208 protein-coding genes, 1 tRNA gene, 1 pseudogene and 1 riboswitch (2 of these 211 running past the window's edge) are annotated in these 230,686 nt (G+C 67.5%); of the genes and pseudogenes, 93 read left to right on the top strand and 117 right to left on the bottom strand.

Going from position 1 to position 230,686, the window contains the following annotated elements; translation table 11 throughout:
- Nucleotides 1-124: the final stretch of a hypothetical protein gene (locus ACO0LU_RS07320; protein ID WP_424790740.1), read on the top strand. Its footprint begins 3,044 nt before the window's first position; only the last 124 of its 3,168 coding nucleotides appear in the window; the start codon falls outside the window, past its left edge; its stop codon occupies nt 122-124.
- Between the two features lie 58 nt (nt 125-182).
- On the opposite strand, the gene ACO0LU_RS07315 is transcribed toward ACO0LU_RS07320, so the two are convergent.
- From ACO0LU_RS07315 to ACO0LU_RS07300, 4 genes are all read right to left on the bottom strand, one after another.
- Complete coding sequence (locus ACO0LU_RS07315; RefSeq protein WP_424790739.1) at nt 183-3,041, bottom strand: FIMAH domain-containing protein; 2,859 nt, start codon at nt 3,039-3,041, stop codon at nt 183-185.
- A gap of 87 nt (nt 3,042-3,128) precedes the next feature.
- Nucleotides 3,129-6,002 (bottom strand): FIMAH domain-containing protein, encoded by a 2,874-nt coding sequence (locus ACO0LU_RS07310; protein ID WP_424790738.1) that lies wholly within the window; start codon nt 6,000-6,002, stop codon nt 3,129-3,131.
- Between the two features lie 44 nt (nt 6,003-6,046).
- Complete coding sequence (locus ACO0LU_RS07305) at nt 6,047-7,549, bottom strand: hypothetical protein (protein ID WP_424790737.1); 1,503 nt, start codon at nt 7,547-7,549, stop codon at nt 6,047-6,049.
- 132 nt (nt 7,550-7,681) lie between these two features.
- Nucleotides 7,682-8,929: a DegT/DnrJ/EryC1/StrS family aminotransferase gene (locus ACO0LU_RS07300; protein WP_424790736.1), complete on the bottom strand. Its 1,248-nt coding sequence runs from the start codon at nt 8,927-8,929 to the stop codon at nt 7,682-7,684.
- Between the two features lie 108 nt (nt 8,930-9,037).
- On the opposite strand from ACO0LU_RS07300, the gene ACO0LU_RS07295 reads away from it, so the two are divergent.
- Both ACO0LU_RS07295 and ACO0LU_RS07290 read left to right on the top strand, forming a co-directional pair.
- Nucleotides 9,038-10,255 (top strand): DegT/DnrJ/EryC1/StrS family aminotransferase, encoded by a 1,218-nt coding sequence (locus tag ACO0LU_RS07295; RefSeq protein ID WP_424790735.1) that lies wholly within the window; start codon nt 9,038-9,040, stop codon nt 10,253-10,255.
- A 26-nt stretch (nt 10,256-10,281) separates the two neighbouring features.
- Nucleotides 10,282-11,499, top strand: coding sequence for an AGE family epimerase/isomerase (locus ACO0LU_RS07290; protein ID WP_424790734.1), 1,218 nt, complete (start codon nt 10,282-10,284; stop codon nt 11,497-11,499).
- Nucleotides 11,500-11,681: 182 nt separating this feature from the next.
- Here the strand turns inward: ACO0LU_RS07290 and ACO0LU_RS07285 are convergent, their stop codons facing one another.
- Entirely contained in the window at nt 11,682-12,668 is a 987-nt protein-coding gene (locus ACO0LU_RS07285) for a Gfo/Idh/MocA family protein (protein WP_424790733.1), read from the bottom strand.
- Nucleotides 12,665-13,696: a Gfo/Idh/MocA family protein gene (locus tag ACO0LU_RS07280; RefSeq protein WP_424790732.1), complete on the bottom strand. Its 1,032-nt coding sequence runs from the start codon at nt 13,694-13,696 to the stop codon at nt 12,665-12,667. The genes ACO0LU_RS07285 and ACO0LU_RS07280 overlap by 4 nt, the downstream gene beginning before the upstream one ends.
- A 146-nt stretch (nt 13,697-13,842) precedes the next feature.
- Here ACO0LU_RS07280 and ACO0LU_RS07275 point away from each other — a divergent pair, with 146 nt between their 5' ends.
- From ACO0LU_RS07275 to ACO0LU_RS07255, 5 genes are all read left to right on the top strand, one after another.
- The gene (locus ACO0LU_RS07275; RefSeq protein ID WP_424790731.1) at nt 13,843-14,694 is read left to right on the top strand and encodes a Gfo/Idh/MocA family protein; all 852 of its coding nucleotides are present in this window, start codon (nt 13,843-13,845) and stop codon (nt 14,692-14,694) included.
- Between the two features lie 151 nt (nt 14,695-14,845).
- A complete protein-coding gene (locus ACO0LU_RS07270) occupies nt 14,846-15,034 on the top strand; it encodes a Gfo/Idh/MocA family oxidoreductase (protein ID WP_424790730.1) in 189 nt (62 codons plus the stop codon).
- A gap of 77 nt (nt 15,035-15,111) precedes the next feature.
- A complete protein-coding gene (locus ACO0LU_RS07265; RefSeq protein ID WP_424790729.1) occupies nt 15,112-16,623 on the top strand; it encodes a hypothetical protein in 1,512 nt (503 codons plus the stop codon).
- A gap of 134 nt (nt 16,624-16,757) precedes the next feature.
- A complete protein-coding gene (locus tag ACO0LU_RS07260; RefSeq protein WP_424790728.1) occupies nt 16,758-17,804 on the top strand; it encodes an NAD-dependent epimerase/dehydratase family protein in 1,047 nt (348 codons plus the stop codon).
- Nucleotides 17,804-18,841 (top strand): dihydrodipicolinate synthase family protein, encoded by a 1,038-nt coding sequence (locus ACO0LU_RS07255; protein WP_424790727.1) that lies wholly within the window; start codon nt 17,804-17,806, stop codon nt 18,839-18,841. Before ACO0LU_RS07260 ends, ACO0LU_RS07255 begins: the two co-directional genes overlap by 1 nt.
- Before the next feature lie 9 nt (nt 18,842-18,850).
- Here the strand turns inward: ACO0LU_RS07255 and ACO0LU_RS07250 are convergent, their stop codons facing one another.
- From ACO0LU_RS07250 to ACO0LU_RS07225, 6 genes are all read right to left on the bottom strand, one after another.
- Nucleotides 18,851-20,140 carry an MFS transporter gene (locus ACO0LU_RS07250; RefSeq protein ID WP_424790726.1) on the bottom strand — a complete coding sequence of 430 codons (1,290 nt, stop codon included), beginning with the start codon at nt 20,138-20,140 and terminating at the stop codon, nt 18,851-18,853.
- 306 nt (nt 20,141-20,446) lie between these two features.
- Nucleotides 20,447-21,928 (bottom strand): multidrug effflux MFS transporter, encoded by a 1,482-nt coding sequence (locus ACO0LU_RS07245; RefSeq protein WP_424790725.1) that lies wholly within the window; start codon nt 21,926-21,928, stop codon nt 20,447-20,449.
- Nucleotides 21,929-22,135: 207 nt separating this feature from the next.
- On the bottom strand, nt 22,136-24,127 hold the full coding sequence (recQ, locus tag ACO0LU_RS07240) for a DNA helicase RecQ (protein ID WP_424790724.1): 1,992 nt from the start codon (nt 24,125-24,127) through the stop codon (nt 22,136-22,138).
- A gap of 187 nt (nt 24,128-24,314) precedes the next feature.
- Nucleotides 24,315-26,270: a DUF5107 domain-containing protein gene (locus ACO0LU_RS07235; RefSeq protein WP_424790723.1), complete on the bottom strand. Its 1,956-nt coding sequence runs from the start codon at nt 26,268-26,270 to the stop codon at nt 24,315-24,317.
- Nucleotides 26,271-26,386: 116 nt separating this feature from the next.
- Nucleotides 26,387-27,067 (bottom strand): hypothetical protein, encoded by a 681-nt coding sequence (locus ACO0LU_RS07230; protein ID WP_424790722.1) that lies wholly within the window; start codon nt 27,065-27,067, stop codon nt 26,387-26,389.
- A 155-nt stretch (nt 27,068-27,222) separates the two neighbouring features.
- Nucleotides 27,223-27,603, bottom strand: a complete 381-nt coding sequence (locus ACO0LU_RS07225; protein ID WP_424790721.1) for a winged helix-turn-helix transcriptional regulator — start codon at nt 27,601-27,603, stop codon at nt 27,223-27,225.
- Nucleotides 27,604-27,702: 99 nt separating this feature from the next.
- Here ACO0LU_RS07225 and ACO0LU_RS07220 point away from each other — a divergent pair, with 99 nt between their 5' ends.
- Nucleotides 27,703-28,560 carry an NAD(P)-dependent oxidoreductase gene (locus ACO0LU_RS07220; protein ID WP_424790720.1) on the top strand — a complete coding sequence of 286 codons (858 nt, stop codon included), beginning with the start codon at nt 27,703-27,705 and terminating at the stop codon, nt 28,558-28,560.
- Between the two features lie 135 nt (nt 28,561-28,695).
- Complete coding sequence (locus tag ACO0LU_RS07215; RefSeq protein ID WP_424790719.1) at nt 28,696-30,219, top strand: SDR family oxidoreductase; 1,524 nt, start codon at nt 28,696-28,698, stop codon at nt 30,217-30,219.
- Between the two features lie 11 nt (nt 30,220-30,230).
- On the opposite strand, the gene ACO0LU_RS07210 is transcribed toward ACO0LU_RS07215, so the two are convergent.
- The 9 genes from ACO0LU_RS07210 to rfbB form a co-directional block, all read right to left on the bottom strand.
- Nucleotides 30,231-31,703 (bottom strand): hypothetical protein, encoded by a 1,473-nt coding sequence (locus ACO0LU_RS07210; protein ID WP_424790718.1) that lies wholly within the window; start codon nt 31,701-31,703, stop codon nt 30,231-30,233.
- Between the two features lie 10 nt (nt 31,704-31,713).
- Nucleotides 31,714-32,283: an HhH-GPD-type base excision DNA repair protein gene (locus tag ACO0LU_RS07205; protein WP_424790717.1), complete on the bottom strand. Its 570-nt coding sequence runs from the start codon at nt 32,281-32,283 to the stop codon at nt 31,714-31,716.
- 81 nt (nt 32,284-32,364) lie between these two features.
- On the bottom strand, nt 32,365-32,559 hold the full coding sequence (locus ACO0LU_RS07200; RefSeq protein WP_424790716.1) for a DUF1918 domain-containing protein: 195 nt from the start codon (nt 32,557-32,559) through the stop codon (nt 32,365-32,367).
- A 92-nt stretch (nt 32,560-32,651) separates the two neighbouring features.
- On the bottom strand, nt 32,652-32,774 hold the full coding sequence (locus tag ACO0LU_RS07195; RefSeq protein WP_424790715.1) for a methionine/alanine import family NSS transporter small subunit: 123 nt from the start codon (nt 32,772-32,774) through the stop codon (nt 32,652-32,654).
- Nucleotide 32,775: 1 nt separating this feature from the next.
- Entirely contained in the window at nt 32,776-34,347 is a 1,572-nt protein-coding gene (locus ACO0LU_RS07190; RefSeq protein WP_424790714.1) for a sodium-dependent transporter, read from the bottom strand.
- 33 nt (nt 34,348-34,380) lie between these two features.
- Complete coding sequence (locus ACO0LU_RS07185; RefSeq protein ID WP_424790713.1) at nt 34,381-35,925, bottom strand: hypothetical protein; 1,545 nt, start codon at nt 35,923-35,925, stop codon at nt 34,381-34,383.
- Between the two features lie 56 nt (nt 35,926-35,981).
- Nucleotides 35,982-37,172: a mannose-6-phosphate isomerase, class I gene (gene manA, locus ACO0LU_RS07180; protein ID WP_424790712.1), complete on the bottom strand. Its 1,191-nt coding sequence runs from the start codon at nt 37,170-37,172 to the stop codon at nt 35,982-35,984.
- Nucleotides 37,173-37,221: 49 nt separating this feature from the next.
- Nucleotides 37,222-38,631, bottom strand: a complete 1,410-nt coding sequence (gene rfbD / locus ACO0LU_RS07175) for a dTDP-4-dehydrorhamnose reductase (protein ID WP_424790711.1) — start codon at nt 38,629-38,631, stop codon at nt 37,222-37,224.
- 1 nt (nt 38,632) lies between these two features.
- Nucleotides 38,633-39,643 (bottom strand): dTDP-glucose 4,6-dehydratase, encoded by a 1,011-nt coding sequence (gene rfbB, locus ACO0LU_RS07170; protein ID WP_424790710.1) that lies wholly within the window; start codon nt 39,641-39,643, stop codon nt 38,633-38,635.
- Nucleotides 39,644-39,786: 143 nt separating this feature from the next.
- On the opposite strand from rfbB, the gene ACO0LU_RS07165 reads away from it, so the two are divergent.
- Entirely contained in the window at nt 39,787-40,560 is a 774-nt protein-coding gene (locus tag ACO0LU_RS07165) for a glycosyltransferase family 2 protein (protein ID WP_424790709.1), read from the top strand.
- Nucleotides 40,561-40,580: 20 nt separating this feature from the next.
- Here ACO0LU_RS07165 and ACO0LU_RS07160 read toward each other — a convergent pair whose 3' ends face one another.
- The 9 genes from ACO0LU_RS07160 to ACO0LU_RS07120 all read right to left on the bottom strand — a co-directional run bounded on the left by ACO0LU_RS07160 (nt 40,581) and on the right by ACO0LU_RS07120 (nt 54,510).
- Nucleotides 40,581-42,740, bottom strand: coding sequence for a CDP-glycerol glycerophosphotransferase family protein (locus ACO0LU_RS07160; RefSeq protein ID WP_424790708.1), 2,160 nt, complete (start codon nt 42,738-42,740; stop codon nt 40,581-40,583).
- Between the two features lie 93 nt (nt 42,741-42,833).
- Nucleotides 42,834-44,384: a stealth conserved region 3 domain-containing protein gene (locus ACO0LU_RS07155; RefSeq protein ID WP_424790707.1), complete on the bottom strand. Its 1,551-nt coding sequence runs from the start codon at nt 44,382-44,384 to the stop codon at nt 42,834-42,836.
- Nucleotides 44,385-44,711: 327 nt separating this feature from the next.
- Nucleotides 44,712-46,718 carry an acyltransferase family protein gene (locus tag ACO0LU_RS07150; protein ID WP_424790706.1) on the bottom strand — a complete coding sequence of 669 codons (2,007 nt, stop codon included), beginning with the start codon at nt 46,716-46,718 and terminating at the stop codon, nt 44,712-44,714.
- A 174-nt stretch (nt 46,719-46,892) separates the two neighbouring features.
- A complete protein-coding gene (locus ACO0LU_RS07145) occupies nt 46,893-47,807 on the bottom strand; it encodes a glycosyltransferase family 2 protein (protein WP_424790705.1) in 915 nt (304 codons plus the stop codon).
- Between the two features lie 66 nt (nt 47,808-47,873).
- Nucleotides 47,874-48,737 (bottom strand): ABC transporter ATP-binding protein, encoded by an 864-nt coding sequence (locus tag ACO0LU_RS07140; protein WP_424790704.1) that lies wholly within the window; start codon nt 48,735-48,737, stop codon nt 47,874-47,876.
- Nucleotides 48,724-49,533, bottom strand: a complete 810-nt coding sequence (locus ACO0LU_RS07135) for an ABC transporter permease (protein ID WP_424790703.1) — start codon at nt 49,531-49,533, stop codon at nt 48,724-48,726. Before ACO0LU_RS07135 ends, ACO0LU_RS07140 begins: the two co-directional genes overlap by 14 nt.
- A gap of 65 nt (nt 49,534-49,598) precedes the next feature.
- Entirely contained in the window at nt 49,599-50,861 is a 1,263-nt protein-coding gene (locus ACO0LU_RS07130) for a nucleotide sugar dehydrogenase (RefSeq protein ID WP_424790702.1), read from the bottom strand.
- A 117-nt stretch (nt 50,862-50,978) separates the two neighbouring features.
- Nucleotides 50,979-52,010 carry a class I SAM-dependent methyltransferase gene (locus ACO0LU_RS07125; RefSeq protein WP_424790701.1) on the bottom strand — a complete coding sequence of 344 codons (1,032 nt, stop codon included), beginning with the start codon at nt 52,008-52,010 and terminating at the stop codon, nt 50,979-50,981.
- Between the two features lie 217 nt (nt 52,011-52,227).
- The gene (locus ACO0LU_RS07120) at nt 52,228-54,510 is read right to left on the bottom strand and encodes a glycosyltransferase (RefSeq protein ID WP_424790700.1); all 2,283 of its coding nucleotides are present in this window, start codon (nt 54,508-54,510) and stop codon (nt 52,228-52,230) included.
- Between the two features lie 960 nt (nt 54,511-55,470).
- On the opposite strand from ACO0LU_RS07120, the gene ACO0LU_RS07115 reads away from it, so the two are divergent.
- The 3 genes from ACO0LU_RS07115 (at nt 55,471) to ACO0LU_RS07105 (ending at nt 62,135) form a co-directional block, all read left to right on the top strand.
- Nucleotides 55,471-57,360 (top strand): N-acetylmuramoyl-L-alanine amidase, encoded by a 1,890-nt coding sequence (locus tag ACO0LU_RS07115; protein ID WP_424790699.1) that lies wholly within the window; start codon nt 55,471-55,473, stop codon nt 57,358-57,360.
- A 147-nt stretch (nt 57,361-57,507) separates the two neighbouring features.
- On the top strand, nt 57,508-60,654 hold the full coding sequence (locus tag ACO0LU_RS07110; protein WP_424790698.1) for a glycosyltransferase: 3,147 nt from the start codon (nt 57,508-57,510) through the stop codon (nt 60,652-60,654).
- Nucleotides 60,651-62,135, top strand: coding sequence for a glycosyltransferase family 2 protein (locus ACO0LU_RS07105; RefSeq protein WP_424790697.1), 1,485 nt, complete (start codon nt 60,651-60,653; stop codon nt 62,133-62,135). The genes ACO0LU_RS07110 and ACO0LU_RS07105 overlap by 4 nt, the downstream gene beginning before the upstream one ends.
- Here ACO0LU_RS07105 and ACO0LU_RS07100 read toward each other — a convergent pair.
- Nucleotides 62,132-63,784, bottom strand: coding sequence for a glycosyltransferase family 2 protein (locus ACO0LU_RS07100; protein WP_424790696.1), 1,653 nt, complete (start codon nt 63,782-63,784; stop codon nt 62,132-62,134). The genes ACO0LU_RS07105 and ACO0LU_RS07100 overlap by 4 nt on opposite strands.
- A gap of 1,712 nt (nt 63,785-65,496) precedes the next feature.
- On the opposite strand from ACO0LU_RS07100, the gene ACO0LU_RS07095 reads away from it, so the two are divergent.
- A complete protein-coding gene (locus ACO0LU_RS07095; RefSeq protein WP_424790695.1) occupies nt 65,497-66,045 on the top strand; it encodes a hypothetical protein in 549 nt (182 codons plus the stop codon).
- A gap of 38 nt (nt 66,046-66,083) precedes the next feature.
- Nucleotides 66,084-67,130 carry an ATP-grasp fold amidoligase family protein gene (locus ACO0LU_RS07090; protein WP_424790694.1) on the top strand — a complete coding sequence of 349 codons (1,047 nt, stop codon included), beginning with the start codon at nt 66,084-66,086 and terminating at the stop codon, nt 67,128-67,130.
- 41 nt (nt 67,131-67,171) lie between these two features.
- Here ACO0LU_RS07090 and ACO0LU_RS07085 read toward each other — a convergent pair whose 3' ends face one another.
- On the bottom strand, nt 67,172-69,850 hold the full coding sequence (locus ACO0LU_RS07085; RefSeq protein WP_424790693.1) for a glycosyltransferase: 2,679 nt from the start codon (nt 69,848-69,850) through the stop codon (nt 67,172-67,174).
- A gap of 867 nt (nt 69,851-70,717) precedes the next feature.
- On the opposite strand from ACO0LU_RS07085, the gene ACO0LU_RS07080 reads away from it, so the two are divergent.
- Together ACO0LU_RS07080 and ACO0LU_RS07075 are read left to right on the top strand one after the other, a co-directional pair.
- A complete protein-coding gene (locus tag ACO0LU_RS07080; protein WP_424790692.1) occupies nt 70,718-72,919 on the top strand; it encodes a glycosyltransferase in 2,202 nt (733 codons plus the stop codon).
- Nucleotides 72,920-73,020: 101 nt separating this feature from the next.
- Nucleotides 73,021-73,473, top strand: coding sequence for a hypothetical protein (locus tag ACO0LU_RS07075; protein WP_424790691.1), 453 nt, complete (start codon nt 73,021-73,023; stop codon nt 73,471-73,473).
- Nucleotides 73,474-73,489: 16 nt separating this feature from the next.
- Here the strand turns inward: ACO0LU_RS07075 and ACO0LU_RS07070 are convergent, their stop codons facing one another.
- Nucleotides 73,490-73,744, bottom strand: a complete 255-nt coding sequence (locus tag ACO0LU_RS07070) for a hypothetical protein (RefSeq protein ID WP_424790690.1) — start codon at nt 73,742-73,744, stop codon at nt 73,490-73,492.
- Nucleotides 73,745-73,907: 163 nt separating this feature from the next.
- Between ACO0LU_RS07070 and ACO0LU_RS07065 the strand changes: the two genes are divergently transcribed.
- The 4 genes from ACO0LU_RS07065 (at nt 73,908) to ACO0LU_RS07050 (ending at nt 77,695) form a co-directional block, all read left to right on the top strand.
- Nucleotides 73,908-74,657 (top strand): TetR/AcrR family transcriptional regulator, encoded by a 750-nt coding sequence (locus ACO0LU_RS07065; RefSeq protein ID WP_424790689.1) that lies wholly within the window; start codon nt 73,908-73,910, stop codon nt 74,655-74,657.
- Nucleotides 74,572-75,015: a type II toxin-antitoxin system PemK/MazF family toxin gene (locus tag ACO0LU_RS07060; RefSeq protein ID WP_424790759.1), complete on the top strand. Its 444-nt coding sequence runs from the start codon at nt 74,572-74,574 to the stop codon at nt 75,013-75,015. Before ACO0LU_RS07065 ends, ACO0LU_RS07060 begins: the two co-directional genes overlap by 86 nt.
- Nucleotides 75,016-75,242: 227 nt before the next feature.
- Nucleotides 75,243-76,187 carry a bile acid:sodium symporter family protein gene (locus ACO0LU_RS07055; RefSeq protein WP_424790688.1) on the top strand — a complete coding sequence of 315 codons (945 nt, stop codon included), beginning with the start codon at nt 75,243-75,245 and terminating at the stop codon, nt 76,185-76,187.
- A 62-nt stretch (nt 76,188-76,249) separates the two neighbouring features.
- A complete protein-coding gene (locus ACO0LU_RS07050) occupies nt 76,250-77,695 on the top strand; it encodes a CoA transferase (protein ID WP_424790687.1) in 1,446 nt (481 codons plus the stop codon).
- 174 nt (nt 77,696-77,869) lie between these two features.
- On the opposite strand, the gene ACO0LU_RS07045 is transcribed toward ACO0LU_RS07050, so the two are convergent.
- Nucleotides 77,870-78,742, bottom strand: coding sequence for a phosphotransferase (locus tag ACO0LU_RS07045; RefSeq protein ID WP_424790686.1), 873 nt, complete (start codon nt 78,740-78,742; stop codon nt 77,870-77,872).
- A gap of 499 nt (nt 78,743-79,241) precedes the next feature.
- Between ACO0LU_RS07045 and ACO0LU_RS07040 the strand changes: the two genes are divergently transcribed.
- The 3 genes from ACO0LU_RS07040 to ACO0LU_RS07030 all read left to right on the top strand — a co-directional run bounded on the left by ACO0LU_RS07040 (nt 79,242) and on the right by ACO0LU_RS07030 (nt 83,294).
- Nucleotides 79,242-80,513 (top strand): LCP family protein, encoded by a 1,272-nt coding sequence (locus ACO0LU_RS07040; protein ID WP_424790685.1) that lies wholly within the window; start codon nt 79,242-79,244, stop codon nt 80,511-80,513.
- The gene (locus ACO0LU_RS07035) at nt 80,510-81,886 is read left to right on the top strand and encodes an LCP family protein (RefSeq protein ID WP_424790684.1); all 1,377 of its coding nucleotides are present in this window, start codon (nt 80,510-80,512) and stop codon (nt 81,884-81,886) included. Before ACO0LU_RS07040 ends, ACO0LU_RS07035 begins: the two co-directional genes overlap by 4 nt.
- Nucleotides 81,887-82,328: 442 nt before the next feature.
- On the top strand, nt 82,329-83,294 hold the full coding sequence (locus ACO0LU_RS07030) for an LCP family protein (protein ID WP_424790683.1): 966 nt from the start codon (nt 82,329-82,331) through the stop codon (nt 83,292-83,294).
- 9 nt (nt 83,295-83,303) lie between these two features.
- Here ACO0LU_RS07030 and ACO0LU_RS07025 read toward each other — a convergent pair whose 3' ends face one another.
- Nucleotides 83,304-84,782: a hypothetical protein gene (locus ACO0LU_RS07025; RefSeq protein ID WP_424790682.1), complete on the bottom strand. Its 1,479-nt coding sequence runs from the start codon at nt 84,780-84,782 to the stop codon at nt 83,304-83,306.
- Between the two features lie 244 nt (nt 84,783-85,026).
- Here ACO0LU_RS07025 and ACO0LU_RS07020 point away from each other — a divergent pair, with 244 nt between their 5' ends.
- The 7 genes from ACO0LU_RS07020 (at nt 85,027) to ACO0LU_RS06990 (ending at nt 92,415) form a co-directional block, all read left to right on the top strand.
- Nucleotides 85,027-85,446 (top strand): CoA-binding protein, encoded by a 420-nt coding sequence (locus ACO0LU_RS07020; protein ID WP_424790681.1) that lies wholly within the window; start codon nt 85,027-85,029, stop codon nt 85,444-85,446.
- A gap of 117 nt (nt 85,447-85,563) precedes the next feature.
- Nucleotides 85,564-86,607 carry a serine hydrolase domain-containing protein gene (locus ACO0LU_RS07015; RefSeq protein ID WP_424790680.1) on the top strand — a complete coding sequence of 348 codons (1,044 nt, stop codon included), beginning with the start codon at nt 85,564-85,566 and terminating at the stop codon, nt 86,605-86,607.
- A gap of 264 nt (nt 86,608-86,871) precedes the next feature.
- The gene (locus ACO0LU_RS07010) at nt 86,872-87,336 is read left to right on the top strand and encodes a TY-Chap domain-containing protein (RefSeq protein ID WP_424790679.1); all 465 of its coding nucleotides are present in this window, start codon (nt 86,872-86,874) and stop codon (nt 87,334-87,336) included.
- A 379-nt stretch (nt 87,337-87,715) separates the two neighbouring features.
- Nucleotides 87,716-88,681, top strand: coding sequence for a carbohydrate ABC transporter permease (locus tag ACO0LU_RS07005; protein WP_424790678.1), 966 nt, complete (start codon nt 87,716-87,718; stop codon nt 88,679-88,681).
- Complete coding sequence (locus tag ACO0LU_RS07000; RefSeq protein WP_424790677.1) at nt 88,678-89,604, top strand: carbohydrate ABC transporter permease; 927 nt, start codon at nt 88,678-88,680, stop codon at nt 89,602-89,604. Before ACO0LU_RS07005 ends, ACO0LU_RS07000 begins: the two co-directional genes overlap by 4 nt.
- A gap of 118 nt (nt 89,605-89,722) precedes the next feature.
- Nucleotides 89,723-91,108 (top strand): extracellular solute-binding protein, encoded by a 1,386-nt coding sequence (locus ACO0LU_RS06995; RefSeq protein WP_424790676.1) that lies wholly within the window; start codon nt 89,723-89,725, stop codon nt 91,106-91,108.
- Nucleotides 91,105-92,415: an alkaline phosphatase family protein gene (locus ACO0LU_RS06990; protein WP_424790675.1), complete on the top strand. Its 1,311-nt coding sequence runs from the start codon at nt 91,105-91,107 to the stop codon at nt 92,413-92,415. The genes ACO0LU_RS06995 and ACO0LU_RS06990 overlap by 4 nt, the downstream gene beginning before the upstream one ends.
- A 314-nt stretch (nt 92,416-92,729) precedes the next feature.
- Here ACO0LU_RS06990 and ACO0LU_RS06985 read toward each other — a convergent pair whose 3' ends face one another.
- The 3 genes from ACO0LU_RS06985 to ACO0LU_RS06975 form a co-directional block, all read right to left on the bottom strand.
- Nucleotides 92,730-93,941, bottom strand: coding sequence for an acyltransferase family protein (locus tag ACO0LU_RS06985; RefSeq protein ID WP_424790674.1), 1,212 nt, complete (start codon nt 93,939-93,941; stop codon nt 92,730-92,732).
- A gap of 96 nt (nt 93,942-94,037) precedes the next feature.
- A complete protein-coding gene (gene purE, locus ACO0LU_RS06980; RefSeq protein ID WP_424790758.1) occupies nt 94,038-94,619 on the bottom strand; it encodes a 5-(carboxyamino)imidazole ribonucleotide mutase in 582 nt (193 codons plus the stop codon).
- 80 nt (nt 94,620-94,699) lie between these two features.
- Nucleotides 94,700-95,818: a 5-(carboxyamino)imidazole ribonucleotide synthase gene (locus tag ACO0LU_RS06975; RefSeq protein ID WP_424790673.1), complete on the bottom strand. Its 1,119-nt coding sequence runs from the start codon at nt 95,816-95,818 to the stop codon at nt 94,700-94,702.
- 33 nt (nt 95,819-95,851) lie between these two features.
- On the opposite strand from ACO0LU_RS06975, the gene ACO0LU_RS06970 reads away from it, so the two are divergent.
- On the top strand, nt 95,852-96,379 hold the full coding sequence (locus tag ACO0LU_RS06970) for a GtrA family protein (protein WP_424790672.1): 528 nt from the start codon (nt 95,852-95,854) through the stop codon (nt 96,377-96,379).
- A gap of 52 nt (nt 96,380-96,431) precedes the next feature.
- Here ACO0LU_RS06970 and ACO0LU_RS06965 read toward each other — a convergent pair whose 3' ends face one another.
- From ACO0LU_RS06965 to ACO0LU_RS06950, 4 genes are all read right to left on the bottom strand, one after another.
- Nucleotides 96,432-97,709, bottom strand: a complete 1,278-nt coding sequence (locus ACO0LU_RS06965) for an ATP-binding protein (RefSeq protein WP_424790671.1) — start codon at nt 97,707-97,709, stop codon at nt 96,432-96,434.
- 51 nt (nt 97,710-97,760) lie between these two features.
- Complete coding sequence (locus tag ACO0LU_RS06960) at nt 97,761-98,444, bottom strand: response regulator transcription factor (RefSeq protein ID WP_424788175.1); 684 nt, start codon at nt 98,442-98,444, stop codon at nt 97,761-97,763.
- A gap of 164 nt (nt 98,445-98,608) precedes the next feature.
- Entirely contained in the window at nt 98,609-99,673 is a 1,065-nt protein-coding gene (locus tag ACO0LU_RS06955; RefSeq protein WP_424790670.1) for an adenylate/guanylate cyclase domain-containing protein, read from the bottom strand.
- Between the two features lie 44 nt (nt 99,674-99,717).
- Complete coding sequence (locus tag ACO0LU_RS06950) at nt 99,718-100,641, bottom strand: biotin--[acetyl-CoA-carboxylase] ligase (RefSeq protein ID WP_424790669.1); 924 nt, start codon at nt 100,639-100,641, stop codon at nt 99,718-99,720.
- Between the two features lie 222 nt (nt 100,642-100,863).
- Between ACO0LU_RS06950 and ACO0LU_RS06945 the strand changes: the two genes are divergently transcribed.
- From ACO0LU_RS06945 to dapD, 17 genes are all read left to right on the top strand, one after another.
- A complete protein-coding gene (locus ACO0LU_RS06945; protein WP_424790757.1) occupies nt 100,864-102,414 on the top strand; it encodes an acyl-CoA carboxylase subunit beta in 1,551 nt (516 codons plus the stop codon).
- Nucleotides 102,411-102,683 (top strand): acyl-CoA carboxylase subunit epsilon, encoded by a 273-nt coding sequence (locus tag ACO0LU_RS06940; RefSeq protein ID WP_424790668.1) that lies wholly within the window; start codon nt 102,411-102,413, stop codon nt 102,681-102,683. Before ACO0LU_RS06945 ends, ACO0LU_RS06940 begins: the two co-directional genes overlap by 4 nt.
- 156 nt (nt 102,684-102,839) lie before the next feature.
- Nucleotides 102,840-103,889: a LacI family DNA-binding transcriptional regulator gene (locus tag ACO0LU_RS06935; RefSeq protein WP_424790667.1), complete on the top strand. Its 1,050-nt coding sequence runs from the start codon at nt 102,840-102,842 to the stop codon at nt 103,887-103,889.
- Nucleotides 103,890-104,058: 169 nt separating this feature from the next.
- Nucleotides 104,059-106,014 (top strand): DUF2264 domain-containing protein, encoded by a 1,956-nt coding sequence (locus tag ACO0LU_RS06930; protein ID WP_424790666.1) that lies wholly within the window; start codon nt 104,059-104,061, stop codon nt 106,012-106,014.
- The gene (locus ACO0LU_RS06925) at nt 106,011-107,060 is read left to right on the top strand and encodes a hydroxyacid dehydrogenase (protein WP_424790665.1); all 1,050 of its coding nucleotides are present in this window, start codon (nt 106,011-106,013) and stop codon (nt 107,058-107,060) included. Before ACO0LU_RS06930 ends, ACO0LU_RS06925 begins: the two co-directional genes overlap by 4 nt.
- A complete protein-coding gene (locus ACO0LU_RS06920; RefSeq protein WP_424790664.1) occupies nt 107,057-107,983 on the top strand; it encodes a sugar phosphate isomerase/epimerase family protein in 927 nt (308 codons plus the stop codon). The genes ACO0LU_RS06925 and ACO0LU_RS06920 overlap by 4 nt, the downstream gene beginning before the upstream one ends.
- On the top strand, nt 107,980-109,272 hold the full coding sequence (locus tag ACO0LU_RS06915; protein ID WP_424790663.1) for an extracellular solute-binding protein: 1,293 nt from the start codon (nt 107,980-107,982) through the stop codon (nt 109,270-109,272). Before ACO0LU_RS06920 ends, ACO0LU_RS06915 begins: the two co-directional genes overlap by 4 nt.
- A gap of 4 nt (nt 109,273-109,276) precedes the next feature.
- Nucleotides 109,277-110,218, top strand: coding sequence for a carbohydrate ABC transporter permease (locus tag ACO0LU_RS06910; RefSeq protein WP_424790662.1), 942 nt, complete (start codon nt 109,277-109,279; stop codon nt 110,216-110,218).
- Nucleotides 110,211-111,152, top strand: coding sequence for a carbohydrate ABC transporter permease (locus ACO0LU_RS06905; RefSeq protein ID WP_424790661.1), 942 nt, complete (start codon nt 110,211-110,213; stop codon nt 111,150-111,152). Before ACO0LU_RS06910 ends, ACO0LU_RS06905 begins: the two co-directional genes overlap by 8 nt.
- Before the next feature lie 7 nt (nt 111,153-111,159).
- Nucleotides 111,160-111,774 (top strand): hypothetical protein, encoded by a 615-nt coding sequence (locus tag ACO0LU_RS06900; protein WP_424790660.1) that lies wholly within the window; start codon nt 111,160-111,162, stop codon nt 111,772-111,774.
- Between the two features lie 4 nt (nt 111,775-111,778).
- The gene (locus ACO0LU_RS06895; protein ID WP_424790659.1) at nt 111,779-112,669 is read left to right on the top strand and encodes a patatin-like phospholipase family protein; all 891 of its coding nucleotides are present in this window, start codon (nt 111,779-111,781) and stop codon (nt 112,667-112,669) included.
- Complete coding sequence (locus ACO0LU_RS06890; RefSeq protein WP_424790658.1) at nt 112,669-113,826, top strand: 1-acyl-sn-glycerol-3-phosphate acyltransferase; 1,158 nt, start codon at nt 112,669-112,671, stop codon at nt 113,824-113,826. The genes ACO0LU_RS06895 and ACO0LU_RS06890 overlap by 1 nt, the downstream gene beginning before the upstream one ends.
- A gap of 53 nt (nt 113,827-113,879) precedes the next feature.
- On the top strand, nt 113,880-114,545 hold the full coding sequence (locus ACO0LU_RS06885; protein WP_424790657.1) for a Maf family protein: 666 nt from the start codon (nt 113,880-113,882) through the stop codon (nt 114,543-114,545).
- Nucleotides 114,546-114,835: 290 nt separating this feature from the next.
- Nucleotides 114,836-116,635, top strand: coding sequence for an acetyl/propionyl/methylcrotonyl-CoA carboxylase subunit alpha (locus ACO0LU_RS06880; protein ID WP_424790756.1), 1,800 nt, complete (start codon nt 114,836-114,838; stop codon nt 116,633-116,635).
- 16 nt (nt 116,636-116,651) lie between these two features.
- Nucleotides 116,652-117,608, top strand: a complete 957-nt coding sequence (locus ACO0LU_RS06875; RefSeq protein WP_424790656.1) for an NUDIX domain-containing protein — start codon at nt 116,652-116,654, stop codon at nt 117,606-117,608.
- A 184-nt stretch (nt 117,609-117,792) separates the two neighbouring features.
- Entirely contained in the window at nt 117,793-118,071 is a 279-nt protein-coding gene (locus tag ACO0LU_RS06870) for a HesB/IscA family protein (protein WP_424790655.1), read from the top strand.
- A gap of 75 nt (nt 118,072-118,146) precedes the next feature.
- Complete coding sequence (gene dapD, locus ACO0LU_RS06865; protein ID WP_424790654.1) at nt 118,147-119,091, top strand: 2,3,4,5-tetrahydropyridine-2,6-dicarboxylate N-succinyltransferase; 945 nt, start codon at nt 118,147-118,149, stop codon at nt 119,089-119,091.
- Between the two features lie 21 nt (nt 119,092-119,112).
- Here the strand turns inward: dapD and ACO0LU_RS06860 are convergent, their stop codons facing one another.
- From ACO0LU_RS06860 to fdxA, 4 genes are all read right to left on the bottom strand, one after another.
- Nucleotides 119,113-120,135, bottom strand: coding sequence for a TerC family protein (locus ACO0LU_RS06860; protein WP_424790653.1), 1,023 nt, complete (start codon nt 120,133-120,135; stop codon nt 119,113-119,115).
- Nucleotides 120,136-120,235: 100 nt separating this feature from the next.
- Nucleotides 120,236-121,534, bottom strand: coding sequence for a citrate synthase (locus ACO0LU_RS06855; RefSeq protein ID WP_424790652.1), 1,299 nt, complete (start codon nt 121,532-121,534; stop codon nt 120,236-120,238).
- A gap of 229 nt (nt 121,535-121,763) precedes the next feature.
- A complete protein-coding gene (dapC, locus tag ACO0LU_RS06850; protein WP_424790651.1) occupies nt 121,764-122,900 on the bottom strand; it encodes a succinyldiaminopimelate transaminase in 1,137 nt (378 codons plus the stop codon).
- Nucleotides 122,901-122,913: 13 nt separating this feature from the next.
- Entirely contained in the window at nt 122,914-123,237 is a 324-nt protein-coding gene (gene fdxA / locus ACO0LU_RS06845; protein ID WP_424790650.1) for a ferredoxin, read from the bottom strand.
- Nucleotides 123,238-123,376: 139 nt separating this feature from the next.
- Here fdxA and ACO0LU_RS06840 point away from each other — a divergent pair, with 139 nt between their 5' ends.
- Nucleotides 123,377-123,628: a hypothetical protein gene (locus ACO0LU_RS06840; RefSeq protein ID WP_424790649.1), complete on the top strand. Its 252-nt coding sequence runs from the start codon at nt 123,377-123,379 to the stop codon at nt 123,626-123,628.
- On the opposite strand, the gene ACO0LU_RS06835 is transcribed toward ACO0LU_RS06840, so the two are convergent.
- The 5 genes from ACO0LU_RS06835 to ACO0LU_RS06815 form a co-directional block, all read right to left on the bottom strand.
- Nucleotides 123,625-125,730 carry a VanW family protein gene (locus ACO0LU_RS06835; protein WP_424790648.1) on the bottom strand — a complete coding sequence of 702 codons (2,106 nt, stop codon included), beginning with the start codon at nt 125,728-125,730 and terminating at the stop codon, nt 123,625-123,627. The two genes, ACO0LU_RS06840 and ACO0LU_RS06835, sit on opposite strands and share 4 nt — an antisense overlap.
- Before the next feature lie 115 nt (nt 125,731-125,845).
- Entirely contained in the window at nt 125,846-126,334 is a 489-nt protein-coding gene (locus ACO0LU_RS06830; RefSeq protein ID WP_424790647.1) for a flavin reductase family protein, read from the bottom strand.
- Nucleotides 126,327-127,754 carry a PIG-L family deacetylase gene (locus ACO0LU_RS06825; RefSeq protein ID WP_424790646.1) on the bottom strand — a complete coding sequence of 476 codons (1,428 nt, stop codon included), beginning with the start codon at nt 127,752-127,754 and terminating at the stop codon, nt 126,327-126,329. Before ACO0LU_RS06825 ends, ACO0LU_RS06830 begins: the two co-directional genes overlap by 8 nt.
- An 85-nt stretch (nt 127,755-127,839) precedes the next feature.
- On the bottom strand, nt 127,840-129,753 hold the full coding sequence (gene typA, locus ACO0LU_RS06820; RefSeq protein ID WP_424790645.1) for a translational GTPase TypA: 1,914 nt from the start codon (nt 129,751-129,753) through the stop codon (nt 127,840-127,842).
- A gap of 167 nt (nt 129,754-129,920) precedes the next feature.
- Nucleotides 129,921-131,756: an ABC transporter ATP-binding protein gene (locus tag ACO0LU_RS06815; RefSeq protein WP_424790644.1), complete on the bottom strand. Its 1,836-nt coding sequence runs from the start codon at nt 131,754-131,756 to the stop codon at nt 129,921-129,923.
- A gap of 83 nt (nt 131,757-131,839) precedes the next feature.
- Between ACO0LU_RS06815 and ACO0LU_RS06810 the strand changes: the two genes are divergently transcribed.
- The gene (locus ACO0LU_RS06810; protein ID WP_424790643.1) at nt 131,840-132,439 is read left to right on the top strand and encodes a PH domain-containing protein; all 600 of its coding nucleotides are present in this window, start codon (nt 131,840-131,842) and stop codon (nt 132,437-132,439) included.
- A gap of 113 nt (nt 132,440-132,552) precedes the next feature.
- Here ACO0LU_RS06810 and ACO0LU_RS06805 read toward each other — a convergent pair whose 3' ends face one another.
- The 5 genes from ACO0LU_RS06805 to ACO0LU_RS06785 form a co-directional block, all read right to left on the bottom strand.
- Entirely contained in the window at nt 132,553-133,647 is a 1,095-nt protein-coding gene (locus ACO0LU_RS06805) for an ABC transporter permease (RefSeq protein WP_424790642.1), read from the bottom strand.
- On the bottom strand, nt 133,647-135,155 hold the full coding sequence (locus ACO0LU_RS06800) for an ABC transporter permease (RefSeq protein ID WP_424790641.1): 1,509 nt from the start codon (nt 135,153-135,155) through the stop codon (nt 133,647-133,649). The genes ACO0LU_RS06805 and ACO0LU_RS06800 overlap by 1 nt, the downstream gene beginning before the upstream one ends.
- A 225-nt stretch (nt 135,156-135,380) precedes the next feature.
- Nucleotides 135,381-137,333 (bottom strand): ABC transporter substrate-binding protein, encoded by a 1,953-nt coding sequence (locus ACO0LU_RS06795; RefSeq protein WP_424790640.1) that lies wholly within the window; start codon nt 137,331-137,333, stop codon nt 135,381-135,383.
- Nucleotides 137,334-137,765: 432 nt separating this feature from the next.
- Entirely contained in the window at nt 137,766-138,233 is a 468-nt protein-coding gene (locus ACO0LU_RS06790) for a PPOX class F420-dependent oxidoreductase (RefSeq protein WP_424790639.1), read from the bottom strand.
- Between the two features lie 80 nt (nt 138,234-138,313).
- Nucleotides 138,314-139,060 (bottom strand): class I SAM-dependent methyltransferase, encoded by a 747-nt coding sequence (locus ACO0LU_RS06785; RefSeq protein ID WP_424790638.1) that lies wholly within the window; start codon nt 139,058-139,060, stop codon nt 138,314-138,316.
- Nucleotides 139,061-139,211: 151 nt separating this feature from the next.
- Between ACO0LU_RS06785 and ACO0LU_RS06780 the strand changes: the two genes are divergently transcribed.
- From ACO0LU_RS06780 to ACO0LU_RS06770, 3 genes are all read left to right on the top strand, one after another.
- Nucleotides 139,212-139,649, top strand: a complete 438-nt coding sequence (locus ACO0LU_RS06780) for an Hsp20/alpha crystallin family protein (RefSeq protein WP_424790637.1) — start codon at nt 139,212-139,214, stop codon at nt 139,647-139,649.
- Between the two features lie 74 nt (nt 139,650-139,723).
- The gene (locus ACO0LU_RS06775; protein ID WP_424790636.1) at nt 139,724-140,191 is read left to right on the top strand and encodes a hypothetical protein; all 468 of its coding nucleotides are present in this window, start codon (nt 139,724-139,726) and stop codon (nt 140,189-140,191) included.
- A gap of 61 nt (nt 140,192-140,252) precedes the next feature.
- A complete protein-coding gene (locus ACO0LU_RS06770; protein WP_424790635.1) occupies nt 140,253-140,564 on the top strand; it encodes a DUF1905 domain-containing protein in 312 nt (103 codons plus the stop codon).
- A 57-nt stretch (nt 140,565-140,621) separates the two neighbouring features.
- On the opposite strand, the gene ACO0LU_RS06765 is transcribed toward ACO0LU_RS06770, so the two are convergent.
- The 10 genes from ACO0LU_RS06765 to ACO0LU_RS06720 all read right to left on the bottom strand — a co-directional run bounded on the left by ACO0LU_RS06765 (nt 140,622) and on the right by ACO0LU_RS06720 (nt 149,791).
- Nucleotides 140,622-141,983: a C39 family peptidase gene (locus ACO0LU_RS06765; RefSeq protein WP_424790634.1), complete on the bottom strand. Its 1,362-nt coding sequence runs from the start codon at nt 141,981-141,983 to the stop codon at nt 140,622-140,624.
- Between the two features lie 43 nt (nt 141,984-142,026).
- Nucleotides 142,027-143,385, bottom strand: coding sequence for a serine hydrolase domain-containing protein (locus ACO0LU_RS06760; RefSeq protein ID WP_424790755.1), 1,359 nt, complete (start codon nt 143,383-143,385; stop codon nt 142,027-142,029).
- A gap of 114 nt (nt 143,386-143,499) precedes the next feature.
- Nucleotides 143,500-144,582 (bottom strand): hypothetical protein, encoded by a 1,083-nt coding sequence (locus ACO0LU_RS06755; RefSeq protein ID WP_424790633.1) that lies wholly within the window; start codon nt 144,580-144,582, stop codon nt 143,500-143,502.
- Between the two features lie 478 nt (nt 144,583-145,060).
- Nucleotides 145,061-145,747, bottom strand: a complete 687-nt coding sequence (locus ACO0LU_RS06750; protein WP_424790632.1) for an SDR family oxidoreductase — start codon at nt 145,745-145,747, stop codon at nt 145,061-145,063.
- 85 nt (nt 145,748-145,832) lie between these two features.
- The gene (locus ACO0LU_RS06745; RefSeq protein ID WP_424790631.1) at nt 145,833-146,342 is read right to left on the bottom strand and encodes a hypothetical protein; all 510 of its coding nucleotides are present in this window, start codon (nt 146,340-146,342) and stop codon (nt 145,833-145,835) included.
- Between the two features lie 44 nt (nt 146,343-146,386).
- Complete coding sequence (locus ACO0LU_RS06740) at nt 146,387-146,779, bottom strand: hypothetical protein (RefSeq protein WP_424790630.1); 393 nt, start codon at nt 146,777-146,779, stop codon at nt 146,387-146,389.
- 102 nt (nt 146,780-146,881) lie between these two features.
- Entirely contained in the window at nt 146,882-147,415 is a 534-nt protein-coding gene (locus ACO0LU_RS06735) for an AAA family ATPase (RefSeq protein WP_424790629.1), read from the bottom strand.
- A 92-nt stretch (nt 147,416-147,507) separates the two neighbouring features.
- A complete protein-coding gene (locus tag ACO0LU_RS06730; protein ID WP_424790628.1) occupies nt 147,508-148,350 on the bottom strand; it encodes an SDR family oxidoreductase in 843 nt (280 codons plus the stop codon).
- A gap of 141 nt (nt 148,351-148,491) precedes the next feature.
- Nucleotides 148,492-148,902, bottom strand: a complete 411-nt coding sequence (locus ACO0LU_RS06725) for a VOC family protein (protein ID WP_424790627.1) — start codon at nt 148,900-148,902, stop codon at nt 148,492-148,494.
- Between the two features lie 118 nt (nt 148,903-149,020).
- Complete coding sequence (locus ACO0LU_RS06720) at nt 149,021-149,791, bottom strand: thioesterase family protein (RefSeq protein ID WP_424790626.1); 771 nt, start codon at nt 149,789-149,791, stop codon at nt 149,021-149,023.
- Nucleotides 149,792-149,928: 137 nt separating this feature from the next.
- On the opposite strand from ACO0LU_RS06720, the gene ACO0LU_RS06715 reads away from it, so the two are divergent.
- Nucleotides 149,929-150,402, top strand: coding sequence for an FABP family protein (locus ACO0LU_RS06715; protein ID WP_424790625.1), 474 nt, complete (start codon nt 149,929-149,931; stop codon nt 150,400-150,402).
- A 42-nt stretch (nt 150,403-150,444) separates the two neighbouring features.
- Here ACO0LU_RS06715 and ACO0LU_RS06710 read toward each other — a convergent pair whose 3' ends face one another.
- Together ACO0LU_RS06710 and ACO0LU_RS06705 are read right to left on the bottom strand one after the other, a co-directional pair.
- Nucleotides 150,445-151,569 (bottom strand): NAD(P)-binding domain-containing protein, encoded by a 1,125-nt coding sequence (locus tag ACO0LU_RS06710; RefSeq protein ID WP_424790624.1) that lies wholly within the window; start codon nt 151,567-151,569, stop codon nt 150,445-150,447.
- Between the two features lie 48 nt (nt 151,570-151,617).
- Nucleotides 151,618-152,514, bottom strand: a complete 897-nt coding sequence (locus ACO0LU_RS06705; RefSeq protein WP_424790623.1) for a M23 family metallopeptidase — start codon at nt 152,512-152,514, stop codon at nt 151,618-151,620.
- A 68-nt stretch (nt 152,515-152,582) separates the two neighbouring features.
- Between ACO0LU_RS06705 and ACO0LU_RS06700 the strand changes: the two genes are divergently transcribed.
- Nucleotides 152,583-154,103 carry an MFS transporter gene (locus ACO0LU_RS06700; RefSeq protein ID WP_424790622.1) on the top strand — a complete coding sequence of 507 codons (1,521 nt, stop codon included), beginning with the start codon at nt 152,583-152,585 and terminating at the stop codon, nt 154,101-154,103.
- A 33-nt stretch (nt 154,104-154,136) separates the two neighbouring features.
- Here ACO0LU_RS06700 and ACO0LU_RS06695 read toward each other — a convergent pair whose 3' ends face one another.
- Nucleotides 154,137-154,715, bottom strand: coding sequence for a thymidine kinase (locus tag ACO0LU_RS06695; RefSeq protein ID WP_424790621.1), 579 nt, complete (start codon nt 154,713-154,715; stop codon nt 154,137-154,139).
- A 55-nt stretch (nt 154,716-154,770) separates the two neighbouring features.
- On the opposite strand from ACO0LU_RS06695, the gene arfB reads away from it, so the two are divergent.
- From arfB to ACO0LU_RS06680, 3 genes are all read left to right on the top strand, one after another.
- Nucleotides 154,771-155,211, top strand: coding sequence for an alternative ribosome rescue aminoacyl-tRNA hydrolase ArfB (gene arfB / locus ACO0LU_RS06690; RefSeq protein ID WP_424790620.1), 441 nt, complete (start codon nt 154,771-154,773; stop codon nt 155,209-155,211).
- A gap of 282 nt (nt 155,212-155,493) precedes the next feature.
- The gene (locus ACO0LU_RS06685) at nt 155,494-155,937 is read left to right on the top strand and encodes a hypothetical protein (protein ID WP_424790619.1); all 444 of its coding nucleotides are present in this window, start codon (nt 155,494-155,496) and stop codon (nt 155,935-155,937) included.
- Nucleotides 155,938-156,317: 380 nt separating this feature from the next.
- A complete protein-coding gene (locus ACO0LU_RS06680) occupies nt 156,318-156,893 on the top strand; it encodes a 1-acyl-sn-glycerol-3-phosphate acyltransferase (protein ID WP_424790618.1) in 576 nt (191 codons plus the stop codon).
- Between the two features lie 112 nt (nt 156,894-157,005).
- Here ACO0LU_RS06680 and ACO0LU_RS06675 read toward each other — a convergent pair whose 3' ends face one another.
- From ACO0LU_RS06675 to heR, 3 genes are read right to left on the bottom strand one after another with little or no spacing between them, the layout of a single operon-like run.
- The gene (locus tag ACO0LU_RS06675) at nt 157,006-157,464 is read right to left on the bottom strand and encodes a hypothetical protein (protein ID WP_424790617.1); all 459 of its coding nucleotides are present in this window, start codon (nt 157,462-157,464) and stop codon (nt 157,006-157,008) included.
- Entirely contained in the window at nt 157,461-157,748 is a 288-nt protein-coding gene (locus tag ACO0LU_RS06670; RefSeq protein WP_424790616.1) for a PD-(D/E)XK nuclease family protein, read from the bottom strand. The genes ACO0LU_RS06675 and ACO0LU_RS06670 overlap by 4 nt, the downstream gene beginning before the upstream one ends.
- Before the next feature lie 24 nt (nt 157,749-157,772).
- Nucleotides 157,773-158,543 (bottom strand): heliorhodopsin HeR, encoded by a 771-nt coding sequence (gene heR, locus ACO0LU_RS06665; RefSeq protein ID WP_424790615.1) that lies wholly within the window; start codon nt 158,541-158,543, stop codon nt 157,773-157,775.
- A gap of 182 nt (nt 158,544-158,725) precedes the next feature.
- Here heR and ACO0LU_RS06660 point away from each other — a divergent pair, with 182 nt between their 5' ends.
- The 3 genes from ACO0LU_RS06660 (at nt 158,726) to ACO0LU_RS06650 (ending at nt 160,681) form a co-directional block, all read left to right on the top strand.
- Complete coding sequence (locus ACO0LU_RS06660; protein WP_424790614.1) at nt 158,726-159,388, top strand: winged helix-turn-helix transcriptional regulator; 663 nt, start codon at nt 158,726-158,728, stop codon at nt 159,386-159,388.
- A 61-nt stretch (nt 159,389-159,449) separates the two neighbouring features.
- Nucleotides 159,450-160,097, top strand: coding sequence for a dihydrofolate reductase family protein (locus ACO0LU_RS06655; RefSeq protein WP_424790613.1), 648 nt, complete (start codon nt 159,450-159,452; stop codon nt 160,095-160,097).
- Nucleotides 160,094-160,681, top strand: coding sequence for a dihydrofolate reductase family protein (locus ACO0LU_RS06650; protein WP_424790612.1), 588 nt, complete (start codon nt 160,094-160,096; stop codon nt 160,679-160,681). The genes ACO0LU_RS06655 and ACO0LU_RS06650 overlap by 4 nt, the downstream gene beginning before the upstream one ends.
- Nucleotides 160,682-160,714: 33 nt before the next feature.
- On the opposite strand, the gene ACO0LU_RS06645 is transcribed toward ACO0LU_RS06650, so the two are convergent.
- The 9 genes from ACO0LU_RS06645 to ychF all read right to left on the bottom strand — a co-directional run bounded on the left by ACO0LU_RS06645 (nt 160,715) and on the right by ychF (nt 166,564).
- Nucleotides 160,715-161,950, bottom strand: coding sequence for a glycosyltransferase (locus ACO0LU_RS06645; protein ID WP_424790611.1), 1,236 nt, complete (start codon nt 161,948-161,950; stop codon nt 160,715-160,717).
- A 424-nt stretch (nt 161,951-162,374) separates the two neighbouring features.
- Nucleotides 162,375-163,082, bottom strand: a complete 708-nt coding sequence (locus tag ACO0LU_RS06640; protein ID WP_424790610.1) for a nucleotidyl transferase AbiEii/AbiGii toxin family protein — start codon at nt 163,080-163,082, stop codon at nt 162,375-162,377.
- Nucleotides 163,083-163,101: 19 nt separating this feature from the next.
- Nucleotides 163,102-163,785: a helix-turn-helix domain-containing protein gene (locus ACO0LU_RS06635; protein WP_424790609.1), complete on the bottom strand. Its 684-nt coding sequence runs from the start codon at nt 163,783-163,785 to the stop codon at nt 163,102-163,104.
- The gene (locus ACO0LU_RS06630; protein WP_424790608.1) at nt 163,776-164,360 is read right to left on the bottom strand and encodes an ArsR family transcriptional regulator; all 585 of its coding nucleotides are present in this window, start codon (nt 164,358-164,360) and stop codon (nt 163,776-163,778) included. The genes ACO0LU_RS06635 and ACO0LU_RS06630 overlap by 10 nt, the downstream gene beginning before the upstream one ends.
- A gap of 52 nt (nt 164,361-164,412) precedes the next feature.
- Nucleotides 164,413-164,565, bottom strand: coding sequence for a DUF3024 domain-containing protein (locus ACO0LU_RS06625; RefSeq protein ID WP_424790754.1), 153 nt, complete (start codon nt 164,563-164,565; stop codon nt 164,413-164,415).
- Nucleotides 164,566-164,593: 28 nt separating this feature from the next.
- Entirely contained in the window at nt 164,594-164,872 is a 279-nt protein-coding gene (locus tag ACO0LU_RS06620) for a hypothetical protein (RefSeq protein WP_424790607.1), read from the bottom strand.
- Entirely contained in the window at nt 164,869-165,189 is a 321-nt protein-coding gene (locus ACO0LU_RS06615; protein WP_424790753.1) for a HigA family addiction module antitoxin, read from the bottom strand. Before ACO0LU_RS06615 ends, ACO0LU_RS06620 begins: the two co-directional genes overlap by 4 nt.
- The gene (locus ACO0LU_RS06610) at nt 165,164-165,445 is read right to left on the bottom strand and encodes a type II toxin-antitoxin system RelE/ParE family toxin (protein WP_424790606.1); all 282 of its coding nucleotides are present in this window, start codon (nt 165,443-165,445) and stop codon (nt 165,164-165,166) included. Before ACO0LU_RS06610 ends, ACO0LU_RS06615 begins: the two co-directional genes overlap by 26 nt.
- 33 nt (nt 165,446-165,478) lie before the next feature.
- Nucleotides 165,479-166,564: a redox-regulated ATPase YchF gene (gene ychF / locus ACO0LU_RS06605; RefSeq protein WP_424790605.1), complete on the bottom strand. Its 1,086-nt coding sequence runs from the start codon at nt 166,562-166,564 to the stop codon at nt 165,479-165,481.
- A 163-nt stretch (nt 166,565-166,727) separates the two neighbouring features.
- Between ychF and rmuC the strand changes: the two genes are divergently transcribed.
- Complete coding sequence (rmuC, locus tag ACO0LU_RS06600) at nt 166,728-168,341, top strand: DNA recombination protein RmuC (RefSeq protein ID WP_424790604.1); 1,614 nt, start codon at nt 166,728-166,730, stop codon at nt 168,339-168,341.
- Between the two features lie 25 nt (nt 168,342-168,366).
- Here the strand turns inward: rmuC and ACO0LU_RS06595 are convergent, their stop codons facing one another.
- Entirely contained in the window at nt 168,367-169,368 is a 1,002-nt protein-coding gene (locus ACO0LU_RS06595) for a 4-hydroxy-3-methylbut-2-enyl diphosphate reductase (RefSeq protein WP_424790603.1), read from the bottom strand.
- Between the two features lie 119 nt (nt 169,369-169,487).
- Between ACO0LU_RS06595 and xseA the strand changes: the two genes are divergently transcribed.
- The 8 genes from xseA (at nt 169,488) to ACO0LU_RS06555 (ending at nt 177,832) form a co-directional block, all read left to right on the top strand.
- Complete coding sequence (xseA, locus tag ACO0LU_RS06590; RefSeq protein ID WP_424790602.1) at nt 169,488-170,810, top strand: exodeoxyribonuclease VII large subunit; 1,323 nt, start codon at nt 169,488-169,490, stop codon at nt 170,808-170,810.
- Between the two features lie 27 nt (nt 170,811-170,837).
- Nucleotides 170,838-171,125, top strand: coding sequence for an exodeoxyribonuclease VII small subunit (locus ACO0LU_RS06585; protein ID WP_424790601.1), 288 nt, complete (start codon nt 170,838-170,840; stop codon nt 171,123-171,125).
- A complete protein-coding gene (locus ACO0LU_RS06580) occupies nt 171,122-172,093 on the top strand; it encodes a carbohydrate kinase family protein (RefSeq protein ID WP_424790600.1) in 972 nt (323 codons plus the stop codon). The genes ACO0LU_RS06585 and ACO0LU_RS06580 overlap by 4 nt, the downstream gene beginning before the upstream one ends.
- Nucleotides 172,090-172,833, top strand: coding sequence for a carbonic anhydrase (locus ACO0LU_RS06575; RefSeq protein ID WP_424790599.1), 744 nt, complete (start codon nt 172,090-172,092; stop codon nt 172,831-172,833). Before ACO0LU_RS06580 ends, ACO0LU_RS06575 begins: the two co-directional genes overlap by 4 nt.
- 168 nt (nt 172,834-173,001) lie before the next feature.
- Nucleotides 173,002-174,354, top strand: coding sequence for an ABC transporter substrate-binding protein (locus ACO0LU_RS06570; protein WP_424790598.1), 1,353 nt, complete (start codon nt 173,002-173,004; stop codon nt 174,352-174,354).
- Between the two features lie 70 nt (nt 174,355-174,424).
- A complete protein-coding gene (locus tag ACO0LU_RS06565) occupies nt 174,425-175,405 on the top strand; it encodes a carbohydrate ABC transporter permease (RefSeq protein WP_424790597.1) in 981 nt (326 codons plus the stop codon).
- The gene (locus ACO0LU_RS06560; RefSeq protein ID WP_424790596.1) at nt 175,402-176,316 is read left to right on the top strand and encodes a carbohydrate ABC transporter permease; all 915 of its coding nucleotides are present in this window, start codon (nt 175,402-175,404) and stop codon (nt 176,314-176,316) included. Before ACO0LU_RS06565 ends, ACO0LU_RS06560 begins: the two co-directional genes overlap by 4 nt.
- 163 nt (nt 176,317-176,479) lie before the next feature.
- Entirely contained in the window at nt 176,480-177,832 is a 1,353-nt protein-coding gene (locus ACO0LU_RS06555) for an NAD(P)/FAD-dependent oxidoreductase (RefSeq protein WP_424790595.1), read from the top strand.
- Nucleotides 177,833-177,859: 27 nt separating this feature from the next.
- On the opposite strand, the gene ACO0LU_RS06550 is transcribed toward ACO0LU_RS06555, so the two are convergent.
- From ACO0LU_RS06550 to ACO0LU_RS06540, 3 genes are all read right to left on the bottom strand, one after another.
- A complete protein-coding gene (locus ACO0LU_RS06550) occupies nt 177,860-179,401 on the bottom strand; it encodes a UDP-N-acetylglucosamine 1-carboxyvinyltransferase (protein ID WP_424788097.1) in 1,542 nt (513 codons plus the stop codon).
- Nucleotides 179,402-179,494: 93 nt separating this feature from the next.
- Entirely contained in the window at nt 179,495-181,063 is a 1,569-nt protein-coding gene (locus ACO0LU_RS06545; protein ID WP_424790594.1) for a PhoH family protein, read from the bottom strand.
- 92 nt (nt 181,064-181,155) lie between these two features.
- Nucleotides 181,156-181,917: an isoprenyl transferase gene (locus ACO0LU_RS06540; protein ID WP_424790593.1), complete on the bottom strand. Its 762-nt coding sequence runs from the start codon at nt 181,915-181,917 to the stop codon at nt 181,156-181,158.
- Between the two features lie 222 nt (nt 181,918-182,139).
- Here ACO0LU_RS06540 and trhA point away from each other — a divergent pair, with 222 nt between their 5' ends.
- Nucleotides 182,140-182,814, top strand: a complete 675-nt coding sequence (trhA, locus tag ACO0LU_RS06535; protein ID WP_424790592.1) for a PAQR family membrane homeostasis protein TrhA — start codon at nt 182,140-182,142, stop codon at nt 182,812-182,814.
- Between the two features lie 49 nt (nt 182,815-182,863).
- Here the strand turns inward: trhA and ACO0LU_RS06530 are convergent, their stop codons facing one another.
- Genes ACO0LU_RS06530 through mca form a run of 3 tightly spaced genes read right to left on the bottom strand, consistent with a single transcriptional unit; the run spans nt 182,864 to nt 184,934 of the window.
- Entirely contained in the window at nt 182,864-183,691 is an 828-nt protein-coding gene (locus tag ACO0LU_RS06530; RefSeq protein ID WP_424790591.1) for a nitrilase-related carbon-nitrogen hydrolase, read from the bottom strand.
- Entirely contained in the window at nt 183,688-184,095 is a 408-nt protein-coding gene (locus ACO0LU_RS06525; RefSeq protein ID WP_424790590.1) for a hypothetical protein, read from the bottom strand. Before ACO0LU_RS06525 ends, ACO0LU_RS06530 begins: the two co-directional genes overlap by 4 nt.
- The gene (gene mca / locus ACO0LU_RS06520) at nt 184,092-184,934 is read right to left on the bottom strand and encodes a mycothiol conjugate amidase Mca (protein WP_424790752.1); all 843 of its coding nucleotides are present in this window, start codon (nt 184,932-184,934) and stop codon (nt 184,092-184,094) included. The genes ACO0LU_RS06525 and mca overlap by 4 nt, the downstream gene beginning before the upstream one ends.
- Before the next feature lie 113 nt (nt 184,935-185,047).
- Between mca and ACO0LU_RS06515 the strand changes: the two genes are divergently transcribed.
- Both ACO0LU_RS06515 and greA read left to right on the top strand, forming a co-directional pair.
- Complete coding sequence (locus tag ACO0LU_RS06515; protein ID WP_424790589.1) at nt 185,048-185,485, top strand: DUF4307 domain-containing protein; 438 nt, start codon at nt 185,048-185,050, stop codon at nt 185,483-185,485.
- A 185-nt stretch (nt 185,486-185,670) separates the two neighbouring features.
- Nucleotides 185,671-186,150: a transcription elongation factor GreA gene (greA, locus tag ACO0LU_RS06510; RefSeq protein WP_424790588.1), complete on the top strand. Its 480-nt coding sequence runs from the start codon at nt 185,671-185,673 to the stop codon at nt 186,148-186,150.
- Between the two features lie 86 nt (nt 186,151-186,236).
- Here the strand turns inward: greA and ilvA are convergent, their stop codons facing one another.
- Entirely contained in the window at nt 186,237-187,466 is a 1,230-nt protein-coding gene (gene ilvA / locus ACO0LU_RS06505) for a threonine ammonia-lyase (protein WP_424790587.1), read from the bottom strand.
- Nucleotides 187,463-188,836, bottom strand: a complete 1,374-nt coding sequence (locus ACO0LU_RS06500) for an AI-2E family transporter (protein WP_424790586.1) — start codon at nt 188,834-188,836, stop codon at nt 187,463-187,465. The genes ilvA and ACO0LU_RS06500 overlap by 4 nt, the downstream gene beginning before the upstream one ends.
- A gap of 178 nt (nt 188,837-189,014) precedes the next feature.
- On the opposite strand from ACO0LU_RS06500, the gene msrA reads away from it, so the two are divergent.
- The 4 genes from msrA to ACO0LU_RS06480 all read left to right on the top strand — a co-directional run bounded on the left by msrA (nt 189,015) and on the right by ACO0LU_RS06480 (nt 191,509).
- On the top strand, nt 189,015-189,692 hold the full coding sequence (gene msrA / locus ACO0LU_RS06495) for a peptide-methionine (S)-S-oxide reductase MsrA (RefSeq protein WP_424790751.1): 678 nt from the start codon (nt 189,015-189,017) through the stop codon (nt 189,690-189,692).
- Between the two features lie 30 nt (nt 189,693-189,722).
- Nucleotides 189,723-190,151, top strand: a complete 429-nt coding sequence (locus ACO0LU_RS06490; protein WP_424790585.1) for a DoxX family membrane protein — start codon at nt 189,723-189,725, stop codon at nt 190,149-190,151.
- A gap of 478 nt (nt 190,152-190,629) precedes the next feature.
- Nucleotides 190,630-190,875 (top strand): hypothetical protein, encoded by a 246-nt coding sequence (locus tag ACO0LU_RS06485; protein WP_424790584.1) that lies wholly within the window; start codon nt 190,630-190,632, stop codon nt 190,873-190,875.
- 37 nt (nt 190,876-190,912) lie between these two features.
- Entirely contained in the window at nt 190,913-191,509 is a 597-nt protein-coding gene (locus ACO0LU_RS06480) for a Dps family protein (RefSeq protein ID WP_424790583.1), read from the top strand.
- Between the two features lie 64 nt (nt 191,510-191,573).
- On the opposite strand, the gene ACO0LU_RS06475 is transcribed toward ACO0LU_RS06480, so the two are convergent.
- From ACO0LU_RS06475 to ACO0LU_RS06465, 3 genes are all read right to left on the bottom strand, one after another.
- A complete protein-coding gene (locus tag ACO0LU_RS06475; RefSeq protein ID WP_424790582.1) occupies nt 191,574-191,978 on the bottom strand; it encodes an FKBP-type peptidyl-prolyl cis-trans isomerase in 405 nt (134 codons plus the stop codon).
- A gap of 83 nt (nt 191,979-192,061) precedes the next feature.
- Entirely contained in the window at nt 192,062-193,060 is a 999-nt protein-coding gene (locus tag ACO0LU_RS06470) for an acetylxylan esterase (protein ID WP_424790581.1), read from the bottom strand.
- A 133-nt stretch (nt 193,061-193,193) separates the two neighbouring features.
- On the bottom strand, nt 193,194-194,030 hold the full coding sequence (locus ACO0LU_RS06465; RefSeq protein WP_424790580.1) for a Bax inhibitor-1/YccA family protein: 837 nt from the start codon (nt 194,028-194,030) through the stop codon (nt 193,194-193,196).
- A gap of 330 nt (nt 194,031-194,360) precedes the next feature.
- Here ACO0LU_RS06465 and ACO0LU_RS06460 point away from each other — a divergent pair, with 330 nt between their 5' ends.
- Both ACO0LU_RS06460 and ACO0LU_RS06455 read left to right on the top strand, forming a co-directional pair.
- Nucleotides 194,361-195,296 (top strand): ABC transporter ATP-binding protein, encoded by a 936-nt coding sequence (locus tag ACO0LU_RS06460; RefSeq protein ID WP_424790579.1) that lies wholly within the window; start codon nt 194,361-194,363, stop codon nt 195,294-195,296.
- Nucleotides 195,293-196,204, top strand: a complete 912-nt coding sequence (locus ACO0LU_RS06455; protein WP_424790578.1) for an ABC transporter permease — start codon at nt 195,293-195,295, stop codon at nt 196,202-196,204. Before ACO0LU_RS06460 ends, ACO0LU_RS06455 begins: the two co-directional genes overlap by 4 nt.
- 15 nt (nt 196,205-196,219) lie before the next feature.
- Here ACO0LU_RS06455 and ACO0LU_RS06450 read toward each other — a convergent pair whose 3' ends face one another.
- Nucleotides 196,220-196,687: a GNAT family N-acetyltransferase gene (locus ACO0LU_RS06450; protein WP_424790577.1), complete on the bottom strand. Its 468-nt coding sequence runs from the start codon at nt 196,685-196,687 to the stop codon at nt 196,220-196,222.
- A gap of 265 nt (nt 196,688-196,952) precedes the next feature.
- On the opposite strand from ACO0LU_RS06450, the gene ACO0LU_RS06445 reads away from it, so the two are divergent.
- On the top strand, nt 196,953-197,489 hold the full coding sequence (locus ACO0LU_RS06445) for an N-acetyltransferase family protein (protein ID WP_424790576.1): 537 nt from the start codon (nt 196,953-196,955) through the stop codon (nt 197,487-197,489).
- A 29-nt stretch (nt 197,490-197,518) separates the two neighbouring features.
- Here ACO0LU_RS06445 and ACO0LU_RS06440 read toward each other — a convergent pair whose 3' ends face one another.
- The gene (locus ACO0LU_RS06440; RefSeq protein ID WP_424790575.1) at nt 197,519-198,364 is read right to left on the bottom strand and encodes a hypothetical protein; all 846 of its coding nucleotides are present in this window, start codon (nt 198,362-198,364) and stop codon (nt 197,519-197,521) included.
- A gap of 101 nt (nt 198,365-198,465) precedes the next feature.
- Here ACO0LU_RS06440 and ACO0LU_RS06435 point away from each other — a divergent pair, with 101 nt between their 5' ends.
- A complete protein-coding gene (locus ACO0LU_RS06435; RefSeq protein WP_424790574.1) occupies nt 198,466-200,154 on the top strand; it encodes a serine/threonine-protein kinase in 1,689 nt (562 codons plus the stop codon).
- Between the two features lie 3 nt (nt 200,155-200,157).
- On the opposite strand, the gene nagA is transcribed toward ACO0LU_RS06435, so the two are convergent.
- The 3 genes from nagA to ACO0LU_RS06420 all read right to left on the bottom strand — a co-directional run bounded on the left by nagA (nt 200,158) and on the right by ACO0LU_RS06420 (nt 203,356).
- The gene (gene nagA / locus ACO0LU_RS06430) at nt 200,158-201,318 is read right to left on the bottom strand and encodes an N-acetylglucosamine-6-phosphate deacetylase (RefSeq protein WP_424790573.1); all 1,161 of its coding nucleotides are present in this window, start codon (nt 201,316-201,318) and stop codon (nt 200,158-200,160) included.
- Nucleotides 201,319-201,385: 67 nt separating this feature from the next.
- Nucleotides 201,386-202,387, bottom strand: a complete 1,002-nt coding sequence (locus ACO0LU_RS06425) for an N-acetylglucosamine kinase (protein WP_424790572.1) — start codon at nt 202,385-202,387, stop codon at nt 201,386-201,388.
- A gap of 63 nt (nt 202,388-202,450) precedes the next feature.
- Nucleotides 202,451-203,356 (bottom strand): sugar phosphate isomerase/epimerase family protein, encoded by a 906-nt coding sequence (locus ACO0LU_RS06420; RefSeq protein WP_424790571.1) that lies wholly within the window; start codon nt 203,354-203,356, stop codon nt 202,451-202,453.
- 37 nt (nt 203,357-203,393) lie between these two features.
- Nucleotides 203,394-203,460: riboswitch (guanidine-III (ykkC-III) riboswitch) on the top strand.
- Nucleotides 203,461-203,472: 12 nt separating this feature from the next.
- Between ACO0LU_RS06420 and ACO0LU_RS06415 the strand changes: the two genes are divergently transcribed.
- Nucleotides 203,473-203,787 carry a DMT family transporter gene (locus tag ACO0LU_RS06415; RefSeq protein ID WP_424790570.1) on the top strand — a complete coding sequence of 105 codons (315 nt, stop codon included), beginning with the start codon at nt 203,473-203,475 and terminating at the stop codon, nt 203,785-203,787.
- Nucleotide 203,788: 1 nt separating this feature from the next.
- A pseudogene (locus ACO0LU_RS06410) lies at nt 203,789-204,049 on the top strand (DMT family transporter); the annotation flags it as partial.
- Nucleotides 204,050-204,213: 164 nt separating this feature from the next.
- Here ACO0LU_RS06410 and ACO0LU_RS06405 read toward each other — a convergent pair.
- The 4 genes from ACO0LU_RS06405 to ACO0LU_RS06390 form a co-directional block, all read right to left on the bottom strand.
- A tRNA-Leu gene (locus ACO0LU_RS06405) sits at nt 204,214-204,287 on the bottom strand.
- A 76-nt stretch (nt 204,288-204,363) separates the two neighbouring features.
- The gene (locus ACO0LU_RS06400; RefSeq protein ID WP_424790569.1) at nt 204,364-205,728 is read right to left on the bottom strand and encodes an NAD(P)/FAD-dependent oxidoreductase; all 1,365 of its coding nucleotides are present in this window, start codon (nt 205,726-205,728) and stop codon (nt 204,364-204,366) included.
- A gap of 60 nt (nt 205,729-205,788) precedes the next feature.
- Nucleotides 205,789-206,646 carry a uracil-DNA glycosylase gene (locus tag ACO0LU_RS06395; protein WP_424790568.1) on the bottom strand — a complete coding sequence of 286 codons (858 nt, stop codon included), beginning with the start codon at nt 206,644-206,646 and terminating at the stop codon, nt 205,789-205,791.
- A gap of 52 nt (nt 206,647-206,698) precedes the next feature.
- Nucleotides 206,699-207,139: an aminoacyl-tRNA deacylase gene (locus ACO0LU_RS06390; RefSeq protein WP_424790750.1), complete on the bottom strand. Its 441-nt coding sequence runs from the start codon at nt 207,137-207,139 to the stop codon at nt 206,699-206,701.
- A gap of 179 nt (nt 207,140-207,318) precedes the next feature.
- Here ACO0LU_RS06390 and ACO0LU_RS06385 point away from each other — a divergent pair, with 179 nt between their 5' ends.
- Complete coding sequence (locus ACO0LU_RS06385; RefSeq protein ID WP_424790567.1) at nt 207,319-207,792, top strand: DUF5946 family protein; 474 nt, start codon at nt 207,319-207,321, stop codon at nt 207,790-207,792.
- 86 nt (nt 207,793-207,878) lie between these two features.
- On the opposite strand, the gene ACO0LU_RS06380 is transcribed toward ACO0LU_RS06385, so the two are convergent.
- Nucleotides 207,879-208,130: a Smr/MutS family protein gene (locus ACO0LU_RS06380; protein ID WP_424790566.1), complete on the bottom strand. Its 252-nt coding sequence runs from the start codon at nt 208,128-208,130 to the stop codon at nt 207,879-207,881.
- Between the two features lie 123 nt (nt 208,131-208,253).
- Between ACO0LU_RS06380 and ACO0LU_RS06375 the strand changes: the two genes are divergently transcribed.
- Both ACO0LU_RS06375 and ACO0LU_RS06370 read left to right on the top strand, forming a co-directional pair.
- On the top strand, nt 208,254-208,892 hold the full coding sequence (locus ACO0LU_RS06375) for an ArsR/SmtB family transcription factor (protein WP_424790565.1): 639 nt from the start codon (nt 208,254-208,256) through the stop codon (nt 208,890-208,892).
- Entirely contained in the window at nt 208,855-210,270 is a 1,416-nt protein-coding gene (locus ACO0LU_RS06370; RefSeq protein WP_424790564.1) for an MFS transporter, read from the top strand. Before ACO0LU_RS06375 ends, ACO0LU_RS06370 begins: the two co-directional genes overlap by 38 nt.
- 8 nt (nt 210,271-210,278) lie before the next feature.
- Here the strand turns inward: ACO0LU_RS06370 and ACO0LU_RS06365 are convergent, their stop codons facing one another.
- The 9 genes from ACO0LU_RS06365 to ACO0LU_RS06325 form a co-directional block, all read right to left on the bottom strand.
- Nucleotides 210,279-211,244 carry an exopolyphosphatase gene (locus ACO0LU_RS06365; RefSeq protein ID WP_424790563.1) on the bottom strand — a complete coding sequence of 322 codons (966 nt, stop codon included), beginning with the start codon at nt 211,242-211,244 and terminating at the stop codon, nt 210,279-210,281.
- Nucleotides 211,245-211,335: 91 nt separating this feature from the next.
- A complete protein-coding gene (locus ACO0LU_RS06360) occupies nt 211,336-211,827 on the bottom strand; it encodes a DUF501 domain-containing protein (RefSeq protein ID WP_424790562.1) in 492 nt (163 codons plus the stop codon).
- The gene (locus ACO0LU_RS06355) at nt 211,824-212,426 is read right to left on the bottom strand and encodes an FtsB family cell division protein (protein WP_424790561.1); all 603 of its coding nucleotides are present in this window, start codon (nt 212,424-212,426) and stop codon (nt 211,824-211,826) included. The genes ACO0LU_RS06360 and ACO0LU_RS06355 overlap by 4 nt, the downstream gene beginning before the upstream one ends.
- A gap of 138 nt (nt 212,427-212,564) precedes the next feature.
- Nucleotides 212,565-212,795 carry a helix-turn-helix transcriptional regulator gene (locus ACO0LU_RS06350; protein WP_424790560.1) on the bottom strand — a complete coding sequence of 77 codons (231 nt, stop codon included), beginning with the start codon at nt 212,793-212,795 and terminating at the stop codon, nt 212,565-212,567.
- A gap of 4 nt (nt 212,796-212,799) precedes the next feature.
- A complete protein-coding gene (locus tag ACO0LU_RS06345; RefSeq protein ID WP_424790559.1) occupies nt 212,800-213,180 on the bottom strand; it encodes a hypothetical protein in 381 nt (126 codons plus the stop codon).
- Nucleotides 213,181-213,245: 65 nt separating this feature from the next.
- On the bottom strand, nt 213,246-213,947 hold the full coding sequence (locus tag ACO0LU_RS06340) for a DUF4386 domain-containing protein (protein ID WP_424790558.1): 702 nt from the start codon (nt 213,945-213,947) through the stop codon (nt 213,246-213,248).
- Nucleotides 213,948-214,269: 322 nt separating this feature from the next.
- Entirely contained in the window at nt 214,270-215,550 is a 1,281-nt protein-coding gene (gene eno / locus ACO0LU_RS06335) for a phosphopyruvate hydratase (protein ID WP_424790557.1), read from the bottom strand.
- Between the two features lie 198 nt (nt 215,551-215,748).
- Nucleotides 215,749-216,465 carry a MazG family protein gene (locus ACO0LU_RS06330; RefSeq protein WP_424790556.1) on the bottom strand — a complete coding sequence of 239 codons (717 nt, stop codon included), beginning with the start codon at nt 216,463-216,465 and terminating at the stop codon, nt 215,749-215,751.
- Nucleotides 216,466-216,505: 40 nt separating this feature from the next.
- Nucleotides 216,506-217,051: a hypothetical protein gene (locus ACO0LU_RS06325; RefSeq protein WP_424790555.1), complete on the bottom strand. Its 546-nt coding sequence runs from the start codon at nt 217,049-217,051 to the stop codon at nt 216,506-216,508.
- Between the two features lie 265 nt (nt 217,052-217,316).
- Here ACO0LU_RS06325 and ACO0LU_RS06320 point away from each other — a divergent pair, with 265 nt between their 5' ends.
- The 5 genes from ACO0LU_RS06320 to ACO0LU_RS06300 are packed head-to-tail and all read left to right on the top strand — an operon-like array spanning nt 217,317 to nt 223,062.
- Nucleotides 217,317-218,036, top strand: coding sequence for an NUDIX hydrolase (locus ACO0LU_RS06320; protein ID WP_424790554.1), 720 nt, complete (start codon nt 217,317-217,319; stop codon nt 218,034-218,036).
- Complete coding sequence (gene nadA, locus ACO0LU_RS06315) at nt 218,033-219,331, top strand: quinolinate synthase NadA (protein ID WP_424790553.1); 1,299 nt, start codon at nt 218,033-218,035, stop codon at nt 219,329-219,331. The genes ACO0LU_RS06320 and nadA overlap by 4 nt, the downstream gene beginning before the upstream one ends.
- Nucleotides 219,328-221,007: an L-aspartate oxidase gene (locus ACO0LU_RS06310; protein WP_424790552.1), complete on the top strand. Its 1,680-nt coding sequence runs from the start codon at nt 219,328-219,330 to the stop codon at nt 221,005-221,007. The genes nadA and ACO0LU_RS06310 overlap by 4 nt, the downstream gene beginning before the upstream one ends.
- Nucleotides 221,007-221,861, top strand: a complete 855-nt coding sequence (gene nadC / locus ACO0LU_RS06305; RefSeq protein WP_424790551.1) for a carboxylating nicotinate-nucleotide diphosphorylase — start codon at nt 221,007-221,009, stop codon at nt 221,859-221,861. Before ACO0LU_RS06310 ends, nadC begins: the two co-directional genes overlap by 1 nt.
- 16 nt (nt 221,862-221,877) lie before the next feature.
- Complete coding sequence (locus tag ACO0LU_RS06300) at nt 221,878-223,062, top strand: cysteine desulfurase family protein (protein ID WP_424790749.1); 1,185 nt, start codon at nt 221,878-221,880, stop codon at nt 223,060-223,062.
- Here ACO0LU_RS06300 and ACO0LU_RS06295 read toward each other — a convergent pair.
- The 5 genes from ACO0LU_RS06295 to ACO0LU_RS06275 form a co-directional block, all read right to left on the bottom strand.
- Entirely contained in the window at nt 223,025-223,642 is a 618-nt protein-coding gene (locus ACO0LU_RS06295; RefSeq protein WP_424790550.1) for a hypothetical protein, read from the bottom strand. The two genes, ACO0LU_RS06300 and ACO0LU_RS06295, sit on opposite strands and share 38 nt — an antisense overlap.
- Nucleotides 223,643-223,682: 40 nt before the next feature.
- Complete coding sequence (gene mfd / locus ACO0LU_RS06290) at nt 223,683-227,381, bottom strand: transcription-repair coupling factor (RefSeq protein ID WP_424790549.1); 3,699 nt, start codon at nt 227,379-227,381, stop codon at nt 223,683-223,685.
- A gap of 188 nt (nt 227,382-227,569) precedes the next feature.
- The gene (locus ACO0LU_RS06285) at nt 227,570-229,348 is read right to left on the bottom strand and encodes a hypothetical protein (protein WP_424790548.1); all 1,779 of its coding nucleotides are present in this window, start codon (nt 229,346-229,348) and stop codon (nt 227,570-227,572) included.
- Nucleotides 229,349-229,442: 94 nt separating this feature from the next.
- On the bottom strand, nt 229,443-230,042 hold the full coding sequence (gene pth, locus ACO0LU_RS06280) for an aminoacyl-tRNA hydrolase (RefSeq protein ID WP_424790547.1): 600 nt from the start codon (nt 230,040-230,042) through the stop codon (nt 229,443-229,445).
- A 42-nt stretch (nt 230,043-230,084) separates the two neighbouring features.
- On the bottom strand, nt 230,085-230,686 hold the 3' portion of the coding sequence (locus ACO0LU_RS06275) for a 50S ribosomal protein L25/general stress protein Ctc (RefSeq protein WP_424790546.1). 49 nt of this gene lie beyond the right edge of the window; 602 of the gene's 651 nt are visible here — the last part of the coding sequence; its start codon lies beyond the right edge, outside the window; its stop codon occupies nt 230,085-230,087.

Here is a 230,686-nt window from a genome sequence, read left to right as displayed (position 1 = left end):
GGACGTGGACACCACGTTCGTGCGCGAGTACATCGATGCCGCAGATCCGGACGCCGGGTACGTCTACGACGTCGAGCCCGGTAGGCGGGTGCGCATCCCGGCGTCCGCGCACTGGGAGTCGTGACTCAGCACGACTGAGGCGGACGCGCGGGCGCGTCCGCCTCAGTCGTGTTCCCGGCTCCTCAGGTAAGGTCGGCCAGCAAGGTGCGTGCCTGCTCGCGCAGGTCCTGCTGTGCGACCTCACTGAGGGTGTCCGGCCGCTTGGGGTTGTCCAGGTGGCCGATGAACCGCTCCAAGGCGCGTGCGGCCGGGGTGGTGTCCCCGGCCTCCAGGTGCTGTTGCGCCTCCGTAGCCGCACTGGTCAGGCGATTCGTGATCGGCCCGGCCACGTCCCCGGACTCGATGTAACCCTCCAGGCTCGAGGTCAAGGCCTCGATCCCACCGGGCTGCTCACTGGCCTGCGGCACGATACGCAGCAGGGTGGTGGCGGCGTCGCGCGTGTACAGGTTGCCGTAATCGTCGATGGTCAGGAACGGCCCGGCCCCGTCAATCAGCACCTGCAGGTCCTCGGCCGCGCCGGCGCGCAGGGTTCCTGCCGGGTCGAAGCCGAAGACTCGCCCGCCCGCATTGCCGTAGATGGTGCCGTCGGATGCGGTGGTCATCTGGGCATAGTTGCCCGCGATCCGCGAGCCCGGCTTGTGATCATCGAAGACCTCCTCGGTGTGCACCCACTCCAGCGTCTGCGGGTCCATCCCCAGCAGCCAGCCCTCGGCGTAGAACCACACCGTGCCCTCCGCGTCGGTCGCCGAGGCGCTGACCGCCCGAAGGCCGGGCACCGGCAACTCGATCTCCTCGATCTCCTCGGTGCTCCCGTCGAAGACCAGCACGCTGGCCTCCTCCTGCAGCGGCAGGCTGGTGTAGGCGAAGAAGATGTTTCCGCCGCCGAAGATCCGGTCTCCGCTTCCGGTCAGGGTGTCCACGGACTGGTGACCGATCGGACCTTCGATGGTGTGGCACTCACCGGTGTCCAGGTCGAGCCAGCCGAAGGCACCGGCATCGGCAGCCTCCCCGGCCTGGGACCCGAAGTAGATCCGGTCATCGACGCCGAGCAGGCCGTAGGGACGGTTCTGACCGGCGCCGATGGTGCACTCCGCTCTGGGGGCCTGTCCGTCCTCGAGTTCGGCGGCCGTGAAGGAGGTGATCGTCCCGCCCGGGTAGTTGCCCTGGTAGATGCGCCCGTCATGAAGGATCATCTCCTCGGCTTGGCCACCGAGCTGCCAGGACTGTTGCCGGTCCCCACGCATCGGCGATTCCGCGGCGATTCCGCCGCCGAGGTAGCCGGCTGAGTAGATCCGCCCGTCCGCCCCGGTGGCCAGGCTGTTGATCCGGCGGGAGACATCGGGAACGTCCGGGACCTGTTCGACGTCGATCGTCTCGGTATCGATGTTGTAGCGGGTGAGGAACCCGTTCGCGTTGATCCCGACGAGGGTGGCGCCTGGCCACTGCGGGTCATCGAGTTCGACGATGTCCCACTGCCGGGCGAGGATGACCACGTCCTCGGGGAGTTGGGTCTCCTCCCCGGTAAGGATGTTGTAGCGGAACAGCGGCCAGCCCTCGTAGCCGGCCTTGGTGTAGTAGATGTGGTCGTCGTGGATGGGGCTGGAACCGGGGTGGGCCACACCGCGGATCTCATCGACCACCTCGACTTGCAGTTCGCCGTCGTCGGTACGCTCCACGTCGAGCACCACCAGCCAGTCGTTGCCGGCGCTGGTGGCGTCGCCGACCCAGGCCAGCACATGACCCTGGCTCATGACGATGTCCCGGACCTGGACGGAGTCCTGGATCTCCTGATCGAGTAACGGCGCGAGGTTCTCGCACTCGTTCGTGTCGATGCTGCAGGCGAACAGGTTGACCTGATTTCCGGTGCCCACGAACACCGTGCGGCTGGCCTCGTCGTAGCCCATGGAGCGGGTGTAGTTGGCCTCATCGGTGAGCGGCATCTCCCCGAGGATGCCGGTGAACCCCTCGCCCTCGGTGAACGTGTAGACCGAAGCCCCGGGATAGCCGTCGGTTGGCTCTCCCCAGCCGCCACCGTAGGCGTTGCCCTCCTCATCGAAAGCGACGTTGAAAGCGAAACTCCAGGCCGGGATGTCCGGCTGGCCGGCGTTGACCGCCTCCTCCTCCCCGGGTGTGTACAGCCACAACGCGCCGGCACCATAAGTTCCGACGTACACGGTGCCGGTGACCGGGTTCTGGTTCACCGCCCAGCCTCCGGTGGCACCCGGTAGCCGTACCGATCGGGTGACCTCCCGGGTGAGGATGTCCGTGGCAATGAGGATCCCCGGATCGTCCTCGCTGCCGGTGGCCATCCCCCAGATCACGTCCCGGCCGTTCTCATCCACGCCCGCCTCGCTGGAGAAGAACTGCGGGCGCTGATTGATCTGCGCACCGAGGCTGGTGTGCGCGGCGCTGATCAGGACGTTGTCCAGGCTCACCGCGCCGGTGGCGGCGAGTTCAACCTGAACACCGGCGGCGTCCTCCGGCGCGTCCGCGTCCACGCGCAACCGCTCGGGATCGGCATTGCCGCGGGCGGAGTCCAGCACATCCCCGTCACCATCGAGCCAGTGCAGGTTGAGCAGCGCCTCACCCTCCCCGGTCACGTCCGCCCAGGCGGTGTAGCGCACCCCGCCCTCGATCGGTACTGCCTCACCGAGGGCACCGACCTGGTCGCACGCACCGCTCGCATCGATGGCGAGCGCCTGGGCCCCGTCGGTGGACCAGTCCGTCGTGACGGACAACGCCGCAGCGCACTCCTCGCCTGCGACGCCACCGTTGCCGTCCGAGACGCTCCACCCGGCCAGATCCTCCTCGAAACTGTGATTGGTCACGAGCGTGTCCCCGTCAACGACCGGGGGATCGTTCTGCGCGTGCGCCGCTACCGGTGGCACCAGCAGCGCCGCGGACAACAATGCGGCAGCCGCGAGCGCGCCCGCTCGGGGAACGGGAATCTGGTCACGCGTCTTCGCGTCCGATTCAGACATGTCTCTCCTGACTTCGGTGATGTTGATCGAGGTGGTCGGTGTCCGCGCTTGCGCGCCGTGATTCAGCAGCTGATCCGGGCAGGCGGGCTAGGCCAGGCCGTCCAGGATCGTGGCGGCCTGGTCTCGCAGGTCATCGCGGGCCTGGTCGCTGAGGTTGTCTTCCTCCTTCGGGTGATCGAGGTGATCGATGAACCGCTCCAAGGCCCGGACGGCCGGGAGGGTGCGCTCGGCCTCCAGGTGCCGCTGGGCCTGATTGGCCGCACCGGTGAGTTGGTCGGCGATCGGGCCGGCCACGTCCCCGGACTCGAGGTAGGCCTCCAGGCTGGAGACCAGGGCCTGGATCCCACCGGCCGGCTCGGCAACCTCGGGCACGATCCGCAGCAGGTCCGTGACGCCGTGGCTGACGTAGAGGTTGTCGTAGGCGTCCAGTGTCAGGTGCGCACCGGCTCCGTCGAAGAGCACATGCAGGGTGTCCTCCGCCGAACCCGCTCGCGCTGCCCGTTCGGGGTCGAAGGCGAAGACGCGGCCCGCGGCGTTGCCGTAGATGGTGCCGTCCGTGCCCGCCACCATCCGGGCATAGTTGCCCGCGATGCGGTCACCGGGCTTGTGGTCGGGGAAGACCTCCTCGGTATGCGTCCATTCCAGTGTGTCGGGGTCCATTGCCAGCAGCCAACCCTCGGCGTAGAGCCAGACCGTGCCATCTGCGGCAGTGACGACGGCATTGATGGCCCGCAGGTCATCGACGGGCGGTTCGATCTCCTGGATCTCCTCGGAGGCCTCATCGAAAACCATGAGCGTGGCCTCGTCCTGCAGCGGCAGCCCGTCCCAGCTGTAGAAGATGTTCCCGGCACCGAAGACCTTCCCGGCGCCGGATGTCACCGAGTTGATCGACTGGTGACCGATGGGCCCGGCGATAGTGGCGCATTCGCCGGTGGCGGAATCGAACCATCCGAAGGCGCCTCGATCCTGCCCTTCGCCTGCCTGGCTGCCGAAGTAGATCCGGTCGCCCGAACTGTGCAGGGCATAGGGTCGGTTCTGGCCGGCGCCGATCGTGCAGTCGACCCGGGGCTGGGATCCGGCCGCCAGTTCCTCGGCGGTGAAGGAGTTGATCGTGCCACCGGGGTAGATCCCCTGGTATATCCGCCCGTTGTGCTGCAGCATGTGCTCGGCCTGACCGCCCTGCGGGAATGTCTCATGCTGGTCATCGCGCATCGGCACGGCCTTGCCGATGCCCCCGGTGAGGTAGCCGGCGGAGTAGACCCGCCCGTCCTCACCTGTGGCCAGGCTGTTCACCTGTAGCGCCACGTCGGGAATGTTCTCGGCCGTGTTGCTCTCGAGGTTGCCCGTCTCGATGTTGTATTTGACCTGAATCCCGCCGGAGTTCCAGCCGACGACGGTCGGTCCCGGCCACTCGGGATCCTCGAGGTCGATGACGTCCCAACTGCGGGAGAAGATGCCCGTCGGGGCGTCGAGTTGGATCTCCTCTCCGGTGACCACGTTGTAGGAGAACAGCGGATTGCCTGCCTCGTTCATGTTGGCCTTGGCGTAGTAGATGTGATCGTCCACCACCGGTGTGGAGCCGTTGAAGACGACCCCGGCGATCTCATCGACCACGTCAACCTGCAACTCACCGCTGTCATCGCGGTCCACCTGCAGCACGAGCAAGGCGTCGTTGCCGGTGCTCGCACCGTCACCGGCCCAGGCCATCACATAGCCACCGCCGGCCCTCAGGCCGTAGACCCACGGCCGTTCCTGCAACTCCTCACTGAAGAGTGACGTCAGGTCCACGCACTCGCCGTCGTCAATGCCGCAACCGAAGAGGTGCATCTGAGTGCCCGTACCCGCAAAGACGGTGCGGCTGACCTCGTCATAGCCCACGGCACGGGTGTAGTAGGCGTCATCGACGAGCGGCAGGTCACCGAGCACTCCGGTGAAACCCTCTCCCTCGGTGAAGGTGTAGATCGAGGCTCCCGGGTACCCATCGGTCGGCTCACCCCAACCACCGCCGTAGGCGTTGCCCTCCTCGTCGAAGTCCATCTGGTAGGCAAAACTCCAGGCCGGGATATCCGGTCGCCCGACGTTGACCGCCTCCTCCTCCCCCGGGGTGTACAGCCACAGCGCGCCGGCACCGTAGGTCCCGACGTAGACGGTTCCGGTCACAGGATTCTGGTTGATCCCCCACGCGCCTGTCGCACCGGTGAGGCGGACCACCCGCGTGACCTCATCGGTGAGGATGTCGGTCACGGTCATCACCGCCCCCACCGCTGGTTGAGCAGTCGCCACGGCATAGGTGACGGCGCGGCCGTTCTCGTCCACGCCCGCAGTTGACCCGAGATAACTCGCACGATTGGTGATCTGGTCCGCGAGCACGGTGTACTCGGCGCTGATCAGCACGTTGTCGGCGTTAACGACACCCGTGGCGCCGACCTCCACCCGCACCGCGGCCGCGCCCTCGGGGGCGAGCGCAGCCACACGCAACCGACCACCCTGGACCTGACCGCGCTCCCCGGCCCCGTCGATCAGGTCGCCATCGCCGTCAAGCCAGTGCAGTCCCAGCCACGACTGACCCTCGCCGGTCACATCGGCCCACACCGTGTACTGCTGGCCGGGCTCAACCGCGGACGCTCCACTGAGTGCTCCGGCCTGCTCACAGCCATCGATGGCATCGATCGCCAGCGCCTGAGCCCCATCGGTGGACCAGTCCGTGCTGATGGACAACGCATCTTCACACGCCGCACCGCCGCTGTCCCCATTGCCGTCGGAGAGGCTCCACTCAGCCAGACCCTCCTCGAAGCTGTGATTGCTGATCAACACATCGCCCTCGGCGATCACCGGGGTGGGGTCGGCGTGCGCCGGAGCCCCACCCGGAGGCACGAGCAGCGCAGCCGACAGCAGCCCGGCAGCGGCAAGCACACCACCTACCCGGACCTGGTCACGCTTCTTCTCGACCGAACCGGACATGTCTCTCCTTCGGTGATGCTGGGCGAGGCGTACGGCGTCAGCGCCTACGCGGTGTGGTTCAGGTAGGCGATACCGAGGGCGTGCGAGCCCTGGGAGGGTTCCAGCGGCTCGGCCTCATAGACGCGCCGCACATGATCGTGGATGGCGGGATCCACGTCATCCAGCATGAGCCACCGGGCTGACTGCACCGCGTTGGCCGGCGCGGCGTCCTGGGTCCCGTCCACGCGGAACCAGACCGAGTCCTCATCGCGGATCACGTTCTGGGTAAACGTCGTCGCGAGTTGTTGCCGCATACCGCCGAGGTCCTCGATTCCGGCATCGTGCACGCTCTGGAGGAACTCCAACGTGATGGCGGCGTGGCTGATGTCCTCGGCGACCCGGATGCCGGAGAACCACGGGGTATAGGTGGACAGGTCCTCCTCCACCGTGTACCCGCGGTACTTGGCACCGTAGGGCTGCCAGTACGGCCAGATGATCGCGTCGCCGTCGGACTCCACGCCCGCACGGAAGGATCGCATCATGGCTTCCAGGCGCCTGCGCAGCGAGGCCGTGGGGGTGAGGTGGTAGAGCTCGGCATACACCGCACCCATCGCGTGCCCCTGGTTGTAGGGCTGCATCAGTCCGTCCCACGGAATGGGCGCGTTCCTGGCCCACCAGAAGTCGCCCCGGCCATGCTCATCGACGGCGAACTCCTCCCAGTGGAAGTCCACCGCCTCCTGAACCGCTCGGCGCACACGTGCGGCGAACGCCTGACGCCGGGCGTACCGGGGCGATCCGAGGACGGTGCGCACGTAACGGGCCAACGGTCGCACCACCATGCCGGTGTGCACACTGAAGACGTAGAACTGCGGCTCGAAGTCGATCGAAGAGGCCGCCACCCGGTCGCTTTCGTCGTGACTCTCGCGATGATCGAGGGCGGTCCAGCGCCTGGTCCCGTTGAACAGGGCATGAACCGCGTCGACCACGTAGTCCGGCGAGGCAGGGTCAAGGCTCACGCCCGTGAGCGTCTCGGATGAACTGGGGTGGGAGAGTTCAAGATCGAAGCGCTCACCGGAGACGTTGGTGACAGTCGCGCGGGCCTCCGCGGACCGCACCCCGGCCCAACGGATCTGGATGCCGGGTGACCCGTCGGACAACGCGAACTCGGCGTGTCCGGCCGTGTAGTTGCCGGCGGCGCGCCACCCCGGGCCGGAGACGCCGCGGTAGTCGGTGACACCGCGCGCGGCGTCGGTGCTGGCCAGCACATGGCGCGCCCGCTCCTCGAAGGTGTCCAGGTAGGCCTCGTCCTCGTACCGCTCGTACATCAGCAGCAGGCCGAGGAGATAGTAGGACTCCCCCCAGGCGTACAACCCTGCCTCGTTGTGCTGGGCACCCAGGTCCAGGTAGGCCTGCTCCGCGACGGCGAAGGCTTCCGGCGAGGTGTAGTCCAGCATAGCGGCCGGGGCGGGTGCGCCGAGGGCGTCCGGTGCCCTGCCCAGGAGTGCCAGGGCCAGTGTGGAGGATCCACCGACCATCAGGCTGCGGCGGCTCAGAGTTGGGAGGGACATCATCGACCTTTCCGTCACGCTTCATTTACGGTGATCCCAGGACAGTATTAGAGCCTGACCGTAATGGTCAATAGATCCCGTGGAATCACATGGGCCGGGAGTGCGGCGAACCACCCTCCCGGCCCACCCTGCTCATGGCCGCTTGGCTGCGTGGACCTTCGACAGTGCCGCACCGATGTCCGCGACGTCGTCATCGCTGTAGTTCTCGTTCCAACCGATCACCAGCAGGCGCCGGTCGATCAGATCCTCGGTGTTGGGGCAGAGCCCAGGAGCGTAGTCCGGCACCGCAGTGGCGGGTGGTACCAACAGCGGATACCCGGACTCGCCGTATGTGCGGCGCTCGGTGAACACCGGTGTCAGGTACAGCGGGCGGACGATGTAACCACCATTGGCCGGGATTCCCTCGGCAGCCAGCGCCCTGGCGTAGTCGGGTGCGTCACCTCCTGCGTTCTCAGGATCGATAAAGATCGGGAACTGCCAGTAGACGGTTCCGCGCGGGTCTGCGGCACTGAGGCCGTCCAGGCCGGCGACCGTCCGGGTCAGGAGGGCGGCCGCACGCTGCCGGTCCTCCACCACACCGGCGAGTCGGGGCAGTTGTGCCCGGGCGACGGCCGCCTGCATTTCGGTCATCCGGTAGTTCAGTCCGAGGAACAGGTGGCTGCGCTCATCGGTGTCCCGCGGCCAGGCCTTGTCGGCGAACAATCGGGCCCGTCGGGCCAGATCCACATCATCGGTGATCGTCAGCCCGCCGTCACCGGCGGTGATGTGCTTGGACTGTTGGAGACTGAAGCAACCGATATGGCCCACCGTGCCGGCCAGCGCGGCATCGGGCCCCACCGTCGTCAGGTACGCCTGGGCGCAGTCCTCGATGACGACGATTCCCAACGGGTCCGCCAGCGCGCGCAACTGGGCCACCGGGGCCGGTTGACCGAAGAGGTGGACGACGATGATCGCCTTCGTGCGGTCGGTGATGCGGGCCGCGACGGCGTCGACGTCCAGGTTCCCGCTTGCCGGATCGACATCAGCGAAGACTGGCACCGCGTTCTGCGCCAGGATCGGCAGCACGGTGCCGGCGTCCGACAGACCCGTGGTGATGATCTCGTCACCAGGCTCAGGATCCACCGCGGCTACGGCAAGATGGATGGCCGAAGTCCCCGATCCCGAGGCGACGACATGATCCACGCCGTAGTACTCGGCGAACTCACGCTCGAATTCGCGGGTGACCGGCCCGACGGTGGAGTTGAGTTGGCCGCTCCGCAACACATCGAGTACGGCCTCCTCCTCAGGGGTTCCAATCCGACGGCCGGACGCGTTGGATACGGTCGGAAACGGACGGTCACGGACAGGTTCGCCACCATCGACGGCAAGGCGATTAGGCATCTATGCCTCCTAGATCGGTTGATCGGGCATGACTACCCTATCGACGTTCGCAATTATTGTCGCTAGCCTAATGCCATATCCGGACAGCCGAAATGGAGAACACCCCTGATGACCTCGACGCTCGCTCTGCACGGCGGTTCCGCCGCACTGGCCGATGTGCCTGCCCTGCCTCGCTGGCCCCAAGGCGGACAGGAGGAGGAACAGGCACTCATCGATGTGCTCCGGTCGGGCGCATGGGGCAGCACCCACGGCGATGTGGTGCGCTCCTTCGAAGGCGAGTTCGCGCAGTTCCAACAGACCAAGCACGCGGTCGCCCTCGCCAACGGCACCCTTGCCCTGGCTGCGTCCCTTCGCGCCACCGGGGTGGGCGTGGGTGATGAGGTGATCGTGCCCCCGTACACGTTTATCGCAACCGCATCCGCCGCCCTGTTCGTCGGTGCTATCCCGGTCTTCGCCGATGTCGACGAGCACACCCACCTGCTGGATCCGGGCGCGGCCGAAGCCGCGATCACCGAACGCACCAAGGCAATCATTCCCGTGCACCTGGCCGGAAACGTCGCGGACATGGACGCGTTCGCGGCGATCGGTGCGCGTCACCAGGTGGCCATCATCGAGGACGCGGCCCAGGCAGTCGGGGCCCAGTGGCAGGGACGCGGGGTCGGTGCCGTGGGCGACGTGGGCACCTTCAGTTTCCAGACGTCGAAGAACCTCAGTTCCGGTGAGGGCGGGATCGTCACCACCGACGACGACGCGCTGGCCGCCTCCCTCTACTCGCTGGTCAACGTCGGGCGGGTGCCCGGTGGAGGCTGGTACCAACACGACTCCGTCGGGTACAACCTCCGCCTGACCGAGTTCCAGGCAGCCATCCTGCGGGTCCAGTTGCGCCAGCTCCCCGAGATGCAGAGCAAGCGGGCCGCGAACGACGCCCTGCTCCGCGAACTGCTCTCCGACGTGGACGACGTGCAGATCGCCACCCCGGATCCGCGGGTCACCAGCCACGGGCACCACCTGTTCATCTTCCGAGTGCCCGAACTCGGGGCCCGGGGCAAGCGTGATGCCGCAGTCAAGGCACTCGCAGCCGAAGGTGTGCCCGGGGTCTCGCCCGGCTACGTCCCGTTGCACCGGAACGAGGCGGTGGCCAACGAGAGCCGCGCCCTGACCGAGCGTCTCGGTCAGCCGTTACCGCAAGCGGCCTGCCCGAATGCCGACCGCGTCTCGTCCGACACCATCTGGCTGCCGCAATTCTCGCTGCTCGGCTCCAATGAACAGACCGAGGCGATCGCCACCGCGATCACGAAGGTCGCCGCGGCCAGCAACGATCTCTGACCCCACGCGACCTGGTCGAGGCGATGATGACCCATCAAGCGCGCTCGCAGTTAGAAACTGTCATCCTGCCATTCTGGCTGGAGCGAGGCCTCGATGACCGGCACGGCGGATTCTTCACGTGTTTCGACAACCGTGGGCGGACCTTGGTCTCCACCGACAAGTTCGCGTGGTCACAGGGCCGGTTCGTGTGGCTCCTGGCACGCGCGGTGGATCTGGGCCGGCGCGGATTGCTCGACGTCGACGCCGAAGAGTTGCTGCGCCTGGCGGAACGCGGCGCTCGATTCCTGAGCGACCACGTGATCACGGACGATCACACCACCCGGTACGTCGTCGGCCGCGACGGAGGCACCCCCCAGACCCCCGGGCAGCCCGATCGCAGCGTCTACGCCGACTGGTTCGTATCGCTGGGCTTGGCGGAGGTGGCCCGGCAGTCCGGTGAACCACGCTGGCTCGACCACGCCCTACCCATCCTGGACCGGGCGCGCGCGGACCATCTGGCCGGCGCCGCCCCCACCCCGCCGTACCAGGTACCACCTGGTCACAGCGCCTTCGGTCCGAAGATGCTGCTGGTCAACGCCCTGCTGGTGGCCAGCCAGGCCGCGAGGACGTTCGGCCAGCACAGTCACCTGGAAGCCCAACTCGGCCAGGCCGTCGATGATGCCCTCACCCATCGCCTCCCGGACGGCACCTTCACCGAGATGGTCGGCCCCGACCCCCGGACGCTGGTGAACCGGCATCGCATCCCGGGCCATGCCATCGAAGGCCTCTGGATGATCCTGGAATCGCTGGACCTGCTCGATGACGCCCGCGACCGCTCGCCCCTGCTCGCTTCGATCTCGGCACTATGTGAGTCGGCCTGGGACGCCGAACACGGTGGGCTGTTCCGGTTCACCGATGCCGGCGGCCCGTATCAACCCACGGGCACCCTCACCGGCACTGACTACGAGAACCTGGTGCGCGACACGTGGGCGGTGAAGTTGTGGTGGGTGCACACCGAAGCAGCGGCTACCACGGCGATCGCGGCGCACAGGTACGCAGACGCCGGGGCCGGAGCATGGTTCGAGCGCATCTGGGATTACACGCTTCGCACCTTCCCCGGGGGCGCGGACGGCGCGGAGTGGATTCAGATCCGGGACGTTACCGGACGCCCTCTGGATCAAGTCGTGGCCCTACCGGTCAAGGATCCGTTCCACATCACGCGGAACCTCATGCAGATCCTGGAGTTGTCCGGTCGCGGTCACTGACGCCGAACAGCGCCCACCGTTCCCCTGATTTCCAGGGCGCCGTGCAGTGTCACGGTGCTGGGTTTGGCACCGTCGTCACACGCCGAATTCCGCGCCTCCTCCGTGCCCGCCGATCACCTAGGGTGATCGAGATTCACCGTAACGCCATCGGCGCACCGTCCGGGCCAGGCACCACCGGGGCCTCACCAGTGCTGTTGGCGACCACCCTCGTCCGCACTGCGCTGCGCGAGAAGCGCCACCTTCGTGGCCAGCAGGCTGCTGGCCGTGCTCACCTCGGGTTCGGCTCCGGCATCGATCGCGTCGAAGAAGTACTGCGCCGGACGCTGCGGCTGGCCCAACGGAACATCCCAGGTTCGGCGCTCATGTGTGGTGACACGTAACGAGTGGTAGGCCCAATCCAGTTCCGCGGTCCCTTCCGAACCCGCGATGCGCATCCGATAATGTCCGTGCACATCGGCGGCCTCGGGCCCCAGCCAGTTTGCCTCGATGGTGGCGACCACCCCGCCGGCGTGCAGCAGCACCGCCACGTGGTCGTCGAAACCGGGATGATCCGCGGCCCGGGCGTTGCCGGTCACCGCGCTCACCGAACCACCCGTTGCGCCGGTCAGGGAGAGCACGAGGTCGATGTCGTGCACCGGCAGATCTGCGGCTATCCCGCCGTAGCGCGCGGGATCGAGGAACCAGTCCGGGCGACTGTGCTGACGCAGTTTGTGCGGACCCGTGCTGGCGACGAGGGCAAGTTGTCCGAGGGTGCCCTCCTCGATCAGTTCCCGCAACGCAAGGGTCGCCGGATAGAAGCGCTTCTCGAACACCACCGAGACGTGCTTCCCGCTGCCTCGCACCGCCTCCTCGATCCGCTCCAGGTCCTCCAGGGAGGTGCACAAAGGTTTGTCGGCGAGCACGTGGGCGTCGGCTGCCAGGGCAGCCAGCACGGCGTCGGCACGTTCGGAGTAGATGCCCGCGACCAGCGCTACGTCGAAGTCGAGCTCTGCCACCAGATCCGGCACCGACTCGAACACCGGAACATCGCCAAGATCAGCAAGGAATGCCTCGCGCATCTGCGGGTCTGCTTCAGCCGCGCCCACCAGGTGCAGGTCCGGACGGTGCTGCACTTCCTGCAGGGCGTAATCGACATGCGGGTGGGCCGCGCCCAGGATCGCCACCCTCATGTCAGGTCCTGCGGGCGCACCGCGCGCCCGCTCCGGGCGGATTCGTAGATCGCGCTGATCAGCCGAACCGTATCGGCACCGTCCCTGCCGCTGATCGCGGGCGTGCGCCCGTCTCGGATCGATTCCAGCACATCACGCCACTGGCTCACGTGACCGGCCACCCCGATCGCCGATGGGTCGGACATCCCACTGGCCGCACCGGCCTCATCCTGGGCGAATTCGGGTAACGGCACGTCGATCTCCCAGCGGTGCACCTGCCCCTGTCCGAGTTCGATCGTGCCGCGGTCCAGGTGGAGGGTCACCGTTGCCGGCGCTCCGGGTGGTGTCGCCGTCGAGGTGCTGATCATTCCGAGCGCTCCACCGGCGAACCGCACCGTTGCCACCGTGGTGTCCTCAGCATCCATCTGGTGTCCCAGTGTCCCGAACTGCGCCGTGACCTGCTCCACCGGGCCGCAAAGCCAGTTCAGCAGGTCCACGTTGTGGACACCCTGGTTCATCATCGAACCCCCGCCGGCGTCCATCAGGGATCGCCACGGGGCAGCGGCGTAGTACTCCTCATCGCGCCACCAATGCACATGCGTCGTGGCCAGCCGGAGGGCGCCGAGTTCACCGGCGGCGAGCATCTTCTTCACCGTGGCGTACTCCGGTTCGAGGCGGCGCTGGGACATCACCGCTAACACCAGGCCCCGCGCGGCGGCCAGCGCAACGACTTGCTCCGCCTCTGCCACCGTCAGGGCGAGGGGCTTCTCCACCAGAACGTGCTTTCCCGCGCGCAGCGCCGCGAGCGCTTGCTCCGCGTGCCGATCACTCGGCGAGCAGATCGCGATGACGTCGATGCTCTCGCTCTGCCAGAGATCATCCGGCGCCACCTGCGTGGCCTGCGGCCATCCCGCGTCGGCAGCACGTTGCTGATCCCCGCCGCTGAAAGCGACCAGATGTGCCTGGGTGGATAACTCGCTAAGGGCGCGTGCGTGACTGGTGCCGATATTGCCCAGACCAAGCACCCCTACGCCGACCGGTTCCTGCATCGATGCTCCCGCGGGTTCGGTGTGTGTGGGCCCCAAACGTACGACGGCTCCGGAATTCGCGCAACCGGTTGCAGGGGGAGCCTTGACGTGCAATCGATTGCAGAACAGACTGGCATCTGACCATTCCCTGCAGGAAGGCAACACCCATGCGCGTCGGCTTCGTCGGTACCGAGAACTCTCACGTCAAGCACTTCATCCGCTTCCTCAATCTGGACGGGCGCCACCCGGACTACCGGGCGGTGGCGCTGTCCGGGGGGCGGAGCGAGCACAACGCCGAACTCGCCGAGTACGGTGGCCTCGACGTGATCGTGGACGAGCCGTCCGACCTCGTCGGTCACATCGATGCTGCGATCGTGTGCAACCGGGACGGGGGGCTGCACCGCCGGGCTACGGAGCCGCTGCTGCGCGCCGGAATCCCCGTTCTGGTCGACAAACCGTTGGCGACCACCGTCACCGACGCCAGCGCCATGCTGGACCAGGCCGAGGAGTCGGGATCGACTCTGGTCTCAGCCTCGGCGCTGCGCTTCGTGCCGGAAATCGCCGAGTTCACCTCCGGCGCCGCTGATCGGGGCGCACTGCGACATCTGCATGTCGCCGGCCCTGCAGATCCGGACAGCGAGTACGCGGGCCTCTTCTTCTACGGCATCCATCACGTGGAGACGGCACTGGAGATTCTCGGCAACCCCGTCGTGCGGCCCGGTGACGTCACCGTCCAGGCCGAGCGGCACGGCGACCTCGTCCGGGCCAACACCACCATCGACGATCGGATGGTCACGTTCACCTTCGTCACCCCCTCCGACGGCGGTCAGGCTCCGTTCCACGCCACGGCCGTGCACACCCGTGGGGTCCTTGCGCACAATCTGACCCTCGGCCCGGACTACAACGCGGCTACGCTGGACCACTTCGTCACCGCGATCGGGCAAGGACGCGCTCCGCTGAGCCCCGAGCAGCTCCTCACCCCGGTCGCCATCCTCTCCGCCATCGCCGAGCAACTGTAGATTGACACCCGCGGCCCGGGCGTCGAACCCGGGATCGGCGTCATCGGGCCGGGGATCATCGCAAGCCAGCACGTCGAACCCCTCGCCGACCCCGCCATCCCGGCACGACTGGTGGACGTCCATGACGCCGACAGCGCCATGACGGCGGACTTTGCGCGCCCACGGCCTACCCCGGCCCACCGAGCAGTTGCCCGACTTCCTGGCCGCCCTCCGTGGCGAGAAGCCATCGCTGGTGACCGCGGAGCAGGCGCGCAATGCCGTCGCCTTCATCGAGGCCGTGTACGAATCTGGTCGAACCGGGCGGCCGGTGCAGCCCGCCCCCGTCGACCTGTCGGCCTGATCTGGGACTGCCCCTAGCCCGGCCTTTATTAGTGCGCTACTCTATCGGGACATTCGGACTGTCGTAATGAAGGGCCAATGATGACCACCCTCCCCACACTCAACCGCCGGACCCTGCTCGTCGGGAGCGCCTCGACGTTAGCCCTGGCGCTACTCGGTCGTACCGACACCGCATTCGGGGCACCTTCCCCGCTGGCCACGCTCGACTACACCTCGCCGGAGGCGTTCGCGGTCGCCGAGCAGGCCTACCTGGATCTTGGTGCCGAGCACAACGAGGCCGGCCTGTACGCCTGGGGCGAGTCCTACTACCTGCTCGGACTGCTCCTGATGTTCGAAGCGACGGGTGAGGACCGTTACCTGGACAGGTTCGAGGAGCGCGCCCGGCACGTCATGGACTCGACCGATGAGGCACGCGGCGTCACCGACTACTCCGGGCGCTCCGGGCCGGTGTGGCGTGCCGGCGGCAACTACACCGCCGGCCACGGTGAACTGCTCCTGGAGGATGGCTCACCCGGCATCCAGGTGCGCTGGGCCGGTGGCACCTCCGTGAACGCCACCGCGACGGTGCGCCGGGTGGATGCGGACAGGTTTGATCTCACGCTGTCCCACCCGTCCTCGACCGTCGAACTGACCGGTCTCACCCTTGATCCCAACGCCTCCGACTACGTCGTCGACGCCGTCGGTGATGCCTACGCCCCCGGCGCCCGGTGGACCGCGGTCGACCACAGCGCCGACCGCGGAACCGACCGCAGCCTGACTGAGGGCACGGTGGCATTCGAGCCCCAGTTCTACGCCTTCCCGGTGCACACCGGCATGGTGATCTACCCACTGGCCCGGTACGTGCGCATGGTGCGCACCGACCCGGGGATCCCCGGGACCCGCAACGGCGTGGCCGGCCACCTGTTGACCTTCGTGATGAGGGCGTTGCGGCACCACGAGGACGACTTCCACATCGACGAACGCGGCTACGGCGACTTCCGCTGGCCGCGCGAGGCGCCGGTCCCCTTCGACGGCACGATCCAGCCGCTGAACCAGTCCCACGCCCTGGGCGCCACGTTCGCCGAGTTGAGCCGGGTCGTGGACAACACGCAGTACCGTCGCAACGTCGAAGCGATGCTGCGCAGCCTCCGAGCGTCGCTGCAGGTGCAGGACGGGGCCTACGTCTGGCCGTACTGGCCGGTGCACTCCCACATATACAACGGCTACTCCCGCGAGGACGACGTGTCCACGTACACCCCGTTCTACGGGGCGGTGCGCAGCTGGGAGGACATCAGTCACGGCGCGATCACGCTGGAGTTCATCCAGGCCACCCACGACGCCGGCCTCGCGGACCTGAGCCAGGATCGCGAACTCTTCGCCACCACGTTCATGCAGAACGTGGTCAACGAACCCGACTCGGTGTGGTTCCGTGTGAACGGGGAGGTCGAAGCACTCCCGGCCCAGGCCGTCCAGTCCGCTCGGTGGCTGATGCTGGCTGACCTGGAGCCGGAGATCCACGATCAGGTCCTGCGGGTGTATGAGGCCGAGCCCTTGGAGCCATCACAGGGGTCCCATGCGCTGGGTATCGCCTACCTGAATCACAGCCGGTGAGATCCCGTGGCACGCGGCGGCCTGGCCACCGCGTGCGATAACGCCCGCCCCGCCTCATCCGGCGAGCCGGCCACGGCAGCCGATTGCACCGACTGCGCCTCCCCCACACCACGACCCACTGAGGAGTACACATCATGATCGCATCGCCCCCGGCGGCGCCGCACCCGGCCACTGAGGCCGAGTTGGAGGACTATCTGTCCACCCCGTTGCCCGGGGTGGGGCGGGCCCTTGAGGCTGTTGGGGGTGACGTGGTGTTGTTGGGTGCCGGTGGCAAGATCGGGCCGACGATGGCGATGATGGCCCGGCGTGCCCTGGATGAGGTGGGCTCGGATGCCCGGGTGGTCGCGGTTTCCCGGTTTTCCGATCCCGAGGTGCGCCAGCGGTTGAGCGAGGCCGGCATCGTGGTGCAGTCCGCGGACCTGTCCGAGCCGGGGAACTACGCGGCCCTGCCCGATGCCGCGGCGATGATCTATCTGGCGGCGATGAAGTTCGGCACCACTGGTGCCGAGCACCAGACGTGGTGGTCCAACGCGGCGATGCCCGCCTTGGTGGCCGACCGCTACCGGGGGGTGCCCTCGGTGGTCTACTCCACCGGCAACGTCTACCCGCTGCGTCCGTTGTCGGCCGGTGGGTCCACCGAGGACGACGCCCCCGAACCGGTGGGTGAGTACGCCCAGTCCTGCCTGGCTCGTGAGCGCATCTTCTCCCACGCCGCGCACACCTGGAACACCCCGGTGACCATCTTCCGGCTCAACTATGCCTGCGAGTTGCGCTACGGCGTCATCGCCGACCTCGCCACCCAGATCGCCGATGGTGAGCCCGTCGACGTCACCATGCCCGCGGTGAACGTGGTCTGGCAGCAAGATGCCACCGCCTGGGCGCTACGGTCGGTGGAACTGGCCGGCACTCCCCCGCACATCCTCAACGCCACCGGCCCCGAGACCGTCTCGGTGCGCCGCCTGGCTACCTGGCTGGCCGCCGCAATGGGCACCGACGTCGAGTTCGTCGGCACCGAGTCCACCGATGCCCTGCTCTCCGACGCCAGTCACTGCCACGATCTGTACGGCTACCCCACGGTCCCGATGCGCAGCGTGGTGGAGATGGTGGCCCGGTGGGTGACCGAGGGCGGGCGGCAACTGGGCAAAGCCACCAAGTTCCAGCAGCGAGAGGGCAAATTCTGATGAGCACCGACCTGGCCGCACGACTGGGCTCCGGGGTGGTCATCCCGGCCCACCCCTTGGCCCTGGACGAATCCGGCAGCCTCGACCTGCGAGCACAACGCGCCCTGACCCGCTACTACCTCGACGCCGGCGCCCACGGCCTGGCCGTGGCGGTACACACCACCCAGTTCGAACTACACCACGACCCCGCCATGCTCACCGACGTGTGGCACCTGGCCGCCGAGACCGCCGCGAACCACGGCAGCGAACCGATCATGGTCGCCGGACTGACCGGAGACACCCACCAGGCGGTCACCGAAGCCGAACTGGCCACCAAAGCCGGCTACCACGCCGCTCTGCTCAGCCCGTGGGGCATGAGCAACACCAGTGAACAGACCCTGCTGGAACGAGCCGCCGCCGTCGCCGAGGTGATGCCGGTGATCGGCTTCTACCTCCAACCCGCAGTGGGCGGGGCCCTGCTGAGCCGGGATTACTGGCGCGCCCTGTTCGACATCGAAGCGGTCGTGGGAGTCAAGACCGCCCCGTTCAACCGGTACTACACCGGCGATGTTGCCCAAACCCTCCTGGAGCACGACCGCTGGGACCAGATAGCGCTCCTGACCGGCAACGACGACGCGATCGTGCATGACCTGATCACCCCCTACCAACGCACCATCAATGGACAACAACGCCAAATCCGCGCCACCGGCGGCCTACTCGGCCAATGGGCCGTGGGAACCCGCGCCGCAACCCACCAGGTCACCAAGGCCAACCAAGCCGTCACCGCCGGCCAGGTGCCCCTGGAACTGCTCGCTGAAGCATCAGACATGGTCGAGATCAACCACGCCGTCTTCGACGTCGACCACAACTTCGCCGGATGCGTCCCCGGCGTCAACGAAGTACTACACCAACAAGGCCTGATCCCCACCACCACCACCCTGGGCACCGACACACTCTCCCCCGGGCAGACCGAGAAGATCACCCACGTCCGACAACGCTACCCCGACCTGCTCGACGAGAACTTCATCGCCACCAACCGCGAGAACTGGTTGAACTAAGCCCCCCGCTCACCGACCCACGCGCACCCGCCCCACCGGCGCCGCCACTGCGATCACCACGGCGGCGAGTCCGTAGGCCCACGGGTAGTCGATCCCGGCCAGCAGAGCGCCGAATATCACGGCGCCGGAGCCCATCCCGGCGTCGTAGGCGAAATTCCACACCGTGCTGGCCAGCCCGCGTCGCCGGGGCCCGGCGCGTCCCATGATCACCACCAGCGAGTCGTTCTGGTTCACGCCCAGGCCCAGGCCGAACACCCCGGCACCGGCCACCACCAGCCAGGAGCTCATGCCGGGCGCGGCACCCAGGGCGAGTGCGGCCATCCCGACCGCCCCAACGACCGCGCCGGGAAGCACCAACCTCCCGGGCTGTAGGTGACCGGCGAGCACTCCTGACCCGAACCGGCCCGTGATCATCGCCAGTGGGGCGACCACCAGGGCCAGCGACACCACCGAGGCATCCGGCACGGCCAGCGGCAGGAACGTGTTCACCGCACCCAGGGCCATGGTGAGGCTGAAGAAGGCCAGCGCCGGCCGCAGCAGTGGTCCGATGGCGCCGAGCACACCGGGTTGCCCGATCCGCCGCTTGCGGGTGGCTGCACCAGCCCGCACCTGTGCCTCGGCCGGCGGGCTTTCGAGCAAGTCGGTGGCCCCAGCCGTGTGATCGGCCTCCACGCTGGGGTCGAGCAGCACGGATCCGGCGGCGGGCCCGGGCCGCTCATCTGCGGGCCGTCCCCCCGCGTGGAGCAATGACGCCAGCACCGCCCCCACCACGGCGAGTACCGTCGAGGCCACGAACACCGGTGTGAAAGACCACTGCCGGGCCACCCACACCCCAGCCGGCAGGGCGATCACCATCGGCAGACCGGTCCCCAGACCGTGGATGCCCAGGCCCCGGGCGAGCAGGCGCGAGGGCACGATCTCGGCCACCAGCGCGCTCGCGGCCACCACCAACAGGCCGAACCCCACGCCGCGGGCCGCCGAGATCACCAGCACCGGTGCCAACTGGTCGGAGAGCAGATAGAACGGAGTGGGCGCGGCCATGACAGCCGCACCGGCCACGAAGATCTGCTTCAGCGTAAATCGCGCCAGCACCGGACCCATCGCCAACTGGGTGATGGCGGTGGCCCCCAGCATCACCCCGTTCGTGGCGCCCACCCCCGCTCCCGAACCCCCTCCGCCGGCTGCCCACAGCGGCACCACGGTCATCAGCGGGGCGAAGTTGCACAACGCCGTCACCGTGGCCAGCATCAACAGGGTGAAGTCCCGGCGAGGGATTGCCGGGGCCGAGTGCTCACTCATGGCACCCCCGCGGCACGCCCACGCGCCACCACCCCACCGCTAGCCTCCTCCAGCCCGGATCACCCGGTGCCTCCATCGTGGAGCATCGCCCGGAAAAGGCCAAGAACACCCCGCCCCCCGCCGCGCCTGCATTGCCCATGCCGCTGTGGTGACGCGGCCGCGGCGGCACCGTCCCCCCCATCCCCGCCATCCCCGCCACAACAGCTCAATTGGACAGTTGCGGCGAGGTGGAGACCGGATCTCTCGCCACAACAGCTCAATTGGATGGTTGTAGCGCGTGCCCTGGGGCAGGCGGAACGGGCCGGGCTACTCCTGGAAGGCGGCGTCGGTGCGCCAGCCCCCGCGCCGGTAGGCCGGCGTCCCCAGCGCCAGGACCAGCAGCGCGGCGGCCATCGAGGCGGCGATCACCACCGCCATCGACGTCGCCGAGGTGCCGAACAGCCCGGTCAGCGGCGCCACGAGCCCGGCCACCCCGAACTGGGACACCCCGATCAGTGCGGCGGCGGCTCCGGCGCGGTCCCCGTGCCGCGCCAGCGCCGAGGCCGAGGCATTCGGAGCGATGAAGGCGTTCACGCCCATCATCAGCCACAGCGGCGCCAGCAGCCCGGGCAGGCCGCCCAGGCCCAACGCGGCCACCACCACCAGCACCATCGCCAGGCTCACCGAGACCGGCAGTGCCAGGCGCAGCAGCCGCACCGGCGCGAAGCGGCGCACCAACGCCGCGTTGACCTGCGCCCCGATCACCATCGAGATACCGTTCAGCGCGAACAGCAAGGCGAACTCGTTCTCGCTCAGCCCGTAGTCTTCCCGGATCACGAACGGGGAGGCCGACACGTAGGCGAACACCGCGGCCATCCCCAGGCCCGGCAGCAGCGCCAGGGCCACGAACTGCCGGTCCCGCAGTAGCGCACCGTAGGAGCCCAGTACCTTCAGCGGCGAGCCGCCCGTGCGTCGCGCCGGGGGCAACGTCTCGGGCAGGAACCGCCACACCACCACCAGCAGCCCCACCCCGTACAGGGCCAGCGCCACGAACACCGCGCGCCAGTTCCAGATGTTGGCCAGGAACCCCCCGATCGAGGGCGCCAGCAGCGGTGCCAGGCCGATCACCAGCATCAGCCGGGACAACACGGCCGAAGCCTGCGGGCCGGTCAGCTTGTCCCGGATCACCGCGATCGCCACCACCGCCGCGGCAGCGTTGCCCACACCCTGCAGGATCCGCAGCCCGATCAGGGGCATCACGTCGTAGGTGAGCAGGCAGGCCACCGAGGCGACGATGTGCACGGTGATCCCGATCATCGCCGGCACCCGGCGCCCGTACCGGTCCGACAACGGCCCGATCACGAACTGCCCCAGCGCACCACCGATCAAGGTGGCGGTGATGGTGAACTGGACTGCGGCGTCTCCCGCGCCCAGGTCCCGGCCCACCTCGGGCAGGGAGGGCAGGTACATGTCGGTGGTGAAGGCCCCGATCGCCACCATCAGGCCCAGCAGCAGCACGAACTTGACCGTCCACATCTTGCTGCGCGGGGTGGGCAGCGGCGCCGGGCGCCGCACCGGTGGGGTGCTCGGCGGGTTCACCCCCGACGACGACGCAGCCCCCTCGGCGGTGTCGGTCGCCGTGGTCGCGGCACCGGTGGGTGCGGCACCGGTGGGTGCGGCGCCATCGTGGCCGGCGTCGTGCGGCCGGTCACCGGTCGGAAGGTGACCCGAGGGGACACCGACGGCAGGGACCGGGTCGGGGTGGTGGGAACGGACAGGGGCGGACGCAGCAGAGATGCCGGTAGACACAAGGATCCTTGGAGGCTGGAGCAGAGCGCACAGATAGCGCTGAGAATGCCTACTTAGTCTGTCCTAATCCGCGGTGCCGGTCGAGTCGATAGCCCGAGTGTTCGCGGTGTGTTCGCGCACACTTCCCTCCCGCCATGGGCTCACTTGGAGATCCCTTGGCCACCCCTTCACCAGATTGACCAACGCGGCGGGGTTTCCCGTGTGCTCTCACTGCCCGGCAAGCACCTGCAGCACCGCATCCCCGTACCGCTCGAGTTTGGCATCACCCACCCCGGAGATACTGCGAAGTCCGGTCAAGGTGCCCGGCCGGGCCTGGGCGATCCCGGCCAGGGTGGCGTCGTTGAACACCACGTAGGCGGGTACGCCCTGCTCCTTCGCTACTCCGGCACGCCAGGTGCGCAGCGCGGCGAACAACTCCTGAGCGGGTTCGTCCAGGTCCACCGGGGCGGTCCTCGCGGGCGTCCTGGCCGCCGCGCGCACCCGTTCGGGCTCACTGCGCAGCCACACCTGGGTCTGTCCCCGCAGCACCGCGGCCGCTGCGTCGGTGATCGCCAACACCCCATAGGCGCCTTGCACCTGCAGCAGGCCCTGGGCGAGCAGTTGGCGCACCACCCCGCGCCACTGGGCACCGCTGAGTTCGGTACCGATCCCGAAGGTGCTCAGGTCGGTGTGCCGCTCGCGCAGCACCCGCTCGTTCTCGTTGCCCACCAGGATGTCCACCAGGTGACCGGCGCCGAACTGTTGGCCCCGTTCCCGCTGCAACCGCACAATGGTGGACATCAGCTTCTGTGCCGCCACGGTGCCGTCGAAGGATTCCGGTGGTTGCACGCAGGTGTCGCAGTTGCCGCACGGGGCCGAGTCCTCCCCGAAGTAGCGCAGCAACTGCTGGCGCCGGCACTGCACCGTCTCACACAGCGCGAGCATCGCATCCAGGTGCAGGGATTGGGCTCGTTTGCGCTGGACGTCGCCCTCGCCGTCGTCGATCATCTGTCGTTGCTGGACCACATCCTGCAAGCCGTAGGCGAGCCATGCCGTGGCGGGCAGCCCGTCCCGGCCGGCGCGGCCGGTCTCCTGGTAGTACCCCTCCACGGACTTGGGCAGGTCCAGGTGGGCCACGAACCGCACGTCGGGTTTGTCGATGCCCATCCCGAAGGCGATGGTGGCCACGATCACCACGCCCTCCTCCCGCAGGAAGCGCGCCTGGGTGGCCGAGCGTTCCGCAGCGGGCAGGCCCGCGTGGTAGGGCAGGGCGGTGATGCCCCGCTCGGCCAGCCACGTCGCGGTGCGTTCGGTCGAGGACCTGCTCAGGCAGTACACGATGCCGGCGGCGCCGGGATGTTCTTCCCTGATCAGGCGGAGCAGCTGGTCCCTAGCGTTCTGCTTCGGACCGATCCGGTACTCGATGTTGGGCCGGTCGAAACTGGACACGAACACCGGGGCCTCGCCCAGATGCAGGTTCTGGACGATCTCGGCTCGGGTCTCAGCCGTGGCGGTGGCGGTCAGGGCAATACGCGGAACGTCCGGCCACCGCTCGTGCAGGAGGGTCAGGCCCAGGTAGTCGGGCCGGAAGTCGTGGCCCCACTGCGCCACGCAGTGGGCCTCATCGATGGCGAACAGCGCGATGTGTGCCTTGTCCAGCAGCGCGGTAGCCACCGGAAGTCGCTCCGGTGCCAGATAGAGCAGGTCCAGATCGCCAGCCAGCAGCCGGTGTTCCACGTCGCGGCGCTCCGGCATCGACTGGGTGGAGTTGAGGAACGCCGCGCGCACCCCGAGCTGCTCCAGCGCCTGGACCTGGTCGTGCATGAGCGCGATCAGCGGGCTGATCACCACCCCGATGCCCTCGCGCACCAGCGCCGGGATCTGGTAGCACAGGCTCTTCCCTCCGCCGGTGGGCATCAGCACCAGGGCGTCGTTGCCGGCGGTGACGGTGTCGATGATCTCTTCCTGCTGGCCGCGGAAGGTGTCATAGCCCCACACCTGTTGAAGGGCATCGAGCGGGGAGTCGGCGACGGCGGCGGCTCGCACCACGGCGCGGGCGGAGGCCGGCTGGGGTCCGGTCGCAGGATCCGGTGCGTGGGCGGGGTCCGGCGGTGGGGGAACCTCGGAGGTGCCAGGGTCGCCGGGATCCTGTGGGGGCGGGTAGTCCCACTCCGGTGGTTCCTCCCACTGCGACTGTGGGCCGGGCCATGACGTGCTCACGCCGACAGCCTATGCGGCAGGCCGGACGAGGCGATGCACTGGCCTCCTGCTGTGGAGGGTGGTGAGTCAGCCGCGCCCGGCGGCACGCTGCAGGAGGGGCCCATGTCCCTCACCACCTGGGCCAGCGAGTCCGGGTGCGATGTCGCACTCCGGGTCGACCGGTTGGGGCGCGGACGGGCGCCGTTGGTCAGGGGTGGCGCATTCGGAAGTCGTAGCGCTCCGGCACCGCCCGCCCGGGGTGGACGGCGGCCCACAGGTCCGACAGGGCCAACTCACCCTCGCGCACGTCGGGGATGACGATGTCCTCGGCCAGCACCTGCTCGGCACGGTCCCGGTCTCCCGCGGCGTGGGCGGCGAAACCCTCGAGCAACCGCACCCGGCCCATGCTTCGCACCTCACGCGGAGCACCGCCGGCGAGGTCCAAGGCTCGCTGCGGCGCTCCGGCCTGGATCGCCGCGGACATCGCCTCCAGCAACATCGTGGGCTGGTCATCAGCCAGTGCCAGGGCATCGGACAGCAGGTCGGTGGCCCCGGCGTGATCGCCGCGGCCGGCAGCAACCTGCGCCAGTCCGCGTAGCGCCCACGCACTGCGCCGATCGGCCAGCGAGGCTCGGTAGCACTCCTCGGCGCGCTGATCATCCCCGCGGGCATGGGCCAGGACACCCAGGTGATAGTCACGCAACCATCCCGGCGCGGTCGAGGAGAGCAGATCCTCCCAGAACTTCCCGACGACGTAGGAGGCCGGCGGCGTGGCCGGATCAGCGGCGGCCAGGAGTTCTTGACCGCGGCGCGGCTCGCCCACCAGGGCCTCCCACAGCAGTTGCTCCTCGCCGCGCGACTCCGGCGCGAACGGGGTTCCGCCGTCGTCGGCTATCCACTGCTGCCCGCTACGGGAGCGCACCAGGGATTCCAGGGCGCCCCATCCGCTGCCGCGGTGCAGCACTTCCTCGGGTGCGCGATCGGCGCCGCGGCGAGCCTCGGTGAGCACCGCGTCCAGACCCGCGTCCGGCAACAGAGCATCGACACGCCCGGCCACGTGGGTGGTGGCGGCGTCCCAGTCCTCATCGTGGGCCCGGGTGGCATCGGCAGCAATGTCGCCGTAGGTCTCCACCCAGTCCCAGTTGGTGCGGCCGGGCATCATGACGTGTTCGAACTGGGTGGCCGTGATCCCGGCCTGGATCTCCAGGTAGGGGCCGGGGCCGTCCGGGGAGAGCCACCGTTGCCAGTGCTGCCCGCCGGGCCCGGTGCCCCACAGGAACAGTTTGCGCCCGGGCAGGCGCGCCGTGGACACCTGGGCCAGACCGTGGCCGGAGGAGTCGACGGCGGCGATCCAGGGGTGGGTGGTGCCGGTGGTGTCGTAGAAGTAGTCCGCGGCGTCGGTGCTATGGGTGGAGAAGGTGCGGTCGGCACCGTTGTGCACCGGCACCGGAACCTCGGAGATGGTGCCGTCGTACCCGGTGGCGTAGGCGGTGGTGGCCGGGGCCAGCACGCGCACGTCCGGCGCCTCGGGTACGGCGGCGTTGGACCACCAGTACATCGGCACCTCGTGCTCGCCCGGGTTCTGGATGCGCACGTATACGTGCAGTGCACGCGAGTCGGCCGGCAGCCACGCATCGATCTGGAAGACCACCTCGCGCAGCCGGTCCATCTCCCACATCCGCAGCATCGGCACCCCGCCGGGGCCGGTCAGGCGGGCGGCATGCATGGGGGCCATGGTGTGCGCGGCGTGGCCCTTGGTGCCGATGTTCCACTCCACTCCCCCGGCGAACCAGGCATTGCGCAACGCCAGGTTCGCCGGTTGCAGCACCGCGTTGGCGTGCAGCAGTTCCCGTCCGGAAGCGATATCGGCCAGTGCCCACAGCCGCCCGCCGAGGGTCGGGGTGAAGGTGGCCCGCAGATGGCCGTTGTCCATGACAACCGTGGGCAGGGTGATCGGCTCGCGAGTGCGGGTGTAGTTGTTCTGCAGCAGGTACGGGTGCATCGACCGGGGCCGGCCGAAGGAGGCGCCGTGGCGGATCTGCTCGGGCAGGTTGGCACCGAGTTCGAAGGGATTCTCCAGCAGCCGGTGCGGGACCGGGAGCGGATCGTCGGGGCCGAGCGGGGCGACGGGCAGTGTAATCTGTCCGCGATACAGCGATGTCATGGGGTTCCCCTGAGGGTGTCGGTGGATCTCTGGTCCACCGTAGCGCCCGACATCGACCCGCGGGGCGGGACGTGACGGCACCCGCCGCACCACATCCGGATTGCGAACCGGGATGGTCAGTGCACCGGTGCCGCCCGACACACCTCACGCCAGTCCGACCACTCCAGCGCCTCCCGGTCCCGCTCCCGGCCGGCGAGGTGCTCACACATCGTGATGGCATCGGCGAGCAACTCGCGCAGCATGCCGTCCGGGTCGGTGACGCAGGCCTGCGCGAGCCCGACGGTGGCGATCTCCACCATGGTCTCTCCCGGGTGCCTCCGGCCCGGGCCGCCCGCCTCGGCGATGAAGTTCCGCGCCCACCTCGCCGCCAGGGGCGCCTGCTCCAGCGCTCGCTGGACCGCCGGATGAGGCGTGGCCTGCTGCGGACCGGAGCGCGCGGAGCGGCACCTCTCGCAGGTGAGCAGCCCGACGGCGAGTGCCCGCTGGCGCTGTTCGCTCACCACGGGCAGGGCGCGGGCAGCGGCGAGCACGGCCAACTCATCACGCCAGCGCGGATCATCGCTGGTCAGCCCGATCACCGCCGGCACCAGGGTGGCCAAGCGGGGCCGGTGTGCGGAGTGGGTCAGGTCATTGACCAACCGAGCCAGGTGAGCCAATAGCGGGTGGGTACAGTCGGGGGCGTCGCTCCAGCGCTCCCCGGCCAGGTAGGAGGCCAACTCCATGAAACATGCGCCCCGGCGCGGGCTGCGGTGCTTGCCCCGGGACAGCAGTGGTAAGGGTTCGATGTCGACGTCCATCACGTCACCTCGCAGTCGACTTACCCCAGTGTGCTCCGGGCGCGGGCGAACGGCAATCGCTGTGGCGCAAAGGGGCAACAGTCGAGTCGGGTCCGGCGAGGCGGGTTAGCGCTGGGGCGCGGGCGAGGCTGCCCTGCGAAAGGTACCGCGGGGGCTCAGCCGGCGGGATGCACCTCCTGGCGGACAGTGACCAGATTCTCCCGCTCGATCCGGCCGATGCCCCACTGCCCCAGGGCTCCCAACGCCTCGTTGAGGCTGGCCCCGTGTTCGGTCAGGCGGTATTCCACCCGGGGCGGGATCTCGGCGAAGACCTCCCGTGCCACCAGACCGTCATGTTCCATCTCGCGAAGGTGCTGGGTGAGCATCTTCTCGCTGACCCCCACCAGCCCGCGGCGGAGTTCGGCGAAGCGACGCACCCCGTGGGCCTGGAGCTCCCAGAGGATCAGGGCTTTCCACTTCCCGCTGACCACGTCCATCGCGGCGTCGATCCCGCAGATGTAGGGGCCCCGTCGTTGCTGCCGGTCGATGTGCGCCATGTCGCCTCCCACTGGGACTGCGGCCCCGCACCGTGAGGTAAGTACCGCAGTAAATAGTGCGTACTTCCGCAAGCCTAGAAGTAGCCCCACGATGAGGGAATGACATTCTCATTCACCCTCCTTGGCCTCGGTGCCATGGGCGGGGCCCTTGCCGCGACCGCACTCGACGCCGGTCACGTCCTGACCGTGTGGAACCGCACGCCCGCAAAGGACACCGATCTGGTCGACCGGGGTGCCCAGGCGGCCACCTCGGCCGGTGCGGCCATCAGCGCCGCCGATCTCGTCGTCGTCTGTCTCTTCGACTACGCCTCGGTACGTGCGACACTCCACCCGCATACCGAAACCCTTACCGGCCGGACGGTGATCAACCTGACCACGACCACGCCCGAGGAGGCCCGGGAGCTGGCCCGCTGGGCCCGCGAGCACCGGATCGACTACCTGGACGGGGCGATCATGAGCCCCCCGGAGATGATTGGCACACCGGAGTCGGTGATCCTCTACAGCGGCTCCGCACCGGCCTTCCACGCACACCAGCCACTACTGCAGGTGTGGGGAAGCAGCACCTTCGACGGCGACGATCCCGGCATGGCCTCCATGTGGGACCTGGCCATGCTCTCCGGGATGTACAGCATGTTCGCCGGGTTCCTGCATGGTGTGGCAATGCTGGAGACGGCCGGCGTCGGGGCGGCTGAGTACGCCGGGCGGGCCGCGCCGTTCCTCGCCGCGATGACCAGCCTGCTCGGTCATTCCACCGAACGCCTGGACGCCCGTGATTACAGCGAGACCCTCCAGAGCCTGCACTGGACCATGACGCAATTGGGCACCATCGCCCGCGCCAGTCGCGAGCAAGGCATCACCCCGGCCCCGATGCAGATGGTCCAAGAACTCATCCAGCAGCAGATCGACGCGGGCCACGGTGCGGAGGACTTCGACCGGATCATCGAGTCGATGCGCTGACGACGACGATCCTCACCATCCCGTGGGAGAGGTAGCCGGCGTCGGTGCCGTTCGTCCGGCTCGAACTTATCGGGGCGGTGACCGGCAGCGCCCTCCCAACGGGTGCGGTGCACCCGTTGGCGTTAGCGTCAGGCCATGGACACACCCGCCTCGCCGCTGCGACTCTCACTGGCCCCTGGGAACGGGCGGCGGGTGCTGGTCACCGGTGCCAGCGGGTATATCGGTGGCCGGTTGATCCCCGAGCTGCTGGCGGCTGGGTTCACGGTGCGGGCCAGCGCCCGCAACATCGAGCGGTTGCACTCCCGTGCCTGGAGCGGGCAGGTGGAACTGGCCGAGGCGGACCTGCAATCACCCGAGCAGGTGCGCGCGGCGATGGATGGCGTGCACACGATGCTCTACCTTGTGCACTCCATGGGTCAGGGCGATGACTTCATCTCCCGGGAGCAACAGATCGCCCGCACCGTCGCCGCCGCTGCCGCCGAGGCCGGCGTGGCCCAGATCGTTTACCTGGGCGGGTTGCACCCCGGGGGTGAGTTGGACTCACTGTCGGATCACATGCGCTCCCGGGAGCAGGTGGGGCGCATCCTGCTCGCCGCGGCGGTCCCGGCGCTGGTGCTGCGAGCCGGGGTGGTGATCGGATCGGGGTCGGTGTCTTTCGAGATGATCCGCCACCTTGCCGACCTGCTGCCGGTGATGCCCGGGCCCAGGTGGCTGAACAACCGGATCGAACCCATCGCGATCCGGGACGTGCTGTACTACCTGGCCCACGCCAGCGCCCTACCGGAACCGGTGAATGACGACGTCGGTATCGGCTCCGGGCAGGTGCTGCGGTTCCGGGACATGCTCACCGCCTACGGCCAGGTGGCGGGCCTGCCCCGGCGCCGCGTGCTGGCACTGCCGGTGCCCGCGCCGCGACTGAGCGGATTCTGGATCACCATGACCACCCCGATCCCCCGCGGGATCGCAATGCCGCTGGCGGCCTCGATGGCGCAGGACGCCGTCACCACCGATCACCGGATCGCCGAGATCATCCCTGACCCTCCCGATGGCCTGACGTCCTACCGTCAGGCCTGCCGTCGGGCGATCCAGCGGCAACTGGCCGGGCAGGTCACGGTGACCTGGGACCACGACGTGCAGGCCGAGGCCGATCCGGCCGACCCGCTGCCCTCGGACCCGCAGTGGGCCGGGCACACCGTGTTCACCGATGTGCGCCAGCGTCACGGCGCCGCCGCACCTGAGGCGGTGTGGCAGGTGGTCGAAGGTATCGGAGGGGAGAACGGCTGGTACTCCCCTGCGATCCTGTGGCGGGTGCGCGGGCTGTTGGACCGGGCTTCCGGTGGTCATGGGCTGGGCCGCGGGCGGCGCGATCCGCATCATCTGCAGGTCGATGACCACGTGGACTTCTGGCGGGTGGAGTCGATCACCCCCGGACGATCCTTGACGCTGCGCTCGGAGATGCGAGCCGCCGGGCGGGCGTGGCTGCAGTTGACGGTGCGCCCGGGGGCGGACGGCGGGACCGATTACCGCCAGCGCGCGATCTACTTCCCTCGTGGCCTGCTGGGCCGGTTGTACTGGGGGGTGTTGGTGCCCTTTCACGCGCTGATCTTCCCCACCATGGCCCGCAATATCCTGCGCGCGGCGCAGCGGGACGGGGCCTGACCAGCAGGCCCTCAGCCGAGGGCGTAGCGCTCCGCCACGTACGCGACAGACTGCATGACCATGCCCGGCGACGCTTCCACCGTTGGGTTCGCGGCCGCCTTCCCGGTGGCGAAACTTCCCCGCTGCACCCCCGCCTCCTCGGCGATGCGCCGAGGTATCGGCCTGTCGTACGGGCCGTGGAGTGTCCACGCGTGCATCTCCGGATCCCTGGTGATCCGCTGGATGCTGCGGGGGAACCGCGCACCCAGTGCGGGAACGGGAACGAAGATCCACCCGGTTCGCAGCCGGAACTCCGTCACGCTCTTGCCATACGGCACCGAGACCGGCAGCCCAGGGGCCTGGACCGAGCGCCGCCTCCACAACGCATCCCCCATGGCCCCGTTCAGAACCATTCGGCCCTGCAGCGCCGACTCCATCGTGGCCAGCATGACGTCATCACCCAGGCCCGGCGTCGCAAGGAATTCCCCGTAGAGGTCAAGCTCCCCTCCGTCGGCCACCCGCACACCCATCCGCTGCAGGGGCTCGGTACCGAGCAGATGGTGGCGCACCTCGACGTTCATCCCGAGGGTGGCACCGGTGCGCTGACCCGAATCGAAGGTGCCCCTGATCGTAAGGTCTTGGGTGACGGCATCACGATAGCCGAGTTCGCTGGCCAGCACGGCTGTCGCGGTGGAGTCGTATCCGCTCGAGAGCGGGGTGATCGGCGTGAAGGTGGTTCGTCGTCGCGCATCCGACGCATTCTTAGCAAGGCGCTGGATACAACCGGAGAGGAACTCCCGGTAGTGCGAGTAGTCCGAGAACTGAACCGAGGGCGCGGTGGGCGCGAGTTGCACCTTGCCGTCGTGCACCACGAAGTTGTGGAACATCATCCGGCTGAAGGTGTACTCCTCATCAGACGCCACCACCGGGTCATAGCGATCGAAACCCGCCGCCGTCGCGGTGTTCGTGCTTGGTCTGAGTACCTCGAAAACCTGCCGGACGAAGGGAGAGTCAGGGCGCACTCCGGCGTGGGTGAGCGCGAACGTCGCACTGTTGGACACGATCACCCGGTTGTCGCGCTTGTCGGTCAGAACGTAGAGGTACTCCCAACAGTGCTTCGGCGGCACGAAGACGACGTAGCGGCCCAGCCGGGCACCGGACCCGAAGGCGTAGTCCGTCCTGTGGATCTGGCCCTGGCCGTAGTCGCCGTCCCAGGCGCCTTCGAAGACGAACCCTTCCGCGGCCTCGACCTGCGGGCCGATCACGAAGGAGTGGTGAGTTCCTCGGATGCAACAGACCCACGCCAAGTTGGGAACGGAGTCCACCCGTCGGATCTCGCTGGTGTGCGCGGACCTGCTATCCGGTATCCCCAGGCGGATCTGTTGGGCGTGCTGCAGGACTCTCGAAGCCGGGATGTGTCGTTTGAGTGACGAGGAGTGGTACAGGTCCAGAGCCGCGGCTCTGATGTGGTCTTCCAAGAAGTCCGTGCTGTCCGGCACCGCCATGTGCGCTACTTCAGCCCTTCTTCGCCGCGGCCTTGGCGGCTTTCTTGGTCTGGCGAACGCGTTGCAATGAGTCCTCGTCCACCACGTCGGCGATGGACCGGTAGGCACCCTCGTGGCCGTAGTCCCCGGTGGCCTCGCGCCACCCGGCGCCGGTGTAGCCGTACTGCTTGCCCAGCAGCGCCAGGAAGATCGCGGCCTTCTGCTTGCCGAAACCGGGTAGGGCATTGAGCCGGCGCAGCACTTCCGGCCCGTCAGGCTCACCGCGCGTCCAGATCGCAGCGGCGTCGCCGTCGTATTCCTCCACGATGATCTGCGCCAGGGCCTGGATGCGCCCGGCCATGGATCCCGGGAAGCGATGTACCGCCGGTGGGGTGGCGCAGATCTGCTTGAACTCCTCCGGGTCCATGGCCGAAACCTGCCCAGCGTCCAGTCCGCCGAGACGCTCGTGGATCTTGTGCGGCCCGGCGAAGGCGGTTTCCATCGGCACCTGCTGATCCAGCAGCATCCCGATGATCAGCGCCAATGGATCGCGGCTGAGCAACTCATCGGCCTGGACGTCTCCGGTCAGGTGCAGTTCCATACCCCGATCTTGCCTGATTCGGTTCGCTCGCGCAGCCATCCCTGGCGGTTCATCCGCCCAGGGGTTGGCTCGGGCTGTCGCTCAGTCCTTCCCAGGTGGGCTCACGCGGGTGTCGGGCCCGGGGAAGTAGAGGTTGCCCGCGTCCTCACCGCTCCAGCGCACCACCCACGGCGGGGCGCCGTCGGGACCGCGCACCTCCAGCACTTCACCGTCGCGAGGTGGCTGACCCACCTGTGCAGATTCGATCACGACACGATCACCGATGTTCGCTCGCATTGCGACCTCCCACATGTGCAGTGGTGGTGGCCGTCACCACCAGCACCATCCAGTCTGGCACCAGGTGCGCGCAGATGCACCTATCGAGCCGGTCAGGGCGGCGAGCCAGTGTCGTCGTCCTCGGGGTGGCGGGACAGGTGGATGATCGCGGCGGCCATACCGCCCCAGACCGTGACCAGGGCCACGATCATCATGATGATTGCCGGGGTGTCCATCTCAGACCCTCTCCTTTCCGGCCTCGTCCCGATCGGGGTCCTCCAGGTGCATGGCGGACACTCCCCGCCACGGCAGGAGACTCAGCACGATCGCCATCACCAGCACCAGGCCCAGGGCCCCCCAGCCGAAGGTCGTCACAACCCAGTCGTCGAAGCCGCCGTAGCCCTCCGTGATCTTGTCGCGAATGTCCACCACCAGCAGCACCGCCAGCACTACCGGTAGCACAACACCAACCATGACCTTCCAGGTCCGGCCGATCCTGACCGAGCCGTAGACGTTCAACGCCGCGGTGAGCGTGCCCAGCCGCCGGTAGACCCAACCCACCAGCACCAGGGAGAGGAACGCGGCTCCGACGATGCCGATGTTGTTGGAGAAGGCGTCGACCACATCGAGGAGGGTGACACCGGAGGCGCCTCCGATCAGCACGATGGAGATCACCGCGGTGGCTCCGCCGACGATCGCCACAGTGGTCACCCTCGCCCAGCCGGTCTTGTCCTTCACCGCCGAGATCACCACCTCCAAGATGGAGATCTGCGAGGTCAGACCGGCCATCGTCAGGCCGCCGAAGAACAGCACCCCGACCAGCGTCGAAGCCGGTGCCTCGGAAACGATGGTGGGGAAAGCCACGAACGCCAGGCCCAGCCCGGATGAGGCCACCTCGTCCACAGCGGTACCGGATGCGACGGCCAGGAAGCCCAGCGCGGAGAACACCCCGATGGCCCCCAGCAGTTCGAAGGAGGAATTGGTGAACCCGACCACCAGCCCCGATCCCGTGGCGTTCGACTTGCGCTTCAGGTAGGAGGCGTAGGTGATCATGATGCCGAAGCCCACCGAGAGGGTGAAGAAGATCTGCCCATAGGCCTGGATCCACACCGTGCCGCTGGTCAACGCCGCCCAGTCGGGGGTGAACAGGGCGTTGAGACCTTCGGTGGCGCCGTCCAAGGTCAGCGAGTAGGCCACCAGGATCAGGAACATCAGGAACAGCAGTGGGATTCCGATGGTGGACATCTTCGTGATGCCGCGGCGGACCCCGCTGCCCAGGGCGAGCAGGAGCACCACCCAGACCACGATGAGCGGCCAGCCGACCTGGGCCACGAAGTCCACCGAGATGCCGCTGCCCTCGGCGCCACCGCCGTCGTACTGCAGGAACGTCTCGAAGAAGAAGCCCTCGGCATCATCACCCCAGGCCTGGGTCAGGGAGAACCAGGTGTACATTGCCGCCCAGGCGATGATGGCCGCGTAGTAGATGGCGATCAGGAAGCAGATGCCGACCTGCAACCAGCCGATGGCCTCGGCACTGGGGTGCAGCCGTTTGAACGCCATCGGCGGGGACCCGCGGAACTTGTAGCCGATGGCGTAATCGAACAGCAGGATCGGGATACCGGCCGTCAGCAGCGCGACCAAGTATGGGATGAGGAAGGCGCCCCCACCGTTCTCGTAGGTGACGTAGGGGAACCGCCAGATGTTCCCCAGGCCCACGGCAGAGCCGATGGCCACCAGGATGAAGGCGTTGCGTCCGGTGAAACTCTCCCGGATCCGGGAGGCGCGGGCCGTGTCGGCAGGTTCGTTCATCGGTCCCTCCTGAACAGTTCTGCTGCGCAGAGGCTACTCCTGCTCCTGCCTACCGGCAGAAGATACGAGTGCTGGGTCGATGGAGAATCCCGTGGTCAGTACACGTCTCCACTCCTGCCCCTGATCCAGAGCGCCGAGATGCTTGCTGATGGCCACCCGCATGCGGCGCGTGGACTGCTCGTCCGCGCCGGCCAGCACAACTTCGACGGCGGAGCCGACCTCGGGGATGGAACGCTCTAACAGCCGGCGACGTAGGGTCCTCAAGAACGTGCGCTTCCGCTTACTGCTGGCCTCTTTGACCGGACGCATGTAGCCCGCCACGCCGTCACGGCGCGCGATCGCTAGCAGATTGCGCCGCTGGCCACGGCTGATCCTTCGAGTGTTGGCGCCTTCCTGCAGTCGGAAGCGCCGGCGATAGGGGAAGTCGTGATCCGGAAGGTTCGCGACCGTCACCCCGTCGGCCACGCCGGTCCGCAACGGCTCACGGATCGTCTGCAGATTGAACTTGAGAAGTCGGTCGCCCGGCAGTTCCCGTCGCGAACTCGTCGGAAACAGGTAGTCGATGTACGCCCGCGGTACGTCAGGACCGGTGCCGACCGACGGATACATGTTCACCCCGATGTGCGGACGAGGATTCAACTCGATGATGGTGTACTCGGTGTTCGACAACGTATCGGACCCATACAAGACGTCTACACCGGCGATCACCGTTCTTGGTATCGCCTGTACTGCCCTGACTGCCGCATCCTTGACTTCGTCCGGCATGTCGTCGGTGACATCGATAACGTCACCGCCCGCGGACGCGTTCGCAATCTTGCGCAAGTAGATGTACCGCCCTGCCGACGGCACGGTATCGGGCTCCAGGCCCTGTTCTCGCAAGCATCCCAGGACCTCGTAATCGACTTTGATCGGTCCGGTCGAGAGGAACGGGTTCCCGGCACGAGACTTGTTCTTCAATCGAATGAGTTCCGAGATGGTGTGCTCGCCATCGCCCGTCACGTTGGCGGGAACTCGTCGAGCTGCGGCGACCATGCGGTCGCCGATGACCAGCAGCCGGTGATCATCACCCTCGTGGTGCGTCTCCATCAGGACCTCCTTCTTCCCCAAGGGACCCACGAGGTGATCGAATCCAGCCTTGAGTTCCTCCCACGTGCGCAGATTCACCAATACGCCTCGGCCCATCGACCCTCTATTCGGCTTGAGTACGAGGGGGTAGCCGAGAGTGTCAGCCTGTTCGCGCAACTCCTGCTCCGTAACCGATCCCGCCGCCAGGAGAACCCCTTTCGGCACCGGCACGCCGCTTGCTTCCAAGGCCCGGTTGGTATCCCATTTCCGGGCCATCACTTGGGTGTCGGCTTGGCTGGTGATCGAATCGGGCCGGGCGAAGTTGAAGCGGACATTCTGCTCGTCGCTGCTGATCGAATACCACTCCAAGTCGTGGCTGTGGAAGGTGACGGTCAAGCCGCGCCGCCACGCCTCCAGCGCAACACTGAGACTGGAGAGTGCAGAACTACCGTGCGCACCGCGTACCACCGTGGGCGAGAAGTGATCGGGCCACGAGTTCACTGGCATGCTCATGTCCGGGACACTATCGATACCCAAAGGATCGCACCCTCTGCCGATTTCATAGGAACTCACGGCACTGCGGCCTGCACCAGGTGCGCATCGCCGTCGGCGATCACGTGGCCGGCCGTGGCCGGGACGAACACCGCCTCCCCCGGGCCCAGTTGAACCGGCCCGGCGTCGGTGGTGCATACCTGCGCCTGCCCGGAGATGGACAGCACGATCCGCGGTCCTCGCCCTGGCATCTCCACCGCACCGTTGCTTCCCAGGGTGGTGATGGACATCTCGAAGTCCTCCACCGGGGCATAGAAGGTCCGCGTGGGTCCGGTGATCTCCGGGGCGATGCGCACCGGCGGCGCGGTGACATAGTCGATGGTGCTCAGCACCGCTTCGGGATCGATGTGCTTCCTGGTCAGGCCCGCGCGCAGGACGTTGTCGGAGTTGGCCATCAACTCCACACCCAGGCCCTGCAGGTAGGCATGCAGGGTTCCGGCAGGGATGAACAGCGCCTCCCCCGGTGCCAGCGTGACCGGGTTCAGCAACAGCGCGGCGACCGCACCGGGGTCCCCGGGGTGAGTTGCCCCGAGTTCAGCCACGATCGCATCGATTCGCACCGATGCGCCGCGAGCCCCCCTGCGCTCGGCACAAGCCCGCACGACGGCGCGAGTCTCCGCCGCGGGCACCGCACCGGGGGTGAGCAGTTCGGTGACTGCCGTGCGTACCCCAACTGCAGTGGGGTCGGTTGCCAGGATCCCGGCCAGTTTCCGGGCCAGCGGGGCATCCAGCCCGCTGACCAGTTCCAGGGCCCGGCGTGGGGTGCGGAACCCGCAGAGGGCGCGGAACTCAGTTATCGCGTAGAGCAGTTCGGGTTTGTGGTTGGGGTCCGGATACAGGCGGGTGGCGCCGTCGCGCGGGAGCCCGTCGGACTCCTCGGCGGTGAACCCGGCCTGGGCCTGCGCCAGGTTCGGGTGTACCTGCAACGACAGCGGGCGGGCGGGGGCAATGAGTTTGAGGAGGTAGGGCAAGTGCTGGCCGAACCTGGCCAGTGCGTGCCGCCCCAGCGCGGTCTCGAACTCGGTCAGCAGGTACTCGCGCAGGTTCACTCCGGCACGGTCGGGCAGGGTCGAGGGTGCGGCCGGGTGGGCGCCGAACCACAGTTCAGCCACCGGCTCAGTCCCGGGTTCGCGACCGATCAACTGCGGGATGGTGGTGGTCGAACCCCAGGCGTAGTTTCGTTCGCTGCCTCGTATCCGGACGAGCACGGCTCCTCCTTTCGCTCAATGCGAGAGCGTAGTCGTGCGCTGAGGTTGTCTAGCCAGCTAAATACTGCTCCAACGCGTCCCACTGGTCGGGCATCGTCAGTCCCGTGTTTTCCAGTTTCGCCAGGTCCAGGGTGCTGATCGCCGGTCGTGGCGCGACCGTTTGGTCCGTGCCCGCCAGATACTCCGACGTGGACACCGCGTGGACGTCACCGTCGTCACGGCCGGCGAGCGTGTACACGCGGCGGGCGATCTCTGCCCAACTGGCCGGTTCTCCGCTGTTCGTGGCGTGATAGGTGCCGTGGGGAGCACGCGAGTTGAGCAGGTGGACGGTGGCGGCGGCGAGATCTGAGGTGAAGGTCAGCCGACCCACCTGGTCGTCCACCACGTTCGGTTGTACGCCCCGCTCGGCGAGGGACCTCATGGTGTGGACGAAGTTCCTGCCCTCCCCTACCACCCAGGAGGTCCGGATCAGGTAGTGCTGCGGCACCTGCTGCACCGCAGCCTCCCCGGCTGCCTTGCTCTGCCCGTAGGTGCTGACCGGGCTGATCGGGTCGGTCTCGAGGTAGGCGCCCCCCGGTCCTGACCCGCCGTGCCCATCGAAGACGTAATCGGTGGAGTAGTGCACCAGCGCGAAGCGGTGCTCCTGGGCCGCCCGGGCCAGCGCAGCGACCGCCGTGGCGTTCACGGCCCACGCCGCCGCTCGACCCTGCCGGGTCTCGGCCTGGTCCACCGCCGTGAACGCGGCGGCGTTGATCACCACCCCGACGTCGCTGAAGTCGAGGTCAGCGATAGCCGAGGGGTCGGAAAGGTCCACCTCCTGCCTGGACAGTGCGTGCGCGTGCGGCAGCGCCGCCTGCAGTGCAGTGCCCAGTTGCCCGGTGGCGCCGAGGATCACCGTGCGCGCAGGTGTCACCGGGCTGGCCTGGGCAAGGCGGGGGTGGTTGCGGTCCTTCTCCGAGATCTCCGCACTACCCAGCGGGATGGGCCATGGGATCGCCACCGACTCATCGGCGAGGTTGAGGTGGGAGTAGGACGCTTCCGGGGACCAGTGCGCGTTCACCAGGTAGGAGTAGACGGTGCCATCGACCAGGGTCTGGTAGGAGTTGCCGACCCCGCGGGGCACGAACACCGCTTTACCCTCATCGAGTTCCTCGGTGTGCACAGCGCCGTACCCCGGCCCTTCGCGCAGGTCCACCCATGCGCAGAAAGCCCTGCCGTGGGCGATCGACACCAGCTTGTCCCAGGGTTCGGCGTGGATGCCCCGGGTCACCCCGGCGGCGGCGTTGTACGCCACCGAATGTTGCACGGGTGCGAAGTCCGGTAGCCCGAGGGCGACCATCTTGGCCCGCTGCCAGTTCTCCTTGAACCAGCCGCGGGCATCCCCGTGAACCGTCAGGTCCAGGACCAACAGGCCGGGGACGGCGGTGCCGTGCACGGCCAGTTCGTTCGGGCCCGCCACGTCACTGTCCCCGGGCCGCGTACTCCGACTCCACCGCGTCCTTGTGCGGGCGCCACCATTCGCTATTCGCCCGGTACCACTCGATCGTGTCCGCCAGCCCGGCGCGGAAGTCCGCGAACTGCGGCTCCCAGCCCAGTTCTGTGCGCAACTTGGTCGAGTCGATCGCGTACCGCAGGTCGTGCCCGGCGCGGTCGGTGACGTGGTCGAAGTCGTCCTCCGGGCGGCCCAGGATGCTCAGGATCATCCGGACCACCTCGAGGTTGTTCTGTTCCCCGTCGGCACCGATCAGGTAGGTGTGCCCGATCTGCCCCCGGTTCAGGATGGTCCACACCGCCGAGGAGTGATCGGCCGCGTGGATCCAGTCCCGCACGTTCTCACCAGCCCCGTAGAGTTTGGGCCGGCCCCCGGCGAGCACGTTCGTGATCTGGCGGGGAATGAACTTCTCGATGTGCTGCCAGGGACCGTAGTTGTTCGAGCAGTTGCTGATCGTGGCCGCCACCTCGAAAGAACGCACCCACGCCCGCACCAGGTGGTCGGCACCGGCCTTGGACGCCGAGTACGGACTCGAGGGCAAGTAGGGGGTGGTTTCGGTGAACCGTGCCGGATCATCCAACTCGAGGTCCCCGTACACCTCATCGGTGGACACGTGATGCAACCGCACCCCGTGCTTGCGGACCGCCTCCAGAATCTCGAAGGTGCCCACGATGTTGGTGCGGATGAATGGACTGGGATCGCGCAGGCTGTTGTCGTTGTGTGACTCCGCCGCAAAGTGGACCACGGCGTCCTCGGCGCCGGTGAGACTGCCCACCAACGAATCCACCAGGCCCGTGTCGGTGACATCCCCTTCCACCAACTCCACGCGATCGGCCGGCAACGGCTCCAGCGCCTCCGGCGAGGCCGCGTAGGTGAGCTTGTCTAGCACCACCACGTATGCGTCGGTGTGCTCCACCAGGTAGTGCACGAAGTTGGAACCGATGAAGCCGGCACCGCCGGTGACGAGAATCCTGCGCATTACTGAACTGTAGCGACTGAGTTGCGGCCGCGGCTGGCATAAGTAAGGCCACCGATGTGCCGGTACCGTGGTTGAGCGTGCGGCTCCGTGGGAGGTCCTACGATGCCACCGGGTCGGGTCGGCCACCGAGGAAAGGGTGAGGTATGCCGTTGGTCTCGGTCATCATGCCGGTGCACAACTCATCGACCACGCTGGGCGCCTCGGTGCGGTCCGTGCTCGCCCAAACACATACCGACTGGGAACTGCTCATCACCGACGATGGCTCCACGGACGACTCCTGGGAGCAGGTGCAGGCCTTCGCCGATGACGACGAACGGGTCCGCCCGGAGCGCATGCCCACCTCGGGCGGTGCTGCTCGGGCGCGAAATGCCGCGATCCGCCGCGCCCGCGGCAACTATGTGGCGTTCCTGGACTCCGACGATCTGTGGTTGGAGGTGAAACTGGAGCGCCAGGTGGCTTTCGCTGCCACCGCTGCCACCCCGCTGACGTTCACCTCCTACTACAAAGTCGGCGGGGACTGGAGCGGTGAGGCCGCTGACTTCGTCCCGAACGACCGGGTGGTGTGGGCACCGGCGCAGGTGGACTACCGCGCGATGCTCCTGCAGGACCGCATCGGGGCGCTCACGGCGATGTACGCCCGCGATGTGCTGGGTACACGACTGATGCCGGACCTGCGCAAACGCCAGGACTATGCGCTCTGGTTGGACATCATGCGCGGAGGCGTGATCGCCAAGAGTGTCCGGGAACCCCTGGCGATCTACCGGGCCGGGCGGGCGGGCTCGTTGTCGTCGAACAAGGTGGCCCTGATCCCGCACAATTGGGCGCTGTACCGGCGTCACGAAGGGCTCTCCGTACCGCGGGCCGCCGTGGCGCTGGCCGGGGCGGCGTGGCACTCAGTGCGGACCGGGCGGATCTGAAACTGCGGCTGGGCGACCCGCTAGCGAAGCGCGCTCCTGCTCGTGGCAATCAGATCATCGATCGTCTGGACCACCCTCTCGGTGTTGTGGTGATCGATGGTGCCGAAGAACCGCTTCGCGCGCTTGTCGTACTCGTCTTCCCGAACACAATCCCGGGCCAGCACCTTCTCGACTTGGGCGGTGAGGTCTTCCAGGCTGCGCACTACCGGACCGAACCCATCACGGTCGAAGTTGAACCATGACCGACGGGCGTGCCTGGCCTCGTACTCGGCCTCGTCGAATCGAGCGTAGATCACCGGCTTGCCCATGTACGCGGCATCGAAATGCACCGAGGAGTAATCGGTGATCAGCGCATCACAGTCGAGGAGCAGTTCCTGCACCGACCTCCGCGGGGCCGTGTCGAGGGTGATCCGTTCGTGGCCCGACTCGTATCCGGTCATGGCTCGTGCGATATTGACGTGCGGGACCACCAGCAGGCGGTAGTCGTATGCCGTCAGCACCTCGTTGAGTGAGGGGTTGTGGAGCAGTCCTAAGATGAACCGTTCGTAGGCGGAGCCTTCGAACGGGTCGGTATCCGAAGACCCTGGGGAGGGCAAGTAGCGCCGCCAGGTGGGCATCACCAGGATCGTGTGGGTAGAGGTGTGCGGAATGAGAGCGTCGAATCTCGGCAGAACCGTCTCGACCAGCTGGTTCGTGTAGCCGGTCGCCTCCTCCAGGGCCACGGTCTCATCGTGGACACTCGTGACGATCATGTCGTATCCGGTGCTACGGCGGTTCACCGCTTCGGGACTGAGGTGGATGCCGTGCTGCAGAAATACCCGGATGGCTCCGATCCGCCAGGCGAGGTGCCGCTCATAGTTCCGTCTCGGCCAGCCCTTCGGCACCAGGTACTTCAGCGAGTGGGAATCGGCCAGTACCTCGGCGTGGAGCATCAGCAGCCGGTGACGCCAGGAAGAATGCGGCAGGACGTGGCCGAGCCTGCGCAGCTCCCGGTACTGGGCTACGTGCCGGTCCAGGATGAAGTACACCGGCCGGCGCGGGGCCACCCTGCGTAGGTGCCGGAAGAGGTGTAGCCCATTGTCGTCTGCGAACCCGGGGCGCTCCCCGATCACGTAGGGCCGACGCCGGAGGAACAGCGGCGAACTGAGCAGACGCAACAGGCCCAGGAGCCGCATCCGCCGGCCGCCGGGGCCGTGCAGCACGTGAGCCACGTCGTCACGCAATCGCCGTGCCCGCCACCGCCATGCCGCTGTCCTGCCCACGCCGTGCTGCACGGTGACTCCCAACCGCTCGCCCCGTCGCCCGATGGGGCGGATGAGGTAGCGCAACTGCCGTCGCTGCCCGGCATCGAGCCAGGCGGTGCTGACAGTACGCGCGCAGGCGGTGGCGCCGGCACTCGGTCGGAGCGGGCGGCTCCTGGCTGGCACCGCAGCTGCATCGAGTAGGCGGACGCCGAGGGGGTAGGTGCCGTCGGGAACGTGACGAAGCGGCACCTCCGCTTCGATGCGATGGCGCTGGAGCGTCCCTTTCCGGACATCGAACCGTCGCAGCACGGTTGGTGCGGACTCAGCTACGAGGCACTGTGACGTTCCTGCTGTGATCGAGACCCGCCACGGCGCCGGCTGGGTGAGAGGCAGATCAAGCAGCACTTGGACTTGCATCGCTCCAGCCCGTCGATCGACCCCTTCGGCGATCACCCGGCTCGCGCTGAGCGCAACGTGCCCGGCATAGTTGACGATCTGTTCGTCTGACGGGGTTTCGAGCACGTGATCGACGTAGGCGGCGGTGAGTGCCCGGTCGGACCACGGGAGGGCCAAGAAGATCGGCTCGTTAGTGTGACGCGCCACGTCCCGCGCAGCCTCGCGCGCAGTGGTGACGTCACGGAGGACTCGCCCGGGGCTCACGTCATCGTCAAGGTCAGAGATCGAGATCGTCGCCAGGAACGAGCACCGCGACGCCCGCGCGAGATGATCCCACCAGCCGCCAGCGGGCAGGGAGAGGATCTCGATTCCGTCAGATAGGGGAAGCAACCTCCTCAGGTGCCGGGCGACGTGCTCCCTCGCCGCGAAGGAGAGCTGCCCGAATCCGACCTTGCGAAGTTGTACTGCACGCGCCGAGAGGTGCTGGAAGTCTGCGAGGTCGTCATCCTGCACCCGCACCACGAGCGCTACATCATCCACTTCGCACGGCTCCGATCTGTTGGCTCGACAGGCTACCCAGCCCGGGAGGGGACCACACCTTGAGGGGTAGATCAAGACGGGGGCGCGGTACCGCTAACGGCCGGAAGGCAACTCGAACGGTGCCGGAATCGGGAAGGCCTGCATCAACCAGTCGGCGAGCCATTCCGGGTCGGCGTCGTCCTCACCACCTGGCGGGGGCACGTCATTGAGGCAGACGATTTGGAACCGCCTCGTATACCCCTCCCGCTCCATTTTCTCCCGGACTTCGGGCCGTCCCACATTGAAGTAGCCGTATCGGATCCTCGAACTCACTCCGCGTCCGGTGAACAGCGCGGTGTACATGTGGAGCCAGGAGTTGACCACCACGTCGGTTTCCGCCCGAAACGGGCTGGCTACGGTTCGTGCAATCTCCTCGGCATAGCGCTGCTCCAACTCTTCGGCGATGTCTTTGCGCTGCGGCACGGCTACATGTCCGAAGAGAAGTGAGGCGTGCCGGCCGAAGTCGCGCTGGAGAAGGTCTGCCGAGTTCGAGCGGGCGCGTTCCAGGGACGTCTGCCGGCTACGTGAGATGTCCGGTCTGCGGCTTCGGGAGAAGAAGATCCGCAAGGCACCGGTCGGGGTGAAGAAGTGATAGGGCGTCACCGGACGGTTGAACATCACATCGTCGTTCATCAGGAGGTATCGCTCGGACAACCCAGGAATCCGGTGTATCTGTGAACTGATCGCGTGCGAGTTGTAGGAGGGCAGCACACCGGGGTCGGTGAAGATCTCGCGGTGGTCCACGATCGTGATGCGTCCGTGGTCGGCGTCGAGCCACTCGGGTCGCTGCTGGTCCGTCACCAGGTAGATGTTCCGAATCCACGGCGCGTACATCTGCAGTGACCGCAACGACGCGCGCAACTCGCCCCGGTCGCGGAACCGGTGCGCTGCGATGGTCTCATCGCTTGCCGCCCCGGACGAGTCCTCCATTCCCAAGGAACGTCGCACCTCGGATCTCCTCGCCCGCCACCGGGGATCGGAGTCATCGACCCAGAGATAGACCGCGTCGATTGGGAACTCGATCGAGGACGCATCCCTCTGCACGCCGGCGAGAACCGGCTCGGGCCGGCCGTCCCATCGGAGCCGGGTAGCCAACGGGAGGGACTCAGTGCGGTCGATCTCCTGGGTGATGCTGCCCCGGTCGAGGGTGAAGAAGGTGTCGCGCTCGTCGTCCTCATCCCAGACGGCAATGCTGCAGCCCTCGGCTGCGCCGTAGATCCGCCCGGTGATCCCGCACCGGACGTACCGGAAGATCCGGAACTCCTCGGTGGTGGCCAATTCCTCGGCGGTGAGGCCCTTCGCGACCAACCGCCCTGGTGCCCGTGGAGCGAGTTGATAGTAGAAGGCGCGGTTACCCAGGTCCTGCCCCATCGCCATGACTGCACGTGCCAATTGGTGCCGCGGCACGCCCCACCGCGAGAGCCGTGTATTTGGACGGTGCATGGCGAAGAACTGCACGCCGGCTGACCGGAGCGCGTCTGCCACGTCATCTGCGGTCTGGGCGGCCAGGTGCCACACCGTCACCTGCGGCTCCCGATGGGCCACGACGAACCGCGCCTGGTGCGTTGCCACTTCCAGGTTGTCGGCCAGTTGTGAGGCGCGCATGGCCTCATTCGGAAGAAGGCGCTGCAGCAACGTGAGGCGCTCAGCGGCGTGGTGAACCGTCCTGACGACGCGGCGACGCACGCGGTAGGTGAACATCAATCGCCGCCTGGCTACACCGGCCAGATCACGCATACTCGCGAGTGAAATGGTTCCTCCTCGCACTGGGGGGTCCGTGGACGATAGCAGCCTACGAACCGCCCAGCATGGCATGGAATCTGTAGGCCCCAGTTCCTGAACCGATCGCTCTAGCCCCATGGCCGTGGGCACGACTTGCCCCTGGTTCACCGCCGTGCGGGACGGCTTGACGGGATTTCTGAACCATTTTGTTCACGCTGCACGTCGATCGAGCACCCCGACCAGTTCAACCTCAAACATCGGTGCCACGCTACGCGCGTAGGTAGCCGTAATGTGGTGTGCGTCGTAATAGACCACAACGTTGCCAATGACCGCGTCACATGTCGAGTCGCAGAAGTACTGGTTGAGGTCGATAACAGAGACGTTGGAGAGATTGGCTACGACTTCACTAGTCGGATTCTCGTCGGCTAGGTGCAACTCACGCGGTTCATCACATGCGGCAGTCTCGATTCCGTGCTGGGCGAGGCAGTCAATGCGATTAGAGTCGAAGCGAGGAGTGTCGCGAAGTGCCGCGATGTGAATGTCGTGGTCCTCCAACGCCCGCCACATCTGGACGTATCCCTCAGGTACATGTTCCTCGCGGCCTTGACCCCGCGTGGCCGTCATAAGAACAAGATCTGGAGCTTCCTCAACAATTTCGGCAAACAGTGCATCGTTCCATTCACTGCACGATTGCAGTTGCTGGCCCGAGCCTGGTGGATCCGTACTGAAGAGACAGGAACTCTTCGTTGCAGTGACCAGTCGCCACTCACGGGCATCCGCAATCACTTCGAGGGCTGGAAACCAGTGCGCTGAATGACTACCTCCTACCAGCATCACGACGACGTCAGCATCCGCTCGGCCGTACTCACATGTGATGAGTTCCGGCTCATACAGCCCTTGGTGACAGCCGTTCGTCGACACGTCAGCCCGATCATCAGCAGCCTCGGCGAGCCTCGGTAAGGGCTCAACTGAGTAGTTTCGGAAGGGACTATGACCGTCAAGGATCACCGCTGCGCCCGGGTGATCCCCGGAACCCGTTTCGACCTGCGCCGATACCCCTCGATCCGCGTAGGCGCTCATCCCCACGGTCGCGGCCGCCATCGCCAAGACACTCACGATGCCCACGGCTGGAAGGGCCAACTCCCGCCTCGGGAAGACTCGGTTCACCAACCCTTTGATCCCGGTGCCCGAACGGATAGGACGCTCCACGAACCGGGTGGTCAGGATCGCGAGCAGGAACGCCGACGCGATGATCACAACACCTGCCAGAGGGCCCGCGGTGGCCTCGCCGCTACGCAACAGGTAGAAGGTCAGCACCGGCCAGTGCCACAGGTAAAGCCCATAGGAGACGCCTCCGATGTAGACCAGTGGTCGGGATGATAGGAGAAGGTCGGCACCAAACGGGTTTCGAGATCCTGCTCCAATCAGAACAAGCGCCGCACCACTTAGGGGCCAGAGCGCCACGAAACCCGGGAAAGCATCAGCAACTGGGAGCGCGAATCCGGTGACAACGATCATCGCCAAGCCGACCCAGCTGACTAGGGCACCCCATGCACCCGGCAGGATGCGGATTCGAGTAATGGCGAGGGCTAGTAGCCCACCCGCAGCGAACTCCCACACTCGTGTTCCCGTGTGGAAGTAGGCGAATGGCTGGTTCGCCTCAGTTAGGTAGATCGAGTACACAAACGAGACGACAAATAGTGTCATTACGACGTAGGTCAGCGACCGCCGGAAATTTCGGCGTCCAATCCAGAGGGCAACTGCAAACACAGCCAGCCAGATCAAGTAGAACTGGCCTTGGATGGACATTGCCCAAAAGTGTTGAACTGGACTACTGGGAGTTTCGCGGGCCAGATAGTCAACCGCTTGAGAAGCCAATGCCCAGTTCTCCAGATAGAAGATCGAGGCCAGGACTTCAGAGTACGTGGCGCTTTCGCGTGTGATCGGCATCCATATGCGCGTCGCAATCAGGACGGCGAAGAGGACCGTCACCGAAGCTGGTAGCAGGCGTTTGGCCAATCGCGACAGATACCGGCGAACATCCACACGGCCAAAGCGCTCGACTTGGCCGAGCAGCGATGTAGTGATGAGGAATCCCGCGATGAGGAAGAAGACATCCACACCTCCGGAGACCCTCCCGAACCATACGTGATAGATCGCAACCAGGATCGCTGCTATGGCTCGAAGGCCCTCGATCTCCGGACGGAACCTTCGCACGTCCGGGCCTCGCAGCGCAGCATGGCGAGGAGTATTCAAAGATGCCCTTCCGCTACGTACTCCAAATCAACCCCCGGTATTCGCCGCATGCCAGCATCTAATGTAGATTAGCCTACCTTGGTGGGTGCAAATGCTGCCCAGATCTAGAAGCGTGATCACCTTCTCTCCAGCCGCCTAACTCGACCGCCGATACTCGTTGTAATTGATGCCTATGAGCCCCGCGTAACTGCCCGCAGCAGAGAAGAAACGGCGCACGCCCTTGATCCGATGATGCCCTTGACCAGGAAGCAGCCCGACGAGCATCAACGCGACTCCACTTCCCAATCGAGCCGTCGCGAACGCCAACCCTTCTACGATTGATGTAACTCCGGGCCGGATGAGGCGTCTGCTGATGGTGTCCCCGGCGCCGGAACGAAAGGCCCGGCGGACGAGCCACCGCAGAGTTGTCCGTTCAGGGGGCACGTGCTCACGGACCTCCGCTTCCTCACACCACACAATCGCGAAGCCGGCCCGATGGACGCGCTGGAAGAAGTGCAGGTCGGAGGAACCGGAGAAGCGGAACCTCGGGTCGAAGGTGGGAGTCACCGCGTCGAGGACGACTCGAGTCACGAGAGTGTTATTGGTGTAGGCCTTGGTGAGCAACTCCCCAGTTCGGTGCTTACCTCGAGAGGAGTGCACATCGGAGTAACGGTTCCACGAAGGCACGTCCGGCGGCAGAATGCCATGCACAGGCCCCGTGACGACGTCAGCACCGCTGGTCTGCCACTGCGTGATCAGTGCCTGCAACCACCCTTGCGGGCAGATCTCGTCGTCGTCGACGAAGATCACCACGTCATCCTCCGGGCACAGGTCCACCGAACGCTGCCGCGCACTCGGAATTCCCGGATCAGCCTCCGCCACATACGTGATCGCCCAGGGCACCGCAGGTTGCACGTCTTGCACGGTTCCTTCGGCCGAGGCCTTCGGATCATTATCGACGACGACGATCCGAACCTGGAGAGATTCCGTCTCCAGCCGTTGATCGGCCAGGCTCTGCAGTAGCTGCGCTAGCAGGTTGGGTCGCTGGTACGTGATGACCGCGATCGCCACTCGGACCGGGTAGTTCGTCTTGCGGTCTTCCACGTGCATGGTGATTCCGTCGTGATGCGACGGCCGTTAGGACCGACGCTTCAGGGCCTGGCGGTACTGCTTGATAACCTCATCGACGGGCCCGTCCGCCTTCATTTGGCCCTTGTCTATCCAGATCACTCGCTCACACATCGCCTTGATGGAGTTCATCGAGTGGCTGACCAGAAAGACCGTCCCGGCGTTTTTCCTGATCTCCTTCACGCGCTCCTGGCTACGCTTCTTGAACTCCGCATCTCCGGTCGCTAGGGCCTCATCGATCATCAGTACGTCCGGTGTGGCCACGGTAGAGATAGCGAACCGAAGCCGGGCGGCCATGCCGGAACTGTAAGCGCTCATCGGCATATGGATGAAGTCTCCGATCCCGGCGAAATCCACGATCTCATCGAAGCGATCGCGCACTTCCTGCGGGCTCAGTCCCAGAGCGAGCCCACCGATCATGACGTTGCGTTCGCCAGTCAGCGACTTCATCAACGCTGCGTTGACCCCCAGAAGTGAGGAGGTTCCGGCGGTGTAAACCGAGCCAGAACTGGGCGGAATCAAGCCCGCCATCGCACGCAAGAGGGTGCTCTTGCCGGCACCGTTCATCCCGATCAGACCGACGGATTCCCCATGGTGGGCAACGAAGGAGACTCCCCGCACGGCGTGGACGTGGTTGACCGCTCCAACATGCCCCCGGCTCCGATTGAAGAACCTTTTGATCCGGCCCATCTCCGGGCCAACGGACTTCTTCTTGCCACCGAAGACGCGGTACTTCACATGGACGTCATCGATAATGATGGACGGCGTTCGTTCGGCTGGGCCGGGCTCTCCAGGTTCCGGATCGCCGTAGTCGTTGTCATCGTCGAAGTCATGGTCGACTTCGTCGAAATCGCGCGGATCAGTCTCGGCCATACTGCTCCTCCCCTTGCCAGAAGACGAGGAACCCGACCACGAAGAAGCCCACGGCCCAGCCCAAGGCGACAAGCCACAACTCCAGGTCCAGTGGGAACTGATCCAGCATGATCGTGCGGACCAGCGTGAGGTAGACGGCAACGGGCTGGTACATCAGGATCAGACCGAAGACGCCTGAGGTAAAGGTCGGGATCAAGAAGAACACCCCGGAGATGTAGCGGAACATCCGCACACTCACTGGGATCAGGTTTCGGAGGTCACGCGCGGCGACCACGATCCGCGCGGCGAGCATTGATAGCCCAGCAGTGAAGATCAGGATGATCGCCAGCGCCACGGGCAACAATAGCCAGGACCAGGAAACGGGCTCCCCAGTGACTAGCACGATTATCACCATCACGGCCATGGCGGGAAGCAGCATGAGCATCTCGGAAAGAGCCACCGACATGGGCAGAATCGCCCGCGGAAACTGCAGCGCCCGAACGACGTTCAGGTTGGACAGAATCGCGTTCGCCCCGGCCTGCACCGTCGCCGCGAACGACAGGAAGATGAAGATCCCAATGGTGAGAAAGCCGACGAAGTTGTCCACACCCCTGCTGGTGTCGAGGATCAACTGGAAGACCACGAAGTACACCGCTGCAAGCGTCAACGGGCTCAGGACTGTCCACAACTGACCGAGGACGTTGTTCTGGTTACGGCTGTAACTGCGCGACGACGCCATCACCCAGAGGAATGATCGTCGGTCCCAGAGTTCTCGTAGGTACCCGGTCAGGCTCGGCCGCTCACCGACTTTGGTCAAGCCGTGCTGTGCTGCGAGCCGAGAAAGTTCCGATGGACCTTCAGGGGAGTTCACCCGCACGTTGCTCACAGCCGGTGCGCTCCGGGGGTGGTGACTTTGCCCTTGGTGTCGAAGAACCGTTTGGAGGCCTTGGCCAGGGCGTCGACGTCATACTCGGCGTGGTCCTGCACCAGGATCACCAAATCACTCTCGGCAACGGCGGCATCCAGGTCCCCCACACGGTCCATGGTGTGACCGTTGAGATGCCATTGGGCCACGTTCGGGTCATGGAACGCCACGGTAGCACCGTGACGGCGGAGGGCTTTCGCCAGCGGTACGGCCGGGGATTCGCGCTGGTCGGCGATGTTGGGTTTGTACGTCACCCCGAGCAGCAGCACGCTGGCCCCGCGCATGGCCAGGGCGTCCTCGTTCAAGATGTCCTGGGCCCGCCGGGCCACGTACCCCGGCATCGTGGCATTGATCTCCTGGGCCAACTCCACGAACCGGAACGGATACCCCAGCCGGGTCCGCACGTTATAGGACAAATAGTTCGGATCGATCGGGATGCAATGCCCACCCACCCCGGTGCCGGGATAGAACGCCTGGAACCCGAACGGCTTGGTCTTGGCCATATCGATCACATTCCACAGATCGATATCCAGTTCGTGGGCGAACCGGGCCATCTCATTGACCAACGCGATATTGATGTGGCGGTAGGTGTTCTCCAACAACTTGGCCATCTCCGCCTCCCGCGGGCCCTTGGCCGGCACCACCGTGTCCACGAACCGCTCATAAAAACCCACCGCCGCCGCCGTACTCTCCGGGGTCAAGCCCCCCACCACCTTGGGAGTGTTCCGCATCCCGAAACGCGCATTACCCGGGTCGATGCGCTCGGGAGAGAACGCCACATGGAAATCCACCCCGGCCCTCAAACCCGAACCCTCCTCCAACAACGGCACCAACACCTCATCGGTGGTGCCCGGGTAAGTGGTGGACTGCAAAATCACCGTCATCCCCGCCCGGAGCTGGCGCCCCACCGCCGCACCCGCCGCAACCACCGGCCCCAGATCCGGGCCACCATCAACCGACAACGGCGTCGGCACACAAATCACCGCGGTCTGAGCCCGCCCGATCACCGACTCATCGGTATCAGCCCGAAAACCCGCCTCCACCATCTGCGCCACATCAGCATCGGAGAGATCATCCACATGCGAACGACCCGCGTTCAGACCCTGGACCACCCCCGCGCTGACATCGAAACCCAGCACGCCCAACCCCGAACGCACCGCCTCCTGCGCCAACGGCAAACCCACATAACCCAGGCCCAACACCACCGCGTCCCGTAACATCGCACAGACTCCTTCTCCCAGCCACGAACGTTGCACAGCATAGGCGCACATTCCCTAGGCGCCGCTCTGGATACGCCAGACGTGTCGGAGGCCACCACACACTCGCCGGCGTCAACCTCAGGTGCTAGACCATTGCAGCACCGCGAGTCCGCTGACACCGATATCGATCTGTTCCATCCCGTAATCCTTGATCCACGACGCCACAGCTGCCGCCTCTGCGGGTCGATCAGCATCGTCAAGAACAACGAGAGCACCTTCCGCGAGTTCGCCCTTGAGGAACTCGATAGCTGGCAGTCGAGCAAATCGGGACGACCTTCCCGGAGGTCCATCCACGATAAGCAAATCGATCGGACCGCACCCGGTGAACAACTCTGCTGAATACCATTTTCCTGCGCGACCAGCGATTTCAGATTCTTTAAGCGGCGCAATCTGAACATCCACGACGGCCTCGAGGCCGTGACGCAAAATGTTTCCACGAGTAATCGACGCAAATTTCTCATCGTGGTCCACGGACAACATTCGCGCATCAATTTCTCGCAGAATATAGCCAAGCCAAACTGTTGACGCCCCTCCCCCCAGTTCAAGCACGCGACGTGGGACCCGCTGGCGGATAAGATCCGTCAGGTGCGCAACATTGCGCACATCCATAGACCAACGCCCTAGGGGCGGCATTAGTGCAGCAGGATGAACCTGGGGATATAAGTAGGCAAAAGCCTCCATGTCCCGCAACTGCTCGCGGGTCTCGTAAGAGACTTTACGAAGCAGGTCTGGCTGTGAACGTTTGATGCGCTCGGCAATCTCCGTGCCCACTCGAACGGGCAAACCGTCGCGATCCGATTGGATGTCGACCCTGAGCCGCGCCAGTTCATCGTGCAATAAGAGGAGACCGGCACGCCTATCTGCCTCCGCTTGAAGCCCGCTTTCTGCAAGCGCTACCTGCTTCCGCATCCTGCGTAGAACTTCGCGCGAAAGCCTCTCCGAATCTATGGCCCGTTTACCGAGTTCGACCAAGAGTGCAGCAGTGAAGACTACTAATGCGAGCACAGCGGCCAGCAGCCACATCACGCGCCCCGCCCACACTGCGACCACCCCGGCGGACGCCAAGACGGCTACAAATAGCCAACCCAACAACCGTGCACGACGTCGCATCTGATCCTCCTAGTCCCGCGGCCATCGCCGACACCCTCCATCTTCCGAAGGGTACGGCAGTGCCGGGAGCCTGGCACCATCACGAACCCTCATCAACGAAGCCTGGTGCAAGGAGACGGCTGGCTCGCCTTAAATGCGGTTTACGAGAGGCGTCAGAAGTGGTACATGTCAGGCCGATCAGGCGCTAATCCAACACGATTTGCGAACGATCCAAAATCTATTCCAATGCCAGCAAACGCTCAACCAGGTGCACATAGGACGAATGGCTGAACTTCTGTTGGATATACTCCACCGCTTGAACAGAGTGAGCCACATATGCGTCTAGGTCTGAGTAGAATCGACGGACTACATCAGGGACCTCGAACGGGTCACAATACACGCCCGCGGGACCAAAGGTTGGTTCAAGGTGGTGGGGCAGGATTGCCACGCACCCCGAAGCTAGCGCTTCCAACGTCGAACGTCCGAACGCGTCGTATGCGTTTTCGTTCTGGAAGTACACAAAGAAGTCAATAGAATTCAGGAAGGTGCGCACACTCATATAATCTCTAGGGAAAATTAGCCAGTTCGCAGGAGACTTCCAATCAGCAAAGCCCTTGCTCAGCGAGCGCGCACCGCCCATTACACGGACATCAAACTCGGAATCCGCAGGATAGACTGAGTCTAGAACAGCCCTACTCTGCGGCCACTTCATTGGGTCATCCCGCGAGTGTCGCCCGATAACAGGACGGGTGGAACGGAAGGAAACCCTCTCCGTCCACCATTCATCCTGCGCGAGAATCCCAGGCATGTCGAATGAAGCTAAGTGGCCTTCTGGCACATCAGCAGAGATAGCACTGCGAACTGTGGGCCCCTGTGGAACCCATAGAGGCTCACGCCCAAAGAACGACTTCGCGTTGCTATGACAATTTTCGACGCTGTACCGCGTGTCGGAACCGTCCCGTTCCGACGGAGCTTGATTGGCAAGAACAATCAAACGCTGAACATTCCATTGGGTTGGCGCATCTGGAAGGAATTGCAGCACCGGCGGATACCTCACAACCAGCAACTTTGCGGTCAACTCATCGTCAAGGTAGACCTCGCCAACTTCACCGGAATTAAGCATCTCCTGAATCGGTTGGCAATGCACACCATCGGATACGGAAATAAAGCGCGCCGCATACATTTGGCAAATCGCCACTCTATAGCCCGCAGAAGTCAGCGCTTTGATCTCTTCGATCATCGATTTTTGAGGACCACCGTATCGTCGCCACTCCGACGCGAAGATCACATCATATGTACCGGTTGGCTGCCTCTTCACATAATAGGAGGCCGGAAGAGGGAACGGGCGCGCCTCCTTCGGCATAAACCCTTGCGTTGCCATATCATAGTTCCGGTGCCACCAACGATATGCTGAAACATACGACCGTCTCGACTCATGCCGCCAGAACGGGCCAAAATCATTGCGTGATAGCGAACCGTCTTTAATCCGAATAAGGGCGAGCGGTTCTTCTACTAGATGCGTGGGAACACTTGCACGACCTACACGTTCCATATACTCCGAATCCGCTGCCTTACGCGAGCGGTCATACTCTCCCACCACATCCAGCACGGACCGTCGAATCATCAGCGATGAAACATTCACTTTCGACGGTCTGTGGCCGACTCGAAAATTCTGCAGCTTCTCGGATACCGGGAAGGCTCTACTAGCCGTACTTGTGATATCAGGATGCTTAAGCATCGGTGCCAGTTGCAATTCTATGCGTTGGGGATGCGACCAGTCGTCCGAATCGCTGCCAGTTATAAAGGTGCCGCCGGCTTCTCGCAGGCCGACATTACGCGCTGCGTACGTCCCAACGTTCTCGGGAAGATTAATGACCTGAATTCTCTCATCTATCGACTCGAGTTCACGTAGCAGTGGTTGGAACTCGGGCGGAGAGGAATCGTCAATAATTAGTAACTCAATATTGTGCCAAGTCTGATTGAGGATCGATGCGACAGCCGTTCGTAAGGCACGGTCAGGTCGGAAACTCGTCATAACCACAGAGACGAGCGGGCCAGAGGTAATTGGCGTCAGGGCAGGCGAATCGAGTTGGTCAAAGGGCACCACGTCACTGTCACTGTCACCGTTACCGTCACTGCTAAGAATCGGGCCGGCAAGATTTCGCTTCGTGAAGCGCCCCTGGAAGAGCCGCCACCAATCGTCTCGACTTCCAATGGCTCCCTCGACGTACGGATTGAGGACGTCTATCCAAAGGTAGTCGTCCTCAAGTTCGCGCAATGCAGGGTTTTCACCTAAGTAGTCGTGCGCCTTTTGGTAATATCCCAACTCCATCAAGAGCTCAGCGTAAACCTTTGAATGAACCATGTAGTTACTAACAGCCGCAGGGCTCAGTTCGTCATAGAGTGAGAGCGCATCGGTTAGGGCTCGCTTACCCTGCCCGCTCAGCGCGACTGCGTACGCTAGGTAAGCCGCCCATTTCTCATCGAAGTCTATGCGGCGCATATCAAGGACGCGCAGCATACCCTCCCAACTTGCGTGTGCTCCGCGGGTTGCCACATAGACCATCACGTCACGAAGGGCGCTCGACCGCTGACGCAAGAGCGTTCGAGCGGCGGCTTTTGGCCCCCGACTTCGCATGATCGTCGCATAATCGTCCAATAGGCGAATGGGCAGCGCCGTCCGCGATCGGGACTTGGAGTTGATCGACTCAGATGGACTCTCAGTTTGATGCATCATCGCTCATACCCGGCTAGCCTACCTTCTTACACATTCACACCTACGAATCATCTACGATCCCGGACTCTCTGGCGCGTGAGCAAGACTCTGTCGAAGATCTTCCAGTCGTTCTGCAGTCCTCGATAACTCTGTGCGTAGTTCGCGGGCTCTTTCAGCGCTCCGCATTCGTTCGGCCTCCAGTATGCCGTAAAGGCGGAGTTGGTCAGCATTGCTATCTTCCATGATCCCGTCGAGCGCAGTTCGGACGCCTTCGAGATCCTCGCCGATCTTCCGCATTTCAGATCGTAGTCTGTAGATTCGTGTCGCGAATCGCCCCCACCTATAACGCAAATCAAGGAGCGTAACACCAATGAATGCCCCAATCAGGGCTATTCCGTTGGCAGCGGCTGTCCAGAGTTGCATATTGACGAGCAGCAGTGTGGTGAGTGTCAGGGCGGCCAAGAGAACCCAGGGAGCGTGGCGCCGCCAGCCCGTGCCAGTCATGAGTACAGTCCCACTCTCCCGTAGTTGCGTCGGCCCATGCAGCGCTTCATCGTACTAGGTGGAGTTTAGGCCTCCCTGTGTGATGCCGTGCGGTGTGGACCCGCCGAACCCTGCGTGCACAGCGAGTCGCTAGAGTTCGCAAAAGCGCGGCCTCGTTCGCCAGCCCCAAGCACATGCACGATGGCTCGTCGCCAAAGTGGTGCGAGCATCCATGGCGTGTAAATGCCCGGGCTCGGACCAAGCGCGGGTTATCTTCGGGCTATGGCTACACGGGGAAGACGGTTAGCGGCTTACGGCACGATCATCAGTGTCCTCACCTTGGGGCTTACCGCGCCCGCCGCGCTGGCGGACGCGGATGAACCGGACCAGGAGGCATCCGGAGAGACCAACGACGTCGTTGTTCTCGCGATCACTACCGAAGACGGTGCAGAGACCGATTTGGTCACGGACGCGGCCACGGCCACGGCCACGGATGCGGCCACTTCGGATCTCATCACAGCCGCCCTTGAGGTCCCCGAATTCTACGTGGCGGCGGCCACATGGGATGGCCCTGAAGATCCAGGCGCACAGATCGCGATCCGCGTTGAAACCGAAGGTGAATGGACTGCCTGGTCAGAGCTTGAACCCGAGGCCGGGGAGGATGTGGAAGACGGGGGAACCGAGCCCTATATCGTCGGCGGGGCCACCGGGGTCCAACTGCGAGTCGGTCCCGTGGGAACCCTTCCGTCTAACCTCAGGCTCCACCTCATCCCCGCAGAGCCGACCATGGAGGAGAGCCAGGCCACCACCGAGGAGGACGTGGCGGAACTCTCGACCCAGGCACAAACCAACAGCACCGAGTCCGGCACAGCATCAATGGCGGCCCCGACGAGCGCGACCGCGAGCGCGCCCCGTGTCATCACACGATCAGGCTGGCGCGCGGATGAATCGAAGATGACCTGGACGCCTAGCAACCGAGATCTGCGTGCCGCGGTCGTCCACCACACAGCCGGCACGAACAACTACACCGCCGCCCAGTCACCCGCCATCGTTCAAGGGATCTATCACTTCCACGCGGTCACTCGAGGGTGGGGAGACATCGGTTACAACTTCCTTGTGGACAAGTACGGTCAAGTCTTCGAAGGCCGCACTGGCTCCTTCGCCGCGCCGCATGGCCAGATGCCACAGGCGGCACACGCCCTAGGCTTCAACGACGGAACGCTAGGCATCTCCGTCTTGGGCGACTACTCCGCAGTCCATGCGCCAGAGTCCATCCTCGACACGATGGCAGAGGTCATCGCCTGGAAGTTCGCCGCCGCAGGCATCGACATGGCGACGCCAAGCGGGATGACCTCGCCCGGCACGAGTGCTCGGCCCAGGGGGCAGAACCTGCCGCGCGTCTTCGCCCATCGCGATGTCGGGTCAACGACATGTCCAGGGAACAATATCTACGCACGAATGGCGATGATCAACGAGAAGGTAGCGACGCTAGTCGATGGCGATGAGTACCACCTGCGCAACGACTTGGCTGGTGGACCCGCTCACCTTGCGTTCAGTCTCGGCCTATCCACAGACGAGGTGCTCGTCGGCGACTGGAACGGCAACGGACGCGACACGTTAGCGCTGAGGCGGGGCAACATGTACCTGGTCTATGACCGGCATCCGGGGCAGCAGTTCCGCGTGATCCGCTACGGTCGCGCCAACGACGTCGTCCTGGTAGGTGATTGGAACGGCGACGGGCGAGATACCTTCGCGGTAAGACGGGGAAGCGCCTACCACGTCAAGAACTCCATGACCGGTGGCGACGCCGACGTCGTCATCAACTACGGCCGCGCCAATGACACCGTGCTCGTCGGCGACTGGAACGGCAACGGACGCGATACCTTCGCGGTAAGACGCGGAAGCATCTACCACGTCAAGAACTCCATGACCGGTGGCGACGCCGACGTCGTCATCAACTACGGCCGCGCCAATGACACCGTGCTCGTCGGCGACTGGAACGGCAACGGACGCGACACTTTCGCAATTCGGCGCGGCCAGCAGTACCACATCCGCAACACCCTCTCGGGCGGAGACGCTCATGTCGTCCTCCGGTATGGTCGTGCCGACGACGTCGTCCTTGTGGGTGACTGGAATGGAGACGGGCGGGACACCTTCGGTGTCCGGCGTTAGCCACTGACACTGAGAGGCACCCCCACCCCCGAGCCTGGCACACCTAGGGACGCCACCGAGTAGCGCAAGGCAGGAGGCGCCGAGTGGCTCCCTAGCGCGGGTACAGTGCTATCTCGTCTGCCCATCCACTCGACTCGGAGGCCCGCGTTGCGTGTCAAGCAACTCGTCAAGCGCATTCCGCTGATCGCCCGACGAGACGCTCTCATCAAGAGACTCAGAAACGAGAATCGTGAACTCCGTCGTCAGGTCGGCCGGTTGGGTGGCCGGTTGGGTGGCCGGATAGCCGCGGCTGACGAAACCGACTATGGAACAGTGGCTGAGCAGGCCGACTTGGTTCGCCGGAGCGGGCTGTTCGACGAAGCCTGGTACCTCGAGCAGGTACCTGGGGCCTCGGACCCACTCGAGCACTACCTGACGGAGGGTTACCGAGCCGGCCATACCCCCCACCCTTGTTTCGATAGCGAGTGGTACACGGCTCAACCTCAGACTCCCGAACCACTTCGAGGCCCAGCATTGGTTCACTACCTCCGCGAGGGGGTCGGTGCTCGAATCTCACCGCATCCGGTGTTTCGGGCAGATCTATATGCCAAGGCCCATCCAGAGAGCAAGCGTCATCCAGGTGGGGCGCTGGGGCACTTTCTGAGCGGTGACGTCGCTCCATTGCCCGCAGTGCTGGGACTTCCGAACCTGACTTCCGCATCATCCTTTCTTCAGGCTGGACGTGCCACGGCCCGTCGCATCCGCGCGAGTCGCGGCTATGAACACCTGCCGCGAGAGACAGAAGACTTCGATGAAGGCGCCGAAGCATCCTTCAAGGCCGAACTTCGGAAGTACTCCCTCTCGGAGGAGCCTCTCGTCAGCGTGATTCTGCCGACCAAGGACCGGGCGGCCGTGCTACCAGACGCCGTCCTATCCGTACTACGCCAGACATACACCCGGTGGGAACTGATCATCGTTGACGACGGTAGCCGCGATGCCACCCACGAGGTCATCGCACCTCACCTTACTGATTCCAGGATCCGGCTCATCACACATGAGACGAATCGGGGCATCTCCGCGGCACGCAACACTGGGCTGGGAGCGTCGAACGGGACATATGTCGCCTTTCTCGACTCCGATAACACTTGGGAGTCAGACTTCCTTGAGTTGATGGTGCGCTTCGTCCTCCATGGTCGGCATCGCGCCGCATACGCGATGTCCGCCTTGGAGCACCGCGAGGGAAGGAAGCGGACTCGGTATCGAGGCATGCCCTACTCGCGTGAGGCGCTGCGTGAACGCAACTACATCGACTGCATCGTCATTCTCCATGAGCGCGGGCTTCTGGACACGGTCTGCGGTTTCGATGAGTCATTGCGTCGCAATGTGGATTGGGACTATCTCATCCGCCTTTCGGAAGCCACAGATCTCGCCTTCGCCCCCTTCGTTGCGACCCGTTACGACCTCTGGGAAACCGGCACGGAGCGAATCACGACTGATGAAGTCGCCAGTTACAGGTACTTGATCAGGCAGCGACTCCTCGTGGACTGGGAGGCGGCCCGCACCGAAGCCCGCGACCCGGCTCTCGTATCGGTGGTCCTCGTCGCCAACGAGGATCTTAAGGCCACAACCAGGACAATCCACCGAGCGCTAAGGAGCGCGAGGACAGAGGTCGAGGTGGTCGTGGTTGATAGCAAACTAAGTGCGGCAGAGGCCACGCAACTGGGGTTCACCTTCTGGCAGAACTCGCGGGTGCGGATTACCCGGCTCAGTCAAGAACTTCCGATGGAGTTGGCGCGCAACGTCGGTGCGGTCCAGGCTCAGGGCGCCACTCTCATCTTCTTGCCCGAGTCAACATGGGTTGCGCCCGACTGGGACGGCCCGCTGGTGGACGCGCTGAACGAATTCAGCGCTGTGCAACCGCTGGTGCTGACACGGGAGGGCACGGTGTGGTCGGCCGGCGTAATGCGCGCACCCAACGGCGCTGCATCCGCACTGTTCGCGGGACTCGCTGGCGACGCACCCGAACTCCGCCAGGTTCGTCCGGTACCGGGAGTTACTCCCTTGGTCGTTGCTGTTCGAGCGGATGAGTTCCTCGAAACCGAAGGATTTGACCCACTCTTCGTTCAAGACCCTCTTGGGCCAGACCTCTCCACTCGGCTCGCGAGGTCGACCAATCGGCCAAGTGCTTCCGTCGGTACGAGTGTCGTGGCCCTCGAGAGCGATGAACTCCCCACCACGCGCGCGTCGAGGTGGGTATCTGCGGCAGACAATGAGCGTCGCACTGCAGACCGATGGCAAGTCGCACCAGAGGCAGATCTGGCGGGGCACTCCGTCGCCGGGTTCAACCGCGACAACGACGGGCGGCTTAGGAGCGTACTGGTCCACGACCGGCCCGGTCGGCCGTTACGTTGGGCTATCAAGATCGGGGCGCCTGACGTACCTCGGAGGGCGCGTTGGGGCGACTGGCACTTCGCGCAAGCCCTCCGTGATTCCCTCGAACGCCTCGGGCACCAGGTGACGATCGATTGCCGCGACGCCTGGTACCGGGAAACGTCCTATCTCGATGATGTCGTGCTGTCACTTCGGGGCCGTGGTCCATACCGAATCAACCCAGCCCACGTGAACCTCCTCTGGGTGATCAGCCACCCAGACGAGGTCTCGATCGCCGAACTGCGAGATTTCGACTTCATCTTCGGAGCCTCGAAGCGCTGGTGCGAACGCGTGAGCCCGCGGCTTCCTCAGCCCGCACTTCCACTGATGCAATGCACCGACCACCGGCGCTTCAACCCCGGTGCCCCCGACCGAAAACGGGTCCATGAAGTTCTTGCAGTCGCCAACGCCCGCGGACCTCGGCCCGTTATCAGTGCTGCTATTGAAGGTGGCATCGTTCCGGCCGTTTACGGCTACCGCTGGCAAGGCCTGCTCCCTGCTGACGCCTGGAAAGGTGAGAACATTCCGAACGACGAACTGCCTGGGGTCTACCGTGCCGCCGGCGTCGTGCTGAACGACCACTGGGAGGACATGCGTCGGGACGGACTGTTGTCGAACCGGCTCTTCGATCTGGCGGCTTGTGAGGCACGCATGATAAGCGACTACCTGCCGGAGATCTCCGACGTGTTTGGTGACGCTATACCCACATACTCTGACCCGCAGGAGGTGCCCGGACTCATCCGCAGTGTCCTTTCCGATGGCGCCGCCCGCGAGCAGGCTCGGCGTGATCTCGGTGAACTCGTGCGAACAGAGCACACTTTCGATGCACGCGCCCGAGAGATCTCCGATCAGGTAGCCAACGTGATGGAGGCGCGTAAGCGGTGATTGACTACCCTGTTGTAGGCCAACAATGGCGCGACCTGCCCATACCTGCGTTGAGCGCATGGGTCCCTGAACTGAGTGTCTGCGTTGTCCTCCCTGCCCGCGATTGTCAGCAGGAACTCAACCTCACTCTCGCTGCCCTGCGTCAGCAGTCCTACCCAGAAGATCTGTTCGAGGTCATTGTTGTAGATGATGCCTCCACCCCTGAGCTGGATCTTCCACCGATCGCCCCACGCCAGACCCGCATCATTCGAGTGGGCGACATGCAGGCACATGGCTCCGGCCGGGCACGAGATCGGGGTGCTCGCTCGACCGAAGCCGACGTACTGCTCTTCCTCGATGCCGATATGGTGCCCGACCGATGGCACGTGGAAGCCCACGCCCGTTGGCACCACCTCACTCCCCATGCCGTCGTGATCGGCCGGAAATGGTTCGTGGACTTCCAGGGGGTTTCAGCCGACGACGTCAGCCACGCTGTTGCTGACGACGCCCTCGAGACCCTGCTTGAGGGCCGCTCGCGGCAGAAACACGGCTGGGTCGAACACGTCATCAAGAGAAACAAGGCGCTCACCAACGATGCCGACGAGACGTTCATCGCGGTAGTTGGCGCGGACGTCTCGATCAGCAAGCAACTGTACATGCGCTGCGGCGGATTCCAGCCGTTCGGCCTCCGCGGAATTGTGGACACCGAGTTCGGCTACCGTGCGTTCACCTCCGGGGGGCTCATCATCCCCGACCGTGAAGCGATCGCCTACCACCAAGGCGCGCGGTCATTCGCCAGTAGTGGACAGACGATCAAGCGCGAGCGGCTGGGGCTCGCAGCCAATTACCTCCCTCTCCCAATGTTCCGGCCCAACAACTCCGGACGGCAGTGGCGTATTCCAACGGTGCAAGCAATTGTGTCGACCGAGGGCTCGGCTAGCGAAGACGTCCTCCTCACTGTGGATACGTTGCTGAGTTCAACATTCACAGACTTGAACGTGGCAATAGTTGGGGAGGTTCCCAGTTGGTTGCGGGACTACTACGCGAACGATCAGCGAGTCACGCTCGAAGCGGAAGTGTCAGTCTCCGGCTTCCCAGCACCCGTCACACTGGCGATCAGTCCGGGCGTCCAGGTCGGGCCCAATACGATCGCCAGTGCGCTCGAGCGGCTGCGCCAGGGAACTCCGCTATACGCTCAGATTGCCCCGGGCGTGTCCTTCACAATGCGAACCACCAGATCGATAGAACGTTCGGCCTTTCCTCAAGCACGGAATATCCCTCTCGAACCGGCAGAGGTGAATGCGGCCGATTTGGGAGTAACGCGTACCGAACACCACGTGAACCCTCAAGGGCTGATCGTTCTCGGTCCAGCACCCCCCTCCCCCGAACCCGCAAAGAAGAAGAAGTTGAGTGTACCCGCGCGAGCACGTCGCAAAGCCCGTCACATCCGGCGACGGATCACCAGGGGCGTCCGCCGCGTGTTCAACGTTCGGCCCTCTTAATCGGCAAACGCGGGAGCCAATAGATCACCGTGCCACGTCGGCGAGACGCCGAACATGCCACGAAGGTGCTTGCCTACCGTCTCCGCGTCATATTGTCCCAAGGCTTCCGCTACGGCCATTGAGCGTACTTGGAGACGACCTGGGTTCAGGCGCACCGCGACCTCGTCCGGGAACTGGAACGGACGTGGATCACCGATGACGAGTCGACGAATTTCCCGCACATCATCAAGGTAGATGCGTTCGATCGAGCCGGTGGCAATGAGTTCGCGCAGGACAGGCGTGATGGGGTCCGCTACCGCCCGCAGGACATGCAGCGACTCGGTGTGCACCACGCCGACGCGGCCACCTCTCGACGCGACCTGACTCAGGTAGTCCACTATTGCCTCGTCGGCACACTCGCTACGCCAATCAGCGATCACGCACAGATCGAGAGCCCCCGGTGGCTCCCCATCTTCGGGATGGCGCTCCCAACGCCGGGGCGCCGGAAACGGCCTCGGCGCATTCGGGTCGAGGAAAGCGGATCGTTGACCTTCTCGAATCTCCCGATGAAAACGCTCTTGAGACTCGGTGTATTCAGATCGGGCCCCGTGACGCCAACCCGGCGCGAAATCTGACGCGGACAGGGATGCGTCGTGCGAGAGAAGGACAGTCAATGCATGCCTCGGCAACGTAACGATGGATCCACCGAATGCCGCCTCGAGGCGCATGGCGTACTCGTTATCAGCGGCCTTTCGTACCGAGTCGAAGAAGCCGAGCCGAATCAGCCCGGGAAAGGTGCGCACCATCAGCGAGGAGGATGCGACCATCCGGCCACCGCGTCCGATACGGCTGAACTCCACCTCCGGCGTTGCCCGCACACCCGAGCCCCGGGTGGCGATAAGTGCTGGGTCACTGAGGAGAGGAGCCACGGATAGTTCAAGTCGCTGCGGATGGATCCAGTCATCGGAGTCGACACACGTGAAGAAGTCACCAGTGGCCTGGCGCAGGGCCATGTTCCGGGCCCGATACGTCCCACCGTTGACCGATTTCCGGATAACCCGCACTCGGCCGTCCATACGTTCGGTTGCCTCAAGTACTCCAGGTTCAGGCGCCGTCGAGGCGTCGTCAACAATCAGAAGTTCGAAGTTCTGCCATGTCTGTTCCACAACCGACCTAACCGCAGTAAGCAGATGTCGATCCGGGTTGTAGCAACTCATGACCACCGTGATCCGACGCTCATGGGTCACCGGACGAAACGCGCCGGCAGTGAGGCGATCGAATGGTGTCTCACCATCGGATCGAAGTGCCACAGGCAATAAAACGCCCCCGTAGAGGTTCTCGTTGAGAGCGGCGAGCCACGTGGCCTCATCGCATCCAGGGCGTATCCACGGGTTGACGGCATCGGTTTGGCCCAATTGGCGTACGCCACGCCGGAGCGGCATTGTGTCGAGCACGCGATCTACCGTCTCGAAGTCACGCTCCTTGAGCGCGAGGTGAAGCAATAGTTCAGCGTCAAGACGATCGAAACCTGACTCCCCGTGGGCATCCAGGACCGCAGCGAGCAAACCCCTCGCGGCATCGCGATCGGTTGCGGTCAGACTCTGCGACGCAATGACGTACGCATACTGCAAGGCGCTGAGACGCTCTAGACCTCTACCGAACTCTCCCATTTCGGCACCGCCGCCCTGCGTCCGAAGGTACTGAAGAGCGAGTGTCTCCAATTCGGCCGCGCTATGGCCGGGCAAGACGAGCCGAGCAAGGATCTCACGCCCTGCCCGAGATCGAGTACGCGTTAGCGATAGCGCCAGCGCAGGAACGTCGTGCCGCGCCGTTTCCAGGTAGGTCCTCAATGCATCAGGCATACTACGCCGACAGCCGTCACTGTGACTGCTTCACATCACGCGGATCGTTCGGGGCTCCGCTTCCTCCCGCCGGCGGAAGACACGCCTCCAACGTCCGGACGGCCTCATCCAGGCTGCCTTGGGCTCGCTCAAGCCTGCCCTCGTGCTGGGCCTGGATGACCCGAATCGCACCTAAGAGATCCTCATGTGTTAATCCGTCGGCCCTAGCCGGGGGTCGCTGCAGAATCGCGACTTGGCGGTCAATCTCCTTCTGCCAACGTCGTGATCGTTGGCCGTCCCTGCTTACACGGCGATGGACATCGAGAGCGACAGCGGATGCCACAGCCGCTGGGGTTGCAAGAAGGAGCACTGTCAACTCGTACCAGCCGATCGCGTAGGTGATTGGCGTAGCAACGACAGCCAGCACCACAGCGACCAATGCTGCCGGTCTCAACAACTTTGACAATCCAACTTCCCCTCCTCCGACGACCGCCTCAGACTACACTCACCTCCCTCGGGCCGCCGCTCTCCTGCAAGTACGGGCTCTTGAGCGGGCGCAATGCCTGAGAAGCAGGACGACTCAAGGCCGACCTGGCCTCGACTCGCGTCCAACATGGGCTTCGTTCGACTACATTTATAGTATGACTGACGGTAGCCACCCATTCCCGCGGGGCTTTCTCTTCGCCCCTTTCGGACTGGACGTCTCACCGCCACCACACTTTTCGCCCAGCGTCGCTATGAATAGTCTCTTTATAGACACCTTGGCTACCGTCGACTGCGCGAACGACGAGGCGGGCCACTCGGTCGTAATCATCGGCACTTGCATCCCCAGTCAGCCCCAGGGTCCGCAGCGATCTTCCTCAATCCTCCTTCAAGCGCTCCAGCGGGATGAGTCCACGTTTCTCAAAGCGCTTGACCAATTTGTCGGTCGACACGCCATCTTCTATACCCGTGCGGGCTCCACGCGGGTCGTAGCGGATGCGACGGCTATGCGGTCGGTATTCTACGCGGCCGGTGGCGGCGCCGTAGCATCCCACGCATACCTCGTTGAACGAGCGCAAGGTGGCCCGATTGGGCGGAGTAGTCTTGTCTTCCAATATGGCTATCCTGGTAATCACACACCATATCCACGCACGCGGCTGCTCACTGCAAACACAATCCTCGATGCGACAACTGGCAAGGTATGTCGATTCTGGCCCGCGCAGACGCCTGGGCTACGGTCGGTTGAGGACGCTGCGTCCGAGATTCTTTCTAGATCCGCACATGCTCTCCGGAGCCTCGCCGAGCGCAGGCCAATAAGGCTAGCACTCACTGCCGGGCTAGATTCGAGAACATTACTAGCCGCCGCCCTTCATGCAGGTATTGAGTTTGAAACATACACCTACGACCAAGGTGGTAGCACCGCAATTGATCGTCGATTTGCAACCGATCTGGCGAAAGCGATCGGCGTAAAGCACACCATCGTCCCTACCTCGACACATTCCGGGGACCTGGCCGAACGGCTTCAGGTGGCACACTATAGTGCACATCACCCAAAGGCCGTGGTTGATTTACACGCGTGGATCCGGGATCCAGAAACCGCTGCCGTAACCGCGAACCTGCTAGAGATTGGCCGAAGTTTCTATTTTCCTCGTCGAACCGCCGGGCTCGCTGCGCCCATCTCATCCAAGACGATGGCTCAATTGCACTACACGGCTATGAGTTGGCGCGTCCGGCGGCAGATAGACACCAACGGAAGCGAGAACTACTTCAATGTTGCCGAACCTGCCTTCCAAGACTTCATTGACGACACTGCTTACAGTCCGGGAATTATCGATCCGTTCGATCAATTCTACTGGGAGCACCGCATGAGCACATGGCACGGCCCCGCAATGGTTGAACGCGACTTCTATGCAGAGCCATTTATCCCATTCAATGCCCGAACGATCTTCATGGCTATGCTCGGGATACCACAAAGTGAGCGAGATATCGGCTCTCTCCAGTACCAATTAATTCGTTCAGTTAGTGAGGAGTTGCTTAGACTCCCAATTAACCCGAAGCGCTGGCCGCCACCAGTGTCCAAAAGTAGTAGTAGGGTTGGTGCGACTTAAATCCCACGGAAGGTTCCGATAACGCTATGCTTCGCGCGATGCTGCGACGACTGGGGCCGCTTGCGTGGCGTGATGCTCGCATCGCAGAGCTCGAAAGCAAACTTCGGGAGCGACAAGAGCGCCTGGACACCGCCCGTGAAGAGGCACGCGCTGCAGGTGACAAGGCGGCATCAAGACCCAAGGCCACCGTTCCCTCTTGGCATGCGCGAATCATGGAGCAACAACGTGTCCAGCGGGCAGTCAACGCACTCAACGGATCCGACGATCACCCTCGACGCAATCTCTTTCGCAAACTTCACAACTACGAGGTTGCTCGTAGCCATGGAGTCGCCACGCCTCGAGTCCTTGAGATCTGGCCTGGCTTGCGTGAACTGCGATTGGATTCGCTGCCCGATGAGTTCGTCCTCAAGAGCAACGGCGGCTCCACTGGACGTGGCGTGCTACCGCTCGAGAGGACGAGCGAGGGCTTCCGGCTCGTGGATGGTACGCGTACCTACAGCGCCGAGGAGGTCATGTCTCACTTCACGGAGGCGCGGGGAGTGCGCCCACCGTACTTTGCGGAGACTCTTCTGCCAGGGGCGCAGGAACGCCTACCTGACGACATCAAGATCTATGCCTTCTATGGGGAGATCGCCTACGTGATGGTTCGTCGAATGCCGGCGCACGCCGACGTGACCCAGGGTCTCGCGCGGATGGTCACCCCAGCAGGCGAGCACCTCGAGGTGGTCCAGCGCTTCCGACCATCGGACGCCAGTGTGCCGGTCCCCGATCAACTTCCGCTCATGGTCGAAACCGCCAGGGCGTTGTCCCTCGCAGTGCCGCTACCGTTCATCCGCGTGGACCTCTACGCGGCTGGGACCGACGGGGTGATACTTGGCGAGTTGACGCCACTACCGGGCAACTCCCAGACGTTCACACCTGAATGGGGACGGCGACTCGGCGAGATGTACGATCAGGCCGAGGCGCGCCTCCAAGTGGATCTGACCCATGGCCGTCCCTATCGCACCCTATACGGTGAACATGACCGTGACCTGACCACCTCCGTCCGCCGCACCACCACACCGCCTCAGCGGCCGAACTGGTAACACAACCGGCGACCAACTTGATCTCATGAGGGAGTGGGTTTTCAGGTTCCGGTGACCGCGAGGTGAATGGAATCGCCCGACGTCTCGGACTCCCATCCAGGAGCGGTTCGCGTGCGCCATTCGCCATCGATATGCGAGACGACAGCCCACACATACCTCGGCAGTTTCGTGTCCTCTCTGGTCCCGGTGAAGGTGGCTCCGCCAGGGAATGAAGCACGAATCTCGTTAAGCAGGCCTTCTGCCCCCGCCGCTGCCGTTGGGCAGTGCACCACCGCAACGGCGTCGGCCATTTCGGCGTCCGCCTCTCTTCGGACCAGGGCAGAGAGAATGCCCACCTCCGCAGTCTCGGAGTGCACGTTCATAGGGAGCCGAGTATCGCGCCGACTGAACGTCACATGTCCTCTTGTCACTTCCGCCGCATTGGAGATCTCCAGACGCGAACCGCGCACCACGGCAAGTTCATCGAGTACTCGGCGGGTGAACGTCGCGCGACTCCATCGTTCATGCACACGGCGCCGGGTTAGGTGGCGCTGCCTTGCGACCCTGGCGGGATCCGCCCTTAGTTGCCTAATCAGGTCGACAGTCTCGGAGGGATTCGCGTAGAGAAGGGCGTCTCCGAACGTAGGTTCGTGCTTCGGAGAGGCAATGACAAGTGCGCCACTGGCAGCCGACTCGAGCAAGACCCTGCCAAACGCTTCATAGGCACCTGGATCGTCCAAGTAGATGACGACGTCCAGCGACTGGAGGAACTCCTTCACAGGGACAGACCCCTCGGGGAGAATCGACCAGTTGGGAGGTACGACGCCGCCGTGCTGCTCAAGCAGAGTTCTGACCGTCCTCGTGGCCCCCATGAGTCGGACGTCAACGGCCGTCTCGAACCCATAGCCTTTGAGGAGGTCCTCGGCGCTCGAAGGGAACTTGATACCGGTATCACGGGAGTACCGCCCTACGACGAGCCCTGCTGCAGGAAGTGGGTCGCGCTCTACGTACCACTGCTCCGGGTCAAGGATGCCGGGATTGTCCCAGGAGGCGATCACCTCCCGCGGGAGGAGTTCGGCGAGAAGTGCTCGGATCGTGGGACCCTGCGGGACCCACAGTGGCGCTACGCCAAACAGATTTCGCGTATGCCTATGGACATCGGCGGGCACGTACCTCTGATCCGTTCCGTCCGATTCTGCAGGTGCCTGATTAGCCATGATGAGAACGCGCCCGGGCTGCAAGGCGTTCGTGATATCGGAGGGGAACTGAAGGATCGGTGGGTAGCGAACTATCAGCAGGTCGACATCCACGTCCTCGTCGAGGAAGACCAGTTCTGCATCGCCATCACGTAGCAACTCCCGTAAAGGTTCGGATAAGGGCTCGTCCTCATCGCTACGAAATCGCATCGCCTCCACGTGCGCAACGCCAATCCGGAAACCTTGGGCGAGAAGGGCGCTGATCTCTTCCATCATCGAGACCTGGGGGCCGCCATGGCGACGCCAGTCACCCAAGAAAACCACATCGAACCGGCGCCTGTGCGAGTACTCCGGGTCTCCCGCCTTCGCCCAGCGGTGGACCCCGAAGTGAGGCGATGGGTTCTCGGGCGCTCGGTATGCGTCGCCGCCCACGGAAATGCTCTGGTGACTCATCCCGTAGGACTGCTTGTAGGCCCACCGGGCGGGGTGTCGCCATCCGAATGAGAAGTCTGTTGCGGACAAGGAGTCTTCGGTTCGTCGTAGAAGTGTCAGGGCGCGCCCACTGAGTTCATGCACTGGCTGACCGAATGCGGAGGCTATCCGCGATAGGTACTCCGTGTCAGCCCCCTTCCTTGCTGAATCGAAAAAGCCTATTCGCGCTGGAACTTCTGGAAAGCGGAACATGAGGGATGAAGCCGCCGGAAAATGAGGACTATATCCAGGCCGGTTCAACTCCAACTCTTCTGAAACCCTCAGCCCGGGACCAAGCGTGGCTGGAATCGCCCGGTGCTGAAGCATCGGCAATACTCCCGCGGTCAATCGGTCAGGATGCGCCCAGTCGTCGGAATCCAAGAAGGTGACGAAGTCCCCACGCAGAAGCCGCATGGCCGTGTTCCGCGCTCGATACGTCCCGCCGTTCACCGCCTTCCGGATCACACGGATTCGGTTGTCGAGACGCTCTACCTCGATCAGTAGGGCTCGAGACTCCGGCTCCGTTGAGCCATCGTCTACGACCAACATTTCCCAGTTCTCCCACGTCTGCTCTTGGAGTGAACGTGCAGCAACAAGGAGGCCCTGGTCCGGGTTGAAACAACTCGTGACCACACTGACGAGCGGTCCGTGCTCGCGGGTCGGCACGAGTCCGTGCAGGCGGTCGAAAGGCATCCCGTGGGAGTCCCGGAGGGATATGACTCGCCGTCGTGATGAGAAGTCGACTGCCTCGTTGAATAGTTCAAGGAATCCTGGCGCCGACTCAACTTTGGGAGAATACAAGAACGGATTCGCCAAGTCTGAACGGAGCGAAGCCAGAATATCCTTGGGTATTCGACTCTGGAGCCCCCCACGAGAGAGTTGGCGCTCCAACTCATGCCAGCGCCGGTGCTTGGCCAACAACTGCGCATACAGCGTCACGTCTCGGTCCGCCAGCCGAGGCCCGTGCTTGAGCCCGCGCAGGAAGGCAAGCAGTTCGATTGCCGATTTCTCCTTCTGCGGAGTCTGGTGGGCGAGCACTCTCGCGTACAGGCCCGCTACCCGCGGATTGAGCACCGCGCGGTTCTTTGCGGGACCGCGCCGCTCAGGTAAGGCTTCAAGTTGTTCTGGGTCGAGATTGCCCCCTGTAGCAAGGTGGGCCAAGATGGCGCGACCCGCAATCGACCGAGTACGCAGCAGGGTCTTGGCCCACCGATCCGGCGGTCCGACCAACGCAGCATGGTCGGCAACGACATTCCCGGTTGTCAGGGGACGAATGCCTGACTCACGGTGCCGTCGCATTTCGCCGCGATTATTCCTGGCGATCATTACTCGCAGCGAGCCTGTCCACTGCTGCCTCGACGTTCGCCTCCAAGCGGTCTAGCCGACCCACATACTGCGCCTGGAGAAGTCGAACAGTCCCGAGGAGATCAGCCTCACGGGGCAGTGGATGGGTCGGAGCGATCGGGGGCGTCCGCTCTTGTTCGCGCATTTCTTGTTCGCGCATTGACTCCGTTGCAGAACGAAGGGCCCTGTCCAGTTTCTGAAGTTGACGCTCAATTCGGCGTAGCGAAGTGACAGCTCCAAGTGCGAGCACCGCAACAACCAGCACCATTGCGATGGCCACAATGCCGGCGATGCGCTCGCTCCCCGCAACAACCGCGAGCACGGCAGCAGCCGCGATTAGACCGAGAACGGCTACCCCGGTGAGAAACTTCCGCGATCGCATACCCAGATCCGCTCCCGTTCGCCCTCATGCTGGTCGCCGCCAAGAATCATTCGCAGTCTAACGCTTGCGCCCGTGGCATCTGCTGCTACTGCTTACCTCGGGTCGTCTCCTACCTGCTGCAGTTCGTTACGATCGCTCCAGACCACCGATAGGGGACAGAGACTGTGAGTAACCGATCGCAACGCCCGGGTCCGCCGGACGAGTCAGGTGTCTCGGTGGACTTCGATGTCGTGATCGCCTCCGACCTCCGGTTCCCCGGAGGGACCTCACACAGCATCGCCGAAGAGATCGTGGCCCAGCGTGCAGGTGGTTACACCACCGCGCTCGCACATCAGAACGGACCCCTGATCAAGAAGTTGCACCCGGTGAACCCGATGATCCGACGCCAGGTTGAACGCGGGGCAGCCGAACTTCTGATTCGGCGCATTCCCGTCCGCGCCAGGGTGCTGGTATTGCGCCACCCTGCCGTGGCTCAGACCGCACTGGACCAACTACCACCGATTGAGGTGGAGACGGTGGTGGTCGTGGCGAACGCCGGACCGCTCGATATCGACGGGGCGCGGCACTATGACCCGGCAAAGGTCGATGCTCAGGTACGGGCACATCTGGGCCTCGATCCCATCTGGGCACCCATCGGGCCCCTTGTCCGCGCCGAGATAGCGTCGTTCGTACCACCGGAGCGACTAACAGACGCCGACTGGGTCAACATTATCGATGTTGATACGTGGGCCGTGGACCGACCCGGCTGGAACGGCACCAAACCGGTCATCGGGCGTCACAGCAGGCCCTCCCCGCAGAAGTGGCCTGAGGACGCCCGCACCCTTCGGCAGGTGTATCCCGTGGACGGCGTCTGGGACGTACGGGTACTCGGTGGTGCCGACGCCGTCGAACGGCTTCTGGGTTCGACTCCCAAAACATGGACCGTCCTACCCTTCGGCGCGGTCCCACCGCAGGACTTCCTGGCAAACCTTGACTTCTTCGTCTACTACCACGACTCCCGCTGGGTGGAGGCCTTCGGGCGCACCATCCTGGAGGCGATCGCCAGTGGGCTGCCCGCGATCGTCCCCCCGCACTTCCAGGACCTGTTCGGCCCCGCGGCCCTGTACTCCGAGCCCCCGGGAGTACGTGCGCTGGTCGACGGTCTACGCGCTGATCGTGATCGCTACGAGGAACATGTCCGCCAAGCACGCGAGCACGTCCGGGCCACCTTCGGTCACGAAGCCCATCGGGCCCGGCTCGCGGCCCTCATCGGGCCCCCCAGCACCGAGCCGAGCGCCCAACCCAGCCCGATCGAGAAGCGATCCCCCTCGCCCGCGGGCCCTACCCTCCAGGTCAGTGACTCGTCCAAACCACGAGTACTGCTGATGTCGAGTAATGGCTCCGGCATGGGACACCTCACGCGGCTCCTGGCTTACGCCCGCCGGCTCGAGGACCGGGCCCAGGCCCACTTCCTCTCCATGTCGCAGGCGGCCCCCGTCGTCGGCACCTACGGCTTCCCCTACGAGTACCTGCCGTCCACCGGGGCTCTCGCGATGGCACCCAGCCTCTGGCACGAGATGTTCGCCGAGCGTGTCTCCGACAGCCTGCGGCGGATCCGACCGGAGGTCGTCGTCTTCGACGGCACATGGCCCTACAACGCCATCCCCACCGTTCGCGAGGCCTTCCCGAACGTGCGATGGATATGGTCGCGGCGTGGCATGTGGCGCGAGGGCGCGAACACCGAGCAGGTGAAGAAGGCACGCTGGTTCGATGAGGTGATCGAGCCCGGGGACTTCAGTTCCGCTTACGATCGCGGCGCCACGAACGCCGCGCAGGCCACGCGCTTGGACCCCGTCACCCTCCTGGACCGGTCCGAGCTGGATGACCGCACCACCGCCCGCCGCGCCTTGGGGCTGCCCGTAGAGGCACCGATGGCGCTGATCTCGCTCGGCGCCGGCAACATCAACGACACCAGCGATGACATCGGTGCCGCCACCACGGCGCTGCTGAACCTCGGGATCGACGTCTGCCTCACCCAGCCCGAGATCGCCGAGGCTGCGGCGAGCAACGAGCATGTGCGGCTGATCCGCGACTATCCCCTGGCGCGCCGCTACGCAGCATTTGATGTCGTCATCAGTGCCGCTGGGTATAACTCCTTCCAAGAGTTGATGCGGATGGGGGTGCCGAGCCTGCTGGTGCCGAACGAATCCACCGCGCTGGACGATCAAGGGGCACGCGCCCGGTATGCCGCAGACCGGGGGTGGGCGCATACGCTCGAACGCCTCACCGTCGAGACAGCCCAACCCCTGCTCGCTGACCTCATCGAACGCGGTGCGGACATGGTCGGCGCTGCCCAGGCCGCCGACCCGGGCAACGGTGCAGCGGCGGCCGCCGACATCATCCTGGGTGCGGCAACAAGTGAGGAGAGGGGCCGATGAGACGCGATACCCCTCTGCATTGGGCGGTTCGAAGGGCCCGTCGGGTGCCCGGTTATCGGACGGTCCGAACCAAGGTGCTCGACCGGATGCGGGAGAGCGACATGGCACGCGATGCCGTCACGCGCATCTTCGCCGGATCCTCAGGTCGGGGCCGCGGGGTTCCCCAGCGCTTCCCGAAGGCCGGCAACCTACTCGCCGGTGTGGGCGTGGACCAATTACCCGTTGCGATGTTCTCTTTGATCGGAATCGACCCCGAAGCAATAGACGACGTGATCGACGACGTTGCCCGGATGCAACTCCTGAGCGCTTCCTTCCGGCCGGTGATCGTCCTCGATCAGCCGCGTCTGGACGCAACCCGGCGGTATGGGTACGCCACCGAATTGATCATCGGTGAGCACGCGTGGGACCCCGATCAAGGCAACTGGCAGGACTACGCCACTCGACGGCTCAACGACATCGTGCGGCGGTTCCACGTGGCCGCCACTCTGGATGTCAGCGGCGAGGGACTGACACCCATACAGCGGATGCTGCTGGACGCCCTCTCCTCGCACTGAGGTAAGCCGGTCGCACTCACCCCATGTCGAGTAATTGCTCGATCGCGTTGACGCGTTTACCGACGAGGCTGCGTAATTGCCTCACACGCCCTGCCGCTTGAGCACGGCCGATGGCATCACCGCTCCATGCGATATAGCGCACGTGTGCCAGCGCGATCTGCTCGGTGAAACTGTAATGCGACTGGTTGCTGCGCTCCGGTCGGTTCAGGCCTCGTCGCAGAAGGCCGGCCGCCTCGGCCGGCTGTGCGCAATGCAAATGGACCTTGGCCACATCGAAGGCGATGGGGAGCCTGCCGGAAAACTCTCAATCGATCAACACCACCCGGCCTTGGCAGGATCAGGACACACTACCGGTTAAGCCAGTCGTTACCCTCCGCAGTGCCCCCATGTCCCGCCAACCGTAGAAGCCGCTACCAGCCGGTATCGTGTCGACCATGCCGGAGACCAGAGCGCGGACACGGCCGCGGCGCAGTGAAGTGCGCACCGCGATCCTCGACGCCGCCATGGAGGTCTTCGCCGCCGAGGGATTCGACGGGGCGAGCCTGAACACGATCGCCTCGGTCGCCGGTTTCACCAAGGGCGCGGTGTACTCCAACTTTGACTCCAAGGACGATCTGTTCCTGGCCCTGATCGACCGGCAGGTCACCCGGCGCTCCGAATTGGTCCTGCAAGCCCTCACTGACGTCCAGGGAGACCAGAGCACCCTGGCCGCAGCCGTTGGTGAGCGGCTCACGCACACCATCCACGCCGATCCCCAGTGGCAGATCCTGTTCTTCGAGTTCTGCCTGCGGGCCCTGCGCGATGAGGATGTACGCACCCGGTTCGTGCAGCACCGGCGCGAGGTGCGTGCCAAGGTCGCCGAAACTACCGAGACCCTGCGCCACCGGCTGGGACTGACGGCGATGTCCGCGCAGTCACTGACCCTGCTGGTGATGGGCCTCAGCAACGGGCTGGCGATCGAAGAAATGGTCGACCCCGGCGTGGTGCCGTCCACGCTGATCAGCGACATGCTCACGCAGATGCAGCCTCATCCGCCGGCTCTCGTCGCAGAGATCGCTCAGGAGCGCCAGCGCCAAGCCGCCTTCCGCTCCGAGCGTGATGCCGCTCGAGCAGATGAACAGAGCCTGGACGTGCGGCAGGAACAGCAGGACTGGGACGAAACCCTCTCTGATGGCCTCCCCTGAAGCACCGCGCAGGGGTGAAGTGTGGCTGGTTTCGCTCGGCGCTAGGCGGGAAGGCGAGCCTGGCAAAACCCGACCCGCGGTTGTGGTGTCAACGGATGCCCTGCGTAGCGCTGCACCAAGGGAACTGATCGTCGTCGTGCCGTTGTCAAGTTCGTCAACCCCGTCCGCTCTGCGGATCGAGGTCGAACCCGGGGTGAGCGGTCTCGACCAGCCGAGCCGGGCGATGTGCAGGGCTATCCGGTCCGTGGCGGCCACGCGAATGGAACGTCGCCTTGGCTGGGTTCTTGATACCCAGATGCGCCAGATTGAAGCAGCACTCGCCCTTATCCTCGAAATCCCGTCGCCCGAAGTACCTTAGCGGGCGCTTCCGCTGCGCGCGTTACCCGCTCCGTTGGGCATCAGGGAAGCGCCGGGCCACTCCCCGGCCGCGCGTCGCCGACGTCGGCGGCTGCTTGACATCCGCCCGCAGCAACTGGATACTGCCCGGTATTCAATTCCGGCCGGTATCGAAAGGCGCAGCGACAGCGCCCGTCGCCCACGCACCGGCACCCCCGCACCGACCGGACCCAACAGAAAGAGACGCTCGTGGACCAGAACCCACTGGTGGACATCGTGCTACCGCCTGCGCTGTTCATCATCATGGTGGGCATCGGCCTGACGCTGACGGCACGGGACTTCTCCCGGGAGTTCAAAGGGCCCCGCGGCATGATCCTCGCCACGCTCGCGCAGGTGCTGGTGATGCCGCTGATCGGACTGGGCCTCGCCGTCGCCCTTTCCTTGCCGCCGGTTCTGGCCGTGGGCCTGATGATCATCGCCGCATGCCCGGGCGGCACGACCTCCAACCTCATCACCTACCTGGCCCGGGGCAACGTGGCACTGTCCATCGTGTTGACCGTGATCGCCAGCCTGGTCGCCGTGATCACGCTGCCGATCGCCACCAACCTCGCCCTGCAATGGCAGCCCTCGGTGGCCGATGGGGTGGCCGAACTCTCGGTGCTGAGCACCATAGCGACGCTGGTGGCCGTCGTGCTGCTGCCGGTGAGTATCGGGATGTTCATCCGCCATCGCTGGCCCCGGCAGGCGCTGAAGGCCGAGCGCGCAGTCTCGGTGCTGGGCACTGTGGTGCTAGCGATTCTGATCATCGGCATCATCGTCTCGCTGGGTGATGAGGCGTGGACGATGCTGGCCCAAGCCGGTGTGGCCGCGGTGCTGCTGAGCCTAGTCGGCACGTTGCTGGGCGTAGGACTGGCCCGGCTCGCCCGGCTGCCCTTCCGCAGCCTGCTGGCCGTCGGGGTGGAACTGGGCCAGAAGAAATCCACCCTCGGCATCCTCATCGGGGTGACCATCCTCGGCTCCCACGAATTGGCGGTTCCCTCCGCCGTGTACGGGTTGGTCTCCTTCGCCTCGGCGCTGTTGATCATCGCCTACGGGCGCAAACGGATCAGCAAGGCCGAACACCTGCGAACCCTGGCCGCCGAGACCGTCGGCGGCCACGCCCCGGAAACGACCGAGGCCGCCGGAACGCCGTGAGGCCCGCAGCAGAACGCACGACGGCGGTCACAACCGCTTGGCAAGAACGTCAAGGAGAGCACGTGGTAGAGCAAGTGGCACCGGATGCTGCACAGGCAACGGACCTCGACCCTTCGGCCGCGCTGGCCGACCTGTTGGAACCGGTAGGGCTGAGCCCTGAGGACACCGGTGGTCAGGTCACCTTCGCCGGGGCCGATCCGATGGTGCCGGAGAAGGTTCGCCTGGGCGCAGGCATCGGCATCCCGATGATGGCCGGTGCCGTGGGCGCTGCCGCCCTGCACCGGATCCGCACCGGGGTGGGACAGGACCTGCACCTGGACCTTCGCCAGGCGATCCATCACGTGGTACCGCACGCCTTCTGGCGCCCCACCCTCAACGGGGACCTGCCCGAACACGCGCTCGTGGCCGACAACCCCTTCCTGCTCGACCCCTACCGCACCAAGGACGGGCGCACCGTCATGGCCTGCGGGGTCTACCCGCACATGGCGGCCAGCTGGGGACGGTTCCTAGACGTGCCACCGGACAAGGAGAAAGTCGCCGCCGCGTTCGCGCGCTGGGATGCCTTCGAACTGGAAGAGGTCGCCAACGCCGCCGGCTTGCCGATCACGGTGGCCCGCACGCCCCAGGAGTGGTTGGACCACCCCCAGGGTGCGCTGCTGGCCTCCCAACCGGTGATCGGCCTGAAGCAGATCGGTGAGGAAGCGGTGGCCGACTTCGGCCCCGCGCAGCGCCCGCTGGATGGCATCAAGGTGCTGTCCTTCACCCACGCGCTGGCCGGACCTACCGTGGGGCGCACCATGTCGGAGCATGGGGCGCAGGTGCTGTGCGGCACCCGGGCCAACGACTACGAACACACCTTCATCTACGTCCAGGCCAACATCGGTTCTCGCAGCGCGCTGTTGGACCTGAGTTCCGAAGCGGGCCAGCAGACGTTGCACGAGTTGCTCTCCGAAGCCGACGTGGTGGTGAACAACCACCGCTACGGCAAACTGGAACGCCTGGGCCTGGCTCCGCAGGACCTCGCCGAGAAGTATCCGGGCCTGACCAAGGTGTCCATCACCTGCTACGGCAACGAAGGGCCCTGGGCCGATCGCGGCGGATTCGACATGAACGGCTCAGCCGCCTCCGGGCTGATGAGCGTCAGCGGCAGCCCCGAGGAGCCCAAACTGCCGCTCACCGGGATGATCAACGACTTCATCACCGGCTACGTCGCCGCCGCCGGGGCCACCGCCGCCCTGGTCAAACGCGCCACCGTAGGCGGGAGCTGGGAAGTGTCGGTCAACCTCACCCGCAACGCGATGTGGGTGCTGGGCCTGGGCGCGGTTGACCCGCGCTCGGCCAAGTCCGATGCCGCCCACACCTTGGGCGAGCCGAAAACCTTCAGCGGTGACACTCCGCTGGGTCGGCTGCACTTCCCCGGCCCGCAGGTGGACTTCAGCCAGACCCCACCGGCCTGGCCCGCCCCCGCGCTGGTGCCGAGGGGCTCCAGCCAGCCGGTGTGGCTCTGAGGCTGCCAGGGATCCGGATCAAGGCGAATTGCTGGCTTACGCCACCAGACGGCTCAACGACATCGTGCGCCGCTTTCACGTCGCGGCCACCCTCGACGTCACCAGCGCCGGGATATCTCCCACGCAACGGATGATGCTGGCCTCCCTCGCATCTCACTGAACACAGCGCAGAGGTCACCCCATCTCGAGCAACTGCTCCACCGCCCCCGCGCGCTTACGGATCAGGTTCCGGAACTGCTGGACCCGCCCAGCCGATTCCGCACGCACCTTGGAGGTGCCGCTCCAGGCGATGTAGCGCACGTGGGCGAGAGCGATCTGTTCGGTGAAACTGTAGTGGGACGCCCCAGCGCGCGCCGGCCGGTGCAAGCCCTTCCGAAGCAACTGAGCGGCTTCGGCCGGGTCTGCGCAATGCAGGTGGATCTTGGCGACGTCGAAAGCGATGGGGGTCTTGCCGGAGTACTCCCAATCGATCAGCACGACGCGTTCACGCAGTTGCATGATGTTGCTTCCCACCAGGTCACCGTGGCCGTAACTGACTTCGACCAGCCGGTCCTGGCCTACCAGGTCCCGGACTAGTCGGTCCAGATCACCGGTCAGGTCGTGCGCCGCTACCGCCTCGCGCCACCGCTGCGGAAACTTCTCTCCCAACACCGTCGAAAGTTGCTGGTCGGTCGTTCCGTAACCGTCGTGCAGAAGACGTAGACCGGACCCGACCTCCTCGGCGAGTCCCTGCAACGGTCGGCCCGATCGCGGGTGGGTACCGAACAACGACTCCTCCACCAAGTACCGTGCCGTGCGCAGGCGACCATCATCGAAGACCTGCGGCATCAAGCCCGGGGCGTATCGGTGGACATGCCGAAATGCACTGAGGGTGCGTTCCACCCCGTTGTGCGGACCGCCCGCCTGGAACCGGATACTGACCCCGGCAGGTTCGTAAAAGGCACGTAGCCGCACATGCCGGTCCACGTCGAACTTGCCGATCTGAACCACGTCCGCCAGTGCCGCTGATCGCACCTGATCGGAAGGGCTTCCGTTCGGTCGAATCACCCGCGGCAACTCCTCGACCACGGTACCTTCCCGCCAAGCCGTCCGGCCATGCAGCCGCCACACGTGGCGACGAAACCCGCCCTTCAAGACCGAACTGCGGCGTTCAACTCCGGCCACGCTCCACAGCGCCCGGCGCCACCGGCTGCTCGATCGCCGTGGCATCAACGGCGGTCCAGTCCGACCGGTCCCACGGAGGCTACGGGAACCACCACTGGTCCGTTGCCTGGATCGGAGCACTGGGGCATGGGTGGGTGTCCTTACCAAGACGACTGCGGTGGGCCGACCGGAGCCTCCCCCGAGCCGGTCAGGCGACCTGATCGGCCCACCCTACCGAGCACGACCGGACTGACCGCACGATTCGCAAGCCAACCGCTCTTGCCGGATTTTCACCCCACCCCCACCCGTCTGTGACCCACCTCACCTCTATCCACAGAACCTCCCCCCGACAATCCATGCTCATCCGCCCTTCCGGGGCCGTTTATGCCTACCATTTGAACCGATGCCTTCCTCTTCCCCTGCCCGCGAGCACCCGAGCGCCAGCCGCCGGCACGCGGCTCGGCGCCCCCGGCGCCGTGGCCGCTACATGGTGGCGCTCGCCCTCAGCGGGTTACTCGCCTTCACCGGCGCGGGGATGGTGCTGGCCTATCAGAGCGTGCAGGGCAAGGTGGCCACCCACGATCTGGACGGGATCCTCGGCCGTGGCCAGGATGCCGCAGGCCCCGGCGGCAACGCCGGCGAGACTCCCGCACCGGATGATCCCCTGGACGGTCGCGCCTACAACGTGCTGGTGATGGGGTCCGATGCCCGCAGCAGCGAGAACGAGGTGGACTACGGCTTCGCGGCCGGGATGCGCTCCGACACCAACCTCATCGTCCATGTGGCCGCAGACCGGTCCCGGGTGGACGTGGTCTCCATCCCGCGTGACCTGCTGGTCGATGTACCCAGTTGCCCGCTGCCGGACGGGCGACAGACCGCCCCGATGAACGCCGGGTTCGACGACAACGGCACCCGGTTCAACGCCGCGTTCGCCTACGGCGGCCAGACCGGCGATGTGGCCTACGCCGCCGCCTGCACCATCCTGACCACCGAGGCGATGACGGGCCTGCACATCGATGACTTCGTGGTGGTGGACTTCGACGGCTTCGTGGAGGTGATCGACGCGATCGGCGGGGTGCAGATGTGTTTCGAGGACGACATCAACGCTCCGAAGGCCAATCTGGAGATCCACGCCGGCTGCCACCGCCTCGACGGCGACACCGCCCTGGGCGTAGCAAGGGCCCGGGTGGGTGTCGATGACGGCTCCGACATCTCCCGGATCGGGCGCCAGCAGCAACTCTTCAGCGCGATCGCCGATGAGGTGCTCGGATCCAACCTGGTCACCGACACCCCGGCGCTGTTCCGGTTCCTGCAGGCCACGGCCTCGGCGATGACCACCAGCGAACGTCTCGGCAACCTGCCCACCATGGGCGGGCTGGCCTACTCCCTGCGCCACCTGGACACCAGCCACGTCACCTTCACCACCGTTCCCTTCGACTGGGCCGGCAACGTGGTGGTCCAGAACGCCGATGGCGAACCGCTGTGGGAGTCCCTGCGCGACGACGAGCCGATGGTGCTACCCCCGGCCGACGAGGACGAACATGACTCGGACGATGTGGGGCCGGCGGATCAGGAGGCACCCGCGGACGGTCCCGCCGGCCGTGACACCGATGAGGGCACCCTGGACGCCCGGACAGACGAAGCCGACGACCTGCTCGCGGGCGCACGGGCATGAGCCAGCCCCCACGGCCTTCCCGCCGACCCCGGCTCAACCCACGACACGCCGCGCCCCGCCGTCGTCTCGGGCGGGCCCGTCCCGCCCCGCGCGGACCCGCCGCAGCCGCGGTCTTCGCCGCGGCCACCAACGCCTCCCCCACCACCCCTGGCTCCATCCGGCACGCCGCCGCGCGCCAGCAGCGCCGGCACGTGGCGCTGGTGGCGGTGCTGGCGCTGGGGATGTTCGTGACCTCCGGGGTGGCCTGGGCCTACCGGGACCTGGACTCCAACATCCAGACCCATGACATCGACGACCTGCTCGGGGACGAGCGTCCCGAACCCGTCGAGGCCCCGGACCCGGAGGACCCCCACGCCGGCCAGGCCCTGAACGTGCTGCTGGTGGGCACCGATGACCGCTCCGGGGAAAACTTCGAGATCGGCGGCGGCACCACCCCCGGAGTGCGTTCGGACACCGTGATCGTGGCCCACATCAGCGCCGACCGGGACCGGGTGGAGATGATCTCCATCCCCCGGGACTCCTGGGTCACGGTGCCTTCCTGCGAGATGCCCGACGGCAGCGCCACTAACCCCCGGGAGGGCAAGTTCAACGCCGCCTTCGAGATCGGCGGGCAGACCGGGGACGTGGGGTATGCCGCCGCATGCACGATCCGCACCGTGGAGGCACTGACGAACGTGCGCATAGACGGTTTCATCGCGGTGGACTTCGCCGGGTTCGTCAACGTGGTCGACGCCCTCGGCGGTGTGCCGTTCTGCGTGCCCGAACCGATCAGTGACCGCCAGGCTCATATCGAACTCGAGGCCGGTGAGCAGGTCCTCGACGGCGAGCAGGCACTGGGCTATGCCCGGGTGCGCAAGAGCCTGGGAGATGGCAGCGACATCCAACGCATCGACCGCCAGCAGGATCTGCTGGCCGCCACCGCCCGGCACGTGCTGGACCAGAACCTGCTCACCGACGCCGGCAAGCTCTACGCCTTCCTGGACGCGGCGACGTCCTCGGTAACCGCCTCGCGTGACTTCGGGTCGATCTCGGCCCTCAGCGGCCTGGCGTACGCGTTGCGCCACATCGACCCGGGTGAGATCACCTTCGCCACCGTCCCGGTGGTGGGCCGCGGGGATGGCGCGAACGTGGTGTGGACCGACGAGGCCATCGAACTCTGGGAGGCCGTCGCCGCCGACCAGCCCCTGCACGTGACCGAGGAGCAGGAGGAGGACCTTGTGGGTGCGGAGGCCGACGACGGCGCCACCGGGGCAGAGGGCACCGATGTCGATGGCGCGGACGCCGACACCGACTCCGCCTCCCCCGATGACGGCTCCACCGGGCCTACGCTCGATGGGTCCACAGCCGAACAGCAGAACGGACCATGCGGGTAAGCCGATGAGCCAGACGCCCCCTGAGGGAACATCACGTGGCGCCAGTTCCGGACGCCGTCCGGGCAGGCGCCCACCCGGTGCCTCCCGTGCCCGCAGTGGTGGGCCGGCCCAGCCACTCGAGGCTGAAGCGGCGGGCGTTTCCGGAAGTGCGGGCGCATCTGGGGGTGGACGCGGACCGGCCCGACGCCCACCCAGTTTCGCGCCGCGGTCACCCGCGGTACCGGGTGATCCGGGGCGGGCCGGCTCAGGCCAGGGTTACAGGCGTGGCGGTTCCGACCAGGGCGGCCCTCCGCCGTCGATCCCGCCGGGGGGTCGGCCACCGGCCGGACCTGATCGCACCCGGGTGATGCCGGCCGACCATCCCGCCGGTCAGCAGGCGAGCCACCGGCCCGCGGCGGCGCCGCCGTCGTCGTCGGTCCCGCCCTCTCAGCCTCCCACCCCGGTGGCACCTCGAAGTGGGCGCCCGCGCCGCCGTCGCCGGGGCCGGGGAGCGTTCCTGGCGTTCGTGCTGTTGCTGGTGCTGATCCTGGCCTGGCCGGTGGGCCTGCTGATCTGGGCGAACGGCAAGATCCAGCACGTGGACGCCGGGGAGTCCTCCCTCAGCACCGCCGGGACCACCTACCTGCTGGCCGGGTCGGACTCGCGCGACGACGATGAGAACTTCACCCACGACCCCACCGAGGGTCAGCGCGCAGACACCATCATGATCCTGACCGTGCCGCCGAGTGGGAACACCTCGCTGATCTCCCTGCCGCGGGACACGTACATGGAGATCCCCGGGCACGGCTGGAACAAACTCAACGCTGCCTACTCCTGGGGCGGGCCCGAGTTGCTGCGCGCCAGCGTGGAGTCCCTGACCGGCATCGAGGTGGACCACTACGTCGAGATCGGCATGGGCGGGCTGGCGAACGTGGTCGACGCCGTGGGCGGCGTGGAGTTGTGCCTGGACTACGACGTCTCCGACCGGGACTCCCGGCTGGAGTGGGAGGCCGGGTGCCACATCTCCGACGGTGACACGGCGCTGGCCTTTGCCCGGATGCGCGCGGCGGACCCAATGGGTGACATCGGGCGCACCCTGCGCCAGCAGCAGGTGATCCAGGCCATCACGTCCACCGTGGCCGACCCCGCCCTGGCGGTGCGGCCGGGCCAGCAGGTGGACCTGCTCGAGTCGGGCCTGGGGGCGCTGTACGTCTCGGAGAACAGCAACATCATCGACCTGGGCCGGATGGCTCTGGCCTTTCGCAATGCCACCGGCCCGGACGGAGTGCGGGGAGCACCGCCGATCGCCTCGATGAATCACCGCCCCGGTGGGGTGGGCTCCACCGTGCTGCTGGAGGACCATTACCCCGCCTTCTTCGCCTCCGTGGCCGATGGCAGCGTCGAGCAGGGCGACGTCGACGGCGACTGATCGCAGGGCTTACGTTACGACTGGCGCTGGACCATCCTGGACCGGGTGCCGGCCCTGGGCCCGGTGCACCATTCTGTCGATGATCGCCGCCGCGACGTCGTTGGGCTGGCCGTAGGCGGGGTAGTGGTGGATCGACAGGTTCGCGTTGGCGTTCAGTTCCAGGATGATCGCTCCGGCCGGGTCCTGCGGCGCGTTCACCATCAGATCGACACCAGCCACTCTCAAGCCCGGAACCACACGAACGGCTTCCACAGCGATCCTCTTCAACTCCGGATGCATCGAGGAGGTAACGTCGACGGACTCCCCGCCCTGGTGAATGTTCCCCACATTGTTCAGCAGTACCACCGCCCCTTCGGCAGGAACCGAGTCTCCGCTCATGCCCATCTTCCGGAGGTAGTGGTGGTCCACGACGATCGGGGTTCGCCCATGGTAGTCATTCAGACTCCGACGCTCAGCCTTGATGGCGAGCAGTTGGGTGATGGAGGAAACCCCGTCACCGATCACGTAGGCAGGTACCCGCGATGCCGCAGCGACCACCTGGTCCTCGACGACGAACGCGCGGATGTCCAACCCGGAGATCTGTTCCTCGACCACGATGCGATCTCGCCGACTCGTCGCCTCCTTCGCCTTGGTCCACGCCTGCCTGAACTCCTCCTCGTTGCTGATTCCGGTGGAGATTCCCCTGCCGGCCCGTCCCCCTGAAGGCTTGATGACCGCGTCGCGGCCAAGCCGGAACAGGTACGCCAACCCTTCGGAGACCCCGTCAGCAGCGAACGTGGCTCCCCGCGCCATCGGAAGCCCATGACGCTCCAGCACGACTCTCGTCGCATGCTTCGAGGCGCAGATCTGAGTCGCGAAGTAACTCGCCAGCGATGTGGTCAGCCGGCTCATCCCACCCACGGGCTCACCGTCGAGCAGGAAGTGGATGAGGTCTCCCGATCGGACGACCTCGAGCCCTCGTTCTCGAGCCGCTGCCACGATCGACTCCTTGTGCCCAGGCGCTGTCGGATACTCGTTGAACTCCGCGCCGGTGCCCACCACTCGACTCTCGATGAAGCCGGCGACGAGTTCTGCCGTACGGGCTCTCGGGCCTGCCTCGTCCACCACGCCGGCGGCCACGGAGGAGGTTCCAACCTGCTCGAGCGGGTCCTGGCTCTCCGGGTCCGGTTGGAAAGCATCCGAGATCGCTCCGGTCGCGGATTGGGCCTCGAAGGCAGATCGCTCTCGTTCCGCCTCAGGCCCGGTGCGCGCCAGCATCCGCTCCAAGCCGCGCACCTCACGGTGGCGCTTCAGCCTCTCCAGATGCTGAGTACGAAGTCCCGCCAGCACTTTCAAACCGATCAGGGCCAGTGCCCCGGAGTAGAGCACGAGCGCGAGGTGTTGCAGGATCCCCCAGTCTGCGGCCTTCTCGATGGTCAGCAGCAGCGTGCCGCAGCCGACCAGGCTCACGAAGACCAGCCCGGCCCTCGACCGGAGCGCTTGCAGCATCCCAGTTCCTCTCTTCATGAATTAGCAGTGACTCAGTCGGCAACAACCGATGTGAGGACGAGTTCGGCCGCGACTCCTCCCGCGACGATACCCGCGGCGCGTGCACGATCGAGCCGATACGACGGCCATGCGGGATCCGGTATGCCGCTCCACATGGCCCAGATGCATGGGCTCACCGAGCACCCTGCGGCGGCCAACGATCAACCGCGCTGCCGGGCGCGGGCAGGTGTGCTTGAGTAGATCCATGGCCCATACCAACGACGTCGACGTCATCCGCCGGTTGCTCACCACCCCTGGCCGGTGGGCCGTGGTGGGGCTGTCCACCAACACCGGCCGGGCGGCCTTCGGCGTCTCGGCCTACCTGCAACAAGGACTCGGGATGGAGATCGTGCCGGTGCACCCCAAGGCCGAGACGGTGCACGGCCAGGTCGGCTACACCAGACTCGATGAGGTGCCCGGGGACATCGACGTGGTGGACGTATTCGTCAACTCCACGCGCGCCGGGGACGTGGTGGACCAGGCCATCGCCCGCGGCGCCAAGGCGGTCTGGCTACAACTTGGCGTTATCGACGAGGCCGCGGCCGAGCGGGCCACCGCGGCCGGCTTGGACGTGGTGATGGACACCTGTCCGGCCATTGAGGGCCCACGCCTCGGGTTGGACTAGAGCCGAACCCCCCGCATGCCGGCGGCAGATCTCACCTAGGTTGCGCAGCCCGCTCCCCGCCCACCGATCCGGGCCGCCCGCGCTCGCCGTCCGCCATTACCCATAACCTGAGGTCCCATGGACACCGACTCCCTGCACGCCGCCCTGACCGACCTGACCCGGAAGGGCGAGTTCTCGGGGACGGTGCGCATCGACTCGGCCGCCCGCACCAGGTTCGAGGGTGCCTACGGACCGGCGTCCTACACCTGGAACGTCCCGGCCACGATGAGCACCCGGTACGACTGCGCCTCGGTCACCAAGCTCTTCACCGCGGTGGCCACCCTGCAACAGGTCGCAGCCGGCGCCTTCACGCTGCAGACCTCCGCGATCGACTACCTCGGCCTGACCGGCACCACCATCTCCCCCGCCGTCACGGTGCACCACCTGCTCTCCCACACCTCCGGCATCGGTGACGACGCCGATGAGGAGGCCGGGGAGTCCTACGAGGCGCTCTGGGTGGACACCCCGAACTACTCGGTGCGTCAGACCGCCGATTTCCTGCCGAACTTCGTCAACAAACCCGCCAACTTCGCCCCCGGCAAGGGTGCGCGGTACTGCAACGTCTCCTACATCCTGCTCGGGCTGATGATCGAGAAGGCCACGGGGCGCTCCTACCGCGACTACGTCGTCGAACACGTCTTCGGCCCGGCCGGGATGAGCCGCGCGGGATTCTTCGCCATGGACCGGGTGGTCCCCGACGTCGCCGAAGGCGTGGAGGCCGACGACGGCGGGTGGCGGCGCAACATCTATTCCTACCCACCGATCGGGTCACCGGACGGCGGCGCGCACGTGTGCGCAGCGGATCTGCTCGCCTTCCACCGCGCCCTGCGCGCCGGCGACCTGTTGCCGGCCGAACTCGCCGAGGCCATGATCACCCCGCATGCGACCCACTCGGTGGACCCCGAGGACGGCGTCGTCCACGCGATGGGCTACGGGTTCGAGATCTCCACCGACCCCGGCGCCGTGGTGCGTTCCTACTGGAAAGAGGGCGTCAACACCGGGGCCAGCGCGATGCTGCGGCACTACCCGGGCGCCGCCGTCACCGTGGCGGTGCTGAGCAACCTCGAGGACGGGGTCTGGGAACCGGTGGACCTGATCAACGATGCCGTGCAGTCGCTCTAACCGGTATCGCGTCGACCCTGGCACCCGCTGAGTTCGCGCCATCGGGACCGAGTGAGCGCCAAACGCCGTGCGCGTTCGGTCCAGAATCCGCGAAGTCAGCCTCGGCCGGCCAACTCCGAGCGGTGAACTACACCACGAACGTCCGGACCGGACCGGCGCCCCGAACGTCCCTTGCCGGAGGGGACCGGGACGCCCTTCCGGTGGTCACAGCCCTCTCCGTCTTCGGTGGCCGCAGCGCCCACCGGCCCGCATTAGGCTGCTCGGATGGACCCGTGGAGCGAGTTCGAGAGCGAACTCAACAACCGGTGCCGCGCTCTGGCGGACGGCACGTTCTTCATCGTCGAGGGCCCGGCGCGCACCAAGGAGCGCATCGCCGGGCTGTTCGGCCGGAAGCGGCGCACCCAGGAGGTGCACCTGTTCGCCCAGTACCTGCGGATGGGCAACGTGCTCTACGCCGAACTCGTCGGTGGTTCGCACATAGGCGGGGACTTCCCCTGGACCGACGCCGAGGACGCCGCCCTGCGCCGGCTGGGCTGGCAGGCCCCCGAGGCGGAGAAGGCGGCCCCGATGTATGGCGCCTACTTCCCTGCCCAGGCTCCCGCCGAGACCGACCTGTACCTGCCCGGCACCCTGGGTGAGGAGGCCGCCGCACTGGTGACGCACTCCCTGATGGAGGTCGCCGGCGTGGACGCACCGCAGGAACTGCGCATCGAACACGGGGCGCGGTAAGACCGACGACGGCCCTGGGGCTGGTCCCGAGGTCGCGCGCGGGTGGTGCCCGCGGTGCGGTGAGTGAGCGCGGCGAGCCGGGTGCGCCTGTGGCAACGAGAGAGAGTCTGCCCGCGCCGCTGCACGGCGTTGCCCCGGGCCAACGGGCCCGGTCGGCCGGCATCCTGACCGACCTGGATCCGGTGCCCGCGACCGGCGACTGACACCACCACCCGGCGTTCTGATTCTCCGCCCGCATTTCGCTGAACCGACCACTCCTCGACACCCGCGGTTCATCGAGACGGTGTGAAGTGAAGACGACCTGGAGCGAGGCGGCGGGGTCGCTCCAGCGGCCCTGACCTGCCACGTTCCCCCACGCGAGATTGTCAGGAGCGTGAGAGTGACGACACTCGGGCTCGCCGCGGCACCACCCGCGCAGGCACCGCCGGAGCAACCACAGATCAAGAAGCGTCCTTCGAAGACCATCCGACGACGCAACCGCAAAGAGGCAGGACTGTTCCTCCTGCTGATCCTTCCGAACCTGGCGGCCCTGGTGATCTTCGGGTACTACCCGGCGCTGTACAACTTCGTCCTGAGCATGACTGATTGGGACTTCGTCGCCCCCGCACCGACCTGGGTGGGGTTGGACAAGTACGCCGAGCTCCTCGCCGATCCCTCCTTCTACGAGGTACTGGCGAACACCGCGATCTTCACCGGGGTCTCCGTGTTCGGGACCATGGTGGGCGGCCTGGCCATCGGCTTGCTCCTCTCCCGCAAACTGCGGTTCACCGGGTTCACCCGCACCATGGCGTTCGCCCCGCACATGCTGCCCGGCGCCACGGTAGGAATCCTGTGGCTGTTCATGTTCGATCCCACCTACGGGTTGAGCCGGTGGTTCTTCAGCCTCTTCGGCGCCGCCTCACCGGCGTGGACCACCACCTCGGACTGGTCCTTATGGGCGATCACCATCGCCTACACCTGGCAACGACTCGGGTTCGTTGCGGTGATCTATTACACCGCCATCCTGGACCTGCCCCAAGACATTCTCGAAGCCGCCCAACTCGATGGCGCCGGAGCGTGGACGATGGGCCGGCGGATCATCCTGCCGCTGCTGGGACCGGTCAGCTTCTTCCTCATCGTCACCGGAGTGATCGCCTCCGCCCAGACCTTCGACATCATCGCCACCCTCACCGGCGGCGGCCCAGGAACGTCCTCCTCCACCTTGACCTGGATGATCTATGAAGAAGGCTTCCAACGCTTCGACGTGGGGCGCGCAGCAGCCACCGCCACGGTGCTGTTCGTGGTGCTCATGATCATCACCCTCATCCAGGTCAAAGTCATCGATCGACGGGTGCATTACACATGACGCTGCTTGCCCACCGCCCCGCCCCCACCCAGTCGGCGCCCCCGGCGCAGGGGCCTGCCACACCCCGCCGCCCGCGCCGGTCCCGCCCGCGCGGAGCCAAACGTCCGCTACCGGTGACGATCCTGTTCTACGCCCTGCTCGCTGTGGTCCTGGCGATCTTCGTGGTCCCGGTGTACTGGCTGTTCTCCTCAGCGATCAAACCCGAATGGGAGATCTATACCTACCCCCTGCAATGGATCCCCACCACCTTCGAGTGGGAAAACTTCGTGCGGGCCTGGAACGCGGTGCCGTTCGACCGGTTCTTCGTCAACTCCCTGATCGTGACCACGGTGGGTACAACCCTGGAGATCTCCGTGGCGGTACTGAGCGCCTACGCGTTCGTGTTCGTGCTGTTCCGCTTCAAGACCCCGCTGTTCCTCTTCATGGTCGGTTCGATGATGCTGCCCGGGCACATCACCTTGCTGGTGAACTACATGACGATGGGCAACCTGGGCTGGATCAACACCTACCAGGGTCTGATCCTGCCGGGCATCGGCAGCGCATTCGCCATGTTCCTGCTCTATCAGCAGATGCGGCAGGTACCCAGCGAACTGGTCGATGCAGCGATGGTCGACGGCGCAGGTCACCTGCGCCGGATGCGCAGCGTCGTGCTGCCCATCTGCACCCCGATGCTGCTCACCTGCACCCTGATCGTGTTGATCGCGAAGTGGAACGAGTTCGTCTGGCCACTGATCATCACCACCACCAGCACCATGCGCACCCTGCCGATCGGGTTGCTGTTCCTGCGCAGTGAGGAGGGCTACACCAACTGGGGGTCGATCATGGCCGGCACCCTGATGGTCGCCCTGCCGATGTTGCTGATCTTCTTCCTCGCCCAGAAACGAATCATCGGGGGCCTGACCTCCGGTGCGTTGAAGGGCTGATCCACGGGCGGGGCCGGCCGATGCGCTGCACCGGCGGGCCCGAAGCACCCAGCCCATCTCGGTCACTGTCCGGTGCCGAGAAGTTTCCCCTGCAAGAAAACAAGAATGGAGCACATTCGTGCGTACTGATCTGAACCTTTCCAGGCGAGCACTGCTCAGCGCCCTGGGTATCGGCGCCGCCGGACTGGGCCTGTCCGCGTGCAACACCCCGACCTCGGCCGGGCAGAGCGCAGCAGGCGATGAAGACCTCACCCGCTCTGGATTCAGCCAGGCTGACGTCAACGTGCCCTCGCGCTACCAAGGCCGCACGGCCATCCTGTTCTGGGCCCCGTTCACCGGCGTGAACCTGGAGGCCCTGGAGAATCAGCTCACGGCGTTCAACGAGTCCCAGGATGACATCTATGCCGCTGCGGAGTCGGTGGGCAACTACGCCGACCTGAACACCCAGTTCACCGCCGCCTTGCAAGCCCGGCAGGTCCCGGACATCGTCTGCTTCCCCGAGATGCAGTGGCTGCAGTTCTATTTCGCCGGTGCCCTGGCCCCGATGGACCGGCACTTCGATTCCGAGTGGTCCCTGGACGTCTACATGCAGAACTACATCAGTGAGGGGATCGCCGCGGGCCAGACCTACGTGGTGCCGTTCGCCCGTTCCACGCCGCTGTTCTACTACAACAAGGAACGCTTCGTGGAACTGGGGCTGCCGGAAGAGGGACCGGGCACCTGGGAAGACTTTGCCGAGATGGCACCGGCACTGGGCGAGGTTCAGGTCCAGGGCCAGCCCCTGGCGGCGATGGCCTTCGGTAGCGGTGACGCCTGGTATGGCAACTCCCACATCTGGACCTGGGGTGGGCGCTGGTCGGACGATAACCTGCAGGTGACCGCCGACCAGGAGGCCACCTATGAGTGGCTGAATTGGAAATCACGGTTCATCCACGACAACGGCTTCGGCTACCTGGCCCAGTCGCCACTGACCGACTTCAACACCGGTTTGGCCGCCGCCGCGCACGGTTCCACCGCCTCTCTGCGAGGTGCCACCGAGGCGGCGCAGTTCGAAATCGGAACCTCCTTCCTGCTCGGCAAGGACTCCGTCGGGCCCGAGGTGCCCACCGGCGGATCGGGTCTGTCCATCGTCAAGGCCGAGTCGAAGGAACGCCAGGACGCCTGCGCCGAGTTGTTCCGTTTCCTTGCCCGACCGGAGCAGTCGGCGCAGTATCACATCGACACCGGTTACGTCCCGATCGTGCAAGCGGCCCACGACCACGACCTGGTCAAGGACCAGGTGGCACGCGACCCCAACTACGGCACCGCCCTTGCCCAGTTGCCCAACGCCCGCACGGTCGATGAGGTGACCTGGTTCCAAGCCGGAACCCAGGAAGTGTCCCGCGCGATGGAGCGGGTGTACGGCGACAACGCGGACGTGGAGGTCGTGGTGCAAGACCTGCACCGGGAGCTCAGCGCAATCCTGGACGCCAACCGGGCCGACATCGAGGAGGTGCTGTCATGAGCCGCCGCAAACTTCTGGTGGTCTCCATCGATGCGATGCACACCGACGACATCCCCTTCGCGGCCACGTTGCCGGCCTTCGCCCGCATTCTGCAGCGCTCGGCGGTAGCGGAGGTGGAGGGCATCTACCCCTCCGTCACCTACCCCAACCACACCGCCCAAACCACCGGGTGCCCCCCGGCGAGGACCGGGATCTTCAACAACCTGCAGTTCCAACCCGGACGGGGTGATGCCTCGGAGTGGTTCTGGGACGCCCGGATGATCAACGTGCCCACCATCTTCGCCGCCGCCCGGCAGGCTGGACTGAGCACCGCCGCGGTGCAATGGCCGGTGACCGGCAAGGATGAGAACATCGACTGGTTGGTGCCGGAGATCGCCTGCCCGCAGGTTTTCGACGGGCTGGAGGATCAGTACCGCCAGACCACCAACGCCGCCAGCCTGAACAAGTACATCCTGCCGCACCTGCACCTGGTGGATGAGGATCGGCGCAAGGGCAAGTACTTCCCCTTCGTCAACGCCTTAGCCCCCCTGATCCTGCGTACCGAACAGCCGGATGTGATGTTCGTGCATCTGGTGGAGGTGGACACCGCCCGGCATGCCGAAGGAAGTTACGGCCCGCATGTGCAGCAGGCCTTGCGGGAGGTGGACGACACCTTGGGCAACCTCCTGGCGGCGCTGGAACAGACCGGGGACCTGGAGCGAACCAACATCGTCCTGACCTCCGACCACGGGCACATCGACACCGAGCAGCACACCAACCTCAACACGATCTTCGCTGAGCGCGGTTTGTTGCGGGTGGACCCGAACGGTTCGTTGGTGGATTATGACGTGATCTGCCTGGGCGCGGGGTTGTCAGGGCAGTTGTTCCTCGCCGAGGACACCACTGCTGAGCGCCGCGACCAGGTGGAGCAGTTGCTGGCCGAGATCCAGTCCGATCCGCGAAACCGGATCGAGCGGTTCTGGACTGCCGCCGAGGCCCGGGAGTTGTACGGGTTGGATGGCCCGTTCACCTGGGTGGTCGAATCTGAACCCGGAGTGGTAGTGGGGATGCGCTGGGACCGCCCTGAGATTCAACGCAAGGGTGAGGCCGGTTATCCCGCGCCGGTGGGCGCCCATGGGCACGCCCCACGCCACGGCGGTCAGCCGGTTTTCATCGCCACCGGCCCGGACTTCCGTGCCGGGGTGGACCTAGGCCGGCGCAGCATGCTGGACCAGGCTCCCACTTTCGCTGCGGTGCTCGGCGTGGATCTGCCCCACGCCGAGGGCAGGGTGCTCACTGAGGCACTGCAGGTCGAGGTTCCGGCCTGAGGATGAGTCCGCGATGACCGGTACTGCCGGCCCTGGGAGAACGGCCTGAGTGCAGTCCCAGCGTCGAAGGTACCGGTCATCGACTCAACCCACGACTGCTCAAGAAGGACCCCCGATGACAACCCCGGAGCCCGAATGCCGAATACGGAGGAGGGGCGGTCCACCGGCGGTGCCCGTGATCTCACCAGCGCGGGCAAGTTGGTTGAGGGCAAAGCGCCTCCTACCCCGAGTGAGCCAAGTGGCAGCGTGCCTGACCTGTCCCGTCGTCACGCGGCGGAAGTCATCACGCCGTGGACGTCATCATGCGACGGACATCAGCCGACGGATGAACTCACCGAACGGCGTGCGGCTGCGGGCGCCTCTTTCGCGGGCTTGCGGCCCAGCGTGAGTCGATCCAACAGTGCAGCGGTACCGTTGCGCAGCCGCGGCCCGAAGGGCACCTCGACCGCCTTGTGCAGCACCCAGGCCAGCGCGACCGCCACGGCCGTGGCCGCGGCCACGCTCACGGCGGCGGGCACGTGGTCGGACAGCATCGAGATCACCCACCAGCCCCAGTACTGGTGGATCAGGTACAGCGGATAGGTCAGGCCGCCGATCACGGTGAGCCACTTCCAGTTCAGGTACTGCAGCCGGGTCCAGCTCAGGGCCGCCACCGAGACGAAGCAACCCAGGGTGAGGGCACCCAGGATCCACGGGTTGAGTTCGAACGGGGTGCGCTCGGCCACCTGGGCACTCAACCCCGGTACCGCGTGGACCATTCCGAGTACCACGTTCACCGCCAGCACCGCCCAGCGGGCCGGGCTGTGCCCGCGGGAGTGGATGAGGTAGATGACCATCCCGCCGGCGAAGAAGGGGGCATGGCGGTAAATCAACCAGTCCCACACGTGCGGCACCTCAGCGAACGCGAACGCCCAGGACACCAGCGGCCATGCCAGCGCCACGATCAGCACCCGCCGGGTGGTGATACCGATGAGCAGGAAGCTGATCATCAACAGGTAGAACTTCATCTCCACCCACAGGGTCCAGTACACCCCGTCCACGTGGCTGATCCCGAAGGCGGACTGGAACATGGTCAGGTTCACCGCTACCTGCCCCGCGCCGGGAGCCCGGCCGGGGTTCCACAGCAACAGCAACAGCACCGAGGTGGCCAGCACCGCCACCCAGTAGGCCGGGTAGAGCCGGGCGGCCCGGGAGGCGACGAACCGGCGCCAGCCCCGCCCCTGGGCCGACATCAGGATCACGAACCCGGAGATCACGAAGAACAACGACGGGGCCAGCGCACCGTAACCGAACCACACCCCCACCGGCCCGGTGATCTCCTGCACCGACTCCCCCCAGACCGCATCGGAGTAGGTGTCGAATGCGCCGAAGTGGTACAGCAGCACCGCGAACGCAGCGAAGAAGCGCAGCCCGTCCAGGCCGCGCAACCGGGCCCGTGGCCGCGCGGGTCCGATCTCGGCGTGCTCATCCGATGCCGGGTGGGCCAATGTCGCGGACGCAGGATGCTCCGGTCTGGTGGCTGTCACGAGAGGCGACGCTAGCGCCGTTCCCGCTGCGTCTGACACCCGATGTGACCGAGGCCACCGATGGGGCGGGCTCGGGCGCCTCGGGCGCAGATGCGGTCAGGAGGGGCGCAACCCCGGAGCCTCGTTGCGCTTGGCGCGCAGCCGCTCCCCCTTGGCCCGGGCGCCGTCGCGCAGGTCCTGCTGGAAGGCGGACATCTTCTCCCGCAACTGCGCGGCGGCGTCGTCCTCCCCGGCGGCCAGCATCCGCACCGCCAGGAGCCCGGCGTTGCGGGCACCCCCGACCGACACCGTCGCCACCGGCACCCCTGCGGGCATCTGCACGATGGATAGCAGCGAGTCCATCCCGTCCAGGTGCGCCAGCGGGACCGGCACCCCGATCACCGGCAGCGGGGTGAGGGAGGCGAGCATCCCGGGCAGGTGCGCCGCACCCCCGGCCCCGGCAATGATCACCCGCACTCCGCGAGCGGCGGCTCCCGAGCCGAATTCAACCATCTCACGGGGCATCCGGTGCGCGGAGACCACGTCCACGTGCGCCCGGAGGCCGAACTCCGCCAGGGCCTCGACCGCCTGGCCCATCACCGGCCAGTCCGAGTCCGACCCCATCACCACCGCCACCTGCGGCAGCCGGGCTTCCTGGCCGGCGCCGCCGGACACCCCGGGCCCGGTGCCGGTGGTCATCGTGCCGGGTACCTCGGCGCCGTGGGTGGCGGTGCCGGCGGCCGGGGGGTGCTCCTCGTTCGCCGTCGGTTCGATCATGATCAGCGTCCTTCCAAAAGGTCGGCAGCGGCACGGGCAACCCGGCGCAGGTGCGGCAGGTCGTCCCCGGTCACGGTGACGTGCCCCAGTTTGCGGCCCGGGCGCACCGACTTGCCGTACAGGTGCACCTTCGCCTCGGGGTAACGCTCCATGAGCTCGGGGTAGGCCTTGGTGGGATCGGCCAGGTGGGAACCGAGCACGTTGACCATGACCGCCCAGGGCACCAACTGCTCCGTCCGGCCCAGCGGCAGGTCCAGCACCGCCCGCAGGTGCTGCTCGAACTGGGAGGTGACGGCGGCGTCGATGCTCACGTGCCCGCTGTTGTGCGGACGCATCGCCAACTCGTTCACCAGCAGGCGCCCGTCGCGGGTGTGGAACATCTCCACCGCCAGCACCCCGGTCACGTCCAGTCCTTCGGCGATGGTGCGGGCGATCCGTGCGGCTTCGCCCACGCCGTCATCCTCCAGGTCCGGGGCCGGGGAGATCACCTCCGAGCACACCCCACCCACCTGGGTGGTCTGCACCGTGGTCCAGGCCTGCACCTGGCCGGAGGGGCGCCGGGCCAGCAGCGCGGCCAACTCGGAGCGGAAGTCCACCGTCTCCTCCGCCAGCGCACCCTCGGCCGCCCAGTCCGCACCCTCCTGGGCGCTGTGCACGATCCGCACACCCTTGCCGTCATACCCTCCCACCGGCTTCTTCAGCACCACCGGCCAGCCGGTCTCATCGCCGAAGGCCGCGAGATCGGCCACCGACGTCACCTCGGCCCAGCGCGGGCAGGGCACCCCGAGCTCGGTGAGTACGCGGCGCATGTGGATCTTGTCCTGGGCGGCCCGCAGTGCGCGCGACCCCGGGCGCACCGCCACGCCCTCGGCCTCCAAGGCGGCCAGGAGCGCATACGGCACGTGCTCGTGCTCGAAGGTGAGCACCTGCGCACCGCGGGTGATCCGGGTGAGGGCTTCCCCGTCGTCGGCCGCCCCCACGGGGGCGTCGGGCAGCACCTGGGCGGCTGCGCCGTCGTCGGCCTCGACGAGGGCGCGCAGATGGATGTCCAGAGCGCCGGCGGGTGCGGCCATCATGCGTGCGAGTTGTCCGCCGCCGACGACGGCCACCACAGGTCCCATGGCGGCAATCCTAATGGCGGGTAGGCTCGGGCAATGACCCGTGCGAGCGCTCCGGCACCAGTGCGGCCGGCCGGCCGGATCGGGTCGACGTGGCGCTCGCGCAGCGAGATCGTCGCGCGCGTGGCCGAGATGGCGCGGTTCGGGTCCGTGGGTCTGCTCGCGTTCGTGGTGGACGTCGGGTTGTTCAACCTGCTGCGGTTCGGGCCCGGGCAGGTGCTGCTCGATCAGCCCCTGACGGCGAAGGTCGCCTCGGTCTCGGTGGCGGTGCTGGTGGCGTGGCTGGGTAACCGGTACTGGACCTTCGCCACCCGGCGTTCCACCGGCGGCGCGGCCGCGCACGGGACGGAACTGGCGAGGTTCGTTCTCGCCAACCTGATCGGGATGGGGATCGCGGTGGGGTGCCTGGCCGTCTCCCACTACCTGCTCGGGTTCACCACTGCGTTGGCCGACAACATCGCCGCGAACGGGGTGGGCCTGGCGCTGGGCACCTTGTTCCGGTACCTGGCCTACCGGCACTGGGTGTTCACCGGCTCGGCGGTCGGCACCTCGCGGACGCGATAGCGCCCCGCCAGGGACCGGTGCGGGGCAGCGTGCGGCGATTCGCGCGGTGGGCTCAGCGTCGGCGGCGGCGCCGGCCCACCACCACCACCGACCCGGCCGGCAGGACCTCCTCGGGGTCCAACCGCTTGGGCACGGCGTTGAGGAAGACGTTGAACACCGGGGGGCGACGCTGCGCCAGATCCAACCGACCGCCGTCGGCAGCGATCAGGTCCCGGGCCAGGCTCAGTCCCAGCCCCGAGCCCTTGCCGCTGGTGACGTGCCGTTCGAAGATGCGCGGTGCCAGGTCGTCGCTGACCCCCGGACCCTCGTCGGCCACCTCGATCACCACACCGGACTCCGCTCCCGGCTTGGAGGGCCGGGCCCGCACCGAGGTGGTGCCCTCGCCGTACTTCAGGGAGTTCTCCAGCAGCGTGGACAGCACCTGGGCGATGGCACCGGGGGTGACCAGCACGGCCAGGTCGTCATCGTTCTCGAAGATCAACTGCCGGCCGGCGCGGCGGAAGCTGCCCTCCCACTCATCCTCCTGCTGATCGAAGACCTCATCGAGCGGCAAGGGCTGGGTGGTGCCGCCATCGCGGCTGCGTGAGGCGGCGAGCAGGTCGTCGACCACCCGGACCAGGCGTTCGAGTTGCTCCAGGGAGATCCGCGCCTCTTCGCGCACCGCCTCATCACCGCTGAGGAGCTGGATTTCCTCCAGCCGCATCGACAGCGCCGTCAGCGGGGTACGGAGCTGGTGGCTGGCGTTCGCGGCGAACTGGCGCTCAGCGACCAGGCGGCTGGCCATCCGGTCCCCGGTCCGGTTCAACTCCGCGGCCACCAGGTCGATCTCCTCCACCCCGGAGGGCTCGAACTGCGGGCGCGCCTGGCCGGCGCCGACCTGTTCGGCGCTGGCGGCCAGGAACACCAGCGGCGCGGCCAGGCGCCTGGCTTGCCATGAGGCCACCAGTGCGGCGGTACCCACCGCGATGAGCGAGGCCAGCACCACCAGGATCACCACCTGGGCGCCCTGCCAGAACAGCCGGGAGGAGGCGATGTGCAAGGACACGTGCGCCCCGGAGGCGGTGTACTGGTTGCGGTAGGTGGTGCGCCCCTCGATGGGTTCGCCGACCTCGACCACCCTGCCGGTGGGTGAGGTGACCCGCATCCAGACCGGGATGTCGCCGTCGTCGACCCAGCGCTCCAGCATCGCCTCGTCGATGTCGGAGCCGGTGGCCAGGCGCGCCTCGACGCTCCTACTCACCGACTGGGTGCGCAACTCCAGGTTGGCCATGCTGGCCTCGTTGACCATCAGGGCACCGAAGACCCCCATCGGCACGCCGAGCAGGAGCACCGCGACGGTTACAGCCGCAATCGTCGCAATCAGGACGCGGCGGCGCAGGGGTCAGTCCTCCCCGGTCTCGAATCTGAATCCCATCCCGCGCACGGTGGAGATGTACCGCGGGGAGTTGGCATCGTCACCGATCTTGCGCCGCAGCCAGGACACGTGCATGTCCAGGGTCTTGGTGGAACCGTTGGGGTCGGATGCCCAGACCTCGCGCATCAGCGCCTCCCGGGAGACCACCGAGCCGGCCTCGCGGACCAGCACACGCAGGAGTTCGAACTCCTTGGCGGTCAGGGACAACTCCCGCTCGCCAAGGAAAGCACGGTGAGCGGCGATGTCCACACGCACGTCCTGGGCGCTGATCTCATCGACGTCAGCGCCCTCGGAACCGGCCCGGCGCAGCAGCGCCCGGACACGGGCGAGCAACTCGGCCAACCGGAACGGCTTGGTGACGTAGTCGTCGGCACCGGCGTCCAGGCCGACCACCAGGTCCACCTCGTCGGCGCGGGCGGTCAGCACCAGGATCGGGGTGCTCAGGCCCTGGCTGCGCACCCAGCGAGCCACGTCCAGGCCGTCCATGTCCGGCAGTCCGAGGTCCAGCACGAGCAGGTCGGCGCTGCCGGCTTCATCGATGGCACCCTTCCCGGTGCCGTGCACGGACACGTCGTAGCCTTCACGGGTCAGCGCGCGCGCCAATGGCTCGGCAATGGCAGGGTCATCTTCTGCTAACAGAACTCGGGTCACAATGTCATGCTAGCCGCACTCACGAGCAACGGCTCAGCTATTCGCTGTGGCGTATCCGACTGAATCGGTTTATGGCGAAGGGGCCTCGCCACCCGCGGCAACGGGCCCCTGGCTCCAGGTAACTAGCCGCCGGACGGGCCCGGCGGGCGCTGACTGCGCGGCGCTCAGGCCTCCGGACGGCGCACCAGCCGCGCCGGGCTCACCGAGCCCAGACCGGGCACATCCACCTCGGGCAACTGCGAGATCTCGAAGTCCCCGGCGTGCCCGGACTCACGCAGCAACGCCGCGCTGACAGCGTCCATGAGCAGTTCACCCTCGATGGCCACGTCGGCGAGCCTCGAGGCCAGGTTCACGATCGGGCCGAACACATCACCGGAGCGGGACAACACCCGGCCCCACACCAGCGAACCGCGGATGGGCAGGTTCCGCGCGGCCATCGCCTCGAGCAGGCCGGTGCCCACCCACGCGCCGCTGGGCAGGTCATCGGCCACCCACAGCACCGCGTCGCCGACCGTCTTGACCACGCGGCCCCCGTACCGGGCGATCACATCGCGCGCGGCGGACTCGAACTCCCCCACCAGCGAGGCCAGTTGGGTGGCCGAGAGCGTGGCCGCCCGGGTGGTGTAGGACACGATGTCGATGAACCCGATCGCTCGCTCCAGCGGCAACTGCTGCGCCGAGGAGGCGGCGTGGTCGGATTGGGACAGGTCCCGGTCGATCCGCGACATCAGCGCGGCCAACTGGCGGCGCCAGACGTACTCGGCCTGTTCGGCCAGCACCGGTGCCAGGCCACCGAGTTTGTCCAGCACCAGCAACCGAGCGGAGGTGTCATCCAACTCGTGACGCTTGGCGGCATCCTCCACCAGCGCCTCGACCTGCCACAGCACCAGCCGGTCCATACTGTGCCCCTGGGCGCGCACCAGGTTCTGGGCGGTGGTGAAGGAGATCTCCTGCTCGGCCACCAGACCGGCCAGTTGCCGCAGCGCCTGCACATCGGTCTCGGTGAAGTGCTTGTCCGCCGGGGCCGGATCGGGAAAGCCCAGGGAGCGCCAGTAGCGCCGCACGATGTTGACGTCCAACCCGCTCGCCTCGGCGACCTCGGCCAGGGTGTAGCAGGGCACGCCGAGCATCGCCTCGATGCGCCGCCCGGTGGTGGAACCGGACACGACGCTCTCGCCCGGCCCGGGGCGGCCGGCGCCGGTGGAGCCGTCTGGTGAGTCCTGGGTCACACCTCGAGGTTACCCGGGCCCGGCGCAGCGGATGGGCTGCCTGCTCACCGCGCCGATGAACGCAGGTGCTGAACGTCCCCGGCGCGGATGGTGTGCTCGCCCTCGGCGGTGCGCATGATCATCGCCCCGTCGGAGGCAAGGCGGGCCACCGTGCCCTCCAGCGCCGAGCCGTCGGGCAGTTCCACCCGGACATCGGCCCCGATGCTCACGCACACCTGCTCCACCGGTGCGCGCACGTCCTGTCCCTGCTCCAGGGCGGTCAGTAGCGGGGCGAACTCCGCGACGATCGCGTGCAGCACATCATCGGCGGCCTCGGCGGCGTCGGCGTCCCGTTCGTCGCCGTGCTGACGGGCGGAGCGGCCCGGCCCGCCAGGGCCCGCTCCTGTATCCGGGTCCTGTTCCGGCTCACCCGGAAACACGCCCGCACCGGCCAGCGTGCCCGCCCACGGCACCGGAAGGTGTGTGCCGACCAGGTTCAGCCCGATCCCCACGACCGCACCGCCGTCGTCGGCCAGCACCTCGGTGAGCACCCCGCCGAGTTTGCGCATCCGCCCCCAGCCGGGCTCGGCGTGCTGCCCGCCGAGCACATCGACGACGTCGTTGGGCCACTTCACGGCAATGCGTTCGGCGGCGCCGGGCTGCTTCCCGGCGCGGGAGCGGAGCGCGCGGACCGTGGCCAGCCCGGCCAGCAGCGGGATCCATCCCCACTGGGCGCGCCCGGCGCGCGGGCGCACCAGCACCGAGAAGGTCAGGGCCCGCAGCCCCGAGGAGTTCCAGGTGCGCCCCGCGCGGCCCTTGCCGGCGGTCTGCTCCCGGGCCATCAGCACCGACAGGTGCGGCCAGGCCGGCGGGTCGGCGATAGCGAGTCGGGCCAGGTCGGTGTTGGTGGACCCGGTGCGCTCCAGCACCCGCAGCCGGGTGATCGGCGCGGGCGGGTCGGGGGCCGGTTCGGCTCGCTCGGGTGCCATGTACCCAGCCTGGCAGCACCGGCTCGCGCCGACCAGGGCATGATCGGCGCCGGCCTAGCTCGGAGGGAGTTCGGAGGGAGCGGCGGCGGCTTTGTAGAGGTTCTACAACAAGGACGTGGTACCGATCACCATGTCCTTATGAGAGTTGGTGGGTGTTGACAAGTACGCTTGCGATCTGTGACCACCTCCGAGGAGATCGACATCAGCACCACAGCCGGCAAGATCGAGCAGTTGCGCCAGCGCAATGCCGAAGGGCCGCAGGCCCTGGCTGCCGCAGCGGTGGAGAAGCAGGGCAAGCGCGGGAAGAAGTCGGCCCGGGAACGCATCGCCGAACTGCTCGATGAGGGCAGCTTCGTGGAACTGGACGCCTTTGCCACCCACCGGTCCCACAACTTCGGGCTCGACAAGCGGCGCATCCCCGGCGACGGTGTGGTGGCCGGCTACGGCACCATCGATGACCGGCAGGTGTGCATCTACGCCCAGGACTTCACCGTGTTCGGCGGGTCCCTGGGCGAGGTGCACGGGGAGAAGATCACCAAGGTGATGGACCTGGCGCTGCGCACCGGGGTGCCGCTGATCGGGATCTCCGACGGTGGTGGCGCCCGCATCCAGGAGGGTGTGGCGGCGCTGACCCAGTTCGCCGAGATCTTCCGCCGCAACGTGGCCGCCTCCGGGGTGATCCCGCAGATCTCGCTGATCCTGGGTCCCAGCGCCGGCGGCGCGGTCTACTCCCCGGCCCTGACCGACTTCATCGTGATGGCCGACCAGACCTCGAACATGTTCATCACCGGCCCGGACGTGATTCGTGCGGTGACCGGGGAGGACGTCGGATTCGAGGAACTCGGCGGCGCCCAGACCCACAACGAGCGCTCCGGGGTGGCTCACTACCTGGCCGCCGATGAGGAGGACGCCTTCGACTTCGTCAAGGCGCTGCTGCACTACCTGCCCAGCAACAACCTCAGCGACCCCGAGACCTTCCCGGTCGAGGCCGAGCTCGAGGTCACCCAGGCCGATGAGGAACTGAATACCCTGGTCCCGGACTCGGACAACCAGCCCTACGACATGCACGCGGTGATCGAGTCGGTACTGGATGAGGCCGAGTTCCTGGAGACCCAGCCGCTGTTCGCCCGCAACGTGATCGTGGGATTCGGGCACGTGGAGGGCCACCCGGTGGGCATCGTGGCCAACCAGCCGCAGTCGATGGCCGGCACCCTGGACATCGACGCCGCGGAGAAGGCCGCCCGGTTCGTGCGCACCTGCGACGCCTTCAACATCCCGGTGCTGACATTCGTGGACGTACCCGGGTTCCTGCCCGGCACCGACCAGGAGTGGAACGGCATCATCCGCCGCGGGGCCAAACTCATCTACGCCTACGCCGAGGCCACCGTGCCGCTGATCACCGTGATCACCCGCAAGGCCTACGGCGGGGCCTACATCGTGATGGGCTCCAAGCAACTCGGCGCCGACATCAACCTGGCCTGGCCCACCGCGCAGATCGCGGTGATGGGCGCCTCCGGTGCGGTGAACATCCTGCAGCGCGGGGCGCTGAAGAAGGTGGCCGAGGACGGCGGTGACGTCGAGGCCGAACGGAGCCGGCTGGTGGATGAGTACACCGAGGCGATCGTGAACCCATGGGACGCGGCCGAGCGCGGCTACGTCGATGCGGTGATCGAACCGGCACAGACACGCCTGCAGATCGTGCGGGGGCTGCGCGCCCTGCGCACCAAGCGCGCCACCCTGCCCACCAAGAAGCACGGGAACATTCCACTATGAACCAGGCGAGGAACGGCAACGGGGTCAACGGTCAGTACGCCGCGATCGGGGAAGTGCCCGACGACGTGGTGCGGGTGCTGCGGGGGGCTCCCGATGAGGATGAACTCGCCGCGTTGGTGGCCGGCATCGTGGCCACCCGCGCCGGAGGCCACGACGAGATCGACGACGGCTCCCGCACGTCGCTGTGGACCAACCACGGCCATCGCCTCGGGCTCCCACCGCGTGCTGCGCGGGCCGCGTGGCGCTGGAGCGCCCACGCCCAGTACTGAAACTTCCCACCCGGGATCACGGTCTCGACCACCCCGTCGTTCGCGTCACCACCCCCGCGCAGGACCAAAACCACCGGCGAATCACCTCGGAAGCGCGCACCGTCGAGTAACATTCGTGAAACATGTTAAGCGACGAGATGCGTTAGGGGAAGACGAGTGTCCGAAGGCAAGAGCGCGACGAAGCGCCCCACCGTCCGGGACATCGCTGCCCATGCGGGCGTCTCGGTGGCCACCGTCTCCCGCATCCTCAACGGTGCCTACCAGGCCCCCCAGGCCACCCACGAGAAGGTGATGCGTGCCGTTCAGGACCTGGACTACCGCACCTCCACCACCCGGGCGCTGACCACCCTGACCGGCACCATCGCGGTAGGGATCCCGCACATGCGCTCGCAGTACTACATGGCGATCGGTTCCGGCATCGAGGAGCAGGCGCGCACCGGCGGCCTCGGGGTGCTGCTGAGCACCACCGCCGGCCACCCCGAGCAGGAACTGCAGTTGGTGGACATGATGCTCCAGCGTGGGGTGGAGGCCGTCATCCTGATCGGTGGCATCGAGGAGCGCGCCGAGCACCGGGCCGCCCTCGCCAACCGGGCCCACGCCCTGGCCCGCGGCGGTTCGCGCCTGGTGCTGTGCGGCCGGCCGTGGCAGGGCCCGCCGGATGCTCCGGTCTCGGTGGTCAACTATGACGCCGAGGCCGCTGGTTATGCCGCCACCACCTACCTGCTGTCCAACGGCCATCGCCGCATCGCCCACCTGGGTGGGCCGAACCGGTTCGCCACCGGCATGCTGCGTGCCCGCGGCTACCGGCGCGCGCTGGACGACTTCGGCGTGGAGTTCGACGAGTCGTTGATCGCCACGGCCAAGATGGACCGGGAGGCGGGCATCTACTACGGCCGCAAGTTCCTCACCGAGACCGATGCCACCGCCATCTTCGCCGCCAACGATGAACAGGCCGCCGGTATCATCGCCGCCGCGCGCGCCGAGGGCCGCTCGATGCCGGAGGAGTTGTCCCTGATGGGCTTCGACGACACGCTGCTGGCCCGCGACCTCTACCCCGCGCTGACGAGCCTGCATGTGCCGCAACTGGAGATGGGTCGCGCCGCGGCGCGGATGGCGATGTACCGCGACGACCAGGCCGAGCAGCGCCTGGAGATCGGCACCCACGTGGTGGTCCGCGACTCGGTGCGCCGGGTCGCGCTGAACTGACCGGCTCGCCCGTCCGATTCGGCCCCGGACCGGCTTGGTGAATTGGCGCTCCGGATCGCTTGACGAAATGCACGGCGGCACCCATACTCGATGAAACCTGTTCCATTGCTGATGACGCGCTGTCGCATCCAGTCATCATCCTGTCCAAACCTCGACGCCGAGGAGTTCCGTGCTCACCACCACACCAGCGCCCCTGACCCGTCAGGAGCTGTCCGATCAGGTGCAGACCTGGTGGGCACCCGTGGCCCAGCGGCTCAGCCCCGGCAGCGCCCGGGCACAACTGGGCTTCACCGGCGCCCACTTCGACAACACCGCCGCCCAACTGGAGGGCTTCACCCGTCCGCTGTGGGGCCTGGCGCCACTGCTGGCCGGCGGCGGGCACGTGGACATCGACCCCCTGCTGGCCGGCTTGACCCACGGCACCGACCCGAGCCACCCGGAGTACTGGGGACCGGCGTCCGGACGGGACCAACGGCTGGTGGAGATGGCCGCGATCGGCGTCTCCCTGGCGCTCGCACCGGAACAACTCTGGGATCCCCTGACCAGCAAGGCCAAGGCCGACCTGGCTACCTGGCTCGGGCGGATCAACGAGGTGGAGTGCAACGACAACAACTGGTTGTTCTTCCGGGTCCTGGTCAACGAAGGGCTGGGCGCGGTGGGCGCCGCCCAGGCCGACCCGGCTGCGAGCGCCGCGGCGCTGGACCGGTTGGAGTCCTTCTACCTGGACGGAGGGTGGTACGCCGACGGGCCCTCGGGCCGGTGCGACTACTACGTCCCCTTCGCCTTCCACTTCTACGGCCTCATCTACGCCCGCCTGGCCGCCGACCGCGATGCCGCCCGCGCCCAGCGCTTCATCGACCGGGCCGGGCAGATCGCCACCGACATCGCCCATTGGTTCGACGACGACGGCGCGGGGTTGCCCTATGGACGCAGCCTCACCTATCGCTTCGCACAGGCGGGGTTCTGGGGCGCGCTGGCCTTCGCCGACGTCGAGGCACTGCCCTGGGGTGAGATAAACGCGCTGTTCACCTCCAACATGCGCTGGTGGTCCGGTCAGCAGATCGCCGACGGCACCGGGGTGATGAGCATCGGGTACGGCTACCCGAACCTGAACATGGCCGAGGCCTACAACTCCCCCGGCTCGCCCTACTGGGCAATGAAGGCCTACCTGCCCCTGGCCCTTTCCGCCGAGCACCCGTTCTGGGCCACCGCCCCCCAACAGCACGTGCGCGAGCCGGTGCGCCGCCAGGAGCAGGCCCGCCTGGTGCTGTGCGATGACCGGGCCGGTGGGCATGTGTTCGCCCTGGCCGCCGGGCAGGACGGCGAACAGTTCCGCCACGGCGGCGCCAAGTACGCCAAGATGGCCTACTCCACGGCCTTCTCCTTCTCGGTGCCCGCCGGCGGCACCGGGCTGCGGGAGTTCGCCGCCGACTCCACCCTCGCCCTGAGCGAGGACGGGGTGCACTGGCGCACCCGTCGGGTGCCGCAGGAGGTGGAGTTCCTGGGCGATGTGCTCTGGACCCGGTGGCAGCCCTGGCCCGACGTCACCGTGCAGACCTGGCTGTGGGCGCACCTGCCCTGGCAGGTGCGCGTCCACCACATCCGCACCGCTCGTGCCCTGATCACCGCCGAGGGTGGGTGGGCCCTGGACCGCACCGGCGATGTCCGCTCGGCCCCGCAGGGTGAGCACCTGCAGACCACCGGCGCGGTCCACGCCCACTACCCGGCCGGCTTCAGCGGGCTGCTGGACCTGGATGGGCGCCGGGGCGGCGAGGTGGTCGTGGCCGCACCGAACACCAACCTGCTGTACCCGCGCACGGTGATCCCCACCCTGACCGCCCGGCATGAACCGGGCAGCGCCACCCTGCGCTCGCTCGTCCTGGGCAGCACCCACAACGGTGTGCCCGCCGGGTGGGCGCAGGCCCCCACGATCACCGAACTGGCCGAACACCTCCCGGCGCCGGTGCGAGATCAGTTGGCGGATCTGGTGCTCGCCGAGCCCGGGAGCAGCGCCGACCTGGGTCCGACCGACCCCGGATCCACCCGCACCAACGTGCTACCCGCCCCCGCCCTCACCCCACCGATGCCGGCATCGGCCAACCCGGCCGGGCAGAGGGACCGATGAGCGCCCTCACACCGGCGCACCCCAGTGGTACCGGGGCGCACCGACCCAAGGCCGTGCTGGTGATGTTGCCCCGCGCCTTCCGTGAGCAATTCGGGCCGGCCGAGCACGATCGCCTGCACACCCTGGCCCAGGTAGACGAACCGGTCCACCTGACCCGGCTGGACACCGCCGAGGCACACGCCCGCCTGGCCGAGGTCGAGGTGCTCATCACGTCCTGGGGGTGTCCTCCTCTGGACGCCGAGATCCTCGACCACGCGCCGAACCTGTCCGTGGTGCTGCATGCCGCCGGGACGGTGCGCGCCCTGGTCACGCCCGAGGTGTGGCGCCGGGGCATCCAGGTGAGCAACTGCGCCGATGAGAACGCCATCCCGGTGGCCGAGTTCACCTTGGCCGCGATCATCATGGCCGGTAAGAAGGCCCCGTTCATCGCTACCGCCGCCCGCACCGGCCGGGCCGCCTGGACCGACTACCGCAAGACGTTCGGCCCGATGACGAACCTGGACACCACGGTCGGGATCATCGGCTTCTCCAAGATCGGACGACGCGTGGTGCAACGGCTGCGCACCCTGGAGGTTTCGACGTTGGTCTATGACCCCCTGGTCGATCCGGAAGAGATCCGGGCCGCCGGTGCCCGCCCGGCCGCCCTGGGCGAGGTACTGCGCCAGGCCAGCACCGTCTCGGTGCACGCGCCCGCCCTGCCCAGTACCCGGCACATGATCGGGGCGGCCGAACTGGCCCAGATGGCTGACCACGCCACGTTGATCAACACCGCCCGCGGTTCGCTGGTGGACACCGCAGCCCTGGAGACCGAGTGCGCCTCGGGAAGGCTGAACGCCATCCTGGACGTCACCGACCCCGAACCGCTGCCGCCGGGCTCGGTGTTGTACGACCTGCCGAACGTGATGCTCACCCCGCACATCGCCGGCTCCCAGGGCAACGAGACCTTGCGGATGAGCCGGAACGTGCTCGATGAACTCCAGCGCTACGCCACCGGGCAGCCCCTGCGCAGCGCCGTCACCGCCACCGAACTGGAGGTGATGGCATGATCTGGCCGTTCGCCGCCTCGACCCTGGGCGCGATCCACGAAGACCTGCCCACGCTGGCACGGATGCTGCCCGAGCACGGTGCTTCCCTGGTGGAACTACGGACCGCCCCCGACGCCCCGGTGCACGTGGGGCTGACGGGAACCGAGCGCGCCCAGGTCCGGCGCCTCTTCACCGACGCCGGGGTGCAGATCCTTGCCGTGGCCAGCCGGGTGCGGATAGCCCAGGCCGGTGAGGACGAAACGGTCACCGAGTCCCTGACCGCGCACCTGAACCTGGCGGCGGACCTGGGCGCACGCTTCGTGCGCCTGTTCCCCGGGGCGCCGACCGCCACGGCCGCCACGGACGAGTTGCCGGCACTGCACGATGCGGAGGAGGCGGCCTCCGCCGTCGTCCGCCGGTTGGCCGCCTGCCTGGACGCGGCCGAGGCCACCGGGGTTCGCATCGTGCTGGAGACCCACGACTCCCACCCCCGCGGCCAGGACATCGCTGCGCTGCTGCAGCGTCTCTCCGAGACCGTCGGGGACCACACGGTCGGGGCGATCTGGGACGTGCTGCACCCGTGGCGGGTCGGGGAGGACCTGACCACCACCGCCCGGGCGCTGTTGCCATACCTGATCGACGGCCGCGGCTACGTGCAGATCAAGGACGTGCCCTCCCGGGCCGACAAGACCCCCGTGCTGCAGGGATCGGGCGCGATCCCGCTGGCTCCGTTCCTGGACCTGCTCACCGATGGCGGCTACACCGGGCCGGTGTCCCTGGAATGGGAACGGCACTGGTACCCCGACGTCCCGACCCTGGCGCAGGCGCTGGCTGCGGCATCCGCGGCCCTGGCCGAGTCCACACCCACTCCCACCCAAACGGTCCGAACCCGGTCCGTCAAACCCGCTGACCCCGTCAGCACAACGAAAGGATGGAAGCGATGACGCTTCGACGGCGAGACTTCATCACCGCCTCCGGGCTCAGCCTGACCGGAGCGGTGCTCCTGGCAGCTTGCGGCAACGGCAACGGCGGCGCCACAGGTGGCAGCGGCGGCAACGGTGGCGGTGGTGGCGGTGGGGACCGGCTGACCATCCTCACCCCCGAGTTCGCCGGCACCTCCGGCCAGGCCGCCCTCGAAGGGGAGATCCTCTCCGCCTTCGGTGACTACAACTTCGCCGTGGACTACACCGACTGGGACCGGTTGAACGAGAGCTTGTCCGCCGCGGTGGCCGGCGGTGTGGTCGCCGACCTGATCATGGTCGGGGCGGGGTGGGTGGAACCCTTCGCTGAACGCGGCGTGCTGGGCGAGGTGCCCGAGTCGATCCTGGACGGCAAGGGGATCGACGAGAACCTGGTCGGCATCGGGCGGCACGACGGAACCCTGTACGGCATTCCCTACTTCGTGGACGGGCGGATCCTGACCTACCACCGCGATATGTTCGCCGACGCCGGCATTGATGAGAACAACCTGCCGACCAGCCTGGAGGACTTCCGGGAGATGCTCAAGGAAATCGTTCCCGACGGTGGCGTCGCGATCGATCTGTACTCCCAGAACCTGCGGCAGATCTGGGCGCACCTGATCGGTGCCTACGGGGGGGACATGTTCAACGCCGACGGCACCGAGGTGGCCTTCACCGACGGCACCGGAGTGGCCGCCCTGGAGTTCATGCTCGGCCTGATCGAGGACGGCACCGCCAGTTTCGAGGTCCAGGCAGCCGAGGGCCAGCCCCGGCCCTGGCAGCAGCATCGCGCCGCGATGGACATTCTGAACTCCTCCTCCTGGCCGACGCTGGTCCAGGAGACCCCGGACCTGGTCACCGAGGAGAACATGGGCATGATGCTGCTGCCCTCCTCCGGTGGCGGCGACCCGGTAATGTTCCAGGGAGGCACGCTGTTGACCGTCTCGGCTCGCACGGAGCATGAAGACACGATCCATGACCTGATCCATCACCTGCTCGAGCCCGATCACCTGCTCACCGCGGTCGAAGAGGTCGGCAAGGTGCCGTCCCGAGACGACCTGGACGAATCGGCGCTGGCCGAGAACCGGCTGCTGACCTACACCACCGACAACTTCCAGTACGCCACCGCATTCGAGGGTGGCAGCCCCGCATGGATGGAGGTCCGCGGCGCCGTCTCCGGTGAGATCGAGGCCGCGATCGTGGGGCAGAAGACTGCTGCCGAGGCGGTGGACGCCCTGGCCGCGGTCGCCGAGGACGCCATCACCAGGATCTGAACCCATGACACTATTGACCGCCTCGCGTGCGCAGCGGCGGACCGCCGGCGGCCCCACAGGTGGTGGCCGGCGGCGCACGCTCGCACAACGACAAGCCCGGTGGGCCTGGGTGTTCGCACTGCCGGCTACGGCGCACATCGCGATCTGGACAGGGTTACCGATCCTTGTCGCGGGCACGTTGAGCCTGACCCACTACGACATCCTCAACCCACCGACGTGGGCCGGGGTGGCCAACTACGTGACGCTGTGGAACGACGCCATGTTCTGGCGCGCCCTGTGGCACAACCTGGTCATCGCCATCGTCGGTATCCCGATCTCGATGCTGATCGCGCTGGTGCTGGCGGTGATGCTCAACCAGGGCCTGCGCGGCAGCGCGGTCTATCGCACTGCCGTCTTCCTGCCCCACGTGACCGCCACGGTGGCGATCGCGATGATCTGGCTGTGGATCTATTCCCCCGGTGACAACGGGCTGCTGAACCGGGTCGGAGCGCTACTCGGCATCCCCAACCAGCAGTTCCTGATCTCACCGGACCAGGCGCTGGGCTCGATCATCCTGGTGACGATCTGGCAGGGCCTGGGCCTGAAGATGATGATCTACCTGGCCTACCTGCAGGGAATCGATCAGCAACTCTATGAGGCCGCCGAGATCGATGGCGCCACCTCGACCCAGAAGTTCTTCCGGATCACGATGCCGATGGTCAAGCCGGCCACGTTCTTCATCCTGGTCACCTCTATCGTGGGCAACTTCCAGACCTTCGACCTCATCTTCGTGCTCACCCAGGGCGGTCCGGCGAACGCCACCACGGTCATCACCTGGGAAATCTATGAGACGGCGTTCCAGCAGTTCCGGATGGGGCTCGCCTCGGCACAGTCGATGGTGCTGCTGGCGGTCCTGGTGGTCCTGACCGTGCTCTCCCGCAAACTGACCGGAGGACACGATGACTGACGTCGTCAAAGACCCCGCGGTGCCCGGGATCCCCGAGGTCCGGACGGTCACCAAGGCGCCCCGATCAGCGCGGAGTCGCAGACGAAGCAGGCGTGTCCTGCTGGGGATCCTGCTGCTCGTCATCTCGTTCGTGATGGCCGCGCCGTTCCTATGGATGTTCCTGACCGCGGTGCGCAGCACTCAGGAGTTGTTCTCCACGCCGATGCCGATGTGGCCGAACGAATGGCAGTGGGAGAACTTCCGGACCGCTCTGGAACGCGCCCCGTTCCTGATCTACGCCAGGAACAGTTTCACCATCGCCCTGGTGCACACCTTCTCCAACCTGCTGCTCGGGTCGATGTGCGGGTACGCGCTGGCGAAGATGCGGTTCCGGGGCTCCACACCGGTGTTCGTGTTCATCCTGGCCTCCATGATGATCCCGTTCTACGCAATCGTGATCCCGGAGTTCCTGATGGTGCGGCACATGCCGCTGGCCGGCGGGAACGACTTGTTCGGGCAGGGCGGGATCGGCTGGATCGACTCCTGGCCGGCGCTGCTGGTACCGGCGCTGGTCTCCCCGTTCAACATCTTCCTGTTCCGGCAGTTCTTCGTCTCCACCCCCACCGAGTTGATGGAGGCGGCCCGCATCGACGGGGCCAATGAGTTCCGCATCTACGCACGCATCATGGCCCCACTGATCAAGCCGGGCATGCTCACCGTGGCTCTGCTGTCCTTCGAACAGGGCTGGAACAACTTCCTGTGGCCGCTGATCGTGACCACCAGCACCGAGATGCGGGTGATCCAGGTGGGATTGTCCGTATTCCGCCAGGAGGCCGGCACCGAGTTCAACCTGCTGATGGCCGGAACCACCATGGCGGCGGTACCGATGATCATCCTGTTCGCGATCTTCCAGCGCAGTTTCGTCAACGGCATGGTCGCCACCGGGATCAAGTGAGGCACGGATGCGACTGATCGAGTTCCTGCGCAAGCCCTCGGCGTTCATCGCCGCGAACTGGGCCGGCCTGCTGGGCGTGCTGACCCTGGGTGGCGCCGTGCCGGCATTCGCCGGCAACCAGCGAGTCACCTCGTCACTGAATACCTATGCTGATGAGGGCGGGGTCACGGTACTGCGGCAACTACGGCACACCTGGTGGCGCGACCTGCCGGCGACGGCGTGCTTCTGGGTCTACGTGATCTCCGGTATCGCCACCGTGGCGTTGATGGTCGGGGTGTTCGAGGCGCCCACCCGGGTCTTCTTCGCCGGATTGCTGGTGCCGGTGTACTGGGTGGCGGGGGCGTTGCTGGGTTGTTACATCCGGGCCGCGGCCACCGTGCCCTTGCATGCTCCCCGGGGCCGGGTGGTCGATGAGATGGTCCGCCTGGCCCTGGCGCACCCGTTCCGTGCCCTGCTGACGGTTCCGGTGGTGATCGCCACCACACCGGTGTGGGCGCTGGCCCCGCTGACGGTGGCGTGCGGGCTGAGCGTGCCGGCCTGGGCACTCAGCACCGTCTGGGGCCGGGGCGTTGCAGCCTCGCCGAGACTCGATCGATTCGCGAACACGGTGTCCCTAGACTGACCGCGTGAAGGACGACGGCCCGGCCCCGGACGCGGAGGTGCCGCGGGCGAAGCGCCCGCAGCGGGCCGATGGGCACGGCCCGGTCGCCTACGTCCTTGGTGGTGGGGGCGTGCGTGGGGCCGTCGAGGTCGGGATGCTCGAGGCACTGCTGGAGGCCGGCATCACCCCGGACCTGGTGGTCGGGTCCTCGATCGGGGCCATCAACGGGGCGATCGTCGCCGCCGACCCCAGCCTCGCCGTCGTCGACCGCCTGATCAAGGCCTGGACCTCCCCCCAGGCCCGCGCCGTGTACGGAGACGGGTGGCGGCGGCAGTTGCGGCGCCTGGCCAGTAGTGGCACCCACCTGAACTCCCCCGACCCGCTGCGGGAACTTCTGGAGGAGGCCCTCGGCACCGACGTCACCTTCGAGGACCTCGCGGTGCCGTTCCGGGTGGTGGCCGCCAATGTCGAACGCGCCGCCGAGCACTGGTTCACCTCCGGTCCGGTGATCCCCGCGGTGCTGGCCTCGGCCTCGGTGCCGGGCCTGCTCCCCCCGACCAATATTGACGGCGAACACTTCATCGACGGTGGGATCGTCAACTCTATCCCGATCGAGGCGGCCGTGCAGGCCGGTGCGCGCACCATCTACGTATTGCAGGTGGGCCGGGTGGAAGAGGAACTGAGTTCCCCCGAGAACCCCCTGGAGACCTTCCGGGTGGCCTTCGAGATCGCCCGGCGGCACCGCTTCTCCAGGGACATGCGCCTGCTCCCGGAGGACGTCGTCCTGCACATGCTGCCCAGCGGCGGGGCGATCGAGGGCGATGAGAAACTCAACGCCTACCGCGACATGACCAGGACCCGGCGCCGGATCGAACGCGCCTACGCCGCCACCCGCCAGTACCTACGGGCCTTGTGATGCCCGTGCCACCTCGGTGGGTCCGCCGCCTCGTGATCGCCCCGGCCGTGGTGCTGGTCACCATCGGAGTGCTGGCCACGTTGCCGGTGCTGGTGCTGGTGGCACTGGCGCTGACCTCCCTGGTACCCGGGTACTTCCGCCTTCCCCGGGTGCTGTGGCTGACCCTGTTCTACCTGACCTGGAACTCCGCCGCCCTGATCACGATGCTCGGCCTGTGGCTGGGTTCGGGATTCGGCTGGAAGATCCGTACCCCAGCGTTCCAGCGTGCCCACTACGTGGTCGCCGCACGTTTCCTCCGCGCGCTGTTCCGGCAGGCCCGCTGGGTCCTGCGCCTGCGGATCACCCTGCACGGGGATACTCCGGATTCAGACTCCTTCGGCCGGCAGCTGGCCCCGGGCCGGCCATTGATCGTGGCCTCCCGGCACGCCGGACCCGGGGACTCCCTGGTGCTCATCCACACCCTGATGAACACGGTGTCCAGGGACCCACGGATCGTGCTCAAGGAGACGCTCCAATGGGACCCGGCGATCGATGTGATGTTGAACCGGCTGCCGAACCGGTTCATCGCCCCAGCCCCCTTCACCCCCGACGGACGTCCGCGCGAATCGGTGCTGCGCGCCCAGATCGCGGATCTGGCTCGCGGACTGGATCACGACGACGCCTTCGTGATCTTTCCCGAAGGGGGCAACTTCTCCCCCCAGCGTCGCGAACGCCGCATCGCCCGGCTGCGCTCGATGGGCCTGGAGCAGATGGCTCGGCGGGCCGAAGCGATGCAGCACGTACTGGCCCCCTACCCGGGCGGGATGCTTGCGGCGATGCAGGCCGCCCCCGACGCCGACGTGGTGTTCATCGCCCACACCGGTCTGGACCGGATGGTCAGCGTGGGTGATCTCTACCGGGAGTTACCGATGGACAAGGAGATCATCAAACGGGGCTGGCACGTGCCGGCCGAGCAGATCCCCGCCGGTGAGGAAGCCAGGCAGGACTGGTTGTACACCTGGTTCGAGACGATCGACGCCTGGGTGCAGGAGCACCGGCCCCGCGATCTGGGCCCACCGCGCCAGCGGCGCCGCTCGCGCCCCGCACGGCCCCGCAAGCGGTCCCGGCGACCGGGGTCGGGGCGGCCGGAACGGTGCGAGCAAGCGCGCGATTCCTAGGCAATCCTGGGTCGGTGGCGCGCGCCGCGGTACCCGGTGATTACGCTCCTGGGGTGACCACATTGCTGCTCGCCTCGGCCTCTCCCGCCCGCGCATCCTTGCTCCGGGCCGCCGGCGTCGACCCGCGCATCCACGTCGCCGACCTGGACGAGGACGCCCTGCTGCACCAGGCCCGGAACGAACGCGGCGAGGAACTCACGACCGCCGAGTCCGTGGCCATGCTGGCTCGGGCCAAGGCCGAACAGGTCGCAGGCGTCATCACCGATGCCGAACTGGTGCTCGGATGTGACTCCCTGCTGGAGATGGACGGTCGCGCACTCGGAAAGCCCGGCACCGTCGAGACCGCGCGAGAGCGGTGGCGGCAGATGCGCGGTCGCACCGGCGTGCTGCGCACCGGGCACTGGCTGATCCGGACCGGCACCGGCCCCGGCGCCGGCGCCGGTTCCGACGAGGAGAGCCGGGCCGCCGGGACCGTGACCTCGACCGCCGTGACCTTCGCCGACATCACCGACGATGAACTGGAGGCCTATCTGCGCAGCGGTGAACCGCTCCGGGTGGCCGGGGCCTTCACCATCGACGGCCTGGGTGGGGCATTCGTGCGCCATATCGACGGCGACCACCAGACCGTGGTCGGCCTGAGCCTGTACGCCCTGCGTGATCTGCTGACGCAGGTGGGGCGGCGCTGGATCGACCTCTGGGCCGAGGCACCCGGCGCCTGAGTGCACCGGGTACCGGCCAGGCGGTGCACACGCCGACCAGCCGAGGAGTTGTACGTATCGAACTACCCAACATGACGTTGGCTGGGTGGTGAGCGCGAGAGTTTGTAGACTTCACACAAGCATCACGGTGCGCCCTTGCCCTCCGCTACGAAGTTGTCAGCCGCGCGGCGGCCAAGGTCTCAACCAGGGGCACGGGAGTACTACCGTGGACCTTCGCCGGCCCGCATGACCTGTGAACACAAGGAGACTGAATGACGACGTCCGTCCCGCCGCAGGTCACTCCCGCACCGCTGCGCAAAGTGTTGATCGCCAACCGCGGGGAGATCGCAGTCCGGGTGGCCCGGGCCTGCCGGGACGCATCGCTGACCTCGGTGGGGATCTACGCCGATCCCGACCGGGACGCGCTGCACGTGAAGCTGGTCGATGAGGCCTACGCGCTGGCGGGTTCGCGGGCACAGGAGACCTACCTGGACATGGGCAAGGTGCTGGACGTGGCCCGGCGCAGCGGCGCCGACGCGGTTCACCCCGGGTACGGGTTCCTGTCCGAGAACGCCGAGTTCGCCCGCGCCGTGATCGAGGCGGGACTGACCTGGATCGGGCCGCCCCCGCAGGCGATCGAGGCGCTCGGGGACAAGGTCTCGGCCCGCCAGATCGCGCAGAGGACCGGGGCGCCCCTGGTGGCCGGTACCCCCGATCCGGTCGCCGATGCCGGGCAGGTGCATGCCTTCGCCGCCGAGCACGGGTTGCCGGTGGCGATCAAGGCTGCTTTCGGGGGTGGTGGCCGCGGCCTGCGGGTGGCCCGAAGCACCGAGGAGATCGGTGAGCAGTTCGACTCCGCCGTGCGCGAGGCAACCGCGGCGTTCGGGCGTGGGGAGTGCTTCGTGGAGCGGTTCCTGGATCGCCCCCGGCACGTGGAGACCCAGTGCCTCGCCGATGCCCACGGCACCGTGGTGGTGCTGTCCACCCGGGATTGCACACTGCAGCGCCGCCACCAGAAGCTGGTCGAGGAGGCCCCGGCCCCGTTCCTCACCGACGAGCAGGAGGCACAGTTGCGCACCGCCTCCGAGGCGATCCTGACCGAGGCCGGCTATGTCGGCGCGGGCACCTGTGAGTTCCTGATCGGCACCGACGGCACGATCTCCTTCCTGGAGGTCAACACCCGCCTGCAGGTGGAACACTGCGTCACCGAGGAGATCACCGGCGTGGACCTGGTGCGCGAGCAGTTGCGTATCGCCGCCGGTGAGCCACTGGGCTACACCGAGGTGGCCACCCGCGGGCACTCGATCGAGTTCCGCATGAACGGCGAGGACCCCTACGGCTCCTTCATGCCCGCGCCCGGAACCCTCGCCACCCTGCACTGGCCGGCCGGTCCCGGGGTCCGGGTGGACTCCGGCGTGGTGGCCGGTGACACCATCTCCGGCGCGTTCGACTCGATGCTGGCCAAGGTCATCATCACCGGAGCGGACCGGACCCAGGCGTTGCAGCGCGCCCGCCGCGCCCTGGCCGAGACCGAGATCACCGGCATCCCCACGGTGCTCCCGTTCTTCACCGCCGTACTGGACGAACCCGACTTCACCGCCACCGAGCCGGACCGTTTCGCGGTCCACACCACCTGGATCGAGACGGACTTCGCCGGCCGCCTGAGCCGGCCCGCTCCCGACTCGGAGCCGGCGACGGTTCCGGCCGGCTCCCCGTCCGGGGAGGAGGAGACCGAGCGGGTCGTGGTGGAGGTCGGCGGCAAACGCCTGGAGGTGGTCCTCCCGGCCGGGCTGAGCCGCCGCGGCGCCGCGCGGACCAAGGGCCCGCGCCGCCCCTCCCGAAGGGGTGCTGCACGCGCCGGAGGAAATGCCTCCGGCAACGGCCTGGCCTCTCCGATGCAGGGCACGATCGTCAAGATCGCCGTGGAGGAGGGTCAGCAGGTCGCCGAGGGTGACCTGGTCGTGGTGCTGGAGGCGATGAAGATGGAGCAGCCACTCAGCGCCCACCGGTCCGGCACGGTGCAGCACCTCACCGCCAAGGTCGGGCAGACCGTCAGCGCCGGCACCGTGCTGTGCCAGATCGACGTGAGTGACTCCGGCGCCGGGTCCTGACCCCCTGCGGCCACCCATGCGCAGTTCGCAGGACGGCGACGGCTGGGTCTCCTGCGGGTGCGGGCAGCGGCACTGGGGACGCTACGGCGCAGCCGGGCTGCTGTTGGCCGACGGCGGGGGCCAGGTGGTCCTGCAGCACCGTGCCCCGTGGTCCCACCACGGCGGCACCTGGGGCATCCCCGGCGGTGCCCGCAACGCGGGCGAGAGTGCCGTGCAGGCCGCGGTGCGCGAGGCCGGGGAGGAAGCAGGGGTCCAGGACCCGGTGCTCCCCCACGCCAGCCATGAACTGGCTCACCCGGACTGGAGTTACACCACCGTGCTGGCCCACGTCCCAGGCGGAATGCAGGTCCGGGCCACCGATGCCGAGAGTGTGCAGGTGCGGTGGTACCCGGTGGACCGGGTCACCGCGTTGCCTCTGCTGGGTGCCTTCGCCGAGGCGTGGCCGCTGCTGCGGAGGATGCTGAGGACCCGGGCGGTGCTCGTGGTCGATGCGGCCAACGTGGTGGGTGCCCGGCCCGACGGTTGGTGGAAGGACCGGGCCGGTGCCACGACCCGCCTGGCGAGCCGGCTCGCGGCCCTGGCCGGTCACGGCGTCGCGGCCGACGCACTCGGTCTGCCCGGGCACACCTGGTGGCCCGCGATGGTGCTGGTCACCGAGGGAGCGGCCCGCGCCGCCGACGACGTGGCTCCGGTGCATACCGTGCGCGCCCACGGCGAGGGTGATGAGGAGATCGTGCGCACGGTGCGTCGTGCCCTCGGTGGTGGGTTCAGTACCGTTCGCGCCGGCAGCGGGCAGGACGACGGGCAGGACGACGCCGGCGACCGCAGTGACAGCAGCCGCGCCGCCGAGTTGGATGTGCACGTCAGCGTGGTGACCGCCGATCGTGCTCTGCGTGAGCGAGTGAGCGGTGCCGGCGCACAGGTGCTCGGGCCGGGCCGGTTGTGGCAACTACTGGACGCGCTGGAGACCTGACCGCAATACCCCGGCGCGAGGGAAGCGTGGCTACCACTCGGTCCGCTCACACCGCGGCATTCCTCCAGGCCTCCGCGCCGCCGGGGTTGCATCCTGGCCAGGAAACCGTAACGGTGGAAGGGCCCGAGGCGCTGACGCGGAGCACGCGTTCCGTGCAGCGTCACTGCCGAAGGAAGGATTCCCCGTGCTTACCCTGACTGAGAACGCCCAGTCCGCGATCAAGGCGATCACTGCCGAGGCCGACCTGCCCGAGACCGGCGGTGTGCGCATCGCGGTGACCGAGGAGGGCAGCCAGCTCCACTTGGAACTGGCCCCCGAGCCGCAGTCCGGTGATGAGGTGCTCGAGGCCGAAGGTGCCCGTGTGTTCACATCCGAGGAGGCCACCCAGATGCTCGACGGGCAGGAACTGGATGCCGGCCAGACCGAGGAGGGTACCGGCTTCACCCTGCGTCAGCAGACCTGACCACCCCCGCGCCACCGCCCGCGACCGTGCCATCCCGGTGCGGACCCGCGGGCGGTGCGCGCGTAGGCTTGGCCCATGAGTACGCGCCGCGCATGGGGAACCGGACTGGCCACCGTCACCGCAGGTGGGAGCACGCTGGACGTGTGGTTCCCCGACCCGGCCCTCGGTGAACCCAGCCCTGGTGATGCCGGCCCCTACGGGGTCCCGGCCGATCTGGCCGCACTGGCCGGCGCCGACCCGGACCGCGCCGCCCACCACCAGGTCCGCACCGTGATGATCGACCTGGACGAAGCCCCCCGCAGCACCGAGGACGCCTACCTGCGTCTGCACCTCCTCTCCCACCGGCTCGTCACCCCCAACTCGATCAATCTCGAGGGCATCTTCGGCGTGCTCCCGAACGTGGCCTGGACCTCGGCCGGCCCGTTCGCGGCCCAGGACTTCGAACGGACGCGGCTGTCGCTGCGCGCGGCCCACCCGGGGTTGCAACTGCAGGTGTACGGCGTGGACAAGTTTCCCCGGATGACCGACTACGTGGTCCCCAGCGGGGTGCGCATCGCCAACGCCGACCGGGTCCGGCTCGGTGCCTACCTGGCCGAGGGCACCACCGTGATGCACGAGGGATTCGTGAACTTCAACGCCGGCACCCTGGGCGCCAGCATGGTCGAGGGTCGCATCTCCCAGGGCGTCGTGGTCGGCGACGGGACCGACATCGGCGGGGGCGCCTCGATCATGGGCACCCTTTCCGGTGGTGGCACCGAACGGATCACGGTCGGTGAGCGCTGCCTGCTCGGTGCAAACGCCGGTATCGGGATCTCCCTCGGGGATGACTGTGTGGTGGAGGCAGGCCTGTACGTGACCGCCGGCACCAAGGTCAGCGTGGAGGGCAGGGTGGTCAAGGCCGGTGAACTCTCCGGTATGGACTCCCTGCTGTTCCGCCGCGACTCCACCACCGGGCAGGTCCAGGTGCTCCCACGCACCGGTTCCGGAGCCGCCCTGAACGCAGCCCTGCACGCCCCGTAGATCTGCCTGGGGACCGTTGGCTCAACTCCGACGCGTGGTCAGGACGCCGTCATCCGCCGGACCGCCGTCGTCATCGGCACCGGTGGACCGGTCCTCGGCGCGTTGCGCGCGCACGCTCGCCAACACCGCGGCGGCCAGCACCACCCCGATCACCGCCAGGCTCTGTGCGGTGGAGGCGTGGTAGGCCTCCACGACGTTCTCGATGATGAGCGTGGCGCCGATGTAGACCAGGATGAGCGCCACCGCGATCTTCAGGTAGCGCAACCGCTCGGCGATACCGGACAACAGGAAGAACAGGGCTCGTAGGCCGAGCAGGGCGAACCCGGTGGCGCACATGACCACCACCACGTCGGTACTGATCGCCAGCGTCGCCGGCAGGGCGTCCAGTGCCATCACGATGTCACTGAGTTCGACCAGGATCAGGGCCAGCAGCAATGGTGTGGCACGCAACCGGCCGTCCTCACGGACAACGAAGCGATCACCGCGGAAGCCCTCGGTGGTGGGCAGAACCCGTCGGATCAACCGGGTGAGGGCCGAGTCGGTCTGCTCGGCCTCAGCACCGCCTGCGTGGTGCCCGCCGACCGGCTCGTGGCGCTCCCGCCACATCTTGTACCCGGCGTAGAGCAGGAACGCCCCGGCGACCCACAGCACCCAGGTGAAACTCTCCATGATCACCACACCGGCGTTGACCACCCCGAAGCGCAGGACCAGAGCCCCCAGCACCCCGAAGAGCAGCACCCGTCGTTGAGCGTTCTTGGGCACCCCGAGGGAAGCGAAGACCACCAGCCACAGGAAGACGTTGTCCACCGAGAGCGACTTCTCCACCACGAAGACGCCGAAGTAGTCCCCTACCGACCCATCGTCGCCGTAGAAGGGGAACACCGCGAAGCCGAAGACCACCGCGGCGCCGATCCAGACCACCGACCAGATCGCGGCCGAGCGCACCGTCACGGTGGTCTCGCGCCGATGCACCACGAACAGGTCGATCGCCAGCAGGACGATCACCACCACCCCGAAGATGGCCAGCACCTGTGAGCCGCTCATCGGCGTCTTTCCCCTTCCGCGACCGCCGCATCCTGCGCACCAGAGGCTACCCCTGCCGGGACGGTCCCGTACGAGCCCCCGGGCGCGGAACTGCCCGGTCTCAGCGCTGGCTGAGGGGCACGTACTGGCGCTCGGTGGCGCCGGTGTAGACCTGCCGGGGCCGGCCGATCTTGGTGGCCGGGTCCGCCATCATCTCCCGCCACTGCGCGATCCAGCCGGGGGCCCGGCCGACCGCGAACAGCGGGGTGAACATGTTCGTGGGGAAGCCCATCGCCTTGTAGATCACCCCGGTGTAGAAGTCCACGTTGGGGTAGAGCTTGCGCTCGATGAAGTAGTCATCGGACAGCGCGATCTCCTCCAGCCGCTGGGCGATCTCGAGCAGTTCGTCCTGCACCCCCAGAGCCTGGAGCACCTCCGCCGCGACGTCCTTGACGATCGCCGCGCGCGGGTCGTAGTTCTTGTACACCCGGTGCCCGAAGCCCATCAGGCGCACCCCGGACTCCTTGTTCTTCACCTTCTGCATGAAGGTGTCGGCCCCGTCGGGGCTGTCCCGGATCTCCTCGAGCATTGCCAGCACCGCCTCGTTCGCCCCGCCGTGCAACGGGCCGGACAGCGCCCCGACACCGGCCGAAACCGAGGCGTAGAGGTTCGCGTGCGCCGAACCCACGATGCGCACCGTGGAGGTGGAGCAGTTCTGCTCATGGTCGGCGTGCAGGATCAGCAGCAGACGCAGTGCCTTCACCAGTGACTCATTCTGCTCGTAGTCACCGTTGTCGTCGGCGAAACTCATCCGCAGGAACCCCTGCAGGTAGTTCAGCGACTTGTCCGCACCGATCATCTCCTTGCCCTGGGAGCGGCGGAAGGCGTAGGCGGCGATGGTGGGCAACTTCGCCAGCAACAGCACCGTGGCCAACTCCACCGCGTGCTCATCGAACGGGTCCACGCTCTCGGGGTAGTAGCCCGGCAGCGCCGAGACCGCCGAGGACAGCACTGCCATCGGGTGGGCATCGGTAGGGAAAGCGCCGATGAGGTTCTTGAAGTTGTCATGCAGGTGGGTGTGGCGCTCCACCCGCTCGGTGAACGCGTCCTTCTGCGCGGGGGTGGGCAGTTCACCCTGGATGAGCAGGTAGGCCACCTCCAGGAAGGTGGCCCCCTTGGCCAGTTGGTCGATCGGGTACCCGCGGTAGCGCAGAATCCCGGCGTCCCCGTCGATGTAGGTGATCTTGGACTCGCAGTTGGCGGTGTTCATGAACCCCGGGTCCAGCGTAGCCAGCCCGGTCTCCTTCAGCAGTGAGGAGATCTCCACACCGTCGTTGCCCTCGCTCGCCCTGACCCTGGCGAACTCCAATTCCTGGCCGTCCACCTGGAATGTTGCGGGGGGCGGTGTGGCATCAGTCATGTCTGTCCCTTCCTGGCGGTATCCCTCGGCCACATCCTTGGCGTGGATCGCACACCACGATGGGCCCTGGCACGCAATCTACCGGCCGGACAAAGGTCATGCCCAATCGTTGCCATGTTTTCCAAGGGTGGCATTGCGCACCCCCTGATACCCGAGCAGGTACCGGTGGCGGCACCATCGGGCAGCCCGATCCACCGCCGGAAGGCCCCGGCGGCGCCGATCCCGGCGCTCAGGAACCGGTGAGACGCCTCGCGGCGGCGGCCACTCGTTCATCGGGTGCGGTCAGGGAGATCCGCACGTGACCGGCGCCGGCTGCGCCGTAGAAGGCTCCCGGGCCGGCCAGGATGCCCAGATCAGCCAGGAAGTCCAGCAGTGCCCAGCAGTCCTGGCCGGTGAGCACGGAGTCCTCCTGCGGACGCACCCACAGGTACAGTCCGGCCTCGGAATGGTCGACGGCGAATCCCGCCTGCCGTAGCGCCGGCACCAGGGCCTGGCGACGGGCGCGGTAGCGCTCACGCTGGCGGTCCACGTGCTCATCGTCACCGAGGGCTGCGACCATCGCCGCCTGCACCGGGGCGGGCACGATCATGCCCATGTGCCGGCGCATCAGCACCAGGCGGGCGATCAGGGCGTCATCACCGGCCAGGAACGCGGCTCGGTATCCGGCGAGGTTGGACTGTTTGGACAGCGAGTAGGCCGCCAGCAACCCCGCATGGGACCCGCCGCTGACCCGCTCGTCCAGCAGGCTCGGCACCGGCTCGAGATTCCACGGAACGTCCCAGCCCAACTGGGCATAACACTCATCGGAGGCCACCACGGCCCCCAGGTGACGGGCGGCGGAGACCACCTCGGCCATCAACTCGGTGCCCAGCACCGCGCCGGTGGGGTTGGACGGGGAGTTCAGCCAGACCAACCGCACCGCGGGGTTGCCGGCCCACTGGGCCACATCGTCGGCGAGGAGCACCTCCGCGCCAGCCAGTTGCGCGCCGATCGCGTAGGTGGGATAGGCCATCGAGGGCACCACCACCACATCCCCGGGCCCGATCGACAAGAGCGAGGGAAGCAGCGCCACCATCTCCTTGGAACCGATGGTCGGCAGTACCGCCCCCGGGTCCAGGCCGGGAACGCCGCGGGCGCGGTCGAACCAGGAACTGATCGCCTCCCGAAGTGCCGCCGTCCCGGCCACCGTGGGGTAGCCGGGGGCGTCAGCGGCCTCAGCGAGAGCCCGCTGGATCGCCGGTGGCGTGGGGTCCACCGGAGTGCCGATGGACAGGTCCACCAAGCCCCCGGGGTGCGCGCGGGCGCGCTCGGCGTAGGGTGCCACCGCATCCCAGGGGTAGTCCTGCGTGATCTGCACCAGACCCATCGACGGACGCCGCTCAGTCGTGCTGTTGCGGTGGCAGGGCGGCCACGATCGGGTGATCGAAGTTGATCAGCCCCATCTGCGCGGCTCCACCGGGTGAGCCGATCTGGTCGAAGAAGTGCACGTTCGCCTCGTAGTAGTTCGCCCACTGCTGCGGAACGTCGTCCTCGTAGTAGATCGCCTCCACCGGGCACACCGGCTCACACGCCCCGCAGTCCACGCACTCATCGGGCTGGATGTACAGCATCCGTTCACCCTCGTAGATACAGTCGACCGGACACTCGTCGATGCAACTCTTGTCCTTGAGGTCCACACACGGTTCGGCGATCACATAGGTCACAGACGAGGTCCTTCCTTGCGATGGATACAGTGGCCCAACGTGGGCTTCACCAAGGTCCGGTCCTAGTATCGCCCATTCGCCAGGTTCGGGCAGGCCCTCCGATCACGAGGAGGAGGCAGTACATGGAGCGGAGGCGACGGTGAGTGAATCCGCGGCGACACCGTTCTGGCGCGGTTGGCAGGTCGGGGAACGCGTGGTGGTGCGGTACCGGATCGAGGACGGCCGCTACTCCGACGCACTCGGTGAGTTGGCCCGCGTCGATGACGACGGTGTGGACGTGATCACCAAGCGCGGGCTGGTGTCGGTACCCGCCGCCACGATCGCCATCGGTAAGCGGGTCCCTCCCCCGCCCACGCGCCGCCGCCGGCCACCACCCGATGCCGGTGGTTAGTCGTCGTCCCCGTTGCCGTTGTCGTCGTCATCGTCGGAGTCCGACGGCGGTTCACCGCAGACCACCCTGTTCCACGGGCGATAGGTGTGGGTGTAGGTGCGCTGCTCGTGCACCTCACCGCCGGCCGAGACCGTTCGGGTCACCTGCACGGTGAAGCCGGACTGCCCACCGGACTCCGGCTCGCACCGCGGGTCCTGGTTGTACACCGTCTGCGGTGAGGTGATGTTGTAGCGACTGCCGGTGACGATGTCGACGTCCCACACGTCCGTGCCCCACAGCACCACATGGGTCTGGCCGTCCCCGACCCAGGCGTGGATCAGCACCCCGTAGTCGGTGTTGTTGCCGAATCTCATGTCCAGGTCCGGGGAGAACAGGGTGGCTTCACGGCCCTCGGGGTAGCGGCTGAACCATCGCGAGTGCGGCTGGTGCGTGATGTCTTCCAGGCCCGCTTCGAACGCGGCGTTGAACACGGTGGTGGAGAGTTGGGACAACCCGCCCCCGGCGGCTTCGGTGGCAAACCCATCCACCACCACGCCGGAGGAGTTGTAGCCGCCGGCCTCGGTGATCGGACTGAGTGCATCCAGCAAGGAGAACTCCTCACCCGGCATGAGCAGGGTGTCATTGATCCTCGAGGTACCGATCACCAGGTTCTCGGTGCGGGGTGGGTCGTAGGGCATCGGGGTGGAGTAGCGTCCGATCACCTCCACCACGCCGAGCGCTTCGGCATCGGCCGTGGTGAACTCGGCCTCGGTCCGGGAGAGTTCCACCGTGGCTACCCGCTGGCCCGCCTCGGTTTGCAGGGAGGCGTCGCGCACTGCCGGGGCCAGTTCCTCCGGGTCCAGCCCGGTGCCGGTGACAGCCGGGATCACGGTGGGCTCACCGCCCTGCAACTCGATCCTGGCGTCACGGGGGACTTCCCCGATCGAGTCCTCCTTGGCCGTGACGGTCTCGGCCAGTTCCTGACCGTCCAGGGCCAGGTCGAACCGGGTGCCGTTGACCTCCAGGGTGGCGGCATCGGCCAACTCCTCGGTGGACAACTCCACTTCGGTGTCGTTCACCGCCACGGTCACCGGACCGGACAGGAACGGCTCGACCACCTCATCCATCGCGGCCCGGATCTCCTCGGGCCCGATCTCGGGCTGCACCACCAGCTCGGGCAATTCCAGGGGGCGTGACCCGGTGATCCACTCCGCCGCGAGCAACTCGGTGGCCTCGGGCACGTCGACGGCGGCGCCCTCCTGCGGGTCGGTGATCTCCGCCTCGGCATCGACGATGCTGATCGAACCCTCCACGGGGCTGATGTCCAGGTCTTCTGCCAACCCCTCCAGCACCGCCTCCAAGGCCGCCTCGTCCACCTGCGAGATCGGCTCCTGCTCGCCGAGCCCGAAGAGGTGGCCGAGCAGTATCCGGGGGTCCAGGGTGAATCCGGTGAACTGATCCACCGTGGCGGCAGCGTCGAAGGACAACCCGGCCGAGGCCGGTTCGATTTCGGCGCCGCTGTCCGCGAAGGTCAGCGGCAGCGGCTCGGTCTCCAGGCCACCGAGTTCCTCCGCCAGGACCTGCTCGGCCGTCCCGGTGGGCAATCCCGAGACGTCCACGCCGGCCACCGTGGTCTCCGCCGGGACGCGGTCGCCGAGGAAGTAGGCGCTGCCCACGTACGCCGCGGCGAGCAGCAACACGATCACGCCCTCCCAGATCCCGACCTTGGTGAGGCCGCGTTTCTTGCGCGTGGTCTTCTTCTTCGGGGTCAAAGGGCTGTCCTGGTCATCGGAGACGGCGCCCGGAGGCCCGGCCACCATGGTGGCGTCGGGGTCATCCGTGGCATCGGAGGCGTTGGTGGTCGGCGGGTCGACGACGCCGGTGGCGTCGTCGTCGCGAGCGTGCTCCTCGGTGTCGGCGGGCGTGTCCGCGGTGACGTCGTCCTCGGGGGTGAGGCGGTCCTTGATCGGGGTTCGGCGCACGTTGGCGGCCGGTCCTTCATCGGGACCGGGCAGTTCCTGGGTTGAGCCATCATCGAGCGCGCCTTCGGACGGGCGCTGATCTGCGTCCCCGTCGGCATGCTCGTGCGTCGGCCCCGCAGGCCCCTCATTCTGCTTCGCCACGTATTCCCTTTAGAGTCCTCGGGCTCGTGTACGCCCCCGCATATGGTAACGCCTTGCCGTTCGCGGCACCTGCGCCATTCCCAAGCGTGGCCGGATTCACAGCACCGCCCCGGTCTCAGGGGGCCGCGCGCATCCGACCCAGGTGGTGCACGATCCCGCCGCTGCCGGCCGGCGCCAGCGCCGTGCTGAGCACCTGCCCGACCACCACCTCGTGGGAACCGGCCTCCTTGGTCCACTCGGTGCGGCACTCCAACCATGCGGTGGCCTCATCCAGCAGGGCTGCGTCGCTGTGCTCACCGCGATGGTGCCCCACCCGGTCCAACTGGCCCACGGCGGGCCGTCCCGGGCTTGCCAGCCAATCCGCCACCGCGCCGGCCGCTGCGCTCAGGATGCTCACCGCCCAGGTCCCACCGGGCTGCACTGCCTCGGCCAGCCGGGCATCGGAGTGCACGCAGAACAGCACCGTGGGTGGTTCCAGCGAGACCGAGACCACCGAGGTGGCCGTCATCGCCAGGTCGAGGCTGCCGGCGCGCGCCGAGATCACGCACACCCCGGAGATCAGCCGCGACATCGCCAGGCGGTAGTCCTGCGCCGGATCAGTCACGGAACCACCTCCTCGGTGCCGCCAGGCCCAGCAGTCCCAGGGCGGGGGCCCCGAGCAGCCAGGCCACGCCGATCGCCTCCCCGGTCACGATCACGTCCGCCCTGCCCAGATAGGTCATCGCGAAGATCACCAGGAAGATCACGCCCGCGTAGAGCAGTTGCCCGCGCCGATCGGCCAGGGCGCGTGCCAGGACGGACCCGGTGAGCACCACCAGCAACGAGAGCAGCAGACCGAACGGCATCTCCCAGCGGTAGAACACCGTCCCGATCGAGCCCACCAGGATCGCCAGCAACGCCGCCATCGACAGCATGAACCCCGTGTACCAGCGCGGATCCTGCTCGCCCCCACCTCGCCCTTGCCCGGGTACACCCTCTTCTCCGGCCGCACCTGCGTCGTCGTTCCCTACGCCGTCCTCATCCCCGGCGAGGCCGGCCAGGTCGGCGGCACTACCCCACCCGGGCGCCACCATGGCCGTGGCCCGCGCCGGGACCGGCCGCAGCATGTCGTTGCTCAACGCGAACCAGCCGGCGGCGTGCCCACCGGACTCAGCCACCAGTGCCTGATCGACGTGCACGGCCTGGATCTGGGTCTTATGGGACCGCATCGCCTGCGCCAGTGCGTCCAGCACGGGGGCCGACAGCCCGACGTCCAGATCCACCTGATGATCGGGACGAACGATCGTGGGGGTCTGCTCGCCGGTGGGAACCGCGAGCAGCCCCCCGGTGTGCTCGGAGATGCCGGCCCGCCCCTTGTATCGCCTCAACCAGTCCAACCCGCCGCGGAAGCGGCTCTGCGGGTACACCACCCACGCCACCACGGGCACCCGCCAGGGCTGGGTACCGGTGGTGGGGTCATCGGGGAAGAGCGGCTCCAGGTCCGCCGCGGCCAGTTCCACCGCACGCATGGTGACCCGGTTGACCTGGACGTGGTCGGGGTGGCCGTACCCGCCGTCGGGCTCCTCGGTCAGCACCAGGTCCGGGCGGGTGGTGCGGATCAGGGCGGCCAGCACCCGTGCGCTGATGTCGGTGTCGGCACGGGAGAAGGCGTGGCCCTCGACGTCCTCGGCCGGGATCGCCCGCACGCCGGTCTGCCCCTCCGGCCAGCGCATCCCGGAGTCGGTGTACCGGGGCGGGCGGCGTGTGGTGAGTCCGGGCAACTCGTCCAGGAAGTGGTGCTCGGCCACGCCAAGCGCGGCGGTCGCGGCCCCGACCTCCTGAGTGCGGTGCCGGCCCAGCGCCTGGTGGTCCTGGGCCAGGTGCGCCAGGTCCGCACCGATCACCTCACCGCGCTCACCGCGGTTGGTGGTGACCACGGTGACGTGCCCGCGCCGCGCCATCGTGGCCAGCAGCGGGCCGCCGGAGAGGGTCTCATCGTCGGGGTGGGCGAAGACCCCGAGGGTGCGGGGGGCGTGCTGGCTCACTCCACTCCTTCCGATCCCACGGTGCTTGGCGGGCTCTGGGTGCCACCCACTCGTGCCCTGGCGCGGCGGCCCTGGTGGTGGCGGGTCAGGACCGCCGGGCCCGGGCGGCGGCCTTGTTCCGGTCGTGTCCGTTCAGGATCACCTTACGGATCCGCACGACCTCCGGGGTGACCTCCACGCACTCGTCCTCGCGGGCGAACTCCAGGGACTCCTCCAGGGTCAGCCGACGCGGGCGGTTCAGGTTCTCGAAGGTGTCCGCGGCTGCCGCGCGCATGTTCGTCTGCTTCTTCTCCTTGGTGATGTTGACGTCCATGTCCTCGTTGCGGACGTTCTCCCCCACGATCATGCCCTCGTAGACCTCCGAGGTCGGTTCGATGAAGAAGCTGCCCCGGTCCTGCAGGTTGAGCATCGCGAACGGTGTGGCCGTCCCGGCCCGGTCGGCCACCAGGGAGCCGGTGGTGCGGAACTCGATCGGCCCGGCCCAGCGCTCGTACCCCTCGGCGATCGAGAAGGCGATCCCGGTGCCGCGGGTCTCGGTGAGGAACTGGGTGCGGAACCCGATCAACCCGCGGGCGGGAACCACGAACTCCATCCGGACCCAGCCGGTGCCGTGGTTGGTCATGGTGTCCATCCGGCCACGGCGCGCGGCGAGGAGTTGGGTGACCGAGCCCAGGTACTCCTCGGGGACATCGATGGTCATCCGCTCCATCGGCTCGTGCACCGCGCCGTCGATGACGCGGGTGACCACCTGGGGCTTTCCGACGGTCAACTCGAATCCCTCCCGGCGCATCTGCTCCACCAGGATCGCCAGGGCCAGTTCCCCCCTGCCCTGGACCTCCCAGGCGTCGGGCCGCTCGGTGGGCAGCACCCGCAGCGACACGTTGCCGACCAGTTCGGCGTCCAGGCGGTCCTTGACCTGCCGGGCGGTGACCTTGTGACCCTTGACCCGCCCGGCCAGCGGGGAGGTGTTGATCCCGACCGTCATCGAGATCGCCGGGTCGTCCACGGTGATCAACGGCAGCGGACGGGGATCGTCCGGATCGGTCAACGTCTCCCCGATGGTGATCTCCTCGATGCCGGCGACGGCGACGATGTCACCGGGGCCGGCCTCGTCGGTGGGCATCCGTTCCAGCCCGCGGGTGCGCAGGAGTTCGGAGATCCGCACCCCGGAGATCTGCCCGTCCCTACGCGCCCACGCCACCTGCTGGCCCTTGCGCAGCGTGCCGTTGAAGATCCGCAGCAATGCCAGGCGGCCCAGGAACGGTGAGGCGTCCAGGTTGGTCACGTGCGCCTGCAGCGGCATGTCCGGGTCGTAAGTAGGTGCCGGGATGGTGTCCAGAATGGTGGCGAACAGGGGTTCCAGGTCGGTCTCATCGGGCAGTTCGCCGGCGGCCGGCTCGGTCATGGAGGCACGCCCGGCGCGGGCGGAGGCGTAGACCACCGGGACCTCCAGCACCGCATCCAGGTCCAGGTCCGGCACTTCGTCGGCAAGGTCCGCGGCCAGCGAGAGCAGGAGGTCGGTGGACTCGGCGACCACCTCGGCGATGCGCGAGTCGGGGCGGTCCACCTTGTTCACCACGATGATCACCGGCAGCCGGGCGGCCAGGGCCTTGCGGAGCACGAACCGGGTCTGCGGCAGAGGGCCCTCGGAGGCATCCACCAGCAGCACCACGCCGTCGACCATGGACAGCCCGCGCTCGACCTCCCCGCCGAAGTCGGCGTGACCGGGGGTGTCGATCACGTTGATGGTGATGCCGTCCGGGTGACCGGCGGCCGCGGCAGCCGCACCGCGGTAGTCCACCGCGGTGTTCTTGGCCAGGATCGTGATGCCCTTCTCCCGCTCCAGATCCCCGGAGTCCATCACGCGCACCTCATCGGAACCGCGTGCGCCGAAGGCGCCGGACTGGCGCAGCATGGCATCGACCAGGGTGGTCTTACCGTGGTCGACGTGGGCGACGATGGCGATATTGCGCAGATCGGTGCGCGAGCGGGTGGGCATCAGGTCAGGCCTCGATCCGGTGGTGGGTTGCTGGTGCACCGGAGGTAGGACGCGGCGCCAACACACAATTCTACCGGGAGATCAGCCTCGTTCCGCGCGCCGGGATGCCACCGGCGACGCCGAACACATCACATCACCTCAGCATCCGGACCGGGCCGACGCCACCCTCAGATGCCGCCACGTCCCATATCGCGGGCGCCCCCGCGCAGATCGTCGATCCCGGTAACCTGGCCCCGCGCCTCCTCCGCCGCCAACTCGGCCGCCGCGGCGTCGAGGAGGGCGTCTCGGGTCTCGCGGCGCTTGCGCTGTTCGTCCGGGTCCGGCACCGGTACGGCCGCGATCAGCCGCTGGGTGTAGGGGTCCTGGGGGTTGTTCACGATCTGCGGGGCCGGTCCGACCTCCACGAGTTTGCCGTGGTGCATCACCGCGATCCGGCTGGAGAGCATCTCCACCACCGCCAGGTCGTGGCTGATGAACAGGCACGCGAACCCGTGCTCACGTTGCAGGTCCTGGAACAGGCTGAGCACCGTCGCCTGCACGGACACGTCCAGGGCCGAGGTGGGCTCGTCGGCGACCAGCAGTTTAGGCTCCAGGCTCAATGCCCGGGCGATCCCCACCCGCTGGCGCTGCCCGCCGGAGAGTTCGTGCGGGTACCTGTTGCGCATGAACCTGGGCAGTTGCACCTGGTCGAGCAGGTCCTCCACGTGGGAAGCCAGTTGCTTGCCCTTGATCCCCCGGTGCAGGTACAGCGGCTCCCCGATGGACTCCCCGATGGGTAGGCGCGGGTTGAGGGAGGAGCCGGGGTCCTGGAAGACGATCCCGATCTTGCTGCGCAACGGCTTGAGGTCGCGCGGTTTGGCACCGACCATGTCCGTGCCCACGATCTCCAACCGTCCAGCCGACGCCGGAAGCAGGCCCACCGCAGCACGGCCGATAGTGGTCTTACCGGAACCGGACTCACCGACCAGGCCCACCACCTCGCCCGCGGCGATGCTCAGGTCCACGCCGTCCACAGCCTTGAACGCCGGGGTGCGACCGCGCTTGGGGTAGGTGATCTCCAGCCCCTCGGCCAGCATCGCCGGGGCGGGGCCCTGCGCGGCCGTTCCGTCAGCGGGCGCCTCGGCGCGTTCGGTGGTGGTGGCCGGAGGACGTACCGCCGTGTGCTCGTGCGCGCTCGACCCCAGGTGAGGCACCGAGCGCAGTAACTGGCGGGTGTAGGGGTGCTTGGGTGCGTCGAAGATCTCCGCGGCGGTGCCGCGTTCGACGATCTCACCGTTGCGCATCACCAGGATCCGGTCGGCCATGTCGGCGACCACGCCCATGTCGTGGGTGATCAGTACGATGCCCGAGTCGATCCGCTCCCGCAGGTCACGCATCAGCTTCAGGATCTCGGCCTGCACCGTGACATCCAGGGCGGTGGTGGGCTCGTCAGCGATCAACAGCCGGGGATCACACGCCAGCGCCTGGGCGATCATGGCACGCTGGCGCTGACCGCCGGAGAGTTGGTGCGGGTAGGAGTGGTACCGGGTGGCGGCTGCGGGCATCTCTACGAGTTCCAGCAGTTCGATCGCCCGGGCCTTCGCCGCGGCGGGTCCGATGCCCAGGTGGGTGCGGAGGGTCTCCACGATCTGGAAGCCGACCGTGTAGACGGGGTTCAACGCCGTCATCGGCTCCTGGAAGATCACCGCGGCCTCCATGCCGCGTACCTTCTGCAGTTTGCTGTTGGGCATCCCGACCAGCTCCTGGTCGCCCAGCTTCGCCGAGCCCGAGGAGCGGCCGTTGGGAGGCAGCAGCCCCAACAGGGACATCGACGACTGGGTCTTGCCCGAGCCGGACTCACCCACGATGGCGAGGACCTCACCGGGGTAGACCTCGTAGGTCATGTTCTTCGCGGCCGTGTGCCATTCCCCCTCGACGAAGAAGTCCACGCTCAGATCGCGCACGGTCAGGATCGCATCACCCGTCGCGGACAGGGGTGCCTCACTGGTGGTCTGTGTACTCACGCCACTTCCTTCCATCCATCACGGCGCGACGGCGCCGAGTGGGCGATGCTCCACTCCGGGCGGTTCGGTGCCACGATGGTGCCATGAGTCCCACGCACACGTTCCGCACCCTCTACGCACGCGTCCTGACCGTCCTGGCGGGAGCGTTGATCGTGGTGGTGCTCATCTACAGCCTCATCGAGGGCGGTCCGGACGCTCTGTGGCAGGCGTTGCCCTTCCTCGTGATCGGTGGCGGTCTGGTGTGGGTGCTGTTCGGTAATCCCAAGGTCGAGGTGGCCGACGGCGGCATCACCGTGATCAACATCGTGCGGCGGGTGCATGTGCCCTGGCCCACGCTTCGCGGCGTGGAGAGCCGGTGGGCCCTGTCGGTGGAGACCACCGAGGGCACCTACTCCTCCTGGGCGATCCCCGCCTCGAGCGGCATGGGGACGCGCCTGCGCCGCCCCCGCACGAAGGCGACCACGGGTGAGACCGACACCGGCAGGGCCCTGGAGACCGGTCACAATGCGGCCGCCGTGGCCCTGGTGATCGGGCAGCGGCTGGACTCCCTCACCGCGGCCGGCTACCTGGAGGAGCGTCCCACGCACGAGCCGGTCCGGCCGACCCCGGGTTGGAACACCCGCGAGTTGGGGGTGCTCGCGGTGGTCGTGCTGACGGTGGCGATCATGGTGCTCACCGGCTGAGCCGGTCCTGGCCGGGTTACCGCGGGGCACGATCGACGTCAGTCCCGGGCCGACGACGGCGAGCACGCCGTGGTCGGCCTGCTCGAGCCCCCTGCGTGGCCGGGCGCGGGTCATCATGACGTCGCCGCCACGTTGGTGTCCTTGGCCTCACGGCGCTCCAGCTTGCGCTCGGCGGCCGCAAGCTTGCGGGCCGAGGGGATGCGTCGCTGGCGCGGGTCGAACGCGTCCCGGAGCCCGTCACCGATGAAGTTGACACACAGGGCCAGGGCGACGATGAACAGGCCCGGCCACCAGAACAGCCAGGGCCGGGTGGCGAAGGCCGTCTCGTACTCACTGATGAGCAGCCCGAGGGAGACGTTCGGCAGCGTGATACCGAAGCCCAGATAACTCAGCGAGGTCTCCAGCAGGATCGCCGAGGACATCAGCAGCGTCACGGCTACGATGATCACACCCATGGCGTTGGGCAGCATGTGCTTGAAGATGATCCGCACATTCGAGGCACCGGCGACCCGGGCCGCGTCGACGAACTCCCGTTCCCGCAGCGAGAGGAACTCGGCGCGCACCAGCCGGGACAGGCCCGTCCAGGTCACCGCACCCAGCGCCAGTGCCAGCGGCACCGGGTCGGCCGCGCCGACGATCCGGCCGAGCACGGCACCGAGGGCGATCGTCGGCAGCGTGATGACCAGGTCGGTCATCCGCATCAGGACCTGGTCCGCTGCGCCACGGAAGAAGCCGGCGACGGAACCGATCACCACCCCGGCAAAGGTGGCGGCAATGCCGATGATCACCATGACGATCGTGGAGGTCTGGATCCCTCGCATCACCTGGGCGAACATATCGCGGCCGATGTCGTCCTGACCGAACGGGTGCGGGCCGATACCAAAGCCCTCCTCGCTCCAGGGCATCGTGATCGTGGGCCGGCCGCCCTCGTGGAAGATGCGGTAGCCGTGCACGTCCGGATCCGGGCGCTGCCCCGGGGCCCACTCCCACCAGCCGGGCACGAACCAGAATCCGACCGAGGAGAATCCGAGGATCACGATCCCGACCAGGATGACCAACGCGGCCATCGCGCCGCGGTGGCGGAAGAAGCGTTCCCGGACAATCTGCCCCTGGGACTTGCCGATGGCCTCGCGCAGTTCGATCGCACCCTCACCGGCACCGGAGGCGTCCTCCGGTACGTCGGGGTTGTCAACGTCGTTGAGACTCATCAGGCGTTCACCCGGATCCGTGGGTCAAGTGCTGCATACATCAGGTCGGCCACCATGTTGGCGAGGATCGCCAGCGCGGCCACGATCACCAGGTAGGCCATCACCGGTTCGATGACGTTGGCCTCAAGGTTCGCCAGGAACATGGTGCCCATCCCGGGTCTGGCGAAAATCCGCTCGGTGATCAGCGCGCCGCCGAGCAGGCCGATCACGTCCACCGGGACCAGGGTGGCCAGGGGGATCAGCGTGTTGCGGAAGCCGTGGCGCATGATCACGGTGCGCTCGGCCAGCCCCTTCGCGCGGGCGGTGCGCATGTAGTCCTGGTTCAGCACCTCCAACATCGACCCCCGCGAGTAACGCGTGTAGGAAGCGAAGGAGATGAGCATCAGGGCCAAAGTCGGCAGGATGAGGTGGCCGTACAGGTTCAGGGTGGACTCCCAGAAGTCCCCCTGGAATCCCGGTGTGCGTTCCTGGAAGGTCCGGATCGGGCGGCCCGAGATCCGAGGGTTGGCGTTGTAGGAGGGCCAGGCCTGCATGATCCGGTCCAGGAAGACCATGGCGCCCATGATGGCGGCGACGATCCCCCCGGTACGTGCTGATTGTTTCCAGTCCGGTCCGCCCCAGGCCCGCCCGACCAGCGCACCGACGGCCACACAGACCAACCCGAGACCTGCGATCAGCGGCGCGCCGGTGATTTCGGCGGCATCGGTGGCCCCGAATAGCCACTGCACCGGGAGGTACAGCGCGAGCGTCAACGCGACGACGCTCAGGGAGGTGTACAGCGCCCGCCGATTGTCCAGGCCGGTCGACAGCAGGGTGATCGCGAAGGCCACACCCAGCCCGTTCAGAAGGAGTAGCGCAGGGCCGATGTGTGGGTCGTTCCACCAGCCGGTGCCCTGCAGGTAGAACAGCATTCCCGCAACTGCGGCAGTGCCGCCAACGAAACTGATCAAACGGGTGACCCTGGACCCTGCCATGGCCATCGAGATCAACGCACCCCCGATGACGGCGACGATGCCGATCGTGGTCGGGGACAGGTGCGGGTCAGCCAGGAAGTCGTTGAAGCCGATCGCGCCCCACTGCTTGAGCAGTACCGCCACCCAGAACACCGGGAGGGAGTACAGCACGAAGGAGAAGAAGACGACGATGTAGTCGAAGCTGGTGTACTGACGCAGTGCCGAGACGATCCCGACGCTCACGCCGAGGATGATGGACAGAAAGGTCGCGGCGGTCACGAGATGGAGGGTGCCGATCACAGCACCGCGCAACTCGTCGGCGACCGGCTGCCCGGTCTCCCAGGACACACCCGGGTCACCGGTGACGAACGCGCCGAACCATGTGGCATACCGCTCGAACACCGTGGCATCGAGGTTCAGCATCTCGATGCGCTGTTCTATCTGTGCCGGGGCGTCAGGGTCGGTACTGGTGTACAGGTCCTCGAGCGGATCGACGGCGAGGTCGATCATGATGTAACTCAAGAAGGACGACAGGAGCAGGATGAGCAATCCCATCAGCACTCGTCTGACTATGAACTGCAGCAAAACTGGACCTCGCAGTCGGCAGTGGCCGGGGTGAGTTGCGGTGGATTCTAGGCGATGACGGTACCCCAGCCGAACCAGCCATGGGTCGGTTTGGGTACGCACAAGTGTGGGGGCATCGGGGCCGGTAGGGCGCCCGATGCCCCCACGTACTTGCGGTGTCTACCTAGGAGTCAGAGTTCAGAAGGAACCCTCGACTCACTCAGTGAGCTCCCACTCCCAGTAGTTCCAGAAGATGGTCGGTGCCAAGGCGATCGGCTCGATGTTCTGCAACCGTGCATCGTAGCCCGCGATGAGCTCGTGCTGGAAGATCACCGTGCCGAACGCTTCCTCCACCAGGATCTGCTCGGCCTCGGCGAGCAGATCCGCCTGTGCCTGAGCATCGGTCTCGGAACTCAACTCGGCGAAGATCTCGTCCACGCGCTCGTTGGAGAACCCACCGAAGTTGTTCACCCCACCGGTGACGTGGTTCTGACCAGCGGCACCAACCGCGGTGGAGGTGGACTGCCACCCGAACAGGGAGGCGTCGTAGATGGTGGTGTCAGCCAGGAGCGATCCCCAGTTGACGTCACCGGCGTCGACCAGTTCGAACAGACCCTCACGCTCCACGGACTCGCGGACGAGTTCGTAGATGTTCGCGCGTCGTGAGTTGGACGGGTCGTACATGAACCGGACCGGGATCGGCGTTTCCACACCGGTGCCCTCGATCAGTTCGACCGCGGTGTCCAGGTCGGTCTCCACCGGCCAGGCCTGCTCCATCTGGTTGGTCTCAACCATCTGGTCGTAGTTCGGAGAACCGGGGACCTGGGTGTAGGAGTGGCGCACCTCGGCCTCGGGGTTGATCGGCTGGACCTGGGTTTCCACGATCTCCTGGCGCGGAACCAGGTTGAAGAAGGCATTGCGGACGTCGCGTGCAACGTCCTCATCGCCACCGTAGGTCTCGGGGTCGAACGGGCCACCGTTGTCGAAGATGACGTCGATGTGCTCGTACGTGGGACCGTCACCGCTGAAGATCCCGACCTGATCGCCCAGGTTCTCCAGGGCGGCCAGCGTGTCCGGGGTTGCCTGCGGCTGGACCAGGTGCACTTCCTGGTTCTGCAGGGCCTGGATGTGGGTCATCGGGTCACCGGAGATGGTGACGGTGATCTCCTCGATCGCGGCCGGGAATTCCCCGGTGTAGTCCGGGTTGGCCGTCAGGGTCACGTACTGGTTCCGCTGGAAGTCCGTCATCAGGTACGCGCCCGAGGACAGGTACAGCAGTTCGTCGTCCGGCAGGGTGTCGCCGAACTGGAAGCCGGTGTTGTAGAACGCCGCAATCGGCGCGAGGTCCTCGGTGATCTCATCCTGGATCGCAGCGATCACCCGGTCCTTGGCTTCCTGCGGGTCGTCGATGTCCAGCGCCCGCATTCCGACCACGTGCGCGGGGACGCCCACACTGAAACTGTACTCCCAGTCCACGTAGGGCTGGTTGTAGTCGAAGGTCACGCCCTTACCGTCGGCGATGATCTCCGGTGTCTCCTCGATCAGCCCGACGGACGTGGTCAAGGGGAAGTTGAAGTAGACCTCGTTATCGTCAGCCAGTCGCTCGGAGACCTCGGTCTCGACGGCCGCGAGGTACTCCTCCATCGACTCGGCCGGAACCTCGAGTTCGCCGTCGTCGTTCTCCTCGCCGAACTCCTCGAGCAGTTCTCCCTGGACTTCCTCCCGGACCGCGTCGGCGTCGGTCTCGGTGTTCAACTGACCGGAGTGGGCCGCCCAGTACAACATCAGGTCAGCGGCGTCGATCTCGACCGGCTCCTCGCCGCCGTACCAGTACGCCTGATCGGAGAGGGTGAATTCCATGGTCATGGAGTCCTCGGTCTCCTCGACCATGTCAAAGGTGCCGAAGGACTCATTCCGCTGCAACGCCAGGTCGCCGTCGAAGTAGCGGAATCCGTCGTTCATCAGGTACAGGATGTTGTTGTTCGCGGCGGCGTTACCGGTCCGCGAGTTGCTGTTGTACTCGTAGAACGTCTGGTTCCAGCCAATGGTGATCGCGCTAGCAGCCTCGCTCACGCCACCGTTGTCGTCGCTGTCATCGGGCTCTGTGTCTGGGTCGTCACCGGTACCGCCATTGCATGCGGCCAGCACGAGGGCGGTTGCTGCGGTCATCGCAACTCCCGCCGTAAAGCGCCTGGTCTTCAATGTTCCTCCTATGAATGGCAAGGAGCGACTCGCCCCGGACCGCTTCCGGCTGGACCTCGTGGGTCCGACGAGCACTTTGCATCCGCCATGGACAGGGGAAGCGTACACACGCCAAGGGCTGGGATTGTTCGAGGTGACGGCATTCGTGTCCGCATCGTTACCGAAGTGAGACCTAGCCGTCACTCCTCCCGGCTGGGCGTGATGCCACCGTGACTTTGCGCCTGATCTGCGCGCTTGTGCGTTCCAGGGGCCACCGGACGCCCCCGTTCCGGGGCCCGGGGGGTCGTGGGAAATGGACTCGCCCACCGGTGGGGAACGTGCTAGTCACGCACCGTACCCTCGCCAGCCGGCCGCGCTCATGCGCTATCGGGACTGCATAGATGGGTACCGGAGGTATGCCTACCCGCGTGCCGGCTCCCGCCCGGGTGGGAAGCCGCCGGTGGCGATCGGACCCCAGCCGGTGATCTCAATCCGGAGCAGGGACTTGCCCTGACGCACCATGGCCTCGCGGTACTCGGCCCAGTCCGGGTGTTCCCCCGAGATGCTCCGGAAGTACTCCACCAGTGGCTCCACGGCCTCGGGTACGTCGAGCACCTCGGCCGTCCCGTCCACCTGTACGTAGGGCCCGTTCCACTCATCGGAGTGCACCAGCATCGACACCTGCGGATTGCGCCGGGCGTTGCTGGTCTTGGCGCGTTCGGGGTAGGTGGCGATCACCACCCGGCCGGCCTCGTCGACGCCCGCGCTCACCGGCGAGACCTGCAGTCCTCCGCTGGCCTTATGGGTGATCAGCGTGACCCGGTGCCGGGTGCGGATGAAGTCCAACAGTTCGGCCCGCTCCACGCGGGTGGCGGTGGCGATGCTCATGGTCCCCACGCTACCGCTACCCGGCCCGCGCCACCATGCGCGAATGACGCTGCATGGTCGCCCACCATCGCCGTCGCTGCCTAGCGGCCCGCTTCGATCAGGAACCGGGTGCTGTGCGCCACGAACGGGCCCTCGGTCTGGATGCGCTCATGCAGGAGCTCCAGCTGCGGACGGTAGGCGTCCACGGTGAACCCTGGCACGATCCAGATCACCTTGCGCAGGAAGTGCACCACGGCGGCGATGTCGTTGAAGGTCATCCTCAGGCGGGCGGTCTGCAGGTCCCGCACTCGGAGCCCGGCCCCCTCGGCGGCGGCTACCGCTCGCTCCGGACTGCGCCCGTCGGAAGGCTCGAAGTCCCCCAGCATCGCCTCCGACAACTCGTGCACACTGGCCTTCCCCACCTGTTGGGACAGGTAGGTTCCGCCTGGACGAAGCACCCGGGCGATCTCATCCCACAGCACCACAGTGGGGTGGCGGGAGACCACCAGGTCGAAGGTGCCGTCCTCGAACGGCAGCGGTTCGGTGTCCTCCACCTGCACCACCTGCCCCCCGAGCGCCGTCAGTCGCGGGCGGGCCAGGTCCAGGTTCGGGGGCCAGGACTCGGTGGCGCGCAGCAGTGGTGGGGCGTGCGGTATCTGCGCGAGCACCTCGGCCCCGCCGGTCTGGACATCAAGCATCGCCCGGGCGGTGCCCGATCGCTGCGCGACCAGTCCGGCGTAACCCCAGGGTGGGCGCTCCTCGCTGGCCCGGTCGGCGAACCAACTGAAGTCCCAGCCCTCGGTGGGCACCGCTGCGCCCTCGGCAAGTAGTTCGTCGAATGTCGTCATCACCCCATGGTCGCACCCGCGTCACCAACCAATTCGTGAGCACCGCCGGTTAGCACTCTCGGCATGAGAGTGCTAAAATCGACCGTGACAACGGTCGTCTTCATCGGGCCTGGAAGGTCCGGGCCCGGGTATCCACTCGGAGGTGATGGTGATGGCCACGCGAATCGACCCGTTCCGCGAGATGGACCGTGTATTCAGTAATGCGCTCGGACAAGTGATGTCCTCCGGACGCAGCAATGCGATGCCGATCGATCTGTATCGCGATGGGGACAAGTTCGTTCTGAACATGGACCTTCCCGGGGTCGATCCATCGTCGATCGATGTCGACGTCGAGGACCAGACGCTGACGATCCGTGCGGAGCGCGGACAGGCGGAGAACCAACAGACCCAGTGGCTCGCGCGGGAGCGGCCCACCGGCACATTCGCGCGCCAACTGATGCTCGGTAGCGGGGTGTCGGTGGATCGGATCGACGCCTCATACGCCGATGGCGTGCTGTCGCTGACGATCCCGGTGGCCGAGGAAGCCAAGCCCCGCAAGATCGAGGTTACTCACTCGAGCAAGCAGTCCACGATCGAACAAGCGGACTGAATCATGCGGTGGTGGCGGGTGCCCGGCCGGGCTCGCCCGCCACCACCGGTCCACCTGCGTACGGAGGCAGGAGCGTGTCTCACCCGAAGCGGTACCCGACAAGAGCCGAAGCGATCGAGCAGTCACTGGTTCCGGCACTGGCCGAGCACACCGATGACGTGGACGTTGACGCCGTCTTCGAGGCCACCTTTACCTACACGGTCGAGTGCGACGGCGCGGGCGACGAGATCGAGTGCACGGGGGGCTATGAATCGGCTGCCACCGAAGGCGAGATCTGGTCGGTCGCGGCCGATCATGCCCAGCGCATCATCATCGTGGACTCTGAGCCGCCCGGGGGTGAGGATCACGAGGCCCCCGGCCAGATCTCGGTGACCATCCCCTCCACTCGCGTGGAGGTGGAGGTCCTGTCGCTTCCCGCGCGGCTGCGCCCGGACACCTGGGAGAAACTCATCGACCAGCGGCTCCGCGAAGCGAACTGGAGACGCGTGAGCGAGTGGGAGGACGGCGCTAACCGCGTGCGGGCAATGGTCGTGCGCATCTGAGACCCGATGCCCCTCGCCGGCGTGCCGAAGCAAACCTAGAACGAGCGGTCGAGGAGCAGCGATGACCTGGGATTTCGAGGGCGAGATCTGGTACTGGCGCGGCCCCGCCCCGTTCTACTTCGTCACCGTGCCCGAGTCGATCAGTGCGGACATCCACGCCGTGGCCGCCGACGTCAGTTACGGCTGGGGGGCGATCCCCGTCCGAGCGCGCATTGGTGCCACCACCTGGCAGACCTCCATGTTCCCCAAGGGAGGCATGTACGCACTGCCGGTGAAGGTGGCGGTACGACGGGCCGAGCAGATCGACGATGGCGACCTGGTCTCAGCCCACCTGGAACTGGAGCCGGGACGGCCCCAGATCACCGTGAGATGAGGCGCGTTGCCGCGGCGTGCAGTCTGGGCCACCTGATGCCGGCGAGTGCCAGCCGGCTCAGACCCAGTTCGGTTCCGCCGCGTCCACGGGTTCGGGCAGGGCATGGCCCGGGGGTGCGATCACGTAGACGAGGCCACCGGACGTGGTCAGCCAGAGGCTCTCGAACTGGTCACGGCGGTAGGTGACGCGCACCTTGCCGTCGTCGGCCTCGTCCTGGGACGCCGGGTCGTTGACCACGACGTCTCCGTCGGCGTCGAACCCTACGATCGTCAGCAGGTGCCCGTCCGTCCCGTATCCGGCGCCGTCGAGGTCGGCTTCGGTGAATGACATCGAGCAGATCAGGGGGATGCCGGCGCTGATGAACTCCTCGGCCTCACGCAGTGACCGCAGCCGAGTGATGTAGGCCCGGGCGCCCCGCTCTCCGGCGTAGGCCGCGTTGAACGCCCAGTTCCCGGCGCCTCCGTAGGTGTAGTCGAAGACATACCGGGTGACGTGGTCAACCTGGGGGCGCTGTTCTCCCTCGATATCCACCCACCCGGTCTCTTCGGCATCGAGGCCCAGGCCGAAGTGGTCCAGCACCATGGCAGTGCAGGTCGGTGAGCACCAGGCCTGCCCTCCCCCGTTCCACTCCGGGTAGTGACCCTTGTGCAGGTGCTGGGAGTAGGCGGGCACGTCCAGCACGATGCCGGCGGCGTCCCCTGGCTCACTGACCGGCACCGCCCGCTCGTCGGGAGTCGCCGAGGCCATCGCAGTGAGCAGCGCGACCTCAGGGGTCTGCGCGGCGCCGGCGATCCGGTGCAGCGTGGCCCGCACTCGCAGTCCGGTCAAGGTGTGGCTGTGTCGCATCGCCAGCACGTCCACATTGACGCCGGCCCGCGTGCCGCGCTGCCCCTCGACGGTGCCGCGCTGGATATCGGGGGCGTCATCGCCCCGGGTCCAGCGCGCGAGCACGTACCAGTCGGTGTGCTCGCCGGAGTCGGTGATCCCCTGGACCGCTACCTCCACCCACGTGCCCGATGGCGTGCGCGCGTTCCAAGAGGGGATCACCTCGGTGGCAGCGAACGGCAGTTCGACCTGCGGGGAGGTCCAGGTGGCGGTGTCGTAGGTGCGGGCCACCTCGGTGTGGGGGTCGGTGTACTCCACCGTGCCGGTGGGCGAGGTCAGGACCAGGCGCCCTGCGGGATCGACCGCGGTGCCCTCGTGGCTGCCCTGGTCGAAGCCGTCGGTGCCTTCCCATGCCTGCATGTACACCCCCCGGGACGCAGGCTCGGGGGCGGGGTCGTCCAAGCCGGGAGGCTCGGATCGCGAGCGCATCAGTGCCGCTGCTCCGAGCGCGCCCGCGCCGGCCACGCCGACCGCCCCCACGGAGCCCAACATCTTGCGGCGGGAGATCCTGTTTGCGTCATGGTCACTCGACATCGCCACGACTGTACCGATCACCGGTCACGACGCCTGAGCAACGCTAGGTGACGGGCCAGCCGCCGCCGTCCAGCCCGCCGGGGATGAACTCGCCGGGCTCGTAGGGCCGGCGGGTGAAGACGAAGGTGCCGACGTCGAGAGTCTGGGGTTCGCCGTCGGGTGCGCGTCGCACGCGTAGGGACTCCCCGCGGTGGTAACCGTCCAGGCCCACCCAGGTGTCGGTGCCGGTGGGCCGGAACCTGCTGGTGGTGGTCATCCCAGAGACGCGCTGCAGTTCGATCCAGTCCTCGCCGAGTGCCCGCACCGTGCCCTCGGAGGTCCCCCAGAACCAGGACCCGGTCAGCGCCAGCACCTCTGCGGGCACATCGGCGCGGGCCACCCACTCCTGCGGCAGGCGCGGTTCGCAGTCCTCGACGATGTCGAAGGGGTCGTCCAGTCCCTCCACATCACCGGGCGTGGTGCAGTTCATCAGCGTCACCACACCGAGCCCGGCCTCCCGGTCCACCTGCACGCCGGCTTGGAAACCGGGCATCGAGCCGCCGTGTCCGACCAGGAGCCGCCCCGCTCTGCGGGTCACCTGCACCCCAAGTCCGCGGGCGCTGGCCCACTGCGGACCCGACGCCAGCGCAATCGGCTCGCACATCTCGGCGAGGGTGTCGGCGTGTAGCACGTCAGCGGTGTCCCCGGCCAGGAAGGCCGCCCAGCGGCTGAGGTCACCCATGGTGGACCACAACTGCCCCGCCGGGGCCATCGCCCCGGTGTCCTGGATCGTCTCCGGCAGCAGCACGTCGGCATAGGGATGCACCGCGTACCCGGTGGCGAAGGGAGAGCGAGCCGACGTCGTCGTGCTGTCCATCTGCAACGGCCCGAGTACCTGCGCGGTGAGCACCTCATCCCAAGGGCGTCCGGTGACCGCAGCGATCACCTCCCCCAGTACCGCGAAGGCGATGTTGGAGTAGTGCACATGGCGTCCCTGCCGGTCCAGCACGGTGCCCTGCGCCAACGCCTCGTGCAGGCCCTGCCGGTCCACCCCTGGCGACCGTTCCCACCACGAGCCGGGAAGTTCCGTGGCCAGCCCGCCGGTGTGGGTAAGCAGTTCGGTGAGGGTGCGATCGCCGAACGGGGTTCCGGGCACGTGCTGCTCGACGGTGTCGGTCAACCGAAGGGCGCCGGCGTCGCGCAACTGCAGTACGACGACGGCGACGAAGGTCTTGGTGATCGACCCGATCCGGTACTGCAACTCACCCGGGTCGGCGTGCTCGGGAAACGTACCCCGGGCAGCGGTCCAGACCAGGCGGGAGTCCCGCATTAGCCCGGTGACCAGAGACGGAATGCGTCCCTTGGTCTGCAGGGTGGCGGCGCGCAGGTCCAGACGGCGGGCGGTGGTGGGCAGCAATGTCATCTCAGTCACGGGCGACGACGCTAACAGGCGGGCGCCGCTGAGGTCTCGGCGGATCTCGCGTCCTACCCACGCCTTGATGGATGGCGTGCGCCGGTGCCGTTCATGGCCGAATCGTCAGACTTCTCCTTCCATCGTGTCGCTCTCATGTGCACCGGCCCCCGAGATCTCCTCGGAGGAGTACGTCTCCTCCTCCTGACCGGAGCGTGAGATCGGCTTGTACCTCGGTGCCGGCCGCGTCCACACCTTCTGAGGCTGTAGGAGATTGATGTAGAAGTCGTCAACCGCAGCGATCACGGAGTTAATGAACGACGTCTTGGCGGAGGTGCGTCGACTCATGCCTAAGTCGTAGACCCGAGAAACTGTGAAACTCTTGATCTCGGGAAACGCCTCGGGCAGGGCGTCCTTCGGGTCCTCTCGGAACTCCGCAATCGTTGCCGCATGCTGCCGACGAGCAGCGTGCGCTTCGATAATCACGTCGCCAGATGTTTCGGCCAGTGGCCTGAGGAGCCAATTGACCCGAGTCTCGTTTCGCGCATGTCCCGACGCAGGCACCTTGGAGAAGACATGAATCCTTCGCGCTCTCATATCACAGCGAAACTCTAGATCTGCTGCCGTACCCGGGATTCGGATCTTCGCTGACATCGTGTGGTCCTCCGCCAACTCGCGCGCCAGGGCCTCAGTCCTCACGTTAGGGTTTGCACGCTCCCGCTGTGACAACATCGGCTCGACGTCGACACGCAACTTCTGCCCCAACTTGAGCGCCATGTAACGGACCAGGCCGTCGAACTTCGCTGCGACGTCAGCGACGTCACCATCCCCTCGTCGGACGATGCCGGTTCGCACGGCGTCGGTGACAGCGGTCCAACTGCTCCCCATGTCTTCGAACTCCAAAGCACCGGAGTTCTCATGTTCCAAGTACCGGATGAGTTCGCTGAGGATCCAAGCCTGCTCCTCATCCTCGATGCCGTGGACCTCCTTGGACGCCACTGCGAGCGAGATCAAGCGAACCCAGGAGAAGTGGTAGACAGGCATCGCACGCAACTTGCGTTTATCGAGATCGACTGGGTGCGTGCCGAGGACCGGTGGGATCTCGTTGGAGATCGTTATGACCGCGTCGAACTCATTCTCTCGAGCGACGTCCATGTAACTCTCGACCTGATCTTTGTCGAGCCCATTGGTCTGCGTCTTTACTTCCACAAGGGCCGTCCAACTGCTCGAGCCTCGCTCGACACGGACCAAACCATCAGGGCGGGGCGTACGCTTATTCTTCTTGTCTTCGAAGGCTACTTCTGTATACGCCTTGACGTTCGCTCGTTTGGGCCCGAGTGGCGCACCGCACGGTTTCAGCATCGAATGAGCAAACTGTGGCACCACGGTCAATACCGACAGTAAGGCCGAGGTCGCACGAACTTCTTGATCTACCGCCCCTCGAATACCCGATGTCGGAATCAGTCGCGCTTCTCGCCACTCAGCCGCCATGACATTCCTCGCATTCCCCATTGAGTGCAATTCCACCGTCTTGACGCTACCTGAACTCGTGTAGTTCCTGGCGCAGTTCAGGCGACCGTTTTGCCCTTTCGGCGTACGACGTCATCGCCTTCGCGTTCCCGTGGAATGGCTGTGGCGGTGCGTGGTGCGACTGCGGCGCGTGTGACCACCAACCCCAGGGCCTGGATCAGGCGATAGCGGCGGCGATCGGGGTGGTTCCGTCATAGAAGTTGAGGGTGCGCCGGATCCCGGTTCCGGACTCCAGGACGTGCACGATCACCTCGGCCACATTCTCGCGTGAGGTGACCAGCTGATCCTCGGCGAGGTCCACGCCGGGAACCTGCCCGTCGTCGTCGGCCAACAGGATCTTGCCTGTTGCCGGTTCCATGGTCAGCCCGGCAGGACCCAGGATCGTGTAGTCCAACTCCGTTGTGCGCAGGTGGGCATCGGCGTCATGCTTGGCCTTGGCGTAGGGGTAGAAGGAACTCTCCGGATCGAGCCGGTGGATGTCCACCGCAGCGGTGATGTAGGACACGATCACGTACCGGCGCACACCGGCTCGCTCCGCAGCCTGCATCGAGAGCACCGCGGCCTCATAGTCCACCGCGTGGGTACGGGCCGGGTTCCCACCACCGGCACCGGCGGAGAACACCACGGCATCGGCGCCGTCGAAGACCTTGGTGAGGGCACCGACATCGGCATTCTCGATGTCCAGCAGCACCGGGTGCGCGCCGGTCACGGCGACCTCGTCGTGGTGGTCGGGGTTACGGATCACGGAGTGCACCTCATACCCCGCGTCGGTCAATTTCGGGGCGGTGAGCAGGGCGATCTTGCCGTGACCGCCAACGATCACCACGCGCTTTCGCTGTGTCATCGAGATCCTTCCGAGTTCGGGTGAGCCGGCCGGTGCCGGACCACTCGATCATCACCGCGGCCGGGCGGCGGTGCAACAGCGCACCTCACGAGTCCGTGACCCACAACCGGCGAAGGCCGTCAGAGTGCACCATGAGAGCGAAGAGCACCGCCCCGGGAACCAACCACCGCACCGCGGAGCCGGCCTCGGCGTGCTCGGCGGTTTCGGCGCCGGCGAGCAGAGTCAGGATCAGCACCACGCCGATCGCGGCCGGCAGGAGCCATCCGACCACCCGGATGAAACGCGCCGTCCCGGCACCGCTGTGACGCCGCCAGATGACGCCGCAGGCTCCCAACGCGACGAGAACCACCACCAGCAGCGCCACCGCCGCCAGGAGCAGCACGAGCGTTGCCGGCACGTTGTCGGAGTTGGCCAAGGTGTCATAGACCCCGATCGGTGCGGTGAGCACGCTCCACGCCCCGACTTCGGGACCAGTGGCCGCAGTCACCAGGCTTCCCGCCCCGAGCAGCACGACCGTGGCCAGCACCAGGCCCCGCAGCAGCAACGACTCCAGGTCATCGATACGCCGCTCCAGGACCAGTACCCGGCTGCGCACCCTGCCGGTCTCAGCTCGTGCTCGATCCTGCGACTGTGTCGATGTCACGCCGGCCCGCCCTTCGTCGTCGTCGTTGCGCCACTCTCATCATGAAGCGGCCGTAGCCTCGCGGGAGCAGGGAAGGGCAGCACGTAGTCACGCACGTTCGCCCCGGCCACTGCCGCCACGCCGTAGTCGTCCTGCCGAACCGTGATGCGCTCGGGGTGGACCTCGGTGATCCGCACTCGCTCGGAGGTACCGTCCGGGTGCTCCAGCAGCCACGGTTCAGCAAGGAAGGACAGCCCGCGCTCCTCCAGCGCTTCCTCGGCGTCGGGGTAGTCCAGTGGTTCGGTGATCTCGCGGCCGAGCATGTCGACGGCCACGAAGTGCTCGTCGCGCATGCGCAGCCAGCCGATCAGTTCACCGTCCGTCCGCCGATGCTCCATCCAGGTGTCCATGGGCGGCCATGGTAGGAGGGGGCGATGGCGGAACTCACCCGATTTTCCGCCCAGCACACCGCCACCAGCGAGGTATCCCGGCCGAGCCAGTAGACACCAGCGCTAGGACCCATCCCTGGCGGTGAGGACCGCCTCCACGACGGTCGGAAGGGTCACTCCGGCGGTGTCCACCTCGGAGACTTCGCCCGATTCCAACCAGGGGGCAAAGTCGGCGGCACGAGCGGTTACATCCGCCCAGGAAGGCTCACCAATGCGCTGAAACCCCCGGGTACGGCGCTGCAAACGCGCGCGGTGCTCGGTCACGTCGGAGCAGATCAGGTGCACGAACCGCAGCGGCACGTCACACCGCTCCGCGGCGCGGCGCCAAGTCCGGCGAGCCTCGTCACTATCGTTGACCGCATCGACCACCACGGACGAACCCGCCATCAGGTTGGTCTGCGCCATCGCCCGGGCCGCCTCGTACGCCGCAACGCCCACAGTCCACCCGGGCGGGAGGCCGCTCTCGAGGAGTGCCTCCTCGATGGTGTCGATGGACAGGTGCACACTTGCGGTCCGCCTCGCCACGGCAGCCGCGGCAGCAGTCTTGCCCACACCGGGCAGGCCGGATATCACCAGCAACACGTTCGCGTCATCCACACGCGGCACCGTAGCGCGGGGTGTTCGCGGGGACTCGCACGGCGCTGACGCAGCACGACGGCGGGAGCGCGCTACGTGCGCCCCCGCCACGATCAGGCAGGGTCGGCCGTCGTCGGCCCTTTTCGCTCGGCAGCCCCGGTCCGGCCGGTGAAGGCATCCATGGAGTCGTGCAGCCCGAGGAAGGCGGTGATTCGGTCGAACACCGTCACCGGCAGCAGCCGGGCCAACCGGACACCGATCACCCTCCGCGGCATGAGGAGTTCGGCGCGACCCCGCTCGATCGCCCGCAGGATGCGGTCACTGGCGCGCTGCGGGTCCAGAATCGGCAGGACGCGGGGGAACTTAATGCGGACCCCGGCGAACATTCCGGTATCGATGTAGTAGGGACACACCACCAACGACGTCACCCCGGTCTTGTCCTTGGCCAACTCCACCCGCAGGGACTCGGCGAAGGTGAAGGCCGCAGCCTTGCTGGCCGAGTAGTCGCTCTGGCGGGCCACGCCCAACAGGGCGGCGGCACTGGCGATCGTCACCACGCTGCCCCGGCCGCGCTCGATCATGCCGGGCAGGAAGGCGCGGGTGACCCAGTACAGCGAGAGCGTGTTCACCTCGAAGGTGCGCCGGATCGCCTCCTCCGATACCGCCAGCAGCGGCTTGCCGGTAACGACGCCGGCACTGTTGATCAGCACATCCACCGGCCCGGTCTCCCGCCCGACGGTCGCGACCGCGGCGGCATCGGAGACGTCGACGGCGAACGATTCCGCAGGTGCGCCCGCGGCCCGGATCTCATCGCGGACCGCCGCGGCTGCGGTTGTGTCCAGGTCCCAGATCACGACCCGCCCACCGCGCCGCGCCACCCCGCGAGCGAGGAGCCGGCCGATGCCGCTACCGGCCCCGGTGATCAGTACCCTCTGGCCGCGAAGGTTGGTGCGCATGCCACTGATTCTCGCGCACGCGCGCCTCGAGCGCGTGCGCGGGATGTCCGGGCGCCGGATGTGCGGGCGCATGCCTGCCGGATCCTGATCGTCCGGACGCCCGAGGCCGGGCGGTGCGCTTGACCTCCGGTGTGCTGGTGGTCAGCGGATCAGGCAGAAGGGGTGTCCGGCCGGGTCCAGGTACACCCGGAACCCGCCGTCGGAGGAGGGCTGGTGCTCATGCACCCGCGCGCCCAGGGCCAGCACACCGGGCTCGGCGGCATCGATGTCACCCACGGTAAAGTCCAAATGCATCTGCTGGGGGTGTGCCCCACCGGGCCAGGTGGGCGTGACCCAGTCTTCGATACGCTGGAACGCCAGCGTGGGCCGGCCCTGCGGATTGTCCGGGGAGACCCCACCACCGGGAGGCTCAAGGTTGACCCAGTCGCGATCGGCGCCCTGTTCCATTGGCCAGCCCAGCAACTCGGAGTAGAACCGGCCCAACACCAGGGCGTCGGGACAGTCCAGGATGATCAGGTCGAGCACGGGGGTGCGGGGCTGGTCGTTGTTCATGGGGCGTTCTCCTTCGCCGAGTCGGGGCCAGGTGAATCTGCACGCTAACCCTTATTCCGGACGATCCGCGTCCGCCTTCGGGCCATGGGCAGCGACCCGACCCGCCCGCGGCAACGCCTCAGCGCGGCCGGACCGTGAGCACCTGGGAGTGGGCACCGATCGGACCGGTGTGGTCGTGGATGATCGTGTGCGTCAGCCCAATGCCTGCGGCACCGAAGGACACGGTGGTGTCGTAGCCGACCCACTCCCCTTGCGGTTGGGCGAAGAAGTGGGCGGTCAGGTCCAGGTTGGGGAACAGCACCTCGCGGGGGTCGGCACGGATGGCCATGCCGTTGGAGACGTCGAGCATCCCGGCGAAGGCCGCCGTGCGGCTGGACTCCTCGCCGGCGACCAGCGCGTGCGCGGTGCGTGCCCAGAACGCCCCGTGGCCCAGCTCATGGTGGTCGCGGCGCACCTCGATGGATCTGATGAAGCCCCCGGGCCAGTCGCGGGTGGGATCGACCGGCTCCATCTCCTCCGGGGGCTTGATCCGGGGCAGCGCCGTGCCTGCCAGGGCGGTGGTGTCGCGGGTCTGCATCAGCCACGCACGCAGGCGTACCACCGCCCGGCCCGCGTGGGACAGGACCGCCTCGACCAATTCGATCGTGCGTCCGGGCCGCAGCACCTCCACGGCGAGGTCCACCACGTCCACCGGCACGGTGCCGAGGATGTCGTAGGACATCCGGGCCACCACCAGGTGGTCGTCGCGGCGGGCATCCCGGTCCTGCTCCACGGCGTGCACCAGCAGTCCCAGTGCCGCCGCGATGTGCTGTTCCTCCTCGACCCATGCCCCCCCGACGTGCTCGGTTGCGCGGAAGGTGGAGGTGTCGATGCGTTCGAAGTAGGCCATGGGCGCCATTGTGGGGCAATCGGCGGGGTCGGTCCGGCATCCTGGGTGCTCGGCGTGCACGCGCGGGCCGACGGCGCAGGTCGCCCGAAGCGGCCGAGCAGGCTCCTGCCCGCCGATCCCGGCGTAGTGTCGGGTTCATGGCACTGCACCCCGCCCTGACTCCCGTCGCTGATCTGGTCGGCACCTGGCGCGGCCCCGGCCGCGGCGAGTACCCCACCATCACCTCCTTCACCTACACCGAAGAGGTCACCTTCACCGACGTCGGCAAGCCCTTCCTGACCTATCTCCAACGCACGTGGTCACCCGCCGGCGATCCGATGCACACCGAGACCGGGTTCTTCCGCGTCGCCGGCGGCGAGGCCGTGGAGTTCGTCCTGGCCCAGCCCACCGGGCAGACCGAGTTGGCCGAGGGTTCTTTGGTCACCGAACCGAGGGGGTTTGCCACCGAACTGCACTCCCGGGTGGTCAATGCCGCGAGCGCCAAGATCGTCGACGCGACCATCCGACGGCTGCGGCTGGACGGCGATGAGTTGACCACGGAGTTCGCGATGGCCGCGGTGGGGCTTCCGATGACCCATCACCTCGGTTCGGTCCTGACCCGGACCGCGTAGGCGGGTATCCGGGGGCGGTGAACTCCATGTGACCAACCCCGATCAGGTCCCCCGCCGCGCCCGCACGATCGCGGCGACCGCCGCCCGCCCGGCACGGTTGGCGCCCACGGTGGACTGGGAGGGCCCGAACCCGATCAGGTGCACCCGCGGTTCATCGGCCACCTGGGTTCCGCGCAGCATGATGCCGCCCTGGGCGTTCCGCAGTTCCAACGGGTCCAGGTGCGCCAGCGCCCCTTTGAACCCGGTGGCCCACAGGATCGCATCCACGTCGGTGAAAGACCCGTCGGCCTCGCGCACACCGCCCGGTTCGATCGCGGTGAACATCTCCCGGCGCACCAACGCGCCACGCTCCTTCGCGGCCAGGGCGTAGGGGGTCCAGCCAAGACCGGTGTAACTGACCACCGAACCGGTGGGGCGGCCCTCCTCCACGTCGGCGGTGACGTTGGCGATCACCTCCCGGCCGGTCTCGGAGGTGAACTCCCCCTCATGGAAGACCGGCTCACGCCGGGTGTACCAGAACGTGGTGGCGTGCCGGGAAATCTCCTCCAGTTGCTGCACCGCGGAGATCCCGCCACCCACGATCGCCACCCGCTGCCCGGCGAAGGCCTCCGCCGCTACATAGTCACGGGTATGCAACTGCCGTCCCAGGAAGGTCTGCGCGCCGGGGTAGACCGGCCACACGGGGTTGTCCCATGTGCCGGTCGCGTTGATGACCCACTGGGTGACCCAACTCCCCCGGTCGGTCTGCACGATCAGGTCCCGGTTGCCCCGGCCGCCCGTGCCCATGGCGTCGGCGGCATCATACTGAGCGTCCCGAACCGAGGTTACCCGCACCGGCCGCACCAGTGGGAAGCCGTGCTCGTACTCATAGGCGGCGAAGTAGCGCGGAACCGCGTCCCGGCTCGGCTCGTCCGGATCCACCGGCGGGACGGGCATGCCCGGAAGGTCGAAGATCGCGTTGATCGTACTCATCCGCAGTGACTCCCACCGGTGCTGCCACGCCCCGCCCGGGGCGTCCGCGGCGTCCAGGGCCACGTAGGTGGCGCCGTCGTTCCCGCGCTGTAGGGCGCTACCGAAGCGCCGGCGCTTCAGGTGGTAGGCGGCGGACAGGCCCGCCTGACCGGCGCCGATGACGACGACGGTCACGCGAGCAGGCTCTGGAAGCATCGCCTGGGTCAACGCCGCCGCGATCGCGAACCTTCCGGTTACCTTCTCCTATTCAGCCGGTTGGGTTTCGGGTGCGGTGAAGACCTCCCCGTTGCGGGGCATCTGGGACAGCGCCGCGGAGGTGGGCTCACGAGCGTACTTCTCGAAGGTCGGGTCGAGGTCGCCGGCGCGGGTGATCTGCGGCCACACCATCGTCAGCCCGGCCGCTGCGTCGACGTTCGCACGGTCCATCAGTTGCACGTGCAGGTGCGGCATCGACGTGTTGCCGGTGTTGCCCACCTGGCCGATCACGTCACCGGCCACCACCGGACTCCCGAGCGCGATCGCGCTGTCCCGGCGCAGGTGGGCGTACGCGGCGAAGGTGCCGTCGTCGTGGGCCACGATGACGTGGTTGCCCAGCACCGCACCAGTGCCGCCGATCTCCCGGGCCATCGCCTCGACCGTGGCCAGGTACACCAGGCCCGGCCAGGTGCTGCGGGCGCGGTGGTCGCGCCCGGAACCCAATGAGCGGACGACGACTCCGGGAGCCATCGCGTGGACCGGCTCACCGAAACTGGGATATTCCTCGGGTCTGGCCCCGCGCAAGCCCCCACGGACCAGCGCGGGAGTGGAGTCCCGTGCCGGGCGGCACAGATCAACCGCGCAGTACTGTCCACGGGTGCGCGTGCCATGGCTGGGCAGGTGTTGGCCGGGGCTGTTCATCGCCACCCACTGCCCCCGCACCGGGGCGAGCAGCTCGGCCGGGGCGCCCGGTGCCGCGCGCGGGGCGGTGCCGATCAGCAGCAGCAGCACGACGATCGACCCGGACACGAACAGGGCGTGCCTCGGCCGCAGCGGCAGCGGTTGCTCGGGGATGAAGGTATTCAGCACGATCAGTCCCACCGCGATGAAGGCGGCCAGCAGCAGACCGGCCCACACCGGCCGCTGGGCGCTGATCAGGCGCATCGGACCAGGTCGACCGGCTCAGCATGCATACCGGGACCGTACCGGTTGGGAGTACCATCAGCCGCTACATGTCCACGATGAGCCAGGGTCCGGATCGACCCGATGAGTTCACCACCGAGGCCACCAGCCTGCCTCCGGCGCCGCAGGACGACGCCCCCGATCCCGCCCGCTGGCGCGTCCTGGCTGTGGCGCTGGCTGCCGTCTTCATGTCCCTGGTGGCGGTCAGCATCATCAACGTGGTGCTGCCCTCGATCCAACAAGGACTGGGCGCCAGCGACTCCGACCTGCAATGGGTCCTGACCGGTTACGCCCTGACGTTCGGGGTGGTGCTGGTGGCGGCCGGGCGAGCAGGTGACATCCTCGGCCGCGGACCGCTGTTCATCATCGGCACCGCGCTGTTCACCCTGTCCTCGGTGGCGGCCGGGCTCGCCCCGGACCCGGGCACCCTGAACGCGGCCCGGTTCGTGCAGGGACTGGGCTCGGGGCTGCTCACCCCGCAGGTCGTGGGCATGATCCAGCAGTATTTTCGAGGACCCGAGCGTGGGCGTGCCTACGGCGCGCTGGGGGCGGTGGTCGGGATCTCGGTGGCGATCGGGCCGGTGCTGGGCGGGCTCATCGTCGAGGTGGCCGGGTCGGTGAACGGGTGGCGCTGGACCTTCCTGGTGAACGTTCCGGTGGGACTGGGCGCGATCGCGCTGGCCCTGCGCTGGCTGCCGCGGCCGATGCGCCCTCCCCGCAGCACCCGCCGCACCACGGTCCGCGATGTTGACCCGGTGGGTGCGGTGCTGCTGGGCCTGGCGGTGCTGGCGCTGCTGCTGCCCTTCGTCGAGCGGAACATCGGCTGGCGCGGCTGGCTGCTGGTGCCCGTAGGGCTGGGGTTACTGGCCCTGTGGGCCTGGTGGGAACAACACCACAAACGTCAGGGCCACCCCCCGATGGTGGACCTGGCCCTGTTCGGCATCCGCAGTTTCACGGGCGGCACCCTCATCGCAGGGCTGTACTTCATGGGCGTGACCAGTGTGTGGGTGCTGGTGGCGATGTATGTGCAGGGCGGCCAGGGTGGCAGCGCCCTGGAGGCGGGGCTGATCGGCCTACCCGCGGCGCTGATGTCTGCGGTGAGTTCCTACCTCGCCGGTCGCTGGACCAGTACCCACGGCCGCCCGATCCTGATCGCCGGGATGGGTTGCGCGCTGCTCGGGCTGGTGCTGAGTATCGCGGTGGTGCAACTGGCGGCCACCGGTGCCGCGAGCATGTGGTGGCTGTTGCTGACGTTGGCGTTCATCGGCATTGCGCAGGGCATGGTGATCGCCCCCAACCAGACCCTCACCCTGGCCGAGGTACCGCTGGAGTACGCCGGTAGCGCGGGTGGCGTGCTGCAGACCGGGCAACGCCTCGGTGCCGCGATCGGACTGGCCGTGATCACCGGCCTGGCCTTCGCGGTGCTAGCCGAGCGGGACTGGACCGCGGCGATCAGTGCCGGGTTCGCCACCACCACCCTGATCGTGCTGGTCAGCCTGGTGGTTGCGATGTTCGACCTGCGCAACGCCCGGACCGACTCGTCTGTGACCCGACAGGCGCCCCTGGGCTGACCGGCCGAACCGGCGCCCACGCCCGGGGCGCCGTCAAGCCCCGAGCCTGAGGTGGCGACGGCAGCGGGCCTGGTAGGTCTCAGTACCCCCGATCGCGGTGACGCTGGGGACCAGGGCGTCCTCGTCGTCGTCCTCCTCCACCCGCTGGTGGAAGGCGGCGTCGCGCCCGCAGACCGCGCACACGGCGGTCAGTTTCACCACGTCCTCGGCCAGTGCCATCAAGGCGGGCAGCGGCTCGAACGGCCGGCCGTCGTAGGTCACACACAGACCGGCGACGACGACGGTCATCCCCTCGGCGACCAGGTCACCGACCGTGGGGACCAGGTCGGCGCCGAAGAACTGCGCCTCATCGATGGCCAGCAGGTCCGGGTCACGCCCGGTGAGGAGATCGCGCAGCGCAGCGACGTCCGGTACCGCCCGGGACGCGATGCGCCCGCCGGCGTGCGAGGCGACCTGACCGGCGCCGTGGCGCTCATCCAGGCTGTGGTTGACCACCTCCACGGCCAGCCCGGCCAGGCGGGCCCGGCGCACCCGGCGCAGCAGTTCCTCGGACTTGCCGGCGAACATCGGCCCGCACACCACCTGGAGCCGGCCACCTGTCTCGTTGCGCATGGCAAGACCCTAGCGAGCGGCCCACGGCGAACCTCGGTGGGTCATACTGACCGGCGTGGATGACCTGCGCGTACCCCCAGGGCCGGGCGCACCGGCCGGGATCACGGTGCCGGCGGCAGAGCTGCTCGAGCGGTTCTCGCACGCCTCCGGGCCTGGCGGACAGGGCGTGAACACCACGGACTCGCGGGTTCAACTCAGCCTCGATATCAGCGCCACGACCGCCCTGAGCGACATTCAGCGCAAGCGAGCCCTGGACCGGCTCGGCACTCGCCTCTCCGGGACGGTGCTGACCGTCGACGCGGCAGAGCATCGCTCCCAGCGACGCAACCGGGTCGCAGCCCGGGAGCGCATGTCTGCCCTGCTGCGCGAGGCGGTGATGCCTCCGGTCCGGCGGCGCCCGACCAGACCCACCCGCGGCTCCCAGCGCCGCCGGCTGGAGGGCAAGCGCCTGCGAGCCCAGATCAAGCGCAACCGCATGCGTCCGCGACCGGAGTGAAGTTCAGGCGGCGGCTAAAGTGCCATTCCACATTGTTCCGAAAAAAGGTGGCTCCCCCAGTTGCGGATGATAACCGCCCACTTACCGTGGAGGAGTTCGGGCGATACAAGTGTTCCAAATCACACCCGGGCATCCCTATCGCAACTGAGGAGAAGGACCATGAAGAAACGTGCAAGGCTCATCGCTGTAGCCACCGCGCTCTGTTTCGCGGCCACCATGGGAATGGGGACCGCGATGGCTGCTCCCGTTAGCGCAGCGCCTGGACCCGCCGTCGTGGCCCCCATGGAGTCACACGACACCGCGACCGTGCCAGTCGTCGGTGAATTGGCCGATGGCACGGCCTTCGAAGGAACCCTGTCGAACCTGACAGCCACTGCTGTCGATGGCGTGGTCAATCTCAGCGGAACCCTCACCGGCATGGCCGGAGACACTGAGATCACGCAGGACTTCACTGCCCCCATCACGGAGTTGGCCACCCCGGACTCCCAGCCCGGAGGCTGCCAGATCCTATTCCTGGACCTGGGCCCCATCTTCCTGGATGTTCTAGGCCTGCAGGTTGATCTGTCCCCGATTGAACTGGACATCACCGCGGTGCCAGGCGCGGGCAACCTGCTGGGCAACCTCCTGTGCGCGGTCGTCGGGCTCTTCGACAGCCCCGGCAACCCGGTCAACGCCATCACCAACCTACTCAACCGCATACTCGATGGTCTCGGACTCGCCGCATGAGGTAACCGGACCAGCGATGCTGGTGGAATGAGGATGCCCCGGGCACGGTGCCCGGGGCATCCTCATGCCGGGCACCGCCCGCGCGCGGTGACTGGCATCTGTACTCCTGGCCACTGAGGGGCGATGCACCATTGAGTTCGCTGAGGACCGGCACGACCTGGCACCCGGCGATGCCCTCGTGGTGCCCGCCGACGCGTCGCACAAGGTCACCGGAGATCCGGACTTCAAGGGCCGTGCACGTGATGCCCAAGGACATCCGGTTCGACTTCTTCGAGCGGCCTGACCCGGACAACCGAGCGACCACCTCGGCACTTCGTGGCCGCTGGTGGGCTGCATCACGCGCGCGGGCCAACGGATCAGGGACCATCTAGCGTAGGACCATGCTTCGACGCCTCGTGGCCCGCGCGTTCTGGTCACTCAGCCGGTGGAGACTGTCCACCTCTCCCGCGCCGGACCGCCCCACCATCCTCATCGGCGCCCCGCACACCTCCAACTGGGACTTCGCGTTCATGCTGGGCATCGCCTGGCGGTTGGGCGTCGACGTGCGCTGGTTGGGCAAAAAAAGTCTGTTCCGAGGCTGGCGGGGCCCGATCATGCGCGCACTGGGCGGCATTCCCGTGGACCGGTCCGACCCCAGCCGCGTGGTGGGTGAGGTGGTCCAGCGGGTCCGCGCCGGTGAGGTGTTCGGGCTCGTGGTCACCCCCGATGGGACCCGCAGCGGGCACACGCACTGGAAGTCGGGGTTCTACCGCATCGCCCGGGAGACGGGGATGCCGGTGACCCTTGGCTACGTCGATCGCACCACCATGACCACCGGCCTGGGGCCGACCTTCGAGTTGACCGGTGATGTCGCCAAGGACATGGACCGGATCCGTGACTTCTACGCCTACAAGTCCGGGGTGCGGCCTGAGCACCGGGTCGAACCACGGCTGCGGGATGAGACCGGGACCGGATGACCCCGAATGGACCGCTGCCACCGTGCTGCGCTGGCCGGGGCGGTCGGCTCAGCACCTCGATCAGGCCACCCAATGGGCTGTGATGCCTTAGATGAATCCGCCTGGACTCCCGTCAAGTTCCGAGTTCCACCGCCAGCACGGCGTCCCGCAGTCGGCAATCGTCCCGCGACAGTCCGTCGATGACCTCGGCAAGACGCACGTCGGTCTGCACGATCCGCGCAATGCTTTCCCGTTCGGCGTTTTCAAGAGTCACGAATACACGGGAGTAGTCGGGTTCACCAATCGGCACCGGCACGCGCTCATTCTCGACGACCACGGTGGGTCTGAACTCAAGGAAGATGGCAGGCTGCCCATCGGCGCGTTGCAACTCGATGCACCACTCCCACTGGCCGACGAACCGCGTCACGACCTTCTCAATTCGCCCCCGCTCGACTCTCGCATTCACCTGCGCCATCAGGGTCGACCGAGCGAAACTCCGCAGCCCGGCCTTCACGTTCGCGAGCGTCTTCAGGCTCTCCTCGAACTGCCGCCGTGCATGCTCGGCCACGAGGTTGGCAAACTCCTGCGTCACCCCGTCCCGAGGCCGATGCCCGTACCGCGCCGACTCCCCGCTCTCGCACATAACCTGGATGAAAGCATGTGCCCGTCGTTCGGCAACGCGGCATTGACTCTCTCGAGAAAGATCCGTTGAGAGGTGTCCCCGAGCTGATGGGTCGAATCGGGGGTCAAGAGCCAGGCGAAAACGTTGGAGAGTTGCTTCTCGTGCGTGCCGTGGTGCATGACCCGAAAGATGTTGAACTGCTCGGCCAAACTCCCCGACAGCGCGGGCAGAAGCGACGTGACGAAGTCCTTCATGTCGTTGGTCCTCGGGCCACGGGCTCAGGCGGCGAGGGTGCCGGCGAAGATCTGCCATGCGAGTGCGGACTTGGCGGTGAGACTGAGCGTGATGTAGAGCCGCTCCCCCAGTAGGTAGTCGCGGAACCGGCCGACCGGGCGGTACTGGAGCCACTGCACCAACGCGAACACGTTGAAGAAGAGGAACAGCGAGATGATGATCCCGTAAACGAAACCGGGGGGCTCGGCCCCAGTGGTAGAGCCTGGCGCGAGTGTGTAGATGACGATGCCGACCCAGGGCACCACCCCGGCAATGCAGCCGAAGATGAACGGCAGCCAGCCGCCGTCGCCCGGCTGGTGGTAGCGCTCCTGCAGCCAGCCGAACAGGATCATCGAGGCGTTGACGCCGGACAGCGCCACCAGCGCCACCACGTCGGAGATGCCGACCAACTGGGCGATGATCACGATCATCAGCGAACTGGATAGCGCGTACTCCACCCAGCGGAAGTAGTTGTGGCCCTGCGCCAGTCCCGCTCGGTAGCGGCCGAAGAATGGTGGGGAGGCCACGATGACGTGGAACAGCGCAGACAGAACCAGGAACGTCGCGATCGCCAGCGGAATCGGGACGTCCCACAGCGTGACCGCCTCACCCGGGGGGCTGCCGGGCGGACCGGCGAGGTAACTGGCGGTGATCGGCAGAGTGAAGTCGGTCGCGAGCAGCACCACCGCGACCGCCTGGGCCGCGTGCACGACCGCGGCAATGATGTTGTACCTGCGTAGGCCGGTATAGCGGCTTGAGTCGATCGCTGTCGTCATCGTTGAGCCGATCGTTGGACAGTATTCACACCACCGTAGTGAGTTCCACGTGGGACTGCAGGGCAGTTGAGACCTCGGCGCCGGTCACGACGACGACCTCCCCGACCTCTCGCCACAAGCGGAACCGCGCCCCAACGGACACGTTACTTGTTTTTCTGGAGTGCACTTCGTAATATGAAGTCATGAAGGATTACGGCCAGTTCTGCGGCCTTGCCAAGGCAGGAGGTGTGCTGGGTGAGCGCTGGTCGTTGCTCATCCTGCGCGACCTGAGCATCGGACCTCGCCGGTTCAAGGACTTGCTGGAAGGCTTACCGGGAATTCCGACCAGTGTGCTGACCACGCGACTGCGTGAGTTGCAGTCGGCGAGCGTCATTCACCGCACGGCGCAGGACCGGCCGGGTGGGGGTGTGCTCTACGGACTCACCCCGCACGGACATGGACTCCTGCCCATCCTTGATGCGATCGGGAGATGGGGAGCGGCGACGATGGTCTCACCGGCCGACGACGACGTGATTACCGATGCCTCGCTAGCGGCGGCCCTGCGGGCAGCCTTCCGCCCCGGTGCGGTGAGGGTCGCGACGACGTACGCGGTCCATGCCGGTCCTGCGAGCGCCTGGGCGATTGTTGAACCCGACCGGGCCATCGTCGGCGAAGGCGAACCCGGTGGCCCGCCCGACCTGACGATCCGTGCCGGCCCGCAACTTCGCCTGCTGCTCGCCGGCCGAATGACACCCGCTGATGCGCTGAGTTCCGGGGCCGTCCGCCACACCGGACCTCCTGCCGCCTTCGACGACTTCATCCGCGCCTTCCATGTCCCGCTGGCCGATACCGCCGGCATTCCCTGATCCCCCAAACCAGTCAAGCCACAGAAAGGCATGCACCATGAAATTGAGCGTTAATCTCTTCATGACCCTTGACGGGGTCAGCCAAGGTCCGGGCAGCGCGGAGGAGGACACGCGCGGGGAGTTCCACCGCGGAGGCTGGCTCATGCCCGTCTTCGACGATGGATGCGGCGAGGCAGTCAATGGGTGGTACGAGCGCTGCGGCGCCCTGCTGCTGGGACGGCGTACCTTCGACACCTTCACGACCCACTGGCCCCATGTCACCGACCCCGCGGACGCCGTCGCCGATCGCATCAACCACCGGCACAAGTACGTGGTGACCTCCTCGGCGCTGGGTGCCACCTGGGCCGACACCAGCACGCCGCTGGGCTCCGGCTTCCTCGATGACATCGGACGACTCAAGGAAGCCGACGACGATCGTGAACTGCAGGTTCACGGAAGCATCCGGCTGGCCCGCACTCTGCACGAGGCCGGGTTGATCGACATCTACCGCTTCCTGATCGCCCCCGTCGTCGTGGGCCGCGGCGCCGGCCTGTTCGACGGGGACGGTCCCGCCTACGGCCTTCAGCTGCAGCACAGCACGGTGACGGAAAGCGGCGTCCTGTCCGTGGAGATGTCCCCGCAGGAGTTTGACAACTCACTGCGGGCCGCCGTGGTGGCCGGGCGCGACGCCGTCGTTCCTGAACCCGCCCAGGTCGGAGCACAAGCATGACCGTCATCGCCAACCTGAGCGTCTCCCTTGACGGGTTCTACACCGGCCCGGACCCGGACCCGGAGAGCCCGATGGGCAGCGGCGGGGAGTCGTTACACGGCTGGTTCGCTCACGACGTCGCCGACAGGAACCAACTGACCGCCGACGACGTGCTGGGCCCGGAGTTCGACCGCACCGGCGCCCTGGTGATGGGGCATGACAGTTACCAGCACGCCGAGGCCATCTGGGGGCACCACCCGCCATTCGAGATGCCGATCTTCGTCCTGACCCATCACGCTCGCCCCGACGATGTGCGCGAAGGCTCCACCTTCCACTTCGTGACCGACGGCTTCGAAGCCGCCGTACAGCGGGCGACCGCAGCCGCCGCCGGCAAGGCCGTAGGACTGCACGGCGGGGGCGCCATTCAACAGGGCCTGCAATCCGGCCTGCTGGAGGAACTCCAGATCCACCTGGTCCCCGTCCTGCTGCACCAGGGACGCCGTCTGTTCGAGAGCGGTCGGGACGCTCCGGTGGAACTGGACATCATCCGGGTGGCCGAAGGCCCCGGGGTAACGCACCTGAAGTACCGGCCCCGGCGGCCCTGAACCGCCAGTCACGACAGGGTACGGCCAGAGGCCTCAACGCTCGATCGAGGCGATCTGCGCTTCGACGTATCGCGCCGCGGCGGCACCACCGTCCTCGGCGCGGAATGCCTGCGCGACGCGGTCAGCCGACGCACGCACGCGCTCATCGGCGAGGATCCGTTCAACGGCATCCGCCAGATTTCGTGTGCCGGCTTGTTTCGGAGAGAGTGCAATCGCATTACCCTGCGCGACGCACTGGTCGATATTCCACACCTGCTCCGGCTGGAGCCCGAGCCCCACGAAGGGGATGCCGGTTGCGCACGCCGTCTGCACGGTTCCCTGGCCGCCGTGCAGCACGGCGGCGTCGACGAATCCGCCGAGGCGGTGGGCGGGAAGGAGGTCGGTGACGTGAACGTTCGCGGGCAAACGGTCATCGGGATCGAGATAGTGCCGTATCGGCGCAACGACATTCACGGGCAATTCACCGAGCCTGGCCGCCGCGGCCAAAGCGAGGCCGCGGTGCGCCGACGATCCCAGACCCAGGTAGACAAGGGGTCGCTCCTCCGCGGCGAGCTCGGCGACGATCGGCGGGAGTTCGCCGTCGAGATGCGCGAAGATCGGGCCGACTCGCGCATAGCCCGGTGGCAGCGAGAAGCCCTCCAATTCCCACGGCATGACGGTGAGAAGGTTGTGGTCCGCCTCGAGTAGCGACGCGATTGTGCGAAGCGGTGCCAGCCCGTTGGCGACCGCGACTCGTGCGAAGGCCCTCGGCGCGAGGGGCGCGTGGTTGTACGCCCAGCGCAACAGACGGGTCGCGACAGTGTCGGCAACCCGGGCGACGGTGCCCGTCCCGCGAACAAGACCGATCCGACCAACCTGCTCGACCTGTGGTCGGGTCAGAGCGAACGGGACGGGATAGAACAGGGGTACTTTCTCGGCACGCGCTGAGATCATCGAGGTCGGATTCGTGCCGATGACCACGGCCGCGGCATCCACCTCGCGGATCAGACGCCTCTCGGCGTCCACCCGCGCTGCGACCAGTTCGTCGGTGAAGGGAGATCTCAGCGTCTTGCCTTGATCGAAACGCAGCGCCTGCCGGCGCTGCACTTCGGTGAATGAGGGTTCGCTCGGGCGATACTCGAAACCCGCGTCGATGATGAGAGACGCGAAGTCCTGCTCATAGCCTTGGAAGACGGCACGGTGCCGGGGATCCAACGCCCGGGCGACCTCGATCATCCGCGTCACCTCGGCGAGGTTGAAGGTGATCGGACAGAAGACGATCGTGCTCACGGGGGCGGCACCTCCAGCGTGCTTCGGATCGCTGCCAACGCTACGCGACCACGGGGACTGCCCTCGCGCGCACTCGTCGCGCCCTGGGGCGTCCGACCGCGTCATCCCCGCTCATCACGCGGAGCGACTCGCCGCTTTAGTGCCGACGGCCGGCGTGCGCTCACTCGAGGCGTCGGGGCACGGTGCCGTTCTTGGGCAGTTGCCCCATTGGATGCGTGCTGTCGCTCATCACACGTGACGGTGACGTGCCCGGCCCGATACCGTGACGCCGGTCCTATCGTGAGTGCATCTCGGGCCGGGGGCTTACGAGTCGTTTGCAACCGTTGGTCAGAAACGGGCTCCGCGTGACTTCTTGCGGACTGTTTGCGGACCGCTGGACGGTCGGAGACCCTAAGGTCATTCGTCGCGGACTCGCCGACATGACTCAGGCTAGTCCGAGCCCCGACCTAGACCTTCGATCTTCGATCTTCGCGCATCTTGCGGAAAGATCGCGGATGCTCTGCCAGACAACTGCTCGGGGCGCGTCAATTTTGAGTGCTCGGATGTATCCGTCGAGACGTTGCGGGCGATCCTGGAGGTAGATGACTGCTTTGTTGAGGCTCTCGCCAACCGCCTTGCCGTATGCATCGACTGCCTTGCGCGCGCCGGCCTTCAGTGCGGCGGTGTCGGGTTTCATCATGGCCAGGTCGATGAGATCGCGGCTGAACGTCGACGTGTCTGCCCAGCGGTCGTCGTTTGCGAGCAGCTTGGTCGCGACCTGGTCGGTTCGCGTCAGGATCCGTAACCCGCAGATCTCATCGTCCGGGGAGGGAGTATCGAGGTCGATGCGGCCTTCATGGACGATCTCGAACTTGATCGCAATCCCCGCAACGAGCACCGAGGTCCTGATGCAATAGCCGTCAACAGAGGGTGTTCGACCCAGGTCCAGTTCGCGTGTAGCCAGAGCGTCGAGCCCATAGTCCTTGACGAGCTGGCGCAGTTCTCGGTAGGACTTCGGGTCGGAGACCAGGAAGTCGATGTCGACCGATTCGCGGAACTCACCGTTGGCGAGGACGATCGCGGTGCCGCCTCCGAACCAGCAGTTGTGCTCTGCCAGGAGCGGTGCGTCCAGGATCGACAGCACCTCAGCCACCTGTTGGTGGTGCAGCCGCCTAAACAAGGAGCCTCCCGTTGCTGTAGGTGTCCGCGAGGTGCTGGATGAACGCCTTCTCGTGATCGGTGAGGGCTTCCTGGTTGAGGTGTCGCCAGCCGCGTTCGTAGAGGTTGAGTGCCTCCGTCTCGGTGATGGTGGTGCCGGCGTCGGTCTGCCATGCCAGGGTGCGCAGGCCGGGGTAGTCGCCGACCGTGATCGTCGCCGGTTCTGCTGCTGGCGCGTCGAGGATCGGGACGACGAGGTGAAGTCCGAGTGCGGCTGCAACGTTGATGTAGGCGCCGATCGTGACCGAGGGGTTGCCTGCCTCGATCCTGTGCACGGTGACACGCGAAACGCCAGCAGCTTCGGCACAGGCGACTACCGTGACACCGAGGGCCTTTCGACGTTCGCGCAGCCGGGCGCCTAGGCGTTCGAGGTCCGCCTGTTGCTCGGGGCTCGTGTACGGGCTAGGGGCTGGCATGTTTCTCATTTTAGTCATTTGATCCTCTAAGTCAATAATGAGAAACGTTTTGAATGCCCTCTCGGTTCTGGTGAGCAGCGGCAGTTGGTTCAGCCGCTCTTCGGACTGACGCAGGAAGGAGGTGGCACGTGCGACGTCGGCGGGCACGACGTCGAGGCGTCGCGCTTCGACCAAGGCGAGGATCGTCGCCTGCTGGACGGGGGTGAGTGGGGTCAGCGCCATGGCAGCTCGCCGATCACGGCGACCGCCGGGCCGCTGCGCACGTCGTCCAGGAACCCGGAGGACGCCGCGAACTCCTCGGGAGTGAGGATCGTCGGGTTCACGGGTCGGCGCACCGCGGCCTCCGCCCGGGTGCACGCCTCGTAGACGGCATCGACGTCAGGCTCACCGATCACCATGACGTCGATGTCGTGCGGTGCCGGACCGGCATCCCCGAGCATCCGGGCGGCGAAGGAGCCGTACAGGAACGCCGACTCGATCCGGTCGATGTGGGCAAACTCCTCGGCCAGGATCACCACCGGGCCGGTCGCGACCATGAGGATCTCGCGCAAAGGGCGCACCAGCGGGCTCTCGTGGTTGGCGCAAATCAGCCTTGTGCGGCCCACCTGTCGCTCGCTCAGGATGCCGGCCTCCAGCAGCCGCGCGACCTCGCGGTGCGCGGTCGGGTAGGCCAGGCCGGCCCGTATAGCCAGATCGGTGATACTCAACTCATCGCCTGTGAGCAACAGGGTGGAGAGCAAGCGCGCCTGACCGTCGGACCGAAAGATCGGCGCTAGGAGCGGCGCCTCAGTTCTCATATACCTGATGTTATCCTCCACTATATCGACAGTCAACTCCTAGGCGTCCGGGTCACCCCAGAAGATCGGGTCGCCCATCGCTATCGATGTGGCTCAGGAGCTCCTGGACGTTCTTGGTCGGGGGCTCGGGCTTGTACTCGTGGAACTTGAGGTCGCAGTCGCGCCAGGAGACTTCCCACAGGCCGGTCGACTTCGTATAGCGCAGCGTGTGCGGCTGACGTGACAGCTACGTCTCAGCACTTCCCCGCAGTTGCTGCGCAACATGCCGTGCACCGAGCGGTCGAGACCGTGAAGTGGATCTCCGCGACATGGGCGAAGTGGCGGTCGACCAAGGTCACGCCGATGACGACGTCGCAGCGGTCGCGGACGGTCCAGGTCTCTTTGCTCCGGGCCGCCTCGACGTACTCCGCATTCGCCTCCGGCTGCCCGAACCAGTCCGGGACGGTGGCGAGCAACCGCGCGACATCGTCCGGCACGGGATCATCCCGTTGCGCCGTCCACCGGCCGCTCATGCCACCTCGAGCGGCGTGATGGCAGCGACCTTCTCCCGCAGAGCGCGACGCTCCAAGCGCAACTCGTAGTTCGACTGCAGATTCATCCAGAACTCCTCGGACGTACCGAAGAAGCGCGCCAGGCGGATCGCCGTATCCGCCGTGATCCCTCGCTTGCCATGCACGATCTCGTTGATCCGCCGCGGCGGCACTCCGATCGACACGGCGACCTTGTTCTGCGTGATCCCGAAGCCCTCGATGAAGTCTTCCATCAGGATCTCTCCTGGATGGATCGGTTCGATCAGGTCGGTCTCAGTGGTAGTCGACGAGTTCGACATCTTCCGCACCTCCATCTCTCCAGACGAAGCAGATTCGCCACTGCGCGTTCACACGGATGCTGTGCTGCCCACGACGATTGCCGGCAAGCCGCTCCAGCCGGTTACCAGGGGGAATCCGGAGGTCCTCGACATCCTTCGCCGCGTGGATGAGTTCGAGCTTCCGCAGGGTAGCCCGCTGCACCGCGCGATCAACGCGCTTGACGTACTGCTCGTGCCAGATGCGCTCGGTGTCTCTACTGCCGAACGATCTGATCACGAGACCATTCTCTACCGGGAGGCGTCAATAACGCTAGACGTTAAACCGGAACTCCACCACGTCGCCGTCGGCCATCACGTAGTCCTTACCCTCGATGCGCACCTGACCGCGGGCCTTGGCTTCAGCCATCGACCCGGCCGCCACCAGGTCCTCGAAGGAGACCACCTCGGCCTTGATGAAACCCTTCTGGAAGTCGGTGTGGATCACACCGGCGGCTTGAGGCGCGGTCCACCCCTTACCGATGGTCCAGGCCCGGGCCTCCTTGGGCCCGGCCGTCAGGTAGGTCTGCAGCCCGAGGGTGTCGAATCCGACCCGTGCGAGTTGGTCCAATCCGGACTCGGCCTGCCCGGACTCGGCGAGCATCTCGGCCGCCTCATCCGGCTCCAACTCCACCAGTTCAGCCTCGAACTTGGCGTCCAGGAAGATCGCCTGGGCCGGTGCGACCACCTCGCGCAGCCGCTCCTGCATCTCGGTGTCGGCCAGACCCTCATCGTCGGTGTTGAACACGTAGATGAACGGCTTGGCGGTCATCAGCCCGAACTGGGCGATCACCTGCGGGTCCAGTCCGGCGGCAGCCCCACCGGCGGAGATCGTCACGCCGGTCTCCAGCAGCGCCAGGGCGCCCTGGGCGGCGTCGAGCACCTCGGCCTCGATCCGCTTGCCGCGCACCTCCTTCTCCAGCCGCGGCATCGCCTTCTCCAGGGTCTGGATGTCGGCGAGGATCAGTTCGGTGTTGATGGTCTCGATGTCATCAGCCGGGGAGACCTTGCCGTCCACGTGCACCACGTCGGGATCGGCGAAGGCGCGGGTGACCTGACAGATCGCCTCGGCTTCGCGGATGTTGGCGAGGAACTTGTTCCCCAGACCCTCCCCTTCGCTGGCGCCCTTGACGATGCCGGCGATGTCCACGAAGGAGACCGTGGCGGGCAGGATCCGCTCGGACCCGAAGATCTCTGCCAGGACGCCGAGGCGCTCATCGGGCAGCGGCACTACGCCGATGTTCGGCTCGATGGTGGCGAACGGGTAGTTCGCAGCCAGGACGGTCGCGCGGGTCAGCGCGTTGAACAGGGTGGACTTGCCAACGTTGGGCAGGCCGGCGATTCCGATAGTGAGGGCCACGTGGGGTGATTCTACTTGCCGGCAACAGCACCGGCGGCCCCGGTGTGATGCAGACGATGAACGACGACGGCGCGTACCTGCCGTAGGAGCGGATCCACGGCGAAGTGAGGGGTCTGCGGCCGGTCGGTGCCCCGATGTCAGTGGCTCGTGGTTGCCTGGGGGCATGGAGTTCACACACGTGCTGTTGATCGTCGGGGCGCTCCTGTTAGGCACTGCCGGCGGGTTCTTGGTGGCGCGTCAGCGAGCCGCCGCCCAGAGCGGGCAACTCAATGCCCGCGCGGTGGCCGCAGAACGTGAGTTGGCCGCGGTGCGGCAGATGCACGATCAGCAGGTCCGGGCTGAACGAGACAGCGCAGTTGAACGACTCCAGACCGAGCGGTCCGACGCCGCTGCTCGCCTGGAGGAGGAGCGAGACACAGCCGCACAACGGCTGGCTGCGCGGGAGCAGGAGTTGGCCCAGCGTCTCGCTGACCGGGAGCGGGAACTCACCGAGCAACTGCGCGCCGAGCGCGCCGCCGCAACCCAGCGGGTGGAGGAGATGCGCGCGGACACCAAACGGTTGGCCGACGAGTTCGAAGCACTCTCGCGCAAGGCATTGGCGGCGAACTCCGAGTCGTTCCTGCAGCAGGCTGCGGAGCGGCTCAAACGTGCCGAAGAGTCCAGCGTCTCCGAACTGGCCAAGCGCGAGGAGGCCATCAAATCGCTGGTGGAACCGTTGCAGCGGACCCTGGGCGAGGTGAAGGCCGAGATGACGTCCGCGGAGAAGGCCCGGCTCGCCGCCCACACCGCACTTGACCAGCAGGTCCAGGCAATGCGCGAGTCCTCCGACTCCTTGCGCACCGAGACCGGACAGTTGGTGACCGCCTTGCGTGCGCCGCAGGTTCGCGGGCGTTGGGGTGAGCTGCAACTACGGCGCGTGGTCGAGGCTGCCGGAATGGTCGAACATGTCGACTTCACCGAGCAGGACCAACTCGACGGCGGGGCGCTGCGCCCGGACCTGGTGGTGAAACTACCCGGGGACAAGCAGATCGTGGTGGACTCCAAGGTCTCGTTCAACGGCTACCTCGAAGCGATGGAGGCCCGCGAGGAATCGGTCCGCGCCGAACGGCTCAAGGCCCACGCCCGGCACCTGCGCAAGCACATCGACGATCTGGACTCCAAGGCCTACTGGGAGCACATCAGCGGCAGCCCGGAGTTCACCGTGATGTTCGTTCCGGCCGAGGCCTTCCTGAACGCGGCGCTGGAGCAGGACCCCACCCTGCTGGAACACGCCTTCGGCAAGAACGTGGTCATCGCCACCCCGCCCACGCTGGTCGCACTGCTACGAACCGTGGGTTACACCTGGCGCCAGGAGCTGCTCGCCGCCGAGGCCCAGCAGGTCTTCACCGTGGGCCGGGAACTGCACAAGCGGCTGGCCACCTTCGGCGAGCACCTGCAGAAACTCAGCCGCAGCCTGAACAGCACCGTGGACGCCTTCAACAAGATGAACGCCTCATTGGACTCCCGGCTGGTGCCCCAGGTCCGGCGGTTCTCCGGTCTCCAGGGATTGGAGGACTCCTTCGAGGTACCCCCACCACTGGAAGTACTCGCCGTGGCGGCGCACAAGGAGGACCTCTATGCCTCCGCCGCTGATGAGGAAGCGCAACAGCGGCATCTGGACGGGGCCGATGAGACAACGAAACTTGTCGAATCCGCTGACGCAGTCGCGAAGAAACTTGCACATGAGAACGGCGAGGAGCAACACGCCGGCGGCGACACCGAAACCGCGATCGCCTGAGCGCACCGAACGCCGCGGCGGCCTCTCAGGAGGCGTTGACCTGCAACTCCGGGCGGTGGCCGCGTTGGAGTTTCCCGGCCTTCTTCAGGTCCGCCCGCAACTCCTTGGGTAGGGAGAACATCAGGTCTTCGGTGGCGGTCCGCACCTCTTCGACGTCGGAGAAACCGAGCGCATCGAGTCGCTCGATCACCTCGCGCACCAGAATCTCCGGGACCGAGGCGCCAGAGGTCACTCCGACCGTGGCGGCACCCTCGAGCCACTCGTCCTGCAACTCCCGGACCCGGTCCACCCGGTAGGCCGCGCCCGCCCCCGCCTCCAGGGCCACCTCGACCAGGCGCACGGAGTTGGAGGAGTTGGCCGAGCCGACCACGATCATGACGTCGACCCGTGGGGCGATCTTCTTCACCGCCACCTGCCGGTTCTGGGTGGCGTAGCAGATGTCATCACTGGGCGGGTCCTGGAGCGCAGGGAACCGCTCACGCAGCCGGCGCACAGTCTCCATCACCTCATCAACCGAGAGCGTGGTCTGGGACAGCCACACGACGTTCTCCGGGTCCCGCACGGTTACCGAGTCCACCGCGTCCGGGCCGTCGACCAACTGGACGTGCTCCGGCGCCTCACCGGCGGTGCCCTCGACCTCTTCGTGGCCGTCGTGGCCGATGAGCAGGATGTCCATGTCCCTCCGAGCGAAGCGCACCGCTTCCTTGTGCACCTTCGTCACCAACGGGCAGGTGGCATCGATGGTGGCCAGATTGCGCGCGGCAGCCTCGGCGTGCACCGCCGGCGAGACCCCGTGGGCGGAGAAGACCACCCGGGCGCCTTCGGGGACCTCATCGGTCTCGTCGACGAAGATCGCGCCGCGTTCGGACAGGGTCTCCACCACGAACCTGTTGTGCACGATCTCTTTGCGCACATAGATCGGAGCGCCGTGGTGCTCCAGCGCCCGCTCGACCGCTTCGACTGCCCGGTCGACGCCCGCGCAGTAGCCACGAGGAGCGGCGAGCAGCACACGCTTGGTCACAGACACACCTCCAGTCTAGGTGGCACCGCAGTGATCGTCATGTGTCCGCCCCACCGACACAGGACGCCGCTGCCATCGGTGCTGCCGTTGCTCCGACTGTCACCCGGATGGGGCAGGCTAGGACCATGAGCACCTCCCCCGACCCCGGCGCCCTGCCCCCCAAGGCCCTGGACACCACCGCCGAACACCCCTGGCCGGTGCGGGTGCTGTCGACCAAGATCGCCGAGTACGTCAATCGGATGGCGCCGGTGTGGGTCGAGGGACAGATCGTTCAACTGAACAAGCACAATTCCTCCGCCACCGCCTACCTGACGTTGCGGGACACCGATGTGGACATGTCCCTGAACGTGACCATGCTCAAGCGCTTGCTCGCCTCCGTCGCCGCCCCGGTGGCCGAAGGTGCGCACGTGGTGGTGCACGCCAAGCCGAACTTCTGGATCAAGAAGGGCACGCTCAGCCTGCGGGCCCAGGACATCCGCGCCATCGGGGTGGGAGAACTGCTCGCCAGGATCGAGCACCTGAAGAAAATCCTCGCCGCTGAGGGGCTCTTCGATGCCGAGCGCAAGCATCCGCTGCCGTTCCTGCCGGCGCGGATCGGACTGATCTGCGGACGCGATGCCAAGGCCAAGCACGACGTGCTCGTCAACGCCCGCGCCCGGTGGGAGCATGTGCGCTTCGAGATCCGCGAAGTCGCGGTGCAGGGCCCCAACTGCGTACCCGAGGTCAGCGCAGCGGTTGCCGAACTCGACGCTCGTGAGGACGTCGAGGTGATCATCATCGCCCGCGGTGGCGGGTCCGTGGAGGACCTGCTGCCCTTCTCCAACGAGTCCCTGGTGCGCGCGGTCGGGGCAGCCACCACGCCGGTAGTTTCGGCTATCGGGCACGAGACCGACACCCCATTGCTGGACCTGATCGCCGACTACCGCGCCTCCACCCCCACGGCGGCGGCCAAGCGCGTGGTGCCGGACGTGGCTGCCGAACTCTCCCGGATCGTTGACGCTCGCAAGCAGATGCGGCGCTGTCTGGCCCAACGCCTGGAGAAGGAGAGCGCACACCTGACCAATGTCCGGGCCCGCCCGGTGCTGGCTGACCCCACCTCGATCATCACCCCCCGCCTGGAGGGCCTGCAGCGTGCGCGGCGCGACGCGCGCCAGGCCATCCGGCATGCGCTCGCCCAGGCCCAAGCGGACCTGCACACCGCCCGGGCGAGCCTGCGCGCGCTCTCCCCCCAGTCCACCCTGAATCGCGGATACGCAGTCCTTCGGACCAGCAGCGGCCAGGTGGTGCGCGATGCCGGGGCCGTCGAGGTCGGGCAGGAGCTGCACGCCCGGGTAGCCAGCGGGGCACTGCGCCTGGACGTGGCGGCGATCGAGGAGACGACGAGCGGCCAAGTGGCCGTGGCCGCCGAGCCCGCCGACTCCTCGCTGGCGCCGGCGGACTCACACTGACTCGCACCGACCTGATTGGATAGTGCCGTGACCGATCCCACCCGACGTCCCGACGTGAACACCCTGTCTTATGAGCAGGCCCGCGACGAACTCATCCAGGTGGTAGCCAGCCTGGAGAACGGCTCGGCCTCCCTGGAGGACTCCCTGGCGCTGTGGGAGCGGGGCGAGGCGTTGGCCGACCGGTGCCAGGGTTGGCTGGATGCGGCCAAGGAGCGACTGGCCGCCGCCGGCGCGGACCACGCCGCCGAACCCGACGCGAACGGAACCGACGCGGCCCAATCGTCTGCCCCAGGGGCTGAGGAGGGCGATCAGTGAGCGCTGCCCCGGGCGCACTGGTGGTCGGTGAGGCACTGGTCGATGTGGTCCGGGACGCCGGTGGGCAGGTGATCGAGCACCCCGGTGGATCACCGGCGAACGTCGCGATCGGCCTTTCCCGCTTGGGACGCCCGGTGAGGCTGTCCACCTGGTTCGGCGCGGACGCACACGGAGAGTTGGTGCGCGCCCACCTGACCGGCGCCGGCGTGGACCTGACCCAGGGCTCCGACGGTGCCGAGCGCACCTCCACCGCGCTGGCCCGGTTGGACTCGGACGGGGCGGCACAGTACACCTTCGATCTGCAGTGGCGGGTACCTGCCACCACGGTGGATGAGAACGTGCGGGTGCTGCACGCCGGGTCCATCGCCGCGACGCTGCCCCCGGGGGCGGAGGAGGTGGCACGCCTCCTCAAGGGCGGGGCCACCCATGCCACGGTCAGTTACGACCCCAACGTCCGGCCCACCATCATGGGCGAGGTGGGGCCGGCCCGGGAGCGTATGGAGGCCCTGGTGGCCTGCGCCGATGTGGTCAAGGTCTCCGATGAGGACCTGGCCTGGCTCTACCCCGAACAGGATCCGATCGCCTCCGCCCGGAACTGGGCGCGCAGGGGACCCGCACTGGTGGTGGTGACCCGTGGGGGTTCGGAGTCGGTGGGCCTGTGCGCCGCCGGGGAGGTGAGGGTTCCCAGCCCCTTGGTGTCCGTGGTGGACACCGTCGGCGCCGGGGACTCCTACATGGCGGCCCTGCTCGATGCCCTCTGGCGGGCGGACCTGCTCGGCGCGTCCCGTCGGCGCGCTCTGGACCGCATCGGTACCACCGGGTTGCGGGCAGCGATGACGCATGCCGCGGCGGCCGCCGCGCTCACCGTCAGCCGTGCCGGAGCCAACCCGCCCAGCCGCGAGGAGTTGGAGCAGTCGCTCGCCCGCCACGGCACATCCACACCAGCACCACGAGCGGAGGATGCATGAGTCCCAAGGCACCCGTGAGCCCCGAAGCGGCCTGGCAGGCCCTGCGCGAGGGAAACGATCGATTCGTCGCAGGCACGATGACGCACCCCAGTCAGGGCGTGGACCACCGTCGTGAGGTCTCGGTCCGCCAACACCCGTTCGCGGTGATCTTCGGCTGCTCCGACTCCCGGGTCGGCGCCGAACTGATCTTCGACCGCGGCCTCGGTGACCTGTTCGTGGTGCGCACCGCCGGGCACGTCGTGGACACCACCGTGATCGGGTCCATCGAGTACGGCGTCGACGTCCTGGGAGTGCCGCTGGTGGTGGTCCTGGGTCACGACCACTGCGGAGCCCTGCAGGCAGCGATCGACGCCCTCACCACGGGCAAGATGCCCGGCGGCTTCGTGCGCGCGGTGGTGGACCGGGTGATTCCCAGCCTGGTCATGCCCGGCCAGCAGGATCGGCCCTCCCGCCCTGATACGCCACCGTCCGCCGCCGGCGACGTGGGGGCCGGGTACGCCGAGACCGAGCCCGGCGCCCCATCCGGGGGGCACGAGGGGGCAGCACCAGTGGATGCGGCCCTGCAGCGCCAGATCCACATCCCCGACGACGACGCCCTGCGCCGCCAGCATGTCCGCGCCACGGTGCAGATGCTGCGCACGTACTCCCTGAGCCTGGAGAACGCCATCGCCGAGGGCCGCTGCGCCGTCATTGGCGTGGAATACGACTTGGCCGATGGCCGGGCGCGCTTGGTCGACTAGGCCCAATCCCGAAAATTTCAGCACCTGTCGGGAATGCCCTTTCCATATTTGTTGTCAAACGGTTATGCCCGTATTTACCCCGCCGGTGCCCGGACAGGAGTATGCCTAGGGGTGCGCATGGGGGTGCAATCAGCCAGCGTGCGCATCGACACTAGCAAGGGAGCCGGAATGAAACGAAGCGCAGCAGTCCGCCTGGCGGCGGTCGTGGCCGCCACGGGCCTACTCGCAGCCGGGTGCTTGAGCGACGACCCCGATGGGGGCAACGGCGGCAACGGGGGCGGGGGCACCGGCGACACAGGCAATGGTGATAACGGCAACGGTGCCAGCGGTGGACCGGTAGAGATCGTCGGTGCCTTCTCCGGGGAACAACAACAGGCGTTCGAAGCCGATCTGGAGATGGTGGCCGAGGAGCACGACCTCGACTTGGAGTTCAACTCCCTGGCCGACTTCGACACCATTATCCGCACCCGCGTCGAGGGCGGGAACGTACCCGACATCGCGATCTTCCCCCAGCCCGGTCTGATGATGGACCTGGCCGGGGACGGTCACCTGATCCCACTCTCCGAGGCTCTCGACCTCGACGCAGCGTCCGGGGACATGATCGACGGCCTGGTGGACACCGGCACCGCGGAGGACGGCACCACCTACGGCATCCCCTACTCCATCAACGTCAAGTCACTGGTCTTCTACCCGATCCCCGAGTTCGACGACGCCGGCTACACCATCCCCGAATCGCACCAGGAACTGGTGCAATTGAGCCAGCAGATGGTCGATGACGGTGTGACGCCCTGGTGCATCGGCATCGAGTCCGGACCCGACACCGGTTGGCCGGCAACGGACTGGCTGGAGGAGTACGTGCTCCGGGTGGGTGGACCGGATGTCTACGACCAGTGGGTGAACAATGAGATCCCCTTCGATGACCCCGTCGTCGTGGAAGCCGGTGAGGCATTCGGTGAGATCGCCCTGACCGAGGGCTTCGTGGTCGGTGGCCAGCAGGGCCTGACCGCCACGAACTTCGGTGACGCCGCAAACCCGCTGATCGCCGACGAGCCGGGCTGCATGATGCACCGCCAGGGCAACTTCATCACCAGTTTCTGGCCTCCGGAGATCCTGGAGAACCTCGATGAGGAGGTCGGCGTGTTCCTGCTGCCTCCCTATGAGGGCGGCTTCGATGGACAGCCCGTGCTGGGCGGCGGTGACTACATGGCGCTGCTGAGCGACAACCCCGACGCCGCCGCAGCCCTGGAGGCGATCGCCGCACCGTCATTCGGTGAGAACTCCGCCGCATCCGGTGGGTGGTTGTCCCCGAACGTCTCCTTCGACACCTCCTTCTACCCCAACGACCTGCTCCGCGAGCAGGCCGAACTGGCCGCCGACTCGGATGTATTCCGCTTCGACGGTTCGGACCTGATGCCCGCCCAGGTGGGCACCGGGACGTTCTGGACCTCGATGGTGGACTGGCTCTCCGGGAGCGTGGAACTGGAGGAGGCTCTCAGCGAGATCGAGAATAGTTGGCCGTGATTCTCCACGGCGGCCGGGCGGGCGGTGAAGCCTCGCCCGGCCGCCGTGCTCGACTGGGAAAGGGCGCACCATGATCAAAGTCATCAACGCCGTCCTTGCCATCGCCGGTGGCGTCGGAGCGGTGCTCATCCTGTTCTTCGTGTTCAACTGGTTGGTCGAGAGGCTTCCCGAACGCTGGTCCAGCAGGCTCAAGCCGTGGGTGTTCGCCGGCCCGGCGATCGCCTTCATCGGACTATTCCTGCTCTACCCGGGCGTGCGCACGATCATTCTCAGTTTCGCCAACGCCCGCTCCACCGAGTGGGTCGGGGTGCAGAACTACGTAGATCTGCTCACCGAGTCCGCGTTCCAGCAGACCATGATCAACACCCTGCTGTGGATCCTGGTGGTGCCCACCGTGGCGGTGGTGATCGGGCTGCTGGTGGCGGTGCTCACCGACCGGCTCGCGCCACGCGGGGAGAAGGTCACCAAGTCACTGATCTTCCTGCCGATGGCGATCTCCATGGTCGGGGCCAGTACGATCTGGCGGTTCATCTACGAGTTCCGTCCCGGCGGAACCGAACAGATCGGGTTGCTGAACGCACTGTGGACCGGCATCGGCGGGCAACCACAGGTCTGGCTGCAGATGCGGGACTACCGGCTGAACAGTTTCCTGCTCATGATCATCCTGATCTGGTTGCAGACCGGGTTCGCGATGGTGCTGTTGTCCTCGGCGATCAAAGCGGTCCCGGAGGAAACGGTCGAAGCGGCACGAATTGACGGCGCGACCGAAGTACAGGCTTTCTTCCAAGTGGTGATCCCGCAGATCTGGGGCACGGTGATCACCGTATTCGTCACGATTCTGATCGCGGTCATGAAGATCTTCGACATTGTCTACGTGATGACCGGGGGCCAGCACAATACCGACGTCGTGGCACGACGATTCTTCGCCGAACTGTTCAATGTGGGTGATTACGGCAAATCCGCGGCCATTGTGGTGCTGCTGATGATCGCGGTGATCCCGGTGATGATCTACCAGGTCCGGCAGTTCCGGAAGCAGGAGGCCATGGGATGAGTACCTCGACCGTTCCTCCGGTAGCAGAAGCCGCCCCGACGGGCAGGTCCCGCCCCAGGTCACGTCCCGAGCCGGGTGAGTCCAGAGCCAACTGGCCGGTCCGCATCACCCTGGCCCTCGTCGTCGTCGGCTTCGTCATCCCCACGCTGGGTCTGCTGGTCACCTCCTTCCGTACCCGCGAGGATGCCACCAGCACCTCCTGGTGGGGAGCGATCCTGCGGTTCTGGGACAACGACTGGACGCTGAACTCCTATCGGGAGGTCCTGGATGCGGGCATGGGCAACGCCTTCATCAACTCCCTGGTGGTGACCATTCCGGCCACCATCATCCCGATCCTGATCGCGGCGATGGCGGCATACGCCTTCACGTTCCTGCAGTTCCGGGGCCGGGATTGGCTGTTCGTCCTCGTCGTGGGCCTGCTCGTGGTGCCCAACCAGGTGGCGCTGATGCCACTGCTGCAGTTGTTCAACCAGTTCGGCCTGGTCGGGGAGTTCATCACGGTGTGGCTGGCCCACACCGGGTTCGGGATGCCGCTGGCGGTCTTCATCCTGCGCAACTACATGTCCACGTTGCCCACGGCCGTGATCGAGTCGGCCAAGATCGATGGTGCCAGCCACTATCAGACGTTCTGGCGCCTGATCCTGCCGATGAGCGTGCCGGCGCTGGCCGCCTTCGCGATCTTCCAGTTCCTCTGGGTGTGGAACGACCTGCTGATCGCGGTGCTGTTCATCGGTTCGGGACGCAACGAGGTGGTCACCGTGGCGTTGCAGGGTCTCATCGGCCAGTACGGCCAGCGATGGGACCTGCTCTCCTCCGGGGCGTTCATCTCGATGCTGGTCCCCGTGATCGTCTTCTTCGCCCTGCAGCGCTACTTCGTGCGCGGCATGACCGCGGGGGCGGTCAAAGGCTAGGAAACGGCCCGGCCCGGGCCCGGGGACTCCTTCCCGGCCCGGGCCCGGGTTGTGCCCGAGGGGACGCCCCGGGCCCGATTCCGGTGACGGCGGCGCACCGGCTTCGCAGGACCTGCGCGTCAAACCGCTGGCATCGCCGCTGCGCGGCTGGTACCAAGGACCAATGGGTTCCCGCCGAAACCGCCGCATCGCCGCGGTCCGCCAACGCAGTATCCCCACGCCGAAGTCAGCGATCGTCGTTGGCGCCGGGATGGTCGGACTTGCCACCGCGTGGCACCTGCGCCGCGCCGGCCTGGACGTGACCGTGGTGGAGCAGGATCACGTAGCCGCCGGGGCGTCCTGGGGCAACGCCGGCTGGCTGACTCCTCCGATCACCACCCCGTTACCCGAGCCCGCGATCCTACGTTCGGGACTCAAGGCGTTCATCTCCCCCAACTCCCCGGTCTACGTCCCGCCCCGGATCGACCCGGTGCTGATCCGGTTCCTGGCCGGCTTCCTACGCCGCTCCACCGCCGGGGCCTGGACCAGGGCGATGGGCCACTACATCCCGCTGAACCGGGAGTCGCTGGCGGCGTTCGACGAGTTGACCGAGAACGGGGTGAGTGAACCCACCGTGGAGCCCGAGGCGTTCCTGGCCTGCTTCGCCCGTCCCGGCCAGCACAAACTGCTGATGGAAGAGTTCGACCAGATCCGTGCGGCCGGTCAGGACGTGGGCGCCGACCTGCTCGACGGCGACGCGGCGCGGGAGATCGTGCCGGCGCTGTCCGAGCAGGTGGTCGAGGCGATCCGGCTGCACGGGACGCGCTTCATGGACCCGCCCGCTTTCCTGACCTCACTGGCGGCGGCGGTGCGCGCTCAGGGCACCACGGTGCACGAAGGACGGCGGGTGATAGCCGCCGACGGCGGTGGGCCGGGTTCACCGGCCTCGGTCACCGTGGCGGACAACGTCCGTAGCGGCCAGACCCGCAGTGAGAGCCCCGCGCGCACCGGGGGGGAGGTCGAACGACTGGCCGCCGACGTGGTGGTGCTGGCGACCGGGGCGTGGCTGCCGCAACTGTCCCGTGGCTTCGGGGTCCGCCAGGTGGTCCAAGCCGGACGGGGCTATTCCTTCACCGTGTCGGTTGACCCCGCGCCGACGGTGCCGGTGTACTTCCCGGCCCAGCGCGTGGCCTGCACCCCGCTGGGTGGACGGCTACGGGTGGCCGGAATGATGGAGTTCCAGCGCCCCGACGCCCCGTTGGACCCGCGCCGCATCAACGCGATCGTCGGCGCCACCCGGCCGCTGTTGACCGGAGCGGACTTCGAGTCGCGCGAGGACGAGTGGGTCGGCTCCCGGCCGGTCACGCCTGATGGTCTGCCGCAGATCGGTCCGACCGCCTCGCCCCGGGTGCACATCGCCGGTGGGCACGGGATGTGGGGTATCACGCTGGGGCCGTTGACCGGGCGGTTGCTCACCGAGGCGATCACCACCGGGCAGGTTCCCGAGTTGCTCGCCCCGTTCGACCCGCTGCGCTGAACACGCCCGCGCCTTCGGCGCAGGTACTCAGTCGCGGAACGTCTCGATCTGGGCGCCGAGCTCAATCAGCCGCTCCTGCAACTGCTCGTAGCCGCGGGCGATGATGTCCACACCGCGCAGCACCGAGGTGCCCTTGGCCGCCAGCATCGCCAGCAGGATCACCACCGCCGGACGCAGGGCCGGCGGGCAGGTCACCTCCGCGCCGGAGAACCGGGTAGGGCCGGTGATATCCAACCGGTGCGGGTCCAGCAGCCGCACGTCAGCACCGAGCCTGGTCAGGTCCGTCAAGTGCAGAGCGCGGTTGTCGTAGACCCAGTCGTGGATCATCGTGGTGCCCGAGGCGGTCGCGGCGATCACCGCGAAGAAGGGGAGGTTGTCGATGTTCAGGCCGGGGAAGGGCATCGGGTGGATCTTGTCGATCGGGGCCTTCAACTCGCTCGGCTGCACCGTGACGTCCACCAGCCGCGTGCGCCCGTTCGCGGCCGGGTACTCCTCCGAGAGCGTGTAACGCAGACCCATCTCCGAGAGTGTGGCCAGTTCGATCTCCATGAACTCGATCGGTACCCGCGCCACGGTGATCTCCGAGTTCGTCACGATGCCGGCGGTGAGCAGGCTCATCGCCTCCACCGGGTCCTCACCCGGGGCGTAGTCGACGTCGGCGTCGATGTCGGCCAGGCCGTGCACCCGTAGGGTGGTGGTACCGATCCCGTCGATCCGCACCCCGAGCAGCTCGAGGTAGAAGCACAGGTCCTGGACCATGTAGTTCGGGCTGGCGTTGCGGATCGTGGTCACACCCGGGTGCCGGGCGGCAGCCATGATGGCGTTCTCGGTGACCGTGTCACCGCGCTCGGTCAGCACCACCTTGATGTCGGTCGGCCGCTCCGGATTCACCGTGGCCTGATAGGCGCCGGAGGTGGCCAGCACGTCCAGGCCGAAGGGCCGCAGGGCGATCATGTGTGGCTCCACCGTGCGCGTACCCAGGTTGCAGCCCCCGGCGTAGGGCAACTCGAACGCCGCTTCCCTGTTCAGCAACGGCCCCAGGAACATGATGATGCTGCGGGTTCGACGAGCTGCCTCGGTGTCGATGTTCGCCAGATCCAACTCGGCCGGCGGAACGAGTTCGAGGTCCTTTCCGTCGGCGGACCATGTGGCCTGCACCCCGATGGAGCGCAGCACCGCCACGATCCGGTCCACCTCTACGATCCGGGCGACTCCGCGCAGGGTGGTACGGCCACGGTTGAGCAGTGCGGCGCACAGCAGGGCTACCGCGCCGTTCTTGGAGGACTTCACCGTGATGGTCCCGGAGAGTTTCTGCTCTCCGGTCACCCGCAGGTGGGAGGCGCGGGGCCGGCCGAGGTGGAGCAGATCCGCCTCCAGGGCCTGGTTGATCCGGCCCAGCAGTTCCACGGTCAGGTTCTGCCCGCCGTTCTCGATCCGGGCCACCGCGCTCTGGCTGGTACCGAGCAACTCGGCCAACTGGGTCTGGGTGAGGCCCTTGTTCTGCCGGGCCCCGCGGATCAGGGCACCGATCTCGGGCACCGTGGTCTGGGTCTGCTCAATCGTGGTCATTCGGGCACGATATCTCGCATATGAGATACCCGCCCGCGAGAGTGGCCAGGATCACGCCCGAGGGTGGAAGCGGGACATTCCGCATCCATCAGTTCACATCCCCGGCCCCTCGAGCAACTCGGTGACCAGCGCCGCCACCGCAGAGCGTTCGGAACGGGTCAACGTCACGTGTCCGAACAGCGGGTGGCCCTTGAGCGACTCGATCACCGAGGCGATGCCGTCGTGGCGTCCCACGCGCAGGTTGTCGCGCTGGGCCACATCGTGGGTGAGCACCACCCGAGAACTCTGCCCGATCCGGGAGAGCACGGTCAGGAGCACGTTGCGCTCCAGTGACTGCGCCTCATCGACGATCACGAACGCATCGTGCAGGGACCGGCCACGGATGTGGGTCAGGGGCAGAACCTCGAGCATGCCGCGGTCCATCACCTCCTCGACCACCTCGGTCGAGACCACCGCCCCCAGGGTGTCGAACACCGCCTGGGCCCAGGGGTTCATCTTCTCCGCCTCGCTACCGGGCAGGTAGCCCAGTTCCTGGCCGCCGACGGCGTACAACGGCCGGAACACCACCACCTTGCGGTGCTCCTGGCGCTCCAGCACCGCCTCCAGACCCGCGCACAGTGCCAGGGCGGACTTGCCGGTGCCGGCCCGCCCGCCCAGGGAGACGATGCCTACCTCGGAGTCGAGCAGGAGATCGATGGCGATGCGCTGTTCGGCGCTGCGCCCGTGCATACCGAAGATATCCCGGTCCCCGCGCACCAGTGTGATCTGTTTGTCCGCCGTGACCCGGCCCAGCGCCGAACCGCGCGGGGAGTGCAGTACCAGCCCGGTGTTGCACGGCAGGTCACGCACGGTCTCCCCGGCCACCACGTCGGCGATGACCAGGCGCTCACTGGCCCACAACTCCCCCATCTCCTCCTCGCTGAGTGCCGCTTCGGAGATGCCTCGCCACCCCGAGTCCAGGGCGAGCTGGGCCCGGTACTCCTCTGCCCGCAGCCCCACCGATGAGGCCTTGACCCGCATCGGCAGGTCCTTGGAGACGATCGTGACGTGGCCCCCCTCGGCAGCGAGGTTGGCGGCCACGGACAGGATACGAGTGTCGTTGTCACCCAACCGCAGACCCGAGGGCAGCACCGCCGGATCGGAGTGGTTGAGTTCTACCCGTATCGTTCCACCCTGCGCGCCCACCGGAACCGGGGAATCGAGCCGGCCGTGTTCGAGGCGCAGGTCGTCGAGCATCCGCAACGCGCTACGCGCGAAGTAGCCGAGCTCGGGGTGGTGGCGCTTGCCCTCCAACTCGGTGATCACCACTACCGGTAGCACCACCTCATGCTCGGCGAACCGCAGGATCGCCCACGGATCGGACAGCAGCACGGAGGTGTCCAGCACATAGGTGACCACCTCGCCGTCGGCCAGGTCGGGGGCAGGGTCGGCCACGGGCAGTTCTGCCGCGCCTCCCCCCGCCTCGGACATGGATCCGATCTGGACGTCGAACTCGAGGGATTCACGGCTCACAGGTAGCTCCTCTAGCTGGACCTGCCGCGGCACACCGTCAGGTGTGGCGGTCGCGGGTGGAGGGCGGTCGGCCGATGGGGCCGAAGGCCCCTTCCCCATCCGAGCGTGAACTCCATGGGCTGGCCTTCCGATGGATGGCGAGGTTGCCATCCAGTGCTCCCACGCTACGACCTGGTGGATACCGATCCGCGTTACGGCACGCCGGGTGCCGAAACGTCATCCGGTGTTCACCTCGGGTGAGGTCAGCGACCCAGCCGGCGTTCCCGCCGGGAGTAGGCCCGCAGCGCCCGCAGAAAGTCCACCCTGCGGAAGTCCGGCCAGAACGCCTCGCAGAAGTAGAACTCACTGTGCGCGCTCTGCCAGAGCAGGAAGCCGCCCAGGCGCTGTTCCCCCGAGGTACGGATCACCAGGTCCGGGTCCGGCTGACCCTTGGTGTACAGGTGCTCACCGATGTGCGCCTCGGTCAGTTCCTCGACGATCTCCTCCAGGCTGTGCCCGGCGGCCACGTGTTCCTTGAGCAGGGAGCGCACCGCGTTGGCGATCTCGTGGCGCCCCCCGTACCCGACGGCGATGTTGACCTGCATACCGTCCACGTCGGCCGTGGCGGCCTCGTTCGCGGCCAGCCGGGCCGCGATCTCCTGCGGCAGCAGGGCGAGCTCCCCGACCATGCGCAGCCGCCAGCGCCCGGTGTCGGCCAGTTCCTGCACGGCGGTGGCGATGATCTCCAACAGGTCCGAGACCTCCTGGGCCTCCCGGCGCAGGTTGTCGGTGGACAGCATCCACATGGTGACCACCGACACGCCGGCCTCGGCGCACCAGGTGAGCAGGTCATGGATGCGTTGAGCCCCGGCGCGATGTCCGTGGGCTGCGTCCAGGCCGACCGCCCGCGCCCAACGACGGTTGCCGTCCAGCATCACCCCCACGTGCTTGGGCACCTGGGCCGACTGCAGATCCCGGGAGAGTTTGCGCTCATACAGTCCGTACAGCAGGGCCGGAGGTCGCATGCGGATGCGGTTCTCCTCTCGGCTACCGGTACGGGCGGGACGCGATGCAGGTGCGTGCGGAGGCGGCCACCTGGCACGGAGCGCACCACACGCTGGGTATACGCTACTCGCTGGCATCGCCGTTGTAGGCTACGTTTCCGTAACCTACGATGGCGTAGGTAAGGCGAGTGGGGCTGCGCCCCTTGGCCTGGACACCGCCCCCAGACTCCCCGGACGTGCCACATGACCGCCCCCTCCACCGGCGACACCGTTGCCCAGGCCCTCGCCAAGCCGCTGCTGCGTGGGTGGATCCATACGGTGATGGCACCGCTGGCTGCGGTGATCGGAATCGTTCTGCTTGTTGTGGCCCCGACGCCGGGTGCGCGCGCGGCGGTGGCAGTGTTCGCGGTGACCACCGTGGTGCTGTTCACCACCAGCGCGATCTACCACCGGGGCACCTGGACCCCGCGCTGGTTCGCCACCCTCCGCCGGCTGGACCACTCCAACATCTTCCTGGTTATCGCCGGCACCTACACCCCGCTGGCCGTGATGCTGCTCCCGGTCCGCACCGCCACCGTCCTGCTCGCGGTGGTCTGGGGAGGTGCCCTCGCCGGGATCGGTGCCCGGGTGTTCTGGCTGAACGCACCGCGCTGGTTCTACGTGCCGGTCTACGTGGCGCTGGGCTGGGTGGCGGTGTGGTTCATGCCCGCGTTCTGGTCCGCCTCCAACGCGGCCGTGGTGTGGTTGATCATCGCCGGTGGCCTCGGGTACACCCTGGGCGCACTGGCCTACGGGTTCAAGCGGCCCAATCCGAGCCCGCGTTACTTCGGCTATCACGAGATCTTCCACGTGGGCACCGTGGTCGGCTACACCTGTCACGCGGTGGCCGTCGGGGCGGCGGTGCTGCTGGCCCGCTGACGTCGCACCGAAGGCCTGCTGACGGCGCGCCGACGGTCCACTGAGGCGGCTAGCCGACCCGGCCACCGTCGTCGTCGACCGGCACCACGCGGTACCGGCGATGGCCAAGGCTTGGCACCTGAGCCCGGGTGGCGCGCACCACCTCCGGGTCGAGTGCAGCTTGCAGGGTGCGTGCCTCATCGCTCCCTGCCTGGGAGAGCACCACCCCGCGCGGATCGACGATGGCACTGTGCCCGGACCGGCCGGGCCCGGGCTGGGAGGAGATCAGCACGTAACTGGCGTTCTCGATCGCCCGAGCACGAGCCAGGGTCAGGAGCAGTTCGGCCTTGCCCTCCCCAGCCGCCCACGCGGCTCCGATGGCGAACACGTTCGCACCGGCGTCAGCCAACACCCGGAAGGTCTCGGGGAACCGGATGTCGTAACAGGTGGCCACACCCACGCGCAGTGCACCGACGTCGAACACCAGCGCGTGCTCGGCGCCGGCCGGCCCCGGGGTCAAGGTGTCGGACTCCCGGATTCCGTAAGCATCAAACAGGTGCACCTTGCGGTAGCGCCCCAGGTCCTGCCCGTCCGGTCCGATGGCCAGAGCGACGTTTGCGCAGCGGGCCGACTCGCCGTCGTCGGGCTCCATCGTGCCCAGCACCACGGTGCGCCCGGACTCCCTGGCCGCCCGCCGGACGGCCTCGGTGAATGGCCCCCGAGCGGGCTGGGCCAGCTCCGGGCGCAGGTGCTTGGCCCAGCCGCTGGTGTACTCGGGCAGGACCACCAACTGCGCGCGGCCGGCATCCCGGATCGCTTCGGCGGCGGCGCGGGCATTCTCCTGCACATCCTCATCCGCCTGCAGTTGCACCACAGCGACGTCGAGTGGGCTGGTCACGGTCTCGCCTCCGATCCCCCGTCGGCGGGGGTGTCGGCCGGGGGGGACGTCGCCGGCGCCCCTGGCGATGCGTCGTCGTCACCTCCGGGGCGCCGGTCCCCAGGATCAGGGCTGTCGGCGCCGACGTCACCGACGCTCGCTGCACCGGCTCCGGCAGGCCCGGGGCGCTGTTGCGCGGCCGCGGCGCGGCGTTGTGCGTTGCGGTACTCCGAGCGGCGCACCTGACGCGTCAGGGACCATCCCAGCGCGATCAACGCCAGCGCCAGCGCGAGGAAGGCCAGGAACGCCGCCATCCCCGGGGCCACCAGATTCGGATCGGATCCCCGGGCCAACTGATCGGCCACCGGGTGCACGCCGCCGGTACCGTCGTGGATCAGCACGGCGGCCCTCGAGCGCACGTTCACGTCCGCACCCCGGCGAACAGGTCGTCCTCGGGAAGGTCTGTGGGCACCCGGGAGTGGGCGAGTTCGAACTCCTCGGTCGGCCACGCCTCGCGCTCCACGTCGCGGGGGACGGCGAAGAAGAACCCGTCGGGGTCGATCTGGGTGGCGTGGGCCAACAGCGCCCGGTCTCGGTGCCCGAAGAAGTCCGCGCAGCGCACCTGCGTGGTGACCTCCCGGCTCGGCCGGTCCTCCCAGCGCTTCAGCCAGTCCCCGAACGGCGATTCCATCCCCCGCTCGATCAGTTCCTCGTGCACGGTGAGGATCCGCTCCTTGTGGAAGCCCACGTCGTAGTAGATCTTCGAGACCTCCCACGGCTCCCCGGCGTCGGGGAACTGCTCGCCATCGCCGGCCGCCTCATAAGCCGCCATCGAGATCTTGTGGGTCATCACATGGTCTGGGTGGGGGTAGCCACCATTCTCGTTGTAGGTGGTCATCACGTGCGGGCGGAACCGGCGCACCACCTCGACCAGCGCCTCGGTCGCCACCTCCACCGGGGTGAGCGCGAAGGAGCCCTCCGGTAGGTCCGGCAGCGGATCACCCTCGGGCAGGCCCGAGTCGACGAAGCCGAGCCAGTGCTGATCCACGCCGAGGACCTGCGCTGCGGCGGCCATCTCCCGGCGGCGCGTGCCCGGAAGGTCGGCGAGCACGGTCTCATCGTTCTCCAGCCGGGGGTTGAGGATGGAACCACGCTCCCCGCCGGTGCAGGTCACCACGAGCACCTGCACCCCTTCGGATGCGTAACGGGCCATGGTGGCAGCCCCCTTACTCGACTCATCGTCGGGATGAGCATGTACGGCCATCAGCCGCAGGTCCTGGCTGACCACGGACCAACCTCCTGGCTAGGTGTGGGGTGAGAGAAGTGCGAGACTGTCGCGCACAGGCATACCGGTCTGTGCTACCGACCAGTGTAAGGATGACAGCAGTGCAGGGTGCATCGGCGCCGCAGGCCCGGGCCGAGCGCAGGCTGGCCGAACGGTACGGCCCAGTGCGCGATGCTCGGCGCGGCCGGCGGACCATGTGGATCCTAGCCTTGACCGTCGCGGTGCTGGCGGGCGCTTTCGGCCTGTGGGTGGCCATCGACCGACTGGCCCCGTCGGTGAGCACCCAGGAGATCTCCTTCTTCGTGGCCCCCGACCAGGCCTCGGTAGAGGTGCTGTTCGAGATCACCATGCCCCCGGGTGAGCAGGCCGACTGCACGATCGAGGCCCTCGACGCCAACTTCGGCCAGGTCGGCCTGCTCGATACTCGCCTGGGCCCGTTCCAGGACCGGATGAACCAGGTCAGGGTATCCGTGGCCACCAGCGCGGCCCCGGTGACCGGCATCGTGCGCTCATGTGAATTGGTGAATTGACCCCTCCGGCACCGTTGCTTCGCGAGAATTCGCGCAGACCTTGCTAGAATGGGGCACTTGCACCGCTCGGAGCGGACCGCATCGAGCCTCCGGGTGAGTCAGAACCTCATGGACGACCACGAGGTTCCCTGCGTTCAGCACCGGGCCCTATTTATTCATGCTCCATTTCATGCCGAGGAGGGAACGTGTCCGAAACCACGTGGCTCACACGGGACAGTTATGACCGGCTCAAGGCCGAGTACGACCACCTGGTGAGTAGGGGACGCGCCGAAATCGCCGACCGGATCGACGCCGCCCGCGATGAGGGTGACCTCAAGGAGAACGGCGGTTACCACGCTGCCCGGGAGGAGCAGGCCAAGCAGGAAGCGCGGATCCGCCAGTTGGAGGAGTTGCTGCGCAACGCCCACGTCGGGGAGACACCAGCTGACGACGGCGTGGTGGAACCGGGCATGGTGGTCACCGCCGACGTGGGTGGGGACGAGATGACGTTCCTGCTCGGTTCGCGCGAAGGTGCCGTCGACACCAACCTCGATGTCTACTCGGCGGGCTCGCCGCTGGGCTCGGCGATCTCGGGCAAGCAGGTCGGGGACTCGGTGGAGTACCAGGCACCCAACGGAGCGACCATCGAGGTCAAGATCTCCGCCGCCAAGCCCTACAAGGGCTGACGACGACGCCGTGCCCGTCGGCAGGTCACCGCACCTGCTCGGCGGGCACCGCAGTTTTCCGGGGTGGTCACCGCTGACCCATCCGCTCACGCGGTGGGAGCCTCCATTGAACCCCACAGCACCCGGTAGTGGTCCTCTCCGGCCAGTGCCCGCAGGACTGAGTCGCAGTGCTCGGCGCCGTTGGTCTCGCACTCGACCGCGATGTCCACCTCGTCGACGGCCAGGTCGGCCGCGGTGCGCACGTGCCCGACGTTGAGGACGTTGGCGTCCAGGTCGGCCAGGTGGGCCAGCAACCGGGCGAGGTTGCCAGGGGTGTCCTTCACCCGGACCTGTACCTGCAGGTACCGGCCGGCCGCCACCATGCCGTGTCGCAGCACCCGCATCAGCACCAGCGGGTCGATGTTGCCCCCGGAAAGGATCGCCACCACCGGCCCGGCATAAGCCCCGGGACGGTGCATCAACGCGGCGATACCGGCGGCCCCGGAGGGCTCCACCACCAACTTGGCCCGTTCGGTCAACATCAGCAGGGCCCGGGAGATCTCCTCCTCGGTCACGGTCTCCACCCGGGCCACCGAGTCCTGCACGATCTCCAGGGGCACCTGGCCGGGAGTGGCCACTGCGATTCCATCGGCCATCGTGTGCATGGCCTCCAGCGGTATCGGGCTCCCGGCGCTCAACGACGCCGGGTAGGCAGCCGCGCCCTCCGCCTGCACACCGACCACCTCCACCGGCCGCCCCAGGACCGTGCGCAGTCCGGCGCCGACCCCGGCCAGCAGCCCCCCGCCCCCGGTGGGCACGAGCACGGTGGCCACCTCCGGCGTCTGCTCGGCGATCTCCAGGGCGATCGAGGCCTGTCCCGTGACGATGTCGGGATGGTCGAAGGGATGGACCACCACCTTCCCGGTGCGCTCGGCCTCCGCTCGTGCCTCGACGAGAGCCTCATCGACGCTGGAGCCGGCCCGGCGGATCTCGGCCCCGTACCCCGCGGTGGCCGCCACCTTGGGAAGTGCGGCGTCGACCGGCATGTACACGGTGGCCGAGATCCCCAGCATCCTCGCCGCCAGCGCCACGCCCTGGGCGTGGTTGCCGGCGGATGCGGCGATCACGCCGGCGGCCTTCTGCGCCGCGCTGAGCCGGGACATCCGCGTGTACGCACCACGGATCTTGAACGAACCACCGCGCTGCAGGTTCTCGCACTTCAGGTGCACCGGAACACCCGCCACCTGGCTCAACGCCCGCGAGTACTCCATCGGGGTGCGCTGGGCCACCCCCTCCAATTCCCGGGCGGCGGCCCGGATCATCTCGAGCGTGATCAAGAAGTGCGGACCTTTCCTCGCTGCCGGAAGTCACGCTGCATCTGCAGCGTGGCCCGCTCCAGGTCACGTTGATCCTCCGCGGGCGCGTTGTCATGGCCGTGCAGGTACAGCATCACCGAATTGGTGGCCGCGATGATCGGTACGGCGAGCAGTGCTCCGATGATCCCGCCCAGGACGGTACCAGCGGTCACCGCGAGCAGCACCGCCACCGGGTGCAACTTCAAGGCGCGTCCCATCAGGAACGGCTGCAGCACGTTCCCTTCGATCTGTTGCACACCCAGCACGATCGCCAGCATGATCACCGAGGTCCAGAATCCGCCATCCACCAGCGCCACCAGCACCGCGATCGCACCGGTCAACACGGCACCAACGATCGGGATGAACGAACCCAGGAACACCAGGACTCCGAGCGGCAGGGCCAGCGGCACCCCGAGAATCCAGGCCCCCACACCGATGCCGACACCGTCGATGAAGGCCACCAGGATCTGCATCCGGGAGTACTGTCCCAGGCTCAGCCAGCCCCGCAACGCCGCACCGTCGATCTGAGCGCGCCCCGCCTGCGGCAGGAGTCCCACCACCCAGGTCCAGATGGTGCGCCCATCCCGCAGGAAGAAGAACAGGCAGAACAGGGCGATCAACATCCCAGCGAATATCTGGCCCACCGTGGTGGTCACGCTGATCGCTCCGGTCACGATCTCCTGGACATTATCCTGAACCTGCTCCAGCGCCTCATCGAGGTACTCCTCGAGTTGGTCCGGGCTGATGTTCAGTGGCCCTTCGCTGAGCCAGTCGATGAAGGCGTACAGCCCCTGGACCGCCTGGTCGGCCAGATCGGCGATACCGGTGCCGACCGCGCGCCCGGCCAGGGTGAGCAACGTGCCGACCGCCCCAAAACTGACGAGCATGGTCAGCGCCACGGCCAGCGTCCGGGGCACCCCGTGCCCGCTCAGCCAGCGCACCACCGGCATCAGCAACGCGGCCAGCAGCACCGCCACCAGCACCGGGATGACCACCAGGCTCAACTGCATCAGTCCGAACACCAGGGCCCCACCGACGATCGCGATGATGGCGAGGCGCCACGCCCAGGCCGCCGCACCGCGCACCGCGGGCGTCACATAAGCCGAAGCCGAGACCCCCCGCGAGGATGCCTGCGCGGTCGCGGCATCCCCCAACTTCTGGGGCGTCCCCTTCGGCGCCGTGAGGTCCTCATCGGCCTCGGCCCGGGCCCTGGCTGAGATCTGCTCCGGCTCCGCTTCGGGATCCGACGCCGGATCGGCGGACGCCGGCGATGCCGCTAACCGATCGTCATCGTCGCGACCCCCATCGGACGTGAAGCGGTCGATGAACCGCTTCCCAGATCCTCGCGCCATCGCCTCTCCAGCCTCTCGTCTGTGGCTCAGCGTACGGCCCGCACACCCTGAGCGCATGGCCCCGCATCGGGAACACTACGACCAATCCTGGTGTTGCGCAGATATACCCGCCGTGTTTCGGTGGTTCCGCCAGCGTGAGGAGTCGTACGTGATCTTTGGTACCCGCCGGCCAACCCAGATGGTGACGCCCGAGCAGGCCCTGCCCGGGCGGACCGCGCCCGCCTACCCGGTCCCCGCCAACCACGACGTGCTCGGCTCCCCGCTGATCGGGCCCTGGCCGGAGGGTGCGCGCTCGGTGTACCTGGCGATGGGGTGCTTCTGGGGCGCCGAACGCATCTTCTGGCGCCTGCCCGGGGTGATCAGCACCGCAGCCGGTTACCAGGGCGGTTACACCCCCTACCCGACCTACGAGGAGGTGTGCACCGGCCTGACCGGCCACACCGAGGCCGTCCAGGTGGTCTACGACCCCGAACGGATCGGCCTGGAGGAGATCCTCAAAGCCTTCTGGGAGAACCACGACCCCACTCAGGGGCACCGTCAGGGCAATGACGTGGGCACCCAGTACCGCTCCGCGATCTACTGGACCGACGAGGCCGACGAGGCGCTGGTCCGCGCCTCCCGGGAGGCGTTCAACACCGTGGTGCGCGAGCATGGGCTCGGCGACATCACCACCGAGTTGCGTCCGGCCTCGCAGGCTGGGATGTTCTACTACGCCGAGGCCTTCCACCAGCAGTACCTGGAGAAGAACCCGGGCGGGTACTGCAACCACGGGCCCAACGGCATGAGTTGCCCGGTCGGTGTGCTGCGCCAGGACGAGGTGCCGGCCCAGCAAGACGTGGCACCGCCCTCAGCCTGACCCTGCCCCCGCGACCAACACGAGGATCACATGTCGAAGTCACGAGCACTGACCACCTGGCCGCTACGGATCGCCACCGGTGCGTTCATCATCAACTCCGGTATGGAGAAGTTGGGCGCCGACGCCGAGACCGCGGCGCAGACGCACGGCTTCGCGAGCGCTGCCTACCCGTTCCTGGCCGATGTGCCGGCGGAGGAATTCAACAAGGCCCTGGCCATCGCCGAGACCGTGATCGGCGCCGCGCTGCTCATCCCGGGCGTACCGGCGCGCGTGGCCGGCACCGGGTTGACCGCGTTCGCGGCCGGCCTGGTGGGCCTGTACCTGCGCGCACCCGGTCTGCGCCAGGAGGGCAGCCTGCGCCCGACTCCGGACGGGATCGCCATCGCCAAGGACGGTTGGCTCCTGGGTGCCGGAGTGAGCCTCGTCGCATTCGACCGGTACCGGCGCAAGCACCGCTGACACTCCGCAGCGTGGGCGCAGCGTGGGCCCTGCGGGCTCCCCGAGTGGGCTGAGCCCGCACGCCGCCGTGCTCTCCGGCGTCCTCCCGTCCCCTCCCCCACTGCTGCGGCGCCGCTCCGGCGGCGTCCTCACCCGTACCCCTCCCTGCCGCCCGTGGCTGCGGCGTCCGCACCGGTACCCCTTGCGTTGCAGGCCCCGGGATTGCGTGCGCGCCACGATGCCGCCGAGGAGGTGGCCACCACCCGCAAGTTGGCTGGACCCGGTGCTGGCCTGGGGCCTCCTGCCGACCACCGAGCGGGAGCGGATCGAGCAGTTGCTCGCCCCTCTGGTTCATCAGGACGAAGGCGACGGCGGTGATCCGAGGCCCGCCGCACTGCTGCACCGGGACTGCACGACCAGCAGGTGCTGATCGCGGAGGGTCAGGACCATCCCGCTTTGTTGGACCTGGACACCGCGGCGTGGGGCGAGCCGGCCCTGGATGTCGCCAACGTGCTGGCGCACCTGGAACTACGGGTCCGTCAGGAACCTGCTCACCGAGTGGCGCGCAACCGCAGCCAGCGAGGCGTTCCTGGGCGCCCTGGCACCCGATGCCGCCACCCGCTCCCGGGTGGCGGCTTGCCGCACCGCCGCCAGGCTGCGGCTCAGTGCCGTCTACGCGCTGCGCCCCCGGTGGCGCCCGCTGGCCGTGGCGTTGTTCGAGGACGTGCTCACCGAGGGGGGCTGATCTCGCACGAAACCAGGGTGCGTCGTATCGTCGGAGGATGACTACCGACGAGGACAACCCGATCACCAGCCGTCCCGGCACCGGCTCCTACACGGTGCCCGGCCTGAGCCTGGAGGAGGGCACCAAGATCGCCGAGTTGCTCCAGGACCGGCTGAACGCGCTGAACGACCTGGCCCTGACCCTCAAGCACGTGCACTGGAACGTGGTGGGCCCACATTTCATCGCCGTGCACGAGATGCTCGACCCCCAGGTGGAGGAGGTGCGCGCCTGGGTCGATGAGACCGCGGAGCGGATCGCCACCCTGGGCGTATCCCCCCTGGGCACGCCCGGGGAGATCGTGAAGAACCGCTCTTGGAGCGATTACAGCCTGGAGCGCGCCACCACCAACGAGCACCTCGGCGCGCTGAACGTGGTCTACGACGGGCTGATCGCCGAGCACCGCACCGCACAGCGCGCGATCGCCGACGTCGACCCGGTCACCGAGGACATGCTCATCGGGCAGATCAAGGGCCTGGAGTTGTTCCAGTGGTTCATCCGGGCGCACCTGCAGAACACCCAGGGCGAGTTGGCCACCGCGGGCACCCGCTCGGAGGACACCGCGGCCCAGCGCGCAGCGGAAGCGGCCGGGGAGTAACACCGAGACGCACGAGGGCCCCCGCCGTTCCCAGCGGGGGCCCTCCTGGTGTGCTGTGGTTTTCTCAGCCGGCGTTCTTGATGTCCACCACGAACACGAGAGTGTCATCGCCACCGATGCCGGCGCGCGGGTTGCCGCCGGGCCCGTAGCCCTCGTGCGGGGGGATGGAGATCAGCAGGCGGGACCCGATCTGCTGGCCCACCAGCCCGTTGTCCCAACCGGCGATGACCTGGCCGATGCCGATACCGAACTGGATCGAGGAACCCCGGTCGTAGGAGTTGTCAAAGATCCGTCCACCCCAGACCTGGCCGAGGTAGTCCACGTCGATGGTCTGGCCGGCCTCGACCACCCCGCCGTCTCCGCGGCTGAGCACCGCGACGGTCAGATCTGCCGGTGGGGCGGCGTCCGGGAAGGTGATCTCCGGCTTGTCGCCGAAGGATCCGGAGGCTGTAGGCAGTGCGTTGGTCATCGCTCCTCATTTCGCTGCGATCAGCATTGGGGTCAACCGTCCCGGCCACGATAGACACATCGGCGGCGGTGTGCCGCCGGTGCTCATCCACCGAGCAGCTCGGCCAGCCAGGCCAGGTCCTTGGCCTCCTGGTGCCCGCCACCGCCCTCGTGGTTGTTGTACTCCCACACCTCGATCTGCTTGCGCACCGGCCCGGACCCGCCCTCATCCGCTGCGGCGCCGTAGGCGTTGTAGGAGGCAAAGACCGTGGAGGGCGGGCAGATCGTGTCCATCATCGCCACCGAGTACATCACCGGAGCGTGGGCACGCTTGGCCAGGTTTACTCCGTCGATGTAGGAGATGGTCCGCCACAACTGCTCGACCCGGTCGCGGTGCACGGCGAGGTAGTCGGCGATCTCCACGAACGGGGCGGCGCCGGTGATCTCCACCGCCCGGCGGATGTGCTGCAGGAACGGCACGTGGATCAGTGCCCCAGCCAGTCCCGGGGTGAGCGCGGCCGCCGCCAGCGCGATCGCCCCGCCCTGACTGATCCCGGCCACCACCACGCGGTCCGGGTCGACCCCGGGAAGGGTCCGGCCGGCCTCGACCGCGCGGACGGCGTCGGTGAACAGACGCCGGTAGTAGTACTCGGCCGGGTCGTGCACACCCCGGGTGAGGAAGCCCGGCTTCGAGGGTGTGGTCCCCACCGGGTCCGGGGTGTGCCCGCCCGAATTGCGGTGGCCCTGCCCGCGGCTGTCCATCACCAGGTGGGCATATCCCGCACTGGGGTAGAGGGTGTGCTCGTGCGGTAGCCCCCGGCCACCGCTATAGCCGAGGAAACTGACCACCAGCGGCAGGTCCGCCGCTACCCCGGCCGGGCGGGAGTACCAGGCCCTGATCGGGTGCCCGCCGAACCCCGCGAATGTCACGTCGCGTACCTGAACGTGGCGCAAGCCGGTCCGGACGGCCTGATGGCGAACCTCCAGCGCGTGGCCGCGGGCCTGGGCGAGAGTCTGGGCCCAGAAGTCGTCGAAGTCATCCGGCTCGGCCACCGCGGGGCGGTACTGGCGAAGTTCGGTCAGTGGGAGATCGAAGAGTGGCATGAGCAGCGATCGTAGCGGGCCACGGGGCGAACGACGACGGCGCGCTCACCCGGTGGGTGGACGCGCCGTCGTCGGGGTTCGCGCCGAGCGGGCGTGCGCGCTCAGGGGTGCGCGGCGGGCCCGGCCGGGCCGCTCAGTTGTTCCGCAGGATCGCCAGGATCCGGAGGAACTCGATGTACAGCCAGATCAGGGTCACGGTGAGACCGAACGCCGCACTCCAGGCGTAGCGCCGGGCCACCCCGTTCTTGACGCCGCGGGCGATCATGTCGAAGTCCAGCACCAGATTCAGGGCCGCGAGGATGACCGCGAAGGCACCGATCGCCAGACCGATCCATCCCGAGCGCAGGCCGAACTGGCCGCCGATGTCGGTGAACCACATGATGCCGAGGTTGACCAGGACGAACACCGCGTAACTGATGGTCGCGATGACCACGATCTTGGTGAACTTGGGAGTCACCCGGATCTTGCCGCTGCGGAACAGGGCCAGGGTCACGCCGAAGGTGATGAACGTGGCCAGCACCGCCTGCACCACGATGCCGGGATACATGATCTCGAAGACCCCCGAGATCACACCGAGGAACACTCCCTGAGCGACCCCGTAGGCGAGGATCAGACCGGGGCTGGGCTCACGCTTGAAGGCGTTGACCAGACCGAGGATCAGTCCTACCACCAGCCCGCCCACCAGGGCGGCCATCTTCAGTCCGTCCGGAATGAGGAACCATCCTGCGGCAGCCGCGCCGACCACCAGCGCGAGCATCCCGGCGGTGCGGACGATCACGTCCTCATAGGTCATCCGACCGGTGTGCTCCGGACCGGCATCGGGGCCGTAGTAGGACTGCTCGACCGCTTGGAACTGAGGTTCGTATCCCTGCGGCACCGTCGCGGTGCCGCCCTTGGGTTGGAAGTGCGCCCCGTGCTGGGGTTGCGCCTTGCCGAATTGCGGGCTGTTGGACAGATAAGGGTTTGCCATGGACTCTCCTGGTCGCGTCATGGACGTCGGCCGATGTGCCGCACCCATCCTACCGGGCCGGACGCCGGGCAGACGCACCGTAATCGGCCTCTCACCTCATGTAACGCCGGCGCGGGTTTCGATGTTCCCGTGCCCTACCTCGCTCCACTGCCCGTGGACCCGCGCAGGTACCGGGCGATCCACCTGCGGTTCCGGGGGTGCCAGATGTCATCCCAGGGACCGGTGCGATCTCATCCTCAAGGGGGACGCCGGAACAAAGTGCTGGCCCCTAATGTGAAGGCGCTGGCATCATCCACCTCGCCCGCCGCATCAACCTACGGGGAACGCACCATGATCGAGGCACGCGGCCTCACCAAGAGGTACGGCAGGAAAGTCGCCGTCGACGATATCTCCTTCACCGTCCATCCGGGGCGGGTCACCGGGTTCCTGGGTCCCAACGGTGCGGGCAAGTCCACCACGATGCGGATGATCGTGGGGCTGGACCATCCGACCAGCGGCCAGGTGACCGTTGACGGCAAGCGCTACGCCAAGCACACCGCCCCACTCGGCCAAGTCGGGGCGCTCCTGGAGGCCCGCGCGGTGCACACCTCCCGCACCGGTTACCACCACCTGCGCACCATTGCGGCCACCCACGGCATCCCGCACTCCCGGGTGACCGACGTGATCGAACTGACCGGGCTGGGCTCGGTGGCGCACAAGCGGGTGGGGGGGTTCTCCCTGGGGATGGGCCAGCGATTGGGGATCGCCGCAGCGTTGCTCGGTGACCCGCGCACGCTGATCCTGGACGAACCGGTCAACGGCCTGGACCCCGAGGGCGTGCGTTGGGTCCGGACGATGATGCGCACCCTTGCCGATCAGGGCCGCACCGTCTTCCTGTCCTCGCACCTGATGAGCGAGATGGCGATCACCGCCGATGACCTGATCATCATCGGCCGCGGCCGGATCGTCGCCTCCGGTCCCCTGCAGGAGGTGATCGACTCGGTCACCGGCACCTCGGTGCGGGTGCGTGCTCCCCGGTCCGGTGACCTGGCTGAGCGGCTCAACCGCGCCGGCGCCTCGGTCGCGCAGGAGGGGCCCGGCGTGCTGGAGGTCGACGGGCTCAGTGCCGAGGAGATCGGGGAGATCGCGGCCGGAGCCGGGTTGGTGCTGCACGAACTCTCCCCCCGCAACGCCAGCCTGGAGGACGCCTACCTCAAGCTCACCGCCGACGAGGTGGAGTATCACTCCGGTGGGCAGCCGATCGAAGCGCAGGCGGGGGCGGCATGAGCCCCGACATCAAGGGAACCGACCGGCCCGAGGCAGCCGATCAACGGAGTGCGGGGCACAACCCCGGCCGTCAGCACCTGGCGGTGCGTCCGACCAGCATGTGGCGCACGATCCGGTCGGAGTGGCTGAAGTTCTGGACGTTGCCCTCCTCGATCTGGATCATCGCGGTCACGATCGTGGTGATGGTGGGCCTGTCCGCCCTGATGGCTTGGGGCTTCACGTTCGATCCGACCGGCCCGGGCGGACCGGCGGACGGCGGCGACGGGGCCGACGTGACCATGGAGGGCGGGGAGGACTTCTCGCTGACTTCGCTCGGCCTGGTGGCGATCAGTTTCAGTTACGGCGTGGGGCAGATCGTGCTGGCGGTGCTCGGGGTGATGGTGGCCACGAGTGAGTACGCGACCGGGCAGATCCGGTCGACCCTGACCGCTGTGCCCACCCGCCTGCCGGTGCTGGTGGCCAAGGTGGCGATCGTGATCCTGGTGGGCCTGACCCTGGGAGCCCTGGCCGTGGCGCTGTCCTGGTTGGCCACCACCCCGATCCTGGAGCCGCACGGAATGCAACTGGACGTCTCCGAGGAGGGTGCCTGGCGCACCCTGTTCGGGGTGCCGCTGTACCTGAGCGCCATCGCGTTGTTCAGCCTGGGGATCGGGTTCCTGCTGCGGCATACCGCCGGGGCGATCGCAGCCGTGCTGGGCATCCTGCTGGTGCTGCCGATCGTGGGCATGATCCAGATCGACTGGCTCCAGGACCTGGCGCTCTACCTGCCGGCCAGTGCCGGTGAACGCCTGGTGATGGGCGCACCCGATGACGTGCTGACCGAGTGGCAGGGCTTCGCCGTCCTGTGCGGCTACGTAGTCGTTGCCCTGGTGCTCGCCGGGGTGCTGCTGCGCCGCCGGGACGCCTGAGGGCCCTACCGGTGTTCAGTTCAGGCGTCGGCTGAAGTGGTGGCCGACGATGTCCATCCCGGCACGCAGGTAGAATCGGTGCGCCCGGTGGCGCTGGACACCGGAATCCAACTCGATCCGGGTACAGCCCGCGTCCCTGGCCCGCTCGGTCAGTGCGTTCAACAGGATCGCGCCGTACCCGCGGGACCGCTTCCCGGTGGCGGTGGCTAGATCGTCCACATAGAACTTCCGGATCGCGCTGGTGTTGGCGATGATCCGCCAACCCGCCACCGCCACACAGCGGTCCTGGTGGAACAACGCGGTGAACCGGAGACCCTGCCCCTCTCCCTCGGCCCGCACCTGATCGAGGAGCTCGGCGGTCAGGTGCGGGCGCAATTCCTGCAGGACGGCGAGAATGTCCGGCCAGGTGGCATCGCCCGGCTCGAGGTCCACCAGGTGCGGGCTCTCGTTCGGGTCGGGAGAGGTCACGTCGAGTTGAGACACCCGGCCGATTCTAACGTTGCCACGCCGGCAGAAACATGCCGTAACAACTGTGCGGGTCAGCCACGGGCCCTCCGCAGGGTGGCACAGATAGCCCCCGTGGCATGACGATGTGACATATCGGCACCATCTCGGGGACACTGGAGTTTCGAAACGGTCCGAGCCCGCCCGGGACGGCTATGCCCAGCGTCTCACCAGCAGCACCGCCAGGTGGCGTGCCAGGAGCGGCGACCGGTCACGATCTGCACGAGATAGGGACAACGAGACGATGACGGAACAGCAGCGGCAAGGGACGATCGGCGTGCGGGACGCCGGACCCGAGGACGCCGAGTTCCTGATCGATATGTTGCTCGAAGCGGTGAACTGGACCGGCGAGGAACGGATGAAGCGGCGCCAGTTGCTGCGCGACAAGACCCTGTCCCACTATGTGGCCGGCTGGCAGCGCGCCGGGGATCTCGGTGTGATCGCGGTGGACACCGGCGGGCCCGCCGGGCTGCAGATTCCCATCGGTGCGGCCTGGCTGCGTCGGTTCGACTCCCACCACCCCGGGTACGGCTACGTCGCCGACGACGTGCCCGAACTGAGCATCGGGGTAGCGCAGCAGCACCGGCGCCGGGGCATCGGCTCAGGCCTGCTGCGCACGCTGTTCGCCCGCGCCGAGGCCGCCGGGATCCGGCGAATCAGTGTCAGTGTGGAGGACGGGAACCCCTCAGCGTCGCTGTTCGCCGCGGCCGGGTTCACCATCGTGGGCCGCAACGGGAACGCTGACACCATGGTGCTGGACCTCTCGGCGGCCGACGCCTGAACCCGGGCGTCACCCCCACCGGCAGCCGGCTACGCCGTCGCGAAGTAGACGACCTCGGTGGACCCGGCTCGGGCGAGTTTCACCTCGAAGCGGCCGATCACCATGCCCGAGGCGTTGATCAGGTAGACCACGTGCGCCGATCCCTCGGTCGCTTGCGGCAGGGCGACGACGAAGGTGGACTCGGAGGATCCGACCACCGAGGCGAGCACGTCCAGGGCGACCGCGTCGGTGTTCGCCCCGCCACTGAGTTGCGCCACCGCATCGAAGTCGCGTCCTTCGACCAACTCCACGTACCGGCGCACCGCCCCCAGCGGCGAGCGCAGCCCGGATCCGGAGTCCAACCCCCGAACCGACCCGCTGCTGAGCACCTCGGCGACGCTGTCCAGTTCCTCTCCACGCCAGCCGACCGCGAAGGTGACGGTCTGCTCGTGGGTCGGGCCCTGCCGGACCGCACGCTGGTGCCAGACGGTGGTGGCCACGATCAGCCGCCCGTCGACGTCCCCGAGGACCTCGACGTCGCGGACCTCGAACTCCACCTCGGTGACGCGTCCCGGGGTGGTGGCCGCCGCTGCGGTGCGGGCCAGTTCGGTCCCGGTGGCCAGGGCGAACCTGGTGGCCTGATCCCCCAGCCCGACCGCATCTCTGAGTTCGGCTGCGGCCTGCGCCGGGGTGGCGTCGCTGGAGATGTACTGCGCTGCCCCGGGGCCGCTGACGAGGAAGTGTTCGTACAACTCATTCAGGAGCACCTCGAAGGTGCGCGCCTGGGACTGCACCTGCGCGTCGGGCGCTTGAGTGGGCTCGGGCACCGTGACCGGCGCGGGCGGTGTGCATGCCGCGAGTACTACCGCCAGCACCACAGCAACACTCCACCGCACGTGCCGCACCAGCCACCCCCTAGGATCAGATCGTCAGTTCGTCTCTTGACGGCACAAGACTAGGCCTCAGCGGCCGATGATGGGAGTTCGGGGGTCACCGCGTGGCGAAGTCGAAGCAGCCCGCGCCTGAAATCGAGGGCTACACCTACGTGCGCACCATCGGCCGTGGCGGCTTCTCCGACGTCTTCCTGTACACCCAGCACATGCCCCACCGTGAGGTGGCGATCAAGGTCTTGCGCACCGACGCGTTGACCGACTCACTGCGCCGCCAGTTCGCCGCTGAGGCCAACCTGATGGCGCGGCTGTCCAACCACATCAACATCGCCTCCATCTACGACGCCGATATCGATGACGAAGGTGAACCGTACCTGGTGATGGAGTACTGCTCCGGGGGCTCGCTGGGTGACACCTACCGGCACTACCCGATGTCGGTGCAGGACGTGCTGAGGATCGGGGTGCGGCTCAGCGGTGCGCTCGAGGCGGCGCACCGGGCCGGGATCGTGCACCGCGACATCAAACCGGGCAACATCCTGCTCACCGAGTACGGGGTGCCGGTGCTGTCGGACTTCGGGATCTCCACCATCGACGAGGAGTTCCCCGAGGCCACCATGGCCCGCGCCCGGGTGTACTCCTACGAGTCCTCCGGCACCGACGCCGACTCCGACGCCGCGATCGGTCTCAGCCTGCCCTGGGCGGCACCGGAGACCCTGGGAGACCCGCCCGTCTCCGACACCCGCTCGGACCGGTACTCCCTGGCCGCCACCTTGTACTCGCTGCTGGAGGGACGTTCCCCCCACGAGATTCCCGGCGGCCCGAACAGTGCCTCGCACCTGACCGGTCGCATCCAGTCCGGCTTCGTGGCAGCGACGCAGCGACCCGACCTGCCGGACTCTCTGGTGGCCGTGCTGCGTAGGGCGATGTCCTTCGATCGTGCCGCACGCTATCCGGACTCCTATGCGTTCGGCCAGGCGCTGCGGGAGATCCAGCGCGAACTGGGCCACGACCTCACCCCGCTGGACCTACCCCGTGGCCACGAACCGGCGGCCACGCCGCCGGACCCCGCCCGCAAGGTCGCGCCGCCGAACCCGGCCGATGTGGTGAGCCTGCCCGCTGGGCACCCCACGCTGGTGCCGCCGGAGCAGGCACCACCCCCACCCCGCGCCGGCGCGCACACACCAGCACCGGCACCGGTCCCCTCGCCACCACCGGCCCGTACCTCCGCGCAGGCGACGGCCTCGACGGCACTACCGGCGAATGCTACGCCCGGCGGACGCCACCGTCGTCGCCGCCTCCCGGCCGTGCTGGCCGGTGCCGCCGTGATCCTGGCGCTTGTGATCACCGGCGGGATCTGGCTGCTGAACCGGCCCGCAACCTATGAGGGTCCCGCGGTGGAGCACCTGACGGTGACCGAGGACGGCGGCCGGATCCAGGTGGCCATCCCGCAAGATCTGGCCCCGCCGGAGGAGGTGCAGACGCGGGTGGTGCGTCACGGCTTGGGACCGGCGGTGGAGGAGGGAGCGGTGGTGTCCCTCTCCCTGGGCCACACCTCCTGGATCCCCGGCTACGAGGTGAGCCTGGACCCGGATGCCAGCGAGGAACGCCATCGCAACGTCACCTTGTCCGCAGCCGAGATCGAGGAACTCCTCGGGGAGGCGGTGGTGGGCCGCAGCGTGGACAGCGTGCTCCTGGTGGCCGCTCCACGTGGATACTTCCCCGACGAGGCACCGGACCTGCGGATCGACTATCCGTATAGCCAGTTGGCCGCCCTCCGAATCACCGGTTCCCGCTGAGCCTCACGCCGCCGGGACCCTTTGGTGCCGGCTCGTCCCGTCCGCCCACACCTGCTCCACCTGCAACCCGGTATCCAGCAGCACCGCGTCGGCGGCGTAACCGGGAGCAAGGGAGCCGAACCGGTCCGCCAGGCCCAGCGTCCGCGCCGGGGTACTGGTGGCAGCCTGGATCGCATCGGGCAGCGGGATCCCGATGCGCACCGCCTGGCGGACAGCGGCGTCCATGGTCAGCGTGGAGCCGGCGATCGAGCCGGTGGAATCCAGGCGCGGCACCCCATCGGTGACGGTCACGGCCTGCCCGCCGAGTTCGTAGGCACCGTCGGCACAACCGGCGGCCGCCATCGCGTCGGTCACGTAGGCGATCCGACCAGGGGCCATCTCATGCAGGAGGCGTACCACCCGGGGGTGCACGTGCACGCCGTCGTTGATCACCTCACAGGTGACGCCGTCCCGTTCGGTGGCCGCCAGCACCGGCCCAGGGGCACGGTGGTGGATCGGGGCCATCGCGTTGAAGGCATGGGTCAGGATGGACGCCCCGGCCTCGAAGGCGGCACCGGCCTGGTCGTAGTCGACCGCTGAGTGCCCCACCGCGACCCGCACCCCGGCCCGGAGCAGTTGTTCGATCGCGCCGTGCGCGCCGGTCAACTCGGGTGCGATCGTGACCTGGGCCAGGTAACCGTCGGCTGCGGTCAGCATGGCTTCGATATCGGCCTCGGTGGGCTCCCGGAGAAGGGCCTGGTCATGAGCACCGCGGTGCGCTGGACTCAACCAGGGACCCTCCAGGTGGATCCCCAGGACCAGCGGGTCGGCGGCGCAGACCTGCCGGGCGCCCGACACCTGGTCGCGCAGATCGGGGATGGCAGCGGTGACCGTCGACAGCACCGACCGGGTGGTGCCGTGGCTACGGTGAAAGCCCAGGCCCTGATCGATCGCCTCGGTTCCGCCGGCGAAGGCGCCGCCGGCGCCACCGTGGCAGTGGAGGTCGATGAACCCGGGGATCAGCAGCCCGGTGCCGTGCACCACCTGGGCAGCATCCGGTGCGGCGCCGGTACCGACGGCGGTGATCCCGGCGCCGGTGAAGGCCACCCAGCCATCGGTGTGCTCAGCACCATCGGTGATCATCCTCGGTGCGCGCAGCACCACGTCGGCAGCCGGATGAGTCATGACCGTCAACCTACACCGAGGCAGGGACCGGTCCGAGTGCCCGGTAGCGGTGCAGGTACTCGCCGGCTCAGGGATCCGCGCTGGTGCACACTCCCCGGTGGGGCAGGTCGGTGCGCGCGGCGATCAGCGCGGCGCCCTCCAGCGACGTACCCTGCGGCGCGACCCACTCCAGCGTGAATGAAGCCCCCTCCTGAGCCCGCCGACTCAGGTCGGCGCGGAACCGCTCGGGCCAGGCGGAGAGGCCACCGATCATGCAGCACCGCACCACGGCGCCAGGCGCTGAGCCCGCACCCCGCCCGCCCCTGGAGGCCCGGACGCCGCCGGGCGTCGCACCACCGGCGGGCGTCGTGGCCCGTGCGGCGGCCCGCACCGTGGCCCCCAGCGCTTCGGTGGCGCGGGCCAGGATCTGTGTGGCGACCCCATCACCGCCCCGGGCACCGACAAGCACCTGGGGCGCGAAGGACGCCAGCACCGGAATGGCTGCGGTGGCATCGCCGAGCCGGGCGGGCAGGGTGCGCAGGTCACCGAACTCCTCCTCGGCGACCGCCCGCAGCGCCGTGTGCGGCCCGCGGCCGTCCAGTACCCGGCAGGCGGCCATCAGGCCCTCTCGCCCGATCCACCAGCCGCTGCCCTCATCCCCGAGGGTCTGCCCCCAGCCGTCCACCTGAACCAGGCCTCCCCCGCCGTCGAAGGTGATCGCCACCGACCCGGTGCCCACCGCCAGCACCACCCCGTTCGCGCCGCCGAGGGCGCCGGCGTGAGAGGTGACCGAGTCCGAGGTCACCAACGCCCGTGCCGCGAAGCGGTCGGCGAGCATCCGGGCTACCTCCGCGGCCGCGCGCGGTGCGGCTGCAACGCCGGCTGCGCCCAGGCACACCGCCTCCACCCCGGTGTCGGGGACCTCACCGGCGGCCAGCGCCCCCTCGATCGCCGCCATCGCCGAGGCCGGACCCTCGGGGTGGGACATGCCCAGGGCACCGCTGCCCCGCCCCAGCCACTGCTGGGCCGCGTTCTCGCGGCGAAGTACGCGGCATCCGGTCTTACCGAGGTCGATCGCCAGGACGGTCACACACCACGTGTAGTCCATCGGGGTCCGGTGCCGCAAGCCTCATCGGCCCGGCCTCCGGGCTGGTCAGACGGTCGGCGTCGCGGTCGTGAGGTCCCGGGCTCGCCGACGCTCATTGGCACCGGCGCGCAGGTGGGCCCGGGCGAAGTCCAGCGCGGCGGCAAGGTCGGCGCGCACGTGCTCAGCGCTGGGTGCCTTGCGGGTCTGGACCTCCACCACCACGTCACCGGACCAGCCGGTGCCGGCCAGTTCCCGCAGCACCTGGGCGCAGGGCTGGGTTCCGCGACCAGGAACCAGGTGCTGGTCCATGATCGAGGGCACACCGTCGGCCAGGTGCAGGTGGCTGACCCGGTCGCCGATGCGGCGCAGCAGTTCGAGCCCGTCCTGTCGGGCGACCGCGGCGTGGGACAGGTCCAGCGTGATGTTCTCGTAGTCGCGGTCGGTGGGATCCCATCCGGGTAGGTAGGCGTTCACCTTCCGGCCTCTGACCTGCCAGGGGAACATGTTCTCCACCGCGACCCGAAGGCCGGTCGCGGTGGTCAGTTCATGCACGTGCTCGGCGAATCCGTGGGCGTAACGTCGCTGCCACCGGAACGGGGGATGCACCACCACGGTGGAAGCACCGACCTCCAGGGCCAGGTCCACCGACCGTTCCAGTTTCGGCCCGGGCAGCCTTCCCCAGACGTTCTGGCTGAGCACCAGGGAGGGGGCGTGGATGCTGGTCACCGGAACGCCGTACTGGGCGGACAGGTCCTGCAGCGCCCGGGCGTTCTGGGAGGACCGGTCGGACCAGACCATCACCTCCACGCCGTCGTAGCCGAGTTCGGCCGCGGCCTGGAAGGCGTGTGGGGCGCGGGAGGGGTACACCGCGCTGGTGGACAGGGCCACCCGGATCTCCTCGTTCCCGGCGGACGGTGCTGCCTGTCCGCTGTCGAGCCCGGCCCGTCGTCCGGCGTCCTTCGGTTCACGCATGATTGCCACGGTAACCCGTGCGGACTAAAATCGATAACCGGGGCCCGGCGATCGGACCCGCGGACGAGGGAGCAGTACCCGCACCACGACAAGACTGACTCATGGAGGTGTCAGTCATGGCGTGGACGATCCTGGTGCTCTCCGGCGCACTCGAGGCGGTGTGGGCCGCAGCCCTGTCGGCATCGGACGGATTCCGCAAGTGGCGGCCCACCGTCCTGTTCGCGGTATCGATGACGGTCAGCATGGCCGGCTTGGCGTATGCCATGGTGTCCCTGCCCACCGGGACCGCCTATGCCGTGTGGGTGGGAATCGGGGCGAGTTTGACCGTGATCTGGTCGTTCGCCACCGGTCAGGAACGCGCGAGCCGGTGGCGCATCCTCATGCTCGTGCTTTTGGTGGCCTGTGTGGTGGGCCTGCGGGTGGTGAGCTGAGATGGCATGGTTCATCCTGCTCATCAGCGCGGTCTTCGAAGCGGTCTGGGCCACGTCCCTGGGCATGTCCGAGGGGTTCACCCGCGCCGGTCCCACGGTCGCGTTCCTCATCACCCTGACCATCAGCATGATCGGCCTGGGGTGGGCCGCGAAGACGATCCCGATCGGGACGGCGTACGCGGTGTGGACCGGGGTGGGCGCTGCGCTCACCGTGATCTACGCGATGCTCACCGGCACCGAACCTGTGTCGGCGATCCGGATCGTGCTCATCGCAGGGATCATCCTCGCCGTCGTCGGCCTGAACCTTGCTCCGTCGGTCCCGCCGACGCCCGTCGGCGAGGAGCAGGTGCCGAAAAGTGCGCGGCCACCCGTAGCGAACCGACCCGGGGACCTTGTTGGTCCCCACATTCACGCAACGACACGACGTGCCCCCGCCGGGACTCGAACCCGGACTGAACCGATTTTAAGTCGGCTGCCTCTGCCGATTGGGCTACGGGGGCCGGCCAGTGAGCGCACCCCTCAACGATAGAGCCCCCGGCGTCGCCGACGGACCCGATGCGGGCCACCGAGCCCGGCTCAGGAACCCGGCGCGCTCCGCACACTCGCCGCAGCCTGCAGGAACTCCTCCCGCGGCGTCTGCAACCGGCCCAGGGCCACGATGTCACGCCGGAACAACAGCGCCATGGTCCAGTCCAGCACGATCCGCACCTTCCGGTTCACCGTCGGCATCGCCGACATGTGGTACGTCCGGTGCATGAACCAGGCCAGCGGCCCCCGGAACTTCAGGCCCAGCACCTCGGCCACCCCCTTATACAGGCCCAGCGAGGCCACGGTGCCCAGGTCTCGGTGGTTGTAATCCTCCAGTGGCTCCTGGGCGAGCAGTTGGGTCATGTTCTTGCCCAGATGGGTGGCCTGACGGATGGCGTGCTGGGCCGTGGGGGCACAGGTGGTGATCCCCGGAGCGGACAGGTCCGGCACCGCGGCGCAGTCGCCGGCGGCCCAGGCACCCTCGACCACCTGACCGTCCGCGTCGCACACCTGCAGCGTGGGCAGGGCACGCACCCGGCCGTTCTCGGTCAGGGGCAGGTCGGTCTGGGCCAGAACTGGGTTCGCCTTGACCCCGGCGGTCCAGACCAGGGTGTCGCTCTCGAACGCGGTGCCGTCGGAGAGCACGATGTGTCCGTCCACGCAGGATTCCAGGAAGGTGTTCAGGCGCACGTCGATGTTGCGCTTGCGCAACTGCTCCAGCGCGTATCGGCCCAGGTCCGCACCCACCTCGGGCAGGATCCGGCTGGTGCCCTCCACCAGGACGAACCGCAGATCGTCCGGGCTGATGGAGTCGTAGTAGCGGCAGGCCTCCCTCGCCATGTCCTCCACCTCACCGATGGCCTCGGACCCGGCGAACCCGCCACCGACGAAGGTGAAGGTGAGCATCCGCTGCCGGGCCTGCTCGTCCCAGATCGAATCGGCCTGATCCATCATGGTCACCACGTGGTTGCGTAGCGAGATCGCCTCCTCGATCTGCTTGAACCCGATACCGGACTCGGCCAGCCCCGGTATCGGCAGCACCCGCGCGACCGCCCCGAGCGCAACGACCACGTGGTCGTATCCCACGGTGTAGGCATCGCCGCGCGCCGGCGTGATGGTGGCGCGACGAGCGGCGTGGTCCAGGGAGTGCACCCGGCCGGTCAGGATCGTGGTGCCGCGCAGGAGCCGGCGGTGCGAGGCCACGACGTGGCGCGGCTCGAGCGATCCGGCGGCGGCCTCGGGCAGGAACGGTTGGTAGGTCATGTACGGTCGCGGGTCGACCACCGCGATCGCCACCTCGCGCCTGCCCATGCGCTTGCGTATCTGCCGGGCGGCGTGCAGGCCGACGTAGCCTCCCCCCAGGATCAGCACGCGGGGCACCTTGCGGGGAGATCGAGCCGTGGCGGCGGACATAGCCCCACGATAGGGCAGGGCAGCACCGCTGTCGTGGGTCCCCGGGGCAGTCGGCGAACGCTACCGGCTCGGTGCCGGCCCGCAGGCGGCGATGGCCTCATCCAGCATGGGCTCGGTCAGGCGGCCGGTGAAGGTGTTCTGCTGCGACACGTGATACGAGCCGACGACGGCGACGGTCGGCTGCGTCGTGGACGCTCCCGTCGCCGGGGGTGCTACGTGCGTCTTCGCGCCGTGACCGAAGGCCGGGCGGGGCCGGGGCACCTGCCAACCCAGGGCGGATAACGCGGCGAAGGTGGCGGTCCACGCGATCTGGCCGAGGGCGAGGATGCCGGTGACAGTGGGGGTGACCAACTCGATCTCCCGGCGCAGCCAGTGCGCGCAGGTGGCCCGCTCGGCGGGGGTGGGGGCATTGTCCGGGGGTGCGCAGCGCACCGCGGCCACGATCCGGGCGCCGGTCAGTTCCAGCCCGTCGCCGGCATGTTCGCTGGTGGGCTGGTTGGCGTACCCGGCCCGGTACAGCGCGCCGATGATCCAGTCCCCGGAGCGATCGCCGGTGAAGAGGCGTCCGGTGCGGTTGGCGCCATGGGCGGCCGGTGCGAGACCGACGATCAGCAAGCGGGGGCGCTGGTCCCCCAGACCCGGCCCGGGCCGGCCCCAGTAGGGCTGATCGGCGTACGCCCGGCGCCGGGTACGTGCGACCAGTTCGCGCCAGTCCACCAGGCGCGGGCAGGCGCGGCAGGTGCTGGAACGGGCGTCGAGCTGGTCCAGGGTGCGGGTAGAGGAGGCCAGGGCGGCCACCTGCTCACCATCGCGGGCCCGGCGGGTGCGCGGGCGTGCGGGATCCTCCGGCCACCCGGCGCCGGGCGGTACCGGGGAGGGGAACGGGTCGCCGGTGATCGGGTGCGGGAGCACGCTCATTGCTCCGGCGTCGTTGACAGCGGCGACACCGGCTCTGCGCGGCGCACGATGGTCACGACGTCTCGGGTTCGGTGACGTCGGCGATCCGGGCGCGCAGGTGGGCCAGGAGTTCATCGGCGGCGACGGTGGCGGCCACACCTGGTCCGCCGGCCCCGATAGAAACCCTCCGGCCGGTGAGGGTGGCGTCGGCGATCACGGGCAGGGCCCGTGCGGATCCGAACGGGGTGATCGACCCGCGCGGATACCCGGTCACCTCCAGCGCCGCCTGCGCATCCGGCATGGACAACCTGCTCACCCCCAGCAGGGCGCGCAGTTTCGGCCAGGAGATCGTCCGCAACCCGGGCACCAGCACGAACAGGTAGTCCCCCTTACCGCGGCGCACCACCATCGTCTTGACCACGTCCGCCGGCTCCACACCGCGTGCCCGCGCTGCCTCCGCGAGGGAACCCACCGGTCCGTGCCGGGTGACTTCGTGCGCCAGGCCGGAGGCCATGAGGGCTCGCACGCCCGGTTCGTCCCGGGTCTCGTTGGAATCGGACACGAGCCCCACCCTACGCCCGCGGCCGGTCACGGTCCGGTGCCCGGCGGTGGCGGCGGCAGATAGGCACGGGCCGGTCGGGTGCGCGGGGGAAAAAGTTCGCTCGTGCCGACGTCCTGCGGCAACATCAGCCCATGCCCACGCGCGATGTGCAGCCCGGGGCCACCTGCGCCGAGTGCGGTGGCGGTGGCGCGCCGGGGTGCAGGGAGTTGTTCGATCGACTGCTCGCTCTGGACCACTCCCGGGCCGAGCCGTGGGGGCCGCTGCACGCAGTGGCGGTGGCCTGCTATCGGCTACAGCACCCCTCGGCGCTCCCCGCCGGCGACGAACGCTGGTTGCTCCCCTTGCTGCGCGCCTACCTCGATGGTGGTCCGGAGGGGCTGAACCACTGGGTCGACGGCGCGCGGCGCGCCTCCGCCCACGGGCACCACGCCCGGCCCACGGCACGGGTTGCGCCCACGTCCGGATCACGGCCCCGGGCCGGCAACCCGGCCGACTTCGAGACCACCCTGACCGATGTCGCCGTCAACGGCACCTTCCCCGCATCCGGCTACCGCGATCGGGTGCGCGCATGGGCGCGGGCCACGCTGGCCGCCTGGAACGGTTAGGGCGACCGGCCGCTCCGCGGTTCCCCCGGATGGACCTCTGCCCGGGTGCCGGAGGGCCGGCACCACCATGACGCGACCGGAGCGTCTCAATGCTTGAAGTGGACGAAGACCCGGCCGAAGTTCTTGGAGTCCTTCTCCACCCGGTGGTAGCGGGCTTTGATGTCCTTGCGGTTGAGGAAGCGGAGCACGCGCTTCTTCAGTTGCCCACTGCCCTTGCCGGGGATGATCTCCACCGTCCTGGTGCGGGTGCGCTCAGCCTCATCGATGATCTCCTCCAGGGCACGGTCGATCTGCCGGCCGGAGTTGTAAAGGTCGTGCAGGTCCAGTTTGAGCGCCATCGCCCCTCCTCCCGTCTGGTTTCATCTCCAGGATGCCACGCCCGGGCGGCATGGGATCTGAGCCAGTCGGTCCCGGAAGGGCAAGTCTTGACAGAATTGTCGGCATCGACCGACCATACGGTCATGACCGACCATACGAGCGACCCCGACCACGCTGGTCTCCCCGACTACGCATTGCCCGATGCCCTGGAATTCTCCCGTCCGGAGCAGTACCGCGCGCTGTTCGAGGACACCCGGCTGCAGATCATCAGTGCCCTGAGCGAGCGCGCCGCCACGACGTCCGAGTTGGCCGAGATGCTCGAGAAACCCAAGGGGACCATCGGCCACCATCTGAAGGTGCTCACCGACGCCGGACTGGTGCACGTGGTGCGCACCAAGAAGGTCCGCGCCCTGGAAGCGAAGTACTACGGCCGCACCGCGCGGGTGTTCTGGTACCACCGCATCGCCGAGGGCGCCGGGGCGGACGAACGCGCCATCGGCACCGCGGCCACCGAACTCGCCCAAGTGCCGGCCCAGCAACGCCACGAGGTATTCGCGAACATCCGCTACGCCCGCATCCCCACCGAACGCGCCGAGGCCTTCAGCAATCGCCTGCAGGACTTGCTCCTCGAGTTCGCCGACGAACCCCGGGCGGGCCAGACCACGTACGCCCTGGCCGCTGCGCTCTACCCCACCACCCGCCGCCCGCTCACGGACGACAGCGCCGCGGGCGGCACGCAGGAGCGTGCTGGTACGCCCACGAGCACCGCGGACGCGGGGTAGCACTCATGGCGGATCCCGGCCCCGATCACCTCACCCAGACTCCCCAGACCACGCTGCGCCTGGGGGCCAACTACTGGAACTCTTCTCCGCCTCGGCCATGACCAACCTGGGTGATGGGTTGATGTCGATCGCGGTGGTCTGGCTCGCCTCGGCCCTGACCCGGGACCCGTTGTGGATCACCTTCGTGGGCCTGGCCTCGCGGCTGCCCTGGCTGTTGTTCTCACTGCCGGCCGGGGTCATCACCGACCGGTTCGACCGCCGCCTCATCGTGGCGACCATGGACGTGGCGAGGTTCGTCGTCGTCGCCGTTTTCGCCGTCGTCCTGCTCCAGCATCAGGACGGACTGCCGACCCCGGCCGAACTGGCCGCCGGCGCCCCCGAACCGGCGCAGTCCACCCTGTTGCTGGCCGGTCTGATTCTCATGGCGCTCGTGCTCGGGTTCGCCGAGGTCCTGCGGGACAACACCGCCCAGACCCTGCTGCCCTCGATCGTGGACAAACGGCTGCTGGAGAAGGCCAACGGGCGGATGTGGGGTGCGGAGACGGCCCTGAACAACTTCGTCGGACCACCGCTGGCGGGGTTTCTGGTGGCGATCGCCATCGCCATCCCGTTCGGGGCCAACGCGGTGTTCCTGGCCATGAGCGCGGTGCTGATCTTCTCGCTGAAGGGCACCTTCAGGCCCCGTGGGGCAGCCGCGGAGCGCAGCAAACGGATCAACTGGCGCGCAGAGATCGGCGAGGGTTTCGGGTGGTTGTGGCGACATCCGGTGCTGCGCGCCCTGGCGCTGTTGTTGGGGGCGAGCAACCTGGCCGGCGCGATCGCCACCGCACTGTTCGTGCTCTTCGCCCAGGATGTCCTGGGCCTCTTCGAGGGCTGGCAGTTCGGGCTCCTACTCACCGGCATCGCCACCGGCGCCATCGCCGGTTCCCTGGTGGCCGAGCGCATCGCGGCCGCACTGACCGAGGGACGTTCGCTGCTGTCGGCGATGATGACCTTCGGCGTCGGTTACACCGCTATCGGGCTGCTGTCCTCCGGCCTGGCCGTGTGGGCGGTCTCGGTGCTGATCGGATTCGCGATCGTGCTGTGGAACGTCATCACCGTCTCGCTGCGCCAGCGCATCATCCCCGACCACCTACTCGGCCGCGTCAACTCGGTCTACCGGTTCTTCGGCTGGGGCACCATCTCCCTGGGCGTGTTGGCCAGCGGCATGCTGGTCACCTGGTTGGAACCCGGGCTGGGCAGGGAGTGGGCGCTGCGCACTCCGTTCCTGGCCGCGGGAGCGCTCAGCGCGCTGCTGCTTCCCTATGCCTGGGCGCGCGTGAACACCTCCGCGATCGAGGCCGCCAAGGCCGCGGCGGAAACCGGTGACCACGCCTGAGGGTGCTCTCAGGCCAGCGACAGGGCGATGCCGTCCAGGATGTCGTGCTCGCTGGTCACCACCGGCTCCAGCACGCCGCCTGCCTGGGCCACCCGCTGCGCAACCCGGTCCAGCACCCGGTCCCACACCAGCGCCCCGGCGCCGATGACGTCCACCCGTCCTGGGTGCATGTAGGGAAGGCGTGCGCGCTGCTCGCGGGTCATGCGCAGCAGTTCATCGCAAGCCTGCCGGATCTCGGGTAGGGACAGGCGGGCGCCGTTGATCCGGTCGCGGTCGTACTCCGGCAGCTCCAGGGCATGCGCGGTGACTGTGGTGATGGAACCGGCCACGCCGACCACCGAGCGCACCCGGCTCAACTCAACGTGCTGCTCGGCCTCATCGAGCGCCGCGTCGATATCGGTGCCGGCCGCCTCGATCTGCGCACGGGTGGGCGGATCGGAGTGCAGGTGCCGCTCGCTCATGCGCACGCAACCCACGTCCATCGAGGCGTCCTCCTGCTGCGTGTGGCCGCTGCCGCTGACCAGTTCGGTGGAACCACCGCCGATGTCCACCACCAGCCGGGCCCCGGCTTTGCCGGCCGGTTCCGGGCCGTCGTCGAGCACACTGATCGCCCCGGCAAAGGACAGGTGCGCCTCCTGCGCGCCGCTGATGATCTCCACCTCCACCCCCAGGCGCTGGTGCACACCGGTGAAGAATGCCTCCCGGTTGGACGCATCCCGGCTCGCCGAGGTGGCCACGAACCGGATCGCCTGCACCTGGTGCTGCTCGCACAACCGGGCATACCTGGACGTGGCCTCCAGGGTCCGTTGCAGCGCCTCCGGGTCGAAGCGCCCGGTGCGGTCCACCCCCTGACCCAGGCGGACCACCTCCATCAGACGCGTGACCTCGTGCAGGCCGGACCCGTCGTCGTCGATGTCGGCGATGAGCAGGCGGATGGAGTTGGTTCCACAATCGATGGCTGCGACGCGTTTCACCCGGACAGCCTGCCAGATCGTCAGCATGCCTTCACGCCGGGGCTTCCACCGGCCCGTGGACACCCCAGCGGTACCGCAGTGGTGGCGCGGCTCAGCAGTGGCAGCGCTGCGGGCTCCACACGTCGGCGAGCAGGTCCAGCGCCTCGTCGCCCAGCGGGTTCACCCCCGGTCCCTCGGCGAGGGAGTGCGCCACCAGGACGTGCAGGCATTTGACCCGGGTGGGCATGCCGCCGGCGCTGATCCCCTCGATCTGGGGAACATCGCCGAGTTCAGCGCGCCTGCGCAGGTACTGCTCGTGGGCGCGGGCATAGGCGGCGGCCAGATCGGCATCGGTGGCCAGGCGCTCCGTCATCTCTTTCATCACGCCCTGACTCTCCAGGGTGGAGGTGGCCGCCACGGCGGCGGGGTGGGTCAGGTAGTACATCGTGGGGAAGGGGGTGCCGTCCTCCAGCCGGGGTGCCGTACGCACCACCAGGGGCCGGCCACACACACAGCGGGCAGCGACCGCGACCACGCCGCGCGGGGCACGGCCCAACTGCTCGGCCAGCGTCGCCAAGTCGGCTTCGGTCGCCGGCTCGTTCACTCCTCGCCAACCTCACCGGCCACCCGCAACGAGTCGGTCACGGTGATGTACCAGGGCCCCACCTGGGGCATCAGCACCGGGCCGTCAGCGTCCGGATCGGACTCCACCTCTTCGCCGGTCACGACCTCGGGGTCGACCACCAGGTAGGCGGTCTCCCCCGGGTGGACGAACCCGAGTCGCTCGCGGGCCTGGGCCTGCACGTAGGCGGGGTCCTCCCATCGGTCCACGGTGCGCTGCAACTGGATGTTGCGTTCCTCGGTGGCTTCGATCTGGGCCACCAGGGTGCGCTGCTGCTCGGCCTGGGTGACGTAGGCGCGCAGCGTGGGCGTCACCACGATGAAGGCCATCAGCACCACCAGGAACAGCACCAGGGTACGCACCGTGATCTGTCGCGGCGGCGGTTCGGGATCGACGACGGCCGCTCGTCCGGCGCCGCGCTGGGGGGCCCGGGCGGTCTTGCCCGGACTGGGCCGCGGCCGGGACCCGGAGGTGCCGCTATGGCCCCGACCGCCCCTGGTGGCGGGGTCGGCTCCGCCGCGCTGCTTCGACGCCGGGGCGCGCGACGGCGCACGAGGGGTGGTCGGGCGGCGGGCACTCACCACAACATCGTCACGCACCCACCGGACAAATCCCGTGAGCCGCCGGTGGAGTGTCGCCCGGTTGCCGCGGTGAGAGCATGAGGCCCGGCCGAGTTCGATCCGGCGCCGGGGCCGCGCTTCACACTCGACCGAGGCCCCCTAGTCATCCCGCTCCCCGCCCGGGTACTGGAATACCTGGCCGAGGTCCACGCCCAGGGCCTGGGCGATCTGGAACGCCATCTCCAGCGACGGAGAGTACTTACCCTGCTCGATCGCGATGATGGTCTGGCGAGTGACGCCGACGACGGCAGCCAGTTCTGCCTGGGTCATCTCATCGCGGGCGAACCGCAGCGCGCGGATGCGGTTGGTCACCCTGGTCGGTTTGACCACCTCGCTACAACCCCTGCCGGTAAGCGAAGAGTTTCACCACCGAGTTCATCGCCGCGTGCAGGACGAAACTCAGGTAGAGGGCATTGGCGATCCAGAAGTGGGGCCACTCGGCCAGGGCCATCACCAGTGCCGCCAGCGCACCGGCCACCACCAGGCCCCAGGAACGGATCACTCCGAGGCGGTCGATGTCGCGGTCCCGGCTGTCCGCCTGGTAGGTCTCGCTCGGGCGAACGATCTCCACGAGCACCCGGAGCACCACGGTGGCGATCACCGCGACCCCGACGGCCACGAGCAGCGGCACCTGGTAAGCGGTGGCGGTGATCGGGGTCTGCGCCCGGCCGAGCACCGTCGCCACATAACCGGCGAACACGGCCAGGGTCACCACGAGATAGACCCACGTGCCCTTCTCCTCGTACGACAGTTCGGTGCCCTCCCGTTCCTGCGACGTGCCTAGGCTACCGTCGCGACCTGCGCGCCGGTCCCCGCTCCAGGGCGCACGCCCTTGACCAGGAGGTAGCCCAGGATCCAGAACTCACCGGCCGTCGCGGGAAGGGTCAGGATCGTGCCGATCACCGAGTGATCGGGCAGCAACAGCCCGGAGGCGGTACTGAGCACGTAGCCGCTACCGCCGGCGATGAGCATCCAGCCGAGCGGGGCGGGCATCCATCGGGATCGCAGCACCAGCCAGCCCATCGGGATGAGCCAGAGCCCGAAGAACAGGCCGCAGGCGGCCCACAATCCCTCCGAGGTCGCGTAGAGCAGTTGGACCGCGGCGGCGGCATCGTCCCCAAGCGCGCCCGGCCGGTCCCCCGCCACCCCCACGGCGGTGGCCAGCAGCGCGCTGCTGGCCAGGATGACGACGGCGTTGACCATGCCGAACACAGCGATCGCACCGGCCGCGAGGCTGCTGACACCGCGGAAGAGCCGGTAGAACATCAGGGCAGTGAGGGCCTGGGTGAGCGCGATCCCCAGTTCCATCACGACACCCAGCCGGGCGAGGCCCTCCGAGGCAGTGAGGTTGGCCAGGGTGGCGGCTCCGTCGCCCTCGACGAAGATCTGGGATCTGATCAGCATGAAGCCGGCAACGCCGGTCACGACGAGCCCCAGGTAGGACAGCCCGGTCAGCCGGGCCGTGCGGACAGTGGACGCCATCGTCGCTCCTCGGTGTTGGCCCGACCGGTCGCCGGATCACGCGTCGTCGGGCAGAAGGAGCGTATAGTAAACCTTACATAGTGTCTACTATTCTTTACATCTTTCGTGCCGCGGTCGGGACACCGGGCAACGGCCCACCACAGGTCACCACAACGATCATCGGCCGGACTCCCCCGGGTCGTCGCGCCCGGCCCTGCCGAGACGAGGAGGGGCGCGAGTTCGGCGGCCGCGTGACCAACTGCCGGCGGCATGCGAAGCACCGGGTCACCAGGCGACGTGCCTGGTGACCCGGTGCTTGGTCACCGTTCGACCGGGCCGCGCGTCAGGACCGGGAGCGGGGGAACGCCGACGCGCCGGCGTAGCGGGCTGCGCTGTCCAGTTCGTCCTCGATACGCAGCAACTGGTTGTACTTGTTGATGCGCTCACCTCGCGCCGGCGCGCCGGTCTTGATCTGCCCGGCGTTCACCGCGACCGACAGGTCGGCGATGGTGGTGTCCTCGGTCTCCCCGGACCGGTGCGAAACCATCGCGGTGAACCCGTTGCGCTGAGCCAGGGAGATGGCATCGAAGGTCTCGGTCAGGGTGCCGATCTGGTTGACCTTCACCAGCAGCGAGTTGGCGGCCCTGGTCTCGATGCCGCGAGCCAGCCGCTCGGGGTTGGTGACGAACAGGTCATCGCCCACGATCTGCACCTTGTCCCCGACCTTGGCCACCAGGTCGCTCCAGGAGTCCCACTCGTCCTCGCTGAGCGGGTCCTCGATGGACACCAGCGGGTAGTCGGTCACCAGTTTGGCGTAGTAGTCCACCAGGTCCGAGGGGGTGATCGCCCGACCCTCGAAGGTGTAGGACCCCTCGGCGAAGAACTCCGTGGCCGCCACATCCAGGGCCAGCGCGATGTCCGAGCCGGCCTTGAAACCGGCCTGCTCGATCGCGACCAGGATCAGGTCCAGTGCGGCAGTGTTGGACTCCAGGTTCGGTGCGAAGCCGCCCTCATCGCCCAGACCGGTGGCCAGGGAACGGGATTTCAGCACCGACTTCAGTGCGTGGTAGACCTCGGTGCCCCAGCGCAGCGCCTCGGAGAAGGTGCCCGCACCCACCGGTGCGATCATGAACTCCTGGATGTCGACGTTGGAGTCGGCGTGCGATCCACCGTTGAGGATGTTCATCATCGGCACCGGCAACAGGTGCGCGTTCGGTCCGCCCAGGTAACGGAACAGCGACAGGTCCGCGCTCTCGGCGCTGGCCCGCGCGGCGGCCAGGGAGACCCCCAGGATCGCATTGGCGCCGATGGTGCCCTTGTTCGCGGTGCCGTCCAGATCGATCAGGGTCTGGTCCAGGAACCGCTGGTCGGCGGCGTCCAGGCCGAGCACCTCGGGCGCGATGGTCTCGGTGACCGCGGCCACGGCGTCCTGGACACCCTTGCCCAGGTATCGGGTGGTGTCGCCGTCGCGGCGCTCCACCGCCTCGAATGCGCCGGTGGAGGCCCCGGAGGGCACGGCGGCGCGGGCGAAGGAGCCATCGTCCAGGGCGATCTCGACCTCAACGGTCGGGTTGCCGCGTGAGTCAAGGATCTCGCGGGCACCCAGGGCCTCGATAGTGGCCACTATTCACTCCAATTCATCGACAACACAAGCACGGTCCGCCCCACACGATAGTGCGCTCCGCACGCCGCGCGCACCGGCGTGCGACCAACGACACGCAACGTGTGGGTAAACGACACCCGTCATCGGCTCTCGATGACCGGGCGGCCGTGTTGGCCGAGGTGCCGGATAGCCGGCGCTTGCGTGGGTGGCACTGCCTCCTCACTGCTGCCGCGGCTCAGCGGTGCCCGTCCGGGTCTGCGTCGCGGTATCCGGCTTCGCCACGTGCTCGGCCCGGCGTACCTGCTCCTCCAGGCCCCGGATCCGGTTGCGCAGCGCTGCCTCGGCATCGACTCCCTGGCGCTGGGCCTCGTGCACCAGTTCGAGCAGGCGAGCGCCGATCCGGTCCTCCGGCCCGGCCGGGTCGGGCTCGATCTCAAGGCCCGCCTTCCCGATCCGGCTCAGCACCTTCTGTGCCCGGGCCAGGGCCGGTAGCGACGTGGGGACCCCCTCCAGCACCGAGGTTCGGCGTTGCCGGGCGGCCTTGAGCACCTCCCACTGGTCGGTGACCTCCTGCGCGGACAGGCCCCGCTCGCCGTCGTCGGTGAAGACGTGAGGGTGGCGGTAGATGAGTTTGTCCACCAGGGCGGTCGCCACATCGTCGATGTCGAAACCGTCCTCGGCCTCGGCGGCGATGCGGGCATGGAAGAGCACCTGCAGCAGCAGATCCCCCAGTTCCTCGCGCAGGTGATCCACCTGGCCGGACTCGGCGGCCTCGGCCAGTTCGTGGGCCTCCTCCACCGCATAGGGCGCAAGCGAGGCATGCGTCTGCTCGGCATCCCACGGGCAACCGCCCGGGGAACGCAGCCGGTCCATCACCGCCACCGCGCGGAGCAACTCGCTGCCGGCCCGCCGGATGCCGCCGTCGTTCGTGCTCACCGGCCCCACCTCCCCCTGCACTGCCCGATGGGTCCGGGGATCAGGCCGCATCACCCTCGCCCGGATTCAGAATCCAGTCGGGCTGCACCGGCGTGGGTCCCGCCTCCGGGGTCCACTCGCCGTACCGCGGGCTGAGCTCGACGTCCAGATCGGCGAACTCCTCCTGCAGGTCCGCTCCGATGGCGCCGCCTTCGTTGGAACTGCGCAGCGCGCTGTCCAGCAGCAGATAGCGGCCCACCGTGACGGTGCCGGCTCCGTAGCCGCCCTCGGCCACCTGCTGCCCACTGGAAGCCGCTTCGCCGGCGAGGAAGTCCTGGGCGTCATCGGCCGAGACCGAGACCCCGTGACGGGAAGCGACCTGGATCATCGTGGGAGCCACGATCAGGATCTGCAGCACCGCCTGGGAGTTCACCGGCTGCCCGAGCACCTCGCTCAACTCGGAGGAGGCCTGGGACAGGTCGTTCTCACTGATCGTGCGCCCGTCCACGACCGCAGCGGTACCGGGCCGCGCGGAGCAGGCGCCGAGCGCCAGGACAGCGATGAGCACAGCGCTGATGACCTTGAGCAGGCGGGAGGTCGAAACCACGGCATGGACCTTTCGTGAACATCACGGGTTGGAGATCATCGTAGGCGGGCCGGGGCCATGCGTGAGCAACCCCAGCGAGAGGTGGCCAGTCTACGGCTCCGGTTCGGGCGGTGGCGCAACCCGGTCACCGATCCGCAGCAGCCCCACCGGTAGGCCCGAACCGTGCCGATATGGAACGCCCTGGACCATTCGTAAAGGTCTGTGAGACACTAAGGCATCCACTTGGTTATAGTCGTGGATACCATTACTGCGGTGAGGAGCGCCCTTGGACACCGGGTCCGCGATCGACCTCGCCGTATCCACGGTGATCTTCGCGCTGCGCAGCAACGACCCGCTCCAACCACGCGGTGAGCCGACGGTGTGGATCCCGCTGGTGCGCAGACTGCGCGCGCCCTATGACAACCACTGGGCCCTGCCCGGGGGCCCCTTGGGAGCAGACGAAGGCCCCACCGACGCCGCCCGTCGTGCCCTGCAGTCCACCACCGGCCTGCAGCCCAAGTACCTGGAACAGCTCTACACCTTCGGTGACCCCGAACGGTCCCCCGGAGCAACCCGGGTCGTCTCGATCGTGTACTGGGCCCTGGTCGGGATCGATGAAGTGGCCCATGCCCCAGCCCGGCAGAACGTGCGCTGGCTGCCCGCCGATGACCTGCCCACCCTCGCCTTCGATCACAACCTCATCGTCGACTACGCCTTGTGGCGGCTGCGCACCAAGGTCTCGCACAGCCGGATCGCGCACGCCTTCCTGGGCGAGACCTTCACGTTGGCCGACCTCCGGGAGGTGCATGAGGTGGTGCTCGGCAAGCGTCTGGACCCGGCGAACTTCCGGCGCCAGGTGCTCGCCTCCGGGCATGTGGTGGCCACCGGTGGGATGCGCACCGGAGGCCGGCACCGCCCCGCTCGGCTGTACCGCTACGACCAGTCCATGTCCATGACCGACCACGGACCGTTGGGGCCCGTGCTGCTCTCCGAGAGGAACTCATGACCACCGCTTCCGTCGATGTGTTGATCCAGGGTGTGCGCACCGGCGCCACGGACGCCGAAACCTGCTCCGACGACCTCACCCAGGGCCCGTGGGCCTTCGACCCGGGCGGATACGGACCCGGCGCCTCCATGGGTGACACCCTGCCCGCCACCGCCCCGCGCCAGGGCGAACTGCCCGCCGAGTACCGCGACGCCCCGGTCGATGACCTGCACGCCAGGATCCGCGCCGCCCGCGCCGAACTCGGCGAACGTGTGGTGGTCCTCGGCCACTTCTACCAACGCGATGAGGTGATCATCCACGCCGACTACGTGGGTGACTCCTACCAGCTGGCCAAAGCCGCCCGCGCCCACCCCGAGGCCGAGGCGATCGTGTTCTGCGGCGTGCACTTCATGGCCGAGACCGCCGATCTGCTCTCCGGTCCGGAGCAGTCGGTGATCCTGCCGAACCTGGCGGCCGGTTGCTCGATGGCCGACATGGCCGACATCGACCAGGTCGAGGAGGCCTGGGAGCAGTTGTGCGACGTGTATGCCGAGGTGGACGCAGCAGCCGACGGCGCTGGCGGGGACCCGACCCGTGCCCCGATCATCCCGGTCACCTACATGAACTCCGCGGCGTCCCTGAAGGCCTTCTGTGGGCGCAACGGGGGCATCGTGTGCACCTCCTCCAACGCCGAGACCGTGCTGCGGTGGGCGTTCGAGCGGGGCCAGCGGGTGCTGTTCTTCCCCGACCAGCACCTCGGCCGCAACACCGCCAAGGCGATGGGGGTGCCGCTGGAGGCGATGCCCACCTGGAACCCGAACCGTCCCCTGGGAGGCAATGACGCGCAGACGCTGCGCGATGCCCAGGTGGTGCTGTGGCACGGGTTCTGCTCGGTGCACCGACGGTTCACCACCGCCCAGATCGACAAGGCCCGCGCCGAGCACCCCGATGTCCGGGTGATCGTGCACCCCGAGTGCCCGATGCCGGTAGTCGATGCCGCCGATGAGTCCGGGTCCACCGACTACATCCGCCGGGCGATCGAAGGGGCCACCGAGCCCACCACCTTCGCCATCGGCACCGAGATCAACCTGGTCCAGCGCCTGGCCGCCGAGCACCCGCAGCACACCATCTTCTGCCTGGACCCGGTGATCTGCCCGTGCTCGACGATGTACCGGATCCACCCCGGCTACCTGGCCTGGGTGCTGGAAGCCCTGGTGAACGGACAGGTGCTGAACCAGATCTCGGTGCCCGCCGAGGTCGCGGCACCGGCCACGGTGGCGCTGGAGCGGATGCTGGCCGCGAGGCCGGGCACGTGAGCAAGCCGCACGTGGTGGTGGCCGGTTCCGGGATCGCCGGCCTGCTGTGCGCCCTCCACGCCAGCGCCACCTGCGAGGTGACGTTGATCAGCAAGGGTCCGCTGGAGTTGAGCAACACCTCCCTGGCCCAGGGTGGGATCGCCGCAGCCATTTTCGATCGGGACAGTCCCGGTGCGCACGCCCTCGATACCGAGCGCGCCGGCGCCGGACTGTGTGACCGTGAGGCGGTGCGGGTGCTGTGCACCGAGGGCCCGGAGCGGATCGCCGACCTGCTGGGCGCCGGGGTCGCCTTCGACACCGACGCCGCCGGCCTAGCAGGCGGACTGGAGGCGGCGCACTCTCATCCCCGGATCCTGCACGCGGGGGGCGATGCCACCGGCGCGCACATCACCGCGGCCCTGATCGCCCGGTTACGGGCGCACGGCCAGGTCCGGGTGCTGGAGCACACGTTCCTCACCGAGATCCGCACCGAGCGCGGCCGCGTGCGCGGTGTGCAGGTGATCACGGCACCACCACCGGTCGCCGGCCGGCAGGGACGTTCAAACCGTGGGTCCGCTGCCGCGACACAGCGTTCGGTGTCACAGCGGTCGGTTTCCTTGTTCGCCGACGCGGTGGTGCTGGCAACCGGCGGGGCCGGACAACTCTACGCCCACAGCTCCAACCCGCTGGTCGCGACCGGTGACGGCGTAGCGCTCGCCCTGCGCGCCGGTGCGCGGACAGCGGATCTGGAGTTCTATCAGTTCCACCCGACCACCTCGGCGATCGGTGGTTTCCTCATCTCCGAGGCGGTCCGCGGTGAGGGAGCGGTGCTCCTGGACGCCTCCGGGCGGCGGTTCATGCCTGCGGCGCATCCCGATGCCGAACTCGCGCCACGTGATGTGGTGGCCCGGGCCGTCGCGGCTCAGATGGCCACCCAGGGCGGGGCCCCGGTGCTGCTGGATGCCACGGCGCTCGCCGCCCGGCTGCCCACCCGTTTTCCCAGCATCCACGCCGCGGTGCTGGCCACCGGGTTGGACTGGCGCACCGAACCGGTGCCGATCACCCCAGCGGCTCACTACGCCATGGGTGGGGTCAGCACCGACCTGGACGGTCGCACCAGCGTCCCGGGTCTGTACGCGATCGGGGAGGTGGCCAGGACCGGGGTGCACGGGGCGAACCGGCTCGCGTCGAACTCGCTGCTGGAGGGCGCGGTGTTCGCCCACCGTGCCGCTACTGCCCTGGCCAATCCATCGGCGTCATGGCCAGCCGCACCGGCGTCATGGCCGTCCCACCCGGGCTCGGGTGCCCACGCATCCGGCGCAGCACTCTTCCCTGCAGGCGCTACCGACACCATCGACCCAGCCAGCACAGCCAGCAACCGACCTTTCTCCCGCGATGCCCTGCAGCACCTGATGTGGGACGCCGTCGGCCTGGTGCGCACCGCTGGGGGACTGCGCACCGCCCTGGGCGCACTGGATGCCTGGTCGGCCGCGATGCCCCCGCCACGCACGATCGCCGAACACGAGGATGCCAACCTGTTGCTGCTCGCCCGGGCCGCCGCTGCTGCCGCCCTAGCCCGGCCCGGCTCCGTCGGAGCGCACTACCGCGCCGACAGTCCCGACGCCGCGAGGCCGAACAAACCCTCCCCCTCCCCCACCGACGACCAGTCCATGACCCCAGCCCTGATGGTGACCTGATGCTGACCACTGCCCTGATCGAACCCATCGTGCAGGCCGCCCTGACCGAGGACGCTCCCTGGGGCGACCTGACCTGCGCGACCGTCCTTCCGCCGTCGGCCTCCGCGACCGCGGAGCTGGTGGCCCGCTCCGACGGTGTGCTGGCCGGCACTCAGGTGTTCGCCGCCGCGTTCACCCGCACCGATCCGGGCGTACAGGTCACCGCGATGAGGGCCGACGGCGAGGCGTTCAGCGCCGGAGACACCCTCGCCCGGGTGCACGGGCCGGCCGGGGCGGTGCTGCAGGCCGAGCGGATCGCGTTGAACTTCACCCAGCGCCTCAGCGCAATCGCCACCGCCACCTCCCGGTACGTGGCCGCGGTGGGCGGCACCGGGGTCCGCATCGCCGACACCCGCAAGACCACCCCGGGGCTGCGTGTCCTGGAACGCCACGCGGTGTGGGCCGGTGGCGGGCACAACCATCGCTTCGGGCTCTCCGATGCGGTGATGATCAAGGACAACCACCTGGCAGTGCTGGCGGCCGCGGGCCTGGACCTGACCGAGGCGCTGCGCCAGGCACGCCGACGGCTCGGGCACACCGTGCATCTGGAGGTAGAGGTCGATCGCCTGGACCAGATCGAACCGGTGCTGGCTGCGGACATCGACACGATCATGTTGGACAACTTCACCCTGGAGGATCTGCGTCAGGGCGTCGCGCTGGTCGAACGCCGGGCGATCGTGGAGGCCAGCGGCAACGTCACCCTGGACACCGTCGCCGACATCGCCGCCACCGGGGTGGACGTGATCTCGGTGGGGGCATTGACCCACTCGGTGGCGGCGCTGGACCTGGGCCTGGACGTGCAGGTGGCAGCATGAAGGACGACCTGTGAGCGTGCTGCACCTGGACGATGCCGCCACCACCCCGGTGCGCCGGGAGGTGCTGGAGGCGATGTGGCCCTACCTGACCGCAGAGTTCGGCAACCCCTCCTCCACCCATGATCTGGGCACCCGTGCCCAGGACGGGCTCACCAGGGCCCGCCGAGCCGTCGCCGGTGTACTGGGGGCGCGGGCATCGGAAATCACCTTCACCGCCGGGGGCACCGAGGCGGCGAACCTGGCGATCAAGGGCCTGGCGCTGGCCAGCCCCCGGGGCCGGCACCTGGTCACCTCCCCCATCGAGCATGAGGCGGTGAGCGCCTCGGTGGACTATCTGGTGCGCCACCATGGGTTCGAGGTCTCGATGATGGACGTGGACGCCGATGGCGTGGTCAGCCCCGAAGCGCTGGCGCAGGCGCTTCGCGCCGATACCACCCTGGTCAGCATCGCCTACGCCAGCAACGAGATCGGCACGGTGCAGGACTTGGCCACCCTGGTACCGCTGGCCCGCGATGCCGGTGCGCTGTTCCACACCGATGCCGTCCAGGCCGCCGGCTGGTTGGACCTGGACGTGCGCTCCCTCGGGGTGGATGCCCTCACCATCTCCGGGCACAAGGTCGGCGCTCCAAAAGGCACCGGTGCTGCGTTCCTGCGGGGCCGGTTGCCGGTGGAGCCGCTGATCCACGGCGGCGGTCAGGAGAACGGCCGGCGCTCGGGCACCGAGAACGTGGCCGGTGCCGTGGGGCTGGCCACCGCACTGGGGGTCGCCGAGGCCGGTCGGGTCGACGACGCCGAGACGGTCACGGCCCGGCGCGAGGCGTTCGTGACCGGGGTGCTGGATCGGGTCCCGACCGCGATGCTGACCGGGCACCGCGAGCGCCGTCTGCCCGGGCACGCCTCGTTCTGCTTCCCCGGCACCGCCGGGGAGGCGGTACTACTGGAGTTGGAGCGGAGCGGGATCCGGTGCTCGTCCGGGTCTGCCTGTGCCGCGGGGCGGGACGAGCCCTCACCAGTCCTGCTGGCCCTGGGGGTGCCTGCAGAGGTGGCCGAGACCGCAGTACGGATGACCTTCGCGGCCTCGGTCACCGAGCCTGACCTGGACCGCACCGCGGCAGCGCTGGCCGAGGCCGTGCACGCGTTGTCCGCACTCGGCCAGTGCGCGCTCACCCGGAGACGGCGCCCCACGGGTCATCGGGGGTGACCCCGTCAATCGACATGCCCGGACGTAACCCCGTGCGCGCCTCATCCCATACGTGTTCTTGGATCGACCCGGGGCAGGCCAATCGCAGGTGGAGAAGATCTGTGGTCACGTCACCGCTGTAGTGGACTCGGGAACCGGCGCGCGAGGCAAACCTCACCTCGCCACCGTCATCATTCAGCCCGTCGGCGACCATGAACGGTAGCAGAGTGTCGTATTCCTCACTCACCCCGCCGGAGATGATGAACTCCTCCTCGCGGATATCGCCGGCCGGTAAATCCTCAGATTCCAACAACTCGTCGAGCTCATCCGCCGTTGTCGCACGGGCGTCCTCCAAGGGCTCATCGATCTGCACGCCGTACCCGGCAAGACTGCACCCGTCATCATGGGTGAGCAGAGGCACCCACCCGTCCGGGACCTCGCCGTCCCCACCTTCGCTAAAACCCTCACCTGTCGAGATCACAAGCCAGCGGGGCCCCTCTTCCGGGAACGTTGCGGGCTCCCCGGGCTCCTCGGTGCAGCCCACGACGAGCATGACTCCGGTCAGGATCGCGGCAGCCACTGGAAAACGTCGTCTTGACATTGCGGAAGTCACGATAGGCGACGTGGGCGCAACTATCCACTCAGCCCCGCTGCGCCACCGCCGCGGCGGCCGCCACGGTGGCACCGGGAGCGAACACCGCATCGATCAGCCCGGTGAGCCATTCCATGAGTGCCTCATCGCGCAGCGGGGTCCCGCCCACCCGCGAGGTGGACGGCGCCGGCACCAGCGCGGTGCGGATCGCAGGTTTCAGCACGGTGCCCGGGTACAGGCGCTTCAGGCGCACCTGAGCCGAGTCGGCCAGCTGCACCGGCGCGAACCGCAGGAATTTGCCCTGCGCGGTGATCTCCGAGAGTCCGGCGGCCCGGGCCTTGATCCGCAATGCCGCCACCCCGAACAGCCGCTGCACAGGCTCGGGCACCGGTCCGTACCGGTCCACCAACTCCGCCTGCACGTCCTCGATGCCGGAGGAGTCGGTGACCTGCGCCAGCTTGGTGTAGGCCTCCAGGCGCAGCCGCTCGTGGGAGATGTAGTCGTGCGGGATGTGGGCGTCCACGGCGATCTCGGTCTTGAGGTCGGGCACCTCCTCGGGTGCCTCCCCACGGAACTGGGCGACCGCTTCGGACACCATCCGCACATACAGGTCGAAACCAACCCCGGCGATGTGCCCGGACTGTTCCCCGCCGAGCAGGTTGCCCGCGCCGCGGATCTCCAGGTCCTTCATCGCCACCCGCATCCCCGAGCCCAGTTCGGTGTTGGCGGCGATGGTCTGCAAGCGTTCGTGGGCGGTCTCGGTCAGGGGTCGCTCGGGTGGGTAGAGGAAGTAGGCGTAGGCGCGTTCGCGGCCCCGGCCCACCCGGCCGCGCAACTGGTACAACTGCGACAGGCCCATCGCATCAGCACGCTCCACGATCAGGGTGTTGGCGTTGGAGATGTCCAGGCCGGTCTCCACGATCGTGGTGGAGACCAGCACGTCGGCGCGCTTGTTCCAGAAGTCGACGATCACCCGCTCCAACTCGTGCTCGTTCATCTGCCCGTGTGCCACCACCACCCGGGCGTCGGGCACCAAGTCCCGGATCCGGGCGGCGGCCCGGTCGATGGACTCGGTGCGGTTGTGCACGTAGAACACCTGCCCCTCCCGCAGCAACTCCCGCCGCACCGCCGCGGCGATCTGCTTGTCCGCGTGGGGCCCGACGAACGTCAGCACCGGGTGGCGCTCCTCCGGAGGGGTCTCCAGCGTGGACATCTCCCGGATGCCGGTCACCGCCATCTCCAGGGTGCGCGGGATCGGGGTGGCGCTCATCGCCAGCACATCCACGTTGGTGCGCAGTTGCTTCAGGGTCTCCTTGTGCTCCACCCCGAATCGCTGCTCCTCATCGATCACCACCAGGCCCAGGTCCTTGAACCGCACCTCCCCGGTGAGCAGCCGGTGGGTGCCGATGACCACGTCCACAGCCCCGGAGGTCACGCCGTCCTTGACCTCCTGGGCCTCAGCCTTGCTCTGGAAGCGGGACAGCGCGCGCACCTCGACGGGAAAACCGGCGTACCGCTCGGAGAAGGTCTCGAAGTGCTGCTGCACCAGCAGGGTCGTGGGCACCAGGATCGCCACCTGCTTACCGTCCTGGACGGCCTTGAACGCCGCCCGCACCGCGATCTCGGTCTTGCCGTAGCCCACGTCCCCGCAGACCAGCCGGTCCATCGGCACGGGCTTTTCCATGTCCGCCTTGACCTCATCGATGGTGACCGCCTGGTCGGGGGTCTCCACGAAGGCGAAGGCGTCCTCCAGTTCACGCTGCCAGGGGGTGTCGGAACCGAAGGCGTGCCCGGTGGTGGCCATCCGCGCGGAGTACAGCCGGATCAGCTCACCGGCGATCTCCCGGACCGCCTTGCGCGCCCGGCCCTTGGTCTTGGCCCAGTCCGAACCTCCCATCTTGTTCAGCGACGGCGACTCCCCACCGGTGTACTTGGTCACCTGGTCCAAGGAGTCACTGGGCACGTACAACCGGTCCCCGGGATGACCGCGCTTGGAGGGGGCATACTCGATCACCAGGTACTCCCGGGTGGCGGCGTTGCGCCCGGCGCCCACGGTACGGCTGAGCAGTTCGACGAATTTGCCCACCCCGTGCTGCTCGTGCACCACGAAATCACCGGGCCGCAGGGCCAATGGGTCCACCACGTTGCGTCGCCGGGAGGGCATCTGGCGCATGTCCCTGGTGGAGGCCGCCCCGGCCCGGCCGGTCAGGTCGGCTTCGGTGAACAACGCCAGGCGCAGGTCCTCGCTGACGAACCCCCTACCCACCGACGCGGTGGTGACCAGCACCACCCCCGCCGTCGGCAGACTCTCGTCCTCCCCAGACCGGGCATCGGCACCGGCGGGCTCCACCCCGGCGACCAGGCGGGCTGGCACCTCGGCGTCCAGCAGCATCTCCACCATCCGGCGCGCCGGTCCGGGCCCCTCGGTGACCAGCACCAACCGCCAGCCCTGTCCGGTGAGGTCGTGCAGGTCGGCCACCGCCTTCTCGGTGTCACCGCGGTAGCCGTGCACGTCTCGGGAGTCGACGACGACGGTGTGCCCGGCAGCCGGGAACGGATCATCCTCATCGCCGGCGGTCGCGGCCTCGGCCGCAGTCGGGTCGGCGAGGTCCTCCAGTTCGGCGTCCCGGCCGAAGGCCCCCAGGGTCCACCAGCCCAGTCCGCGCCGCAGCGCAACCTGGCGGGTATCGGCCAGGGTCTCGAAGGAGGCCTCGGACAGGTCCAACGGGGTGTGCGCACCGGCGGCAGCCGACGTCCAGGCAGCGGCCAGGAACTCCTCGGTGGTGGCGACCAGGTCGTGGGCGCGCCGACGCACCCGCTCGGGTTCATTGACCAGGACCAAGGATTCGGGATCCACCAGGTCCAGCAGCGGCTGCATCCCCTCGACCAACGCGGGGGCCAGGGACTCCATCCCGTCCACGGCGATACCCTCGGCCAGCTTCTCCAGCATGTCGGTGGCCCCGGGCAGCGACGGAATCAGGTCCCGGGCGCGCTCGCGTACCGCATCGGTGAGCAGGATCTCCCGGCACGGCGGCGCCCACAACCCGTCCTCACTGATCTCCAGGGAGCGCTGGTCGGCGGCGGAGAACCAGCGGATCTCCTCCACCTCATCACCCCAGAACTCCACCCGCTGGGGGTGTGCCTCGGTGGGGGCGAACACATCCAGCAGCCCGCCGCGGACGGCGAACTCCCCGCGCCGCTCCACCATGTCCACCCGGGTGTAGGCGGCATCGACCAGGTCTTGGATCACCTGCTCCATCGGCGCGTGCTCCCCATTGCGCAGTGCCACCGGTTCCAGGTCGCCCAGGCCTTTGACGACCGGCTGCAGGGCGGCGCGAATCGGCACCACCAGCACCCGGATCGGGCGACCCGGCCCCGCTGTTCCTCCGGTTCCGGTTTCGGCGGCGTTGGGGTGGGCCAGGCGGCGCAGCACCGCGATGCGGCGGGCCACGGTGTCACTACGCGGGGACAGCCGCTCATGCGGCAGGGTCTCCCAGGCCGGAAAGGTCGCCACATCGGCCGGATCGAGGTAGGTCCCCAGCGCGGTGGCCAGTTCGTCCGCCTCCCGGCCCGTGGCGGTGAGCACCACCAGCGGCCGAGCGCCGCGTAGGGCCAGGTCGGCCAGGATGGCCGGCCGCGCGCCCACGGAGGCAGTGACGTCGAGGTCACCGCGGGTGGCGACCGCATCAACGAGTTCGGTCAGCGCCTGATCGGCGCGCAGGGCGGGAAGTAGTCCGGCCAGGCTCATAAGGTCCTCGTTCGCGGGATGATCCGGGTTGGGCGTGCTTCGGCAGGGCGCCGCCAGGGGGTCCGCAGGCAGCACGAACGGCCCGCACCGCGCGGATGCGGGGGGCGGGTCGCACAGTGTTCCAGTTTACCGCCGTGGGTGCACTCGCGCCCGGGGCGCCGGCGTGAGGGTGACCACCCTGGGCGGCATCAACCTCCTGGCAGCGCCTGCGGCGACGGGCCGTGATACGGGTGCTGCCGCGGCGGGACACCCGGTGCATGTGGGGGTTGCCCCTGAGACGGGTGCTGTTGGGGTTGACCCTGGAACGGGGGCTGCCCCTGATACGCGCCGGCGGCGTGCGGTCCTGCGTAGCCCAGTTGTAGGCGGCCGAGACCGATCGCGCAGGTGACCAGGACCGCAGCCATCAGCACCAGCACGGGCCACGGCTTGAGTAGCCCCAACGCCTCGGGAGCCCTCCCCATCTGCCAGACCTGCAGCGCCATCATCACCGAGTCTTGATCTCTCGGCCCGCCCACCAGCAGTGACCAGATCGATTCTGATCGCAGCAGCAGCAGGAACCCCGCGGCCAGTCCGATCGCGGCCACCGTCGTCCGGCGGGCCGCTCCCGGCCCATCGACGCTCGTGCGCCGGGCGTCCGCGAGGTAGGCGCACAGGAAGACCAGCGGCACGACCACCAGGTGTGGATGCACGCTCCCCAGGAACGTCCCGATCAAGCCGAGGTCGGAGCGGTCCAGGAAGTGCACCGTCATCAACGGAACCAGACCGAGGAATAGCGCGGGCGACAGGATCGTCAACAGCACCGGCACACTGCGCTCCCCCAGTGGACGGTGGTAGCCGATGCCCCGGCCGGCGAGCGCGGCCACCACCACCACCAGCAGAACCTCTCCCGCGCCACCGAGCCATGTGCCGAGCAACGCCGCACCCGCAGCGGGGAGTTCCCGTCCGCTGGGCATAGGGTCGCCCGGCCCGAGAGCCCCGGCGAACAACCACGGGGCACTAGCCACCACTGCGAGGAGCAACACCACTACTCCACCGATCACCGCACCGGCGCCACCCCGGGGGCGGTGGTCCACAGCAGCCGGGTGGCCGGAGTGGGCCAGGTGCGCGCCGAGCTCCGGGCGTCCGGGCGTGGGCCGGACACCGGTCCGCAACCGCAATCGGGAGGCGAGGAGCGCCTGGGTCGCCAGCACCCCCAGGAGCACGGTGACCAGGATCAGCACGGTGCTGACAGCCGCTCCGGCACCGATGTGGAATTGCAGGAATGAGAAGTGGTAGATCATCGCCGCCGGGTCCCCGGATGACCGTCCCAGCAGCACACCCGCAGCCGATTGGACGCTCAAGGCCGCGCCGGCCATCGCGGCGACGGCTGCTCCGACTGCCGCAGTGCCCCCGATACGTACCGGGGGACGGGCCAGCGCACCCGTCAGGAAACCGCTCACGGTGGCCGCAGGCAGCCACACCAGCAGTTGCGAAACGCGGGCGGCATTCACCGGATGAACCAATTGGCTCACGCCGATCACCGATGCCACCGGGGCCACGCAGATCAGCGCCAAACCTGCCATCGCCAGGCCGACCCGGCGGGCGCCGCCCGCGGCAGCCCTGGCCGGCAGACCCAGGGCGAACCCGGCGGCGAAACCGACGACGGCGATCACCGCTCCGACCAGGGCCCCGGAGAGCACTGCCTGCAGCAGTCCTGCAGAGGCGATCCTCTGGTAGTTCGCCATCCCGACCCAGGCCCCATCGGCCAGCATCGACCCGTCCTGCATGCTCATTACGAAGGTGCGCACGGCCGGGATGAGTTGCTGGAACAGCACCAGCACCAGCACCGGGGCCAGAAACAACCAGCCCAACCCCGGCTGACCACGCCTGACCTGCTGAGTGCCGGCAGGTCCCGGCCCGTAGCCCCGCGCCACCGGCTGCTGGTAGGTGTGCGCTGGTAGGCGTGTTCCGCCGTCGTTCGTTGTCATGGTGCGCCCCTCGTCGCCGTCTCACCCTGGCATGCACAGTAGCGCCGGGGTGGCGCCGGCGCGGCGGTCCTTTCCGCACCGCCGCGGCCGGACGTCAGGTGCTGGTGTGCAGCAGGTTCTGGGTGCGCTCCAGGCCGTCGTGGATCACGTCGCGGATCACCTGGGCGCCCTGCTCCACGGTCACCGCCCACTCGGTGCGCTCACCGGCGGGGAAGTCCTGCAGGACGTAATCGGCAGGGTCCATCCGGCCCGGCGGCCGGTCGATCCCCACCCGTAGGCGCACATACCCCGGGGTGCCCAGCGCCGCACTGATCGACTTCAGCCCGTTGTGCCCACCGGTGCCACCACCCTGCTTCAACCGCAGGGTGTGGGCGGGCAGGTCCAGTTCGTCATGCACCACCAGCAGGCGTTCGGGCGGCACCGAGTAGAACCGGCACAGGGCCGCCACCGGTGCCCCGGAGACGTTCATGTACGTCGACGGTTTGGCCAGCACCACGCGCGGCCCGGGCGCTCCACCGGACCGTACGCCCATCCGGCCATCGAGCACCTGCGCCCTTGCCCGATGGCGCACGAACTCCCCGGGCACCTGTTCCGCCACCGCCTCGATCACCATGGCGCCGACGTTGTGACGATTCCCGGCATAGGTGGGCCCTGGATTACCCAGGCCCACCACGAGCCACAGTTCAGCACTCATCGTGACCCAGGGTCATGTGTGCGAGGCGACGGGCGGAGGGGCTCAGCCCTCGGACTCGCCACCCTCGTCGGTCTCGCCCTCGGGCTCCCCGACCAGGGCCGGCTCCTCGGCGTCCTCGGTGTCGGCCTCGAGGTCCTCCTCCGAGACCCGTGGGATGGTGATGAGCACGACCACGGTGTCGGGGTCCTCCTCCGACTCCACGCCCGCCGGCAGCGGCAGATCGCCGGCGCGCAGCACGTGGCCTTCCTCGAGCCCGTCGATGTTGGCCACGACGTACTCGGGGATGTTGGTGGCCTCGGCCAGCACCTGCAGGGTCTGCATCTCCAGGGTGTGGATGGTGTCCGGGGCGGACTCCCCCTCGATGTGCACGGCGATCTCCACCGAGACCTTCTCACCGCGACGCACCTGTACCAGGTCGACGTGGTCGATCGTGCGCCGCACCGGGTCGCGCTGAACGTCCTTGGACAGGGCCAACTGGCTCTCGCCGTCGACCACCAGGGTGAGCAGTGCGTTGGGGTTGTCCTTCAACGCCAGGAATGTCTCGTGACCGGGCAGGGTCAGGTGCATCGGGTCGCTCCCGTGCCCGTACATCACCGCCGGGATCAGGCCGGCGCGCCGGGTGCGGCGGGCAGCGCCCTTGCCGA

It is taken from the genome of Pseudactinotalea sp. Z1748 (genome assembly GCF_049725185.1).
GTDB lineage: Bacteria > Actinomycetota > Actinomycetes > Actinomycetales > Beutenbergiaceae > CALKWS01.
This window is presented reverse-complemented; position numbering and strand designations above follow the sequence as displayed.

What these genes read in the sequence shown, in the direction of transcription:
- ACO0LU_RS07315 (WP_424790739.1), bottom strand. Translation starts at nt 3,041, where the DNA reads ATGTCTGAATCGGACGCGAAGACGCGTGACCAGATTCCCGTTCCCCGA.
- ACO0LU_RS07310 (WP_424790738.1), bottom strand. Translation starts at nt 6,002, where the DNA reads ATGTCCGGTTCGGTCGAGAAGAAGCGTGACCAGGTCCGGGTAGGTGGT.
- ACO0LU_RS07305 (WP_424790737.1), bottom strand. Translation starts at nt 7,549, where the DNA reads ATGTCCCTCCCAACTCTGAGCCGCCGCAGCCTGATGGTCGGTGGATCC.
- ACO0LU_RS07300 (WP_424790736.1), bottom strand. Translation starts at nt 8,929, where the DNA reads ATGCCTAATCGCCTTGCCGTCGATGGTGGCGAACCTGTCCGTGACCGT.
- ACO0LU_RS07295 (WP_424790735.1), top strand. Translation starts at nt 9,038, where the DNA reads ATGACCTCGACGCTCGCTCTGCACGGCGGTTCCGCCGCACTGGCCGAT.
- ACO0LU_RS07290 (WP_424790734.1), top strand. Translation starts at nt 10,282, where the DNA reads ATGACCCATCAAGCGCGCTCGCAGTTAGAAACTGTCATCCTGCCATTC.
- ACO0LU_RS07285 (WP_424790733.1), bottom strand. Translation starts at nt 12,668, where the DNA reads ATGAGGGTGGCGATCCTGGGCGCGGCCCACCCGCATGTCGATTACGCC.
- ACO0LU_RS07280 (WP_424790732.1), bottom strand. Translation starts at nt 13,696, where the DNA reads ATGCAGGAACCGGTCGGCGTAGGGGTGCTTGGTCTGGGCAATATCGGC.
- ACO0LU_RS07275 (WP_424790731.1), top strand. Translation starts at nt 13,843, where the DNA reads ATGCGCGTCGGCTTCGTCGGTACCGAGAACTCTCACGTCAAGCACTTC.
- ACO0LU_RS07265 (WP_424790729.1), top strand. Translation starts at nt 15,112, where the DNA reads ATGATGACCACCCTCCCCACACTCAACCGCCGGACCCTGCTCGTCGGG.
- ACO0LU_RS07260 (WP_424790728.1), top strand. Translation starts at nt 16,758, where the DNA reads ATGATCGCATCGCCCCCGGCGGCGCCGCACCCGGCCACTGAGGCCGAG.
- ACO0LU_RS07255 (WP_424790727.1), top strand. Translation starts at nt 17,804, where the DNA reads ATGAGCACCGACCTGGCCGCACGACTGGGCTCCGGGGTGGTCATCCCG.
- ACO0LU_RS07250 (WP_424790726.1), bottom strand. Translation starts at nt 20,140, where the DNA reads ATGAGTGAGCACTCGGCCCCGGCAATCCCTCGCCGGGACTTCACCCTG.
- ACO0LU_RS07235 (WP_424790723.1), bottom strand. Translation starts at nt 26,270, where the DNA reads ATGACATCGCTGTATCGCGGACAGATTACACTGCCCGTCGCCCCGCTC.
- ACO0LU_RS07230 (WP_424790722.1), bottom strand. Translation starts at nt 27,067, where the DNA reads ATGGACGTCGACATCGAACCCTTACCACTGCTGTCCCGGGGCAAGCAC.
- ACO0LU_RS07225 (WP_424790721.1), bottom strand. Translation starts at nt 27,603, where the DNA reads ATGGCGCACATCGACCGGCAGCAACGACGGGGCCCCTACATCTGCGGG.
- ACO0LU_RS07220 (WP_424790720.1), top strand. Translation starts at nt 27,703, where the DNA reads ATGACATTCTCATTCACCCTCCTTGGCCTCGGTGCCATGGGCGGGGCC.
- ACO0LU_RS07215 (WP_424790719.1), top strand. Translation starts at nt 28,696, where the DNA reads ATGGACACACCCGCCTCGCCGCTGCGACTCTCACTGGCCCCTGGGAAC.
- ACO0LU_RS07210 (WP_424790718.1), bottom strand. Translation starts at nt 31,703, where the DNA reads ATGGCGGTGCCGGACAGCACGGACTTCTTGGAAGACCACATCAGAGCC.
- ACO0LU_RS07205 (WP_424790717.1), bottom strand. Translation starts at nt 32,283, where the DNA reads ATGGAACTGCACCTGACCGGAGACGTCCAGGCCGATGAGTTGCTCAGC.
- ACO0LU_RS07200 (WP_424790716.1), bottom strand. Translation starts at nt 32,559, where the DNA reads ATGCGAGCGAACATCGGTGATCGTGTCGTGATCGAATCTGCACAGGTG.
- ACO0LU_RS07195 (WP_424790715.1), bottom strand. Translation starts at nt 32,774, where the DNA reads ATGGACACCCCGGCAATCATCATGATGATCGTGGCCCTGGTCACGGTC.
- ACO0LU_RS07190 (WP_424790714.1), bottom strand. Translation starts at nt 34,347, where the DNA reads ATGAACGAACCTGCCGACACGGCCCGCGCCTCCCGGATCCGGGAGAGT.
- ACO0LU_RS07185 (WP_424790713.1), bottom strand. Translation starts at nt 35,925, where the DNA reads ATGAGCATGCCAGTGAACTCGTGGCCCGATCACTTCTCGCCCACGGTG.
- rfbB (WP_424790710.1), bottom strand. Translation starts at nt 39,643, where the DNA reads ATGCGCAGGATTCTCGTCACCGGCGGTGCCGGCTTCATCGGTTCCAAC.
- ACO0LU_RS07165 (WP_424790709.1), top strand. Translation starts at nt 39,787, where the DNA reads ATGCCGTTGGTCTCGGTCATCATGCCGGTGCACAACTCATCGACCACG.
- ACO0LU_RS07155 (WP_424790707.1), bottom strand. Translation starts at nt 44,384, where the DNA reads ATGCGCGCCTCACAACTGGCCGACAACCTGGAAGTGGCAACGCACCAG.
- ACO0LU_RS07140 (WP_424790704.1), bottom strand. Translation starts at nt 48,737, where the DNA reads ATGGCCGAGACTGATCCGCGCGATTTCGACGAAGTCGACCATGACTTC.
- ACO0LU_RS07130 (WP_424790702.1), bottom strand. Translation starts at nt 50,861, where the DNA reads ATGTTACGGGACGCGGTGGTGTTGGGCCTGGGTTATGTGGGTTTGCCG.
- ACO0LU_RS07125 (WP_424790701.1), bottom strand. Translation starts at nt 52,010, where the DNA reads ATGCGACGTCGTGCACGGTTGTTGGGTTGGCTATTTGTAGCCGTCTTG.
- ACO0LU_RS07120 (WP_424790700.1), bottom strand. Translation starts at nt 54,510, where the DNA reads ATGCTGCGCGTCCTTGATATGCGCCGCATAGACTTCGATGAGAAATGG.
- ACO0LU_RS07115 (WP_424790699.1), top strand. Translation starts at nt 55,471, where the DNA reads ATGGCTACACGGGGAAGACGGTTAGCGGCTTACGGCACGATCATCAGT.
- ACO0LU_RS07100 (WP_424790696.1), bottom strand. Translation starts at nt 63,784, where the DNA reads ATGGGAGAGTTCGGTAGAGGTCTAGAGCGTCTCAGCGCCTTGCAGTAT.
- ACO0LU_RS07090 (WP_424790694.1), top strand. Translation starts at nt 66,084, where the DNA reads ATGCTGCGACGACTGGGGCCGCTTGCGTGGCGTGATGCTCGCATCGCA.
- ACO0LU_RS07075 (WP_424790691.1), top strand. Translation starts at nt 73,021, where the DNA reads ATGGCACGCGATGCCGTCACGCGCATCTTCGCCGGATCCTCAGGTCGG.
- ACO0LU_RS07065 (WP_424790689.1), top strand. Translation starts at nt 73,908, where the DNA reads ATGCCGGAGACCAGAGCGCGGACACGGCCGCGGCGCAGTGAAGTGCGC.
- ACO0LU_RS07060 (WP_424790759.1), top strand. Translation starts at nt 74,572, where the DNA reads ATGCCGCTCGAGCAGATGAACAGAGCCTGGACGTGCGGCAGGAACAGC.
- ACO0LU_RS07040 (WP_424790685.1), top strand. Translation starts at nt 79,242, where the DNA reads ATGCCTTCCTCTTCCCCTGCCCGCGAGCACCCGAGCGCCAGCCGCCGG.
- ACO0LU_RS07035 (WP_424790684.1), top strand. Translation starts at nt 80,510, where the DNA reads ATGAGCCAGCCCCCACGGCCTTCCCGCCGACCCCGGCTCAACCCACGA.
- ACO0LU_RS07025 (WP_424790682.1), bottom strand. Translation starts at nt 84,782, where the DNA reads ATGCTGCAAGCGCTCCGGTCGAGGGCCGGGCTGGTCTTCGTGAGCCTG.
- ACO0LU_RS07020 (WP_424790681.1), top strand. Translation starts at nt 85,027, where the DNA reads ATGGCCCATACCAACGACGTCGACGTCATCCGCCGGTTGCTCACCACC.
- ACO0LU_RS07015 (WP_424790680.1), top strand. Translation starts at nt 85,564, where the DNA reads ATGGACACCGACTCCCTGCACGCCGCCCTGACCGACCTGACCCGGAAG.
- ACO0LU_RS07010 (WP_424790679.1), top strand. Translation starts at nt 86,872, where the DNA reads ATGGACCCGTGGAGCGAGTTCGAGAGCGAACTCAACAACCGGTGCCGC.
- ACO0LU_RS07000 (WP_424790677.1), top strand. Translation starts at nt 88,678, where the DNA reads ATGACGCTGCTTGCCCACCGCCCCGCCCCCACCCAGTCGGCGCCCCCG.
- ACO0LU_RS06990 (WP_424790675.1), top strand. Translation starts at nt 91,105, where the DNA reads ATGAGCCGCCGCAAACTTCTGGTGGTCTCCATCGATGCGATGCACACC.
- purE (WP_424790758.1), bottom strand. Translation starts at nt 94,619, where the DNA reads ATGACCACCGGCACCGGGCCCGGGGTGTCCGGCGGCGCCGGCCAGGAA.
- ACO0LU_RS06975 (WP_424790673.1), bottom strand. Translation starts at nt 95,818, where the DNA reads ATGGGACCTGTGGTGGCCGTCGTCGGCGGCGGACAACTCGCACGCATG.
- ACO0LU_RS06970 (WP_424790672.1), top strand. Translation starts at nt 95,852, where the DNA reads ATGACCCGTGCGAGCGCTCCGGCACCAGTGCGGCCGGCCGGCCGGATC.
- ACO0LU_RS06950 (WP_424790669.1), bottom strand. Translation starts at nt 100,641, where the DNA reads ATGGCACCCGAGCGAGCCGAACCGGCCCCCGACCCGCCCGCGCCGATC.
- ACO0LU_RS06940 (WP_424790668.1), top strand. Translation starts at nt 102,411, where the DNA reads ATGAACCAGGCGAGGAACGGCAACGGGGTCAACGGTCAGTACGCCGCG.
- ACO0LU_RS06925 (WP_424790665.1), top strand. Translation starts at nt 106,011, where the DNA reads ATGAGCGCCCTCACACCGGCGCACCCCAGTGGTACCGGGGCGCACCGA.
- ACO0LU_RS06920 (WP_424790664.1), top strand. Translation starts at nt 107,057, where the DNA reads ATGATCTGGCCGTTCGCCGCCTCGACCCTGGGCGCGATCCACGAAGAC.
- ACO0LU_RS06915 (WP_424790663.1), top strand. Translation starts at nt 107,980, where the DNA reads ATGACGCTTCGACGGCGAGACTTCATCACCGCCTCCGGGCTCAGCCTG.
- ACO0LU_RS06910 (WP_424790662.1), top strand. Translation starts at nt 109,277, where the DNA reads ATGACACTATTGACCGCCTCGCGTGCGCAGCGGCGGACCGCCGGCGGC.
- ACO0LU_RS06905 (WP_424790661.1), top strand. Translation starts at nt 110,211, where the DNA reads ATGACTGACGTCGTCAAAGACCCCGCGGTGCCCGGGATCCCCGAGGTC.
- ACO0LU_RS06900 (WP_424790660.1), top strand. Translation starts at nt 111,160, where the DNA reads ATGCGACTGATCGAGTTCCTGCGCAAGCCCTCGGCGTTCATCGCCGCG.
- ACO0LU_RS06890 (WP_424790658.1), top strand. Translation starts at nt 112,669, where the DNA reads ATGCCCGTGCCACCTCGGTGGGTCCGCCGCCTCGTGATCGCCCCGGCC.
- ACO0LU_RS06875 (WP_424790656.1), top strand. Translation starts at nt 116,652, where the DNA reads ATGCGCAGTTCGCAGGACGGCGACGGCTGGGTCTCCTGCGGGTGCGGG.
- dapD (WP_424790654.1), top strand. Translation starts at nt 118,147, where the DNA reads ATGAGTACGCGCCGCGCATGGGGAACCGGACTGGCCACCGTCACCGCA.
- ACO0LU_RS06860 (WP_424790653.1), bottom strand. Translation starts at nt 120,135, where the DNA reads ATGAGCGGCTCACAGGTGCTGGCCATCTTCGGGGTGGTGGTGATCGTC.
- ACO0LU_RS06855 (WP_424790652.1), bottom strand. Translation starts at nt 121,534, where the DNA reads ATGACTGATGCCACACCGCCCCCCGCAACATTCCAGGTGGACGGCCAG.
- dapC (WP_424790651.1), bottom strand. Translation starts at nt 122,900, where the DNA reads ATGGGTCTGGTGCAGATCACGCAGGACTACCCCTGGGATGCGGTGGCA.
- typA (WP_424790645.1), bottom strand. Translation starts at nt 129,753, where the DNA reads ATGCCCACCCGCTCGCGCACCGATCTGCGCAATATCGCCATCGTCGCC.
- ACO0LU_RS06810 (WP_424790643.1), top strand. Translation starts at nt 131,840, where the DNA reads ATGAGTCCCACGCACACGTTCCGCACCCTCTACGCACGCGTCCTGACC.
- ACO0LU_RS06805 (WP_424790642.1), bottom strand. Translation starts at nt 133,647, where the DNA reads ATGAGTCTCAACGACGTTGACAACCCCGACGTACCGGAGGACGCCTCC.
- ACO0LU_RS06800 (WP_424790641.1), bottom strand. Translation starts at nt 135,155, where the DNA reads ATGGGATTGCTCATCCTGCTCCTGTCGTCCTTCTTGAGTTACATCATG.
- ACO0LU_RS06795 (WP_424790640.1), bottom strand. Translation starts at nt 137,333, where the DNA reads ATGACCGCAGCAACCGCCCTCGTGCTGGCCGCATGCAATGGCGGTACC.
- ACO0LU_RS06790 (WP_424790639.1), bottom strand. Translation starts at nt 138,233, where the DNA reads ATGAGCATCGCCACCGCCACCCGCGTGGAGCGGGCCGAACTGTTGGAC.
- ACO0LU_RS06785 (WP_424790638.1), bottom strand. Translation starts at nt 139,060, where the DNA reads ATGACGACATTCGACGAACTACTTGCCGAGGGCGCAGCGGTGCCCACC.
- ACO0LU_RS06780 (WP_424790637.1), top strand. Translation starts at nt 139,212, where the DNA reads ATGGCCACGCGAATCGACCCGTTCCGCGAGATGGACCGTGTATTCAGT.
- ACO0LU_RS06770 (WP_424790635.1), top strand. Translation starts at nt 140,253, where the DNA reads ATGACCTGGGATTTCGAGGGCGAGATCTGGTACTGGCGCGGCCCCGCC.
- ACO0LU_RS06765 (WP_424790634.1), bottom strand. Translation starts at nt 141,983, where the DNA reads ATGTCGAGTGACCATGACGCAAACAGGATCTCCCGCCGCAAGATGTTG.
- ACO0LU_RS06760 (WP_424790755.1), bottom strand. Translation starts at nt 143,385, where the DNA reads ATGACATTGCTGCCCACCACCGCCCGCCGTCTGGACCTGCGCGCCGCC.
- ACO0LU_RS06750 (WP_424790632.1), bottom strand. Translation starts at nt 145,747, where the DNA reads ATGACACAGCGAAAGCGCGTGGTGATCGTTGGCGGTCACGGCAAGATC.
- ACO0LU_RS06740 (WP_424790630.1), bottom strand. Translation starts at nt 146,779, where the DNA reads ATGGACACCTGGATGGAGCATCGGCGGACGGACGGTGAACTGATCGGC.
- ACO0LU_RS06730 (WP_424790628.1), bottom strand. Translation starts at nt 148,350, where the DNA reads ATGCGCACCAACCTTCGCGGCCAGAGGGTACTGATCACCGGGGCCGGT.
- ACO0LU_RS06725 (WP_424790627.1), bottom strand. Translation starts at nt 148,902, where the DNA reads ATGAACAACGACCAGCCCCGCACCCCCGTGCTCGACCTGATCATCCTG.
- ACO0LU_RS06720 (WP_424790626.1), bottom strand. Translation starts at nt 149,791, where the DNA reads ATGGCCTACTTCGAACGCATCGACACCTCCACCTTCCGCGCAACCGAG.
- ACO0LU_RS06715 (WP_424790625.1), top strand. Translation starts at nt 149,929, where the DNA reads ATGGCACTGCACCCCGCCCTGACTCCCGTCGCTGATCTGGTCGGCACC.
- ACO0LU_RS06710 (WP_424790624.1), bottom strand. Translation starts at nt 151,569, where the DNA reads ATGCTTCCAGAGCCTGCTCGCGTGACCGTCGTCGTCATCGGCGCCGGT.
- ACO0LU_RS06705 (WP_424790623.1), bottom strand. Translation starts at nt 152,514, where the DNA reads ATGCGCCTGATCAGCGCCCAGCGGCCGGTGTGGGCCGGTCTGCTGCTG.
- ACO0LU_RS06700 (WP_424790622.1), top strand. Translation starts at nt 152,583, where the DNA reads ATGTCCACGATGAGCCAGGGTCCGGATCGACCCGATGAGTTCACCACC.
- ACO0LU_RS06695 (WP_424790621.1), bottom strand. Translation starts at nt 154,715, where the DNA reads ATGCGCAACGAGACAGGTGGCCGGCTCCAGGTGGTGTGCGGGCCGATG.
- ACO0LU_RS06685 (WP_424790619.1), top strand. Translation starts at nt 155,494, where the DNA reads ATGGAGTCACACGACACCGCGACCGTGCCAGTCGTCGGTGAATTGGCC.
- ACO0LU_RS06680 (WP_424790618.1), top strand. Translation starts at nt 156,318, where the DNA reads ATGCTTCGACGCCTCGTGGCCCGCGCGTTCTGGTCACTCAGCCGGTGG.
- ACO0LU_RS06670 (WP_424790616.1), bottom strand. Translation starts at nt 157,748, where the DNA reads ATGAAGGACTTCGTCACGTCGCTTCTGCCCGCGCTGTCGGGGAGTTTG.
- heR (WP_424790615.1), bottom strand. Translation starts at nt 158,543, where the DNA reads ATGACGACAGCGATCGACTCAAGCCGCTATACCGGCCTACGCAGGTAC.
- ACO0LU_RS06660 (WP_424790614.1), top strand. Translation starts at nt 158,726, where the DNA reads ATGAAGGATTACGGCCAGTTCTGCGGCCTTGCCAAGGCAGGAGGTGTG.
- ACO0LU_RS06655 (WP_424790613.1), top strand. Translation starts at nt 159,450, where the DNA reads ATGACCCTTGACGGGGTCAGCCAAGGTCCGGGCAGCGCGGAGGAGGAC.
- ACO0LU_RS06650 (WP_424790612.1), top strand. Translation starts at nt 160,094, where the DNA reads ATGACCGTCATCGCCAACCTGAGCGTCTCCCTTGACGGGTTCTACACC.
- ACO0LU_RS06635 (WP_424790609.1), bottom strand. Translation starts at nt 163,785, where the DNA reads ATGGCGCTGACCCCACTCACCCCCGTCCAGCAGGCGACGATCCTCGCC.
- ACO0LU_RS06630 (WP_424790608.1), bottom strand. Translation starts at nt 164,360, where the DNA reads ATGAGAACTGAGGCGCCGCTCCTAGCGCCGATCTTTCGGTCCGACGGT.
- ACO0LU_RS06620 (WP_424790607.1), bottom strand. Translation starts at nt 164,872, where the DNA reads ATGAGCGGCCGGTGGACGGCGCAACGGGATGATCCCGTGCCGGACGAT.
- ACO0LU_RS06615 (WP_424790753.1), bottom strand. Translation starts at nt 165,189, where the DNA reads ATGTCGAACTCGTCGACTACCACTGAGACCGACCTGATCGAACCGATC.
- rmuC (WP_424790604.1), top strand. Translation starts at nt 166,728, where the DNA reads ATGGAGTTCACACACGTGCTGTTGATCGTCGGGGCGCTCCTGTTAGGC.
- xseA (WP_424790602.1), top strand. Translation starts at nt 169,488, where the DNA reads ATGAGCACCTCCCCCGACCCCGGCGCCCTGCCCCCCAAGGCCCTGGAC.
- ACO0LU_RS06575 (WP_424790599.1), top strand. Translation starts at nt 172,090, where the DNA reads ATGAGTCCCAAGGCACCCGTGAGCCCCGAAGCGGCCTGGCAGGCCCTG.
- ACO0LU_RS06570 (WP_424790598.1), top strand. Translation starts at nt 173,002, where the DNA reads ATGAAACGAAGCGCAGCAGTCCGCCTGGCGGCGGTCGTGGCCGCCACG.
- ACO0LU_RS06565 (WP_424790597.1), top strand. Translation starts at nt 174,425, where the DNA reads ATGATCAAAGTCATCAACGCCGTCCTTGCCATCGCCGGTGGCGTCGGA.
- ACO0LU_RS06560 (WP_424790596.1), top strand. Translation starts at nt 175,402, where the DNA reads ATGAGTACCTCGACCGTTCCTCCGGTAGCAGAAGCCGCCCCGACGGGC.
- ACO0LU_RS06555 (WP_424790595.1), top strand. Translation starts at nt 176,480, where the DNA reads ATGGGTTCCCGCCGAAACCGCCGCATCGCCGCGGTCCGCCAACGCAGT.
- ACO0LU_RS06550 (WP_424788097.1), bottom strand. Translation starts at nt 179,401, where the DNA reads ATGACCACGATTGAGCAGACCCAGACCACGGTGCCCGAGATCGGTGCC.
- ACO0LU_RS06545 (WP_424790594.1), bottom strand. Translation starts at nt 181,063, where the DNA reads ATGGCAACCTCGCCATCCATCGGAAGGCCAGCCCATGGAGTTCACGCT.
- ACO0LU_RS06540 (WP_424790593.1), bottom strand. Translation starts at nt 181,917, where the DNA reads ATGCGACCTCCGGCCCTGCTGTACGGACTGTATGAGCGCAAACTCTCC.
- trhA (WP_424790592.1), top strand. Translation starts at nt 182,140, where the DNA reads ATGACCGCCCCCTCCACCGGCGACACCGTTGCCCAGGCCCTCGCCAAG.
- mca (WP_424790752.1), bottom strand. Translation starts at nt 184,934, where the DNA reads ATGGCCGTACATGCTCATCCCGACGATGAGTCGAGTAAGGGGGCTGCC.
- ACO0LU_RS06515 (WP_424790589.1), top strand. Translation starts at nt 185,048, where the DNA reads ATGACAGCAGTGCAGGGTGCATCGGCGCCGCAGGCCCGGGCCGAGCGC.
- ACO0LU_RS06500 (WP_424790586.1), bottom strand. Translation starts at nt 188,836, where the DNA reads ATGGCGCGAGGATCTGGGAAGCGGTTCATCGACCGCTTCACGTCCGAT.
- msrA (WP_424790751.1), top strand. Translation starts at nt 189,015, where the DNA reads ATGGTGACGCCCGAGCAGGCCCTGCCCGGGCGGACCGCGCCCGCCTAC.
- ACO0LU_RS06490 (WP_424790585.1), top strand. Translation starts at nt 189,723, where the DNA reads ATGTCGAAGTCACGAGCACTGACCACCTGGCCGCTACGGATCGCCACC.
- ACO0LU_RS06485 (WP_424790584.1), top strand. Translation starts at nt 190,630, where the DNA reads ATGTCGCCAACGTGCTGGCGCACCTGGAACTACGGGTCCGTCAGGAAC.
- ACO0LU_RS06480 (WP_424790583.1), top strand. Translation starts at nt 190,913, where the DNA reads ATGACTACCGACGAGGACAACCCGATCACCAGCCGTCCCGGCACCGGC.
- ACO0LU_RS06475 (WP_424790582.1), bottom strand. Translation starts at nt 191,978, where the DNA reads ATGACCAACGCACTGCCTACAGCCTCCGGATCCTTCGGCGACAAGCCG.
- ACO0LU_RS06470 (WP_424790581.1), bottom strand. Translation starts at nt 193,060, where the DNA reads ATGCCACTCTTCGATCTCCCACTGACCGAACTTCGCCAGTACCGCCCC.
- ACO0LU_RS06465 (WP_424790580.1), bottom strand. Translation starts at nt 194,030, where the DNA reads ATGGCAAACCCTTATCTGTCCAACAGCCCGCAATTCGGCAAGGCGCAA.
- ACO0LU_RS06460 (WP_424790579.1), top strand. Translation starts at nt 194,361, where the DNA reads ATGATCGAGGCACGCGGCCTCACCAAGAGGTACGGCAGGAAAGTCGCC.
- ACO0LU_RS06455 (WP_424790578.1), top strand. Translation starts at nt 195,293, where the DNA reads ATGAGCCCCGACATCAAGGGAACCGACCGGCCCGAGGCAGCCGATCAA.
- ACO0LU_RS06445 (WP_424790576.1), top strand. Translation starts at nt 196,953, where the DNA reads ATGACGGAACAGCAGCGGCAAGGGACGATCGGCGTGCGGGACGCCGGA.
- nagA (WP_424790573.1), bottom strand. Translation starts at nt 201,318, where the DNA reads ATGACTCATCCGGCTGCCGACGTGGTGCTGCGCGCACCGAGGATGATC.
- ACO0LU_RS06420 (WP_424790571.1), bottom strand. Translation starts at nt 203,356, where the DNA reads ATGCGTGAACCGAAGGACGCCGGACGACGGGCCGGGCTCGACAGCGGA.
- ACO0LU_RS06415 (WP_424790570.1), top strand. Translation starts at nt 203,473, where the DNA reads ATGGCGTGGACGATCCTGGTGCTCTCCGGCGCACTCGAGGCGGTGTGG.
- ACO0LU_RS06400 (WP_424790569.1), bottom strand. Translation starts at nt 205,728, where the DNA reads ATGTCCGCCGCCACGGCTCGATCTCCCCGCAAGGTGCCCCGCGTGCTG.
- ACO0LU_RS06395 (WP_424790568.1), bottom strand. Translation starts at nt 206,646, where the DNA reads ATGAGCGTGCTCCCGCACCCGATCACCGGCGACCCGTTCCCCTCCCCG.
- ACO0LU_RS06390 (WP_424790750.1), bottom strand. Translation starts at nt 207,139, where the DNA reads ATGGCCTCCGGCCTGGCGCACGAAGTCACCCGGCACGGACCGGTGGGT.
- ACO0LU_RS06385 (WP_424790567.1), top strand. Translation starts at nt 207,319, where the DNA reads ATGCCCACGCGCGATGTGCAGCCCGGGGCCACCTGCGCCGAGTGCGGT.
- ACO0LU_RS06380 (WP_424790566.1), bottom strand. Translation starts at nt 208,130, where the DNA reads ATGGCGCTCAAACTGGACCTGCACGACCTTTACAACTCCGGCCGGCAG.
- ACO0LU_RS06375 (WP_424790565.1), top strand. Translation starts at nt 208,254, where the DNA reads ATGACCGACCATACGAGCGACCCCGACCACGCTGGTCTCCCCGACTAC.
- ACO0LU_RS06340 (WP_424790558.1), bottom strand. Translation starts at nt 213,947, where the DNA reads ATGGCGTCCACTGTCCGCACGGCCCGGCTGACCGGGCTGTCCTACCTG.
- nadA (WP_424790553.1), top strand. Translation starts at nt 218,033, where the DNA reads ATGACCACCGCTTCCGTCGATGTGTTGATCCAGGGTGTGCGCACCGGC.
- nadC (WP_424790551.1), top strand. Translation starts at nt 221,007, where the DNA reads ATGCTGACCACTGCCCTGATCGAACCCATCGTGCAGGCCGCCCTGACC.
- ACO0LU_RS06295 (WP_424790550.1), bottom strand. Translation starts at nt 223,642, where the DNA reads ATGTCAAGACGACGTTTTCCAGTGGCTGCCGCGATCCTGACCGGAGTC.
- mfd (WP_424790549.1), bottom strand. Translation starts at nt 227,381, where the DNA reads ATGAGCCTGGCCGGACTACTTCCCGCCCTGCGCGCCGATCAGGCGCTG.
- ACO0LU_RS06285 (WP_424790548.1), bottom strand. Translation starts at nt 229,348, where the DNA reads ATGACAACGAACGACGGCGGAACACGCCTACCAGCGCACACCTACCAG.
- pth (WP_424790547.1), bottom strand. Translation starts at nt 230,042, where the DNA reads ATGAGTGCTGAACTGTGGCTCGTGGTGGGCCTGGGTAATCCAGGGCCC.